The organism is Caulobacter sp. FV1ye6ST (assembly GCF_058681225.1).
The window spans coordinates 3,029,437-3,257,293 of sequence record NZ_CM178733.1; the positions used below are offsets into that span (position 1 = coordinate 3,029,437).

A 227,857-nucleotide genomic window follows, 5' to 3' on the forward strand; every position below is an offset into this window, starting at 1 on the left:
GCAGTCGCAGAGTGGCTTCGCCAAGGTCGATCTCCGCGTAAGCTACGCCCCACGCGGCGCGGGCTGGGAAGTGGCGCTTCTCGGCAAGAACCTGACCGACAAGACGACTGCGTCGTATCGTGCTCCCGCGGCGATGGCGCCCTACTCCGTCTACGCGGTCGCCGACGCGCCTCGCACGATCGGCGTCCAATTCAGCATCAGACACTAGCCGGCCGGCCACCCCGTTCGATTGAACACCCCTATACCTCCCCGGTACCTTTGCCCGGTGCTCCACAAGAGCGCCGGGCGTTTTTCTATGACGAATAGGCCGGCTTAGGCTGCTCACAGGTAACCGCGCGTGGAGAGGCCTCGTCGCGTGCGAAGCGGACCCGCAGACTGATGATCAGGCTGGCCATGTGATCGTCAAAGACCGCCGAGCTGGTGTCACCGGCGTCGACCTCGATGATCGCGCGCATGGAGTCGTTTTGCTCGTGAATGACCCACCCGAGAACGAATGAGGCGATGAGACCCTCCGCATGGAAGGCCTCGCGCTGGGTGAACCCCGCGCGCAGAAGCGGCGCATAGATGCCTGGGACGATTTCCCGGCGCATGCGTTCGGTCGGCGCCGAAGACGACAACATGCGCGCGCCGTCGCGATACCGCAGCAGCGACTGCCTGTAGCAATGGCCAAATTGCTCGAGCCAATAGGCCCAGTCATCCGTCGGCGTCATGGCTTGAAGCCCCTCCGACAACATCGTCGCGGACATCTCACCCAGCAGCACCTGCATGCTCGAAAAGTGCCGGTAGAGCGCTGGCCCCTGGACGCCGAGCACGGCCGCTAGCCGCCGCGTCGAGAGGTTATCAAGGCCCTCGGCGTTCACCAGGTCGAGGGCAGCTCGAACGATCGAGTCGACAGTCAGAGCCATGCGAATTTCCGATCCTTTTCCCCCTTCAGGCTAGGCATTTGACCCATCCATCGCAACTGGCCCTGCGCGAAATGGCCAGCCAAAGGCGCGATTTATCAAGGTCATCACCTGACGAAAACCGCCGGCGGCTTGATGAGGATCAAAAAATCAGTTGCGCAGTTAGCAGTGCTAACATAACCTTTTCTCACCAAGCGAGATCGGTCCACGGTCCATAAAAACGGGTCGCATCTGATGCACCTGCGGGAGGAAACAAGCGGCGAGCAACCCTCGCGACGCATCGCTTTCTTTCGCCTGCCGTCAGGCCGACCCAAGAGGCGAGGATGAGGGCAATGCAGCGAGCCGCCGTCAGTCAAGTTAAGCGCTTCGGAGACTATCCATCTCTCCCCACCTGGACAGGGTCGGACGCCTTTGGGCGCGTCACGTCCATCGAAAATTTTCGTGTTGCCGCCAAGGCCGGCACCGTTGAGGCGTGTCTCTTTGGTCTTGACGACGCATCGGTCGACCGCCGGCTGGTCGGCCCCTTCCCGGCCGTGCGAGCGACCGCGAGATCCCCTATCAAACGGACTTCTCCGGCGGTCATCGGTCCGAGCGATGGCTATCTCATCCTGCAGCTGAGCGGCGCCACCGAGCTGGAACAACGTGGCGCGCGTCTTCGGCTCAATCCTGGCGACATGGTCCTGTTGGATCCGAGCCAGAGATTTGAGATCGCCCACCCATCGCGATCGCTGCAAATCTTCCTGCGCCTGCCATCTGATCTGCTCGATCTGCGGCTCCCCGGCTGGAGCGCTCGATCACTTGGCCTCTTCTCGCGTAGCTGCGCTGAGCTCCTCGGCGCGCTGGTTCGGTCCGCGTTCGAGCAGATGCTACCGACCTCCACCACCCAGGAGGCTGCGGTGCGCGATGCGGTCTTGAGCTTAATGGCGTCCGCCGACGAGGCTTCTCATGACAGCCGCGGCGCTTACGTCCCCAGCGTCGTTCGCGCTATTCAGGACTATATTCTCGCCAACCTGGGCGACACCGATCTCACCCCCCAAACCTTGGCCAAGCGTCACGGTTTGTCCGAACGCCAGCTCCATCGTTTTTTCCAGAACGCTGGCGTCAGCCTTGGTCGGTGGATCCGACAGACGCGGTTGGACCGTTGCGCCGCCGATCTATCGAATTGCGCTCTACGCGAGCGCAGCATCACCGAAATCGCCTTCAGTCGAGGGTTCAATGACGCGGCGCACTTCAGCCGGGTCTTCCGCGCGGAATTTGGCCAGACACCGCGTGACTACCGCGCCGGCGCGCTTGGCCTGGTTGCTGGCGCTTAAGGAAAATAGCATGGCCTCCATTCGCCCCCTTCTTCACTCGGATCAGCCGCTGGTCTTGCCCGGCGTACATGACGCGCTGAGTGCGCGCATCGCCGTCAACGCCGGCTTCAGCGCGGTCAGCATCGGCGGCGCCGCGGTCGCGGCCACTCAGCTAGGTCTGCCGGACATAGGTCTGCAGAGCTTTGGCGAGTATCGCGACGCTGTCGGCAAGATTCTCGCGGCGTCATCCGCGCCCGTCGTCATGGACGGCGAAAACGGATTCGGCGACGTCAAGGCGGTGACACGCACCGTATCGACGTTCGAGAACATGGGCGTGGCGGCTCTGGCGATCGAGGATCTCCACTTTCCGCCGGTGATGGGCCAGCCTCCCGCCGTCATCTCCATGCAGGAAATGGAGGCGAAGTTGCGGGCAGCCCTGGCGGCGCGGCGCGGCGCGGACATGATGATCATCGCCCGGACGGACGCCAGTTATGCGGTATCTCCACAGGAGGCGATCGATCGCGCCCGACGATTCGAGGCGATCGGCGCGGATGCAGCGCTCGTCACGGGCCTGTCCGATATTGACGCAATGCGCGCGCTCCGCGCGGCGGTGAACATCCCTCTGGTGGCCATTGTTGTCGAGGGAGGCCCATGGGTGTCCCCGACCGTCGAGGAGGCCAAGGCTTGCGGGTTTGGCATGATCCTGCATCCCGCCGCTCTTTTGGTCTCAGCCGCGACCGCTTATCGCGACGCGCTGGGTCGCATCCAAAGCGGTGAGACCAGCCTTCCAGAAAACAGCGCAGGCTATGGCTTTCTCGCCGGTGCGCTGGGCGCGGCCGAATGGGCCGGCATTGACGCCGCCGCCAGGGGGCTGTCGTGAACATGTCTTTTCCAACCTGCGTCGGCAGCCTCGCCCGGGACGGCGCGATACGGATTCTCGGGATAGGCGGCGCGAGCAATCCAAGCTCGTCGACCGAGAACGCGCTGCGTGTGGCCTTGGCCGCCGCCCATAGCGCAGGCGCACATGTCGATCTCTTCGACGGGGCAGATCTTCTGGCCTTGCCCCACTATGGATCTGCCGCAGCGGCGACGTCCGAAGAGGGCGCGCGCTTGATCAATCTTCTGCGTCAAGCCGACGGCGTCATCCTTGCCAGTCCGGGGTACCACGGCGCCGTCTCTGGCCTGCTCAAGAACGGGATCGACTTTTTCGAAGACACGGCAAAGGACGCTCGGGTCTATCTCGACGGCGTGCCGGTGGGCCTGATCACGACTGCCTATGGATGGCAGGCGGCGGTGGGAGCCCTCAACATGTTGCGCACCATCACCCACGCCCTGCGGGGTTGGCCCACGCCCCTTGGCGCGGCGGTGCGCACAGCCAGCGGCCTCTTCGTGGATGACGATTGCGTTGACCTCGCCGTGCGTCAGCAGCTGACCACGGTAGGCGAGCAAGTCGTTCAGTTTGCCGCGATGCGCGCCGCCAGAGTCAACTGACGCTTGAAGCAAACGGCCCATGGCTGGCCGCCATCTCAAATTTCGTAACCACCCAAAGTCGCTAGGGCGGCTCACAGTGAGGATATACTTATGACCGCGCGTTTTACGGGAAAGTCAGTCCTGGTCACCGGCGCCGCCGGCGGCATTGGCCAAGCAGCAGTCTTGGCGTTCGCCCGTGAGGGCGCACGAGTCGCGGCTCTGGATTTGGCGGGACCGCGGCTGGACGAACTTGTCGCCGCGGCGGCGGCCGAGGGCCTCGAAATCCTCCCTCTGCCGACCGACATCACCTCTGAAGACCAAGTTAAAGCGTCCGTTGGCGAGGCTGTAGCTCGGCATGGAGGACTGAACGTCGCGTTCAACAACGCGGGTGTCCATATCATCCACACCCCCTTGGTCGAGACCACCGAAGCGCAGTGGGACCGGGTCAACAACATCTGTCTGAAGGGGATGTTTTTCTGTCTCAAGCACGAGATCCCGGCCATGCTCGCTTCCGGCGGGGGGGCGATCATCAACACCTCGTCCGTGGGCGGCCTGATCGCAACGCCGGGTGTCGGCGCCTATATCGCCGCCAAGCACGGTGTGGTGGGCCTGACTAAAACCGCAGCCTTGGAATGCGCCAGCCAGGGCATCCGTGTGAACGCGATCTGCCCGGCCGCGACCGAAACGCCGATGTTGGCCGATTGGCTGGTCAATGAGGACGCTCGCAAAATCGTCGCCGCCAGCCACCCGATCGGTCGTTGGGCTCAGGCTCAGGAAATGGCCAGCACCGTGCTGTTCCTGGCCTCGGACGAATCCTCGTTCATGACCGGTGTGGCGCTGCCGGTTGATGGTGGCGTAACGGCGCAATGAGTTCGTCTTCCAATCGGGTCGTTGCGCTTGGTGCGTTAGCGGCGTTCCTCGATGGTTACGACGTTCAGGCCCTCGGCTTGGCGGCGCCGTCGATCGCCCAGGACTGGGGTCAGGCGCCTGCGGCGCTTGGCCCCGCCCTGTCGTTTACCCTCGTCGGAATGACCATCGGAGCCCTAGGCTTGGCTCCGCTTGCAGACCGACTAGGACGTCGCAATGTCTTGGTCGGGATGCTCGCGCTCGTTGGCGTGTCCACCTTCGTTTCCGCAGGCGCTCAGGGTCTTGCAATCTTGGCGGTGACGCGGTTTTTCGCGGGGCTTGGTCTAGGGGCCATCGTGCCCGTAGCGATTGCATTGGCGAGCGAACATGCGCCGATCGCCCGCCGAACTGCGACGGTTACCGCGCTTGTTGTCGCGACCGCGCTCGGCGCGCTCGCGGCCAGTCTTGTCGCTCCGCGTCTGGAGCTTGCATTCGGTTGGCGTGGGATTTTCGCGGTGGGAGCCATTCTTCCGTTGATCGCCATGGCCTTGATCTGGATGGCGCTGCCAGAGGAAAAGCCAGCCGATCCGTCGACGGCCACCCCGCCCGGCCCGCTAGGCCTTCTGACCCCTGCTTTGCGGCTGCGCACCGTGCTGATCTGGATGATGTCGGCTCTGAACCTTTGTGTGAACTACACGCTGATCAGTTGGCTCCCCACACTGCTTGTCGCCTCCGGATGGGAGCGTGCGGGAGCTCAAAAGGCGGCGGGTCTTCTTGCGCTAGGGGGGATCGTGGGCGGCCTGGTTCTGGGATGGCTCGCCGATCGCGGCCATGCCTTCAGGGCGTTACAGGTCGCCTACGGCCTGGCGACAGCCTCGCTGGCGCTGTTCCTATGGGGCGCTGCGCCCGCCGCGCTATGGGTCATTCTCATTCTAGGCGTCGGGCTTGGCGCCTTCGGCGGACAAATGATGCTCGGAGCTCTCACGGCTCAGTTCTATCCTGCGGCGCTACGGGCCACGGGTGTGGGCTGGAGCAGCGGGGTTGGCCGAGTGGGTTCGGTCTTGGGCCCCATGGCGCTGGCTTGGGCCATGGCGGCCGGGGCCGCGCCGGCAGTCCTGCTGGGCGCGTTGCTGGTCCCGATGGCGGCTTGCGCGCTGATCGTAGGTTGGTTGCCTCGCGCGCTGGATAAGTCTGGGCAAGCTGGACCGGGCGCGCAGGAGGGCCAAGTCGCCTAGGTCTTTCGTGATCTACATCCTGAGCCAGGCCGAGCAAGATGATCGGCCTGGCTCATTGCCAGCTCAGAAGCCGACAGCTCTGCGCACGACGGCCCGCTCGGCCGAAGCGATCGTATTTTCCAACAGCATGGTCACGGTCATAGGTCCCACGCCACCTGGCACCGGGGTGATGAAGGCCGCCTTCTCCCGAACCCCCGCAAAATCGACGTCACCGGTGATGCGACCGTCCGGAAGGCGATTGATGCCGACGTCAATCACCACAGCTCCGGTCTTGACCATTTGCGGCAAGATCAGATTTGGGCGGCCGGCGGCGACCACCAAGATGTCGGCGAGGATGGTGAACTGAGCCAAGTCCCTGGTTTTGGCGTGGCAGATCGCGACGGTGGCGTCGCGCGCCATCAACATCAGCGCCATGGGCTTGCCAACAATATTACTGGCGCCAACAACGACGACGTTCTGCCCTTCGATGGGGATGCCTTCGCTCTCGAGCAACCGCACCACGCCGAAGGGCGTGCAAGGCGAGAAGATCGTCTGGCCGGTCACGAGGCCGCCAACATTATAGAGATGGAAGCCATCGACATCCTTGTCGACGGAGATCGTTTCCAAGACCTGCGCCATGTCGATGTGCGGCGGCAGCGGCAACTGGACCAGGATCCCATTGACGGTCGGATCTGCGTTGAGTTCGACGATGCGACCGAGGAGTTCGGCGTTGGTGATCGTCGCCGGAAGACGGTGGCTGATGGACCGCACGCCGGCCGCTTCACAGGCCCGCACCTTGTTGGCGACATAGACAGCCGAAGCTGGATCCTCTCCCACCAGGATGACCGCCAGGCCGGGCGTCACGTCGTGGTCTGACTCCAGTTTGGCCACCCGCCTCGCACACTCCTCGCGGATCACCGCCGCCAGGCGCTTTCCGTCAATGATCTTAGCCGTCATAGGATTCTCCTAGGCGTACGCGAATACCCGCAACGGCCGGCGCCAGGGCGCCGGGCTTGCGCATATGCAGATCGACGCTCAAAACCCCTTCGTGCCCGAGAAGCAGGGCCGCCAGGCGTAAGGCGAAGGTTTCAATCAGTACGATGTGTCCGGCCTGGGCGACTTGCATCGCGTAGTCGCCGACGATCCTGTAGTCCACGGTCTGCTCTAGGCGATCATTCACCGGCGCCCGAACGGTGATTTCCGCATCCAGAATGAGGGGCTGAGTGAGGCCCTGCTCTTCTGGATTGGCTCCGATTTGAGCTTGAAGGGTCAGTTCGCGGACGAATAGCTTGATCACCACACCCGCTACGCCGGAAAGACGACGGTGGTCGCGCCGTTCATGAGCACCCGCCCCTCGAGGAAAGCGCGTACAGCGCGCGAGAGCACCCGGCGCTCGGTGTCGCGCCCCTTGCGTACCAGGACATCGGGGGTGTCAGCGTGGCTGACGCGCTCGACGTCTTGCTCGATGATCGGCCCCTCGTCCAGATCGGCGGTGACAAAGTGCGCCGTGGCCCCGATCAGCTTGACGCCTCGCGCATGAGCTTGGTGGTAGGGCTTGGCGCCCTTGAAACCGGGCAGGAAGGAATGGTGGATGTTGATGCAGCGGCCAGACAGATAGCCGGCGAATTCATCGGAGAGGATCTGCATGTAGCGAGCCAGAACCACGAGTTCGGCGCCGCTCTCCTCGATCAGGCCGCGAATCGTTGCTTCCTGCTCGGCCTTTTGGCCCTTGACCATCGGCACGTGGTGGAAAGGGACGCCCGCGAAGTCGAGGTGCGCATAGGTCTCGCGCGGGTGGTTGGAGACGATCCCGACAGGCTCCATGGCCAGCTCACCCGTTTTCCAGCGGTACATCAGATCGGCCAGGCAGTGATCGAACTTCGAGGCGAGCAAGATCACGCGCTTGCGCGTGGCGCTGGAGCGCAAGGACCACTCCAAGCCATGCTGCCGAGCGACCGCTTCGAAAGCCGCTTCGAGGGGTTCGATGGTCGCCTCGCCCACCAGGACGAATTCAACTCGCATGAAGAACCTGCCCGTCAGCGTGTCGCCAAACTGCTGAGCCTCCAAGATATTGGCGCCTTGCGCCGTGAGAGAACTCGACACCGCGGCAATGATGCCGGGATGGTCAAGGCAGGACAGCGTCAGGATGAAAGGCGGTTGCACGGAATGGTCTCCTCGTCGCCAGACCGGCGGCGCGGTCTGGACGCGACAAGCTCCGCCGACGAGGCGCAGCCCACGAATGCCCGCGCGTGGACGATCCACGGCGGAATGACGTCTGGGGTGCGGCGGAGACATCGGTCATGAGACGCCCGCCTGCCCTATGAGAAGCGCGTCTTCGCATCGCGCGAAGCGACGCTTCCTTAGCGATGGAGTTGCCACCGCGCCGGGCCAAGAGCTTGCCTTCGAGCGCCAAGTTCTAGTCTGACGCTACAGCTCCGCCAGACCTGAGATCGTGACGAGCTTAGCCGACTAAGGTCTCGCGAACCGCCTGAATGAAGCTGGCGCAGGCTTGCGACGGATCGCGTCGACTAGACGTATAGAGCGACATGTAGCGAACGATTTCAGGTTCGATCAGAGGGCGCATCACCAGATCAAAGGCCTCCGCCAGGCCACGTACGTAAGCCGGCGTGCAGGTGATGCCCAAGCCCGCCGAGACAATGCCTAAGGCGGTCGTGACATTGTCGACGATTTGAACCGGTGTGACGGTTGCGGCGTCCGGATGGTCGAGCAGCCGCGGATAGACGCTGTGCTCATGGTCGCGCCCAGCCGCGTAGAACTCTTCTCCATTCAGATCACTCCAGCGCACGGACTGGAATTGCGCCAGCCTATGGTCGGGCGCGCACCACATCACCCAGGGGCTCGGAAAAAGAGCTTCGCGCTCCACATCTGGACCAACCACCCTATCGGGTCCCAAGGCGATGTCCGCCTCGCCTGTCGCTACACGGTCGGCAAGCCACTCGACGCCGGTGTCGACGATGCGGATATTGGCGCGCGGATGGGATTGCCGGTGATTGGCGATGATGCGGGGGAGCACCACGGCGGCCACCGAGATCGGCGCCGCGACGTTGACGACCTCCACGGAGCGATTGCGAACATCGTTGGCCGCCTGTGCGGCGATACGCAACTGTCTTTGGACCGCGATGGCCGATGGGAGGAATTCGCGACCGTCACGAGTCAGCACGACTTTCCGGGTCGTGCGCTCGAACACGGAAAACCCCAAGGCGCGCTCGAGCTCGGTGATCAGGTTGCTGACCGCGGACGGCGTGAGATTCAGCCGCGCGGCGGCTTGCGTGAAGTTGTTCAGCTGGGCCGCTGCGATGAAGACGTCAATCTGTCGCGGCGTGAACCGAGAGGCGCTCATCGAACAATTATACACAAACCTTGATCAATTGACCATGATCTATCGCTTATTATCGTAAAGATCCCGGTCTAGGCATCGCTCAGGGAGTGACCCATGAGCGATATGATCCAACTCGACGCGGGCTCGATTTCAGCGCTGCATTACATCAATGGCGAGCGCGTAAGCTCGACCGAACACTTGGCGATCTTCTCGCCGATCGACCAGCGCGACTTGGGCCAGATCGCCCGGGGCGGCGCGGCCGAAGCCGACGCCGCCGTCACGGCGGCGAGCGTAGCTTTCCCGAGGTGGGCGGCGCTCGGCGCTGAGGGTCGCCTGCCCTATCTGCAGCGTTTCGCCAATGAGATCGGAAAGCGCGCCGACCTCCTGTGCCAAGCTGAATCCAACGATGCGGGCGTTCTGCTCTCACGGATGCGCCATGGCATCATTCCGCGGTCGATGCTCAACATCACTTGGTTCGCCGAAGCCGCTTTGACCTTACAGGATAAGGTCATCGAGACCGCTCAGGCGACCCACAAGATCCGCCACGATCCGGCCGGCGTTTGCGTGATCATCACGCCGTGGAACGCGCCGCTGATGTTGTCCACCTGGAAGGTTGGGCCCGCGCTGGCGTCGGGCAATACCGTGATTGTGAAGCCGCCTGAATGGGCGCCGCTGACGTGCTCGATCTTGGCGGACGCCGCCGACGCCGCCGGCCTACCCGCTGGGGTGTTCAACGTCGTGCAAGGCACGGGTCTCGAAGCCGGTGCGCCGTTGGTCGCCGATCCTCGCGTGGCCCGTATCTCTTTCACCGGTTCGGTGGCGACCGCCAGGGTCATCGCTCAAGCCGCTGCAGCCAACCTGACCCCGTGCAGTCTGGAACTGGGCGGCAAGTCTCCATTTATCGTCCTTGAGGACGCCGACCTGGATGCGGCTGCGGCGACCGGGGCGTTGATGTACCGGAACGCCACTCAAGTTTGCTTGGCCGGGACGCGTTTCCTGGTCCACCAGGCGGTCCGCGATACCTTCGTGAAGAAAATGGGCGCTGTCGTCGAAAAGCTCGTCGTCGGTGATCCGAGGGACGAAGCCACCGAGGTCGGCCCGATCATTCACCCGCGTCAGGTCGAGCGTATCAAGGGCTATGTCGAACGGGCCAAGGCGGCCGGCGCGACCGTCCTCTGGGGCGGCGAGTCCGCCCCGTTCGGCGCGCTCTACTACAAGCCCACCATGCTGACCGACGTCGCGCAGGACGCCGAGATTGTCCAGGAGGAGGTGTTTGGTCCCGTCCTGACGCTGCAGACCTTCGAGAACGATGCCGGGCTCGTCGCCATGGCCAATGACGTCAACTACGGGTTGGGAGGTGTTTGCTATGGCGAGCTAGGCCACGCCGAGGCGCTCGCCCTGCAAATCCACACCGGCTTTATCTGGATCAACAGCTTTGGGATCCGCGATCTCGCCGCGCCGTTCGGCGGCTGCAAGAACTCTGGCATTGGCCGCGAAGGTGGCGATTGGAGCTTCGAGTTCTTCAGCAACATTAAGGACGTCGTCCTGCCCAAGCAACCTTTCAAAGCCAGCTTCAGCCACCGCTGACCCTGACGAGGAGAACACGACATGGGCAAGATCGTTGGCGCGGCCATTGTCTCACATCACCCCGGATTGATGCAGGATGACGATTTTCGAAAGAACGTCGGCGCCGGGCGAGATTCCGATCTGATCGCCGGCTATGCGCGGCTGCGCGAAAAGATCGACGCCTTGGCGCCGGACGTCCTGGTCATCTTCGACACCCACTGGTTCACCACCGGCTTTCATCTCGTCGACGCCGGCGAGGGCTATAGTGGCAGCTACATTTCCGACGAGATGCCTTGGTATCTCTACGGCCAGACCTACGACTATCGCGGGGCGCCCGACCTAGCGCGTCTTTGCGAGACGGTGGCCACCGAGCGCGGCGTGGCGCTCAAAGCGATCGACGAACCGACGCTCCCGCGTCACTACGCGACCATCAACGTCGTCAAGAAGCTCAAGGCTCGCGAACGGGTCATGACGGTCAGCAATTGCCAAAATTGCGGCAGTCACAACTTCCTGGAAAGCGGCGAGATTATCGGCGAAGCCATTCGCCGGTCCGATAGCCGAGTAGTGCTCCTGGCCAGCGGCGCGCTGAGCCACAAGTTCACCGACATCGACTTCAAGCAGAAAAACCCCCGGATCTTTCATCCCGACAACCTGTCGAGCGAGGAGAACTATCGCAGCGACCTGGAGGCCATTGAGATCTTCAAACAGGGCCGCCACGACCTCATCCTGCAGCGCTTCCCAGACGAGTATCGAAAGATCCCCTGGGAGGGCCTGGGAGGCCACTACCTGCAGATGGTCGGAGCCCTCGGCGGCGCGGCGTGCCGGGCGCCGGGCGAACCCCTTTCCGAATACGAAAACGCCCGGGGCACGGGCAATATCCACATGTGGTTCGACGTGTCGAAATCCACGATCAACGAGGTTGCATAATGAGCGTTCTGGACGGTCCCCGTATCGAGCGTCGCCGTGTCATCGTCGATGGGAGCGCCTATTGGGGCATGATGCTCGAAGCCAATGCGCTCCGGCTCGACGACGGCCGGACCGTCGATCCGACCAACTTGGTTCACCTCCCGCCGCTCGCCATTCAGCCTAGCAAGATCATTGCGGTGCACCTCAGCTACTCGTCGCGCGGCGTGGAAACGCGCAACAACCCCAAGCCGACTGAAACGCCGACCTATTTCACCAAGCCGTCGACGGCCCTCAACGGGCACAATGGTCAATTGGTAAAGCCCCAAGGGGTGCAATATCTGAACTACGAAGGCGAGTTCGCGGCGATTATCGGCAAGGTGACCCGCAACGTTACGCCGGACGAGGCTTGGGACTGCATCGCCGGCTTCGCGCCCGTGCTCGACATGGGCGCCCAAGACTTCCGCGACACCGACCAAGGTTCGATGCTTCGGGTCAAGGGCATGGACGGATATTGCCCGATTGGTCCGGGCGTGGTCACGGGCGTGGATCCGCGAAAGGAAACCCTGCGCACCTACCGCAATGGCCTCCTCGTTCAGGAAGCCAAGATCGGCGACGAGATGGTCTGGGGTCCCGACTACATGATCGCCGACATCGCGCGATATATCACGCTGCTGCCGGGCGACATCATCTGCACCGGAACCCCGGCCCACTCTCGTTCCATCGACCCTGGCGACACGATCGAGGTTGAGATCACCAACCTGGGCCGCCTGAAAAACACCGTGGTGCGTGGCGAAGCGCCGCGCGCGGCGGATATCGGGCATCCGCCCATGGATACGCCAGAGGTGAGACGCGTCGCCCTGGGCTTCGACGAGCGGGTGCGCGAAGACTTCAAGACCAACTACCGCGCCGCTGCTCGAGACTGATCATGGGCGCCCTGGCTCTGGATGATCTCGCCGGTCGGATTACCGGGCGGATTCTCACCACACCCGACGAGGTCGCACCGTTCCTGACCGATTGGCGCGCGATTTGGTCGGGACGCGCGCTCGCCGTCGTTCAGCCCTCGACGACAGAAGACGTCGCCGAAGTCGTACGATGGTGCGCAGCGCGCAAAGTGCCGATCGTCCCGCAGGGGGGAAATACCGGACTGTCTGGCGGCGCGACGCCTGACGCTTCTGGATCGGCGATTGTCTTGTCGCTGGCCCGCCTCAACAAGATCCGCGCGATCGATCCGGTCAACAACACCATGACCGTCGATGCGGGTTGCATTCTGCAGGTCGTGCAAGAAGCGGCGGATGCGGCCGCACGCCTTTTCCCGCTGAGCCTAGCCGCCGAAGGATCTTGCACGATCGGCGGCAACCTGGCGACCAACGCCGGAGGCACCGGCGTCTTGCGCTACGGCAACATGCGCGAGCTCTGTCTGGGCGTTGAGGTGGTGACCGCCAGGGGCGAAATCTGGGACGGGCTGCGAGGTCTGCGCAAGGACAACACCGGATACGATCTGCGAGACCTTTTCATCGGATCAGAAGGCACGCTCGGGATCATCACCGGTGCGGTGCTGAAGCTTTTCCCGCAGCCCGCCGCCCGTGTGGCCGCCATTGTAGGCTTGGAGTCGGTAGAGGCTGCGCTGAAGGTCTTCGGGGCCGCTCGAGCCCGGTTCGACACCGCGGTGACGGCTTTTGAGCTATTCTCGGACGGCTGTCTCGATCTGGTGACGGGCCACTTTGTCGACGCCCGCCGCCCCGTCGAAACTCGGACGCCTTGGTACGCGCTCATCGAATTCACCGATCTTCATTCCGAAGATCAGGCTCGATCAAGCCTCGAGACGCTGCTGGAGCAGCTCTTTGCCGAAGGCACGGTTGTCGACGGCGCGATCGCAAACTCTCTGGCGCAAAGCCGAGCATTTTGGGGGCTTCGCGAGAACATCGCCGAGGCGCAAGGCTCGCTCGGCAAGACGATCAAACACGACATCGCCCTGCCCCTTTCATGCCTCGCCGAGTTCATCGCGGGCGCCGACGCGGAAATCCGCGCGACCTGGCCGCACGTGCGCTTTGTCACTTTTGGTCACCTTGGCGACGGCAATCTGCACTACAATTTTTCACCGGTCGCCGACAGCGACCAGGATGCCTTCTACGCCCTGCAATCGGACCTCAATCGCGTCGTCCATGATCGGGTCGCAGCCCTTGGGGGTTCGATCTCGGCCGAGCACGGCCTTGGTGTTCTGCGCCGCGATGAGGCGGCGAAATACAAATCTCCGGTCGAGCTAGGCCTGTTGCGGGCGATCAAGTCCGCGCTCGATCCGACCGGCCTGATGAACCCCGGAAAGCTTCTGGCATGACAGACCACCACAATCTGATCGGCGGGGCCTGGGTCGCCGGCACGCCGCATCCCAATATCAACCCGTCCGACACCAACGACATCGTCGGCCTTTACGATCGGGCGAGCCGAGACCAAGCCAAGCAGGCTGTTGACGCCGCCCGTTTGGCAGCGCCCCACTGGGGGCGAACGACGGCTCAGGCGCGCGCCGAACTGCTTGATAAGGTCAGCCGCGAGATCTTCGCACGGCGCGACGAGTTGGCCGATCTCCTGGCGCGCGAAGAAGGGAAAACCCGTCGCGAGGCCCTCGGCGAGGTGACGCGGGCGGGCCAGATTTTTGGCTTTTTCGCCGGCGAGGCGGTGCGGCTCAAGGGAGAGAAGCTCCCGTCTATTCGTGATCGCGTTGAGGTCGATGTGACGCGAGAGCCGGTCGGCGTGGTCAGCATCGTAACCCCCTGGAATTTTCCGATCGCGATACCAGCTTGGAAGATAGCGCCGGCGCTGGCGTTTGGAAACGCCGTGGTGTTCAAGCCCGCAGAACTGACCTCGGCCTGCGGCTGGGCGTTGGCGGACATGATCCATCGCGCGGGCGCGCCCGCCGGCGCATTCAATCTGATCATGGGCCTTGGTTCCGAGCTCGGCGATACTCTGAACGGGCCGGGCGTCGATGCGATCAGCTTCACCGGCTCGACGGGCGTGGGCGCCGCCATTCTGGCGGCAGCGGCTCCGAGACGCGCCAGGGTCCAACTGGAAATGGGCGGCAAAAACCCGCTCGTCGTGCTGGACGACGCCGATCTGGATACGGCGGTCCGCTGCGCGCTTGACGGAGCATTCTTCGCCACGGGGCAGAGATGCACCGCATCCTCACGCCTAGTCGTGCAGGAGGGCGTGCACGATCGCTTTGTGGCGGCCTTGCGCGATGCGATGCGCGAGCTCGTCGTGGGCGATGCTCGCGCGGCTTCCACCACGATCGGGCCTGTCGTCGACGCGCGTCAGTTGGCGACGGACATGAGCTACATCGACATCGCCACGTCGGAAGGCGCTCGACTGGTCGAAGGCGGTAGCCGGCCCGGGCGCGAAACCATGGGCCACTACCTGACGCCGGCGCTGTTTACCGAGACGACCTCGGCGATGCGGATCAATCAGGAAGAAGTCTTTGGACCGGTGGCCTCGGTTATCCGGGTCCGTGATTACGATGAGGCCCTACACGTGGCCAACGACGTGGAGTTCGGTCTTGCGGCCGGCATCTGCACCTCGTCCCTCAAGTACGCCTCGGATTTCCGACGAAACGCCGCTGCCGGCATGGTGATGGTCAATCTGCCAACGGCTGGCGTCGACTATCACGTCCCGTTCGGTGGCCGAAAAGCCTCTAGTTATGGCGCTCGCGAGCAAGGCGCCTACGCGGCCGAGTTCTATACCACCATCAAGACTACCTATCTGAACGCCGGTTGAGGTCGCCATGCCGCTAGACAAAGCCATCATCGCCGACCTTGCCGGTCGCCTCGATGTCGCCGAGCGCGAACGTCGCCAGATCGGCCAATTCTCTCTGGCCTATCCCGAAATGACGATCGACGACGCCTACGCGATCCAGCAGCATTGGGCCGACGCCAAGATCGCCGGCGGCCGCGCGATGATCGGCCACAAGATCGGTCTGACCAGCCGTGCGATGCAACGCGCAGGCAACATAACCGAGCCGGACTACGGCACGCTGCTGGACGATATGTTGCTTGCCGATGGCCAAGACGCGCCTTTCGAGCGCTTCATCGAGCCGCGTGTCGAAGTCGAGTTGGCCTTTGTCCTGAAGAAGGATCTGGAGGGCCCGAATGTCACGATTTTCCAAGTTCTGGACGCCATCGACTATGTGGTGCCGGCTCTGGAAATCATTGACGCCCGCATTCAGCGGATCGATCCCGAAACCAAAACCACCCGCAAGGTGCTCGACACGATCTCTGACAACGCCGCCAACGCAGCGATCGTTCTGGGCGGCCGACCCGTGCGCGTTGACACCCTTGATCTGCGTTGGGTCTCAGCCCTGCTCTACAAGAACGGGGTCATCGAGGAGTCGGGAGTCGCGGCGGCGGTGCTCAATCATCCCGCCAACGGCGCTGTTTGGCTCGCCAACAAGCTGGCGCCCTACGGCGTGAAACTTTCGGCCGGAGAGATCATCTTGGGGGGGTCGTTCACTGCCCCGGTTCCCATCGCTGCGGGCGATACGTTCCATGCAGACTATGGTCCGCTTGGCTCGATCGCGATCCGGTTCAAATGAGCTCGCCCTTCGAACTGGCCAATGGCTTCAAGAGCGCCGTGCAGGAGGCCGCAAGCAAGCCGCTGATCGGGCTGTGGCAAGCCCTCGCCTACGCCTACCCCGCCGAAATATGCGCTGGAGCGGGCTTTGATTGGCTCCTGTTCGACGGTGAGCACGCGCCCAACACTGTACCGGGGTTGCTGGCCCAGCTGCAGGCGGTGGCCCCTTACCCGGTCCACCCTGTCGCGCGTTTGCCCGTCGGTGAGACGGCCCTGATCAAGCAGTACCTCGATATCGGCTTCCAGACCCTCCTGGTGCCGTTTGTCGAGACCGCCGAACAGGCCCGGGCCTTGGTGCGTGCTGTGCGCTATCCGCCCGCCGGCGTGCGGGGCATAGGCGTGGGGCTTGCGCGCGCGGCGCGTTGGAACCGCATTGATCGCTATCTGGATCGCGCCGACAATGAGATCTGTCTCCTGGTTCAGATCGAGAGCCGCTTAGGCTTAGAGAACATTGAGGCGATTGCGGCGGTGGATGGGGTCGATGGCCTGTTCGTGGGGCCGGCGGATCTCTCTGCGGCCCTGGGCTTTCGCGGACGGGCGACCCATCCTGAAATGATTGCCACGATCGAGGACGCCATTGTCCGGATCGTCGCCAGTGGCAAGGCGCCGGGCATTCTGGCGCCCGACCTGGCCTACGCGGCTCGGTGTGCCGAACTGGGTTGTCGTTTCATCGCCGTGGGCACCGATGTCGGCTTGCTCTCGCGAAACGCTACCGAACTCGCCAAGGCCGCCGGAGCGCGCCAGGCCGTTGCAGCCGCGACTTCCAGCGGCGGCTATTAGATTGTTGGAGAATCCTATGCGTATCGGGATCGTGGGCGCCGGAGCGATTGGCGGCTGGCTTGGCGTCAGGCTGGCCAGGGCCGGCCACGAGGTGAGCGTCCTTGCCCGCGGGGCCACTCTGGAAGCCCTTGCGGGCCCGTGGACGCTTGAGCTCAATGGCGCGCAGCTTCAGGCCGATGTAGCCGCTTCGGACAACCCCGCCATTCTCGGCGTTCAGGACGTTTTGGTCATCGCCCTGAAGGGACCGGCGTTGGCGGCAGTGGCGCCGTCTCTAAGGCCGATGATCGGTCCAGATACCCTGATCGTTCCCGCCATGAACGGCGTGCCGTGGTGGTTTGTTTTGGGCGGAGCCGGAGAGCTCAGTGAAACGCAACTGACGTCGGTTGATCCCGACGGCGCAATCGCGGCCGCCCTCCCCTACGACCAAGTTATCGGGTGCGTGGTGCATGCCTCGGTTGCGACCGCGGGCGCCGGCCGCATCGTACACAGGGCTGGGAACCGCCTGATCCTCGGCGAACCGGCGGGCGCTACCACCCCGCGCTTGCAGAGTCTGGCCGAAGCCTTTCGTGATGCCGGCTTCGAGGTCGAGGCTAGTCCGCGGATCAAGTTCGACATCTGGTACAAGCTCTGGGGCAACATGACGATGAACCCGATCTCGGCGTTCACCGGCGCGACGGCCGACAAGATCCTGGACGATGAGCTGGTCAACGGTTTCATTCTGCGCGTGATGGCCGAGGCCCAGGACATCGGCGCCCGGATAGGCTGTCCTATCAACGAGCGCGGCGCTGACCGCAACGGCGTCACCCGGCAATTGGGCGCCTTCAAGACATCGATGCTCCAGGACGCGGAAGCTGGTCGCCCGCTTGAGATCGATCAGCTGGTGGGCGCGCCACGCGAGATTGCCGCCAAGTTGGGGGTGCAGACGCCAAACATCGACACGCTGCTTGGCCTAGTCCGTCTCTACGCTCGCAATCGCCAGCTCTATCCGGCCTGAGGCCGCCTCGCCGGGACCACCACTCTGGACGACAGCAATCAGTGTGGTGGGCCTTTCGGAGGGCGCTACGCTCTGGCCCGGCCCAACGCCAAGCTCCTGCGTCGCCCCCCGTTCCGCCACCTCCGGATTTTCCGGAATTAGCGCCCAGTAGGCGTCATAGCCGATCGGATAAAGGCGGATCTGACCAGGCAAGTTGGCGCAGTTGTCGAGTATCCGCTCCCAGAGGACACGGGCGGAGCGCTTTAACATCGACAACATGCGCCAGGTCCTTTTCGGTTTGTTGCCCCGCATCCTGGCTTCGAACCGCGCCTTGACCAGCCCAACTCGCCGGCTTGCCAAGTATTTGGCGGTGAGGGTCAAGGTCTACCGTTCAGCCTCGCTAGAGCGGGATGGCGTCCGTCAAGCCACTATCCCAAACACTTTCACGGTGGCGCCATGGCCCTCTCGATCAGAACATTGCATCGACCACAAAGCGACATCGATCTCATGCCCTCTGCTGTTCAGTCGTCCACCGCCGGCTCGCATGACGCAGACAATCTCAATGCCTCGTCGATCAGGGACGTTAGTGAACGCCTCGGCCTCACGATGCGGGCGATCCGGATTTATGAGGAAATGGGCCTCATCGAATGCCATCGTGGCAACAAGAACCAGCGTATCCTCGACCAGACCGCCAAACGACGCCTTCAGCAGATTGTCGAGTTCAAGGCGATGGGACTCACCATCTCCGAGATCGCCGATTTCCTGCATGCCGGAAATTTTCGGCCCGACCTCAAGAGCCGCCTGCTGCAACGCCGTGACATGCTCCAAGATCAGGTCGGCGCGATCACACGCTTTCTGGATAGCGCCGACGACACCTAGCTGACGGCCTCGAGCCCAGTCCGCTAGGACCACGCAAACCGCAGCTTGTCGTGGCACTCCCGCCACTCGGCGTCCGGCACAGAGTCCGCGACGATGCCCGAGCCGACGCAGAGCCGCACAGAGCCCGCGCCTTCCCGGTGCTCGGCTGTGCGGATCATGACGTTGAAAGTCGCATCGCCGTTCGGATCGATGAAGCCCATCGAGCCCGTATAGGGTCCTCTCGCGCCATTCTCGAGCTCTGCGATGATCTGCATGGCCCGGATCTTAGGGGCGCCGGTGATTGAGCCGCAGGGAAAGATCGTGGTCAAAAGGTCGATGACGCCGAGCCCCAGCGTCAGTCGCCCCTCGACCGTCGACGTCATTTGATGGACGGTGGGATAGGTTTCGATCTCAAAAAGCCTTGGCGTGACGACCGTACCCGGCCGGCAGACTCGCGAAAGATCATTCCGCAGCAAGTCGACGATCATCAGGTTTTCGGCGCGCTCTTTAGGATCTTTGGCCAGAAGCAATCTCGCTTCTCCATCCGCCACGGGGTCTGGTTGCCGACGGGCGGTGCCCTTCATCGGCCGGGCCGTGACTTGGCCATTCCTCAATTGAAAGAACAGTTCGGGCGACCAGGACATCAGCCAGTGGTCTTCTGTCCGAACGATACCTCCCCAGGCCGCCAGTTGCCGCGCGCGCAACCCACAATAGAGATCAAGCGGCGCGCCGGTCATGGACGCTGTCGTCGGGAACGTGAGATTGGCCTGATAGATATGGCCCGCCTGGATATAGTCGAGGACCTGCTTGACCCGGCTCTCGTAGGTCTCAAAATCGATAGCCGGAACGGGCTGGCCTAGAAATGCCTTCGCGCGCTGGCGCAGCGGCGGCGGCTCGACCCAGTCTTCGAACACCCCGAAAGAGAGCAGAGGTGTCGAATTCTGCACCAGGCCAGTCGCCTCGCATTTGAGCGCCAGAGGTTCGAACGCGAGACCGGCCTCATAGCTGAGATAGCCTGCCAGGCGCTGCCCCTTCGCCAGCGCTGTGCGCATTCGGCCTATTGCATCGGGAATCTCGGAAAGGCGGCTGGTCGTGATCCAGTCGATGGGATCGATATAGAGCCGCGACGAACCCACCGCGCTGGCGTCGTCGCAGAGGACAAATCGGCTCTGCTCATCTAGCGCCAGGTCTCGAGCCAAGACATCTCCAATGGCGTGGCCACGCCGCGCTCAGGGGTCTGCGGGAGTTTCCCGTCACGGGATAGGTGCGTGCGCCCGAGACGACAAGTTGCCGCGCGCGACCCCGCAAGAATTTGGCGGGCCTCGACAAGCTTTGCCTATGACGCGCCGCTTACCGGTGTCCGCGCCACCAGAGCGCCTCGAGTGTCGAACGAGAGGCGATCCTCCGCAGCGTCGCTGGGGGTCAACAAAATGGCGGGCGCATACCAAGCACGACAGGCTTGAATCACTAAAACCCGGTCCATGACCCACGACGCCATCCATGCCCTAGACTGGGCCGACCCGTTTGCGCTCGACACTCTGCTGACCGGCGACGAGCGCCTCGTGCGCGAGACGGCCCATGCCTATGCGCAGGAAAAGCTCGCGCCCCGTGTGACCGATGCCTATCTCACCGAGCGGTTCGATCGTGAAATCATGGAAGAGATGGGTGAGCTTGGCCTGTTGGGCGCCACGATCCCGGCGGAGTATGGCGGGGCCGGTATGGGCTACGTCGACTATGGCCTGATCGCGAGAGAGGTGGAGCGGGTAGACTCTGGCTATCGCTCAGCCATGTCCGTGCAGTCTTCGCTCGTCATGCACCCGATCCATGCCTATGGTTCGCAAGCCCAGAAACAAAAATATTTGCCGAAGCTCGCGTTGGGCGAGCTGATTGGCTGCTTTGGTCTGACTGAACCTGACGCCGGATCAGACCCCGGCGGTATGCGAACGCGTGCAAGGAAGATCGACGACGGATATCGCTTGGACGGGTCCAAGATGTGGATCACCAACTCCCCCATCGCCGATATCGCCATCGTCTGGGCCAAGTCCGACGCCCACGACGGCGCCATCCGCGGATTCATAGTCGAGCGTGGCACGAAAGGATTTTCGACGCCGGCCATCAAGGCAAAGCTCTCGCTGCGCGCCTCGATCACTGGAGAGATCGTTCTGGACGGGGTTGAAGTGCCTGACGACGCCCTCCTACCCAATGTCTCGGGCCTGAAGGGGCCGTTTGGATGCCTTAACCGAGCTCGCTACGGCATCGCTTGGGGCGTCTTGGGGGCCGCCGAGGCATGCCTGGCGTCTGCCCGGAGCTACACGTTGGAGCGCCAACAGTTTGGCGCTCCCTTGGCTTCCAAGCAGCTCATCCAGCTCAAGCTCGCTGACATGGTGACCGAGATCGGCCTTGGCCTGCAGGCCGCGCTGCAAGTGGGACGTTTGATCGACCAAGACCTTCTGAAGCCAGACCTGATTTCATTGATCAAACGCAACAATTGCGGAAAGGCGCTCGCGATCGCGCGCCAGGCGCGCGACATGCATGGAGGCAACGGCATCTCGGCGGAATTTCATGTCATGCGTCATGCCGCCAATCTCGAGACCGTCAATACCTACGAGGGCACGCACGACATTCACGGGCTTATTCTGGGCCGCGCGATCACCGGTCTTGCGGCGTTTTAGCGGTGAGCAATCAGCCTCTCGCCGGCGTCCGCGTATTGGAACTGGCGCGGATCCTGGCCGGCCCCTGGGCCGGTCAGCTGATGGCCGATCTCGGCGCGGACGTGATCAAAGTCGAGCGCCCGCATGCCGGCGATGACACCCGGCACTGGGGTCCTCCATTCTTGCAGGGCGAAGACGGCGCATTTCTCGACGCAGCCTATTTCCATGCATGCAACCGCGGCAAGCGGTCCATCGCGATCGACATCACAACCGCAGAAGGTCAGGCCGAAGTTCGCGCTTTGGCCGCGTCTTCGGATGTAGTTTTGGAAAACTACAAGGTGGGCGGGCTGGCCAAGTATGGTCTCGACCACGCCGCCTTGAGCCAAGTCAATCCAAGGATCATCACCTGTTCGATAACCGGTTTCGGGCAAACGGGGCCTTACGCCGAGCGCGCCGGCTATGATTTCATCATCCAAGCCATGGGCGGGGCGATGTCGCTCACCGGTGAGCCCGATGGGGCGCCGCAAAAGGCCGGCGTGGCCTATGCTGATATCTTCACGGGTCTCTATTCGACGGTCGCCGTGCTCGCCGCGCTCCACCAAAGACAGGCGACCGGCAGTGGCACGCACATCGACATGGCTTTGCTCGATTGCCAAGTCGGCGTGCTGGCCAATCAAGCGCTCAATTTCATGGCGACCGGCCGCGCTCCCAAAAGGCTGGGCAATGGCCATCCCAATCTGGTGCCCTACCAGGCTTTCGCCTCCCTCGACGGCGACTTGATTATCGCCGTGGGGAGCGACCACCAGTTCGCGAAACTCTGCGCTATCTTGGGGGTGGAAGGTCTGGCGCACGACGAACGCTACAGTGCGAACGCCGCTCGCGTGGCCAATCGTGAAGAACTCGTCCATCTCCTGTCGGGTATGATCAGGCTCTGGCCCCGTGACCTCCTCTTCGCACGCCTTGAGGAAGCAAGCATTCCGGCCGGCTCCATCAACACGCTAGATGCGGTTTTTGAAGACCCTCAGGTGCGCGCTAGGGGCATGGCGCTTCGTCCAACAGGCCCTCACGGCCCGACGCCAGGCCTAGCATGCCCGATCGTTATGGATGGCGAGCGCCAAGCTTCAGCTCGATCGGCTCCTCGCCTGGATCAGGACGGGGACGCCATTCGCCATCTGCTTCGTCACCAGACCCAAATCTGATCTGGGTGGTTTGCTGTTGGCCCACGCGACCAGGGCGATAGGCCCTCAGCTGCGAGCGTCTGGAGTTGGCGCTCGCCTTTGCCAGCGTTCGCGCGGCCAGCGCCGCCAGGTCCTCGTGCTGGTATGCACAGCTTGCCCGGTTCGGCGACCTTCGAGCCAGTCTCGACTGCGAGCTGCTTGCCATAATCGACGAGATCGCGACGCACGGCCGCAGGGAGGTCGACCGTGACCTTCACGGGGGTTTCGTCCTCGATCGGACCCAGGCTTGGGCTTGTTCATGGGCGCGCCTCCACATCATAGGGATCAGAGACCAGATCGCGCGATAGCAGCACCCGCAGCAGCGCTGCCGGCTCGAATGGTCAGGGTCGGCGTCAAGGCAAAGCTCCGCACGACCGCCTGTTGCCCGACATCGCTGATCGGCTGGCTTGCCCCGCGGCGGATAGCTCGTTCCAATCATCGCTATCGCCGGACCGCGCAGCCTCGACGCCGATAGAAAGCACCGGGCTGAGCGGGGCTGCGGCGAGCACCGCCTTGCCCGGCTGATCGACGCCGGCCTCCAGCCGGCTATGCCCTGGCGTCGGCGCCCCGCAACTGGTCGAGCATGATTGAGCGGCCAGATGCAGGATAATTCGGGTACGCGCCACCAACACGCGGCTCTGGCCAACGTGCGTCACGGTTTCGGCCTGGCCGATCAGCCGGACCCAGCTGGATCAGAAGGTGATGGCCGCCCAGGCTGTCGAAGACATCCTGGCTGACCGAACTCCAGGCCCGCTTCCACGCGCGCGAGGACAGCCAGCTGCTGTCGGGCGCGGCCCGGCGCGGCGGCTTTCGAGGCGATGTGGCGGGCGATACCGCTGCTGCGCCCGCTCGGCCTGCTGGGCCGACGCCCGTGGGGCGCTGAAGACGCGGGAACACCTCTATCGGTCCTGCGCGTGCGCCCTCGCCTTCACAGACTGGAGACGCAGACGTCGGCGCGGTGTTAGTCGCCTACTCCGCCGGCTCCATTGGGGTCGGATCGCCGTCGTGCGAGATCAGCACCGCGAGCCAGCGCAGGTCGTCATACTGGGCCAAGGCGTACATCAAGGCTAAGGTCAGCGGGATGGCGAGGAACGCGCCAGGCACGCCCCACAGCACCGTCCACATCCCCACGGCGATCAGACTGGCGGCCGGGTCGATGTTCTGGCTGTCGGCCTGCATCTTGGGCAACACCAGATTGCCGACGACCGACGAGACGATCTGGATGCCGACGAAGACGACGATCGCTGGTGTCAGGCTCGGAAACTGCAGCAGGGCGAACAGGGTCGGCCCGACGCTGCCCACCAGCACGCCCAGCACCGGCAGGTATGAGAACAGGAAGATCACCAGGCTCCAGAACAGAGCGTTGTCCAGGCCGACGGCGGCCATCGCCACGCCCGCCCCGACCGCGATCATCAAGCCGGTGACCGACTGAACATACATATAGCTTTGGACGCCCGAGAAGCTGCGCTCCAGCACCGAAGCCAGGCCCCGTCCGCCGCGCGCGCCGACGATCTGGTCGACGCGCCTCTCGATCGCCGGCTTGGAGACCAGCAAGAAGAACAGGAAGATCAGGGTCAGACCTAAGCCCGCCGATGCGTCCTGGACACTGGCTAGCAAGCGGTCCGCCAGCGGAGCAAGCTCGACCTTCTGGGCCAGGCCTTCCACGCTCAGCGTCCCGCCACCCGGCAGGCTGATAAGGGCCAGCAACTGGTCTATCCGCGCCAGCATAGCCGGAATCTTGGCGACGATCCGCGACGCGCCCTCAATCACCATTGCCATACTCGCGACAATGATCACGCCCAAGATCACGGCCGTGATAGCGAACACCATCCAGCGCCGCGCCCTAGGCAACAACCGCACGACCCGCTCGCTGAGCGCAATGATCAGGATGGCCAGCACCAGAGCCAGGGCGAAGGGCCACAGCACCGCGCGGAACGCGTAAAGCAAGGCCGAGGCCATGGCGAAGTTCACCAGGAATGATGTGCCGGTCTTGCTCACGGGACCTCCGAGGGTGGATCAGGCGACGATCATCCTTGGCGGGCGATAACATTCCATGGCGGAAATCGCCACCGGCGCGTCGCTTATCGCCAAGCGTAGTTGAAGCTGATGACAGTTGCATTGTTCGTCGGCTTAGTTCGGTGTCACCTCAGGGTCCAGCCAGCTCTCCCACAGTAGCCGTGCCCGGCGCGGGCTGGACGTACGGAGGGCTCAAGCCTTCGGGCGAGCGTCGTCGGGGTCATCGAACAGACGCCCTTTCGGCCTTCGACGCGCGGCCCGCTTTCGGCACTTGCCAAAAACTATGGCAACGCTCGAGGAGCCGCGCGAGACGGTGCGGAAATACGGATGCTCGGAGAGCTATGAGTGGCCGCTGGCGATTTGAGTCGGCTTAACGGTTCTCGCGGGCGACGAGGGACTTTTAATCGTCAGTATCCTCCAGCGTCGCGATTACGAGGGCGCTGGCGGCCGTCTCGTCCACAGACCACGCGAAACGCTGCGGCAAATCGACCGTCGCGGTTGGCTAAGGTAACGCCGTAAGATCTGGTTAACCGTCCCAAGCACTAGCATAGCGCGTCGATGCCGTCGTCAGTGTGGCGAGCTTCGCGCTTTGCGATGTCATCACAAATAGAGCGGATCGAACCTATGTTGAAAGCACTCATGGGCGGCGAAAAGTCCGCGCATCGCCTTCAGGCGCTGGAAGCCCTGCGCGCTAATGTGATGATCGCCGACGCCAAGCTGAACATCACCTACATGAACCCCGCCGTGCGCGAGCTCTTGCAGGCGACCGAGGCCGATATCCGCAAGGAACTGCCCAATTTCAGCGTCGCCAAGCTGATCGGCGCCAACATCGACGTCTTCCACAAGAACCCAACGCACCAGCGCGACATGCTGGCCCGGCTCACTACCCGCCACGACGCCACGATCCGTGTGGGTAGTCTGGCCTTCGATCTGCTGGTCACGCCCTTGCGTGAGAACGGCAAGACCGTGGGCTTCGTGGTCGAGTGGGCTGACGCGAAGGCCCGGTTGCAAAACCTCGACTTCACCGCCCAGATCGCCGCAATCAGCCGCTCACAAGCCATGATCGAGTTCGGCGTGGACGGCACGATCCTCAACGCCAACGACAACTTCCTCAAAGCCATGGGCTATAGCCTGGCCGAGGTCATAGGTCGCAAGCACAGCATGTTTACGGACGCGGCCTACCGCGACAGCCAGGAGTACAAAGACTTCTGGGCGCGGCTGGTGCGCGGCGAATATCAGGCGTCCGAATTTAAGCGCATCGCCAAGGACGGGAGCGTCGTGACCATCCAGGGGTCCTACAACCCGATCCTCGATGGTGCCGGCAAGGTCGTGAAGATCGTCAAGTTCGCGACTGACGTCACCCAGCGTGTCGAGGCCGTGACGGAAATTGGCGCGGCGCTGACGGCGCTGGCGCACGGCGATCTCGAACAACGGATCGACAAGGCCTTCATCCCCGAACTCGACAAGCTGCGCCTGGACTTCAATCGCGCCTTGGAAACCCTGCAAGGGACCATGAAGCTCGTCGGCCGCACCGCCGAAACCATCCGCGCCGGCACCGACGAAATCCGCAGTTCCTCGAACGATCTTTCTCAGCGCACCGAGCAACAGGCCGCCAGCCTGGAAGAGACGGCCGCCGCGCTCGACGAGATCACCGCCACGGTCAAGCGCAGCGCCGACAACGCCAAGCAGGCTTCCGCCGCCGCCTCGGGCGCGCGAGGCGACGCGGCGCGGTCGGGCGAGGTCATGCGAGAAGCCGTCGCCGCCATGGGCGAGATCGAACAGAGCTCAAGCCAGATCACGCAGATCATCGGCGTCATCGACGAAATCGCCTTTCAGACAAACCTCTTGGCCCTGAACGCAGGGGTCGAGGCCGCGCGCGCCGGAGACGCGGGGCGAGGCTTCGCGGTCGTAGCCCAAGAGGTCCGCGCGCTCGCCCAGCGCAGCGCCGACGCCGCCAAAGAGATCAAGACCTTGATCGCCAGCAGCACCAGCCAGGTTGGGCGAGGCGTCAAGCTGGTCGGTGAAACCGGACAGGCTCTAAGCGTCATCGTCGAAAGGGTCGCCCAGATCGACGGCCTGATCTCGGAAATCGCCACCTCGTCTCAAGAGCAGGCCACGGGCCTCAACGAGGTCAATGCCGCCGTCAACCAGATGGATCAGGTCACCCAGCAGAACGCGGCCATGGTCGAGGAAGCCACGGCCGCCGCGCATTCTTTGCGCGAAGAGACCCAGGCCCTGACTGACCTGATCGGCAAGTTCCAGTTTGGGGCCGTGACGGCCGCGTCTTCGCTCCGTTCCCCCGCCCCCGCTCCCGTTCACGCCGCTCAGCAACGGATCCGAGCCTTTGCGGGGGCTCGCCCCGGCGCCGCGAACGCCGCGACCAAAGTCGAAAGCTGGGAGGAGTTTTGACGATGGAACTTGCTCAGCCGGGTCAACTGGAGCTGATCTCTTTCGAAATCGGCGGCCAGGAGTTCTGCATCGACATCAGCGTCGTGCGGGAAATTCGGGGATGGACGCCGGTCACGGCCACGCCGCAGACGCCGGACTATATACGCGGGGTCACCAATCTGCGCGGCGCGGTCATGCCCGTGCTGGACTTGCGTAACCGCCTGGGACTGGGACGAACAGAGCCTTCCTCTCGGCACGTGATCGTTGTCGTCCAGTTCGGCAGCAATATGGTTGGACTGCTGGTCGACGCCGTACAGGAGACGTTCATGGTGGATGCGGCTTTGCTGCAGGCCCCGCCGGCCATGGACACCACGGGGGACCTGTTCGTGGACGCCATCATCCCGCTTGAAGGGCGCATGTTGAGCCGGTTGGTCGTGGGCGCCCTCATGCCTGGGCAAGCCGCGCTTGCGGCGTAAGCAGGCCCAGGGCCCCGAGTGTACAATCGGCGGCTCTGAGGTAGGTCTGGGAAACCCTGGCGCAAAATAGCGTAGGTGCGCAGATACGGACGCTGCGGAGAACTATGGGTGGCCGCTAGCGATCTGACGCGCTCAAACTAGTACGATGACACACGCCCTGAGATGCCGAGAGTAAGCCGGCACGGGCAACTCGGCAGCGGAGGGCTTTTGAGGGGAAGCAGAAGCCCCCGTTAACGCACGGAAGGCGAAAAGCTGGCGCGCCCCCGCCGACCGGCGACTTCGCGGTTGGGGGGATATCTGGATCGATCTTGCCGCGAATCAGGCTGCGGCCCTGGCCATCAGTTCGGTAAGTTGGCCTTCCGCATACGGCTTGCCGATGAAATAGCCCCGATCCGGCATCTGCGCGGCGGTCGGCCGCTCGCGGCCGGACGTCAGAACCACCCGCATCAGCGGCCGGCGCGCTCGGACCTCGGCGGCCAGGGCGAAGCCGTCCATGCCGGGCATGTTGATGTCGGTGAACAGGACGCTGATCTCGGGGTTCTCATCGAGGAAGGACAGCGCCTCGGCGCCGTCGTCGGCCTCGAAAATCAGGTAGCCAGCATCCCGGAGATGGTCGGCGGCGACGCCGCGAATGAGCGGCTCGTCATCGACCACCAGGATCGTCGTCCGCTTCACCAGCTTTGTCATGATAGTCTCAATACCCGTGTCACCCGCAGGTTCCGCCCAACCTGGTTAAGGAGTTGCGGCGCCCGACTGGCTTCTCAGCGTGCGAGGCGCACCTGCGAGAAACGGAGGTTGGTGTTCAGCCCCGTGGCGGTCCATTCGCGCGACCATTGTCCGCGAAGCTGCCGCACGATGGCGTTCTCCAGCAGGACGCTGCCAAAACCGCCCCCCTGTGACCCTTCGGTCGCGATCGTGGCCGTCGGGACATGCTCGCGCCAAGCCAAGGCAACGTCGTCCCCATCCCGGGTCATCTCGATCCTGACCGTGCCGCCCGCGTGACCTAGGGCTCCGTACTTCAGCGCATTGGTCGCCAGCTCATTGATGATCAGGGCCATCGATGTGGTGGCGGCGCGGCCTATGCGAACGTCGTCGCCCGAGATGGTGATCCGCCGGTCGGCGGTATCCAGATCGCCATAGGGCTCCAGCAGCACATGCAGGAGGGCCAGCAGGGTCTGCGGTGCGATCTCCGAGCCGCCCACCACCTCAGGCGGCGTCACATAGGCCATGGCGCGGCCCAAGCCGAACAATCGCGTCCGCAGGGCGTCGGCGAAGGGCCGGGCGGCCGCGTCGGCCCTGGCGGAGAGCGAGATCACGCCGTCAACGACCGCAAACATGTTCTTGATGCGGTGAGCCAGCTCTCGCAACAGCAAGGACTTCTCTTCATTGGCCTTTAGGCGTTCGGAGATGTCCATGGAGACGCCGACTAGGCGCAAAGGCGCGCCATCGACGCCTCGGGTGATGTCGGCGCGCATCTGGATGAAGCCGATGGCCGCGTCGGGGCGAACGATCTGGAACTCGATCGCGAAGTCGCCGTCGACGTCCGGATTCCTGAACGCCTCCCGTACACGCCGGCGGTCGTCGGCATGGACGGCGTCCAGCAGCACCGGCAAGTCGAAGGCCTCGGACGCCAGTCGCCCGAAATTCTCCCGGAGCACCGACGAGGCCGTCAACTCGCCCGAGATCAGGTCCAGGTCCCACAGGCCCATGCGGCCGGCTCCCGTGGCGAAGCGAAGCCTCTGCTCACTGTCGTGCTGAGCCTGCAGCCGCCGCGCCGACTCGGTCGCCAGGTCGGCGTTGTGGCGTTCGAGGTCTTCCAATCTTTGCAGCTCAGCGGTGACGTCGAACTGGCTGGCGATGAAGTAGCTCAGCTCGCCGCCGACGTCGTGGACCGGCGCCATCTGCAGGCGGTTCCAGAAGGCCGAACCGTCCTTGCGATGGTTGCGCACGTCGATGGCGATCGCCCGCCCCAGTTTCACGGCGGCGCGGATGGCCTCGACCGCCGCAGGGTCGGATTGGGGACCCTGAAGGAAGCGGCAATTTCGCCCGATGACCTCTTCACGGTCATAGCAGGTGAGCTCACAGAAGGCGTCGTTGACGAACACCAGCGGATTGTCCGCCAGGCGCGGATTGGTGATGATCATCGGCGTCCCGGTCGCCCGGACGGCGGCGGCGAACGGATCGCTATCGCCGCCGAAGCCGGCGAATGTCCCGCTGCGGCCTGGCGTCAACACGGCCGGATCTGCGAGGGCGGTCGGGCGCGGCGCTTGGGGCATGGTCGGTCCAGCGCACGGCAAACCACGATGAAGAGACGTCGTCTTTGTCGATCGCGTCCTAGCCGTAGCGGCTCGCCGGAGCGCGCGCCAGCGACAATGACAACCAGGTCTCGACGCGCCAGAACCGCGTCCCGCCCTTTAGCTTCACCTTGGCTCGTCAGGCAGCGGAAGGAAGGCGGTGAGTTCCGACGAACAGCCCCTTCAGGACCTTGGCCAATTCCGAAGGATGGAAGGGTTTTTGCAGCATGGCGAAGGACCGATAGCCGTCCCGCAGGCGGTCTCTGTCGTAGCCTGTCGAGAACAGGAAGGGAATGCCTCGGGCGACAAGCGCGTCGGCGACGGGATAGCTCAGTTGCTCGTCGAGCGAAACGTCGAGAATGACCGCGTCGATCGCCTCGGCGGCCACCAGCCGCAGCGCTTGGTCGACGCGTGACGCTGGCCCGACCAAGGTGCAGCCGAGGTCTTCAAGCATATCCTCCAACAGGCAGGAGATCAGTAATTCGTCCTCCACCAGCAGGATGCGGCGGCCGGTCAGTTCGGGGCTCATGGTCCTACCGGGGGCTTCAACGGCATGGCGATCTGGCAGATCAGGCCGGTTTTTTCGTAGGTGACGCGAACCTCGCCACCGAGATCCTGCGCCAGTCCGCGTTCGATCAGGCGCGAGCCGAAGCCTTTGCGGCGTGGAGGGGCGACCAAAGGGCCGCCGCTCTCCTGCCAACGGAGGTGCAGCCTGGTCTCGCTCGACGTGGTTTCGATGCGCCAGCCGATGTCGACTTGGCCTTTGGCGACGGACAAGGCGCCGTGGGTCCAGGCGTTCGCCGCCAGTTCATGGAACACCAGAGCCAAGGACAGGGCGGCCTTGGCGTGCAGCCGAACGTCCTCGCCCCCCAGCGCAATGCGAGGCGGAGCGTCGCCGTCCAGCCCAAACGGCAGCAGGATGCGCTCCAGGACATCGCGCAGCGGCACCGCGTCCCAACTACCCCGCCCAAGCAGGCCGTGGGCCTTGGCCAGCGCCAGGACGCGGCCTTCGAAAGCCTGCACCACGGCGCTGTCTTGAGACCGAAGGGTTTGGGTGGCAATCGCCAGCACCGTGGCTAGTGTGTTCTGGGTGCGATGATTCAATTCGTCCAGGAGGAAGCGGAGGCGTTCGGCTTCTCGCTTGGTTCCGGTGATGTCCACGAACGAGGAGAAGTGCTGTACGACTAGGCCCTCGGCGTCCCAAACCGGGTTGATCGACAGCGAAGCCCAAAACGTGCCGCCGTCACGGCGCTGATCGCAGATCTCCAGCTGTTCGTGGAACTCCCCGGCGAACGCCGCCTCAATCTTGGCCAGCGCATCGAGATTGTTTCCGCGCGCCAGCAGGAAGTCGAACGGCTTGCCGAGCACCTCTTCCCGACCATAGCCGGTCAAGGCAAGAAAGGCGTCGTTGGCAAAGATGATCGGATTGCCGGCTTCGGTGGCGTTGGTGAACACCATCGCCGCTCGAGTCGTTTCCGCAGCGATAACGAATGGGCCGAGGTTTTTTCGGAACCCCTCGACCTCGTCTTCCGCGATCTTCTGACGAGCAACTCTGGTGGCGGAGCGCATGGTGAGGCCCGATCGCTTCGGCCGGGCGAGACGGGCACGTCGCTTTTGCGCTCGAAACGACGACTGCCGGACGGAAGGACTCCATCCTTAAGGCTAACAATGCTCAGCTTCACGCTTTAGTTGCGTGTGTGCTCGCACTTGGTGTTTCCAACCAGCTGGGCCGAGGCGGCGGCTGGCGGATATCCGTCCGCCAAGGGGGCGATCATCGCCGACGCGGCGTCGATATGAAGGTCGTATTCTTGGAATGACGCCAAGGTTAGCATTGGCGCAAAGCCGTAGGTGGGCCCTAGATCGCTGCCCATATTGACTGTCGGTCCTGGTGAACACACGCCCTGAAATGGGGGAGTAGACCGACACTGGCAAACCCGGTTGCGGGCGCTCGACAATCGACAGCGTTACTCGCTCTTAGCGGGCTAGGTCTGCTCGTCGGTCGAAGCGGCTCAGCATCCGCCGATTGCTCGCCTCAAGACGACGGAATGCACGCCTCATCTGACGCGCAAGTGCGGCTCGTCCTTGATTAACTCGGCGGCGAAGTCGACGAACGCCTTGATCGCACCGGTCATGCGTCGGCTCTCCGAGCTGACCGCATGGATCGGAAATAGCCGTGGCGTGTAGTCGACCAGCACGGCGACGAGCGCCCCGGCGGCGACGTCGCCCGCGAACATCCAACTGGGCCCCTGGGCCAGTCCCATGCCGGCGAGCGCCGCGGCGCGAACGCTTTCGGCGTCGTTGGTGCGCAAGCTGGCCGATGGCGCGACGACGATCTCGCCTTTGGCGCCCCGGAACTTCCAGGTCTTCGAGCCTCCCTGGAACATGAAGGGCAGGCAGGCGTGGCGATCCAGATCGGCCGGCGTCCTGGGCGCGCCGCACTTTTCGATGTAAGTCGGCGAACCGACCACTGTGGCTTCGACGCAGCCGATCTGCCGAGCCAGCAGACTCGAATCCGCCAAGTCCCCGATCCGTATCGCCACATCCACGCCGTCTTCAACCAGGCTGACGTAGCGTTCGGACACCTCCAGGTCGATCGTCAGCTCCGGGTAGCGCGCGAGTAAGGACGGCAGCTGAGGAACGATGAGCTTGCTTGAAAACACCTGCGGCGCGGCCACGCGGATCCGCCCCTTGGGCGCGGTCTCGCCCGACCGGATACGCGACTCCGTGGCGTCGAGGTCGGCGAGCATGCCGATGGCGAAGTCGTAATAGTCCTGGCCCTGTTCGGTGACGCTCAGCCCGCGCGAGCTGCGCCTGATCAGCTGCGCTCCAAGGCGGCGCTCCAGCGCGGACACTTCCTTGCTGACCGTGGACTGGGCGACGCCCTCGGCCTTGCCGGCGCGTGAGAAGCTGCCGGTCTCCACCACGCGGACCAACAGCCGCATCCTGTTTAGCTGGTCCATTCAGATCCTCTCTCCAGTCGCCTCATCGCTGGATGCTGACACATACGCGCCCGCGCCTACCCATTCCAAAACGGAATTCAAGCTATTCATCCATGCCCAATAGGAAATCAGTCCGTACAGCTTAGATAGCGAAGCTGGCGCGCCGCGACGGCGCGTCGACACAAAGTTGGAAGCCAGCACATGTCGAAGCTCAATGGAAAGGTCGCGGTCATCCTTGGCGGCACCACGGGGATGGCTCTGGAGACGGGAAGGCTGTTCGTCGAGGAGGGGGCCCACGTGTTCATCACTGGACGGCGCCAAGACGCCATCGACGCCGCCGTCCAAGATATCGGCAGGAACGTCACTGGCGTCCAAGGCGATGTTGCCAACCTTGAGGATCTTGACCGGCTGTTCGAGACGGTCCGCGCCGAGAAGGGCCATATCGACGTGCTGTTCTACAGCGCTGGCGCGGGTCACATGGGCGAGTTCGTCACCAACGTGACGCCCGAGGTGTTCGACCACACGTTCAATGTGAACGTGAAGGGCCCGCTCTTCGCCGTACAGAAGGCGTTGCCGCTGTTTCGTGACGGCGGCTCGATCATCCTCAACAGCTCGATCGCCCACCTGAAGGGCATGCCCGGTGCGAGCGTCTACAGCGCCAGCAAGGCCGCCGTCCGAGCGTTCGCCCGCGGCTGGGCGATGGAACTGAAGGATCGCAACATCCGCGTCAACGTGATCAGCCCGGGCCCGATCGACACGCCGTTCACCCAGCCCGCGCCCCAGGCATGGAAGGACGCAATGACCGCCATGGTGCCGTTGGGACGGTTTGGCCGCCCCCGAGAGATCGCCACCGCGGCGCTCTTCCTGGCGTCGGACGATTCCAGTTTCATCACCGGTGTCGATCTCTGCGTCGACGGCGGGCTGACCCAAGTCTAGGGACGTCGCCGCGCCGGTTCGACCTGTTTGGCGGGGGAGACGGCGCGCCTCGTCGCCGAAGCCGGTGGTCAGGCTGGGCGCACGATCAGCGCCTGGTCGATATAGGGCTCAAGCAGGCGCAGGGCTTCGCGCTCGATCGCGCCGGTCTTCAGCCAATCGGGCGCATCGACGACGGCGCGATGGGTCAGCGCCTCGATGCAGGTCTCCAGGACCAGGGCGACCATGCGCACTCGCGCCGGCGGCAGACCGGGGCTCCGCCGTTGCAGGTCGGTCTCGATCTTCCGTTGCAGCACCGAGCTGATGTCCAGCGACGCGGCCAGCGCTCCGATCCTCGGAACCTGCTCGACCAGCACCTTGTGAAGCGCGGGATCGACCCGGTGAGCATCAAGGCCAGCCCGGATCAGGGCCGCGACAACAGCCCTGGGCGTCTCGTCGCTCGGCATGCCGAGCACCGCATCGACCCGCGCCATCAGTTCCGCGACATGCGCCGACGCCAGCGCGGCGACCAGGGCCTCCTTGTTCGGAAAATACTCGTAGAGCGAGCCGATGCTGACGCCGGCCTTCTCGGCGACGAGATTGGTCGTGGTGCGATCATAGCCGTTGGCCGTCAGAACCTGAGCGGTTGCCTGCAGTATGGCCGCGACGGTCTGTTTGGATCGGGCCTGGATCGGCTGCTTCCGGGGTGTCGCGGCCTTCTCCCGCATCCTGTCAGACCCTCCGGCAAACCCGAGTTGAGAACCCGAGCATATGCTCGGATTATCGGCCCGCCAACCAGGTTCGGCAAGGCGGGATTGAGGAGAGGCTAGTGATCAGGGTCGATACGCAGTTCACATCCGGCAGGCAGCGCTGCGAGGCGTGGCTCTACCTCCCCGCTGAACCGGGGCCGCATCCGTGCATCGTCTTCGCCCACGGCATCGGCGCGATCAGGCAAGTCCGGGTCGGCGCCTATGCCGAGCGGTTCACGCGCGCCGGCTATGCGGTCCTCGCCTTCGACTACCGAAAGTGGGGCGCCAGCCAAGGCGCTCCCCGTTTCCTCTGCGACATCGGCGACCAGCACACCGACATCCACGCGGCGATCGACCATGCGCGCGGCCTCGACGCGATCAATCCCGCCAAGATCGTTCTGTTCGGAACATCCTTTGGCGGCGGTCACGCGGTGGCTGTTGGCTCCGCGCGACCGGACTTGGCGGCGGTGATCGCCCAGTGCGCGGTCGTCGATGGCCTGGCGGCCGCCGTGAACGCGCCGCTGCTCCTGGCGCTACGCTGGATGCTCGCCGGCCTGACCGATCAGGTCCGCGCCCTGGTTGGCGTCGCGCCCTACTACATCAAGCTGGCCGGCGAACCGGGTCAGCTCGCTCTCATGACCGCGCCGGGCGCCGAGACGGGCTACCGGGCGATGATCGACGGTCCCTCACCCTGGCGCAATCTGATCGGCGCGCGGTTCATCCTCCGCATTCCATTTTACCGCCCGACCAGACGCGCCAAGCGCATCCAGCCCCAGCTGCTGATGCTCGTGACCGACAAGGACGAGATCAGCCCACCATCAGTGATGGCCAAGGTCGCAAGGCTCGCCCCGCGCGGCCAGGCCGTCCATTTCAATGCAGGACACTTCGAGATCTACTTCGGCGACTTCTTCGACAAGGCGACCGACGCCATGATCGCGTTCCTGGAGACGACGGCGGCAGCCCCGGCCCCCGCTTCGAACCTCGTCGCCGAGGCCGTCTCGTGACCGCAGCGCAGATGTACCTGCCGCAGGTGCTCAGCCTGGTGGTCTTGTCTTTTCTGACGGCGCTGACGATCCTGATCAGCCGGCTCGGCGACCTTGTCCATAACAAGCGCCCGTTATCTTTCTACGAGGACTTTGATGGCCAGGCCGCGCCCCTTTCGGTGCTGCGGCCGACGCGCCAGTTGGCCAACCAATTTGAATTCCCCGTGCTGTTCTACGTGCTTGTCGCGATAGCGATCGCAGTTCCGGTTCGCGATCCCCTTATCGCGGCGCTGGCTTGGGCCTATGTCGCTTTGCGTTGGGGGCACGCGGCGAGCCAGCTCGTCGGCAATCGCCTCTACGTCAGGACGCCCGTGTTCATGATCGGCAACATCGTCTTGCTGGCGATGTGGGTCGTGTTCGGCGTCGCCGCGCTCAACGCATGAGCCGGCTGGCGGGCGGCGGTTCGCGCCCGAGCGGGTCTTTGGCCAATGCTATGCGGAGCAATCCTTCCGCACATCGGCGCCAATAGGCTTGACCAGGACGAGCATTCTTGCCGCTCGTGCGGACCAGATGGCCTTTGACGCGGCCAGCCAACAGGCCGCGTCGAAGGAGATCTGGTCCGCACGCCATGCGCGTTCCAACACGGGGTTTGCGCACACGATCAAATTCGGCAGATCGATTGCTGTCGGTTGATCCAATCTCTTGCCTCGAAACTGTCCATGCCGCGCGCGCCCGCGCGGCATGGCGGTTTCGCCGTCGCCACCGTTGGGATGGCTGCTAGGTCACCAGTCGGCGGGAATAATGAAATGGGGTTGGATCGGTCGATGTCGGTTTTGAAGCTCGCGTTGGCGGCCGCCGCGACCGGCGTCGCGCTCACGGTCGCCAGCGGCGCGGCTGCGCAGGACACCCAGTACTCCACCTTCCCCTGGTTCAAGCAGAACATGGTCGTCGGGCCGCGCTGCTTCACCTATCCCGAGCCTTGGGAGGGGCCGTTCAACCCCTGCACGGAGGCCGACCACCAGGCCTGGCTGGCCGACGTCACGCGCTGGCGGGCCGAGCGCCGAATGCGGGTCGGTCTCGGTACGCCCCGCTATGAAAAGCCCGAGCTGGCCTGGACCCAGCGCAGCTTCATGCAGGCCCAGGCGATGATGGAGGACCGTTACCTCTATGATCCCGCAAGCGGTCGCTACACCGTCGATCGCTACCTGGACGACCTGATCGCGCGGTTCGGCGGCATCGACGCGGTCCTGTTGTGGCCGGACTATCCCAACCTCGGCGTGGATAGCCGCAATCAGATCGACATGATCCACGCCTTGCCCGGCGGGATCCCGGGCGTGAAGGGGATGATCGCCGACTTCCATCGCCGGGGCATCAAGGTGCTGTTCCCGATGATGATGTGGGACCAGGGCACGCGCGATCCCGGCGGGCCCTGGCCCGAGACCCTGACCCGGCTGATGATCGAGATCGGCGCCGACGGTATGAATGGCGACACCCAGGACGGCGTGCCGCTGGCCTTCTCCCTGGCGGCCGAGCGGCAGGGCAAGGTCCTGGCCTTCCAGCCCGAGGGCGTGGTCCACGACGAGCAACTGGCCTGGAACGTGATGTCGTGGGGGCAGTACGACTTCGGCTTCGTCCCCAAGGTCGACCGCTATCGCTGGCTTGAGCCGCGCCACATGGTCAACATCTCCGACCGCTGGGCACGCTCCAAGACCGACGACCTGCAGTACGCCTTCTTCAACGGCGAGGGCTGGGAGAGCTGGGAGAACATCTGGGGTATCTGGAACGGGATCACCCCGCGTTACGGCGAGGCGACGCGCCGGGTGGCGACGATCGAGCGCGGCGTGGCGCCGTTCCTGACCAGCCCGGACTGGGAACCGTTCTATCCGATGACCCGGTTCGGCGTGTTCGCCAGCCGCTGGCCGAAGGATGGGGCCGAGATCTGGACCATCGTCAACCGTAACGAATACGACGTCAACGGCCGGCAGATGAAGGTGGCCGACGCCCCTGGCCGGCGCTGGTTCGACCTCTATCACGGCGTGGAACTGAAGCCGGAGCGCGAGACCGGCCAGGCCTGGCTGTCGTTCCCGATCGAGGCCAAGGCCTTTGGCGCGGTGCTGGCGGTCGACAGCGAGCCAGACGCGGCCATGCGCGACCTGATGGTCCGGATGAAGGCCATGACCGCCAAGCCGCTGGCCGGCTATTCGGCCGAGTGGAAGCCGCTGCCGCAGACAATGGTCGAGGTCGCCCCGACCCGTCCGGCCGCCATCGCGCCGGCCGGCATGGTCGAGATCCCGGCCGGCGATTTCCGCTTCCAGGTGCGGGGCCTGGCGGTGGAGGGCGGCAATGGGGCGGGCGTCGACGTCGCCTATCCCTGGGAGACGGCACCGCGCCGTTTTCACGATCACCAGATGGCGATGAAGCGGTTCTTCATAGATCGCACGCCGGTGACCAACGCCCAGTTCAAGGTCTTCCTCGACGTCACGCGCTATCGCCCCAAGGACGACTTCAACTTCCTGAAGGACTGGACCGGCGGGACCTATCCCGAAGGCTGGGCCGACAAGCCGGTGACCTGGGTGTCGCTGGAGGATGCGCGGGCCTACGCCGCGTGGGCCGGCAAGCGCCTGCCGCGCGAATGGGAATGGCAGTACGCGGCCCAGGGCGGCGACGGTCGAGCCTATCCGTGGGGCGAAGCCTGGAATCCGGACGCCGTCCCGACGCCGAATAAGGGCCGGGCCCTGGTCCCGCCCGACGCCGTCGATGCCCATCCGGCCGGGGCCAGCCCGTTCGGCGTCCTCGATATGGTCGGCAACGTCTGGCAATGGACCGACGAACACCGAGACGACCATACCCGCGCGGCCATCCTGCGGGGCGGCAGCGGCTACCAGCCCCAGGGCTCGATCTGGTATTTCCCCCAGGCCTATCGCAACGACCAGCACGGCAAGCTGCTGCTGATGGCGCCGGGCAAGGACAGGGCCGGAACAATCGGGTTTCGGTGCGCCAAAGACGCTTCCTAGCAAGGCCGTCTCGTGGCTTGAAGCTCATGATCTTCTCCAGGTGCTGGACGCAGCTTTGAAGCAGGCCCGCGCTTGGGACGCGCGGCCTAAAGGCGCGGCAACATGGCGCCCGCCCGCAAACTGGGGAAAGTTTGACTAGGGTCGGGACCGGAGACGACGCCGCCTGAAACCAGACATTCGCCCAAGCACTGGCCCCGAATCCAGACATTCAGATCACGACGGCGAGCAATTGTCTGTCCTGGTGAACACACGCCCTGAAATGAGGAGGATACACTGTTACCGACAAAGCCGGTCGCCGTCGCCGAAAGCCAACGTGCCGAAGGCCTTTGCGAGCGATCGCCCTGAGCCAGGATTCACCGTTGGCATGGCGGCGTTCGGTCGCCCTCGACATGAACTAAACTTAAGGTGATGCGAAGATCGGCGCATGCGAAAGTCGTCTTGGGCTGGAACGGGAGTACTGACGGCATGAAGGAACCGAGTGCGCTGCTGGCCGAACTTGCCTTCCCAACAAGTATCGATGTCCAGTTGCCGGAAATCCAGCGCACGCGACGCCATTTCCTTAACTATGGACTTCCTGCAGCTTGCGTTGCTCTAGCTCCAGGATCTGTGCTTGCAGCCCCCAAGGCGCCGCTCTGGACTGTCAAGAAGGGCGGCAAGCGCATCTATATTCTAGGCGAAACCTTGCCCCGCCCTGTTGATTGGCGCGTGCCTGAGATCGTGGCCTTGCTGGAGCGTTGCGGCCGTCTGTGGACCGAGACGAACCAGATCTACCGGCGTCCCGGTGGAGAACTCATCAAGCAGTTTGGCATGTCGACGTCGCCCTCGCCTCTGGAGCTCCTGTCGCCGGAGCATTTGGCCCGTTTGAAGACGGCAATGGCTCTGAGCGCGGTATCTATGAGCGATCTAGCTGGCGCGCGGCCGTGGCTGATCGGCGCTACGATCGAGGACGCGGGTTACAAAGCCGCAGGTCTGACCGGGAAATCGGCCAACGCCGTTCTCAGCGCATGGGCGACCGAAATTGGGATTCCAGTCTCAAGCGAGTTCGAGGTGAAGGACGACGTCTTTGCCTGGTTCGCCGGCACGACCCCGAAACAGGAAGCACAGTTCCTTTGCTACGCCGTTGATGGCGCGTTGCTGGGCCGCGAAGGTTCCGAACGGATATCGACAGAGTGGCTCGCGGGCCGACAGGCGGCGGCGGCGGATTTTGTCGATCACGAACGTCGCGATTATCCCGAGCTTTATGCCAAACTCACGGTCGAACGGAACCGCGCCTGGGTTCCGCGCTTCGAGACGATGCTGAACGATCCGAAGCCGACGCTGGTCGTTGTTGGCCTCTATCACCTCGTCGGCCCGGAAAGCATGCTGATCCAGTTGCGGCGCGCCGGATTTGAGGTCATCTGAGAGTCCATCGTGCGCGGGCTCATTGGCTCTCAGATCTACTCCCGGCCCGTCCAGAGCTTGAGGAGTCCGCTACCCAGGCCTGCGGGAAACTCTGGGAATGTCGGTCGACTCCCGCGAAACGGGGCGCAAATACGGATGCTGCGGAGAACTATGAGTGGCCGCTGGCGATTTGAGTCGGCTTAGCGGTTCTCGCGGGCGACGAGGGACTTTTACTCCTCAGTATGCTCCAGCGTCGCGACTACGAAGGCACTGGCGGCCGTCTCGTCCACAGACCACGAAAGGCTGCGACAAATCGACCGTCGCGGTTGGCTAACGAAGCGCCGTGGATCTGGTTAACCGTCCCAAGCATTAGCATAGCGCGTCCATGCCGTCGTCAGTGTGGCGAGCTTCGTCACGCCCTTGATGCGGTTCACCGGGTCGACGGGGTCGAAGTGGTCCACGTGCCCCCCCCCCCCCGGCCCGCGACATGGGCGGTGATGGCGATGGCCAAGTGGGTCTTGCTGGCGCGCGGGCCGCGCAGACCAAGGGCATGACGCGATCGAGCCTGGACTGTGTCTCTACTAGATATACCCACGCACGAGGTCCCAGTCAGCGCCCGACGGCCCGATGCCGGCGCGTTCGCCGCCATCGATCGCCTGAAGCCAATTTAGAACAGTTACGGAAAATCCGGTGGGATCCTCAACATTAGAAAGGTGAGCCGTCGGCAGCATCACCATTTGGGCGCCGGGAATGTCACGCGTTAGCAGTTCGGCGTGTTGCGGCGGCGTGGCGGGGTCATGAGCACCGGCGACGACCAAGGTCGGCGTCGTTATCAGTTTCAGCATCGGGCGCTGATCCATGTCACGGATCGCCGCGCAGCATCCGGCGTATCCTTGCGCCGGGGTCGCCAAGAGCATGTCATGCACAATTCGCGCCGCATCGGGCGCTCGATCTAGAAAGCCGGCGGTGAACCAACGCGCCATCACAGGCGCAGCCAGGGCGGACATGCCGCTCTCCTTCACCCGAGCGATGCGCGCATCCCAGTCCTTCGGCGGCCCCATATAGGCGGAGGTATTGGCCAAGATCAGACGCTTGACGCGTTCAGGTTCGCGCCAGGCAAGCCATTGGCCAACCATACCGCCCTTGGACAACCCGCAGAACCTCACCGACCGCAAATCCAGGCCGTCGAGCAATTCCACAACGTCACGCCCCAGGCGGTCCATGCCATAAGCGCCCGTAGGCGCGTCCGATGCCCCATGCCCCCGACTATCATAGCGCAGAACCCGAAAGCGCTCGGTGAAGGCGGTCATCTGGGGCGTCCACATCGCCATGGTCGTCCCTAGGGAATTGGACAACATCAGTACCGGTCCGTCAGCCGGACCATCGAAGCGATAGGCGATGCGGCAACCGTCGCCCACCGTCATGTGCGAGATCTCGGTCACGACCGCTCCAACGCGAGCGCGGCGCCTTGGCCGACGCCGATGCACAGGGTGGTGAGCGCGCGCCGACCGCCGGTGGCTTCCAGCTGGCGCAGCGCCGTCAGGGCCAGGCGGGCGCCGGACGCGCCGAGCGGATGGCCCAGCGCAATGGCCCCGCCATTGGGGTTCACGTGCGCCCCGTCGTCGGCCAGACCCAGCTGGCGCAGAACGGCCAGCCCCTGGGCGGCGAAGGCTTCGTTCAGTTCGATCACGTCGAAATCGGCGATCGACAGGCCCGTCCGGGCCATCAGGCGCTGGGTGGCGGGGACCGGACCGATGCCCATGACGCGTGGAGCGACGCCGGCCGTGGCGTAGCACAGGATGCGGGCGCGCGGGGTCAGGCCATGACGCTTGACCGCCTCTTCCGAGGCGATCAGCAGGGCGGCCGCGCCGTCATTGACGCCCGAGGCGTTGCCGGCCGTCACCGTGCCGCCTTCGCGGACGACGGGCTTCAGCTTGGCCAGGGTTTCCAGCGTGGTCTCGCGCGGATGCTCGTCGCGGTCGACGATCGTGGGGCCGGCCTTGCCGGGAATCTCAACGGGCGTGATTTCGCCCTCGAAGAAGCCGGCCTTTATCGCGGCGGCGGCGCGCTGCTGGCTGCGCAGGGCGAACGCGTCCTGATCGGCACGGCTGACCTGGAAGTCGGTGGCGACGTTCTCGGCGGTTTCCGGCATGGAGTCGACGCCATAGGCCTTTTGCATCGCCGGATTGACGAAGCGCCAGCCGATGGTGGTGTCCTCGATCTTGGCGGCGCGCGAGAAGGCGCTGTCGGCCTTGCCCATCACGAAGGGCGCGCGGCTCATGCTCTCGACGCCGCCGGCGATCACGAGATCGGCCTGGCCCGAGAGCACGGCGCGCGCGGCGTAGCTGATGGCCTCCAGCCCCGAGGCGCACAGGCGGTTGACGGTGACGCCCGGGACGCTGTCGGGCAGGCTGGCCAGCAGGGCGGCCATGCGGGCGACGTTACGATTGTCTTCGCCGGCCTGGTTGGCGCAACCCAGCACCACTTCATCCACGGCGCTCCAGTCGAGGCCGGGATTGCGGGCCATCAGGCCCTTGATAGGGATGGCGGCCAGGTCGTCGGCGCGGACCTTGGCCAGGCCTCCGCCATAGCGCCCGAACGGGGTGCGGATCCCGTCGCAGATATAGGCGGCGGTCATGCGAAGGCCCCGGCGTTGAAGTCGGCTTCCGTCTTGGCCTTGACCTCGTCGAGACTGACGCCGGGCGCCAGTTCGATCAGCGTCAAACCGCCACCCTTGCGATCCAGGTCGAAGACGCAGAGGTCGGTGATCACCATATCGACGCAGGCCTGGCCGGTCAGGGGCAGGGCGCAGCGCTTGAGGACCTTGCTATCTCCGGCCTTGTTGGCGTGGTCCATGACCACGATGACGCGCTTGACGCCAGCGACCAGGTCCATCGCACCGCCCATGCCCTTCACCATCTTGCCGGGGATCGTCCAGTTGGCGATGTCGCCGTTCTGGGCCACCTCCATGGCCCCCAGCACCGTCAGATCGACATGGCCGCCGCGGATCATCGCGAAGCTCTGGGCGCTGTCGAAGAAGCTGGAGGTCGGCAGTTGGGTGATGGTCTGCTTGCCGGCGTTGATCAGGTCCGGGTCGGCTTCGCCCTCATAGGGGAAGGGACCCATGCCCAGCATGCCGTTCTCGGACTGCAGCGTGACCTGGACGCCCTCGGGAATGTGGTTGGCCACCAGGGTCGGGATGCCGATGCCCAGATTGACATAGAAGCCGTCCTGCAGCTCACGGGCGGCGCGGGCCGCCATCTCGTCGCGGGTCCAGGCCATCAGACGGTCTCCGCAGCCGCTTCACGAGGACGGGTGGTCAGTTTCTCGATGCGCTTTTCGTTGATTGTCGAGAGAATGATGCGATCCACATAGATGCCCTGCGTGTGGATGCTGTTGGCGTCCAATTCGCCGGCCTCGATGATCTCCTCGACCTCGACGATGGTGACTTTGCCGGCCGTGGCCATCACCGGGTTGAAGTTGCGGGCGGTCATCCGGAACATCAGGTTGCCCTCGGGATCGGCCTTCCACGCCTTGACGATGGCGACGTCGGCGCGCAACCAGGTCTCGCGCACATAGGCCTCGCCCTCGAAGTCCTCGACCGGCTTGCCCTCGGCCACCACCGTGCCAACGCCGGTCTTGGTGTAGAAGGCCGGAATGCCGGCCCCGCCGGCCCGGATGCGCTCGGCCAGAGTGCCTTGCGGATTCAACTCCAGTTCCAGCTGGCCCGATAGATACAGCTGCTCGAACAGCTTGTTCTCGCCGACATAGCTGGAGATCATCTTCTTGATCTGACCGCTGTTGAGCAGCTGCCACAGGCCAAAGCCGTCGGCCCCGCAGTTGTTGCTGATCACCGTCAGGCCCTTGACCCCCGTGTCCTTGATCGCCGGGATCAGGCTCTCGGGATTGCCCGACAGGCCAAAGCCGCCAGACATCAGCGTCATGCCGTCGAAGACAACGCCTTTCAGCGCCGCGGCGGCGGAGGGATAGATTTTGCGGCTCATGCGACTGCGGCGACCCGCGGGCGAGCATGCATCTCGGCATCCGAGCTGTCACTTGCGGGAAGCAGCGTGAAATCGAAGACGATCTCCGAATAGGGCGTATTGAGACCTTCCGCTCGGATGGCCTCGGGCTCGTCGCGCTTCATCACGTCGGGGATCAACCCTTCGCGTGTCGCCTGAGCGAAATCCTCATGGAGGAAGGGATCGCCAGCGATGTTGATCTGGGTGGTCAAATGCCGGTGGCCTTGCGCCGACACAAAGAAATGGATGTGTGCGGGGCGATTTCCGTGTCGACCGACGGCGCTCAACAGCCGCTCCGTCGTCCCCTGCGGCGGCACCGCATAGCCCGACGGCATGATACTCTGAAACTTGTAGCGCCCCTCGGCGTCGGTCTCGATGCGCCGACGATTGTTGTAAGGAGTCTGCGAGGGGGCGAAATAGGAATAGGCCCCCAGGGTATTGGCGTGCCACACGTCGACCACTGCCCCAACGAGTGGCGCACCCTGCTGGTCCATGACCTGGCCGTGCATGATCAGCACCTCGCCTTGATCCGTACCGTCATCCAAACGCGCGTGGCCCACGCTGAGCGGCGCGCCCGGCACATAGAGCGGTCCTTCGATGGTGCGCGGCGTTCCCCCCACCAGACCCGCAGCCTTGTCGGCCTCGTCCATCCGGATATCTAGGAAATGGTCGAAGCCGAGCCCCGGCGCGATCAGACCAAACTCGGCTGCGCCGTTCTGCAAGAAGCCCAACAGGCCCCAGAACTCCTCTGGCGAGACGTCGAAGACGTCGATCGTGTCATAGAGGTCCGAGATCACCCGGCGCAGGATCTGTTTGGCGCGCGGATCGCCGCCAGGCTCGGCCAGGCCGCTGACCCGGTCGAGCAGGCGTTGGATCTCAGGCGTTTGAACAAGGTTGAAGGTCATGGCTTCTCTCCCGAATTTTTATGGTTGGCGGCTTTAACGATCGTCGCCGTGCAGGGACGATGGATGACGGCACAGCGGCTTCACGCGCACGATCATGAAGGGATAGAGCGGCAAGCTCGTCAGAATGTCGTGCAGGGCGGCATTGTCCTCGACATCGAAGATGCTGACGTTGCTGTAGTGGCCTACGACCCGCCAGATATGCCGCCAGATCCCTTGGCCTTGCAGGTCTTGGAAACGCGCTTTCTCAGCTTGCTTAAGCGCCTCGAACCGCGCCGCGTCGTGGTCGAGGGGGACGTTCACGTCCATCTCCACATGAAACAGCATCAGACGCTCTCCTTGGCGGGAAGGCTGAACGTCGGCCGGGCCTGACGATCGCGTCGGAGGAAGGCGATCTTCTCCTCGTCCAGCGCGACGCCCAGCCCCGGTCCCGTCGGCACCGCCAGGGCGAAGTCGCCATAGGTCAGGGGCTGGGCGAGAATCTCCTCGGTAAGGAGCAGAGGCCCGAAGAGTTCGGTGCCCCAGGCCAACGATCCAAAGGTGGAGAAGAGGTGCGCCGAAGCGACCGTTCCGATCGCGGCCTCGAGCATGGTGCCACCATAAAGACCGACCCCAGCCGCTTCAGCGATTTGGGCGACGTCATGAGCGGCAAGCAGGCCGCCCGACTGGGCGATCTTGACGGCGAACACGCGAACATCGCCGGCTTGAGCCAGCGCGAAGGCGTCCTTTGGACCCTGCAGCGACTCGTCGGCCATCATGGGAAGGGCATGGCGCGTCGAAAGCCGGCTCATGGCGCCCGCGGCGTGCCGCGCCACTGGTTGCTCGACCAGATCCACGCCCGCGTCGAACAACAGCCCCATGCCTAACTCGGCTTGGACTTCGTCCCAGGCTTGATTGACATCAACTCTGATGCTCGCGCGCTCGCCGAGCGCCTTCTTGATCGCGGCCACATGGGCAACATCCGCGCGGACAGCCCCCTTGCCGATTTTCAGTTTGAAAATGTTGTGACGTCGGGCGGCCAGCATGCGCTCGGCCTCTTCAATGTCGCGCCCAGTGTCGCCGCTGGCCAGGGTCCACGCCACCGGCAAGCTCTCGCGCCGGCGACCGCCGCCGATCAACTGTGAAACCGGCGCGCCCAGGCGTTTTCCCGCCGCATCCAGCAGCGCCGTCTCGACCGCGCATTTGGCGAAGTGGTTACCCACGACGTTACGCCCCACCGCCGCCATGGTCTCGCCGATCCGTGACAGGTCGCAGGCGGCCAGCACAGGAGCGATGTAGGTGTCGATCGCTAGCTTGATGCCCTCAGGGCTTTCGGGTCCATAGGCGAGGCCGCCAATGGTGGTCCCCTCCCCTATGCCTTCGATGTCATCGTCTCCGAGGATTCGAACCAGCACGATCGACTGCCGGTGCATGGTCGCCATGGCCAGGACATGGGCGCGGATCGTCGGAATATCGACGATGATCGTCTCGATCCGCACTGATGAAACAGCCATGCGCTTCCTCCGGTTCTCCTCAAAACCTTCAACCCAAACCGCGCCCATGACAAAGACCGTTGGCGTCTGCCCGCGATACCTTTTAGGTATTTAGAATGGATCTTCGTCAGCTCCGCTATTTCGTGGCCGTCGCCGAGGACAAGAGCTTCACGCGGGCTGCTGAACGCCTGAACATGGCCCAACCTCCGCTAAGCCGGCAGATTCAACAGCTGGAGGCCGAGGCTGGCGCTCAACTGATCGACCGCCTCGCGCGCCCCCTTCGCCTGACAGCGATCGGACAATTGGTCTACGAGCAGGCCGTGCAAATGCTCGCCAAGGCCGACGCCTTAAGCGCCATGATTGGCCGCGCGCGCGGCGCGGAGCCCCGACGGCTGGTGATCGGCTTCGTGGCATCGACCATCTATGCGGGACTTCCGCAGTTCATCAGGCAGTTGCGCAGTATCGGACCGCATCTTGAGCTTAGTTTGCTTGAGATGGTCAGCTTGGAGCAGGTCACCGCCCTCAAGGCGGCTCGTATCGACGTTGGCTTTGGTCGTATCCGGTTCGAGGATGACGCGATCAAGCGCGTGGTGCTGCGCGAGGAACGCCTTATCGCGGCCATTCCCGCCAGCCATCCCCTCGCCTCCGCGCCCGGCCCCGTCGCCCTAGCGGCCTTGGCCGACCTTCCCCTTATTGTTTATCCGCGAGAGCCGCGCCCCAGCTATGCCGATCAGGTATTGGCTACCTTCCGTGATTACGGCTTGTCGCCTCGCCTGACCCACGAGGTTCGGGAATTACAGATCGCCCTCGGCCTCGTCGCGGCCGAGGAGGGGGCCTGCATCGTCCCGGAGTCGGTTCGCCAGTCTGGACTGGAGGGGGTAAAGTATCGCGACCTACTTGAGCCGGCGACGTCGCCCATTTTCATGACCTGCCGTAAGAACGATGAGTCGCCCGAACTGGAACTTGTCGCCGAGGCGATCAAACGGACCCCCTTGCTCGAAGGGTGACCCCGTGCGGCGAACGCGGCTCGCACGCTGTACCATGATGAGCGGGTTGGGCTTATGTCTCCTCAAAAAGCTTCCGATCCAAAATCGCCGGGCCGCTATGAAAATGATATCCGTTCCGTTTTGCTGCTAAGGTTGGAGCGCGAGCACATTTCAGCATGGTTCGACTTCCTCACGCAGGTGGGGCCCGGTGAGCGGACCTGGATGCGTATCGAAATGGCGACCTATCCAATCGATCGTGCGTTCGTCGATGTCGTGCATGCGCGCCGGATCGGAAGGCTCGTGGGTCGCTGCGGGATAGGCGATAAACTGGACCACTTGTCCGGTGGCTTGGAGGGCTTGGTACATCTTGTAGCTATGCGTAATAGGAACGTTTGGATCGCCAGTGTTGTGCAGCAGAAGCAGCGGCGTCCGGACGTGGCAGAACGCGGCGAGCGGCGAGTTGTTTCTCAAGCGCGCCAATCCGCCCGCAGCCCACGGCGTTCCGCCGAACCGGAACAAATTGGCGCCGACAGAATTGCTGAGCGTCGCCTGGTCGAGATAGTCGGACAGCCCGGCGATCGCGACCGCTCCGGACCAGCCCTCGGCGTGCCCGACGAGCCAATCCGTCAGGTGGCCACCGTTCGACAAGCCCGCGAGCGAAACCCGAGCGCGATCAATGGGATTTTCCCGAAGCACCTGCTCCAGCCCAGTCATGATATCTAGGGCCGGTCCAATGTTGATGTCGCTAAAGCCCGCCGCCTGCGTTTTCGCACCCTGATTGTTGCTGCCACGGTAATTGGGCTCAAACACCGCCCAACCCTTCGCCGCTAACAAACGTGCCTGAACCGAATAGGAGAGCCCTGCAGCAGCCTCGGGACCGCCGTGGATGAGCACCACGAGCGGAACCGTCTTGGAGGTATCAGTCGGCAAGGTGAGCAGGCCGTTGACTAGGATCCCGTCTGCGCTCGTCCAGTTGACGACAGTCCGTTTGAAGTCCTGACCTTTCGCAAGGTCGCGGTTCAGTTGGGTAAGCTGCTGCGGAGCACTACCGCGCCGGACCACGTAGACTTCCGGCGGCGTGTTGGAGGCACTGCCGACGAAGTACACCGACTTGTCGTGATCGACGGCGGCGACCGGCTGGCGCTGGGTCGCGAACCACATGGCGCCAGTCGCGCTGAGCGTTCCGCTATCGATGCGGCGAGCCGATCCGTCCAATTGCTGCGCCCAAAGGGAGGCCAGCGCACCGTCGCCTCCGCCCACCAGCAACGCTGAACCGTCGGGATACCAGCCAAGCGGCGAGATGCTCCGGTCCAATGAGGGGTACGACCATGTGACCTTCCCTTTGCCTACGGCCAGGAGGCCAGTGGCACGGATGGGTTGTTCATCTCCCGGTGATGTTGAGAAAGCGACCACCTCCGCTACGGGAGACGCCATGGGCGTGCGTACCTTGGCGCTACCAGGCAGGATCTGCCTCGTTTCCAGGTCGGCCAGCGTGATCGACCACAATTCCGCTTCGTCCCCGTTGTCGCGAGGAGACTGCTGGCGCACGAAGAATATCTTGTCGTCTCCAGAGGACCATGAGAACGGGGGGGCCGTGTTACCCTTGCGTGCGGGCAAGGGAAGCGACCACGCGCCCTGAGTGATCCGCTTTGGCTTGGACGGGACGATCCCTGTATCTACGGTCCATAGATGCGCGGCGACATAGTCCTTTTTTACAAGATACGGCCCCGCGCCGGCTTCGAAGGATAACACGCCTTCAACCGACTTCGGCAATCTCTCCGGATCACTCATGCTGAACGCGATCGACTGGCCGCTATGATTCCAAGCGAAGGATATGATGTTAGTTGGCTCCGACGTTAGCTTGCGGACGGTTCTGTCGGAAATCGTCACGAAGAAGATTTGACGCGCGCCGCCCTCGCTTGCGGAAGTGAACGCCAACCGCGAGCCATCCGGAGCCCAGGCGATCTGGCCAACATCGTCGCGATCGCCGATCAGGGTCTTAGTCTGGCGAGACCGTATATCGACGATGCCGACTTCGTTGCGCCATGCGCTGCCCGAGGAGTTCGGACGCCGTACGAGAATAGCCAGCGTCGAGCCGTCCGGCGAAGGCGCGATTTCTGTGACGTCGACGACTTGTTCAGGCGTCACATGCGAGATCGTCGAGACTTGGCGAGCTTCCGAAGCTCCTACACTCAACGAGACCGAAACAAGCAGAGCTGCGAGCAGCACGCCTAGACTAGAATGCCCCCTTAGACTTCGCAGCTGATGTAACATTGCTTTTTCCTTCGCGAAATTCCAATTCCGGGCTCTTTCCGATCCGTGCCGGATGCCGCTCTTGTGGAGTGCGACATCCAGCACCACGATGATCAGAGCGAGAACTTCACGCCGACCCGGAGGGTTCGGCCGGTGGTGTCGTAGATGAAAGGATTGGTCCCGATCTGGATTTGTACATTGCCGGTCGTCGATGGCACCACGCGCGGTGCCTGATTGAGCAGATTGTCGACTGCGTAGAAGAGTTCCGGGGAGCCAGGCTGATCGGCGAACTTCATGCTGCCGTTCAGGTCGAAGTAGACCGTCCGGGGAACCGAATTGTCGTCAATGTCGGCCGATGTCCAATCGCTGCGGATCTTCCCGGCGCTGATGAAACGAGCGCGCAGGGCAGTTCTCGTCCGACCGGCGGCCAAACTGCCTTCGAACGTCCAGCGCCAGCTTGGCGTGGCGTTTGCATCAGCCATCTGGCCTGCATAGTCCCGCTTAACTCCGCCAACCGTGATGGACCGTTCGGTTACGTGGGACCCGAGCGCGCTCAGGGTGAGCGATCCATCAAGTGAAGGTAGGTTGGTGCGGTAGCGGGCGTCGATATCTACCCCCCTGACATGCTCCGACTGTGCGTTGAGTGAAGGCGTGGTCACCCGCGTGATTAGGCCGGAAGCATCGCGCTGAATGAGATCGCAATAAATATTGGACGAATTGCAGCTGTCGATGATGTCCTGACCAGCAAGAACCGTGATGGCGTCGTCGATCTTGATGTCGAAGAAATCTACCGAGAACTGGAGGTTCCGAAAGAAATTCGGCTGCACCACGATACCGGCAGAATAAGTATCGGATTTCTCCGGCTGCAACGTCAGATTTCCGGTCGTGCTGCGAGTGGTTGCATAGGTCGTGCCGGTAACAGGATCGTTCACTGCGAGCACACTGTCGTTGCCCGCCTGGAAGAGCTCGTTAAGGTTCGGTGACCGAATGTCGCGCGACCGTACGGCGCGCAGCATGATCGAATCGTCGATCGCCCAGGTCAAGCCGGCCTTCCAGGTTACGACGGTGCCGCTGCGATCATAGTTGGTGACGCGCGCGTTTGCGTTAAGGTCCAGGCTTCGAGCGAACGGCACCTCGTGCAGCAAAGGTGCGACGATCTCAGCGAACCCTTCGGCGACACGCACACTGCCGGAGGACGGCTTTCCGTTTCCGACGAAGTACGCTCCCGCAGCGGACAAGTCATCGACCGTGGCAACATAGGATTCCCGACGATACTCTCCGCCACCCGCAAACGAAACGGCGCCCGCAGGGAGTTGGAAGGGCTCTCCCCGGATCTCGGCGGATACGACATCCTGTTTCAGCCTCACCTCTTGGTATGACGTACCGATCACGTAGTCGCGAACAGCTTGCGTCACATTTCCCGTTCCGAAAACGTTGTAGGGAACGCATCCGTTAGTCGGGTCAAGCAGAGTCGAGGCGCAGACGATAGTTCCGTTGCTGGAGACAGCATCGACCGCTCGCAGGTAATTCGCAGTGATGACGTTGTTGGAGATTTCGGTGACAGACTTCGTATACCCGTGCTGGCCGTAAACTTTCCAATTCCAGTTAGAACCGATGCCCCCTTCGAGCCCGGCAGCGAAGCGGGTCAAGGTTCGCTCTGACGACGAGGTATATGGTCCGAACGCCCAGTTGGTGGTTCCCAGGTTGAAACTACTGATCCCAGCGGCGACCGCGCGACCGCGTGTCGCGGCGTCGAGATAGGGATTGCTCGTTTTAATCGTCAGGTTTCCGAAACGATTGAACGACACGCCCTGTGCATCACCCGTCGCATGACCGTAACCGCCTTCACTGAAGATCGTGATGTTGTCGGTCAGGTCGAAGCTTACACGCCCGAACGCAGACTTGTTGTTGTAAGGTGTGATAAGCTGGATGCGACCGCCTTCGTCCTCAGCGCTGCCGCCGTACGATATAAGGCCGGATGTCGTTCCGAAATTAAACGTTGAGGGGAGGCCCTGCGCATCGAACTGAGTTCCACGTAAACTTGTGCTGGTGATCAAGCCGCCATCGGTCGCGGAAGAGAGGCCCCCGCCCGAAGTCAACAGCTGGCGGGGTTGCCCATTGCCCGCCACATAAGCAGGATTGTTCACGACGCGATCGCCGCTGTACCAACTGCGATCGCCGGCGGTACCGGCATCTTTCTGGATTTCTATTTGCCCGCTGCCCAAGATGTGCCCACGGCCGCCGGCAAAGCTGGTCCCGGCCGCAAGCGAGAACTTGCGATTAGCGCCCGTGCCGCTGGTAGTAACGCCATTTTGAATCGAGCCTTTCACGCCTTGGAACTTGGTGTCGAGTACCAAGTTGACGACGCCGGCAATGGCGTCAGAGCCCCAAGCGGCTGAAGCGCCTCCGGTAACGACGTCGATCTGCTTAACTAGATCGGTTGGCAAAAGGTTGATGTCGACGCCGCCAGATGCCGTTGTCGGTGCAACGCGTCGGCTATCGAGCAGAACCAGCGTCCGACCAACTCCCAAGTTTCGCAGGTTCAACAGGTTGGCACCTGCCGGCGATGTGATCAGACCGGCAACGGCCCTAGGCGAAGAGGTGGAGGAGAATGAGGGCAACTGATTGATATAGTCGGCCATCGTCGCCGGGGCCGCCTGCGCGATGGCGTCGGCCGAGACGACCGTAGTGGGCGTAGGCGCTTCGTAGCCACTTCGGCCCGTCCGACTGGCGGTGACGACGATCTCTTGCAGATCGGTCGCCCGCTCACCGTCGTCGGGGCTCCCCACGACCGTAGGGGCCGCTCCAGGCTTCGCGGGAATTTCCTGTGCTCTGGCCGAGTGGCTGAGCAGCGCCGCCATGGCGCCGGATGCATAAAGGGCGAGGTGTGTGCGACGAGCCATAATGTTCCCCATTTCTCTCATGCTGTTCGGTTGCCCCCAAACAGCCCCCGATCCAGGGCATCAGGCTGTGTCGATAAAGTGTATTATTCAAGTGATTTTTTAAGTTGGATCAAATAACCTTCATATTGGCGGCAAAAAGATCCCTACCGCATCAGCCCAGCGATTTAAGCGGCAGATCGGGATCGGCCAACGCCACAAGATCAGGCGTCACACCGGCCTCAACGAGCTTTCGGCCTTGGACATAATCCTTCACGGCGTTGACGCAATCGAGCGCCACGACGTGCCCATTCCTGAGGTAAATCACCGAAAAGGAGCGGCTTTCTGGCTCCCCGCGCGTCACAGCCGTGTCGAATCCGGCGGCGATGCCGACGGTCTGAAGTTTTAGATCGTATTGATTGGACCAGAACCACGGCAGGGCCTTGTAGGGCTTTTCATCGCCACAGATGGCCTTGGCGACACAGGTCGCCATATCGTTTGCGTTCTGTACGGACTCCACGCGCATCACGGCACCTCCGGCGTAATCGCAGGCGAAAGCCGCGCAATCGCCGATGGCATAGATGTTCGGCAGAGAGGTGCGGCAAAATGGATCGACCTTCACCCCCAGAGCATCGGAACCTGAGGCCCCAGCGACGATCAACGGACCGACGGCGGGCGCGATACCGATGCCGACGATTACCGCGTCGCACGCGACCACCTCGCCATCCGCCAGCTTGACGCCATGAGCGCGCTGTCCGTCGCCTTCAACACAATCGACCGAGATGGCCGTCCGCAAATCGACGCCATGAGCGCGATGCTCCCGTTCGTAGAACGTCGAGAGTGTCTCGCCGGCAACGCGCGCCAGGACACGGGTGCCCGCTTCCAGCAGCGTGACGACCATGCCCATTTTCGAGAGCACCGCGGCGGCCTCAAGCCCAATGTAGCCGCCCCCGATAATGACGATGTTCTTAGCTCCCGCGTCGATCTCGGCCATCAGGGTGTCGCAGTCCTCACGGGTGCGGACGGCATGAACGCCAGCCAGTTCGAACCCGGAGCATGAAAGACGACGAGGCTGGCCTCCAGCCGCCCAGATCAGTTTGCCGTAGCCGTAGGCGCGCCCATCCGAGAGTGTCAGTGTCTGCGCTTCGGGGGCCACCTCGATGACCTCGACGCCGAGCTCAAAAACGATGCTCTTCTCGGCCCAGAAGGAAGGGGGGCGAATGTAGAGACGCTCAAAGGTCTTCTCGCGAGCGAAATATTCCTTGGAAAGCGGCGGGCGTTCGTACGGAAACTCCGGCTCGCGCCCGATGACGGTGATGGTTCCAAAAAAGCCGCCTTGGCGCAGAGCGATGGCCGCCTGGGCGCCGCCGTGCCCCGCCCCCACGATAACGACGTCTGCAGTCTCAATCATACGGACACGCCTTGATCAGCCGGATTGGTGTTGACAACGATGGGACGGCTCGCGCTTGAAGGGCCTCTCACGCTTGCTTTCGAGGGTGGATTGGCGTCGCCCCTAGCGAGCCCCGCGCGTGACGATTTTGCAGTCGATCCGGCCAAACCGGCCAAAGCTGGCGCTGCACGCCAACCCAGGCGTGACGGCGTGCATGCCAGTAACCGCGCCAGTCGAAACGAACTGTCCCGGTCGCAATGGCATCCCCATTCGATCAGCTTGCATCAACGCAAACGCGAAGGCCGCCGCAGGACCACCAGGAAGGGCTTCCGCGGTTCGCGAAATTGGCGCGGCATCGCCAATCCGCGCTTCACAGGGCAGCGCCGCTGGATCCTGGAGAAGCTCCAGCGGTACCGACGCCCCAATGATCTGCCCGGCGTTGTTGCCCAGGTCGGCGATAGTGGCGAGCGACCCAAGGGTTGGCAACGAGGTGATCGGGCTCGACGCGACCTCGACGCCGATCGTCAGGCGTTCCGGCGTGATGAGACCGGATCGATCGGTCCGCGCGAAGACGACAAACTCCGCCTCGAAAGCAGCCGATCCGCCCGGGAACATCGCAAACGGCGCGAGACCTTCTCCTGGGCGCTGCAACACCGCGGACCGAAAGATCGGCCCAATGAAGCGCTCAACGCCATAATGTTCGACCAGATCGGGCGACAGTCGCCCCACCTTCCATCCGGCCAGGTCATCAGGCCAAAATTCAATGGCGACCCGTTGGATAGCGTAGGCTTCTTCAAGCGTTTCTGGCAACGTTCCGGGGAAGCTGTCCAAAGCGTGCGCATACCGGCGCGCGTCAACAAGCGCGCGCGCCACGGCATGGACAGCCGGTGCGTTAGAGACGGTCATGCTGAAGCCGCCAGCGGCAGATGGTGATAGGCTCGGCCGAAGTAGACCAGCGCTTCCCCATCATCGCGCGAGAGGACTTCCTCCACGCGGCAAAGGAAGACGCTGTGAGTGCCCACTTCGTAGACAGACTGGACCCGACATCCGAAGTTGCACAGCGCGCCGACCAACGCAGGGGCCCCGCTGTCGAGGACTTTCCAATCGGCCCGCTGGAAACGCTCATCCATGCTCAGGCCACGATTGGAAAACAGACCGGAGAGCTCTTGATGTTCCGCACTCAGAACATTCACGCATAGAACCCCATTGCCGGTGATCAGGGCGTTCATGCGCGAAGAGCGGTTGATGCACACTAACAGTGAGGCCGGCTCATCAGTCACACTGCAGACCGCCGAAGCGGTCATGCCGTGACGTCCGCTCTCACCGTCGGTCGTGATGATGTTCACGGCGGCGCCCAAGCGCGACATGGCCGTGCGAAAAAGCGTGCGGTCGATCATGGTCATTACCTCATCAATAGGCCGCCGTTGAGGTCCCAGGTGGCGCCGTTCGCGAAGCCGGCGTCCGCCCCCGCCAGATGCACGGCCGTCTTCGCCACGAACTGGGGCGACCCCAAGCTGCGCACGGGAATGCCGGCGATGATGCCGTCCAGTTTGTCGGCGGGAACGAGCTGCCGCACCGAAGGCAGATCCAGCGGTCCAGGGGCAATGGCGTTCACCGTCACGCCATAGGCGGCGAGATCGCGCGCGAAAACCTTGGTGAGGGTGATGATCCCACCCTTGGACGCGGCATAGTGCGCGCCGGTCGCGGTTCCGCCGTTTTGCCCCGCGAGCGAAGCAATATTCACGATGCGCCCCGCGCCGACATCGCGAAAATGACGCCCCAGAACCTGACAACCGACGAAGGTGCCACGCAGGTTGATCTTGAGCACAGCGTCAAAGTCGTCCGGCGTGATGTCGAGGACGGGCTGCGCCTTGGTGACGACCGCGTTGTTGACCAGGACGTCAATGCGCCCCCAGGCGGCAAGAAGTCGATCGCGCGCGGACTCGAACTGGTCCTGACTGCGCACGTCCAAGCCGATCGCCAACGCAGTGGCGCCCGTCCCGTCGAGTTCGCCCGCCAGAGCGCCAGCCCCGGCCTGGTCGATGTCCGAAATGCCGACCCTGTACCCGGAGGCATGAAAGGCGCGGGACAAGCAGTCTCCCAGGCCCTGCGCCGCGCCGGTGATGAGGACAACCCGGGCGTCCATGACCGCGCTCATAGCAGGTAGCCAATACCGAACTGATAGTCCTCGGCGTTGATGAGCGTGACGACCTTCTCGTCGATGAGCAGCCCGCCATCGGCGCCGCGCACCAGGCGGTAGCTCACGTCGGCGGGCAGGAACCGCATATGTCCGTATTTGTATTCGGCCAACATCTGCGCGGCGCGCAAAGCGATGACGCCTGGGCCCGACGCGGTCACCACGAACCGGGAAACGGTGCGCACCGTCCGCGCGGGCGGCGCCGACGACATCGAAAAGCCCGAGAGCAGACGCTTTACACGAGCCTCGCGCAGTTCGCCATCGTCATAGACGATATTGAGGACGTCGGCGTAGTCGGATGGCGCGCGCACGGTCGGGATGATGTATTTGCCCGTCGTGCTCCACAGCGGGAGCCATGGCTTGTAGTCGAGCCGATCAAGCAGATCGGCTTCCGCCCAAATGAAGGCGGCCGCTTCTTCAAGCGTCGCAACGGGCCCTTCGAAGCCTTCGGTCGCTGTCACCTTTTCGAGAATGCCGCTCATGCCGTCATCATCCTCTTCCACATTTGGTAGGCCGCCCGCATGCCGGTTTCAGCGCTCACGTCGCCGGCGTTGTGGCCCGGCTCGGCGCACCCCTCGGGCGCTTCGGCGCCACGATTGAGCATGATCCAGAGATCCTCGCCCGCCGCGGCGCCACGCTGGACACGCTCCCAGCCTTCCGCGTCATCGGGCGTGCCAAAGCCCATCGGGCCTTGGAAGTGTTCGTGAAGGCGCAGACGCGCGCGGTTACCGGCTTCCGGTCCGCCATCCATGCCAATGGCGACGTGCATGATTTCAGTCTCCTCAACGGTGACCGGACGCAGTACGCGGAAGAACGCCATCGAGCAGGCGACGTTTGGGAATAGGTTGAGATTGAAGCCCGAACCGCCCACCGCGCGAACCACCCGGCGCATCTCGTCGTCGGAGCGCCCTTCGGCAGCCAGTTCCGCGGCGAGCTTCGCGAAGCGCTCAGGGATCGGCGCGTCGAGGTTTTCCTCAAGGTCGATCAGGTCTGGGATCATGACCATCACCGAGTGACCATTGCCAAGATCCTCGACCCACCCCCCCTGCCCCAAGACGTCGAACACGTTCTCGGTGTCGGCGTCGAGCGAGTCGAGAAAGGTCTTGTGAACGATCGGGAAATGGTAGGCGTCGGTGGTGTTTTCGAGCTGGATCTTCCAATTGCCCGGGAAGCGGAAACGGTGCTCGCCCAGGGTCTTCACGCCATATCCCGCGCCCTGTTTCATAAACAGGTCGATCCACTTCTTCGCCGCCCCCAGGAAGGTTTCAAGGGGCTCAATGTCGTCCTTGAACGTGGCGAAGATCATGCCGTTGTAGGTCTCGACCCGCAGGGACACGAGCGGAAACTCGGCGGTGTCGAAATCGTCGGCATAGCCCGCCGCGTGCGGCACCTTGCGCAGGCGCCCGTCGGGATTGTAGCTCCAGCCGTGGTAAGGGCAGACGAAGACCGAGGCCTTGCCCTTGCCCTTCTCGCACACGCTGGCGGCGCGGTGACGGCAGCGGTTGAGCAGCACATGGAGATCGGACTCGCGATCGCGCGTGACAATGACCGGCTCTCGACCGACCCAGGAGGTCTTGAAGGTGTTCTTGCCCGGGAGGTCGCTTTCGTGCGCCACCCAGACCCAGGTATTCTTGAAGATCCGGTCCATCTCATCCTCGAAGATGGCCTGATCTCGATAGAGAGAGGTGTGTACCCGGTCCGTGCGGACGAGCGCGGCATAGTCATGATCGCTCATAGCTGCTCCTCGGAGTGTTGTGATGGTGCGGAGGCTTGGGGCGTCGAGATCGGAGCCTCGTCGTTCCAGGGACCGACATCGCGGGAAAAGATGTTCTCGGTGACGAAGCGGGCGATGCGCCAGCTTCCCTCCTGGAAGACGAAATCAAGGGCTAGTCGCGCGCTCCGCAGATCCGACCGTCCGTCGCGGTAGGTCGAAACCTGAAGCATCATCCAGCACCCGACCGCATGATGTTCGTCCGTGACCAGGATGTCTTCGGACGAGAGGTAGTGAGCGTTCAGAACGAAATGCGCCGGATCGGCATAGCCCGCCAACATCGCTACGATGGCGTCCCGCCCTCTATGGAGGCCGAAGGCCTGGCGATAGCGCCCCCGGCCCTCCCAAACCGCCTCGCGCGCGAAGAGCGCTCCCAGTTCGTCAAACTGGGTCCGGGGCCCCAGATCATCGCACAGTCGGAAATATCGCGTGGCGGTTCGGCGAACCGCGTCCGCCGCCTCCAGTCGCGCCAAACGGCCGATGATCTCGTCTGACGGGACGGGATTCATTCGGGAATGACCAGTTCCCGGCCGATACGCGCCTCGACCCGCATGTACTTCCATAGGCGGTGCTCCCCAACCTGGATCGTGCGGAACAGGTTACAAGCGGAGACGACGGTGGCGCGGTCGGGCACGTCGGCTAGAATATAGAAGGTCCAGGGCCAGCCGTTGGGCGACGTCCCGACCATGGTCTCGTCGTCGTCCAGCGTGCCGAGCACCGTCACGCCGGGCAGATCGCGAATACCCTTGAGCATGACGCCCGTGGCCGCCCAGACCTCGCCAATTCCGGAGGCGGGCAGGTCGAAGAAATTCTGCAGGACCGCGCCACAGAAGAGGACGCGAAGGGGTTTTGCAGTGATGTCGCTCATGACGTTGTTTCCTCGTTCGATCAGGGAAAACCGGGCGCCGCGTCGAGACCCAGCAGGATCTTGCCGGCATTCTCCCAGGTGCCATCGGCCAAGAACGCGTGCTGGGGCACCACCATGGCGTCCTGCAGGTAGCGGGCGATCGGATGGCCTGCGGCGATGCCGGTCGTGCCGCTCAAGCGATGAACCGTCGCGGCCACGCCGGCGGCGACGTGCGCGGCGTTGGTCGCGGCAAGGCGCAGAAGCGAGCGTGTCTCGACATCCAACTCATCGCCCCGTTCAAGCGCCGCGAAGGCGGTGTCCGTCGTCTCGTAGAAAAACGCCCGGGCCGACCGCAGCGCCGCCTCGGCCTTGGCGACATCGGCCTGCACATAAGCCCGGTTCGCGAGCGCCGGCGCGCCGGTGATCGACGCCCGACCACCGGCCAGTTCGATCAGGCAATCCAACGCGGCGCGGGCGATGCCGAGCCCGACGACCGCAAGCACCTGCGCGGCCAGGGGCATGGACGGATAACGGTACAAAGGGGTGTTCAGACTCGACGGACCGCCGCGAACGAAGGTCCATGCCGCCGGCACGACGACCTTGTCGACCACCATGTCATGGCTGCCCGTGCCCTGCAGGCCCGTGACGTTCCAGTTATCGACGATCTGGACCTGCGAGGCCGGCATCACGGCGATCAACGGCAGTCCTCCGGTCGGTCCGCCGCCGTCAACTCGAATGCCGACACCGATCAGGTCGGCGCCGCGACACCCAGACCCCCAACTCCATCGCCCGGAAACCTCAAGCCCACCGGCCACCGGTGCCGCCACCTGCGGCGGGAAAATGCCGCCGGCGAAAACAACGTCCGGTCCATCGGCATACATGGTTTCAAGTGTATGGAGCGGCAACGCACTCAAATAGACCGCCGAAAAGCCAAAGCTCGCGACCCAGCCTGTCGAGCCATCGGCCTGACTGATCCTTTCAATCAGCCGCAGGAAGTCGGAAGGCGACATCTCGTCGCCGCCGAAGCGTTTGGCCACCATCGCGCGAAACACCCCGGCCTGCTTCATCAGCTCGACGACGTCGGCGCTGATGAAGGTCTGCGCAGCGAACTCGGCGCGCCTGGCGCGCGCGACCGACAGCAAGCGCTCCATCGCGTCAGCCCGATCGACCGGCCAGGAGATCTCGGCAACCTTCATTGGTTCTGTTCCTCTGCAATTTCGGAAATCGCGCGCTCGACCCATCGGCCAAACGCACAAACCGTTTCATCCTCGCCCCGTCTGCCGATCACCTGGATCCCGATCGGCAGCCCTTCGGGCGTGATCACGGGAATGGTCAGCGCCGGGTGGCCAGACAGGTTGAAGGGCCGCACCAGCGCCGTCATGCGCAGCGCGCGGGCGGCGTCCGCCGCCTCATCCGCACGCAGGGCGAAGCACGGCATGGTCGGCATGATCAGAACGTCGTGGCCCTCAAGGAGCGCATCGACCTCTTGGGAGAAGAGAACGCGCACACGCTCGGCCTCTTCGAGCCGCGCGGCGTCAACGGACGCCGCCGCCCTGAGCCGAGCCTCGACATCGGCGCCAAGGCGGCCGCTTTCCAGCAAGTGACCGAAGGCCGCATAGGTTTCGGCGGCGATCACCGCAATGTTCGCGGCGTAGGCCGCTTCCAGCCCGTCCAACGAGGCTTCCGCAGCAGGCGGGCCCAGGTGCCCAACCGCCGCGTCGAACGCGCGCTGGACCTCAATGTCCACGCCTTGCGCCCGCACGCGGACATAACGAAATGTGCCATCGGCTCTGGGCGAATAATCGGCGGCCAGGATCACCATGGCTTTCTCGATCATCGACATCGATCGGGCGAAAGGGCCGATACAGTCGAGGGAGGAAACACGGGGCCATGCCCCGTCTCGGCTCACGCGATTGAAAGTCGGCTTCAGACCGAAGACCCCGCAACAGGCCGCAGGCGTGCGGATCGACCCACCCGTGTCGGCGCCGATGGCGAAGTCGACCAAACCTTCGGCCACCGCCACCGCCGAGCCGCTTGAGGATCCGCCAGGCACCCTGCCCGGGGTCAGCGGATTGACGGGTGAACCGGCCCAGGCATTGATCCCCGTCACGCCATAGGCAAGTTCGTGCATATTGGCCTTGCCGACGATGCGGCAATTGGCGCCAAGTAAAGCCGCCACGACTTGGGCGTGGCGCTCCGCGGGTGGGGCGTCGCTGAGAGCGGCGCTGCCGGCGATTGTCGGCATGCCGGCGATGTCGAGACAGTCCTTGACCGCGACAGCCAAGGTGCCGTGGCCAAGATCGGTCCTCGTGAAGATTGCGCCATGCGTCGACATAGGAAGACTCGTATCCTGTTCAATTGAAAAGTCAAGTATATGGGATTTGATTTCGCCGCCTGATTGGGACCGGGGGTGCCTGACCAGCCCGGCCATGAAAACGTGCCCGCTCAGATCCCCCTCCAAGCCGGCCTCGATCTCATATGGCCGCGACATGTCGGCTAGGCCGCTGATCCATGCGGAACGTCGAATAGAAAGCGCAAAACACCTCGTCCCCACGGGGGATGACCCTCATTAGGGTTGATGCCAGGCCACCGGCTTGACCTTGCGCATCGCGCGCACCTGACTCTCAAAGAGCAGAGCGGCGAACCGGTCGCTATCATTCAGGCGGGCGGCCGAGATCCGACACCGCTCCTGGACCTCGTCGCTGATCTTCCGGTCCGGCCCAGGGATCGCGCCGGTTTGGCATTGGACCTCGGCGGCGCGCTGGGCGATGTAATGCAGCATAAAAGTCGAGGCGACATCGCGCTCACACACGGCGATCCCGTGGTTGCGCAGGACCAGGACATGCTTGTCCCCAAGACTGGAAACCATGCGATCACGCTCGTCGGCAAACAAAGTAATGCCTTCGAACTCGTGGTAACCCACGCGGCCGATTAACTGTGCGCCATAGAAGTTGTTGTGGTCGAAGCCGCCCTCCTTCATCGCCACCGCGCAGATGGGGATGGTGTGGGTGTGGGCGACGCAGTGAACATCGTGACGGTGTGTATGGATCGCCCCATGCAGCGCAAAGCCCGCAGGGTTGGCGGGATAGTCCGATTGACCAACCAGTTCGCCATTAACATCCACCACCAACAGGTTCTCGGGCGTAATCTCAGAATAGTTCAGGCCAAAAGGATTGACCAAGTACCGGCCACCCTCTGGCAGCCGCAACGAAATGTGGTTGAAGATCAGCTCGTGCCAGCCGAAATATTCGACCAGGTGATAGAAGTTGGCCAGGTCGTGTCGAAGCTTTCGCTCTTCATCGGAAAAGGACATCACGTCAGTCAAGCTCCCGTCTTATCGCCAACTTGTGCGCGTACATGCCGAGGCATCAATCCAAGCGCCGCGGTGACGATCAGCATCGCCGCGCAAAGGAAAAGGAAGAAAGCGGCGGGCCCGGCGCCAACCAGAACCGCGCCGACATACGAACTGGCAATCGCCCCGAGACGACCGATCGCCAGCGCCGCCCCCACCCCGGTGCCGCGCATCTGGACCGGATAGGCGTTGGCGGCAATCGCGAAGAGCATCGGTTGCAGGCCGGCAATGAAGAGACCCGCCAGGAAGACGGTGGTCAACAACAGGCTCACACCCGCATGGGCGCTGAAGGCGGCCAGTGTTGCAAGACAAGCGGCGACGCCTGCGGCTCCAAAGCCCACGGTCAACCCGCGCGAACCGAACCGATCGATAGCGAGGGCGCCGAACAGCGCGCCGGTCATTCCGCCAAAATTGAAGGCGGCCAGCAAGCTCCCGCCCACCGCCACGCCAAACCCCTGGCCCGCGGTGAGCGTGGGCAGCCAATTGAAGACGGTATAGGCCGTCGTCAGGACGCCGAGAAACTGCACCCAAAGCAAGAGGCTGGGGAGGCGCTCTGCGCCCGTCAGCAATGCGCGATATCCAATCTTCCGCTCCCCGCCCTCGCCCCGGGCCTCAGCGCCGTCGAGATCCTCACCGCCATCGGTGAGCACCACGCCCATCTTCGTTGCGATACGCTCCAATTCGACGCGTCGACGAGGGCGTCCGGCGAGGAAATGCGGCGACTCCGGCAGCAGGAGCAAGATCACGACCGCCAGCATCAGCGGCAGCATGCCGCCGACCAAGAAGAGCGCATGCCAGCCATGGAGCGGTAGGAGCCATGCCGAAAGGAGCCCCGCCAAAACACCTCCGGCCGGCGTGCAAATCATGCCCAAGGTGACCATGAAACTGCGTCGCCGCAGCGGCGTGAATTCGGAAAGTAGAGCCACCGCGCTGGGCAGCGCGCCGCCCAGCCCCACTGAGGCGATCAGTCGGCTGACCAGAAAAAGCGTCATGCCTTTTGCAGCGACCGTGAGCAGCGTTCCAGCGCCAAACAGAACCATACTCGCGATAAGCGTGGCCTTGCGCCCAAATCGGTCACTGAGCCAACCATTGATCGCCGTGCCGATGGACATGGCGACGAGCCCAAAGCCAATGACCGGCACGAAGGCCTCGCGGGGCAAGCTCCACTCGCGCATGAGCGTGGGGATCGTGACGCCCAGCAATTGGATGTCCAGGCCGTCCAGAACGACCGCAAGGATCGCCAACGCCGCGGCGCGCTTTTGAAAGCCCGTCCAGCGCCCCTCGTCCAGAGCCTTGCGAAGCGCGGTGACGCCCCCGGTCATCGGACACCCATACCTGCGCGCCGCGACGCGCTCTCAAGCTGTCGAGGCGACGACGGCGATCGGCTTGAACGACTAGTCCTCATGTCTCACCAACTCCCCAGCCTAGGTTCGCACTTCCGGACCACCTAGCCACCGTGATCCACGGCCTCATCGTTTTCTAAGATGCAACAACGGTCAAATACTTTCAATTGAATATTCAATCTATGGGCAGAGATCGCCGTCGCCCAGCAGAGCGCGGCCGCGCTCGTACTCCTGGCGCAGGATCGTCAGCGCTCGAGCCGCGCCGATCTCCCCCGCCGCCGCCACCCCGTAGAGAGTCGCACGGCCGCCCATGACCCCATCCCCCCCGAGCAGGGTGGCCTTGAGGATATCCGCGCCCCGTCGTACGCCCCCCTCAACCAGAACCATCGCCCCAGCTCCCAAGGCGTCACGAACAGTTGGCAGAAGAGCAACGCCGGGCACGGCGCCGTCCAGCTGACGCCCGCCGTGATTGCCCAGCACCACGCCATCCGCGCCGATCGCCGCGGCGCGCACAGCGTCCCCGACGTGCCCCACGCCCTTGATCAACAGGCTTCCGGGCCAGAGCGCTCGGACCCTCTCGAGCTGCGCCCATGTGACCTGCGGCGCCATGTTGCTGCGAACCCACCGACTTGCCGCGAGCAAGTCACCACCGCCGTCGCCCAGCCATTCGGCGAGGTTTGGAAAGCCAGGAAGCCCATGTCGGTAGACCCGCGCCAGCCAGCGCGGGTGCAGCAAGACGTCAACCTTGGCGGCGAAATTGGGCTTCGCCTCGGAATCGTATAGCCGCGCGTTCCACTCCCGGTTGCCAAAGGTGTTGGCGTCTATGGTGACGACAAGTGTCCGCACGCCCGCGGCGAGCGCGCGTTCAAGCAAGGCTTCCACGAAGCCCATCTCGCTGAAAATGTACAATTGGAACCAGTGATCAAGACCAGGAACTTGGGCGATCGCCTCGATTGGGAGGTTTGACACCGTGCTTTGCGTGAACGGAACGCCCGCGACGGCCGCGGCGCGCGCCAAGGCCAGGTCCCCGTGACGCCAGTACAAGCCGTTGAGACCGGTCGGCGCAATCACATAGGGAAAAGGCAAATGAGCGAGCGCGCCCGCTCTTCCCGCAATTTCCCCGCTAACCGCGAGTCGTGGTTGAAACCGCAGATGTTCGAACGCGGCCCGGTTGGCGTTTAACGAGATTTCATCTTCTGCGCCGCCTTCAAGGTACTCCGCCGCGATTGAGGGCAGCTGACGCAACGCCATGGCGCGTAGTTCCGTTATGGAAAGCGCCTGCGATGGCTTTCCGCTGTTGCGGTAACGCCGAGACGGTAGAAGGTCAGGCCCCATCACGCTCTTGCCCCCTGAAACGAGGCAAGCGAGCCCAAATCTCGCTTCAAGCGGGAAACAGTCAAATTCGGACCTCCGATGGAAATCGGGCTACGAAGCCGGGCCAGCGACACTTCAGAAAATCGCCGTCGCGCCATGGAGGCCATGACCACAGGGCAGTTCAAAGCCATCACGCGATCTGATATCGTGTCACTCAAAGAAATTGACTTTTCAAGTGATTTTAACTTAGGCCGGCAGGGGCCGTCCACGCCCTAGGCGCCAACCGGCGCGGAACGTACAGGAACATGGAATGAAGCAAGCCGAGAAGGTCAGGCCCAAGGACGTGAAAGCAAGGAACAACGGCGTGGCGTTGAATCCCGAGTCGGACGGCAGCGAGTTCGAAGCGCGCGACTGGCCGTTTTTCTGGCTGACGCACGCCACCGGGCTCTATCTCAGCCGTCTGGAGAAGGGCCTCAAGAAAGTCGGGCTCGATATCGGACGCTGGCGTGTTCTGATGTGCATCCAGCCTGGTCATGCGCGGGGCGTCAGCGAGATCGCTGAGTTGGCGATTGTTAAGCTGCCCACGATGATGAAACTCATCCAACGCATGGAAAGCGAAGGTTTGGTTCTGTGTGAGGCGCGCGTGAGCGATGGCCGCGTCACCGAGGTGTCGCTAACCGAGTCGGGACTGGAAGCCCGACAACGCGCCTGGAAGACGGCCAGCAAGATTTTCTCCCAGGTTTTCGCTGAGCGTGACGGCCTAGACTTCGATGCGCTAAACAAGCTGCTGCGCCGTGTGGTGGCTCGTCTGGACGATCATTGACACGCGCGCTTGACCTGTTGACGGCCGGCTCTCGCCGCCACCGCGTCTTGCCTACCGATCGCCGGAGCGTCCTTCGAAACGCCTGAGCCTTTCACGGTATCGCGCGGGGCGGACCGCGCCCGCCGCAGGTCGGCGAGCTGCGCATTTGGCCAGCGTGACTGATGACCCCAAGATGGACCAGAGCCACTCCAAGGTTACATCAAGAGCCGCGAATCTGCCTCGCATTGTCTTTGCGCAAGGCAGTTTCGCGGCCAGGCCGCCGGCGGCTGGACGGCTATTTAGTCTCCAGCAATTCGACGCTCACCTTGTCGATTTCACCCGCAAAGGCGCCAAGGCCCTTGTAGCGGCGCGTCACGGGCGTTCCGGTGTCCTTGCCGATATCGAAGGTTTCGCCCTGCCCGGCCGGTCGCACGATCGTGCGTTCGACCCGACCGCAATCGGGAGCCGCGCCGTCGATCGCGACGCACATCCGTCCGCCGCTGAACGCTTCGGCGCTATCACGCTCGAACGTAAGGGTCACCTTCGCCGGCGAAGGGCCAACCGCCTGTCGGGAGGTGACCGAGAACTGATCTTCAGGAGCCGTGGACCGCGCCTGAAGGGCGACGACATGACCGTTCTCAAGGAACAGGCTCCAGCCGCCAAACCAACTGCCACGCGCGAGGATGACGCCGGTGTCGTCGTCGCCTTTGGGACGGATGTCCGCCGTGACCTTGAAGGAAGCTCTAGCGAAGGACGGAGCGACGTTCTCGGCGACGCTTAGATCCTTGCCCCAGTAGACATAGGTCCGACGCCGATCAGCGAAGGCCTCCCGCGCCGCCTGCTGGCGCGATCTGTCCGTACGATCGTCCAGAGGATAGACATGGTTTTGTTCGGCTTGGGTGTTCCACAGCGCCTTCAGTTCCTGCAGCTTATCCGGATATTTCGCCGCCAGGTCGCGTGACTGACTAAAGTCGCTGCGCAGATCATAGAGCTCCCACTCGTAGTCCTTATCCGGATCACCGCCGATATCCGCGAACTGCCAGGGCATGCGGCGTGGCGTCGTACTGGCCAGCCAGCCGTCCTTATACATCGCGCGCGACGCAAACATTTCGAAGTACTGCTGGGTGTGGCGCTCGGGCGCCTTGGCGTCGTCCAGCGCATAAAGAAGACTGGTTCCGTCAAGAGGCTGCTGATCGACACCGTCAACGCGGATGGGAGCCGGTACGCCGGTGGCCTCCAAGATCGTTGGCGCAATGTCGGTGATATAAGAAAATTGCCGGCGCACTTCGTTCGTCTGGCGACCATGACCCCGCCAACTGACGACCAGGCCGTTGGTCATGCCGCCTAGGTGGGACGCGACCTGCTTATACCATTGGAACGGCGCATCCACCGCCCAGGCCCACGGCGCCGGATAGGACGACTGCGTGATCTCGCCGCCCATGACCTTGACGGCGCCGTCGATGTCGTCGGGAATGCCATGAACGCCGTTTCCATAGTGGCCAACTTCATTTTGAGTGCCGTCCAGCCCGGCCTCGGCGCTGGCGCCGTTGTCGCCCTCGATGAAGATGACGAGCGTATTGTCCATCTCACCCATACGCTCGATCTCGTCGAGCAGCTTGCCGGTTTGCGCGTCCTGATAGGCGAGCATCGCGGCGAATACTTCCATGTGCCTTGCGAAAAGACGCTGCTCCTCGGGCTTGATCGAGGACCATGCGGGCAGAACGTCCGGACGGGGCGTAAGGCGCGTGCCCGGCGGAAGAATGCCCAGCTTCATCTGCCGAGCGTAGGTCTGCTCCCGCAGCTTGTCCCAACCTTGATCGAACTGACCCTTGAAGCGCGCGACCCACTCGTCCGGGACCTGATGCGGCGCGTGGGCGCTGCCCGGAGCCAGATAGAGGAAAAAGGGCCGGTCGGGGGCGTTGGCGCGTTGCTGGTGCAGCCAGTGGACCGCGTCGCGCGACAACGTCGCGTCGAGCGTCTCGCCATCGGGAAGTGGATCGTCAACGGGCGTCGTATTGCGATAGAGGCGCGGATGCCACTGATCGGTGGATCCAATCATGAAACCATAGGAATAGTCGAACCCCAGCCCGTTGGGCCACTGGGTAAAAGGGCCGGCGGGGTTATTCTCCCAGGTCGGAATATTGTGGTGTTTGCCGAAATGCGCCGTGCTGAAGCCATTGTCGCGCAGCACGCGCGCGATGGTCGCGGCATTGCGCGGAAACACCGAAGAGTATCCAGGATAGCCCGAGGCAACATCCGTGATCGCGCCCGCCCCGACATTGTGCGGATTTCGGCCAGTCAGAAGCGCCGCGCGCGTCGGCGAACACATCGCCGAGGTGTGAAAATTGGCGAAACGCACACCTTCCTGCGCCAGATGGTCGAGGGCCGGAGTCGGCACTGGGCCGCCGAACGTCGAGCTGGCGCCATAGCCAACATCGTCGGTCATGATCAGCAGAACGTTGGGCGCTCCCTTGGGCGCTTGCACCTTGCGTGGCCAGTCCGGCGTCGAGGCCTTCGCGGTATGGGCGATCACGCCGGAGAAGGGCTTCTGCGCAACGGGCAGGACAGTCCTGTCGACGGCGAGCCCCGCCACCGGGCTCACTTGAGCCAAAGCCGCCGCCCCCGCGGCAAGCGACGAGCAGACGGTCGCACACAGCACAACTTTCAAACGGCGGGCGGCAAAAGGCATGGCGATCTCTCCGTCAACGCACAAGGCGGATCATCGATATTTAGAGCCCATATCACTTGAACATTCAATTATTCATTGCAGATGCGGCTGCATATGTTAGCTCTTGCCGTCGCGGTTCCTGGCTAGCGAGTTTGTCACGGCCAGTCCGAAGCGCGCACAATTCGATTGGGAGTCATCGAATGTCGAAGATCGTGGGCAAGGTGGTCCTTTTCCTCTCCTCCGCGTTGGCGATCGCCATTCCGACCGCCACTCTTGCCAAGCCGGCAGGCGCCAAGGCGACGGAAAGTTCGCGCACCGCGCCGAACGCCCGCCCCAACGTCATCGTCATTCTTGCCGATGACCTGGGCAATGGCGACGTAACGTCCTACGGAAATCCCTGGATCGAGACCAAGAACATCGACAGCATCGGCGCGCAGGGCGTCAAGTTCACCAGCGGCTATGTGTCCGCGCCGCTTTGCAGCCCCTCTCGCGCCGGCCTGATCACCGGGCGCTATCAGCAGCGCTTCGGCTTCGAGCAACAGGTTTCCTCGGGCGCCTTTCCCGAACTGCGCGAGGTGCGCGACGACAACGGCCGACTGGCTCCGCTGCAGGGCGAGGCGGAGTTTCTTCGCCGCGGCGTCCCCGCCAATGAGCGCAATCTCGGCGAAACGTTCAAGGCTGCCGGATATGCCACGGGTGTAATCGGCAAGTGGCATCTGGGCCATGCCCCCGAGTTTCAACCGCAGAGCCGCGGCTTCGACTATTCCAACGTCTTCTACGGCAATACCAGCATACAATACGGCGACCTCTCCAACCCAGACTTCATCAGCCTCAAGGTGGACTTCCACGATGAGGCGCCGTTGACGGCTTGGTCCCGCGCCGGCCTCAACGGCATTCGCGAGAACGGCAAGGTCATCGAGGTCAATCAGTACCTGCTCGAATATTTCCGGGACCGCGCGGTCGATTTCATCGAGCAAAACAAGAACAAGCCGTTCATGCTCTACCTGCCAATGAACGCCCCGGTTCCTCCGCTGCAGGTGCCGATCGGCTATTTCGAGAGCTTGCGCTCCACCATCCCCAACATCAACGTGCGGGCCTACAACGCCTTGTTGCTCGCGCAGGATCAGGCCGTCGGCGCCGTGCTCGATAAGCTCAAGGCCACGGGTCTCGACAAAAACACCATTGTTGTCTTCCTGAGCGACAACGGTGAGGCGTTGAGCCGGCCGGGCAGCAATGCGCCCTATTCGGCCGGCAAGTACTCCACCCATGAAGGCGGCATCCGCGTGCCCTTCATGATTAAATGGCCCGGCCGCATCCCGGCGGGCGAGGTCTACGACAAGCCGGTCATTAGCCTGGACATCCTGCCGACCGTCGCGGCCGCCGCCAATGTTTCGACATCGGCTTCGCAGCCCCTCGATGGCGTCAACCTGATGCCCTTCCTCGAAACCAAAGACCCGGGAACACCGCACGAGGCGCTGTTTTGGAAACTGGGTCAGGAATCGGCGGTGCGCATGGGCAAATGGAAATTGTGGCTCAACACCAAGAAGGGCGAGAGCGCGTTGTATGATCTGGACCAGGACGTTGCCGAAAAGGGCGATCTGAGCGCGCAATACCCGCAGATCAAGGCCGACCTTCAGGCCAAGTATGACGCCTGGAACGCCACGCTGCCCCCGCGCCGCTGGACCAATATTTCGCCCGTCTTCGGAAAATAGGAACGCCGCGCCAAAAGCCGTTGTCCGTATCGCGCAGGTTGGCTGGGCGATACGGGCGGAATTGCCCCCTCTCACCAGCATCAGGGCCGAGGTTGCCCGGTCCGCGTCCGTGGTCACTGATCAAGGCTAGGATGTTTCCAATGGTCGCTGACTCCGAAGCTCTATCGACTGACCTTGACTTGGAACTATTCCTTCCCCAGCGCGTCGCCATGCTATCGCGCTTGACCCAAGGCGTTCTGGGCGGCGCCTTGGCCGAATGTGGCCTGACAATCGCCCATTGGCGCATCTTTCATTGCCTCACGCGCCTGGGTCCGAGCGATCTTAACACCATCGCCGACTATGCCGTTCTCCCTCAATCCTCTCTCAGCCGATCTGTCGCGAGGTTGCGCAAACTCGGCTTGGTGACGAGCGAGCGGGCGGCGTGGAACCGTCGCCACCTGCAGATTGCAATCACCCCATCCGGACGTGAGCGACTTGGCCATGCCGTCACGACCGTCCAGCAGCGTTGGCGCCAGACATCTCCGCTCTCCCCCGGCGAGGAACGAGCCTTTATTGCCAGGATCAACGGCGTTATCGAGGCCCTCCTCGCTCACCGCCGGGAGGCAGAAAATTGAGCAGAAAATTGACCGCCTTGAAGTCTGCGTCCCGCGCCGGCCGCGAGCGACTAGAGGACATGCGCCGCATAGACGGCGGAAGCTTCTCCATGGGGTCGAACGACTTCTACCCCGAGGAAGCGCCGGTGCGCCGCGTGCGGGTAAGCGCGTTCTGGATTGACGAGACGCCGGTGACCAACCAGCAGTTCGCGCGCTTTGTCGATCAGACCGGCTACCGCACCGTCGCCGAAACCCCTCCCGATCCACGCGACTATCCCGGGATGGATCCAGCGCTAGTCCAAGCCGGTTCGCTGGTGTTTCGCGCGCCCTCAGGTCCCGTTGATCTTGGAAATCCAGCGGCCTGGTGGGATTTTTGCATCGGTGCGGATTGGCGACATCCGCTAGGACCGGATAGCACGCTGGACGCGCTGGCGGATCATCCCGTGGTGCATGTCTCGCATATTGACGCGGCCGCCTATGCGCGATGGGCGGGCAAGAACCTGCCCACGGAAGCCGAGTGGGAACTGGCGGCGAAGGGCGGCCACGACGATGGTCGCCCTTACGCCTGGGGAGACGCCCTGGCGCCGGAGGGCGCCATGCTAGCCAACTACTGGCAGGGCCGCTTTCCCTACGACAATAGCAAGCTGGATGGCTGGGAGCGAACATCGCCGGTCAGAACCTATCCGCCCAACGGCCATGGTCTGTTCGACCTGATCGGGAACGTCTGGGAATGGACGGAGGACTGGTGGTCGCTTCCAAACCCACGCGCCGTGCCGGTTAAGAAGAAGCCGGGCAGTTGCTGCGCCCTCCCCGATCCGCGCGGCGGAACGCTCAGAGGCAGTCTCGATCCAGCGACGCCCGACATTCCAATTGGTCGCAAGGTGATCAAGGGCGGTTCGCATTTGTGCGCTGAAAACTACTGCCAACGCTATCGTCCGGCGGCCCGGCATCCTCAGACGATCGAGACATCGACCAGCCACATTGGCTTTCGGTGCGTCGTGCGGGAAACAGCGCCACGAGCGGCCCGCCCCTCACGCGGGCAAGGGCGACCGAGACAATTTCGCTAGGGCCCCCCTTTTGCTAGGGCGCGCCCCTGGCCCGTGCGATGGCGCTATCGGCGACCGCCACATAGGCGCCCAGAAAGCGAATGAGGCGATCTTCGCCAATGATCCACGGGCTTGTCCCCTTGCCGCCGTCAGCCTTGACGCGCGCGCCCTTCTCAAGCGACCCATCTCCCAAGGGGTGCGAGGAGATCAGGCCGACAGCGCGCCGCTCCTGACCAAGTTCTGCAAATCTCAGCAACGAGCTCCGATACGCATAGAGCCCGGCCGATCGCGCATCCGCCTCCAGCGTACGCGGCAACGCATTGCCGCCCCACAGCGAGAACACAACTGGCTGACTGCGGTCGCGAACGCTCAAGAACGCCGAGACCGTGCCCGGCGTGTGCCCCGGCGTATTGAAGAGTTCGACCTTCACCTCGCCAAGAGCGACAAGATCGCCATCCTCGATGAAGCGCCAGGGCGTGGCGAGCGCGCCCTGCCCTTCCTTGGGCGGTGCCGTGTTCCAGAGCGCCCAGTCGGCTTGGCTCATCAGGAGTTTTGGATGATAGCGGTCCAAAATCGACGCCGCGCCGCCAGCGTGGTCAAAATGGCCGTGCGTGATGATCAAATATCGGATCTGGCTCGGATCGAGGCCGATTTGGGCCAAGCCGGGCAGCAAGAAGGCATCGACGTCTTCACGCGAGGACAGCGCGTCAATGAGGATAACGCCCTCCTTGGTCGCCAACACCCAGCATCCCACAAAGTCATTGCCGATATAGGTCAGTTCGTCGCTGGCGCGGAACACGCGCAGTGTACGCGCGCCCATAGACTGCATAGTGGCCGGTGATCGGCCCTGAGCTTGGCTGGCTGAAAGCATGGCCTCGATGGTCGCTCGCTCGGTCCCTTCAGTAGCCAGCGTGCGCGCGAGCGCCGCCGCCCGTCCGGCGGCTTCTTCCTGCGATGTCTGCGCCGCAAGCGAGGTCGGAATCCAACCCGCCGCAAGGAGGAAGCCAGCAGATATCGTTGTGCGCATTCGGGCCGCCGGTCGCAAAGTCGCCCCCTAGATTGCAGATCGCCGAGTGTGACGCAGCGCTGAGCCTGTGATGATATGCTATTTATTTCAAGTGAAATTGATACTATATGAGCTGCCGTTTCGATTCTTGAGCCGGCTCTTCGGCCCTTCCGTCCTAGCCACTGGAAGCCCGATGCCCAGGGCCCACCCATGGATAAGGTATGAACATGTCACGATTGAAGATCCGGCTTCGCGACGGTTCCCTGCATGAGGCTCCCGCGATCGAGGGCCTGTCGATCATGGAAATCGTCCGCAATGCTGGCTTCGACGAACTGGCTGCACTCTGCGGAGGGAGCTGCTCTTGCGCTACCTGCCATGTCTATGTCGAGCCGCAATTCCTTGATCTGTTGCCGCCGCAAAGTCAGGACGAAGACGACCTCTTGGACGGTTCAGACCATCGAGAACCTAATTCCCGTCTCTCGTGTCAACTTCGCTACTCGAATGCCTTGGCCGACATCGAGATCCAGATCGCACCAGAGGACTGATACCCTCGACCGGCGCGAGCGGCGGAATGGGAAACCGCCCAACCGCTGCGGCGGGAGCTTGCATCCTCAACGCACGGGCGAACCGCGGCGGGCCTTCCAGATATCTGCAACCGACGTCGAAACCCGTTCTGCCCCGCTAGGATGGGTGTGAGCCCCCCGACAACGCGATTCATCACTTGCCGGGCAACCGGCGCCAGTTGGGTCTACGCGTTGGTCGCCCAAAGCCACGCACGCTAGTCGATCCGCCAATCTAGCAGAATAGGAAGTTGGCGTTCATGGACGAGGATTTCCGCAAAGCCGCGCTGGACTATCACCGTCTGCCGCGCCCCGGAAAGCTGGCCATCGAGGCCACCAAGCGCATGGCCACCCAGCGCGACCTCGGCCTGGCCTACTCGCCGGGCGTCGCGGCGCCTTGCGAAGCCATCGCCGCCGATCCCGACAAGGCTCGCGACTACACTGCGCGCGGCAATCTGGTGGCCGTGATCTCCAACGGCACCGCTGTCCTGGGCCTGGGCAATATCGGCCCACTGGCCAGCAAGCCGGTGATGGAAGGCAAGGCCGTCCTCTTCAAGAAGTTCGCCGGCATCGATGTGTTCGACATCGAGGTGGACGCCGAAGACCCCGACCGCTTCATCGAGGTGGTCGCCGCGCTGGAACCCACCTTCGGCGGCATCAATCTCGAGGACATCAAGGCTCCCGAGTGCTTCATCATCGAGCGCAAGCTGCGCGAGCGGATGAACATCCCGGTCTTTCACGACGACCAGCACGGCACCGCCATCGTCTGCGCCGCAGCCGTCCGCAACGCCCTGCTCGTCCAGGGCAAAACGCTTCAAGACGTGAAGCTGGTGACCTCGGGCGCTGGCGCGGCCGCCCTTGCCTGCGTCGATCTGCTGGTCTCGATGGGCCTGCCGGTCGAGAACGTGACGCTGACCGACATCAAGGGCGTCGTCTATGCCGGCCGCGATGACGACATGCTCGACAACATGGCCCGCTACGCCCGCCAGACCGACGCGCGCACCCTGTCGGAAGTGTTGGCGGGAGCAGACATCTTCCTGGGCCTGTCAGCGCCCCGCGTGTTCAAGGCCGAGTGGCTGCCGCTGCTGGCGCCCAATCCGCTGATCCTGGCCATGGCCAATCCCGAGCCCGAGATCCTGCCAGAGCTGGTGGCCGCCGCACGTCCCGACGCGATCATGGCTACGGGGCGCAGCGACTACGCCAATCAGGTCAATAACGTCCTGTGCTTCCCCTTCATCTTCAGGGGCGCATTGGATGTCGGTGCGTCTGAGATCAACGAGGCGATGAAGGTCGCCGCCGTCGAGGCGATCGCCGAACTGGCCCGCGCCGAGGCGTCCGAAGTCGTGGCCTCGGCCTATGGCGGCGTCGCGCCGAGCTTCGGCTCGCAATACATCATTCCAAAGCCGTTCGATCCGCGCCTGATCCTGCAGATCGCCCCGGCCCTGGCCAAGGCGGCCATGGACAGCGGCGTCGCCACCCGGCCGATCGCCGATTTCGAAGCCTATCAGGCCGAGCTTGAGCTGTTCGTCTACCGCTCGGGCCAGCTGATGCGCCCGGTGTTCGAGCGGGCCCGCAAGGCCACCAAGGCCCAGACCATCCGCGTGGCCTATGCCGAGGGTGAAGACGAGCGCGTGCTGCGCGCCGTCCAGACCGTGCTCGACGAAGGCCTGGCCAGGCCGGTCTTGATCGGTCGGCGCGACGTGATCGTCGCCAAGGCCACCGAGACGGGCCTGCGCTTCGACTTTGACGGAAAGGTCGAGATCATCGACCCGGCCGCCGACACCGAACTGTTCGCGCCCCTGATCGAGCGTTATCAGGACCTGGTCAGCCGCCGGGGTGTTCCGCCGGCCGCCGCCGCGCGCCGGGTGACCAACCGCCGCACCGTCTCGGCCGCGATGTTGCTGCAGGCCGGTCATGTCGACGCCGCCCTGGTGGGCGGGGCCGGCGACTGGTGGCAACATGCGACCTATATGCTCCCGATCATTCCCAAGCGTGAGAGTGTCGGCCGGATCTACGCCCTGTCGGCCCTGATCCTCGACAACGGCACGCTGTTCTTTTGCGACACCCACGTCAATGTCGACCCGACCGCTGAACAGGTGGCCGAGATGACGCTGCTGGCCGCCGAATCCGTGCGCCGCTTCGGCCTGACGCCCAAGGCGGCCCTGCTGTCGCACTCCAGCTTCGGGGCCAGCAATTCGCCGACCGCCCGGAAGATGCGCGACGCCTTGGCCATCGTGCGCGAAAAGGCGCCGGAACTGGAAGTCGACGGCGAGATGCACGCCGACGCCGCCCTCTCCCAAGCCCTGCGCGACCGACTGGTCCACGACAGCGCCCTGAAGGGTTCGGCCAATCTGCTGGTGATGCCGACGCTGGACGCCGCCAACATCGCCCTGACCCTGCTCAGCGCAGCCACCGAAGGCCTGCTGGTCGGCCCGATCCTGCTGGGCATGAGCCAGCCGCTGCATGTGTTGACGCCCAGCGTCACGGCGCGCGGCATCGTCAATCTGACGGCCCTGGCGGTGAACCAGGCGGCCATGGAACGAACGGCTAAAATGGATTGCTCAGGCGTCTAGCCTGGAACCTCGATGGATTGGATAGAGCTTGCACTGGTCAGACCTTCTATTTCGAGATGTTGGATCCTCATCCAACAAGGCTCTTACTCCAGCCGACACGGTCCCTGAGTGTTCCACGCTCGGCGCCAAGGTGTTGGGCGCAGTGTCATGAACCAGCAGCCGCGCATAGCGATCGCGGGCGTGGGCGCCGTCGGCACGCTCATTGCCTATCGTCTGGTCGCCGGCGGCTGTCCGGTCACGCTCGTGGCGCGTGGCCAGCGCGCCAAGCAGTTGCGGGACGGACTAAGGGTCGATGACGGGCCGCCGCTTGCAGCCCACGTGGTAGAGGCGCGCGATCTTCAACCGCATGACGTCGTCATCATCGCCACTAAGGCAGGAAGCCTCGCGGCCATGCTGGAAGAGATTTCGCATGCCCTAAGTCCGGAAACGCTCGTCATCCCGCTCGTCAACGGCCTCCCATTCTGGTTCGATCCCGCCGCGCGCGCCGTCATACCAGGACGGGTCGTGGGGGCGGTCACCTATGTGATGGCGCGGCTAGACGAGACCGGCCGTGGCGCGAGTGTTGGGATGGAACAACTTGTTCTGGGAGCGCTCGATGCGGCGAGCGCAAGGGACGTTGAAGCGATTGCCAATACCCTCTCGTCGGCGGGCGTTTCGACCCGTACCAGCGGTGACATCCGCGCCGAAGTTTGGTCCAAGGTTGCGCTCAACCTGGCGACAAACCCGCTTTCAGTCGTGACGGGCGCGACACTGCAAACCCAATTTCGCGACGCACATCTGACGCCTCTGGTGACCGGAGTCTTGGCTGAAACAATCGCCCTGGCGCGTTCGACGGGCATCGAGCCCTCCATGACGATCGACCAGATGCTCGATATCGGCCGCAGGGCCGGTCCAGCTCAGACCTCAATGCTGCAGGATCACTTGGCGGGGCGGCCTCTGGAACTCGACACCATCGCAAACGCCTGCCTGACGCTGGCCCGACAAATGGCCGTGGCGATGCCGCTTACGGGCGCCATCGTCAGCCTCGTCAAGTTCAGCCACGCGACGTCACGGCATGTAAATACTGCCTATAGAGATATTCGAACAGAAATGTAGGACGCAGCCTAGCGTTCTCAAGATAAAGTCGAAATTTTAAAGGACGCTATCTTGCGCGAATGGACAATACCCACCCGCCTCAAACAACGACTGCATCGCTGCTGCGGCGTTGGTCAGTTTGGGAAAGCGATCAATTCGCTTGATGAGATTGGGACGCAGAGAGCTCATAACAGGAGCGTCGTCTCTGGGCAGGGTTCGACGCGCGATGGTTGGCGATCATCTACGAAATGCCCCCCCACGAGGCTTTCAAACTCTTTTCGCGACCTTAGCCTCGGCCACGCCAAATTCGATTAAAACTGCGGCCCAAGCTGCCTCCGATGGCCCGCATGACGATGACCGGCTACCCGAACACCGTGCGGCCTAGGCGCCCTTCCCTCGCCGACCGCGAACAAAGACCCGGTCAGTGGCCATAAACCGCTCCAGCATCTTGGGCGCCAACCGAGCCGACTCGGCGGGCTTTCCGCCGGTTTGGGCCGCATGCATCTGGGCGTAGGCCAGCAGATCGCGGTGAACGCTGGCTGGAAGGTCCAACGTCACCTTCACCGGCGTGTCGTCCTCCAGCGCTCCGAGTTTCAGCTTGCCGCTCATGGCATCTTCCTTTCATCGACATAGGGTTCGAGTACGAGGTCGCGGGTCAGGAGGACCCGCAGCGGCGCGCCGGGGCGGATGGTCAGGGTCGGAGCCTGGTCTAGGCTCTTGCCGACCATCTGCTGGCCGACCGAACTGGCGGTGTCTGAGCCGGCACGGCGCACGGCGCGGCCCAGATCGGACGCCTCCCCCGAGAATCCGGCGTCCGCGCCGATCGCCAGCAGGGTGCTGAGGCCGGCGTCGGCCAGGACACGGCCACCGTGGCGCTCGACGCCGTCCCGCAGGCCGGCCATGCCCTGCTCGTCGGCGCCGGGCAGCTTGTCGAGCACGATGGACTTGCCCAACGGCAGGGTCAGACGGGTCCAGACCACCCGCAGCCGATTGGTGGCGTGGTCTTATCCAGGCAGATGGCCCGGGTCGTCCAGCGATAGGCTTGAGGAATCGGCCGTTAATGAAAGCCCGTCAGAACCTCGCCCGCCTGCGGCGCTTGGTCGAGCAGACTTCCAGCGGTCGTGACAGCGCACGGTCGCCGGTCGGGCTCTGCACGGTTTGAGGGCTCCGCGCCCACCCGCCGCCCGACCAGAACCTCAGTGCGAGCGGACATCTCTATTCGGCGCGAGCCGGGACATTTCTGTGCGGGCTAGACATAGCGTGACCTGGCGTCAGGACGCCGCCATCACCTGGGCCAGATCCACGAGCACGCGGCGTTGGTCGGTGGTCAGGTCCCGATAGGCCTTTACCAACTCGGTCGACCCGATGAGCACCAAGAAGTCCCCGAACTCAGAGAGCACGGACGGGTCCGCCCCAACTTCCTCCAAATCGCTGAAGAAGCTCGCCACCGGCACCCCCAGCGCCTGGACGATCGCGAACAGTTTGGAAGCGCTGACGCGGTTGCTGCCGAGCTCGTACTTCTGCACCTGCTGGAAGGTCACGCCGATCGCCGGTGCCAAGTCGTGCTGGGAGACGCCGATCGTACGCCGTCGGGGCTCGGATCATCTTCCCCACATGAACGTCGATGGGGTCGGGGCCCTCGGCAGGCGGTTTGGATATAGACGAGTTCCATCAGCCAAGTCTGAGCCGCACCTCTATCACGCTGCGAGGCCCCCTTCCCCATCGCGGACCTCTTGGACCGCCTCTTTCGGCGCTTACGGGAAACTCCGGGAACGTCCGGGAACCTCTGGAAACCGGTGCGCCGACCCTATTCGAACTTCCCTTAATCGGATCGCACTCTAGCGAACGCTTTCGTCGAACAGCGCAGGAACGGCGAGCAGATGACCGTGTACAAATCTTGTACACGGAATAATGCATGTTATTGATTTTCTTGAAACTTCTTACCAGTCCATCATGGGCGCGATAGAAAATCTATATGATTTAAAAGTCATATTTTTATCGAATATTCAACAAGTTAGATCGTTGATAAAATCGCACGCAATACGCAATTTTTCTCTGCGCCATGACGCCTCACTGTTCACTTGGCGTACATGAAAATGGCCACCTTTTTGAATCTGCCTTTCGGATCCTGGCGAGCCATCATCCGTCGGAAGGGTCGGTATATAAGCGAGACGTTCAAATTTCGCGATGACGCGAAGCAAGAGGTCCTGGCGACGCGACTGGCCGCCGACGCCGTTTGTCAGCGGGTGTTCGGCAGCCCATTCCCCGAGGCCAAGGGTGAAGTCAACATGGCCAGCGTCGGCAAGGCCCTGGCGGCTTTCCAGCGCGCCTTGCTGTCGCTCGACGCGCCGCACGACTGGGGCGCACGCGGCGAGGCCGTCGCCGTCAGGCTGAACGATGCGCGGTTGGCCGATCTGGTCGCGTTTCTCGACACCCTGACAGACCAGCGCCTTGTCTCCGACAAGCGTCTCGCCGCCCCATGGCGCCCCCGACCGTGACGGGGCGCGCAAGTCGTCGCGACGCTCTGGATCATAGAGATATCGCCGAAGAGATTGGACATCGGTTACGGCGGGGCGCACGGTGCCCTATCGTTGGCAGGGCTCTCTGGACACGCCACGGCTGAGAGCGAGGGCCTTGCGCCCTGAACTCCCGTCTTCGCCGACGCGGGAGCTAATCATGTCGTCCTACATGGTCTTTCCATTCAAGGCCTCCGGCGTAGCGCCCGTCTTTTTCGCGATCGAACGCGAGGGCGACGCCGCGGCCTCCTTGGAGGCGCTGCGATTGCTGCGAGAACATCCGAGCGCCGATCGAGTCTCCGTCTGGCGTGATGAGCAATTCGTCTTTAGCGGCCTTTCGACAGACTGCTCGACATGGCTCGCCGCCGCGCCCGATCGCCTGGCAAATTGCACGGCGCTCAATAACCCCGAAGAAGCCTGCCCCCTCGATTGCGCGCGGCTAGACATAGGGACGGCCTAAATCCCCGACGGATCGGAAACGCGCCAGACCATGAAGGGCTCTGCGTCCTCTCGCCGAATGCTGCGCGCGCTCATCTTCGACGTCGATGGCGTTTTGCTGGACTCGCCCCATGAGCTGGCCTGGCGCGCAGCATTGATCGATCAGGGCGCCAAGGCGCGTTTCACGACGGCGTTCTATCAGGCCAATGTCGCGGGAAGGTCTCGCCTCGACGGCGCGGGCGCAACCCTGCAAGCGCTCGGCGCAGCGCATTCAAAAGACGACGTGATCGCGTATGCGCAAGCCAAGCAAAGCGAACTTGAAGCGCTGATCCGCGAGGGCGGGGTCCAAGCCTTTCCGGATGCCCTTCGCTTCGTAGAAGCGAGCTTGGCGCTTCGCCTTCCGCTCGCTGTCGCTTCGGCCTCGAAGAACGCCGACGCCATGTTGTCGGCGGTTGTTGGAACCCGTGGCGGGAGCCTCGCCTCGGCGTTCACCGTCAAGGTCTGCGGCCGTGACCTTAGACACGGTAAGCCAGACCCCGAGATCTTCCGCATAGCGGCCAACGAATTGAACGTCGCATACGACCAATGTCTGGTGATCGAAGACGCCACGGCCGGGATTATCGCCGCCCGTGCGGCCGGCATGGCGGCGCTGGGCGTGGCGCGACGAAATGACAGCGAGGCGCTGCGCGCGGCGGGCGCCGATCTGGTGGTCACAAGTCTTGATGACATTGACCTTGCCGCCCTCCGGCAAGGCCGACTTCGGTCGCGCCTTCCCGTATCGGATCTGCCCCTATGAACGACCTTTTCGAACCGACCGCCGATCCCGCGTGGCGCCTGACCGAAGCCGGCTACGCCCCCCTTCGCCAAAGTAGCCGCGAGACGCGCCTGGCGATCTCAAACGGCTTCCTCGGCGTGCGCGGCGTGCCCGCATTGACGCGCGGCGAGGACCGCACCGCGCCGGGCCGCACCTCTGTCGCGGGGCTGTTCGACACAGCATCCCAGCCGCGATCCGTATCGGCCCGCGCCCCGGGTCCTGATTGGCTGCGCATCCGACTGGCGACATCGTCCGGTCCGATCGCCCATGATCCCGGTGAGGTTTCGGATCATCACATGACCCTGGATATGAAGCGGGGCCTTGTTCTGACCGAGTGCCAGCACGCGCGGGGCGAAAACCTTCGCCTGCGTATCCGATCGCTGCGCCTGTTGTCATTGAGCCAGCGCCAGATCGGGCTGCAGACCCTGGGGCTGCTTATCGACGGGGGCGTGGCGGACATGGTGCTTGAGGCCACGTTTGAAGGCCTCGATCTGGGACTGATCTCAACAGCAAGGCAACAAGACTTGGGCGTCTGGCGCACGCGGCGCTCCAACAAAGGCCTGGCGGTCGCCGCCCGCGCGTCGCTGACCATCGACGGGTTCGAGATTGAAGGGCAAGCGCTGGATCCCTTTCACTGGCGCTGGACTTGGAAGACCCATCCGGGGCAACGCATCGACTTCACCCGCATCGTCGCCTTCGCCCGCGCCGACGCTGCTGGCAGCGCTCTTGCTCAAGGCGCGCAATCGGATCTAGCGGCGGCCTGGCGGGACGGCCCGACGCGACTGGTAACCGCCCATGCGGGGGCGTGGGCGCAGCGCTGGGCGGCGAGTGACGTGCGGGTGGAAGGCGATCCAGACGCTCAAAAGGCCCTGAGGTTCGCGCTCTATCACCTCAATGGCGCGGTCAATCCGGACGACGAACACGTATCGATCGGCGCTCGCGCCCTCACCGGCGACGACTATCTGGGTCACACGTTCTGGGACACCGAGATCTTCCTGCTGCCCTTCTACACCTTCACATGGCCGAGTGCGGCCCGCGCGCTGCTGATGTACCGCTTTCACACCCTGGATGCGGCGCGCGCCAAGGCGGCCGCCATGGGCTGGCGCGGCGCGCTCTATGCCTGGGAATCGGCGGACACGGGCGAGGAAGCCACCCCCGAGCAACTGGTCGGTCCCGATCGGCGCGTAGTCGATATCCTGACGGGAAAGCAGGAACAGCACATCAGCGCCGACATCGCTTATGCGGTCTGGCAATACTGGCAAGCGACGGGCGACGCGGTGTTCCTATGCAACGCTGGGGCGGAAATCCTTTTGGAGACGGGGCGGTTCTGGGCCAGCCGAGCAACACCCGGCGCCGACGGCCTCCATCACATCCGTGAAGTCATCGGGCCCGACGAGTATCACGAAGGTGTCGACGACAACGCCTTCACCAATCACATGGCGCGCTGGAACATCCGCCGCGCGCTTGAGGTCTCGGCGCTGCTGGCGGCGGGATGGCCGGCGGTCTGGGCTCGGCTCTCGGCCCGCTTGGGTCTGGCCGCGGCCGAGTTGGCGGCCTGGGCTCGGGTGGCGGACGCGATGGCCACCGGCATGGCCGGGACAACCGGCCTGATCGCCCAGTTCGATGGCTTCCTGGATCTCGAGGATATCGACCTTGCCGCCTATGCGGGGCGATCCGTGCCGATGGACATCGTGCTGGGCCGGGCGCGCACCGCCGCTTCCCAGGTCATAAAGCAGGCCGATGTCGTGGCGCTGCTGGCCCTGCTGCCGGAAACCTTCTCGCGAAAGGCCGTCCAGACCAACTTCTCCTATTACGAGTCCCGGTGCGGTCACGGCAGCTCGCTCAGCCGCGCCCTGCACGGGGTGGTGGCGGCGCGGCTGGGGCAGGCCGACAAGGCCCTAGCCTACCTGCGCCAGTCTTCCGCCATCGACCTGGCCGACACGCACGTGGCCATCGCCGGCGGCATTCACATCGCCGCGCAAGGCGGCGTATGGATGATCGCGGTCCTGGGCCTGGCGGGCCTGAGCCTGCGCGACGACGGCCTGTCGTTCGAACCCCGCCTCCCCACAGCGTGGCTCAGCCTGACCTTTCCCGTGCAATGGCGCGGCCGACGGGTCAGGATCGCGATCGACACGACCCTGCGTCGCCTTGAGGCGACGCTCGAGACCGGGGCGCCCATGACTGTTTGGCTCGAAGGAGCCCGCTACGAGCTTGGTGAAGCTAGACCCTTGCTGGTCGATCTCGCCGCCGACACCTTCGATCCGCGCCAAGCGGCTTGAGGCTTCAGCCGCCTAGCGTCGTCGAGCTGATGACGCGATAGTCACTCAGGAGGCCCGTGATCACCGTCGCCGACCTGGACCCGACCTCACCGCCCAATTCGCCCGACAGCCCTGGGACGGGCGAGCGTCTTTCGGTCATGCTGGTCCGCCTCTCTCTAGCGGGGCGCGAACGCCTGTCGATCGCCGACCTGATGGACGGTCTGGGCGAGCGATCCTTTGGCAGCGTGCTTCTGATCCTGGCCCTGCCCGCGACCCTATTGCCGCCGCTGGCCTCGGCGGTGCTCGGCGCGCCGCTTCTCTTGATCTCGACCCAGTTGCTGGTACGGCGCGCGCGCCCTTGGCTGCCCCGCGGCCTTAGCCGCCTCAGCCTTGGACAGGCGCGCGCCACGATCGTCCTGGTTCGGGCCGCTAGAACAGTTGAGCGGCTGGAGACCGCCTCGCGCCCACGGCTGGACGCCTTGCTCCACCCCTGGCACGCACGGCTGGTCGCCGTTGGTTGCATGGGCCTGTCGATCGTCCTCATGCTGCCGACGCCCATCGCCCACACGGCCGCTGGCCTGGGGATCGGCGCGTTCGCGGCGGGGCTCATTCAACGCGACGGCCTGGCTCTGCTGGCGGGCTGGTTGCTGACGATCGCCTGCGGTCTGATCCTAGCCCTCATGGTGGGCGGCGCGGTGATAGGCTGGCGACACCTGGGTTAGGCGCGGCCGGCCATCCCTTGGCGCTAAACAACCGCGCCAAACAGCCGACCAATGCCCGCCGTGAGCGCCATCGCCGCGACGCCCCAGAACGTCACCCGCACGACCGAGCGCCAAACGCCAGCGCCGCCAGCCCCAGCGCCAACGGCTCCGAGCACGGCCAGGCACGACAACGCGGCCAGCGCGACGCCGAGGTTCAGCCAGGCAGCGGGAACCAGGAAAACGATCGCCAGCGGCAAGGCCGCCCCCACCGTGAAGGTCGCCGCCGAGGTCAGGGCCGCCTGGACCGGGCGGGCCGTCGTGTGGGGGGAAATCCCCAGCTCGTCGCGGGCATGGGCGCCGATCGCGTCCTTGGCCATCAACTGCTCGGCGACCTGCCGCGCCACCTCCGGCGTGACGCCGCGGGCCACATAGAGCCCTGCCAGTTCGTCCAGCTCGGCGGCCGGGTCGGCGGCAAGCTCCGCTCGCTCACGGGCCAAGTCTGCCTTCTCGGTATCGGATTGGGACGAGACCGAAACATATTCGCCAGCGGCCATCGACATCGCGCCCGCCACCAGGCCGGCGGCCCCGGCCAACAGGATGGCGCCCTTGTCGGGATTGGCGGCGGCCACGCCGACGATCAGGCTGGCGGTCGACACGATGCCATCATTGGCGCCCAGGACCGCTGCGCGCAGCCAGCCGATCCGGGCCACCAGATGTCTTTCACTATGCAGGCGGCTCATGGGGAAGGTCCTTCAAAGGGCTACGATCGCGAGGCCATCGGGCCAGGGTCGCGCCTGGGTCAGCGGCGGTGAAAATACAGGTGAATATCGCGCCGCCACCGTCGGCGTTTCGGGCGGTCACGACGCCGCCGTGGGCCTCGACAAGACTGCGGACGATGCCAAGGCCCAACCCCGCCCCGCCATCGGCGGCGCGGGACTTGCGCCAGAAGCGGTCGAAGATCCTGTCAATATCCTCACTCGCAAGGCCGGGGCCATGATCGCGGACGGACAGGCGCGCCCCGGGACCGACGGTGACCTCGATCGGCCCCTCGGGATCGGCGTGACGGATCGCGTTCTCGATCAGGTTCCGCAGGGCTCTGGCCAAGGCGTCCGGATGGCCACGCAGCCGAGCTTTGCCCAGATCATTCAGGCGGACGTCGTGGCCGGCCGCGAACGCGTGGGGCGCGATCTGTCCAACGACCCGCGCCGCAAGGGCGGCCAGGTCGATGTCCTGCGCATCGGTCAGTTCCAGGGCGTCAGCCTGGGCCAGGTCCAGCATCTGGTTGACCAGGCGGGTCATCGACTCGACCTCCTGGGCCAGGCGAGCCTTGCCAGGACTATCGGGCAGGCCTTCGATCCGCAGCCGCAGAACCGAAAGGGGCGTGCGCAGTTCGTGGGCCGCATCGGCGGTAAAGCCCTTGAGCAGCCCCATGGCCTGTTGCAATCGATCCAGCGCCCGATTGACCGCGCCGACCAGGGCGGCGACCTCCCGCGAGGCGTCCGGCTCGGACAGCCTGGCGTCCATGCGGCCGGGATCCAGGGCGTCGACCTGACGAGCCGCCAGCGACAGCGGCTTGAGCAGGCGGCCGACGACCTGGACGTTGAACAGCAGCAGGAGCAGGGTCAGCGGAATGAGCGGCAGGGCGACATGCTCGACCAGTTCCTGGCCGATCACCGGCCAGTAGAGGCGATTTCCACGGGCCTGCGCGGTGATCGCGATCCAGCGGGGCCCTGCCTTGCCATCAAACCGCTGAACCCCAAAAATTCGTGTGCCTTGAGAGGTGGTCTCGCGCTGGGTCCAGTCCAGCATGCCCGCCGTCGGCGCCGTGGAAGCGCCAGCCAGATCCCCCGCCTTGCCCACCAAGCGTTGCCTGGCGTCAAATACCTCGACCCGCCAGACGCTCACCCCTGCGGGCTTAGCCAACTGGGCCAAGGCGGCAGAAGCCTCCTGCGAATGGGGCCCGCCGGCCATCAGGCGATCGGCGCGTCGCGCCTGCTGAGCGATGAAGTCCTCCGCCAGCGCCTGCTGGTCATTGGCGTACATCGGCACGACGATCGCCACATCGAGCAGGGCGAAGACCAGGGCCAACAGGGTCAGCCGCAGGGCGATCTGCGTGAACAGACTTTGTCGGCGCGGCGCGACGGGTGTGGCCTCAGCCATGCGCGGAAGCCGCGTGCGATGAGGTCAACAGGACATAGCCGACACCATGGGCTGTTCGCAAAATGACGTCGGCCCCTGCGCTGGCGAGGCGCTTGCGCAGGCGCGAGACGGCTACCTCGAGGGCGTTGGGCGTCACTTCCGCATCCATGGCGTAGAGCTGATCTTCCAGGCTGGCCTTGGGAACGACCTGACCCGCACGCCGCAACAGGCGTTCAAGCAAAGCCAGCTCCCGAGGGGTGATGGCGACGCTGACGCCCGCGACCTGAAGGCTCCGGCCGGCGGTGTCCAAGGCGACATTGCCCGCGCTCAGGACGACGCCCAGGCAGGCGCCGGGCCGTCGCAGGAGGGCTCGGCAACGCGCCGCCAGCTCGGCGATGTCGAACGGCTTGACCAGATAGTCGTCGGCGCCGACGTCGAGCCCGGCGATCTTCTCGCCCAGGCCGCCGCGCGCGGTCAGGATCAGGATCGGTACGACATCACGATCACGGCGCAGGCGCCTGACGAGATCCAGGCCATCGCCGTCCGGCAGGCCCAGATCCAGCAGGATCAGGTCATAAGCCGCCAGTCCTCGCGCCTCCCGCCCCTCTTCCAGCGTCTCGCGCCAGTCGATGACGAAGCCCTCTCGCTCGAGCCCTTCGACGATCAACTCGCCCAGGCGCGCATTGTCCTCAATCAGCAGCAGGCGCATGGCGGACGTCGCTTCCCTTCGGCGCGCGCTTGAAACCGGTGATCATCGACAGGACCAGGTTCTCGCGGTGGCGCCAGCTTTCGACAAGCGCCGCCACAACGTGGACGATCGCCATGACCAGGATCACATTGGCCGCGCCTTCGTGCAGGGTTTCAAGCCACCGCTCGCCCCAGAAGGCGTCTAGCCCCATCATCCAACCCGTGACGCCGCACGTCATGACAAGGCCTATCAAGGCGAGCATCATCAACGCCCCCGCCGGATTGTGCCCGACATAGCGTGGCTCCCGGCCTCGCGACAGGGCGACCAGATAGGCCAGCAGGCGGCGCGGGCCGGGCGCGAAGTCGGCGAAGCGGGCATGTCGCGTACCGATGAAGCCCCAGACCAGGCGGATCACGACAGCGGCCAGCACGACATAGCCGACATAACGGTGGACCGTCTTGACCTCCCGCAGGACGGTCAGGTTGGCGATGCAGCCCAAGGCCAGTGTCCAATGGAAGAGGCGCACGAGCGGATCCCACACCTTGACGCGCGCCGGGGGCGGCGGCGCCAAGGCGCTGGAGACCGGAACGGCGTCGCCCGAGGTTTGAGGCGACATTGGCGTCTAGTCCTCGTTGTCCTGAACGATCGCGCCGGAGACAGGGTTGAAATAGACCTCGGCCTTCTTGCCGGCCTTGTTCGTCCCATAGATCTCGTAGCAGCTGCCGCTGACCTGGAAAGTCTTGATCTTGGTGTAGCCCAGGGCCGCGATCTTGGCCTTCATCTGGGCCTCGGTCAGCCACTTGGCCTTGGGCTCGGTCGTGCATTTGGGGCCAGCGACGGCGGCGCCGGCGATGGACAGGGTGGCGGCGGCGATGGTCGCCGAGATCAAGAATTTGCGCATGGACTTTCTCCGCTGAGATCCGGAGCGGGCGCTCCTTGATCGCCAGGCTGACCGCGGCGGCTGACGAAAACCTGACGGACGCCAGTTTTCGCGATCGCCAGGCCTGTCAGGTTTTCGTCAGGCTGCGGGCGGAGGTTGACGAAGCGCGAACCGCGCGACCTCGGAGACTTCACATGACCCTGACCAAGCTTCTGGCCGCCGCCGCGCTGGCCGCCATCGTCTCGACCGGTACGGCCTTCGCCGCCGACACCTTGTCTACCCAGACCCGCGAGAACCTACAGGCCGCCATGCACGGCGAGGCCTTCGCCAACCTCAAGTACCGTCGCTACGCCGAGGTCGCCCGCGAAGGCGGCAATGAAGCCCTGGCCAAGCTGTTCGAGGACTCGGCCAATGTCGAGGCGAACGAGCATTTCGCGCGTGAGGCCGACGCCCTGAAGCTGGACGGAACCAACGCCGCCAACCTGCTCGACGCCATGGCCGGCGAGAAGTACGAGAACAAGATCATGTACATCGGCTTCGCCGACCAGGCGCAAAAGGCTGGCGACCTGAAGACCGCCGCCCTCTTTCGCCAGATCGCCGCCGACGAGGGCGACCACTATGCCCGCTACAAGGCCGCTCACGACCAGCTGGCCGGCAAGTAACGCCAAACGCCTCGGCCAGATTCCGGCCGAGGCGGCCGCTTGGCGCGGAACGTCCCGCGCCCCGGCGAATTGACGTTATCTAGGCGGCCATTCCAGACGACGATCTCATGCGAGATCGCCAAGCGGTCGGACCCGAAAGGGGTCTGATCACTGGCAGACCGTTGGCGGCGCTCGGACACAGGATCCGGCCGCCGACGCATCGCCTTCCCGACAGTCTCAAGGATTACGCGCCGCCTGTGGTCCTTGGCGCGATCGCAACGCGACCTCAACACCGAGAAAGGGCTGGCCATGCCGGTCATGACGCGCCTTCGGGCCTACCACGCCGTGCTCGCCGTCCTGGTGCTGGCGGCCTATTTCAGCACCGAATGGGGGGCTGTTCACGCCTGGCTTGGCTATGGCGTCGCGGTTGTGATCCTGTTGCGTGTGATCATGGCGCTGACGGGCGCGCCCCAGTTGGGCCTCATGCGGTTCTACCCGCAAATCCATGGCCTCAAGCTCGACAACGCCTTCACCCATCCGGCCATCAGTCGGGTCCTGCTGCTCGGCATTGCTGTCTGCCTGATCGGGGTGACCGGGACGGGCATCGCGATGGATCGGGGGCGAACCCTCAAGTCCGCCTCAAGTCCCGCATCCGGACCGGTCGCGGCGCAGGTTGAAACGCGCGGCGAGCACGAGGGTGGCGAAGAGGATGAGGGGCGCGAGGAAAGTCCGCTCGGCGACATCCACGAACTGTTCGGCAACGGCCTGATGCTTCTGGTCGCCGGTCACGTCACCTACCTGCTGCTCTTCAAGCGTCCCCTGGCCCGCTTCATGATCCTGGGCGCGCCCAAGTCACCTCCGAAATGACCCTCAAGAGCGCGATTGGATCGATACTTGGAACGAACCCAGCCAGACCTGATAGTTATGGGCGCCTTTGGTCATTCGCGGGCGCGCGAGTTCCTGCTCGGCGGCGCGACCCAGCACAGTCTCAGTCGCGTTCCCTGTCCCACCCTTCTCTCGCATTGACCTTCACAGCCGGCGAGCGCCGGCGGAACGGACAAGCCTCATGGCCCGCGCCGGCCTCAGCGGACTGACGACGGCAGAGGCCGCGCAACGGCTCTCGCGGTTCGGCCCCAACGCCCTGCCCCAGGCCTCCAGCCGCGGCTTGGCGAGGATCATTCTCGACACCCTGCGCGAGCCGATGTTCCTGCTGCTCATTGGGGCCGCGAGCCTCTATCTGGTGCTGGGCGACCTTGGCGAAGGCCTGTTCCTGATGGCCGGGGCCATGGCCACCATCGGGCTGGTCGTGCTGCAGGAGGCGCGCAGCGAGCGAGCGCTGTCGGCCCTGCGTGATCTCTCTCAACCCCATGCCCGTGCTATCCGCGATGGGATCGAAGTTCGCCTCGCCGCGCGCGATCTGGTTCCTGGCGACATCGTTCTGGTCGGCGAAGGCGAACGCCTCCCCGCCGACGGCGCCTTGGTCGCGGGCGATGTCCTGAGCGTCGATGAATCCGCCCTGACCGGCGAATCCGCCCCGGTGTCCAAGCGCCCGCTGATCGAGGGCGAAGCGGCCGACGCCGACACCCGGCCTGGCGCCGAGACCAGTCCCTATCTGTTCTCGGGGACGTTGATCGTCCGGGGCCAGGGCGTGGCGCGGATCGGCAAGACAGGGCCCGATACGGCGCTGGGTCGCATCGGTGTCTCTCTGGCCGCGATCGTTCAGGAGCCCACCCCGCTGCAGAAGACCGCGGGGCGCCTGGTCGCTCTGCTGGGCGGACTGGCGATCGCCTTCTGCGCCGTTGTCGCTATCGCCTACGGGCTGCTGCGTCAGGACTGGGTTGGCGGCGTCCTGGCCGGGATCACGGTCGCCATCGCCCTGATCCCCGAAGAATTTCCCATGGTGCTGGCGGTCTTCCTGGCGCTCGGCGCCGGCCGTCTCGCCAAGCAGAAGGTTCTGGTCCGGCGCAGCGCGGTGATCGAGGCGCTGGGCGGCGCGTCTTTCCTGTGCGTCGACAAGACCGGCACCCTGACCGAGAACCGGATGCGGGTGGCTCGTCTCTGGACGCAGGACGAAGATGTCGCCGTCGCGCCGGACGTCGCCTTGGCTGGCGGGGCGCTCGGCTTGTTGGACGTGGCCGGACTGGCTTGCGCCGTCCATCCCGTCGATCCGATGGACAAGGCGGTGCGGGCTGTGCTCGAGGTCTCGACGCCCGCCACCTCCGGCGTCTTGGCTGAGCCGGACCGCACCTGGCCCCTTCGCCCCGAAATGATGGCCATGATCCAGGTCTGGCGCGAGCCCGCGGATCAGTGGCGCGCCGCCGCCAAGGGTGCGCCAGAGGCGATCTTCCGGCTATGCCGCCTGCCCGATGATCAAGTCGCTCGCCTCACGGACGTCGTCGAGCGGTTCGCCGTCCAGGGCCTGCGGGTGCTGGGCGCGGCGTCCTGCCAGACCAAAGCGAGCTTTCCTGAGACTCCAGAAGACGCTCCGTTCCAATTCGCGGGGCTTATCGGCTTCCTTGATCCCGTCCGCGCCGATGTCCCGGCGGCGCTGAAGGAGGCGCGGGAGGCGGGCATCTCCGTGGTCATGATCACCGGCGATCACCCGGCGACCGCCCTGGCCATCGCCAAGGCGGCGGGCCTGGACACCTCCGGCGGGGTGTTGCTGGGCGGCGAGATCGCCGCCTTGGACGACACGGCCCTGGCCGAGCGCCTTCGCGAGACCAGGATCTTCGCCCGCATCATCCCAGAGCAGAAGCTGCGCATCGTCCAGGCCTTGAAGTCCGACGGCCAGGTCGTCGCCATGACCGGCGACGGGGTCAATGACGCGCCTGCGCTGGAAGCGGCTCATATCGGCATCGCCATGGGACAGAAGGGCACGGACGTCGCCCGCGAGGCCGCTGACCTGGTGATCCTCGACGACAGCTTCGCCTCGATCGTCGGCGGCGTGCGGCTTGGACGGCGGATCTTCGTCAACCTGCGCAAGGCGCTGGTCTATATCACCGCCATCCATGTGCCGATCGCCGGGGTCGCGCTGATCCCGATCGTCATGGGCCTGCCGCCCCTGCTCTACCCGATGCACGTGGTGTTTCTGGAACTGGTGATCGATCCTGTCTGCGCGATGGTGTTCGAGGCTGAGCCCGGCGGCGCGAACGCGATGAAGCGGCCGCCGAGACGCCATGACGAGCCGCTGTTCGGACCTCTCCAGCTTGGCCTGGCCCTGCTGCAGGGGACTGGCGTGCTGGCCGGCGTGCTGGGGATCTATCTCCGGGCGCTCGCCCATCACCCGGAAAACCAAGCGCGAGGCGCGGCCTTCCTCACCCTGGTCGCCGGCAACCTGATCCTCGCCCTGGCCGATGCGTCCTCTTCAGGAGGCCGACTGTTCGCGCCGCATCGCCGCATCTACTGGATCATCGCCGCGGCGGCATCCGGCTTCCTGGCCCTGATCTTCGCCGTGCCGACCCTGGACACGATCTTCAAGGTCGCACCGCCCTCGCTGGGCCTCCTGGTCAGTGCTCTGCTGATCGCCATCGCCAGCGGCGGTTGGTTTGGACTGGCCCGACGCCTGGGCCATCGCCCCTCCCAAGGATCAACAGCGACCGCTATCGACCTGAAATAGGAACAGCACCATGCCCCTCTCATCCGCCGAGCCTCCTCAGACCACTGACGAGGCTGGCCTCCGGGCCCGCATCCTCGCCGTCCTGGACGGCAGCCACCTGATGGCCCTCGCGACGAACCGCCCCGACGGCTGGCCACAGGTCACCCTGGTCAATTACTTCCGGCGCGAACATGCGCTCTATTTCGTGGTCGCCACCGACAGCCAGAAGTTCGCCAACATCGCCGCGGACCCGCGGGTGTCGATCGCGATCGGCGGCGGCCCGGCTGGCCCCTACAGCCTGTCGATGGCCGCCCATGTCACCGAGGTTCGCGATTTCGAACTCGTCGAACGGCTCAACAAGACGATCCAGGCCCTGCCGACCGCGTCCGGGTTCACCCCGCACCCTGGGGCCAGCAGCATCGTCTTGCTTGAGGCCCAGCCTCGGATCATCACCCTGGTGGACTATGCGAACCCACCCGGCCATCGCGAGAGTCTCAGCATCGTCGAGCATTGGAATGTCCAAAGAACCGAGCCGACAGACCCTTGATCAGCCTCTGAAATCACCTTTTGGGTCGCCCGCGAACGCGCCTTGGGAACAGGGCTGATCGCCTTGCTTTCCCAGGCCACTTGCGCCATTCGAGGGCGGCAACAAGGACCCGACAAGATCGGGTGGCTACCCCGGGCGCCGATCCCTCGGGAAACCCAAGCGGACTTGAAGCGCTTCGCGCTGACCGCTCGACCTGAAGACTGAAGTTCACATGACGCTACTTGCTTCGGCGCGCCAGCAATGGTTCGCCAATCCTCGCCGCGATCTGTTGGCGGGGACCGTCGTGGCTCTGGCGCTGATCCCGGAAGCTATCGCCTTTTCGATCATTGCCGGCGTCGATCCGGCGGTTGGCCTCTACGCCTCCGTCGTCATCGCTGTGACCATTTCCCTGGTCGGTGGACGCCCAGCCATGATCTCGGCCGCGACCGGCGCCATGGCGCTGCTGATGGTCACCCTGGTTCGTGACCATGGCCTGGAATACCTGTTCGCCGCTTCTCTCCTATGCGGCGTTTTCCAGATCATCATCGGCCTGCTGAAGCTGGGTCGCTATATCAAGTTCGTCTCCAGAAGCGTGATGACCGGCTTCGTCAACTCTCTGGCCATCCTGATCTTCCTGGCCCAGATGCCACAGCTGATCGGCGCCAACTGGCAGACCTTCGCCATGGTCGGCGCGGGCCTGGCGATCATCTACGGCCTGCCGCGCCTCACCAAGGCCGTACCCTCGGCGCTGGTGGCGATTATCGTGCTCAGCGCCTTCGCCATCATCACCGGCCTAGATGTTCGCACCGTGGGCGACATGGGTCACATGCCCAAGACCTTGCCGGCCGTCCATCTGCCGATGGTTCCGCTGACCTGGGAGACCCTGCGGATCATCGCGCCGATCTCCGCGACCCTGGCCTTCGTCGGCCTGCTGGAATCGCTGCTGACCGCCAACCTTATCGACGACATCACCGATAGCCCTTCGGACAAGGATCGCGAGACACGCGGCCAGGGCATCGCCAACATCGCCTCGGCCCTGTTCGGCGGCATGGCCGGTTGCGCCATGATCGGCCAATCGATGATCAACGTCACCTCAGGTGCGCGCGGCCGCCTCTCAACCCTTTGGGCCGGTCTTTTCCTTCTGTTCCTGATGCTGGTCCTGCAGGACTGGGTGGCTCGCATTCCAATGGCCGCTCTGGTGGCGGTGATGATCATGGTTTCGATTGGCACTTTCGATTGGAGCTCGGTGTCGCGGCTGCGCTCGACGCCCATTCAGTCGTCGATCGTGATGGTCGCCACCACAGCCGCCGTGGTCGCGACGCACGATCTGTCCAAGGGCGTCGTGCTGGGCGTCATCCTCTCGGCCATCTTCTTCATGCGCAAGGTCGGCAAGACCATCATCGTCATGGAGTTGGAGACGCCGGAGGAAGGCCACTTGCGCTACCGTGTCAGCGGCCAGTTGTTCTTCGCCTCGGCGGACTTGTTCGCCGCCAGCTTCGAGCATCACGGCCATCCCCGGCGCGTCGAAATCGACATGACCGAGGCCCACCTCTGGGACCTCACTGGAGCGGCGGCCGTCGACAAGGTGGTGTTCCGCTATCGCCGCCAGGGCGCGGAGGTGAGCCTGACGGGGATGAACGCGGCGACCACGACCCTGATCCAGCGCGTCGGCCAGCACGACAAAACCTACCTGCCGCAAAGCGGCGGGCATTAGTCTGGGTCTCAACTCAAGCGCTCACGCGGCGCCCGCGGTAGGGATCGCGCAATGGCTCGGACCGTTGGCAGCCGCGTCCCGCTGGTCACCGTTCCTGTCGCGCCGCGAATTTCGCGGCGAGCCGCCCGAAGGTGAGTCCTTGGGCCAGCACCGAAAAGATCACGACCGCGAAGGTCGTCGACAGGATCAGGGTGCGAGCCTGGCCCAGAGGCAGGGTAAGCGCCAGCGCCAGCGACAAGGCCCCATGAAGACCGCCCCAACCGAGCAGCAAACTGGCGCCGCGTTGCTGTTCATGGCGCCGGAAGAAGGCGCCCCAGGGCGCGACGACGATCAGCCGCGCCAGGACCACAAGCAGTATGGCCACGATCCACAGGCCCATCATCCTGGTATCGAACGGCACCACGACCAATTCCAGACCCAGCAGCAGGAAGAGCAAGGCGTTGAGGATCTCATCCACCAGGGTCCAAAAGCCGTGCACGTGCCTCTGGGTCATGTCGCTCATCGCCGTGCGCATGCCCAGATTGCCGACCATCAGCCCCGCGACGACGACAGCGATCGGACCGCTGACGTGGAGCGTGTCGGCCAGGGCGTAGACGCCGACCGCCAGCGCGATGGAGAGCCCGACCTCGACAGCGTAGTCGTCGATGGCCCTCATGCCGGCGATGACCAGGAGCGAAGCGGCCAAGCCAAGGGTCAGGCCTCCAATGGCCTCGATGGCGACCTGGCCGATCGCCTGCAGGGGGTGGAGGTCCCCGCCCCCGCTGGCGATCGCGACCGCAGCGGTGAACACGACGATGCCGATCCCGTCATTGAACAAGGCCTCGCCCTGGAGCACCGCTTCGAGGGTCTTCGACAGGCTGCCCTGTCGCACCGCCGCCAGTACGGCGATCGGGTCGGTCGGACTGATCAGCGCGCCGAACACGAACGCCCAAGGCAACGTTAGCGGCAGGTCGAGCCACCTCGCCGTCGCCCACAGGCCGCCGCCGACGATCAGGGTCGAGGCCAGGACGCCGATGGTCGCCAGACTGGCGATGGCCAGCAGCCGCTTGCGAAGCTCCGCGAGGCTGACCTGCATGGCCCCAGCAAACAGCAGAAAGGCCAGCATGTAGCCGAGCACGGTCTTGGGAAAATCGACGCCCGCGATCGCGCCGACGAGCTGACCCGCCGCATTGGGTCCCGGAAGCCACGCGCGCGCCGCCAGCAACAGGCCCGCGCCGGCAAGCCCGGCCAGGACCATCGCCGTGGCGGTCGGCAAACGGAAGAACCGGACGTTCAACCAGCCCACCAGCCCCACCAGGGCCAGGAAGATCGCGGCAAGATCGAAGGCTGTCATGGATGCCTCGTAAATTCTACGGCTTGGAAAGGAGCGCCCGACGCGACACCATGCGCCTATCGGGGGTCCATCCGCGCGTCTTCCTCCACGACCTCGGCTGGGACGCGGACACCTTCGGGGACATCGGACTTGGCGGCGCGCAGGATCAGCATTCCCAGCAAGGCCGAAGCCAAGGAGCCGGCGAGCACGCCAATCTTCGTCTCGTCGACCAGATAGGCTTGCCGAAAGGCCAGGTTGCCGATGAACAGGCTCATTGTGAAGCCGATGCCGCAAAGCACCGCCACGCCATAGAGCTGGCCGGTCGAGGCGTATTTGGGCATGTCGGCCCAGCCCAGCCGCACGATCGCCCAGGCGGTGACGAAGACCCCCAATTGCTTGCCGAAAAACAGGCCCAGGGCGACGCCCAGCGGAACCGGGTCCAGAAGGTTGCCTAGGCTGACGCCGGTGAACGACAGGCCCGCATTGGCGAAACCAAACAGCGGCACGATCACGAACGCCACCGGCTTGTGCAGCGCGTGTTCCAGCCGATGAAGCGGCGAGGTCACGTCGTCGGGACAGGCGGGGCTCCTGCGCAGCGGGATGACCATGGCCAGCGCCACTCCGGCCAGGGTCGCGTGGACACCGGACTCCAGGACGAAGAACCATAGAAGAATGCCGCCCAGCAGGTAGGGCCAAAGGGCCTTCACGCCGAGTCGGTTCAGAAGGACCATGCCCAGGAGGATGGCCCCCGAGACCGCCAGGGCGCCCAGGTGAAGCTGCGCGGTATAGAAGATGGCGATGATCACGATGGCCGCCAGGTCGTCCATGATGGCGATAGCGGTCAGGAAGATCTTGAGCGAGGTGGGGACGCGATCGCCCAGCAAGGCCAGAACGCCGAGCGCGAAGGCGATGTCGGTCGCCGACGGAATGGCCCATCCGGCGCGCGTTTCGGGATTGGCGGCGTTGAAGACCAGATAGATCAGGGCCGGCGCGGCGACCCCGCCCAAGGCGGCCAAACCCGGCAGGATGATGCGCGAGGGCCGCGACAGCTGGCCGTCCAGGACCTCGCGCTTGATCTCCAGCCCGACCAGCAGGAAGAAGACAGCCATCAGGCCGTCATTGATCCAATGCAGCACGCTCTCGTCGAGCGAGACCGGCCCCAGGGAAAAGCCCAGGTGATGGCCCAGCAGCGCGAAATAGGCGCCCGCCAAGGGCGTGTTGGCGACGACCAGCGCCAACGCGGCGGCCGCCATCAGCACATACCCGCCAGACGCCTCGTGCTGGAGAAAGGCGCGCAGCGCCGACATCGGGCGAACCCGGTCCTGTTGAGAAGGGGTCATGGCGTCAGGCCCTCGAAATCAGAGACGAGGGCGCCGAGAGACCACCGGGCGAGCGGCCGCCAAAGGCCAGGACGGGCTTCAAGATAGGTCGTGCAAACGTCATGTGTTCTGCCACGGCGGCCTCCAGAATGGATCGAGCTGTCGTGGCGTCAGGTTATCGACGGACGCCGGACCGTATTCGCCCGAAGGCGCGGCCTGGCCACAACCGCAGCCTGATGTCTGGCCGGAAACTTGTCGCAAGCTCCGCCGAGGTCAAGCAAAACCGGCTTCGGGTCGTTCGTTTTTTCACTTGGCCTGCCGGATCCGCGCGGCGACGGCGGACACGGCCTGAGCGCTCCAGCGCCATCTCGCGTCACCCACGAAAAACAAATACATCGTGAAGCGATCTTTTTTCGGCGCCGCTGGGCCGTCTCACGCATTGTCTGTGGTGCGCGGCCGCTCACCGCTGCTCGCGCGCCTTGCCGCGCACAGATTCCAGCCGAGACCTCCAATGATGAACGCCCCCAAGACCCTGGTCCAAGGCCCCGCCTGGTTCGCACGAACCGTGGGCGTCATCCTGGTGTTGATCGGCGCGATCCTGTCAGCGGGCGGCCTTTGGCTCGTGCTCGTCCGGGGATCGCCCTACTACCTGCTGGCGGGATTGGGCTTGGTCGGCTCAGGCGCGCTAATGGTTCGCCGTCGCGTCCGGGGCGCCTGGCTCTACGCAGGGGTTTTCGCCGCGACCTTGGTCTGGGCGCTTTGGGAATCGGGACTCAATGGCTGGGCGCTGACCCCAAGGCTGGTCGGCCCCTTCATGCTGCTGCTGCTGGTCATGGCCAGCGTCCCCAACCTGACACGGGACCGCGCGCCCCGTCGCGCGAGCCTGGGGCTGGCGGTCGGGGCCAGCACGCTGATGGCCGTGCTGGTGATCGCCGTACTCGTGGCCGGCCGCGCCCCGCCCCCCGGCGCGACGACGCTCGGTCCTGGCCCGCTGGCGGCGGGGGCGGCCGGCGCCGACTGGCCCGCCTATGGCGGAACCTACGGCGCCCAGCGCTATTCGACCCTGGCGCAGATCACACCGACCAATGTCGGCCGACTGCAGCGAGCCTGGTTGATCCACACGGGCGACCTGCCGACCACTGCCCAGGCGCGATCGCAATACGGCGCGGAGACCACGCCGCTGAAGGTCGGCGACAGCCTCTATCTCTGCACGCCCAAGAACATTCTGATGTCCCTAGACGCGGCCACTGGCAAGACGCGCTGGCGCTTCGACCCCAAGGTCGCCGACATCCACATCCCCTATACCGCCGCCTGCCGCGGGGTTGCCTACTACGCCGTGCCCGGCGCCAAGTCGGGCGAGGTGTGCGCCACCCGGATCATCGAGGGGACCCTGGACGCGCGTCTGATCGCCGTGGACGCGGCCACGGGCCGTCCCTGCCCCGGCTTCGGTTTCGGCGGTCAGGTCGATACGACCCAGGGGATCGGCCGGCACGTCCCGGGCATGTTCTCCATCACCTCGGCCCCAACCATCGTGCGTGGCGTCGTGGTCACGGGCCACCAGGTGCTCGACGGCCAAAAGCGCGACGCGCCCTCCGGCGTGATCCAGGGCTACGACGTGGTCAGCGGCAAGCTGGTTTGGGCCTGGGACATGGCGCGGCCCGAGCGGACCGGCGCGCCGCCGCCTGGCGAGACCTACACGCGCGGCACCCCCAACATGTGGACGACGGCGACGGCGGACGAGGCCTTGGGCCTGGTCTATCTGCCGCTCGGCAATTCAGCGGTCGACTATTGGAGCGGCCTGCGCACCTCGCGCGAAAAGGCCCATTCCACCTCGCTGGTGGCGCTGGACGCGGCGACGGGACGCGAGGTCTGGTCGTTCCAGGCGGTGCATAACGACGTCTGGGACTATGACCTCGGATCGCAGGCTACCCTGGTGGATTTCCCGACAACGCGGGGTCCGGTGCCCGCCTTGATCCTGCCCAGCAAGCAAGGCGACCTCTATGTTCTGAACCGCCGGACCGGATCGCCCCTGACCGGGGTGGTCGAGCGGCGCGTCCCCACCGGCGGCGTCGAGCCTCATGAACGCGCGGCCACTCAGCCGTTCTCGCTCTACCACACCCTGCGCAAGCCCGACCTGACCGAAAGGTCGATGTGGGGCATGTCGCCGATCGACCAGATGATCTGCCGGATCCAGTTTCGACTGGCCACCTACAAGGGCTTCTACACTCCTCCAGAGACCAAGGGCCGCTATGTCGAATATCCCGGCTACAACGGCGGCTCGGACTGGGGCGGCGTGGCCGTGGATCCCGTGCGCGGCGTCATCGTCGCCAACTACAACGACATGCCCAACTACAATCGCCTGGTTCCGCGCGCCGAAGCCGACAAGAAGGGCTGGGCGCCGCGCGGCCAGGAACGCGGCGGCAGCCTGAAGAAGGGCGCCGAGGGCGCGGGAGATCCGCAGGCGGGCGCGCCCTACGCCATCGACGTCAACGCCGGCTGGCGCCTGCCGGTCACGGGCCTTTTGTGCAAGCAACCGCCCTACGGCGGCCTGCGGGCCATCGACCTGCTCAGCGGCAAGACGCTCTGGGATCGCCCCTTGGGCACGGCGCGCACCAACGGTCCGTTCGGCATCCCCTCGCACCTGCCTCTGACCATTGGCACGCCCAACAATGGCGGGGCGGTCGTCACGGCCGGCGGGGTGATCTTCATCGCCGCGACCACCGACAATCTGATCCGGGCGGTCGACCTGAAGACCGGCCGCACGCTTTGGCAGGACGTCCTCCCGGCTGGCGGCCAAGCCACGCCGATGACCTATGAGGTCGGCGGCAAGCAATATCTGGTGATCATGGCCGGCGGGCATCACTTCATGGAGACGCCGATCGGCGACGCCCTGATCGCCTACGCCCTGCCCGACCCAGCGTCGTCGAGCGCGAAAGGCTCCAACCCATGATCCGCGAAGCCGGCCTAGCCGTCTTGCTTATCCTGGCGCTCCTGCCGCTCCTGGCGCTCCTGGCGGGCGGAGCCCAAGCCCGGACCGAGCCTTCCGATCAACAGGTCGGCGAGTCTCTGGCTGGCGCGGCGCCTCTGGTCCGCGGGGCGTCGCGGCCCGATGGCGCCAAGGCCTGTCGCGTGGCCCGACGCCACGGCCATCCCGCCCCGCCTCGCTGACCTGCGAACGCCTGGCCGCGCGGATCGCCATGAGCACGAGGTGCGCGAGGCGCTTACCGCCGGCGCGGTGCGGCGCGGCTTTCTCAAGGGCCTGGCGACGGCCCGGGGCTGCGGCGAGCAGCAACATGGGGTCTTCGTCGACGCGCCGGACGCCGTCGCCGCGCGGCCGGTCGAGGCTTTGGTCACCGCCCAGATCGATGGCCCGGCGCTGAGCTTGACGGGCCAGCCCCAGGCGGCCGGCGGGCGCCTGGATCTGCCTGCGTAACGATGGCCGCGGGCCCTCAATCGGCTCGTGGGTCGTCGAGCCCCCCACCAAGGCGCTTTGAGACAACAAAACATCGTGCAACGATACTTTATCGGCTCGAATTCAGATCTCGTTAACCGGACCGGCGGCGACATGGGCCACACACTCCTATCCAGTTTAGGGACCGCTGGCCGGCGGACTGCCCATGCTTTTGTCGTCGCGTCCGCGCCTTGCGCCGATCATGCTCCTCGCCGTCCTCGTCGCGACGCTCTTCCGCGCGCCCGCCCAGGCGGAGGCCGGCAGTCCGGTCGAGCAACGCTTCGCGGCGATCGTCATCGACGCGTGGACCGGCGAGACCCTTTACGCCCGCCACGCCGATGCGCGACGCTATCCGGCCTCCCTGACCAAGGTGATGACGCTCTATCTGGCGTTCGACGCCTTGGACGCCGGGCGCGTCAAATCGGCCGATCAGGTGGTCATCTCGCGACGCGCCGCGTCTCGCCCCCCTTCCCGGCTTGGCCTGCGGGCCGGTGAGCGCATAAGCGTGCGTGAGGCCATGGACGTGCTGGTCGTCAAGTCGGCCAATGATATCGCCACGGCCCTGGCCGAGCATCTGGCCGGGAACGAGGCCGCCTTCGCGCGCGCCATGACCGCCAAGGCCAGGAGCCTTGGCTTGGCGCACACGCAGTTTCGCAACGCCTCGGGCCTGCCCCAAGCGGGCCATTTCAGCACCGCGCGGGATCTGGCGCTGCTGGGCCGGGCTTTTCTGCGCGACCATCCCGACGACTACGCCATTTTCAACCAGGAACAGACTGTGTTCCGCGGACGGCTGATCCAGGGTCACAATCGCCTGCTGGCCCGCCCTGGCATCGACGGCTTCAAGACCGGGTTCATCAACGCCTCCGGCTACAATCTGCTGACCTCGGGCGCGCGCGACGGTCGGCGGGTGATCGCCGTGGTGCTAGGTGGTCGCTCGGCGCGGTCCCGCGACGCGTTCATGGCCAAACTGGTCCAGGCCAGCTTTTCCAGCCTCGCGATCCGCTCGGCCGGCTTCGAGTTGACGGTCGCGGACCTGTTGGCCGAACCCGCCGCGCCCCTTTCGTACGCCTCGGCCGCTTCGGACGATGTCGCCTCGCCGCCCGTCATTCAGGCGGCCCTGACCCAGGCCGAACCGACGACGGCGCAGGGCGACGCCTCGCCCGCGGCCTCGCCGCCGCCCCGCCTTTGGGTGCAGGTTGGCGCGTTCCGCTCCAAGGCGCGCGGCCAGGCGCGCCTGGCCGATGTCGTCAAGCGCCATCCCCGCCGGTTTGGGACCCGGTCGCGGGACGTGGCCAGGATCGGTCGTCTCTTCGCGGCGCGCTTCGCGGCCCGCACCGCCGAAGGCGCCGACGCGGCCTGCGCTCTGCTGGCCGCCGAGGGCGAGGATTGCCTGGTGCTGACGGAATGAGCCCGCCTGATGCATCGTCCTTGAGGTTCGCGCGCTTGAACCGCGAACCTTGGCGCGCTGGAGGCGCCCGGGTGCGGCGCTGGCGAGGATGACATGACCCAAATCGTCACCGATGCGACCGACAGCCATGCCGCGCCGTCGGCCGAGCGCTTCTGGCCTCTGGCCTTGGGCGCGATCGGGGTGGTCTTCGGCGATATCGGAACAAGCCCCCTTTACGCGATGCGCGAAGCCTTGGCCCATTCGCGGTCAGGCGGGACCGCGCCCCTGGCGGTGCTGGGCGTCGTGTCCTTGGTGACCTGGGCCCTCATCTTGGTGGTGACGCTCAAATATGTCGTTTTCCTGATGCGCGCCGACAACAAGGGCGAAGGCGGGACGCTGGCCCTGATGGCCCTGGCCCAGCGCGCCCTGGCCAAGACCCCGGGACGGCGGCGCTCGTTCGCGGTCTTGGTCCTGGGCATCCTGGGCGCGGCCTTTTTCTATGCCGACGGCATCATCACGCCCGCCGTCTCGGTGCTCGGCGCGATGGAAGGCTTGCGGGAGGTCCCCAAGTTTGGACGTACCTTGTCATTCCTGATCATGCCCTTGACGATTGGCGTCCTGGTCAGCCTGTTCATGGTCCAGTCGCGCGGTACGGCCAGCGTCGCGCGGCTGTTTGGACCGATCACCGCGCTCTGGTTCCTGACCTTGGCGGTGCTCGGCCTGCTTCACATCCGCGACGATCCCGGGATTTTGTGGGGCCTTTCACCCCACTACGGGGCGCTCTTCCTGATCGATAACGGCCTGCTGGGTTTCGCCATCCTGGGCAGCGTCTTCCTGGCGGTGACCGGGGCCGAGGCGCTCTATGCGGATATGGGCCATTTTGGCAAGACGCCGATCCGGATCGCCTGGCTGGCCTTCGTCCTGCCCTGCCTGCTGCTGAACTATCTGGGCCAGGGCGCTCTGGTGCTGAGCCATCCGGAAGCCCGCGGCAACCCGTTCTTCCAGATGATCCCGCAGGCGGCCTATTGGCCGGTCTGGCTGCTGTCGATCGCCGCGACGGTGATCGCCAGCCAAGCGGTCATCACCGGCGCCTTTTCCATGACCCAGCAGGCGGTGCAACTGGGTCTGCTGCCACGCATCGTCATCCGGCGCACCAGCGAGACGCAGGCGGGGCAGATCTTCGTCCCCGGCGTCAACACCGTGCTGCTGGTCGGCGTCCTGGCGCTGCTGGTGATGTTCAAGACCTCGTCGAACCTGGCGGCCGCGTATGGGATCGCCGTGACCGGGGCGATGCTGGTCGACAGCCTGTTGTTCTTCGTCATCATTCGTCGGCTGTGGAATCGTCCGCTGTGGAACGCCGTCGCCGCGCTGGTGGTGTTCGGCGGACTGGACGTGGTGTTCGTCGGCGCCAACCTGCTGAAGATCCCGCAAGGCGCCTGGCTGCCCTTGCTGCTGGCCGGCGGCTTGGTGACGGCCATGCTGACCTGGGCGCGGGGCGCGCGCCGCCTGGCGCTGCGAGCCCAGCAGGACACCCTGCCCCTGGCCGACCTTGTCCGGACGCTGGCCGCCAAACCGCCGCATCGCACGTCCGGCACGGCGATCTTCCTGACTTCCGAGCCCCAACAAGCGCCCTTGGCCCTGTTGCACAACCTGAAGCACAACAAGGTGCTGCACGCCCAGAACGTCATCCTGACGGTGCGCACCGCCGCCACGCCCCGCGTGGACGAGGCCACGCGCCTGCGCCTGGAGCCTGTCGATGACGCCTTCAAGATCCTCACCGTCACCTATGGCTTCATGGAGAGCCCCAACCTGCCGCAAGCTCTCAACCAGAGCCGCCGGTTGGGCTTGAAGTTCGACATCATGGAGACGAGCTTCTTCCTGGGCCGACGCACAATCATCCCTTCACCCAAGGGCATGCCGATCTGGCAGGACAAGCTCTTCGCGTTCATGATGGGCGTGGCCGCCAATCCCACCAGCTTCTTTCGCATCCCGCCGGGCCGCGTCGTGGAAATGGGAACGCAGACCACCGTCTAGAGCCTTTTCCGATCCAATCGGAAAATGCTCTAGGTCACGTCGCCTTGAGCCAGACCCCGGCTTGGATGGCGCTGGCCATGGGCGCGGCCATGGCGACTGTCATGCTGCAGTTCATGCGGAACATGTATTCGAACAAGCGGCTGAACGCCGCGATCCTGGGCGGCGGCGGCCTGATCTTCGCCGCGAGCCTGTTGATGGCGCGCAGCCAGGTCAGCGTCGGCGACGTGGCCTATATGGAGTCGATGACCGCCCACCACTTCATCGCCATCATGGCCAGCCGCCGCGCCCACATCCGCGATCCACGCGTGGGCCAACTGGCCGATGGGATCCTCACCGCATAGTTGCGCGAGATCGGACAGATGAAGGCGTTGGTCAACGACCTGAAGACCCATCCGACATCAAGGCGCGCGCCGGATCCGCCCCCGCCTCCAGCCCGGTGAGCCCCCGCTCGTACGGGGCGAGCTCGGCATCGCCCAGCGGGTGCGGCGGCAACGTTCCAGCGACGCGCCGCAAGCTCGCCACGACGAAGGCCAACACCGCGGCGGCCGCGACCACGGCGCTGAAGACGCCGGCGATGTGGCCCGCCATCAGCCAGGCGTCATGGGTCATGACACTGACACCGATCCCTCCGATCATGATCAAGGCGCTGGCGCACAGGAGCCTTCGCGCCAGGTGAAAAAGGCTCATGCCGCGTCGTCTCCCGGAGGAAGCGCCGGGGCGCCCCCGGGCGTGGCCTGGGCCGCGCGACGGCGCGGCCGCGTCCAGGCTCGGGCCAGGGCGTGGTAGAGCGGGGTCGGGGCCACGGCTTCGGAGCAGCGCCGGGCGATCAGGGTACAGAGCAGGAGCGGCCCGACGAGCCCCGGGTCGCGGGTCATCTCCATCAGGATCACCGCGCTGGTCAGCGGCGCCTGGACGACGCCGGCCAGATAGCCGGCCATGCCCAGGGTGACGGCCTCGCGGCCGCCCGCCCAGGGCGCCAAGTGGGCGAACAACGCCCCGATCCCCGCCCCCGTGGCCAGAGAGGGCGCGAAGATGCCGCCCGGCGCGCCGCTGGCCGCGGCGGAAAGGGTCGCCAGCCACTTGCCGGCCGCCAACCCCCAGCCCGAGGCAAAGTGGCCAAACAGCAGTGACTTGGCCTCGGCATAGCCGGCGCCGTAGGTCACGCCGCCGCTCAAGACCGCCGCGGCGGCCGCCGCCACGCCACAGAGGGCGGCGAACCGCACGGGCCTGGCGTCCTTCCATCGGCGCACGGGATTGTCGCCGACGAGAACGGCGGCCATCAGCCGCGAGAAGAGCCCGCCAGCGAGGCCCGACACCACGCCGATCAGCGCGGCGCTAAACCAGGCCTTCCAGCCGGCCGCTCCCGACATGTCGCCAAAATAGGCGTAGTTGCCGCCGAGCGCATAGGCCGCGACCCCCGCCGACACCACCGCCAGGATGACCACGGTGTTGGCGCGTTTGTCGAAGCCGCGGGCCAGTTCTTCCACGGCGAAGACGATGCCGGCGATGGGGGTGTTGAACGCCGCCGAAACCCCGGCCGCGCCCCCGGCGATCAGCAGGGTGCGCCGCCCAGGCCCGCCGCGCAACCAGCCGGTCAGAAACACCATGACCGCGGCGACCACCTGCACGGTGGGGCCCTCGCGCCCGATCGAGCCGCCGCAGACCAGCAGCAAGGCGGCCAGCACGATCTTGACCAGGGCGGTGCGCATGGACACCCGATCGTCGTGGATCTTTTCGCCATCGAGCCCCCGCCCCCGGCCGATCTCGCCCGCGGCGATCACCTGTGGAATGCCGCTGCCGGCGGCGGCGGGGGCCAAGCGGCGCATCAGCCAGACGCACAACGGCAAACCCACGACCAACAATGCCGGACCCAGCCAGGGTGATGCGGCGACAAGCCGAGCGTGAACGGCCATGGCCGCATCGCAAACCTTGGCGAACCCGACAGCGGCGCCGCCCGCCACCACGGCGGCGGCCACCACCGCCCCGGTGCGCATCGAGCGCCGGGCGCGCACGCCCACGAGCTTGCGCTGACGATCGAGCCTTTCGAGCGGCGAGGATTTTGACACGGACGTTTCGCTGCCTGGCGCAAGAAAAGAGCGTCGGCGACATTGCATCGCCTTACGATGTTTATGCCCTAGGGGCGCCCGGCGTCGGGGTCAAGCCGGCAGGTTCACGGGGCGGCGCCGGAGCGGCGAGTTCTTGATGAGGATGGCCGCGCCGCCCCCCCCTGGCCCTATGACCCGCTCAAATCCATGCCCAAGGTCGGGCCGATTCCGTCGGGATGATCCCCGAACGGATTGGCCGGCGCGCGGCGACGGGCCAGGTCATCCAGTCGCGCCCTCAGGCTGGCGTCGAGCCCGGCCGTGGCGTCGGCTCGCGCCCCACCGTCCTGCCCCGCGGCCGGTGCGCCGGCCAACACGCGAAAGAGCGCCTGATCAAATCGCCTGCCGTCATCGGTGTCCGCGTCGGGGGGCGAGTCCAGGAAACCCACGACGATTTCGAGCGCGTCTTCCCAGTCGAGATGGGTCATGAGCCGTCCACTCCAATCCTGTTTTGCAGCGCTCTTAGCCCGTCAGGCGCAGCGACATCGCCGCCAGGCATCCCACGGCGGCCAAGGCCACGATAATCACCTCGATCGGTACGCCGCCGTTGCGCTTCATGAGCGTTTCCTCCCGACTGGCGACGCTGACGGTCGCCTTTTTCGATTTAGGATCGATCACTACATCGTATCACGAGGCTTTTCGACTGTCCCCGTGCTCATGATCGCCATCGGCCTTTCCCCAGTCGAGCGCGTTGACGTAGGCGTCGCGCCAGGCCGCCACGTCGTCGCGCGACACCCCGTCCATCAGCCGCCGCCAGCGGGCGATCCGCTCGGCGCGGGGCATGGCCAGGGCCTGGCCGAGCGCCTCGGAGGTCTCCTCGCGGCTGAACGGATTGATGATCAGGGCGTCCTGCATCTGCTCGGCCGCCCCGGCATAGCGTGACAGCACCAGCACCCCCGGATCGTCGGGATCCTGGGCGGCGACATATTCCTTGGCCACCAGGTTCATGCCGTCGCGCAAGGGGGTGACCAGCCCGACGTGGGCCGCGCGATAGATCCCCGCCAGCTCGTCGCGCCGATGGGCGCGGTTGACGTAGCGGATCGGCACCCAATCGACCGTGGCGTAGGCGCCGTTGATGCGTCCCGACACCCCGTCCAGACGAGCGCGGATTTCCTGATAGGCCTCCACCGCGTCACGGCTGGGGGTGGCGATCTGCAGCAGAAACACCCGCTCGGCCCAATCGGGATGGTCTGCCAGAAGCTGCTCATAGGCCAGGAAGCGCTCTTCGAGACCTTTGGAATAGTCGAGCCGGTCGACGCCCAGGATCATCTTGCGCCCGGTCTGGCTCACCCTCACCCGCTCGAACGCCGCTTGCGCCGTGTCCCCGCGCGCTAGTTCGGCGAACGCGTCGCCCTCGATGCCGATCGGAAAGGCCCCGATCCGCGTCGAGCGGCCTTCGGCCGCGATCACGCCGTCCGCGATCGTCAGGTCCAGATCGCGTTCGACGTAGTCGCTGAACGCCTCCAGAGCGTCCCGCGTCTGGAACCCCACCAGATCGTAGGCCAGCAGGGATTCCACCAGCTCCCGGTGTTGAGGCAAGGTCGTCAGCAGCCGCCGGCTCGGCCAGGGGATGTGCAGGAAAAAGCCGATCCGATTGGCCACGCCCAGACGACGCAGCTCCTGGGCCAGGGGGATCAGGTGATAGTCGTGGATCCACACCCGGTCGCCCGGTCCGATCAGGGGCGCCAGGGTCTCGGCGAACCGGCGATTGACCCGCTGATAACCTTCGCCGAACGAACGCTCATAGGCGGCCAAATCGGTCCGCGAATGAAAGATCGGCCAGAGCGTGCGGTTGGCGTAGCCGTCGTAGTATTCCTCCCGGTCCTGCTCCTCCAGATCGACCAGCGCCACGGTGACCCCACCGACCTTCTGCATGGAGATCTGACCGGTGAAGGTCTCGGTCGTTTCACCGCTCCACCCGAACCAGACGCCGGAATATTCGCGCAGCGCCGCCGCCAGGGCCATGGCAAGACCGCCCGCGGTGCCCACGCCCTCGTCGCTGGGCGGGTTGACCCGGTTGGAGACCACGATGAGCCGGCTCATGCGACGCCTCCGGGAATAGCCGCCTCCAGCCAGTCCAGCACGGCGGGCACGTCCGGCAGGCGATGGCGCGCCAGGGTCTGGCGGCTGGAGGGACCGACCAGCACGCCGTAGCCGCCCGCGGCCTCGGCGGCCATGAATCCGTCCTCGTCGGTGAGGTCGTCGCCCACGAAGATCGGCCGCGCGCCCTGGAACGGCCATTCGGCCAGGAAGGCTTGCACCGCCTGGCCCTTGTCGGCGCCGGCCGTTCGCAGTTCGGCGACCATGTCGCCTTCCTGCAGGATCAGACCGGTGGCGGCCTCCAGGCGCCGCGCGGCCTCACGCACCGCCTCGCAGGCGCTGGGACAAGCGCGATAGTGCAACGCCACGCTCAAGCCTTTTTCCTCGACCTGCAGAAGCGGCTGGGCCTGGACCAAGGCCCTGAATACGGCGGCGGCATCAGCGAGATTGGCGTCGGGCAGCGCGGCGATCTCCTCGCCCAGGACGGTGCGTCTTTGCAGGCCGTGAACGCCGGCGACAGCCGCCACGGCGTCCTCGGTGATCGCCGAGACCTCGGCGACAGTGCGCCCGCTGACGATGGCGAGGCGTCGCTGCAGGCGCTCGGCCAGACGGCGAAGGATAAAGGTCCGCCGCGGGTCAGGTCCGACGTCCTGCGGCCTTTCGACGATCGGCGCCAGCACGCCGTCAAGATCGAGAAACAAGGCGCAGCCGGCGGTATTCAACGGCGGCGGCGGCGGCAAGGGGTCGGGAAAGGTGATGATTTGGGCCGTCATGGCGAGCTCCATGGCAGGCGCCGGAATGGTCAGATTCGGACGCAAGAACGCCGGCGCGCCGGGGGATGCCGGCGGCGGCTCTAGGGGCGGCGCGCGATCAGCGCGCCGAGCGATCGAAAGGCCCTAAGGCTTGGGCGACTGGCCGGCGGGCCGCGACGAGGCGCGGCGGCGGGCGAGCGTAAGGCGCGGTGCGCCCGGTGAGATCGATGATGGCATGGCAGGCCCCTTGTGAATGCGAGCGCCGTGCGCGGCGCCTTGGTTCTCCAACGATGAAGGATCGGCCGGACCAGCCGGCGATCCTGTCGCACGATGCGACGACAGCATGACGCGCCCCGGCGTGGACGCCTGGGGCCATCCGCAGCTTAGCAGCCCAGGTGGTAGATGGGGGATGGGTCACGGGATAGTGACGCTGGCTTTACCGCCCTGGCCGGGCAGCACACGCAGATGCGGTCCGCGAGGCGGTCGCAGTTCCAGATCGTCCAGGCCAAGCCGGGCGCCAGCCCAGGCGCCCGCGGCCGCCATCAGGACGGCCCCGAACAAGGCGATCATCAGGCGTTTGCCCCGAAACGCCGATGCGAACCAGACCATGAAGGCCCGCATCGGCGCCCCCGTGACCGAGTCGCTCTGGAGTGTGCGATCAGTCATGGCTCATAAATATCGTGTCACGATGTGATGTCAAATCGAGGGTCCCCTCCCCTCTCCCGCGACTCGTCAGGCATGCTAAAAAGCCCGGCGCGACGCGAGTGTTTCGCGCGCCAGGACCTTGCCCGTGACCGCGCCCGACCAGCCCGCCTTACCTCCTGTCGAAAGCAATCCCGAGGGCGAGCCTGACCAGCCTCTCACCGCCGATGACTATCAGGCCTTGGGTGAGTTTCGCCGAGCCATCCGCCAGTTTCTGGCGTTCAGCGAAGAAGGCGCGCGGGCTTATGGCCTGACCAGCCAACAGCATCAGGCCTTGCTCGCCATCAAGGCCCATCGTGGCCCCGATCCCATCTCGATCGGCGATCTAGCCCAGTGCCTGTTGATCAAGAACCATAGCGCCGTCGAACTGGTCGCGCGCCTGATCGAACGAGACCTCGTCTCGCGACGCGATGACGAAGCCGATCGCCGCCGGGTGGTTCTGGCGCTGCGACCGCGCGGCGCGGACATCCTGGAGACCATCTCCAGGCGCAATCTCGGCCAACTTCGGCAAGGCGCCGACATCCTGGCCGAAATCATCGAGGCGGCTCACCGCGCCGCGCCGGCCGCGCCGTAGTTCACGACAAGCGACTCTAACGCGGCCAATCGGCCAGGACCGCTCCGTCCGCGTCCTCGAAGGCGACGCGATCAAGATCGACCGCGAACAGGCACACGGGCCGATGCTCGGATGACTCGCTCCAGCAATGGCCCGCCGCGCCGTCGGCGAAGCCTGAGATCCGCCCCTCCAAGACCAACTCGAACACCCGGCCCAGGGTCGCGCCTTCGGGCGGCAGTTTCAGGACATGCTCATAGGGGCGCTGGCCTCGACGCTCGGTCCGCGCGGCGTCTTGACCATGCAGGACCGCAAGGCCAAGGCTTGGCTGCTCCACCGGCGTGGGGGTGGCCGGCGGCGCGACCACCCGCCGCTTGGGGCACCGGTCGCCCGTCTGCCAAGGTCGCGGAATCCAGAACCCCTCGACGGCCTCCGTACCCGCCGGGGTCGGCGCGGCGCGGACCAGCGGCAGGTCCGTCCAGATCGACGGCCGCGCGACCAGGCGCAGGGACGACGCCTTGGCGTCGACCTGATAGTAGGCCTGGGCGGGGCCCGGATCGGCGACCGGACCGCCGCAACCGAACGCCAAGCGTACAGAAAATCGCCGCCCGACAAGGTCGGCTCCGCCGACGGGCGCGCCCGAAGCATAGGCGTCGGCGGCCTTGGCCGCCGCCAGAATCAGGTCGGCGCGCGAGACGACCGCGGCGGGCGCGACCTTGGCCGGCGGCGCGGCGACCACCGGGGGCGGCGGCTCCGGGGCGGGCGGCGCGGGCGCGGGCGCGGGACGCGTCAGCACCAGGACCAGCACGATGATCGCCGCGGCCCCGATGGCGAGCGGCGCGATCAGGGCGAACTTGCGGTCCGGGGACCTCTGTCTATTGTCGCTCATGGCTTGAGCCTAGCAGAAGACAGGGTCCAGATTGCAATCGCCTTCGCCACGGTTCGCGCCTGACGCCCTCGACGCCGGGTTCGCGCGCCGGTCATGACGCCAGGTCAGATCATCGCGCTCGCCGTGCTGGCGGCGGTCGTGGCTGGCCTCATTCACGGCAAGCTGCGCTCTGACGTCGTGGCCCTGGCCGGAGCGGCGGTGCTCCTGGGCACGCGGACCGTGCGTCCGGTCGAGGTGCAGGCCGCTTTCGCCAGCCCCGCCATCCTGGCCTTGGCCTCACTGTTTGTGATCGCCTACGCCATGGAGCTGTCGGGCCTGCTGGGCTTAATGATTCGCGGGGCGACGCGGCTCTGCGCGCGCCTGGGCGCGACGGGCCTTTGGCTGGTGATCGTGCTCTGCGGTCTGGCTTCAGCGTTCTTGAACAACACGCCGATCGTCGTGCTGGGCGCGCCGGTGGTGCGCGACGTGGCCAAGTCGATGAACCTGTCGCCCAAGCGGTTCCTGATCCCGCTGTCCTACGCCACGATACTGGGCGGGGCCTGCACGCTGATCGGCACCTCGACCAATCTCCTGGTCAACGACATGGCCCGCAACGCCGGCCAGCCGACCTTCAGCCTGTTCGAGGCCACCCCTGTCGCCTTGATTATCGCCGCCGTCGGCGGTCTCTACATGGTGGTGTTTGGTCCTCGACTGCTGTCGGCAGCGCCCTCGCCCAACGCGGAGGACGCCCCTGCCCCGCCCGCGGCGATCAATCCCCCCGCTGGCGAAGATCCCGCCCTGTATCCAGTCGACGCGCCCTTCGATCCCCTGCGGGCCGGCGCGGCCCTGGGCGTCTTCGTCCTGGTCGTCACGGTCGCGGCGCTGGGGTTGCTGCCGATCGCGGCGGCGGCGTTCGCGGGGGCGGTTCTTCTGGTGGTCACCGGCATGATCAGCGTCGACAACGCCTACAAGGGCCTGCGGCCCGAGATCCTGCTGCTGATCGCCGGCATGGTCGTGGTGGGCCTGTCGATGGAGGTCACCGGGCTGGCGGCCCTGGCCACCGACGCGCTCGTCGGCTGGCTGCGGCAACTGGGGCCGCTGTATGCCCTGGCCCTGATCTATGGCGCGACCCTGCTGTTGACCGAGATCCTTTCCAACGCGGCGGTGGCGGTGCTGTTGACCCCGATCGCGGTGGCCTTGGCCGAGAGCCTGGGCGTCAGCCCCCGACCCTTCCTGGTGGCGGTGATGATGGCCGCCAGCGCCGCCTTCGCCACGCCGTTCGGCTACCAGACCAATGTCCTGGTCTACCAGATGGGCGGCTATCGCTATCTGGATTTCGTGCGTATCGGCGCGCCGCTCAACCTGATCACCTGGGCGGTGGGCCTAGCCGTGATCCCGATGTTCTTTCCGTTCTAGTCGCCAAGGTTCCCCTTCAAAGCCTCACAATATTGTCAGGCCATCGTGTTTCCACGCCCGATTAGATCGCTCTACGATCTATCTCGACCACAACCGGCTGGAGGGAACATGGACGATCCTATCAACGAAACCATTCTGCTGATCTGCGACGACGAGGATCGCGCCACACGTCTGATGGCCGCCCTCGACGAGGCGCAGGTAAGCGTCATCGGCCCCTTCACCACGGCGGGCCTGGCCTTGGCGGTAACGGCCCACACCGGTCCCACCGTGGCGCTTCTGGCCAGCCAGACTACCGGCCAGCGTAGCGCCGAGCAGTTGGCCCAGACCCTGAACGACAATTGGGGGGTCCGCTCGATGCTGCTGGACGAAACCGCCCATGCGGCTGTCGAGACGGTGGGCTGGCGCGCGCCGGACGAGCAGGTGGCGCGCGTGCGCCATGCCCTGTCCAGGGCGTTCGCGCCGGCCTGAGCCGGCTTTCCCTCAGACGCGCATCAAGGAGATCCGCACCCGATGACGGCCAGCGAACGCATCCTGGCGGCCTTGACCGGCCTGCTGTCCCATTTCGCCAAGCTCAGCGCCTTGGCCTGGGCGCTCAATCTGGGCCTGACCCTGGTCGTCGTCGGGCTGGCGATCGGGGCCGGACGCCTGGCCAGGCGCATCGCCAGGCTCGGCGCCCACCGCCTGCCCGGCCCCGCCGACGCGGAGATGACCGTCCGCGCCAACCGCCTGGCGCGGCTGGCCGGCTGGATCGTCCAGGCCCTCGCCGGGGTCGCCGCCGTTCTGGTCATCGCCGACATCTGGGGCTTCAACCTGCTGGCCTGGACCACCACGCCGCTCGGGGCGCGGCTCTTGGCGGGCGTGATGCGCCTGGGGCTTTTGTTGATCGCGACCGTGGCGGTGTTCGAGGTGGTCAGCCTGGCGATCAGCCGGGGGATGGAGGGGTTCGCGGATCATACCGTCGAGCCGCGTCGGCGCGCCCAGCTGGCCACGCTCGCGCCCCTGCTGCGCGGTGTCGCTCAAACCGCGATCGTCATCGTGGCGATCCTGATGGCCTTGAGCGAACTGGGCGTGAAGATCGGACCGCTTCTGGCCGGGGCCGGCGTCGTCGGCGTGGCCTTGGGCTTTGGCGCCCAGACGCTGGTCAAGGACTTCCTGACCGGCATCTTCCTGATCGTGGAGGACATCGTCTCGGTTGGCGACATCATTCGCATCGGCGACAGCGGGGGCCTGGTCGAGCAGATGACCCTGCGGACCATCCGGCTACGGGACTTCGACGGCACCGTGCACGTCTTTCCCTACAGCGAAGCCCAGGTCCTGCATAACCTGACCAAGAGCTTCTCCTACTACGTCTTCGATCTGCAGGTGTCCTATGGCTCCGATCTGGATGCGGCGCTGAAGATCATGGAACGGGTGGGCGCGCGCCTGAAGGCGGATCCGGCCTTCAGCGACAAGGTGCTCGAGCCCATCGAGGTGGTTGGGGTCGACAGCCTGGCCGACAGCGGCGTGGTGCTCAAGGCGCGGATCAAGACCCAGCCCCTGCAACAATGGACTGTCGGGCGCGAATATAATCGCCGCATCAAGCTGGCCTTCGACGAAGCCGGCGTGGAGATCCCCTTCCCCCATCTGAAGGTGGTGATGCCCGAGCGCCAGGTCTCGGAGCTGGCGGGTCTGCACGGCGCGGCCAACTGACCCGCGCCGGCCGCGTCAAGCCGGACGCCCCAGGCTTGAGGCGCACCCTCTTGGTGGTCCAAGCGTTGCCTTCCTGAGGGCGGCGTCATGAAAGGCTCGCTCCAAGGAGGCCGGCGCCTATGAAATCCACCTTGCTCAAGCTGGCCGACGACCTGCAGGGCAGCTACTGGTTCTTACCCTCGGTCATGGTCCTGGCCGCCATCGGCCTGGCGGGCGGCATGATCTTCGCCGACACGCACGCCGGATCGGGCTGGATGGACGGCTTGCCCTGGCTCTACGCCGCGCGCCCAAACGGAGCGCGACAGGTGCTCTCCGTGATCAGCAGCTCGATGATCACCGTGGCCGGGACGGTTTTCTCGGTGACCATCGCCGCGGTCGTCTATGCCTCGGGCCAGTACGGCCCCCGCCTGCTCAGCAATTTCATGAGCGATCGCGGCAATCAGGTCACCCTGGGCACCTTCATCGCCACCTTCGTCTATTGCCTGCTGATCCTGCGGACGATTCGCTCGGCCGACGAGGCCGGCGCCCAGGGCGGCTTCGTGCCCAACCTCGCCCTCCTGGTCGGGGTGGTCCTGGCCCTGTGTTCGATCGCGGTTCTGATCTTCTTCATTCATCACGTGCCGCGCCAACTGCACATCAACCGGGTTGTCGAGGATGTCGGCGACCGGCTGCTGTCGGGCATCGCGCGCCGCTATCCCGGCCTCATTGGCGCCCCCGCTCCGGATCAAGCCGCCGACGACGAGCCGCCCCCCATCCCCGCCGCGTTCCGGCTGGACGCCAGCGCGGCCGACGCCGCCAACCGGGCCCTGATCGCCGCCCCGAGCACCGGCTACCTGCAGGTGGTGGAGGACGAGGCCCTGATGGCTTTCGCCCGCGAGCACGATCTGGTGCTGCGCCTGCAGCACCAGCCGGGGGATTTCATCCACGAAGGCCGCACGATCGTGGAGGCCTGGCCGCCAGAGCGGTATGATGCGTCCAGCGCCGCGTCGGTGACCCAGGCCTTCGCGATCGGCTCCAGGCGCACGGCGCTGCAGGATCTGCGCTTCCTGATCGACGAGTTGGTCGAGATCGCCGGCCGCGCCCTGTCCCCGGGCGTCAATGACCCGTTCACGGCCTTGACCTGCCTGGACTGGCTGGGGGCGGCGTGCTCGGACCTAGCGCAGCGCCGGTTGCCCTCGCCCTTGAGGCTGGACGACGACGGAACCCTGCGGGTGATCGCCCATCCCGTGACCTTCGAAACCTTCATGGAGCGGGGGTTCGGGGCGCTGGCCCAGTACTGCGCCGGGGACATGGTCGCCGCGCTCGGTTTTATCAGGGCGCTCGGCGCGGTGTCGCTGGGATGCGATGATCCTGTTCGGCTCAAGCTCATCGGCGCCTATGGCGCCAAGATTGTCGATCTGGCGCGCCCCAGGCTGGCGGGGTTCAATCTCGAGCAGGTGCGTCTGCGAGCCGAGGAGCTGCGAGCGGCCCTGGCGGAGCCGGACTACAAGCGACGCCTGCGCGATAGCGCTGCCTGGCTTGGGTAACCTTCGCTCCCGCGGCGCCAAGGCGACGAGGGGCTCGACCGGCCATGCGGCCTCTCCCGAGCCGAGGCGGCCCGCCTGCGGGGATCTTGGAAATTGCGGCGTGCAATTCGGCCGCCGAGAAGTCGAGCGGATATGTGAGCGCGCGCACCGGTGCACACGCCCTACGTGAACACCTATCCGTTGCTGATAATCTGGAAGTTATAGAATGCCGGTCGGGCGCTGACCTGACGGTTTACACCTTCGCCCGTGCAAGCCTCAGGGCGTTGACAACCACGATCAGCGAAGAGGCCGCCATGGCGCCACCGGCGATCATGGGCGAGAGCAGCAGGCCGAAAGGCGGATAGAGCACGCCCGCGGCGATCGGGACACCGATGCCGTTGAACAAGAACGAGAAGAACAGGTTCTGACGGATATTGCGCATGGTCGCACGACTTAGCCGCCGGGCTCGAGAGATGGCGGCGATATCGCCGCCGATCAGGGTCATGCAGGCGCTCTCGATGGCGACATCCGACCCCGACCCCATGGCCAAGCCGACATCGGCGCGCGCCAAGGCCGGAGCGTCGTTGACGCCGTCGCCGGCCATGGCGACACGGCGGCCCTGCTTTTGAAGCTCGGCGATCACGGTCGCCTTGTCCTGCGGCTTCAGCTCGGCGCGGATGTCGTCTATGCCGCCTACCGCTTCGGCGACGGCCTTGGCGGTGACCGGGTTGTCACCCGTCAGCATGACGATCCGCAAACCCTCGGCGCGAAGGGCCGAAAGGGTCTCTCGGACATTAGGCCGAACGGGGTCTGCGACCGCCAGCAGTCCCGCGAAAACGCCGTCGATAGCCACATAGATCACCCCGGCCCCGCGGCTGCGGTAACCACTGGCGGCGGGTTCCAGAGACGATGTGTCGGCGCCGACCCGCCGCATCTGACGTTCATCGCCGATGACGATGACCTTGCCCTCCACGACGCCGCTCACACCCGCGCCGGCCTGGGACGCAAAATCAGTCGCCTTCGGGATGGCGCCCTTGGCGCGCGCCGCGACAACAACGGCCTGGGCCAGGGGATGCTCGGAGCCGGCCTCGACGGCGGCGGCCAGGGCGAGAAGGCGACCCGCTTCCACACCGTCGGCGACCTCGATCCCGATCAGCGAAGGCCGGCCTTCGGTGAGTGTGCCTGTCTTGTCGACCACCAGGGTGTCGACGCGATCGAAGGCTTGCAGCGCCTCGGCGTTCTTCACCAGAACCCCGGCGGCCGCGCCGCGCCCGATGCCGACCATGATCGACATCGGCGTCGCCAGGCCCAGCGCGCACGGACAGGCGATGATCAGCACCGCGATGGCGTTGAGCAGCGCATGGCTCAGCCGGGGCTCGGGGCCCAGAAATAGCCAGACGGCGAAGGTCAAGACAGCCACGGCGACCACCGTCGGTACGAACCAACCTGCGACCTGGTCGGCCACGGCCTGGATTGGCGCACGACTGCGTTGAGCTTGGGCGACCATCCGCACGATGCGCGAGAGCATGGTGTCTCGTCCGACGGCTTCGGCCGCCATCACCAGCCCCCCGGCGCCATTGGTCGAGCCGCCGGTGACCTTGTCGCCTTTGTGTTTCTCGACTGGGACAGACTCGCCAGTGAACATCGCTTCATCCACGGAAGAGCTTCCCTCGAGCACGACCCCGTCGACGGGAATGGCCTCCCCAGGCCTTATCTTGAGGCGGTCTCCGACCACCACGCTCTCAAGCGGAACGCTGTCCTCGCGGCCGTCAGCCCCAATACGGCTGGCGTGCTTGGGCGTCAGGTCCATCAGCATGTGGATAGCGCGGCTTGTCGAAGCACGGGCCCGCAGCTCCAGCAGTTGGCCCAGCAGCACAAGCGTGACCACCACGCCGGCCGCCTCATAATAGACCGGCGCCGCCCCGCCCATGCGCAGGCTCATGGGGAAGAGGCCCGGGGCGACCGTCGCGACGACACTGTAGACATAGGCCGCGCTCACGCCGATCGACACGAGCGTGAACATGTTGAGCTGGCCGGTGCGCAGTGACACCCAGCCGCGCTGAAAGAACGGCAATCCCGCCCAGGCGACGATCGGGGTCGCCAACGCAAGCTGGATCCAAGGCGAGCTCGATCCGCGAGGCAGGCTCAACATGTCGACACCCATCGAGAGCGCCAACAGTGGGGCGGCCAACGCGAGAGAGACCCAGAACCGACGGGAGAAATCAGCGAGCTCCGGGTTGGGCTCCGTCTCCGCCCAGGACTCAAGCGGCTCAAGCGCCATGCCGCAAATCGGGCACGCCCCAGGCTCAGCGAGGCGAATTTCGGCATGCATGGGGCAAGTCCAGGTTACGCGCGGCGATGCGTTAGCTTGCTTGCCCGCCCGCGCCGGAGACTTCGTCCGCCGGGCGCCGTGGGCGTGGTTATGGCTCATGGAGCGTTCCCCTCCGCGACGCGACCGCCAGTGACTACGTCGAAGCCAATTGCTGGCCCCAGAACGTGCGGTAAGACGCCAAAACAATCGCGAGTTTACTGACCTCTAGCGCGATCGTCACCCGCTTCAGGCCGAGGCCGGCGCTTGACCCCGCGACCGGATCGGTGGCTGCGCGCATAGAGCACACGCTTCCGTCTTAAAAAGGCAATCAGGGCGCTGGCGCGCCCGAGTCCGTCGCACGGGTCGCTATCTCGGCGAACCTTCACCCCGCGCAAGGACTCTGAGGCTTCCCCCGTCTCGCAAGTCGCGCGCGCAAGGCAACGATCGGCGCGTCAGGACGCTATCCCTCGCGCGACGCGGCGCCCCAGGTTCCTGGGGCGGCCCGGACGCCAGCCGCCGGAGAATCGACCATGGAAAAGACCGAAGCCAAGAGTTCCGAGATCCTGGGGATGGACCTGACGGGTCTGAAAGGCGTGAAGCTGGGAACCGTGCGGGAGTTCTTCGTCGAACCGTCCATGGGCCAGATCACGTTCCTGATCGTCGAACGCTCCAGCTTCATGGGCGGATCCGGCAAATACCATCCCGTGCCTTGGTCGGTTGTTCGCCACGACCCGATCGCCAAGGCGTTCCAGGCCGAACTCTCGAAGGATCAGTTCAAGGCCTCTCCCAGCTACGATCGCGCGCAGCTGGCCGCCGACGGCTACGGCTGGGACGACCAGTCCGCCAAATATTTCGACACGGCGCTGAATCCCGACCCCGCGATCGCCACGGCGCCGAGCTAGGTGTCTTTTCCGACCAACTCCGACTTTGACCACTGGGACAAGTTCCACAACCAGTAGCCAGCCGCCGGACTGTCGCCGGACTGTCATACCCGCTCGCTAAGGAGGCCTCGGCTTTGAGCCGCGCGCCCTCCCGCTTGGCATGTCCCCGACCTTACTCCCTTGCACGATCGGGCTCGCCCTGCTGGCCGCGTCGAGTGGGGCGCGGGCCGCGCAGAGCGGGCTTGGCGACAGCCTGAACAGGCTGGCCGCCGAAAGGAACGTTCAGATCCTCTTTCCGCCCGACATCGTCATCGACCGCGCTGGGCGAAAGCCGCCGCGTTTCGTCTCGACGCGCCGGGCCATCGAGCTCCTCCTGGCGGACGCGCCGGCCCACGTGCGCGAGGTCCGTCGGGGCGTATTCGTGGTCGAGCGCTCGGCGGCCGTAGACGCCGTTCGCCGGAAGCTCTCGGAGCCTCAAATCCAGACCGAGGTCGAGCCTGTCACCGTGGTCGCGGCCTATGCCGCCAGCCTAGACCGGTCGCTGGCCCTCAAGCGGACAGCCGTTTACGGACTGGACGCCGTCAGCGCCGAGGACATCGCCCGCCTGCCCGTCGGCAACGCCGCCGAGGCGCTGCAGCTGGCCCCCGGCGTCAGCCTGGAGCGCCATCGCGGCGTGGGCCTCTATGTCAGCGTCCGAGGCCTGGGGCCGCAGTTCCAGAACGTGCTGCTGAACGGTCGACCCATCGCGCTCAACGATCTTGTCGAGAACGGCGGCTTCCGCGGGCGTCAGTTCCGCTTCGAGGTCTTGCCCGCCGACGTCATCGACCAGATCGAGGTCGTCAAGACCACCACCGCCGACATGGACGAAGGCGCGCTGGGCGGCGACATCGACGTGCGCACGTTCAAGCCCCTGGATCGCGGCAAGCGCTCGGTGATGTCGGTGCGCGCCTCCGAGGGGCGCGTCGGCAAGGTCGATCCGTCGGTGTCGGGGGTCTGGAGCTGGGTCGACGCCAGCGGCCGCCTGGGCGTGCTGGCCAGCGGCGTCGTCGATCGACGGCGGATCCGCAACGACCGGCTCTATCAGACCGGCTGGAACCTTGACCGCTTCACGTCGGTGCTGGGTCCCGGGCTCTATACCCCGACCCGTACGCGCCCGACCGTCGAACTGGAGGACCGACGCATGGCGTCTGGCGACTTCACCCTGCAGTGGCGGCCGACGAACAGCGTCAGCCTCGACGTGGACCTGCTGGCCACGCGGCTGGACGCCCACTACGACGAGTACGGCCTGGACATCTATCCGGACGATCCATCGGTCTCCAGCCCCCGCTTCCTGGCCGGCAGCCAGACGATCAAGGGCGACACGGTCCAGGCCGGGACCATAGACAACGTCCGCTGGATGGCCTCGCACGAGATCAGCCTGAACCGCCACGACCTGGTCGCCCTGGGCGGTCATCTGCGCTGGACGCCCGGCGCCTGGACGGCCGTCGGCGACTGGGGCTACTCGCGGGCGCGCAGCTACCACCCCGACGGGCGCGGCACGGTCCGCGCGCGCGTCGCCTTCTTCGCGCCCCTGACCTACGACTTCAGCCACGGCCTGGCCGGCGGCCCGGACCTGCGCACCTCGGTCGACTACGCCAACCCGGCCAACTTCGTCGGCCAGTCGTTCGACTACACCTTCAAGGACTCTCGCGACGTCGACGAAACCGTCAAGCTGGACCTCGCCCGGCCCATCGGCGCGTTCGACCTGAGACTTGGCGCCGAGCACCACCGGCGGGCCCGTGACTATCGCCGACGCGACTGGACCCTGGACACCCTGCTGGGCCAGCCGCTGACCAGCCTGGGCCCCACAGCCTACGGTCCGACGCCGTTCTCGAGCTTCCTGGCGGATGTCGGGTCCGACCTGCCGCGCGGCTGGGTCGCGCCGAACGCCCAGGCCTTCTATGACCGACTTTACACGCCGGACGTCGCCGCCCGTCCGCCCTCCACCGCCGACCTGCGCAACTCCTTCGTGGTCGAGGAGAAAATCCGCTCGGCCTACGCCCGGCTCGACTTTCAGGCCGCCGCGTTCGGCTGGCCGATCGACGGCAATTTGGGCGTACGCTACGCCGCCACGCGCCAGGTCTCGCGAGGCGTGCTGTCCAGCGGCTCCGATCCCCTGCCCGCCGAATGGCGCAAGGCCTATGGCGACTGGCTGCCCAGCGCCAATCTGAAGATCGAACTGTCGCCGCGCCTCAATCTGCGCCTGGCCGCCTCGCGGGTGGTCAGCCGGCCCAACGTCATCGACAACGCCCCGCGCATCACCGTCGCCCGCGACACCCCGACGGCCAACGGCGGCAATCCCGAGCTTGACCCGTTCCTGGCCACCCAGCTGGACGCCTCGGTCGAGTGGTATTTCCCGGCGGGCGGGGCCCTGTCTCTCGCGGCCTTCGACCGGCGGCTGGACGACTACATCACCGCCCAGAACACGTTCATCGAGGTCCCCGGACGCGGCCAGGTGCTGCTGTCGACCAATGTCAACGGCGGGCAGGCGCGGATCCAGGGTCTGGAACTGACGTTCAGCCGGGTGTTTCGCGACCTGCCCGCGCCTTGGGACGGCCTGGGCGTCCAGGGCGCGGCGACGCTGGTGCGCAGCCAGGCCAACTACTTCGCGGGCGACCGCGTGATCAGCAACGCGCTGCTGGGCCTGTCGCGCGCCACCTGGAGCGCCCTGGTGTTCTACGAGAAGGGTCGGGGCTCGGTGCGGCTCGGCTACAACTGGCGTGGATCGTACCTGACCTCGATCGGCAGCTCGATCACCGCGCCGGCCACCACGGAGGCGTTCGGATCTCTGGACGGGGCGGCCTCGTGGCGGCTGAACCACCGCGCCACCCTCTCCCTGGAGGGCGTCAACCTGACCGACGCCCGCCGCTACGTCTATGGCGAGACCCGCGACCAGCCGATGGAGATCCATCACTGGGGCCGGTACCTGTCCGCGAGGATGAGATGGGCGTTCTGACCTTCCGTGGCGCGGGCACGCGCGCCGATCCGCCCGACGGGCCCAGCGAGTCGGCCCCGGCCAATCCGCCGCTGGAGGCGCCGCGCTTCGAGGCGCTGGTGTCGCGCTATCGTCGTCCGTTGCTGCGCTTCTTCCAGCGCCGGTCGGTCGGGGTCGAGGACGCCGAGGACCTGACGCAGGAGGTCTTCATGCGGCTGTCGCAGCGGTTCTCGCGCCTGCACTGGGGCAACCCGGACGGGCTGGTGTTCACGGTCGCCGCCAACGCCCTGGTCGACCACGAGCGCCATCAGCGCTCGCGCCAGCGCGGACGCCACGTCGAGGTCGACCCCGCCCTCCCCACCGACGAGCCCACCGCCGAGGCGGCCCTGGCCGGACGCCAGCGGCTCGCCAAGCTGGTCGCGGCCCTGGACGATCTTCACCCGAACGCGCGCGCGGTCTTCGTGCTGTGCCGCTTCGAGAACCTGACCCAAGCCGAGGCGGCGGCGCGCCTGAACCTGTCGCTCAGCGCCGTCGAGAAACACATGATGAACGCCCTGACGCGCCTGCGCGACGCCATCGAGACCGCGCATGACGCCTGACGATTCCCTGAATCTCCGCCGCCTGATGGCGGCCAGCCTGACCCGCCCGCTGACCGCCGCCGAACAGGCCGCGCTGGACGCCTGGTCGGCCTCCTCCGCCGAGGCGCGCGAAGAGATCGCCCGCACGCGCGAGGTGTGGCTGGCCATGGGCCTGGCCGCCGACGATCCGACCGTGCGCGCCCTGCGCCGCGAGGTTCGCCGCGAAGCCCGGCTGGATCGTCCGGCCGCGCCGGACCGTCGCCCGCTGATCGCCGGCCTGACCGTGCTCGCCGCCGCCCTGGTCGTCGGCGTGGTCCTGAAGGTCCAGCCGCGGGTCGAGACCTACGCCGCGCCCGCGCACGCCTCGGCCCGACTGAGCCTGGCCGACGGCAGCCACGTGGTGCTCAGTCCGGGCGGGCGGCTGACGACGCGCTTCAAGGCGCGCGCCCGAGACGTTTCGCTGGACGCCGGCGACGCCTTCTTCGAGGTCGCGCACGACAGGACGCGGCCGTTCGAAGTGGCGACGGCGGGCCGGACGCTCACGGTGCTGGGCACCCGCTTCAACGTGGCCGGCGGCGGGCGCCTGACCGTGTCGCTGGTCGAGGGCTCGCTGCGCGTCAGCCAGGCCGGCGCGGCCAGCGTGCTGCTGCGCCCGGGCCAGCGCTATGTCGGGGCGTCCGGGACAGGCGGCGAGGCCCAGGCGGGCGACGTGAAGGGCGACGCGGCGTGGACCGACGGCCGTGTCGTGCTGGCCGATGTCAGCCTGTCCGAAGCGGCCGAGCGGCTGTCGCGCGCGTCCGGCCGCCGCGTGGCGCTGACCGATCCTACCCTGGCCCATCTGCGCCTGTCGGGCTCGCTGGACATCGGCCGGATGGATGATGTCGGCGCGGCCCTGGAGGCCCTGCTGCCGGTGCGTGCGCGGCTCACGCCGACTGGAGACCTGACGCTGTCTCCAGCCGCTCATTCATCTCGACACGGATAAAATCCAGACTTTTCAACAGGATCGTCGCAAATATTTCACCGATGCCGGACTGAGGTTCGGCGTCGCCCCCTCCGTTCTTCTGCCCTGACCCGCGCCTCCCCGCGGGCCCAGCAAAGACCGGGGGATACCATGTCCAACTCGAAGTTCCTGTCCGCGCCCTGCGCGGGCGCTGTCGCCGTCCTCGCCTTCGCCGCCCTCGGCGCGGGCCAGGCCCAGGCCGCCGACACCGCCGCGGCCGCGCCAGCCGCGGCCGAACCGGCCGACGCCGTCGACGCCGTCGTCATCACCTCGTATGGCAAGAGCCTGCAGGCCGCCGCCGCCTTGAAGCGCTCGGCCGCCTACGGCCTGGATGCGGTCAACGCCGAGGACATCGGCAAATTCCCGACCCGCAACGCCGCCGAGGCGCTGCAGCTGGTCACCGGCGTCACCATCGACCGCCAGCGCGGCGCGGGTCTCTATGTCAGCGTCCGGGGCCTGGGTCCGCAGTTCCAGTACACCGAGCTGAACGGCCGCTCGATCGCCGTCAACGACCTGATCGAGAACGGCGGCGCCAAGGGCCGTCAGTTCCGCTTCGAGGTGCTGCCCGCCGAACTGATCTCGCAGATCGAGGTCGTGAAGACCCCGACCGCCGACATGGACGAGGGCGCCCTGGGCGGCAATATCAACATCAAGACCTTCAAGCCCCTCGACCTGGGCAAGAAGGCCGCCTTCTCCGCGCGCGAGACCTATAACGACGTCCGCAAGAAGGCCGACCCGTCGGTGTCGGGCCTCTACAGCTGGACCAATGAGGACAAGACCCTGGGCCTGCTGGCCTCGGGCCTCTATGACGAGCGTCACGTGCGCAACGACCGCCTCTACATGGTCGGCTGGAACCTCGATAAGTTCAAATCGGTGCTGGGCTCGGGCCTCTACACCCCCACCCGCACCCGTCCGACCGTCGAGACCGAGCACCGCAAGCTCTATTCCGGCGCCCTCTCGGGTCAGTGGAAGCCCAACAGCGACTTCCAGACCGACGTCGACCTGCTCGTCACCCGACTGGACGTCGGCTACGACGAGTTCGGCCTCGACATCTATCCGGACGACAGCACCTTCGCGACGCCGCAGTTCGTGGCCGGCAGCCAGAAGGTCGTCGGCGACACCGTCGTGGCCGGCACGATCAACAACGTGCGCTGGATGGCCTCGCGCGAGACCAGCATGAACCGCCACGATCTGACGGTCTTTGGCATCAAGCAGGCCTGGACGCCGGGCGCCTGGGCGTTCAACGCCGAGTACGGCTATTCGCGCGCCCGCAGCTACCATCCGGACGGCAAGGCCACCACGCGTGACCGCATCGCGTTCTTCGCGCCGCTGAGCTTCGACTTCTCGCGTGGCTCCACGGCGATCCCGCAGCTGACCACCAATGTCGACTACACCAACCCGGCCAACTACGTGGGCCAGGCGTTCGACTATACCTGGAAGGACTCGCGCGACAGCGACGAGACCTTCCGCCTGGACGGCTCGCGCGTCTTCTCGGGCTGGTTCACCAAGATCGCCTTCGGCGCCGAACAGCACAACATGAACCGCACCTTCCTGCGTCGCGACTGGGTGCTGAACGATATCCTGAATGTGCCGCTGACCACCCTGGGCGCCAGCTTCTACGAGACCATGCCCTATACGGGCTTCCTCAAGGACTTCGCCGGCAACACGCCGCGCACCTGGGTCACCCCGACCAGCGACGCCTATTACAACAAGCTGTACACCTCTGCCGTGGCGGCTCAGCCGTGGTCGGCGGCCGACCTGCGCAACTCGTTCATCGTCGACCAGAAGATCCACAGCGCCTATGTGCGCGGCGACTTCAAGTTCGACCTGGGCGGCGTGCCGGTCAGCGGCAATCTGGGCGTCCGCTACGCCGAGACCAAGCAACTGGCCAGCGGCACGCTGACCAGCGGCTCGACGCCGGTGCCGGTGGGTTATCTGAAGGAATACAAGAACTGGCTGCCCAGCCTGAACGTCAAGCTCGACCTGCGTGACGACCTGGTCGGCCGCCTGTCGGCCTCGCGCGTCGTCAACCGTCCCAACGTCACCGACAGCGCCCCGCGCATCACCGTCAGCCGCGACTCGCCGACGGCCTCGGGCGGCAACCCGGACCTGGATCCGTTCCTGGCCGACCAGTACGACGCCTCGCTGGAATGGTACCCGGCCCCGACCACGGCCGTGACCGCCGCGGTGTTCATCAAGACGATGGACAACTACATCACCGCCCAGAACACCACGATCCAGGTGCCGGGCCGCGGCGACGTGCTGCTGTCGGCCAGCGTCAACGGCGGCGACGCCGAGGTGCGCGGCTTCGAAGCCGCCTACAACCAGTCGCTTTCGTTCCTGCCCGGCCCGTTCGACGGCTTCGGCGTCCAGGCCTCGGTGACCCTGGTGGACAGCAAGGCGAACTATTTCGCCGGCAACCGCCAGATCAAGGACGACCTCGTGGGCCTGTCCAAGCAGAGCTACAACCTGGTCGGCTACTATGAGAAGGGCCCGATCAGCGCCCGCCTCGGCTGGTTCTGGCGCTCGCGGTATCTGCAGTCGATCGGCAGCACCACCACCGCCCAGTCCTATATCGCCCCCTATGGCTCGCTGGACGGCTCGCTCTCCTACCAGATCACCCCGCAATACGCGGTGACCCTGGAAGGTTCGAACCTGACCGACGAGGTCCGCTTCACCTACGGCAAGACCAAGGACCAGCCGATGGAGATCTATCACTGGGGCCGCACGGTCTCGCTGACGCTCCGCGGTAAGTTCTGACCCCTCCCCTGAACGCCCTCTGCTCTTAGAGGTCGTCACCTCGCGCGGACTGGTCGCACACCGGCCGGTCCGCGCCTTTTCCTTCCCATGAGGTCGTCATGCGCCCGCTGTTCCTCGCCGCCGCCCTGGCGGTCGTCGCCTTCGCAACCCAGGCGGCCGAAGCGCCGCGGATCAACAGCCTGCACTGGCTGGGCTCGCACAACAGCTACCGTCCTGAACTCGATCCCGCCGCCCTGGCGCACCAGCGCCAGGTGATGGGCGAGCGCTCGCGCGGCGTCGAATACGGCCATCCGCCGATCGCCGCTCAGCTGGACCTGGGCGTCCGGCAACTGGAGTTCGATCCCTATGCCGACACCGCCGGCGGCCTCTACGCCGCCCCCTACGCCAAGGACCCGGCCAAGCTCGCGATCATGACGGCGCCCGGCGCCAAGGTGCTGCACGCCCCGGTCGTCGACGCCCGCACCCTGTGCCTGCGCCTCTCGGACTGCTTCGCCGAGGTGGCGACCTGGTCCAAGGCCCACCCCGATCACCAGCCGATCGTGATCTTCGTCAACACCAAGGAAGAGCCGTTTAACAACCCGGCCATTCCGAACCCGCCGCTCTGGACCGAGGCCGACTTCGCCGGCCTGGACGCCGACGCGATCAAGGCGTTCGGCCGCGACCGGATCATCGCGCCGGACGACGTCCGAGGCGCGCGCGCCACTCTGCGCGACGGCGTGACGAGCGGCGGTTGGCCGACGGTGGACGGCGCGCGCGGCAAGGTCCTGCTGGTGCTGGACGCCAACCCCCGCATCGAGGAGGCCTACCGCGCCGGCCATCCGTCCCTGAAGGACCGGATGCTGTTCGGCCTCTATGCCGACGACCAGGCCGAGGCGGCGGTGTTCAACATCCAGGACCCGCGCCCGGCCCAGGCGATGATCAAGGCGCTGGTCGCTCAGGGCTTCCTGGTCCGCACCCGCGGCGACGCCGACACGACCGAGGCCCGCAATCATGATCTCGGCCGGCTCGAGGCTTCGGTCAATTCGGGCGCCCAGATCATCAGCACCGACTACTATCCCGGCGCGCCGGACCCGCTGGGCCTGGGCTTCGTGATCCGCCCGGCTTGGTTCGACGCCAGGCATTGACGGCGGTCGCGGCCCTCGCGTTGAAGAAGACGTCGGCGGCGAGCGTTCGCCGCCGACGTGATCCGGGGCCTCAGGTCGCCGTCGAGGGCGTGTTGAGGAAGCTCTTGCGACGGCCGTAGAGCAGGTAGACGACGATGCCGACCAGGTTCCACACCAGGAACCGGCCCAGCGTCGCCGGCGGGAGGCTGATCATGAAGTAGAGGCAGCCGACCACCGCCAGCGGACCGACGACCCAGACGGCCGGGCAGCGGAACAGGCGCGGCAGGTCGGGCTTGGTCACCCGCAGCACCATCACGCAGACGGCCACGCAGATGAAGGCCAGCAGGGTGCCGGCGTTCGACAGCTCGGCGATCTCGTCCAGCCGGAACAGGCCCGCGACCACCGCCACGAAGGCGCCGACCATCAGGGTCAGCGCCACCGGCGTGCCGCGGCGGGGATGCAGCTTGCTGAGGCCGTGCGGCAGCAGGCCGTCGCGCGACATCACGAAGAACACCCGCGTCTGGCCGAACATCATCACCAGGATGACGCTGGGCAGGGCGATGACCGCCGCCGCCGCGATGGCGACCGCCGCCCAGGGGTGGTTCAGGCTGCGCAGGATGAAGGCCAGCGGCTCGCCGCTGCGGGCGAACTCGCTGTAGGCCCACGCCCCCACCGCGCAGGTGGCGACCAGCATGTAGATCAGGGTGCTGACGATCATCGAACCGACGATGCCGATGGTCAGGTCGCGCTTGGGGTTCTTGACCTCCTCGGCCGAGGTCGAGACGGCGTCGAAACCGAAGAAGGCGAAGAACACGATCGCCGCCGCCGCCATGACGCCGCGCGTATGGCCGTTCACGGTCTCGGACGCGAAGCCGTACGGCATGAACGGCGTGAAGTTCTCGGGCTTCAGCGCGGTGATGGTCAGGAACACGAACACCCCCAGGGCCAGGATCTTGATGGCCACCAGAGCGATATTGACCACCGCGCTCTCCTTGGCGCCGCGGATCAGCAGGGCGGTGACCGCCAGCACGATCAGCACCGCCGGAAGATTGACGATGCCGCCGCCATGCGGTCCGGCCAGCAGGGCCGCCGGCAGGACGATGCCCGCGCTCTTGAGCAGCCCGACCATGTAGCCCGACCAGCCCACGGCCACGGCGCTGCAGGTCACCGAATATTCCAGGATGAGGCTCCAGCCGACGATCCAGGCCAGCCCTTCGCCCAGAACGGCGTAGGCATAGGTGTAGGCGCTGCCGGCCGCCGGGATCATGGTGGCCATCTCGGCATAGGTCAGGGCAGCGAACACGCAGAGCACGCCGCAGGCCGCGAAGGCCAGGATCACGGCGGGACCGGCGCGCTCGGCGCCGATGCCGGTCAGGGTGTAGATGCCCGTGCCGATGATCGCGCCGATGCCCAGGGCGATCAGGTGCGGCCAACTGAGCGTCGGCTTGAGGCGGCGGCTTTCCTCGACCCGGAGCACCGCGTCCAGCGCCTTGCGGCGCGTCCAGAAGGTCATCAGTCCAGTCCCCTGTTGTTGGCGCGCCCGGCCCCCTCGCCGGTCCGCGCTTTACGAAAACGGCCTGTCGATCGAGGCCGAAGGCTTGGTGAACCAGGCCGCGCCGTCGGGCGTGACATGGAAATGGTCTTCGAGCCGGACGCCGAACTGGTCGGGCAGCACGATCATCGGCTCGTTGGAAAAGCACATGCCGACCGCCAGCGGGGTCGTGTCGCCGCGCACCAGGTACGGGCCTTCGTGGATCGACAGGCCGATGCCGTGACCGGTGCGATGCGGCAGGCCCGGCAGGGCGTAGTCGGGCCCGAGGCCGTGGCGTTGCAGCACCTCGCGCGCCACCTGGTCGATGACTTCGCAAGGCACGCCCGGCTTGACCGCCGCGAAGGCGGCCGCCTGGGCCTCGTGTTCGATATCCCAGATCCGGCGATGCTCGGCGCTGGGCGCGCCGAAGACATAGGTGCGGGTGATGTCGGAGTGGTAGCCGTCGATCTGGCAGCCCGTGTCGATCAAGACGAGGTCGCCCTCAGCCAGGCTCTGCTCGCCCGGCACGCCGTGCGGATAGGCGCTGGCGACGCCGAACTGCACCGCGCAGAAGGTCGAGCCGTTGTCGGCCCCGCAGGCGCGATGCGCCGCGTCGATGAAGCGCCTCACCTCACCGGTGGTGATCCCTGGCCGCAGGATCGCGGCGGCGCGACGATGAACCTCCAGGGTCAGGCTCTTGGCGTATTGCAGCAAAGCCAGCTCGGCCGGCGACTTGATCCCGCGGCAGCCGTCGACGACCGGCGCGGCGTTGAGCACGGTGAGATCGGGCGCGGCCTTGCGGACATCGTCGAAGGCCTGGAACGACAGGGCCGGGTCGAAGGCCAGAGTGGTGACGCCCAGCGCCTTCAGCGTCTCGGCGACCAGCGCGCCGGGCGGCTCGTCCTCCTGCCAGAGGCGGATCTCGGCCTCGAGACCCAGGCTGGCCCGCAGCGAACCCAGCTCGAAGGCCGGGCAGATCATGATCGGCTCGCCCGCGACGGGCAGCAGCATGGCGACCAGCCGCTCGGTCGCGCCCCAGGCCACGCCGGCGAAGTAGCGCAGGCTGGCGCCGGCTCCGATCAGCAGCGCCTGGGCGCCGAGGGCGCGCGTCAGGTCTCGCGCCCTGGCCAGGCGGGCTCGGCGCTCGGCGGCGTCGACCGGCGCGGGCCGGCCGGGCGGCGGCGAAAGGCCCGCCAGTTCCTGTTCCGCGGAGGATCCGCCAATGTCGGGCGTCATGCCGCGTTCTCCTTGGCGCGCCGCGGGGCGCCGGGCGCGAAACGGTCCAGGTCGAAGGGCGCCAGGTCAACCGCCGCCCCGCCGCCGCCCGCGAGCGCGGTGACGATCTCGCCGGTCGTCGCCGCCAGGGTCAGGCCCAGATGCTGGTGGCCGAAAGCGTAGATCAGGTTGGACGCGCGGCGGCTGACGCCGATGGCCGGCAGATAGTCGGGCAAGGTCGGGCGCCCGCCCATCCACTGGCTGCGCGGCGCCGCCATCGGCAGGCCCAGCTCGTCGACATGCCGATGCAGCCGCGCCCACTTGCGCGGATCGGCGGGCGAATCCTGGCGGGCGAACTCGACGAAGCTGGCCGCCCGCAGCCGGTCGCCGAACCGGGTGACGATCATCGACCGATCCTCGAACACCACCGGCGGCAGGTCGCCCCACGCGCCCCCATCTCTTTCAAGAATGTCGCCTTCGATATGATAGCCGCGCTCGGCGACGATGGGCGCGACGTGGCCCAGCCCTCGCATCAGCGCGCCGCTGCCGACGCCGGCGGCCAGGACCAACTGATCGGGCCGCGGCGCCTCACCGTCGTCCAGCGCGACGACCGCGCGGCCGCCCTCGAGCCTGAGCGCCGTGACCCGCGCCGACCGTATCGTCCCGCCCAGCGCCGTGAAGGCGTCGCGCAGAGTCCGCAAGGCCAGGCCCGGATCGCTGATCTGGCCGCTGTTCTCGAAACGCAGGCCGCCCGCCGGGGCGATGGCCAGGCGGCTGGCGACCTCCAGCAGCTCGACGCCTTGCAGGTCGCGCGTGCGCGCCTGGCCGATGTCGGTCGCGCCCCAGGTGGCCCTGCCCTTCTCGGCGCTGGCCAAGCTTTCCCAAACGACGATGTGGCCGCGCTCGCGCAGCAGGTCCGGCCGTCCGGCCGCCTCGGCGAGCCTTCGCCAGGCCGGAACGGCGTCTTCCAGCAGCGCGCCCAGCGCCGCCTTCCCATGGTCGAAAGCGTCCGGCGCGCAGGCCTGGACATAGCGTGCCGCCCAGCCGCTCCATGAGAGAATGTCCGCGAATCTGAAATCCAACGCCCCGCCGCGCGGGAACCACCGCGCCGGGGCCGATTTCAGCGCCTTCATGGAGGCGATCGGCTCGACCTGTTCGATGGCGATATGACCGGCATTGCCCCACGACGCCGACGGACCGGCGCTCTCGTCGATGAGCAGCACTTGCGCGCCCGCCCGTCGCAGATCCAGCGCGCAGGCCAGCCCGACGACGCCTGCGCCGACAACGACGATACTCATTGAACCGCCACCAGGCCTTTACCTCCAGATCTCATATCGTATATGGTAGACGAACATCACAGAGGTGCAAGCAGTATGAATTCGATCTCCTGGCGCGGCGTCTATCCAGCGGCGACCACTCAATTCAATGCGGATTCGTCCATCGACTTCGAGGCGAGTCAGGGCGTCCTCGACGCGCTGATCAAGGACGGCGTCCACGGGCTCATCGTGCTCGGCACCTGCGGCGAAAACAACTCGCTTGACGCCGATGAGAAGCGCGCCGCGCTGAAATCCGCCGTGGAAGTGGTCGCGGGGCGCGTTCCGGTGGTGGTCGGTGTCTCGGAAATGACCACCGACCGCGCCGCCAAGTTCGCCAAGGACGCCGAAGCCATCGGCGCCGACGCCCTGATGGTGCTGCCGGCCATGGTCTATGTGCCGACCGAACTGGAGCTGGAGAATCACTTCCGCACCGTCGCGGCGGCGACCAGCCTGCCGATCATGCTCTACAACAACCCGCCGGCCTATCGCGTGTCGATCACCACCAGCGTGCTGCAGCGCCTGGCCGACGTGCCCAACATCGTGGCGGTCAAGGAAAGCGCGCCCGACACCCGCCGCTTCACCGACCTGCTCAACGTGTTCGGCGATCGCTACATCCTGATGGCCGGCCTGGATGACGTCGCGCTGGAAGGCCTGCTGCTGGGCGCCCACGGCTGGGTCTCGGGCCTGACCAGCGCCTTCCCACAGGAATCGGTGGCCCTGGTGGCCGCCATCGACCGCGGTGACCTGGCCGAAGCCCTGAAGATCTACCGCTGGTTCATGCCGCTGCTGCACCTCGACGCCGAACATGATCTCGTCCAGTCTATCAAACTGGCCGAGCAGATCATGGGCCGGGGCTCCGAGCGCGTCCGCGCGCCGCGCCTGCCACTGGCTGGCGCCCGTCGCGCCGAGGTGACGGCCATGGTCGAGAAGGCCGCGGCGACCCGTCCCGTCGGTTAGGCCCCCGATCACCCAGGACTATCGATCAGCCATGCGTCACATCTTCTTCTGTATTGACGGCCACACCGCCGGCAATCCCGTACGGCTGATCGTCGGCGGCGCGCCTCTGCTGCGGGGCGCGTCCATGAGCGAGCGTCGCCAGGACTTCCTGGAGCGCTTCGACTGGATCCGCACGGGCCTGATGTTCGAGCCGCGCGGCCACGACATGATGTCCGGCGGCTTCCTCTATCCGCCGACCCGCGACGACACCGAGGCCGGCATCCTGTTCGTCGAGACCAGCGGCTGCCTGCCGATGTGCGGCCACGGCACGATCGGCATGGTCACCTTCGCCCTGGAGAACGGGCTGATCACCCCCCGCGTCCCGGGCCGCCTGAAGCTGGAAGTGCCCGCCGGGGTCATCGACATCGAATACAGGACGGAAGGCGACAAGGTCACGGCGGTGAAGATCGTCAACGTGCCGGGCTATCTGGCGGTGACCGACGTCGAGATCGACGTGCCGGGCCTTGGCCCGCTGAAGCTGGACGTCGCCTATGGCGGCAACTTCTACGCCATCGTCGAGCCGCAGGGGGCCTACAAGGGCCTGGAGGCCTTCAGCGCCCAGGACATCCTGCACTACAGCCCCATCGTCCGCGAACGCGTCCGCGAGAAGACCACGCCGGTCCACCCGCTGGACCCGACCATTCGCGGGGTCAGCCACGTGCTGTGGGCCGATCGTCCCAGCAGCGAAGGCGCGGATGGGCGCAACGCGGTGTTCTATGGCGACAAGGCCATCGACCGCAGCCCCTGCGGCACCGGCACCTCGGCCCGCCTGGCCCATCTTCACGCCAAGCACAGGCTCAAGGTCGGCGAGACCTTCGTGCACGAAAGCTTCATTCGCAGCCGCTTCATCGGCAAGGTCGAGGCGGAAACCACGATCGGGAACCAGCCCGCGATCATTCCGTCCGTCGAGGGCTCGGCGATCTCGACGGGCTTCAATACGATCTGGATCGATCAGGCCGACCAGTTCTGGCGAGGTTTTCAAGTCGTTTAGGGCGCGGACGACGATTTCTTATTTGCACTGGCCGGTTACAGGGACCTATGACCGTTAAGGGCGCGCGTCGCGTCGCCAAGCCTTTGTGCTTCTTCAGAGATACGCCCACCCGATGACCATCGTCGTCCGCACCCTCTCCGACCAGACCTACGAGCTGGTCCGCAAGCGCATCCTGATGGGCCAGATGGGTCCGGGGACGCCGGTGCGACAGGACACGATCGCCGAGGAGCTGGGGGTCAGCAAGATCCCGCTGCGCGAGGCCCTGAGCCGGCTGGAGCAGGACGGGTTGCTCAGCTCCTATCCGAACCGCGGCTATGTGGTGCGGCCGCTCTCGGCGGACGAGGCCAACGAGGTGTTCGAGCTGCGCCTTAAGCTGGAGCCCAGCGCCACGGCCGCCGGATCCAAGAAGGCCACGCCCGAGGACCAGCAGAAGGTCAAGACCGCCCTGGCCGCGCTCGAAACGGCGCAGCAGACCGGCGCGCCGGGCGATCACGTGTCGATGAACCGCGCCTTCCACATGGCGATGATCCGTCCCTCCGGCGGCCTGGTCACCTACCAGCTGCTGGAGCGTCTCCAGGTTCTGGCCGAGCGCTATGTGCGCGTCCACCTGGAGCCCTATGGCCGCGAGGCCCGCGCCGCCGAGGAGCATCGCGAGCTGCTGGACGTCTGGCTGCGGGGCGACGCGGCCAAGGTCGAGTCCCTGACCGCCGCCCACATTCGCGGCACGATGAAGGACCTGCAACAGCAGCTGTCGGCCTAGAGCATTTTTCGATCCAGTTGGATCGATGAAATGCTCTAGCCTATTGTTTTGACGCATTTTCTGCCGACGAACCGGTACCCACTTCGTCGGAAAATGCTCTAGCGCTACCGCCGCCGCGCCGTGATGATGGTGTCGATCTCGTCGGTGCGGGGGTTGATGAACTCCAGCTGGACGCGGCCGTCGGCCAGGGTCTTGACCGTGGCCGGGACCGAGCTGTTGGTCAGCACCCAGCCCGCGGGCAGCGCCACGGTGTTCAGCGGCCGGCCAAACGACCGCCGCCAGACCAGTTCGTCGCCGACCAGCTTGTAGCGTTCGGCGTCGGTATAGGTCTCGCTGAAGCGCAGACGGGCGCTCTGGCCTGGCTTCACCGGATCGAAGTGGAAGACGATGGCCTCGGTCTCGGGCGTGACGCCCTTCTGGTCGGGGGCGGCCTTCAGGATGTCGGCGCCCTTCAGCATCTCCCATTTCAGGGCCGCGCCGGTGTCGAGGTCGCGCGCCGACGGCTTGGAGGCGGCGCTACCGGCCCGGACGATGTTGACGTAGACCCCCACGCCCGGCCGGGTCTCGGTGTAGTCGTGATAGAGATCGAAGCTGTGGGTTTCCGGCGGCTGCAGGAAGTACATGATCTCGCGGTTCTGATAGGCGCGCTCGTCCAGCGCCATGGCCAGGGACGAAACGGCCGGCTTCAGGTTCGGCGAGGGCCGCGCCTTGATGACCAGCGGCGCCTGGGCCGGGGTGTTGTTCCAGAAGGCGATCTTGATGCGGCCGTCGGCCTCCTGCAGCACCTGGGCCGGATAGTTGCAGGACACCAGCTCGTAGCCAGCCGGCAGGACCACCGCGTTGCGCTTCACGCCCAGCGGCCGGTCGAAGACGATCAGCTCGCCCTCCTGATAGTAGCTCTTGGCGTCCTCGTAGGTCTTGTCGATCAGCACCCGGCCCTCGCCGCCGTCGGCCGGCACCGGATGGGCCAGCTCGACGCGGATATAGCTGCCGTCGGGGCTCGCGCCGCGCACGCCGCCGGCCTTGGCGACGTCGCCCGGCACGACCTCGAACTTCAGCGGCTTGCCGGTGGCGCGGTCGTTGACGCGCTCGTCCGTGGCGACGCTGCCCTGCCGGATGGGGTTGTAGTAGGCGCTCGCCCCGGCGGTGCTGGCGGTGATCTCGTAGACGATCCGGAACTTGTGGCTGCCCGGGCCGAGCAGCTCGTAGCGGGAGTAGCCGTCGGACTCGGTCTGCGGCCGCGGCGGGGTGGGCGCCTGGGCATGGAGCGGAGCCACCATCAGGAGCGCTAACGCCGTCCCGGCCAGCGCCTTGCGAAATACCGACATGCTTCCCTCCCCTTTGGGCTTCACCTCGCCAAGCCTCACCGTATACATAATACGATAAGCTCGACTAGCGCCTTGGGGACTGTACATGCGGACTGGCGGATTGATCCTATTGACGTTGGCCCTGCAGGCGACGCCGGCCCTGGCCCAGGTGTCGGCCGAGGATCTCGCGCGCTCGCTGCATCTGCGCGAGACGCAGATGTACCTGACGCGCGACGTCGCCGATCCTGCCGCCTGGTCGGGCGACGGCAAGCTCTTCTACCGCAAGACCGTCGAGGGCGGCTTCGCCTTCGTCACCTACGACGTCAAGACCGGCGCCAAGACGCCCAGCTTCGACCAGGCCCGCATCGCCGCCGCCCTGGGCAAGGCCGCCAACACGACCTTCGACCCGCCGCGGCTGCCGTTCGAGAGCTTCACCTTCGCCGACAACGGCGCGGCGATCCGCTTTTCGTTCAATGAGACCAGCTGGCGCTGCGCGCTGACCGACTTCGCCTGCGCCGAGGCTCCTCGCCCGGGCCGACCCAGCGGCTTCGGGGTGGTGCGCGACCTCTCCGTCCCCGCCGACAACCATCCGCGCCGCTCGCCCGACGGCCGGTGGGAGGCGCATGTCGAGAACTTCAACATCGCCGTCCGCCCGGTCGGCGGCGCCTGGCAGCGGATCAGCACCGACGGCTCGGACGCCAATTTCTACGACCCGGAATCGATCGTCTGGTCGCCGGACTCCGCCAAGCTGGCCGCCTACCGCGTGCATCCCGGCTTCCGCCGCATCGTCACCCGCGTCGAGGCCCGCCCCGCCGACCAGGTGCAGCCCAAGCTGCAAACCCAGCTCTATCCCAAGCCCGGCGACGCGGTGGACATCGAGCAGCCCGTCGTCTTCCTGCCGGCTGAGGGTAAACAACTGCCGACGCCGGACAACCTGTTCGCCAATCCTTACGACCTCTCCAAGCTGGAGTGGCGCAAGGACAGCGCCACGGTGTCCTTCGTCTACGAGCAGCGCGGCCACCAACTGGCCCGCGTGATCGAGATCGACGCCAAGACCGGCCAGCCGCGCGCCGTGGTCACCGAGACCGCCAAGACCTTCATCAACGAGGGCCGCCGCTTCCGGCAGGACATCGACAACGGCCGAGAGGTCCTGTGGATGTCCGAGCGCGACGGCTGGAACCATCTCTACCTGTTCGACGGCAAGACCGGCGCGGTGAAGACCCAGATCACCAAGGGCCCGTGGGTGGTGCGCCAGGTGCTGAAGGTCGACGAGGCGAGGCGCCAGATCTACTTCGCCGCCAGCGGCATGATCGCCGGCCAGGATCCCTACTTTCAGCACGTCTACCGCATCGGCTTCGACGGCAAGGGGCTGACGGCCCTGACCACCGCCAACGCCTATCACGACGTGGCCCTGTCGCCAGACGCCAGCCTCTATGTCGACACCTATTCGCGCGTCGACCTGCCGCCGGTCTCGGAGCTGCGGCGCACTAGCGACCTAGGCCTGGTCGCCACTCTGGAAAGGCCCGACATCAGCCAACTGGTCGCCGCCGGCTTCAAGCCGCCCGAGCCGTTCGTCGCCAAGGGCCGCGACGGCAAGACCGACATCCATGGCCTGATCGTCCGCCCACGGAATTTCGATCCCGCCAAGCATTATCCGGTGATCGAGAACATCTATGCCGGCCCGCATTCCAGTTTCGTGCCCAAGACCTGGTGGCCGTTCGGCTATCACGCGGGCGGCGACAAGGTGGTGGGCATGCAGTCGCTGGCCGACCTTGGCTTCATCGTCGTGCAGATCGACGGCATGGGCACGCTGAACCGCTCGAAGGCCTTCCACGACGTGGCCTGGAAAAACCTGGCCGACTCCGGCTTCCCCGACCGCATCCTCTGGCACAAGGCCGTGGCGGCCAAGTATCCCTGGTATGACGTAAGCCGGGTCGGCATCTACGGCGGCTCTGCCGGCGGCCAGTCGACGGCCCTGGCCCTGCTTTACCATCCGGAGTTCTACAAGGTCGGGGTGGCCTTCGCCGGCTGCTACGACAACCGCATGGACAAGATCAGCTGGAACGAGCAGTGGCTGGGCTGGCCCGTCGACCAGAGCTATTCGGACGCCTCGGCGATCGACAACGCCTGGCGCCTGCAAGGCAAGCTGCTGATGATCGTCGGCGAGCAGGACAAGAACGTCGACCCCGCCTCGACCCTGCAGTTCGCCGACGCCCTGATCAAGGCGGACAAGGAATTCGACCTGCTGGTGGTCCCGGGCGAAGGCCACTCCGTCGGCAGATCCACCGGCCCGATCGACTATGGCCAGCGCAAGGAGTTCGAGTTCTTCCTGCGCCACCTGGCCGGCCAGGAGCCGCCGAACTGGAACGCCCGCGCGATGGCCACCCCGGCGGCGGCGCGCTGAAACGAAAAACGCTCCCGATCCGCGTGATCGGGAGCATCTTCAGTCAGCCGAGTGGCCCGTTTAGTTGCCCTGCGTCGCGCTGTCGTAGAAGCCGTCCAGGTCCTTCTTGAACTGCGTGGTGACCGCCGGGTTGATGTAAACCATGTGCCCGGACTCGTAGTACTTGTAGGTCAGGTTCTTCCGCAGGGTCGGGTCGATCTGCATGTGCTTGAGATCGTACTCCGCCCCGAAGAACGGCGTGGCCATGTCGTAATAGCCGTTCAGCGACAGCACCTTCAACTTCGGGTTCTGGCGCATGGCCATAGACAGGTCGAGCGCGGTGTCGGCCAGGGCCATCTGGCCGCCGCCTCCACGAGCCCCCGGCGCCTTGTGCTTCTGGTCCCACTTCCCGCCGCCGATCTGGGCGTAGTAGTTCGGGCGGTAGCTGAGCTTGGTCTTGTAGCCCAGCGTGCCGAACAGGTACTTGTTCAGCGCGCCGATATAGGCCCCGCTGATCGCGGTGTCGGTGGCGTCGAACTCGGGGCTGTCGCCGCCGGCGTCGACGTCGATGCCCTTGAAGCGCGAGTCCAGGCGGCCGACCGTGCGGGCCTGGTCACGCAGCAGCTCCTTGCGGAACCGCGAGAGCTCGACGCGCAGGTCGACGCTGAGCAGGAACTTCTCCGACAGGCCGGTATAGGCGCTCATCTGCTTGGCGATGGCGGCGCGTTCGGCGTCGCCGAGGTCCGAGCCCTTGGCCATGGCGGTGGCGTAGGGTCCACGGGCCCACTCGCGCACCTCGGTCAGGAACGGCTCCAGCGTCGCCGGGCGGTTCTGCAGGCGGTTGTGATACCAGGCCGTGGCCGCGTAGCTGGGCAGGTAGGTGACGAAGATCTGGTCGAAGCCGGGCTGGCGGACGCCATAGTTCAGGATCGACGACAGCAGGACGACGCCGTTGACCTGCACCCCGCGCTCCTGCAGGGCGTGAACAAGGCCGGCCGAACGCAGGGTGCCGTAGCTTTCGCCGAACAGGAACTTGGGACTGTCCCAGCGGTCGTTGATGGTCAGGTAGCGCATGACGCCGCGCGCGAAGGCGTCGATGTCCTGGTCGACGCCGTAGAACTCCGGTCCCTTCGACTTGCCGATCGGCCGCGACAGGCCGGTGCCGATGGCGTCGATGAAGACGATGTCGGTCTTGTCCAGCATCGTCTCGTGGTTCTCGGTGATCCTGTAGGGCGCGGGCGCGGCGACGTCGACCAGCGGTGTCTCCACGTGAACCGGGCCGATCGAGCCCATGTGCAGCCACATGCTCGAGGAGCCCGGGCCGCCATTGTAGGTGAAGGTCACCGGACGCGGCGCCGAGCCCTTGGGCCGGTCGGCGACGTAGGCGACGTAGAACATCGAGGCCACCGCCTCGCCGTCGTCGTTGCGGATGACGAGGGTTCCGGGGGTCACGGTGTAACCGATGACCTTGCCGGCGACGGTGACCGAGCCGCGCTTGGGCTGGGCGTCTTCCTCGGCGGTGGCCTGGGCCAGGTCGACGGCTTCGCCCTTGACCTTGTCGGGGGCCTTGGCCGGGGCCTCGGCGGCCGGCGGCTTCTCTTGAGCCAGGACGGGCTGAGCCGCGAGGGCGGCCAGGCCCAGGGCGGCTATGAGGGGATACGCACGCATGGAAATCTCCGGATGGAAGTCTTGTTTTCTGGGTCCGCGGGAAGGTCTTAGGGGGCCGGCGTCGTCGGGCTCGCGCCGCCGTCGGCGATGTACTTGTCGATCCGCGCCTCCAGCACCGGCAGCGGCACCGAGCCGAGCGCGAGGATGACGTCGTGGAACTTGCGCTGGTCGAACTTGGGGCCGAGCTTGGCCTCGGCCTCGGCGCGCTTCTTGCGGATGCTCAGCTCGCCCAGCTTGTAGGCCAGGGCCTGGCCCGGCCAGCTGATGTAGCGGTCGACCTCGGTCTCGATGTCGTGCTGGGCCAGGGCGGTATGGCTGGCCAGGTAGTCGATGGCCTGCTGGCGGGTCCAGCCGTCGTGGTGGATGCCCGTGTCGATGACCAGCCGCGCGGCGCGCCACATCTCGAACGACAGCCGGCCGAAGTCCTCATAGGGCGTCCGGTAGATGCCCATCTTGGTCCCCAGCCACTCCATGTAGAGGGCCCAGCCCTCGCCATAGCCCGAGAAGTAGGTCTGCTTGCGGAAAGCCGGCCGGCCGGTCTGCTCCAGGGCCACGGCGGCCTGGAAGCTGTGGCCCGGATTGCACTCGTGCAGGGTCAGGGCCGGGATCTGGTACAGCGGCCGCGACGGCAGGTCGTAGGTGTTCATCTGGCAGGACTCGAGCCCGCCCCGGCCGGACGTGTAGTAGGGCGCGATGGCGGCCGGCACCGGCACGATGGTGAAGCGGTAGCGCGGCAGAAGGCCGATGGTGTCCTTCAGCTTGCCGTCCACGCGCTTGGCCACATAGGCCGACACGCCCAGCAGTTCGTCGGGGGTCTTGGCGTAGAATTGCGGGTCGGTGCGCAGGAACTTCAGGAAGGCGGGCATGTCGCCCTTGAAGCCGCTCTGGTCCTTGACCTTCTCCATCTCGGCCGAGATCCGCGCCACCTCCGACAGGCCGATCTGGTGGATCTGTTCGGCGGTGAGGTCGGTGGTCGTGAACTCCTTGATCTGCGCCTGGTAGTAGGCCTTGCCGTCCGGCAGGGCCTCGGCGGCGATCGTCTTGCGCGCCTTGGGCAGGTACTCGTTGCGATAATAGGCCAGCAGCTTCTGGTAGGCCGGCGCAACCGACTGGGCGATCACCTGCCTCGCCTCGGCCCGCAAGGCTTCCTGCTGATCGGCCGGGATGGACGACGGCATGGTGGCGAACGCCTCGTAGAAGCCGTTCTTGGCCGGATCGACGTCGGTGAAGGCGGCGATGGTGGCGTCGCGGCCGTTCAGGGCCTCGCGCGGGACGGTAAAGCCGCGCGCCACGCCGGCCTTCATGTTAGCGATCTGCTCGTCGAAATAGCGCGGGATGTCGCGCATGCGGCCGATGTAGCGGCGATAGGCTTCGGCGCTGGAATAGCCGCTACGGGCGGATAGGCCCGACCAGAACTGGCTGTCGGCGTTGAACGGCGCTTCCCAGGTCCGGTACTTGCCCTGGGCGACGAAGGCTTCGAGGCTGGTGCGGAACACCGCCGCGTTGATCCGCTCCTCGGGCGACAGCTGGTCGACGGGGATCTTGTTCAGCTCGGACAGGGTCTTGGTCCAGTAGGCCAGGCGGGCCTCCTGGGTGGCCGCGTCGACATGCTGCAGGGTTCCGGCGCCGCCGCTGAACGGCGCATCGCTGGCCAGACGCCCGAACTCCTTCTGCCGCCAGGCCCACTCGGTGTCATAGAGCGCTTTCAGGCGACTGTCGGCTTCGGTGGCGTTGGCGGCGGCCGGCGCGGCGGTCTGGGCCAGTGAGACCGCCGGCGCGCCCGCCATCAGGGCCAGGGCGGAAACGAGCATCAGGGAGCGAACGAACAAGGGAAGTCTCCATCCAGGACGGGCGGGAAGTGGTCAGGGCTTAGGGTCAGGAAACGATCGCGGGGTTGGGGTTCTTGCCGCCGCCGGCGATCCAGTCGTCGATGGCCTTTTCCAGGGTCGGCAGCGGTACGGAGCCCAGGCCCAGGATCGTGTCATGGAACCAGCGCTGGTCGAAGTTGGCGCCAAGCTTGGCCTCCGCCTCGGCCCGCTTGCGGCGGATCAGCATCTCGCCCAGCTTGTAGGCCAGGGCCTGGCCCGGATCGTTGATGTAGCGATCGACCTCGATCGTCACCTCGTGGTCGGACAGGGCGGTGTGGCTGGAGAGGTAGTCCAGCGCCTGCTGGCGCGACCAGCCCATGTGATGCAGGCCGGTGTCGACCACCAGGCGGGCGGCGCGCCACATCTCGTAGGTCTCGCGGCCGAACTCGTCATAGGGCGTCTCGTAGACGCCCATCTTGGTCCCGAGCCACTCCATGTAGAGCGCCCAGCCCTCGCCATAGCCCGAGAAGTAGGTCCGCTTGCGGATCGCCGGACGGTTGGGCCCTTCCAGCGCCAGCGCCGCCTGGAAGCTGTGGCCCGGCACGCACTCGTGCAGGGTCAGCGGCGGGATGGTGTAGAGCGGCCGGGCCGGCAGGTTGTAGGTGTTCATCAGACAGCTCTCGAGGCCGCCATTGCCGCCCGTCCCGAACGGCGCGATCGCCGCCGGGGTCGGCACGATGGTGAAACGATAGCGCGGCAGCAAGCCGATGGTGAACTTCAGCTGGCCATTGACCTTGTTGGCCACATAGGCCGACTTGGCGATCAGCTCGTAGGGCGTCTTGGCGTAGAATTGCGGGTCGGTCTTCAGGTACTTCAGGAAGCCCTGGAAGTCGCCGGTCCAGCCGGCCTGCTTCATCGTCGCCCGCATGTCGGCGTCGATGCGCGCCACCTCCTTCAGGCCGATCTGGTGGATCTGGTCGGCGGTCAGGTCGGTGGTCGTGTATTCGCGGATCTTGGCCTGGTAGAAGGCCTTGCCGTCGGGCAGGTTCTCGGCGGCGGTATCGGTCCGAGCGTGCGGGATATAGTCGTCGCGCACATAGGCCAGCAGCTTGCCAAAGGCCGGCGCGGCGCTGCCGGTGACGGCCGCCCGGCCCTCTTCCATCAGCTTGTCGCGCTCGCCGGCGGGAATGGACGACGGCATGTTGGCGAACGGGCCGAAGAACGGATTGGCCGCCGGGTCGCCCGAGGCCAGCGGCGCGATCGTGGTGTGACGGCCCTCGATCGAGGCCCTGGCCTTGGTGAAGCCGCGCGCCTGGCCCGCCTTCATGTTGGCGATCTGCTCGTCGACATAGCGCGGCATGTCGCGCAGCCGGCCCAGATAGGCGCGGTATTCGGCGACGGTCCCGAAGCCCGTGCGCGGGGCCATCCAGGTCCAGAAGCCGAACGGGTCCTCGTATTCCTCGAACTTGATCTGGCTGACGAAGGCTTCCAGCGCGGTGCGGAACACCGCGGCGTTGACCTTCTCCTCGGGCGACAGCTGCTCGATGGGGATCTTGTCCAGCCGCGCGAGGGCGTTGGTCCAGTAGACCAGCCGCCGCTGCTGGCTGGCGGCGTCGACGCGCGGCAGGCGGTCGCCGGCCCCGCCGCCCTCGTCGTCGGCGTCGCGGCCGAACTCCTGGGCGCGCCAGGTCCACTCGGCGTCATAGAGCGCCTTCAGGCGCGCGTCGGCGCTCGTGGCGGTAGCCGCCGGCTTCGCGGCTTGCGCGTGCGCCAGCATCGGCTGGGCCGCTAGCGCCAGCGCGATCACCACTCCGGAAACTCGTTTCATAACGCCCCTCCTCCCCATGCCCTGGTCAGGTTGTTCTCGAAGACCCCGACGGCGCATAGACCCGCACGCCGAAGACCGGACCACAGCGGGTGGTGTTGTCGGCGGGCTGGAATCGTACGCTCACGCTTCCTTTGCCCCGGGTCAATTCTTGCGGGATCGGATAGTCCACATCGAAGAAATCGCCCGGATGCTGACCGGTCAGCGCCTGGGTGACGATCCGCACGCCGTCGATCAGGATGTCGAAGCGCTTGTTCCGCTCCTCCCCCCAGTAGGTCGCTTGCAGGATGAGCGGCCCCGGCTTCACCGCGGCCTTGTACTCGAAGAAGCCGAAGGTGCGCGCGTCGCGCCCATGCCGGCCGCGATAGGTGACGGCGTAGCTGTTCTTGGCGGTCAGGCCGTGATCACGCTCGGCCTGCATCTCGCCTAGGTGCATGACGTCGACCGAGCGCCGCGCCAGGTCCTGCAAGCGCGCCTGTTCGACGGCATAGGCGACCTGCTGTTTCGTCCAGCCGGCCTCGTCGAAGGTCGCGAAATAGACGGCGGTGCGGCGGTCGCGCTGCTGGTAGAATGGCGCGAACGACAGGTCGGCCGGCTTGCCGATCCCCTGGGTGCGGTACTTACCAAGGGCGGGTTCGACGGGAACGAAGCCCGTCAGCGGATCTCGGGCGACCAAGGCCGGGGCCGGCCCTTCATAGGACTGGCTGGAGGCTCCCAGATCGGCGGCCAGGACCACCGGTCCTTTCAGCACGGCCAGCACAGAGGAGTCGTCAACCGTCGCTTCGGTCCGCAGCGTCATGGGTAGGTCCAGCGTGACCCGATCGCCCTTGCGCCAGGTGCGGCGCAGGATCGTGTAGTCGCCGGCGGGTCCCGCGGACATCGCCTCGCCGTTGACGCTGACCCGCGCGCCCTGACACCAGCCGGGGATGCGCAGGGCCAGGCCGAAATCGCCTTTCCCATCCATCGGGCTGTCCAGGTCCTCGACCACGATCTCGACCCGCTCGCCGAAAGGATAGGCCGTCTCCATCCGGAACCTCGCCCCCTTCTCGGCCCAGCGGGCGGTCGAGGGGATGTAGAGATTGACCAGCAGGGTGTCGCCGCCGCGCCACCAGATGGAGTCGCCGTGCTTGGCGTGGCTCTCCATGCCCGAGCCGACGCAGCACCAGAAGTCGTCGAACGGCCGCGAGAACCTGCGCGCCGAGCCCGACATCAGCGGGACCATGTAGGCGAACATGCCGGTCGACGGGTCCTGGTGGGCCAGGATGTGGTTGATGTGGGCGCGCTCGTAATAGTCGAACATCGTCGCCCGGGGCTGCCAGCCGTAGAGATGCCGGGTCAGCTTCAGCATGTTGTAGGTGTTGCAGCTCTCGCAGGTCTGCTCGGTGATGTGGCGCGAGATGGTGCGGGGGGCGGTGAAGTACTCGCGATCCGCATTGCCGCCGATCACGTAGCTGTAGTCGCGGGTCACCGTCTCCCAGAAGAAGTGCGCCGCCACGGCCTGGTCGGCCTTGCCGGTCAGCTCGTGCAGCCGCGCCAGGCCGATGACCTTGGGGATCTGGGTGTTGGCGTGGATCCACGGCAGGGAGTCGCGGCGCTGGCTGAGCGGGTCCAGAACCTTGGCGTGGCGCAGGCGCTCGGCCAGGGCCAGCCAGCGCGGATCGCGGGTGCGGGCGTAGAGTTCGGCGAAGCTCTCGTTGATGCCGCCGTGCTCGCAGTCGAGCACCGTCTGCACTTGGGCGTCGGAAAGCTTGGCGAAGACGGCGTCGATATAGCCGCCCAGGGCCACCGCGACCTTCAGGGCCTGCTGATTGTCGCAATAGGCTTGCGCGTCCAACAGGCCGGCGAACAGCTTGTGCCAGTTATAGAACGGCACCCAGCAGCCGTTGAGATCAAAGCCCATCGAGCGGATGTCGCCGGCGATCAGCTCGGGGAAGATCGCCTTGCCGTCCTCGACGATGTCGCCGCGCTTGCGGGTGAAGCCGGCCACATAGCCATCGCCGTGCGCGGCCTGAACCACCGCCAGCTCGCCGACGATATAGTCGACCCGCCGCTTGCACTCGGCGTCGCCGGTCTGGGCGTACATCATCGACAGGGCCGTCAGATAGTGGCCCAGGGTATGGCCGGCGATCGTGTCGCTCTCCCACCCGCCATAGACCGCGCCCTTGGGCGGCAGGCCGGCGCTGGTGCGGAAGTTGTGCAGCAGCCGGTCGGGCTCAAGGGCGTGGAGGTAGCGGCGATTGGCCTCCACCGCCTCCAGCCAGGGCGAGTCCAGCAGCCGGACGTCCGACAGCGGCAAGGGGCTGGCTGGGCCCAGCGGCGCCAGCGGCGCGGCGCTCAGCAGCGACGGCGCCGAGGCGGCCACCCCGGCCAGGGCCAGCAACAGGCGTCGATCGATCAACTCCACGACCTTTCCCCTACTTGGTTTCGGGCAGGGCCGGGTTGAAGCCGGGCGGATTGACCCCGCCGTCGGCGATGAACTGGTCCAGCCGCGCCTCCAGGGTCGACAGCGGCACCGAGCCCAGCGCCAGGATCGCGTCGTGGAAGTTTCGCTGGTCGAACTTGGGACCCAGCTTGGCCTCGGCCTCGGCGCGCTTCCGGCGGATCACCATCTCACCCAGCTTGTAGGCAACCGCCTGGCCGGGCCAGGCGATATAGCGGTCGATCTCGGTCTCGATCTCGTGCTCGGACAGCGCGGTATGGTCGCGCAGGTATTGCTGGGCCTGCTCGCGGGTCCAGCCGTAGTGGTGGATGCCGGTGTCGATCACCAGGCGGCTGGCGCGCCAAATCTCGTAGGACAGCCGGCCGAAGTTCTCATAAGGCGTCTCATAGATGCCCATCTTCGTGCCCAACCACTCCATGTAGAGCGCCCAGCCCTCGCCGTAGCCCGAGAACGAGGTCTGACGGCGGAAGTCGGGACGGTTCTTGGCCTCGGCCGCCACCGCCGCCTGGAAGGCATGGCCCGGATTGCACTCGTGCAGGGTCAGGGCCGTCAGCGTGTAGAGGGGCCGCGACGGCAGGTCGTAGGTGTTCATCAGGCAGCTGTCGAGACCGCCGCGGCCGCCGGTGTAGATCGGCGCCAGGGCCGGCGGCACCGGCAGGATCGCGAAGCGCCGGCGGGGCAGGAAGCCGATGGTGTCGGCCAGCTTGCCGTCGACGCGCTTGGCCACATAGGCCGAGAATGACAGCAGCTCCTTGGGCGTCTTCGGATAGAACCGCGGGTCGGTGCGCAGGAACTTCAGGAACTCCGGCATCGTGCCCGTGAAGCCGGTCTCGGCCTTCACGGCCTCCATCTCGGCGCTGATCCGGGCGACTTCCTCCAGGCCGATCTTATGGATCTGCTCGGGCGTCAGGGTCAGGGTCGTGAAGCCCTCGATCTGCGACTGGTAGAAGGCCTTGCCGTCCGGCTCGGCCTCCGCGGCCAGGGTGGTGCGGGCCTGCTTCATGTACTCGTCGCGGATGAAGGCCAGCAGTTTCGTGTAGGCTGGGATCACCGCCTGGGTGAGCACCTGCTGGGCCTCGCCCTTCAAGGCCGCCTGCTCCTCGGCCGGGATCGAGGCCGGCATGGTCGCGAACGGGGCCAGGAACGGATTGTCGGCGCCGGTCGAGAGGTTCGGCTCCATGGTCTTGTCGCGGCCGGTCACCACCACGCGTGGCACGCTGTAGCCGCGCTTGAGGCCGGACCGCATGTTGGCGGTCTGCTCGTCGAAATAGCGCGGGATATCGCGCATTCGGGCGATGTAGTTGCGATAGTCCTTGGCCGTCTTCAGCGCCCCGCGCGGGGCCAGGCCCGACCAGAAGAAGGTGTCGGCGTTGAACGGCGCCTCATAGGTCTTGAAGCGGGCGTTGTCGGCCAGGGCCTTCACCGAGGCGCGGAAGATCTCGGCGTTGATCTTCTCCTCGGGCGACAGTTGGGCGACAGGGATCTTGTCCAGCTCGGCCAGGACGGCGGTCCAGTAGACCAGACGCGCGGCCTGGCTCTTGGCGTCGACGCGCGGCAAGTGATCGGCGCCGTCGCCCCAGCGGCCGTTGTCGTCGCGGACCCGGCCCAGCTCGCCCTGCCGCCAGGCCCACTCTCGCTCGTACAGCGCCTTCAGCCGCGCGTCGGCGGCGCCGGCCTGGGCCATCGCCTGACCGGCGCCCGCCATGACGCTCGCGGCCAGCAAGGCCGCCGCGATCGTCCGTCCCATCGAAACCTTGCTCATGCCCCTACTCCCACGTCACGCGAACCATCGAAAATCAGTGAGTCAGATCGATCGCCTCGATCGGCATCGGTCCGGCGGGCAGTCCCCGCGCCGTCTTTTCCTTGAGCACCGACTGGCGGATCTCCTCGCGCAGCTTGCGCGCGTCATAGAGGATGCCGTCCTTGATGGTCCAAGCCACGCCGCCGACGCGCTCGACCTTGCCGGTATCGTCGTTGAGGCGCAGCGAGCCGGTGCCGAACAGCAGCTTCAGATTGGCCAGCGGATTGCCCTGGACGATGACGAGGTCGGCCTTGCGGCCCACGCGGATCGTGCCGACCTGGTCCTCGTGGCCCAGCAGCCGCGCGCCTTCCTGGGTCGCCGAATGGATGACCTCCAGGGAGGAGAAGCCGGCCTCGCGCAGCAGCTCCATCTCCTGGACGTAGCCGAAGCCATACAGGTTGTAGATGTAGCCGCTGTCGCTGCCGACCGTGACGCGCCCGCCGCGGTTCTTGTACTCGTTCACGAACCGCATCCAGAGGCGGTAGTTGTCCTTCCAGGCGACCTCGTCCTCGGTGGTCCAGTCGAACCAGTACGAGCCGTGATTGACCCGGCTGGGCCGGTAGTAGTCCCACAGCGCCGGCATCGTGTAGTCGTCGTGCCAGCTCGCGCGGCTCATCCGCATCAGGTCACGGCTGGCCAGATAGGCGGTGAAGGTCGGGTCCAGCGTGAACTTGCGGTCCAGCAAGGTCTGCATGACCTCCTCCCACTTGGCCGAGCCGGGGGCGGCGGTCTGGGCCCACAGCCGGCCGGACTCGCCGAAGCGGTCCTGCTCGTCATTGTTGACGAAGTCCGTGGGCCAGCTCTGCAGACGCTTGTCGGTGAACATCGCCTCGGGCAGGCCGTACCAGTGCTCCATCGACTCCAGGCCGTGGGCCGAGGTGGTCAGCACGTTGGCGAAGGCCACGCTGGGCTGGGCGTGGTGCATGGTGGTGTGGAGGCCGATCTTGTGGGCCTCCTCGATGGCGGCGAACAGCACGTCCTCGGAACCGCCGATGAACTTTATGCCGTCGGCGCCGCGCGCCTTGGCTTCCTGCACGGCCAGGCGCGCCTGGACCGGATCATTGACCGGCGTGGTCCGGATCTTGTGGAAGAACGGATAGATGTCGATGCGCGGCGCGACGATCTCGTTACGGGCGCTGCGGGCCTTGATGTCGGCCAGCCACTCGATCGGCCGGCTGCTGCCGACCTCGCGCACCGAGGTGACGCCGTTGGCGATCCAGAGCTTGAGGATGTAGTCGGACGGCACATGCTGGGCGTCGTTCAGGTCGTGCAGGTGGACGTGGGCGTCCACGAAGCCCGGCATCACGTAGTAGCCGGTCAGGTCCAGCTCGTAGTCGCCCTTGGCGGCGCGGGCCGAAGGATCGATCGCCTTGGGCGCGCCGATGGTGCGGATCTCGGCGATGCGGTCATTGACCAGGACGATGTCGACCGGGCCCTGGGCGGGGGCGCCGGTGCCGTCGATCATGGTGACGTTGCGCAACACCACGCGGTTGAACGGGCCGACCCCTTCCGTCCGCTTCGGGATCGGATCGGCGACCTTGCCCGCCTTGACGGTCGGCGCGTCGTCCAACGGCGCCGCCAAGGAGGCGTTCAGCGGCGCGCTCGCCATCATCACCGCCGCGACCGAGGTCAGCAGCATTCGAGCCAGTCTCTTCATCGTTTCCCCTCCCCAGGGTCGACGGCCGCGAGCGCATCGCCCGCGGCCGTCGACTATTGGCCTAGAAGCGCAGCCGCGCGCCCATGAAGTAGCGCCGGCCCAGCGTGTCGAAGAGCGACACGTCGGTGTTGGCGTCGCCGACCAGGGTGGTGCCCAGGATAGGCGGCTGCTTGTCGAGCAGGTTGTTGACCCCGCCGAACAGGCTGACCTGCTTGGTCACGTTCACCGCGAAGGAGCCGTCGACGTACCAAGTCGGATCGACCTTCTTCACGACGTTGGTCGCGGTCGGGTACAGTTCCAGGTCGCCGATCATCCGGGCCGCCAGGCGCAGGGTGACGTCGCCGCTGGTGTAGTTGGCGCTGAGGTTCAGCTTGAAGTCCGGGGTGATGAAACCGCCGGTGCCGCTGGAGCAGCCCGCGCCATAGAAGCCGGCGCAGTCCTGCGGCTTCTGGTTCGCCAGCACCTGGGTCGAACGTTCGAGCAGCCAGCTGGCCACCGCGGTCAGCGATAGGTTGGCTGGACCGCCCAGCTCCAGCACCGACGGCAGCGGCAGCTTGTAGTCCACCTGGGCGTCGACGCCGCGCACCTTCAGCTGGCCGATATTGCTGTTGCTGGTGCGGACGAAGTCGATCTGGCCGCTGGGGAGGCGCTTGACCGCCTGACAGGTGACGCTGTTGAGATTGAGGTTGGTGAAGCAGTCGTTCAGCGTCTGTTGGGCGTTGATCGTCGTGATCGCGTTCTTCACCTCGACGTTGAAGTAGTCGACCGTGATGTTCAGGCGCGGGATGATCGGCGGCGAGATGACGGCGCCGATCGTGAAGGTGCTGGACTTCTCTTCCGTCAGGTTCGGGTTGCCGCCGCTTTCCTGGGTGAGGCCCAGCGTGGCCTGGGTGAAGGTCTCGATGTCGGCGGCCGGCACGCCCTGGGCGATGCAGAGCTGCTTCTGGGCGGCCGTGGGCTTCTGAGCCGTGGCGCAGGGGTCGGTCCCGCCGGTGAAGCCTTGCGCCCGGGCCGCGTAGAGTTCGGCGATGTTGGGCGCGCGGATCGCGCGGTTATAGGCGCCGCGGAACCGGACCCAGTCGATCGGCGCATACTCGCCGCCGGCCTTCCAGGCGAAGACGCCGCCGATCGACGAATAGTCCGAGTACCTGGCCGCGCCCTCGACGGCCAGGGTCTTGACGAACGGCAGGTCGGCCAGGAGCGGCACGCGCAGCTCGCCGAAGACTTCCTTGACGTCGAACGAACCCTTCAGGGCGTTCGAGGACGCCGCGCCATATTCGCCGTTCAGGTCGAAGGCGCTGGGGCTGGAGGCGTACTGGTCCTTGCGGTACTCGGCGCCGACCGCCATGGCGACGGGGCCGGCCGGCAGGGTGAACAGCGAGCCGCTCAGCGAACCGCCGCCGACCTGCCGCTCGAAAATGTCGTGAGCGTCGCGGTCGGGGGTCAGGAACTTGCCGGCCGCCTGACTGATGGAGGCCAGGCCGAAGATCGACACCGGAACGCAGCCTTGCGCGCCGCTGCGGCAGACCACCTGACCGGCCGAGTTGACGATGGCGTCCAGGCCCTGGCTCAGGCGCGTCTGGTTGATCGTGCCTTCGTTGTGGGTGTCGGTGCGGTTGCGCATGTACTGGTAGAAGGCGTCCCAGCGCCAGTTGTGGTCCAGGACGTCGAAGTCGCCGCGCAGGCCGGTGGTGATCTCGTAGGACTGCCGCTCGTAGAAGGAGTTGCGCGTGCCGAGTTCATCGGCGCGCCGCCCGCCCCCGACCACCGAGGCGGTGCCCGTGCGGTTCGGATCGAAGATCGCGGCGTTGCTGACGAAGAACTGCCGCAGCGCCGGCGTTAGCGCGGCGTTGGTGGCGTAGTTGGGCACCAACAGCGTCGAGGACGCCGCGCCGGGCGTCACCGGCGTGAACGAGTCCGGCGCCAGGATCGAGTTGTTGCGCGAGTTGACGAAGAACGCCTCGGCATAGGCCGTGACGTGGTCGGTCAGGTTGTAGTGGCTGATGGTCGAGACGTTGTAGCGCTCCAGCGGGCGCTGCAGCAGGTTGAACGGCGCGTAGTTGTAGGTGTCTTCCGGCTGGCAGTAGGGCAGCACCACGCCGTTCGCGCCGAAGCGGATACCCGTGACCGAGGTGCACGTGCCGCTTGGGGTCAGGTTGACGCCGACCAGCTGGGCGCGCTGGCTGGCGCTGAGCGGAACGCGCGTGCCGGGGATGCTGCCCGAACCCGAATAGACCAGGGCGCCGTTCACCTCGCCCAGCGGGACCTTGGAGAAGTCGCGGTCGTTCTGGGTGATCGGGTCCTGCTTGGTGTAGGACAGGGACATGGCGACATTGCCGCGCCCGCCATCCAGATTGGCGCCCATGGTCAGGTCCAGCTTCTTGGACTTGGCGTCTCCGCGGTCGGTGACTCCGTACTGGCCCGACGCCTCGAAGCCCTCGAAATTGTCCTTCAGGATAAAGTTGACCGCGCCGGCGATGGCGTCGGAGCCATAGACCGCCGAGGCGCCGCCGGTGATGATCTCGGTCCGCTTGATCAGCGTGTCCGGGATGCTGGCCAGGTCGACGTCGGCCGCCGAGTTGGCCGGGATGAACCGCCGGCCATTGACCAGCACCAGGGTCCGGGTCGAGCCCAGGCCGCGAAGATTGGCGGTCAGCACGCCGGAGCCGCCGCCGTTGTTGACGGTGGAGGTGTTGCCCGAGGCCAGTTGCGGAAACTGGTTCAGGGTCTTTTCGAGCGTGACGTTGCCCGACTGCTTGATCTCCATCTCGCCGACCACGGTGGTCGGGCTGGGCGCCGTCAGGTCGGTTCGCACCAGGCGAGACCCGGTGACGATGATCTCCTCGACCGTCGCGGGCGCGTCGCTCCGCGCGGTCTGGGGCGCGGCGGGGGGCGCGGTCTGGGCCAGCGCTGGCGCGCCGATCGCCAGGAAGCCGCCGATCATGCTGGAACATAGAACGATAGAGCGAAGATTTTTCCGAGACACGCCCGTATTCTGATCACCACTTCTCATGCTCATCCCCCAATTCTGATCGATGTCGTAGGTATTTTCCGGACCGTTAGTTCTCACTACGTGATGCAACGACGCTCTCATGTTCCGCCATTCGGACATGCGGGCGCGCTCGATACTCGTCACTCGAAGACAAGCACCGCCTAAGACGGGTTCAGGGCGGGAAATGACCCGGCCGATTACCGTATACAGAATACGGTATATTGGATCAGAAAATGGTCAAGCCCGTGTTTCCGATTTGTGAAGGGTCGGGAGTCTCGGGTCGGACTTGCCGCTCTATTGGTCAGACCGCGCTCATGAACCGGCCTTGGCCCGCCTCCTCTTCTGGCAAAGGAGACCGACGAAATCTGACCTGGGGGGATGGTTCGGAGGCCATGCGGGCCAGCGCGCCGAGGCCGGTCGCCACGCGCTCAGCCAAAACGCGTTGGGCAGACATCTCTTGGACGCCGGCTGGACGGTTGGCATTCCACGCCTCCCCAGACCCTGGTATTTATAATAACGTATACCTTATGAAGCGCACCGCAAACAGGGAGTTCGTATGGCGGGATCGATCGAAGGCGCCAGTCGGCGCGGCTTGGCGGCCCTGGCGCTGGCCATGACGGCGGCGCCGGCCTTGGCCGCCGCGCCCGGGAAATGCGCGCGCGCTCCGGACGAAGCGGCCGAGACCGCCGCCATCCTCAAGGTCATCGCCGACATGCAGGCGGCGTGGAACCGCGGCGACTTCGCGGGCTACATGGCCGGCTTTCTCAATCCGGGCGTGGTCTTCGTGTCGAAAGGCCGTTTCCAGAACGGTTGGCAGGGGACGCTGGACCACTACATCCGCGACTACGGCGCCTCGGCCGACACGCGTGGCGAGGTGCGTTTCCACGACATCAAGGTCGAGATCCTCGGCCCCGACGCCGCCCAGTTGATCAGCCGCTATGAGCTGAACCGACCCAGGCAGGCCCAGCGGGGGATCAACACCCGGCTGATGCGCAAGGTGGCCGGGCGATGGGTGATCGCCCTGAACCACGTCTCGGCCGAGGAAGTCCCCTCGCCGGCCTGATCCTTACGGCGTCTCGGAGCGGGCCAGCAGCTCGACCAGATCCTGCTTCCAGAACTTGGCCCAGGTGTGGGTGCCGTGACCGCGTGTCTCCGGCGTGGCCTGGATCAGGATGAACTTGCCGTTCTTCAGCCGCCTGGCCGCCGGCTCGGCGATGCCGAGGCTGGGCGGATTGATGAAGTCGTCGCTGGAATTCACCCAGGTCACGGGCGCGGTGATCTTCTCCAGGTCCGCCGACGGGTCATAGTCGCCGGACGCGGCCAGCTGGTAGAGCATGTCGTTGGCGTCACGCGTGGGCAGGTCCTTGGCGAAGCGGTCCTCGAAGAAGGCGTCGGCCGCGTCGCGAGTGGGCGCCTGCCGTTGCCAGGCCGGCGGGGCCGAGCCGGCCACGATCATCAGGTTGACCGCGCCGCGCAGACCCAGCACCGGCTGCTGGTCGTAGTCGCCGCCGCGCCAGGCCGGGTCGGCCTTGATCGACTCCATGGCCGCCTTGCGCCAGACGCGGTTCAGGCCGGCGATCTGCACCGGCAGACAGGCCATCGGCATGATCGCCCGCGCGAATTGCGGGTGCAGCTCGCCCCACATGAAGCCGTGCATGCAGCCCATCGAGGTGCCCATCAGCAGGCGCAGGCGGTCCACCTTCAGCCCGTCCACCAGCAGCCGGCGCTGGGCCTCGACCATGTCGGCATAGCCATAGCGCGGGAACTTGGCGCGCAAGCCGTTGCTGGGCTTGGACGAGCCGCCATGGCCGATGCCGTCAGGCAGGATGATGTAGTAGCGGGTGATGTCCAGGGGCTGGCCCGGGCCGTAGAGCTCGTCGGCGAATTGCGGCTGCAGGAACTGCGCGCCCGTGCCGCCCGTGCCATGCAGCACCATCACCGCATTGGTCACATGGCCTTGCGCGTCGCGCTTGGGCTGACCCAGCGTGCGGTAGTGCAGCTTCAGGGTGGGCAGGGTCGCGCCGGATTTGAAGGCGAAGTTCGAGACGACATAGTCGCCCTGTACGACCTGCTGCTCATAGGGCGTCGCCGCCCCGGCCGGGCCGCCCATCGCCAGGATGGGAGTCGTCAGGCAGAGCGCGCTGATCGCGGCGGCCAGGATCCTCATGCGTTTCTCCCCTTGCGCGGTTTGCGCCGCATTGATCGTATACGTTATGAATTTTGACAAGGTCCAGATCGAAGACAGATAAGGCCAAGCTTCCCCGCGGCGGGAGGGAACCTTTACCGTCTTGCGCCGTTAGAGGCTCGCGTTCAGGGGCGCGCGGTCGGGGATATCCAGTGAGTTTCAAGCGTATCAGGCAGCTTCGCGTCGGCAGGCGCGCACGCCCGCACGGCGACGGCCGCCGGCGCGGCGGCGCCGAACCGCCCCTGCCCGTCCCCCGCGCTTGATGAATCCCTTGCGATCGCCCATCCCAGCATCCCTGGCCCCCTTGGGCGGGCTCAGCCGAACCTTTCCGACGTCGAGAACCTCATGTCCCTGATCGAACCGCGCAAAATGTCGGCGCCCAGCACGAGAACGGAGCTGTGGTCCGCGCTCGGCATGGGTCTGGCCCTGGCCTTCTTCCTGATCAGCGGCACGATCGCCTATCGCAACATCCAGATGCTGCAGACCAACAGCCAGAAGATCTGGCACACCCATGAGGTGCTGATCGCGCTGGACGACCTGCTCTCCACCACCCAGGACGCCGAGACCGGGCAGCGCGGCTACCTGCTGACGGGCAATGACCGCTATCTCGAGCCCTATCAGCGCGCGGTGACCGACGTCGCCACGCGCACCGAGGCGCTGGGCTCGCTGACCACGGATAATCCTGTCCAGCGGGGCAACCAGACGCAGCTCAAGCGTCACCTCGACGCCAAGCTGGCCGAACTGGCGGAAACCGTGTCCCTGCGACGCACCGGGGGACCCGCGGCCGCCCTCGCCGTCGTGACCACCGACCGCGGCAAGGCCGAGATGGACGCCATCCGCCAGCAGATCAACGTGATGCGCGCCGAGGAGAACCGCCTCCGCGACATCCGCCTGATCGAGATGGACGTCGCCCATCGCACCGCCACGGTCAGCAGCGTTCTGTCGGCCGTGCTGGGCGCGGTGCTGACCTTCGCCGTCTTCGCCCTGATCCGCCGCAGCAGCCAGGCCCGCGCCCGCCAGCAGTGGCTGCAGGCGGGCCAGGTCGGCCTGTCGGAAGTGATGGTGGGCGACAAGACGGTCGAGGAGCTGAGCGACGCCATCCTGCGCTTCCTTTCACAGTACCTCGGCTTTCAGGCCGGCGCGCTGTTCAAGGGCGAGAACGGTCACTTCTACCGCGCCGCCGCCCTGGGCATTCCGGCCGACGCCGACACGCCGTTGCGCTTCAATCTCAAGGAAGGCCTGCTGGGCAAGGTGGCCTCCGAGGGCGCGCCGACCGTCGTCCGCGACGTGCCCGACGGCTACCTGACCATCGGTTCGGCCCTCGGCCACGACAAGCCCAAGCATCTGGTCCTAGTGCCGACCCATGCCGACGACATCGTCAACGCGGTCATCGAGCTGGGCTTCCTGCACGCGGTCGACGACCGGGTTCTGGAACTGCTGGACCAGGCCTCGACCTCGATCGGCGTCTCGCTGCGCTCGGCTCGCTACCGCACGCAGTTGCAGAGCGTCCTGGAGGAAACCCAGCGCCAGGCCGAGGAGCTTCAGGTCCAGAGCGAGGAGCTGCGCGTCTCCAACGAGGAGCTGGAGGAACAGGGCCGCGCCCTGAAGGAATCGCAGACCCGCCTCGAACAACAGCAGGCCGAGCTGGAACAGACCAACAGCCAGCTGGAGGAACAGGCCCAGACCCTCGAAAGCCAGCGAGACGAGCTGGAGCGCACCGGCGCGGCCGTACAGCTGAAAGCCCGCGAACTGGCCCAGGCCAGCCAGTACAAGTCCGATTTCCTGGCCAACATGTCCCACGAGCTGCGCACGCCGCTCAACTCGCTGCTGATCCTGTCGAAGCTGCTGGGCGACAACCCGACCGGCAACCTCTCGGCCGAGCAGATCAAGTTCGCCCAGACGATCGAATCCTCGGGCAACGACCTGCTGACCCTGATCAACGACATCCTCGACCTGTCGAAGATCGAGGCAGGCCATATCGAGGTGCGTCCCGAAAGCCTTCCGCTGCAGCGGTTGACCGGCGACCTGCGGTCGCTGTTCCAGCCCGTCGCCGACGAGCGCAAGCTGGGCTTCCAGATCAAGATCGCCGACGACGTCCCGACCCAGCTGGAAACCGATCGTCAGCGCCTGGAGCAGGTCCTCAAGAACCTGCTGTCGAACGCCTTCAAGTTCACCCAGGCTGGCGACGTGACGCTGAACGTCACCACGGTCGGCGACGACCAGATCGCCTTCGCGGTCACCGACACCGGCATCGGCATCGCGCCCGAGCAGAGGGACAGCATCTTCGAGGCCTTCCGCCAGGCCGACGGCACGATCAGCCGCAAGTACGGCGGCACGGGCCTGGGCCTGTCGATCAGCCGCGAGCTGTCGCGCCTGCTGGGCGGCAAGATCGCGCTGGACAGCACGCCGGGCGTCGGCAGCACCTTCACCGTCACCATTCCCCACACCTATGATCCGGCCCGGGTGGCGCCCCGTCCCGAGCCGTCCGCGGCCCCCGCGCCGGCGCCGGTCAGCGCGCCGGTCCGCGCCCGCCCCGCCGCGCCGATCACCCGCACGATCGAGGACGACCGCGACCGCCTGGCCAACGGCCGCCGCGTGCTGCTGGTCATCGAGGACGACGACAAGTTCGCCGGCATCGTCCGCGACCTGTCGCGCGAACTGGGCTTCCAGTGCCTGGTGGCCGGGACCGCCGAGGACGCCCTGAAGCTGGCCCGCCAGTTCAAGCCCAGCGCCGTGGTCCTGGACGTCGGCCTGCCCGACGAATCCGGCCTGATGGTGCTGGACCGCCTCAAGCGCGACGACGCCACGCGGCACATCCCGATCCACGTCATCTCGGGCGCCGACCACAGCCAGACCGCCCTGTCGCTGGGCGCGATCGGCTACATGGTCAAGCCCGTCAAGCGCGACGACCTGGCCCAGGTGCTGACCAACCTGCAGTCCAAGCTGGCCAGCACGGTGCGCCGCGTGCTGATCGTCGAGGACGACGACGTGCAGCGCGACGCGGTCGGCAAGCTGCTGTCCTCCGGCGACGTCGAGACCGTCGGCGTCGGCACCGCCGCCGAGTGTCTGGAAGCCCTCCAGACCCAGACCTTCGACTGCATGGTGCTGGACCTGTCGCTGCCGGACGCCTCGGGCTTCAGCCTGCTGGAGACGCTGAGCCAGGACGGCGATCACGCCTTCCCGCCGGTCATCGTCTATACCGGCCACGACCTGTCGGCCGACGACGAGCAGCGCCTGCGCCGCTACTCCAGCTCGATCATCATCAAGGGCGCCAAGTCGCCCGAGCGCCTGCTGGACGAGGTTTCGCTGTTCCTGCACCAGGTGGTGTCGGAGCTGCCGCCCGAACAGCAGAAGATGATCCAGAAGGCCCGCAACCGCGACGCCGTGCTGGAAGGCCGCCGGGTGCTGATCGTCGAGGACGACATCCGCAACGTCTATTCGCTGACCAATGTGCTGGAGCCGCGCGGGGCCGTCGTCGCGATCGCCCGCAACGGCCAGGAAGCCATCGAGGCCCTGGCCCGCTCCGCCGAGGGCGACCCGGCCAACGCCATCGACCTGGTGCTGATGGACGTGATGATGCCGGTGATGGACGGCCTGACGGCGACGCGCCAGATCCGCGAGGACGCGCGCTGGGCCAAGCTGCCGATCCTGATGCTGACCGCCAAGGCCATGCCCGACGACCAGGCGCGCTGCATCGCCGCCGGCGCCAGCGACTACATGGCCAAGCCGATCGACGTGGACAAGCTGCTGTCGCTCGTCCGGGTCTGGATGCCGAGGTAGCCGGTGGTGTCCGACGCGATCGAAGACCTCGAGATCCAGCTGCTGCTGGAGGCGCTGTTCCAGCGCTACCACTACGACTTCCGCCACTACGCGCGGGCGTCGATCAAGCGTCGCCTGATCCAGGCGCTCCAGCAGCTGGGCTATCCCACCATCTCGGCGATGCAGGACCGCGTCCTGCATGACGCCTCCGCCCTGCCCCGCCTGCTGGACTTCCTGACGGTCCAGGTCAGCGAGATGTTCCGCGACCCGACCTACTTCAAGGCCCTGCGCGAGAAGGTGCTGCCGCACCTGCGGACCTATCCGTCGCTGAAGGTCTGGATCGCGGGCAGCAGTACGGGCGAGGAGGTCTATTCGCTGGCCATCCTCTTCAAGGAGGAAGGCCTCTACGACCGGACGATCTTCTACGCGACCGACATCAATCCCGAGGCCTTGGCCGCGGCGGAAGCCGGGGTCTACGCGATCGACCGCATCCGCAGGTTCACCGAGAACCACCAGAAGTCCGGCGGCAAGTCCTCGCTGTCGGACTACTACACCGCCGCCTACGGCCGGGCCGCGTTCGACAAGGCCCTGCGCGACCGGGTGGTGTTCTCGGATCACAGCCTGGTCACCGACGCGGTGTTCGCCGAGATGCACCTGATCTCGTGCCGCAACGTGATGATCTATTTCGATCGCCCGCTGCAGGACCGCGCCATCGGCCTGTTCCACGACTCCCTGGCCCGCAAGGGCTTCCTGGGTCTGGGGTCGAAGGAGAGCCTGCGCTTCTCCAGCCACGCGGGCGCCTTCACCGAGTTCGTGCCGGGCGAGAAGATCTACCAGAGGCGCGAACCATGACCGGGACGCCGATCCAGGCCGTCGCGATAGGAGCCTCGGCGGGCGCGGTGCAGGCTTTGCTGGCCATACTACCGGCCCTGCCCGCCAGTTTCGCCTTGCCCGTGCTGGTGGTCGTGCATGTGCCGCCCGACCGCTCGAACGTGCTGGTGCCGCTATTCCAGTCCAAGTGCCGGATCACGGTCAAGGAAGCCGAGGACAAGGAGCCGGTCGAGAATGGCGTGATCTATTTCGCGCCCTCGGACTATCATATGCTGGTCGAGACCGACGGCGGCCTGGCGTTGTCGACCGACGAGCCCGTGAACTATTCCCGTCCGTCGATCGACGTGCTGTTCGAGAGCGCGGCCGACTACTATGGCGACGCCCTGGTCGGCGTCATCCTGACCGGCGCCAATCACGACGGGGCCGCCGGCCTCAAGGCCGTGGTCGACGTCGGCGGCGTGGCGATCGTCGAGAACCCGGACGGGGCCTACGCCTCGGCCATGCCGAACGCGGCGCTGGAGACCACGCCTTCGGCGACGATCATGAGCCACGAGCAAATCCTATCGTACCTGTCGAGTCTGGGGACCGCACGATGACGGCGGACAAACCGATCAACTTCCTGCTGGTCGATGACCTGGAAGAGAACCTGCTGGCGCTGGAGGCTCTGCTGCAGCGTGAAGGCCTGACCTGCTTGAAGGCGCGCTCGGGCGAGCAGGCTCTGGAGCTGCTGCTGGTGCACGACGTGGCCCTGGCCCTGCTCGACGTGCAGATGCCGGACATGAATGGTTTCGAGCTGGCCGAGTTCATGCGCGGCGCGGCCCGCACCAGCCATGTGCCGATCATCTTCGTCACCGCCGGCGTGGCCGACGCCACGCGCCGCTTCCGCGGCTATGAGGCCGGCGCCGTCGACTTCATCCAGAAGCCGATCGAGGCCGATATCCTGCGCAGCAAGGCGGCGGTGTTCTTCGACCTCTATCGCCAACGCCAGCAGATCGAGGCCCAGCGCGACGAGCTGGAACTGGCCGCCCAGGCCCTGCGGCGCGCCGATCGCCACAAGGACAGCTTCCTGGCCGTCCTGGCCCACGAGCTGCGCAACCCCGTCGCGGCGCTCAGCGGCGGGCTGCACCTGCTGGGCAAGGACATGGCGCCCGAGCGCGCCGCCGACATCCGCACGCGCATGGACCGGATGCTGACCCACCTGTCGCACCTGGTCGACGACCTGCTGGACGTCTCGCGCGTCAGCCAGGGCAAGATTTCGCTCCGCAAGGCGCGGATTGAGCTGAGCGAAGTGTTGCGGTCGGCCATCGAGGCCAGCCAGCACAATCTCGACGCCGGCAAGCACCAGTTCATCGCCCGAATGCCCGACGAGCCGATCTGGCTGGACGCCGACCACACCCGCCTGGCCCAGGTGGTGTCCAACCTGCTCAACAACGCCGCCAAATACACCGCCGACGGCGGGACCGTGACCCTGAGCGCGGTGGCCGACGGGCCCATGGCCGAGATCCGGGTCAGCGACACCGGCGTCGGCATCCCGCCCGAGATGCAGTCGCGGATCTTCGAGATCTTCGCCCAGGTCGAGGACCACCTGACCAAGGCCCAGGGCGGCCTCGGCATCGGCCTGGCCCTGGCGAAGCAGCTGGTGGCCCTGCACGGCGGCACGCTGGGCGTCGAAAGCGCCGGTCAGGATCAGGGCAGCACGTTCACGGTGCGCGTGCCGGTCGCGCTCGAGGCTTGAACGCGGGCGTCAGGAGACTTCGCGGATCGAGAATCTCTGCTCGATCAGGGTCGCCCGGCCGAAGATGGTCATGAAGGCGATGTCGGCCGCGTCGCGGCCCGTGGCGACCCGCACCAACCCGTCGATCGGCGCCTTGCCCGTGGCGTCGACCAGCCGCCAGCGGCCGCCCAGATAGACCTCGGCGATCGCGTGCAGGTCCGGCGGCTCCAGCTTCCAGGCATAGGCGCTGACGGCCCTGGCCGGGATGTCGGCGGCGCGGCACATGCCGATGATCAGATGGGTGAAGTCGCGGCAGACGCCGGCCCGGTCGACCAGGGTGTCGATCGCCGTGGTGCCCGAATTGCTGACCCCGCCCAGATATTCGATGTGCTCGCCGATCCAGTCCAGCATCGCCTGGACCTTGGCCCCGCCCTTGAGCTCGCCGAACTCGCGCTCGACGAACAGCTCCAGGCGATCGGACGGGCTGTAGCGGCTGGCGCGCAGGAACGGCAGCACCTCGCTGGGCAGGTCACGGATGGCCATGGTCGGGGCGTCGACCAGGTCGTGGTCGCGGCGCATGATCTCGACCTGGGCGCGGTAGAGCGCGTTGACCGTTCCCGAGGCCGTGAACACCGTGCGCCGCTCGAAGGTCACCGGGTCATCGACCCGCACGGCCTCGACATTGGGCCAGAAGGTCAGGGCCTCCAGCCCCACCACCTGGTCGGGTCCATGAGCGGCCTCGACCAGCAGCAGCACCTCGCACGGGGTCGCGAAGTCGTAGGTGAGCGAGGCTTCGACTTCGAAACGCATAGTCATCCTGGAGGCAGGCGCGAGGGTCGCGCCGCGTATCAATCCGCAAAACGACTTTGGGTTCAGCCCTTAACGAGCAAACGGGAACGGCGATAGCGACTTGCTGGTCTCCTCGACCAGCAGGGTGCGATTGATCGGCGCCGCCGCGCGCTGCGGACAGGCCGGGCGCTCGCAGATCCGGCACGAGGGGCCGATCTCGACGGCGATCGGCGCGGCCATGTCCAGACCCCGCGCGTGGACCAGCTTGGACGCGTATTTCAGCTCGCAGCCCAGGCCGACGACCAGTTCGTCCTCCAAGCCCGCCTGCAGGCCCGAGGTTCGCCGCACCGTGCGCGACAGGGTGAAATAGCGCGCGGCGTCCGGCGTCTCGATCACCTGGGTGACGATGCGGCCCGGGGTCTTGAAGCTGTCGTGGACGTTCCAGCGCGGGCAGGCCCCGCCGAAGCGCGAGAACGGGAACGGCCCGGCGGCGAAGCGCTTGGAGATGTTCCCCGCCGCGTCCAGCCGCATCATGAAGAACGGCACCCCACGCGAGCCCGAGCGACCAAGCGTCGTCAGCCGCTGGGCGGCCTGCTCATAGCTGATGCCAAAGCGCGGCCGCACCCGCTCGATGTCGTAGCCGCTGGACTCCATGGCCGCCAGGAACGGCTCGTACGGCATCATGATCGCGGCGGCCAAGTAGCTGTCCAGGAACACCTTCAACAGCTGCCGCGTGGCGCGGTCGGGGGCCTTGAAGCGGTCGGTCAGGTCCGACAACACCTCGCCGCCCTCCATCAGCCCCAGCTGGTAGCACATGCCGAAGGTGCGGCTGGCGTGGGCCAGGGTCTCCGACAGCATCAGGCGCTTGCGGTGATGGTCGTAGCGGCGCAGCGAGCCGGTCATCACCTCGACCGGCATGATCCGGGTCTGGATGCCGAACTTGCTCTGCAGGCGCTCGCGGACCGCTGGGGCCAGGTCCTGGGGATCGGCCTTCAGCTGGGCGACGATCTTCTCGGCCAGGGTCTCCAGCTCGGCGAAGTGGTTACGCTGGGCGCCAACCAGGTCGCGGACCCAGTCGGTCGGCGACGACTGCTCGGACGCCGGCCCCGTCCCATCCGGCCGCTCGAAGGCGCCCAGGTCGATCATCCGGCCACGATCCAGATAGGCGCGATAGAGCCGCGTCATCGCCTCGGCCAGGCCCGGCGACAGCTCGGCCACCTCGGCCGCCTCATGGCGCGCGACGCCCAGGTCGGCGAACATCTTGTCGGCCAGCACCTCTTCCAGCCCCGCCCCGCCGCCAGGATCGTCGGCCGACAGGCTGCGCAGGTCCAGGTCGTAGGCGTCGGCCAGGCGCAGCAGGATCTGCGCGGTGACCGGCCGCTGGTTGCGCTCCAGCAGGTTCAGGTAGCTGGCCGAGACGCCCAGCTCCTCGGCCATCCGCGCCTGGGTCACGCCCAGATCGCGCCGCAGCCGCTTCAGCCGCCCACCCAAAAAAAGCTTCTTGTCATTCGTCGCCATTCAGTCAATTTGTCATGACTTTACAGAAATTACAAAGTCGTTCTTTGACAAATTGCCTTCAATAGGTTCGACCGATCCCGCGGCGCGGCGTTAGCTCACCAGGACGAGTTTTCCTTGGCCCGCAAGGCTTACCGGCCCGGGCCCCGTAGTGGGATCGAACGACCATGACGCAGCGCAAGACCTATGCCGAACACCGCGACGCCCTGCTGGCGCGCTATCCCGACGGCGTCCTGCCGGGCGGCGTCGGCATCGACGACATCATCCAGCTGAAGCTGCAAAACACCTTCCCCACGCATCTGGACATCGCCCGCGCCATGGCTCCGGTCATGCGCGCCGACATGGCCGAGTATGATCGTGACAGCAGCAAGTTCACCCAGTCGCTGGGCTGCTGGTCGGGTTTCCACGCCCAGCAGATGATCAAGTCGGTCAAGCGCCTGCGCGGCACGACCAAGGGCGCCTATGTCTATCTGTCGGGCTGGATGGTCGCGGGCCTGCGCAATCGCTTCGGCCACCTGCCCGACCAGTCGATGCACGAGAAGACCTCGGTCGTCGACCTGATCCAGGAGATCTATGTCTCGCTGCGCCAGGCCGATGAAGTCGCCATCAACGACCTCTTCAAGACCCTCAGCGCCGCCCGCAAGGCCGGCGACCAGGTCGCCGAACAGGCCGCGATCAAGGCCATCGACAACTTCGAGACGCACGTCGTGCCGATCATCGCCGACATCGACGCCGGCTTCGGCAACGAGCACGCGACCTATCTGCTGGCCAAGGAGATGATCAAGGCCGGCGCCTGCTGCCTGCAGATCGAGAACCAGGTCAGCGACGCCAAGCAGTGCGGCCACCAGGACGGCAAGGTCACCGTGCCGCGCGAGGACTTCATCGAGAAGCTGCGCGCCTGCCGCCTGGCCTTCGAGGAACTGGGCGTCGACGAGGGCGTCATCGTCGCCCGCACCGACAGCCTGGGCGCGGGCCTGACCCAGAAGATCCCGGTCAGCCAGGAGCCTGGCGATCTGGCCAGCGACTACATCAAGTGGCTGAAGACCGAGCCCGTCACCCCGGAAAACCCGCTGAAGGACGGCGAGCTGGCGATCATGAAGGACGGCGCCTTCGTCAAGCCGGTCCGCATGCCCAACGGCCTGTTCGCCTTCCAGGACGGCACCGGCCGCCAGCGCGTCATCGAGGATTGCATCGCCAACCTGACGCAAGGCGGCGCCGACCTGCTGTGGATCGAAACCGACACCCCCAATGTCGACGAGATCGCCTCGATGGTGGCCGAGGTGCGCAAGGTCGTGCCGAACGCCAAGCTGACCTACAACAACTCGCCGTCGTTCAACTGGACGCTCAATCTGCGCAAGCAGGTCCGCGACCAGTGGATCGCCGAAGGCAAGATCCACAAGGACAGCTATCCGGACGGCAACGTCCTGATGTCGGCCGACTATGATGGCACCGACCTGGGCCGCGAGGCCGACGAGCGCCTGGCCCGCTTCCAGGTCGACATCGCCGCCCGCGCCGGGGTGTTCCACAACCTGATCACCCTGCCGACCTTCCACCTGACCGCCAAGAGCGTCGACGAGCTGTCGCGCGGCTACTTCGGCGAGGAGCGGATGCAGGCCTATGTCAACACGGTGCAGCGCGAGGAAATCCGCCGCGGCGTCTCGGCCGTGAAGCACCAGCACGAGGTCGGCTCGGATCTCGGCGACACCTTCAAGGAGATGGTCGCCGGCGAGCGCGCCCTGAAGGCCGGCGGCCACGCCAACACCATGAACCAGTTCGCGGCCGAATAGCCGCGAAACCCTTCCCTACCGATCGAGGAGCCAAAGCCATGACCACGACGCAGTTCGCCCCCGCCGCCATGCCGAACTCGGACGCCAAGGACCGCGCCGTCGACCGCGTGGCCGAGGCTTCCCACCGCCTTAACGAGGCGGTGCGCCGCGCCATCGAGGCCGGCTACTCGGTCGAACTGGTTCGCGCCTCGCGCCACCACGACGGCTCGGGTAACTGGGGCGACCAGATCGTCCCCAGCGTCCGTGACAAGGGCGCCGAAAAGAGCGCCTAAAGAACGATAACTGACCAGAGTCCCCAAGACGGCTCCCCGGGGTTCCGGGGAGCCGATCCCACCACCACGGAAAGCTTCCCATGCCGCTCGACATCGCCGCCAACATCCAGGTCACCGGTCCCGTTGAAGGGCGCGCCGCGGAAGTACTCACCCCCGAGGCCCTGGCCTTCGTGGCCGACCTGCACCGCCGCTTCGACGCCCGCCGTCGCGAATTGCTAGCCGCCCGCCAAGCGCGGCAGGCCCGCTTCGACGCCGGCGAACTGCCCGACTTCCTCGCCGAAACCGCCGACGTCCGCGCCGCCGGCTGGAGCGTCGCCCCCGTCCCCGCCGACCTGCTGGACCGCCGCGTCGAGATCACCGGTCCGGTCGACCGCAAGATGATCATCAACGCCCTGAACTGCGGGGCCAAGGTGTTCATGGCCGACTTCGAGGACGCCACGGCCCCGACCTGGGCCAATGTCGTCGAGGGCCAGATCAATCTGAAGGACCGATGGTCAGGCGACCTGACCCATGTCGACGCCAAGTCCGGCAAGGCCTACGCCATGGGCCCGACCCCCGCGGTGCTGAAGATCCGCCCGCGCGGCTGGCACCTGATGGAGCGCCACCTGGAGGTCGACGGCCAGGCCGTGGCCGGGGCGTTGTTCGACTTCGGTCTCTATGCCTTCCACAACGCCAAGGCCGCCATCGCCCAAGGTTCGGGTCCCTATTTCTACCTGCCCAAGCTGGAGAGCCATCAGGAAGCCCGCCTGTGGAACGACGTCTTCGTCCGCGCCCAGGAGGCGCTGGGCCTGCCCGTCGGGACGATCAAGGCCACGGTGCTGATCGAGACCATCCCCGCCGCCTTCGAGATGGACGAGATTCTGTTCGAACTGAAGGACCACATCGTCGGCCTGAACTGCGGCCGCTGGGACTACATCTTCTCGTTCATCAAGCGCCTGGGCCGCCGGCCCGAGTTCCTGACCCCGGACCGCTCGGCCATGGTCATGGGCAAGGCCTTCCTGGGCGCCTATTCGCTGAAGCTGATCCAGACCTGCCATCGCCGTGGCGCCTTCGCCATGGGCGGCATGGCGGCTCAGATCCCGGTCAAGGGCGACGACGCCGCCAACCAGGCCGCCTTCGCCAAGGTCAAGGCCGACAAGGAACGCGAGGCCGGGGCCGGCCACGACGGCACCTGGGTCGCCCACCCCGACCTCGTCCCGGTGGCCATGGAGGTCTTCGACCGCCTGATGCCCGCCGCCAACCAGCGCGACAAGACCCTGGCGGACGTCTCGATCACCGCCGCCCAGATGCTGGAGCTGCACGAGGGCGTGCGCACCGAGGCCGGCGTGCGCGAGAACATCCGCGTCGGCGTCCGCTACACCCAAGCCTGGCTGGAAGGCCGGGGCGCCGTGCCGCTCTTCAACCTGATGGAGGACGCCGCGACGGCCGAGATCTGCCGCACGCAGCTGTGGCAGTGGATCCGCCTGGGCGCGGCGCTCGATGACGGCCGGGTGCTGACCTCGGAGCTGTTCGTCAGCCTGTTCACTCAGGAAATGGCCGACCTGCGCCGCGACTTCGGCTCGCCGCGCCTGGAAGCCGCCGCCGAACTCTTCACCCGCATGGTGCTGTCCGACAGCCTGGAAGAGTTCCTGACCCTGCCGGCCTACGAGCTGATCTAGCCCAACGCATGACCGCAAAGAAAAAGCCCGGCGAAAGCCGGGCTTGAGGCGTTAGGGAGGAAACGCCCAGGAAGGGCAGAGGCATCAGCCTCACGGGAGCTCATCTATGCCTGGCCGAACGCCGTTCAAGAGCCGTGCGGAAGAAACTTCGGTTTCAACGCGCTTGGCTTGCCGGGGCCGTGTGGTAATGAGCGCGCTCGACGAGTGAGGGCCTGGCCCGAAGCGAGCGCCACGCCCATGTCCGACCCCGCCGATCCCAAAGACATCCCGCCGGCGCCGAAGCCGCGCAAGCCTCGGAAGCCGCGCGCCAAGGCCGCTATGACCTCCGCGGCCGTGCTGCCCGAGAGTTCGTCCAAACCCGTCGCGCCCAAGCCGCCTCGCCCGCGCAAGCCGCGCGCCCCGAAGCCGCCAGTGGAGGCCGTCGCCGAAGCCGTCGTCGAGACGCCGGAAATCGTCGAAGAGGCCGCCGCGGCTGAGCCAGCGCCCGAGCCGGTCCTCAAGGCTGAGCCCGACGTCCTGCCCGAGGAGGCCCCCGCCCCCGAAGCCGAGATCGAGCTGCCCGAGGCCGTCGAGGCGATCCCCGAAGCCGCCCTTTCCCCGGCCGAGCCGGTCGCGGCCGTCAAGCCGCCGATCTGGCAGCGCCCCACCTGGCTGATCGGCGCGGCCGCCGCCGTGGTGCTGGCGGTCGTGCTGGTCGCTTCGCTGTTCTGGTCGCTGCCGCTGAGCCGCGCCCTGGAGCCGCTGAACAATTCCGCCATCGTTCTGGTCGCCGAGGACGGCTCGCCGATCGCCCGGCGCGGCTCCTACAAGGAAGCCCCGATCGATGTCGCCAAGCTGCCTCCTTACGTGCCCGGCGCCTTCATCGCCATCGAGGACCGGCGCTTCTACAGCCACATGGGCGTCGACCCGAAGGCCATCGCCCGCGCCCTGGGCAAGAACGCCCAGGCCGGCGGCGTGTCGGAAGGCGGCTCGACCATCACCCAGCAGTTGGCCAAGAACGCCTTCCTGAGCAGCGACCGCAACCTGCGTCGCAAGGCGCAGGAGGCGATGATCGCGGTCTATCTGGAGGCCCGGCTCTCCAAGGAACAGATCCTGTCGCGCTACCTGTCGTCGGTCTATTTCGGCGACGGCGCCTTTGGCCTGCGCGCCGCGGCCCGCCACTATTTCGGCAAGCAGCCCGAGCAGCTGTCGATCGGCGAGGCCGCGATGCTGGCCGGTCTGGTCAAGGCCCCGTCCCGCCTGGCCCCGACCAACAATATCGAAGGCGCCCGCGAGCGGATGCGCGTGGTGTTGGGCGCCATGGTCGAGACGAAGACCATCACCCAGGCCCAGGCCGATGCGGTGGGCCAGGTCTCGGCCGTCGAGAATCCCGACAAGCTGCCGACCGGCTCCTACTTCGCCGACTGGGCCCTGCCCCAGGCCCGCGCCTCGATCGGCGCCCGCTATGGCGAGACGATCGTCAAGACGACCCTGGATCCCGAGCTTCAGGAGAAGGCCGAGAAGATCCTCAACGACTACATCGCCCGCGACGGCAAGGTCCTGAACATCACCCAGGGCGCCCTGGTGGCCATGCGCAAGGACGGCCGTGTCGTGGCCATGGTCGGCGGTCGCGACTATGGCGCCAGCCAGTTCAACCGCGCTGACGGCGCGCGCCAGCCGGGCTCGTCGTTCAAGCTGTTCGTCTATTTGGCCGCCCTCCAGTCGGGCATGACCACCACCAGCCCGATCCTCGACACCCCGGTTCAGGTCAGCGGCTACACGCCCAAGAACCACGAGGGCAAATATCGCGACCGCGAGATCCCGCTGATCAGCGCCTTCGCCGCCTCGTCGAACGTCGCGGCGGTGCGCCTGGCTCACGACCTTGGCCCGGCAAGGGTGATCAAGGTCGCCCGCCAGCTGGGCGTCACCGAGAAAATCCCCGACGACCTGACCATGGCGCTCGGCACCGGCTCGATGAGCCTGACGCGCCTGACGGCCGCCTACGCCTCGATCGCGGCCGGCGAATATCCGATCACGCCGCACGCCCTGGAGACCTTCAAGGCCCCCAAGACCACCGCCTATGACCCCAAGGTGCTGACCGGGATGCGTGACCTGCTGCGCTCGGCCACCCATCGCGGCACGGGCCTGGAAGCGGCCATCGACGGCGCCTTCGGCAAGACCGGCACCACCCAGGACTATCACGACGCGCTGTTCGTCGGTTACGTCGACGACCTGGTCGTGGGCGTCTGGGTCGGCAATGACGACAACAGCTCGATGAACGGCGTGGTCGGCGGCGGCGAGCCCGCCAAGATCTGGAAGGCCTTCATGCTCTCGGCCCTGGGCCGTAGCGCCGGGCCGGTGATCGCCGAGGATCCGCTGGACGACCTGGGCCTGCCGCTGGAAGGCGAGATCGGCGCCGACGGCCTGCCGGTCGCCCCGCTGACCGTGCCCACCGATCCGGCGCAACCGCCGCCCCCCGCCCCCGCCGCGCCGGCCGCCCCCATCGCCCCGCCGCCGCCCGAGCCGCGCCCCTAGCCCGCGAGGAGACCGACATGTCCGACGACCGCGATCGTGAAGACCTGTCGGCCCTCGCCGAGGCCAAGGCCGGCCCCTTCCACGCCCGCGCCGAGGCCCGCGCAACCCGCGCCGGTCTGGTCACCTTCGGGGTGGTGATGAGCGGCGTCCTGCTGTCGGCGGCGCTGCTGGCCTGGACGCTGCGCCGGCCGGTTCGCTAGGACCTGAGATAGGCGCGGCTCAACCGCACCAGCTCGTCCTCGAACTCGCGACTTTCCAGGAAGTCGACGCCCTCCAGCACCGCCGCGCGCATCGCGCCGTGGATCGCCCGCGACAGCACGAAGGCCTGGACGCGGGTCAGCGGACGCCCCTGGGCGTCGACCAGGCCTTCCTCCGCCGCCGCGAACTGCGCCGACAGTTCGGCGTGGTCGGCCTGGGCCAGCAGCGCCGAAGCCGCGATCCGCCGCGCCTGGTTGCGCCCGGCGAAGGCCTGGACGAAGGCGCGGATCATGGCCCGGTCCCGCGCCACGCCCTGACGATCCTCCAGCGCCGCCATCACCCGGCTCCGGTGCGCCTCGGTCTCGCGAAGGGCCAGGGCCAGCAAGATCGCCTGCTTGTCGGGGAAATAGCGGTAGAGCGTGCCGATGCTGACCCCGGCCCGTTCGGCCACGGCGTTGGTGTTGAAGCCAGCCTCGCCCGCGGCTTCCAGAACCTGAGCCGCCGCCTCCAGTACGACGTCGACCGACGCCTGGGCGCGGCCCTGGCGAGGGATTTTCCGCATGTTTTCAACGGCGCTCATCGCGGCTCCCCGTTCCTTGGAAAGTCGAGTAACAGAGGCCACGCCTGTCCCCTAGCCTTCCGTTGGATCACATGGAGGCAGCGACATGACCTGGGCGACCGAACGCCTCGACGCGCTGAAGGCTGGTACGGCGACGCCGCCGCCGATCGTCGAGACCCTGAGACTGGGCCTCCTCGACGACTGGGGCGAAGGCTGGGTGAAGAAGTCCTGGCGGCCGTCGCCGGAGCTGGCCACCGCCGATGGCTCGCTGTTCGGCGGCTATCTGGCGGCCCTCGCCGACCAGGTCCTGGCCTTCGCGGCCATGACCGTCGTACCGCACGATCGGTTGTATCGGACGGTGAACCTTCAGATGAACTTCCTGAAGGTCGCTCGCGATGGCCCCCTGTCGATCGAGGCGAAGGTCGTGGCGCGGACCCGGCGGTTGATCACCGTCCGCGCCGAGTTCCGCCGCGAGGACGGAGCCCTGATCGCCGACGCCACGGCGCAGCAGATCGTCATGGCGTTCGAGCACTGGCCGGTGGAACGCGATGCGGTGGATAGGCTGGGCTAGTCCCCCACCAGCTTCCCGGCCGGGGGCACGCGGACGATGAAGTGGCCCTTCACGCCTTCGGGCCATTGGCGGTACGGGACCACGCCCTCGTCGCTGGCGGCGTAGGCCACGGCGTAGTCGACGATGGCTCGCGCGGCCTCGGGCGTCGGTTCGAACCGGCCCAGGACGTAGCCGATCTTGCCCGGGGCCCGCAGATGGATCGAGCAGTGCTGCGCGCAGTTGAACAGGCAGGCCATCTCCTGGATCGCCACGCCCGTTCCCGTCGCCGCCTCGCGCAGGGCGGCCGCCAGCAGCGCACCGCCGCGCACGCCTTCGGCCGTCTCGCGGTCCTCTTCCGAGACGCGGCAGGTGTTGCAGACCACGACGGCGGTCCCGTCGTCGGCGTCACGCAGGATACTCATGCCCCGCGCCTAGAGCCTCGGGCTCATTTCGGCAAGCTCAACCTATGGACCAGCCCCAGGTTGTCGTTGTCGCCGGCTTGTCGAAGGTCGAGCCGATGGCCATCGCCTCCGGCTTCTCCGGCAGGCTGGTCCGGGTCGAGGGCGCGACCGACAGGTTGGCGGCGGCGCACGCGCCCCGCCTCGACCGCGGCGAAATTGTACAATCGCGAGCCGCCGCCCGCCGTTTAAGGCAGACTGATGATGCGGCGTTCGCACCCCCCTCTCGCCCCGCCTCCGTCCGCGCGCTACAGCTAAGGCGATGAGGGCGGCGGCATGAGTCATCCCGGTATAGACAGCCTGCGACCGCACGAGCGGCCGATGTTCCCCGGCTCGCCGGCGACGCCCGACTTCGCCCTGCCCGTCCGCGTCGCCTATGGCTGCGTCGGGTTGCTGCTGGCCTTCACCAGCGCCATGGGCACGGCCCTGATCACGGTGAACCTGCCCAGCATCCAGGGCACGCTGGGCCTGGACCCGGCCCAGGCCTCGTGGCTGCCCACCGCCTATGTGATGACCTCGGTCTCGATGAACCTGATCCTGGTCAAGTTTCGCCAGCAGTACGGTCTTCGGCTGTTCGTCCAGCTGGCGCTGGGGACCTATCTGGCCGCCGTCGTGGCCCACCTGTTCGTCAACGACTTCGCCTCGGCCTTGGTCGTGCGCGCCGCCAGCGGCGTCGCCGCCGCGCCCCTGACCACCCTGGCGATCTTCTACCTGCTGCAGGCCTTCCCGGCGGCGCGGCGACTGTCGGCCTTCGTGCTGGCCTTCGGCGTGCCGCTGGTCGCCACGCCCCTGGCCCGCTGCGTCTCGCCCGACCTGCTGGAGCTGGGCCAGTGGCGCACGCTCTACCTGATGGAGCTGGCCCTCGTGCTGGTCACGCTGTCGGCCGTCCTGGCCCTGCGCCTGCCGCCGTCCGAGCGGTTGAAGGTGTTCGAATGGGCGGACTTCGTCACCTATCCGCTGATCGCCATCGGCCTGGCCCTGGTCTGCGCCGTGCTGGGCCAGGGACGGCTGGAGTGGTGGTTCGCGACCCCGTGGCTGGGCGTGGCCCTGGCCGTCGCCGCCGTGCTGATCATCGCGGCCCTGGCGCTGGAATGGCATCGGACCAATCCGCTGCTGGACCTGCGCTGGGCGATTACGCCCGACTTCATCGGCTTCATCCTGATCGCCTTCCTGGCGCGGGTGCTGCTGGCCGAGCAGAGCGTCGGCGCCGCCGGGCTCCTCGCCACCGTCGGCATGGGCCAGGAGCAGACCCGGGACCTCTATGTCGTGATCGCCCTGGCCACCCTGGCCGGCGCGGTGGTTGGCGCCCTGACGATCAGTCCCCAGACCGTGTTCTTCCAGATCATGATCGCGGTGGTCCTGATCGGCGCGGCCGCCTTCATCGACAGCCATTCCAACGACCTGACCCGCCCGGCTCAGCTCTATGTCAGCCAGGCCATGCTGGGCTTCGCCAACGCCATGGTCCTGGCCCCCACCCTGCTGATCGGCTTCGTCCAGGTGCTGCAGCGCGGCTGGCGCTCGTTCCCGACCCTGATCGTCTCGTTCGCCGTGACCCAGAACCTGGGCGCGCTGTTCGCCACCGCCATGGCCCAGACATTCCAGTACGACCGGATGCGCTTCCACTACGCCCATCTGGTCGGCCAGCTGGACGCCACGATCCCGTTTGTCGCCGATCGCCTGCGCGCGGGCCCGGCGGCCGTCGTCGGCCAGGCGGCCCGCGAAGCCAACATCCTGGCCTACAACGACCTTTTCCTCGTCCTGCTCGTCCTCGCCATGCTGACCCTGGTCGGCACCGCGATCTTCACGCTCCGCGCCATCGCCAAGATGAAAGCCGCGCAAAGGGCCGCCTCATGACCGACGCCACCGCCGCTCCCTCGCCCCCAAGCGCGCCTTCCCCCGAAGCCGCCGAGGCCTTGCGCCATCCGACGCATGTCAGCCCGGGGACCCTGGCCATCGCCGTCACCGCCGCCGTCGCGGCCGTGCTGGTGGTCCTGTTCGTCTGGCGCCTGCCGCCGTTCGCCACGACCTTGCAGGTGACCGAGAACGCCTATGTGCGCGGCCAGGTCACGGTGATGGCCCCGCAGGTCAACGGCTATGTGGTCGAGGTGGCGGTGCAGGACTTCGACCGCGTCAAGCAGGGTCAGGTCCTGGCCCGCATCGACGACCGCATCTACAGGGCCCGCGTCGAGCAGGCCAAGGCGGCCCTGGCCGCGCGCGAGGCGGACCTGGCCAATGCCGACCAGGCCCAGCGGGCCCGCGCCGCCGCGCTCCTGGGCCGCGAGGCCGAGCAGGCCTCGGCGCAGGCCCAGGCCGCCCGGGCCCGCGCCGACCTGGCGCGCATCCAGGACTTGGCCTCCGACGGCTCGGTGTCGCTGCGCGAGCGCGACCAGGCCGTGGCCACCCTGCGCCAGACCGAGGCCGCCGTGCGCCAGACCGCCGCCGGCGGCGAGATCGCCCGCCAGGACATCCGCTCGGTCGCCGTCTCGCGCGATGGCCTGAAGGCCGCCGTCGAGGCCGCCCGCGCCGCCCTGCGCCTGGCCCAGATCGATCTCGACAACACCATCATCCGCGCCCCGCGCGACGGCCAGCTGGGCGAAGTCTCCGTGCGCCTGGGCCAATACGTCTCGGCCGGCACGCAGCTGCTGGCCCTGGTCCCCGCCCGCCTGTGGGTGACGGCCAACTACAAGGAAGCCCAGACCGCCCGGATGACCGTCGGCCAGCCGGTGACCTTCACGGTCGACGCCCTGGGCAAGGCGAAGCTGCGCGGCGTGGTCGAGGATCTCGCCCCCGCCACCGGCTCGGAGTTCGCGGTGATCAAGCCCGAGAACGCCACTGGCAACTTCGTCAAGGTCGCCCAGCGCATCCCGGTCAAGATCACCATCAGCCCGGGCCAGCCTCTGGCCGCGCGCCTGCGGCCGGGCATGTCGGTAGTGGCCAAGGTCGACACCAAGGGCGGCCGCTGATGCGCGGCTTGCTGCCTCTGTTGCTGGCCGGCGCGGCGCTGTCGGCCTGCGCGACCACCGCCACGCCGGAGCGCCCCGCCTCCCCCGTCCCGCCGCCGACCGCATGGCGCACGACGCCAAGCGCTCAGGGCGCGCTCGCCGCCGACTGGTGGACCCTGCTGGGCGATGCGCGGCTGAACGCCCTGGTCGACAAGGCCCTTGCCCGCAACGCCGACATCGCCCTGGCCACGGCTCGGGTCGACGAGTCCCGCGCCCTGGCCCGCGCGGCCCACTCGGCCCTCGTTCCCACGGTCGACGCGGTGGCCGGTCTGCAAGGCTCGCGGCAGCTGGACGCCTTTGGCCGTTCCTACGAGTCGACCGCCGAGCAGTTTGGCCTGAGGGTGGCCTACGAGGTCGACCTCTGGGGCCGGGTCCGCAACCTCGACGCCGCCGGCCGCGCCAGCCTGCAGGCGAGCGCCGCGGCCCGCGACAGCGTTCGCCTGGCCGTGGCCGCCACCGTGGCGCGGTCCTATGTGTCCTTGCTCTCGCTGGACGCCCAGCTGGCCGTGGCCAGACAGACCATCGCCGCCCGCGAGGCCGGGCTGCACGTGATCACGCGCCGCGAGGGGGCCGGCTACTCCACCAAGCTGGAACGCGACCAGGCCCAGGCCGAGCTGGCGGGAGTCCGCCGCCAAGTCCCGGCCCTGGAGCTGGCCATCGCCCGCCTGGAGGCCTCGATCAGCGCCCTGACCGGCGATCCGCCCGGCCCCGTCGCGCGCGGCGGCGACCTCGCTGGCCTGTTGAAGACCCCGATCCCGGTGGAGGCCCCGGCCAGCCTGCTGGCCCGTCGGCCCGACATCGCCCAAGCCCAGGACAGCCTGATCGCCGCCGACGCCAGCCTGGCCGCCTCGCGCGCCCAGTTGCTGCCGCAGCTGCGGCTATCGGTCTCCACCGACCGGGTCTTTACCGACGCCCTGCCCGATCCGGTCGCTCTGTGGAATGTCGGGGCGGGCCTGGCTCAGCCGATCTTCAACGGCGGCCGGCTAAAGGCCCAGGTCCAGGCCTCGGAAGCCCGCAAGGCCCAGGCGGCGGCCAGCTATCGCGGCGTGGTGCTGAACGCCTTCGCCGAAACCGAGACCGCCCTGCGCGCCGTCGACGCCCTGCAGCGTCAGGAGACCGAGATCAGCGCCCAACGCGCCGCCATCGCCGAGGCCGCCCGCCGCGCCAAGGACCGCTATCGCGCCGGCTACGCCTCGTACCTGGAGCAGATCGACGCCGAACGCGGCCTGCTGGCCGCCGACCAGGCGGTGATCCAGGCCCGCGAGGCCCGCGCCCTCGCCGCCATCGACCTGGCCCGCGCCTTGGGCGGCGGCTGGACGCCGACGCCGTAAGGCTCGCAGGCTTGAGCATAAGGAACATTTCGATTATTCTCGAAATATGGAAATGAAAAACGCGATCGAACGGCTGTCGGCGCTGGCGCACCCCGCCCGCCTCGCCGCTTTCCGGCTGATGATCAAGGCCGGTCCGGAGGGGCTGCCGGCCGGCGAGATCGCCCGTCTGACCGGCGCGCCACCCAGCACACTGTCCAGCCAGTTGGCCATCCTGGAGCGTTCGGGGCTGACCCGCTCGCGACGCGACGGCCGCTCGATCCTGCACGCCGCCGACTACGCGGCGATGGGCGACCTTATCGCCTATCTCGCCGAGGACTGCTGCGAAGGCGCGCCGGAGGCCTGCCTGCCGACCTCGGCCTTCATCTGCAAGGCGCCGGCATGACCCTTGCCCGACGCATCGCCGCCGAAACCTTGGGGACCGCCCTGCTGCTGGCGGTCGTGGTCGGCTCCGGCGTGATGGGCCAGACCTTGGCGCCTCACGAGGACGCCATCGCCCTGCTGGGCAACACGCTAGCCACCGGCGCGGCCCTGGCGGTGCTGATCACGATCTTCGGACCCGTCAGCGGCGCGCACTTCAATCCGGTCGTGACCCTGACCATGACGGCGCGCGGCGAGGTCCAGCCCGGACACGCGGCGCTGTACATCCTCGCCCAGGTCGTCGGCGCCCTGATCGGCGTCTGGATCGCCCATGCGATGTTCGGCCAGACGATCATCCAGATCTCGACCCACGCCCGCGACGGCGGGGCGCAGGGACTGTCGGAAGCCGTCGCCACCTTCGGCCTGATGGCGACGATCCTGGGGACCTCGCGGTTCCGGCCGGAGGCGACAGCCGTCTGCGTCGGGCTTTACATCACCGCCGCCTACTGGTTCACCGCCTCGACGTCGTTCGCCAATCCAGCGGTGACCCTGGCGCGCGGCCTGACCGACACCTTCTCGGGCATCGCGCCCGCCTCGATCCCGGGCTTCGTCCTGGGTCAGATGGTCGGCGCGGCCACGGCTGTCGTCGTCTTCGACTGGATGTTCAAGCAGGAGCCCGCATGACCGCCCCCGATTTCCCGATCACGATTTACCACAACCCCAAATGCGGCACCTCGCGCAACGTCGTGGCCATGGTGGAGGCAGCCGGCTACGCGCCGAACGTCGTGGAGTACCTGAAGACCGGCTGGACCCGAGAATTGCTGTTGGACCTCTCGACCCGGTCGGGCCTCTCCGTCCGCGCGCTGATGCGCGAGAAGGGCGCGCCCGCCGAGGAACTGGGCTTGCTGGCCGAGGGGGTCTCGGACGATACGATCCTGGCGGCCATGGTCGAACACCCGATCCTGGTCAATCGCCCGATCGTCTCGACCCCCAAGGGCGTGGTCCTGGCCCGTCCGTCGGAGGCGGTCTATGACGTGCTGGAGCACGCGCCGGCCAGCTTCACCAAGGAGGATGGCGAGGTCGTCCAGCGCTGATCCGGGGCGATATCGTCCGACCACGGATACTGCGTCGCAAAACTGTCGCGGAACCGTGACAAAAGACCGTGCATTGCTCCGGCAGGGTCCCAACGTCCTCCGGACCACACAGGATTTGACGACATGAACAAGCTTCTTGGCGCGGTCGCGACGATCGCTCTGCTCGCGGTCGCCGATCAGGCGCACGCCGCTCGCGACTACGTCTGGGCCGCCGGCTCCTCGACGGTCTTCCCGTTCTCCACCCGCGTCGCCGAAAACTTCTCGAAGAAGACCGGCAAGAAGTCGCCCAAGGTCGAGAGCCTGGGCACCGGCGGCGGCATCAAGATGTTCTGCGGCGGCGCCGGCGAGCAGTTCCCCGACATCGCCAACGCCTCGCGTCCGATGAAGAAGTCCGAGTTCCTGGCCTGCCAGAAGGCCGGCGTGAAGGACATCGTCGAGATCAAGATCGGCTTCGACGGCATCGTCGTGGCCGCCGACAAGAAGTCGCCGGACTACAACTTCAAGCTCGAGCAGCTCTATATGGGCCTGGCCGACCAGAGCGCGAAGGGTACGGCGACCGTCAAGAACCCCTACAAGACCTGGAAGGACGTCAACGGCGCCCTGCCGGCCAACCGCATCCTGGTGTACGGCCCGCCGCCGACCTCGGGCACCCGTGACGCCTTCATCGAGCTGGCCATGGAAGGCGGCGCCTCGAAGATCCCGTTCCTGGCCGCGCTGAAGTCCAGCGACGAGAAGAAGTTCAAGGCCACCGTCTCGCCGATGCGCACCGACGGCGGCTGGGTCGACGCGGGCGAGAACGACAACGCCATCGTCGGCACCATCGAGAAGACCCCGAACGCCCTGGGCGTTTTCGGCTACTCGTTCCTGGAAGAAAACGCCTCGCGCATCAAGGGCGCGGCGATCAACGGCGTGAAGCCGACGCCGGCCTCGATCGCCAGCGGCCAGTATCCGCTGTCGCGCTCGCTCTACATCTACGTGAAGAAGTCGCAGGTCGGCGTGACGCCGGGCCTGAAGGACTTCGTCGCCGAGTTCGTGTCGGACGCCGCCACGGGTCGCGGCGGCTACCTGCAAGGCCGCGGTCTGATCCCTCTGCCGCCGGCGGTGCACGCCCAGATGAAGGCCAAGGCGGGCGCCCTGCCGGCCATGGCCGCGCCGAAGGAATAGGGTTCGCCTCGAACCTGGACTTGGAAAGGCGGTCCCTCCGGGGGCCGCCTTTTTCTATTCCGGCTTCTCCCAGGACGCCCGGTCCGGGAGAAACTCGTCGAAGCCGACCCGCACGCACGGATCGTCGTCCAGGCAGCTGGCGGCGATGGCCAGGATCCGGCCGCTGTCGGGATCGCCCAGCGACGTTCCGCAACGCCTGCAGAAGCTCCGCGTGAAACGGAACGGCGGCTTGGGGCGGTAGCGGGTCAAAAGTTCCTGCCCCGTCAGCCAGTGGAACGCCTCGGCCCGGACATAGGCGTAGACGCCCGACCCGGCCTTGCGGCACCGCGAGCAGTGGCAGGTTCCCATCAGCAACGGCGGTTCGAACAGCTCGAAGCGGACCCCGCCGCACAGGCAGCTCCCCTTGATGGTCGCGCTCTTGATCGCCAATGGGCGTCTCCTTGATCGCTCAATCCTTTGAGTGATCAAGGGAAACTGCGCCTGCCCTGCCGCCAGCTATGTGTCAGCAGGGTAATGGGGTCGGTGAGCCGGATTGTCGCAAGTCAGCACCCCAGGCCTCCCGATCCAGCTCGCTAGAGCATTTTCCGACGAAGTGGGTACCGGTTCGTCGTCAGAAAATGCGTCAAAACAAGAGGCTAGAGCATTTCACCGATCCAATTGGATCGAAAAATGCTCTAGTCTTCTCGCAAGCTGGCCAGGGTCGGCGAGAACACCGCGCGGAAGCCCGCCGGATCGTAGCTAAGGTCCACGGCGCCGTCGCCGGTCAGCCCGCGCCGCAGGAGCTTCGATCCAAAGCCTGTTCGCTTCGGGGCGGTCACTTCGGGCCCGCCCCGCTCGACCCACGTCAAGGCCAGTCGGCTGTCGGCGACCTCCCAATTCACGGACACCCCGCCGCCCGCGACGGACAGCGCCCCATACTTGAAGGCGTTCGTCGCCAGTTCATGGACAATCAGAGACACCGACTGCGCCACCCGGGCCGACAAGATCACGGACGGTCCCGTGAGCGCGACCCGCTCGCTGGTCAGATGACTCAGCGCCAGCGAGATCACCTCGCCCAGGTCTCCGCCGGTCCCGGAGCTCTTCTGCAAGGCCTGCTGCGCGCGGGCCAGGGCCAGCAAGCGTTGCTCGAAGCGATCCACCGCCTCTCGATCGGCCACATCCTTGAGACTTTGGCGCGCGACGGACTGGACCAGGGCCAGCGTATTCTTGACCCGGTGGCCGCTTTCCTCGACCAGCAGCTGCCGGTGCCGTTCAGCCTTTACCCGCCCTGTCGTCTCGATCGCGATATCCAGCATGCCCACGATCGTCTCGCCATCCCGAAGCGGGCTGTACGAGAAGGTCCAGTAGGTCTCCTCCGGCGCGCCCCAGCGTTCCACGACGAGCGGCAGATCCTCGAGATAGACCCGCTCGCCGTCCAACGCCCGTGCGACGAGCGGACGGATATCGTCCCAGACCTCTCGCCAGACGACATCGATAGGCTGACCCAGCGCGCCAGGGTGCTTGGCGCCGAGAAACGGAATATAGGCCGCGTTATAGAGCAGCGTCTGCTCGGGGCCCCAGGTCGCGCAGGCGGCGAAACCCGTTCCCATCAGGATCTGATAGGTAGTCAGCAATGCCGGAGACCACGAGTCCATGGGACCCAGAGGCGTGCCGGCCCAGTCGAACTCATCAATGGATTTAGGCATGGAAGACGATCGCATCGCGCCAGACGGTCGGCATTGATCTCGTCCTGGCCTTAAAACACTCTATGGACCAATCCTTGTGGTCAAGCCTAGGGATTCTAGGAGGAATGTCCGCGGCTGACCGCCTGAACGACGGCGTGAAAACGCAAGGATACGGTGTTGGCGCAAGGCTGCTGGGGCCAAGGTCCGATCTCGGGGCCGGGAGCGAAGGCCGCTTTCGACCCTTCTCGGACATTCCGTACGGCCGCTTGGATTAAGGGGCGGTCTGGAGCAAGCGACGGGTCAGCTAGGATAGAACCGCGTCCTGTAGGCTCTGCGCCGACCAGCAATATGCATGATCAACCAGAGAGCTTTTTCAGCGTTCCAATCGAGCTTACCGGAAGCGTCAAGATGGAGCGCGACCTGCCCAAAGGCTGGAATTTGCAGTCCTTCAGAATCTAGCGCGGATGCTTCAAGCTCCTTTCTACGGCGTCGGAACAGATTACGTTCGACGCTATAGACTACCCAATGGGTGACGTGAATATCGCGAGGGTTCAGGTTGAAGATCGCGACCGAGCTAAACTCGCTGTCGCTGCCCGTCAGGTTGTAGCTCGTATCGAACCGCAATCTGTCCTGCTGCCCCACCTGCCAGATCACCGTGCCCACCGGGATTAGGGCAAGTGCGAAGTTGGAAAAGACCTGCCATTTCGCCCAATCGACTTGGGCCTGAGCCGCGACGGCCTGTTGCTGCGCCGCGATCAGCGTCTGGCGCGCGATCTCAAGTTCTTCAGGTGTCATGGCCCCTCCCGATCGGGACGGTGCCTGATTCTACTCCGTCGCCGCCACGTTTGAAGTAGGGGGCAGGCACATACGCCAATCTCGACAATCGGAGCCTGACAACGCATTATTTTGGATCTGCTTGCGGAGGGGCAATGAACGAGATCGTAAAAAAGGATGAGCCGACGCAACTGTCCACGGCCCGTCAAGCTGGTCGGCTGACCGGTCGGTTGTTTCGGGCCTTGCAGCAGAATCTGCCCAAGGACTGCAGCTTCTGCATGTCAAAAATCCACGCTGACGCCACCGTGTGCCGCCACTGTCAGCGCGAGCAGCCCGCTCCCTAGAAATTGTGGCGACTATGGTCTGGGGGTGACTTCTTCCCACCCTAGTCAGAAACCCACAACGTCCGCTCGCAACGCAGGCGAACGCCTCCGCGCCGCTACCGCGTGCGCGAGGTCATGCCCGCCGCCGCCGCGTCGTCCGCCACCTGCGGGTCCAGCGTCGGCGCGGGACTGGGCTGACGGTCGGCGGGCATGGCGCTGACCGGAGCGTCGGCGACCGGCGCCGGGGTCTCGACCTTGTGCGGCGCGGGCTGGGACGAGGCCGACTTGGCGGCCATGGCGGCCGAGGCGGCGTCATCGGCGGCGCTGCGGGTCTCGGACGGGCCATCTTCGTAGCCGCCGTCGCCGGCGGTCAGGAACAGGATCGCGCCGAACGTCGCCAGGACGCCGATGATGAAGCCGAGGAACACCCAACCGAAAGGATTGCCGCGACGCTCGCTCATATGACGGAATTCCCTGACGCCGAAGTAAGCCGGCTACCATGCTCTAAACGCTTCAACTAGAGCTTGGTTACCCGTTTCGGCCTATACGGGAAAGGTCAAGTTCCCGACCACTGGCGAACCGGACCGACATCGACATGGACGAAGTTGCTGGTCGGGTAGTAGCCGACGCCGCCGCGCCCGAGGTCCAGGGCCGCCGCCCGGAGGTAACGCAGGTCGACGTCCTCCAGGAACACGTCCATGGCCTTGCCGTCCATGTGCAGGCTGCGCTTGGCCACCTCGCCGCTGCGCTCGGACAGTAGCTTGTTGGTGGCCGGCGAGCGATAGCCCGAGATGATCTGGAACGGCGACTTGCTCTGGGTCTTGGCTCGGATCTGGTCGAGGATGTCGTAGAGGCCCGTGTCCATCGGATGGGTCTCGTCGTTGCGATAGTCGCGCAGCACCTTGTTCAGGGCCTGGACGGCGTCGGGCACGTATTCGCCCTTGTCCCAGTAGACCGCTTCCAGCTTCTCGTCGGTGTGGATGTTGCGCAGGTGAACCCAGCGCGGCTCGACCATCGAATTCGAGGCAAAGGTCTCAACCGTCGTCGGTCGCAAGCCTACCGGCGGAACCGAAGCGGCCGGCGGGATTTTACCTTCCAGGATCTGGCCGATGATGTCGTCATCGGCCCGGGCGTCCGCGACCGGCAGCAGGCCGGCGCCAAGCACGCCGAGCCCCATACGAAGCAGCTTACGTCGATCCATGCGTACGCCCTATCCCGACACAAAAGCGCTATAGCCGAAAATGGTCGCCGGTTTCGGCGGCCATGGCGCTTTCAACTATAAAGTCGAGCCTGCTCAGGCAGGCTCGATGGTCGGGAGGACATCCCATAAAGTTCAAGAAATCAAGCTGAGCCGGGACGAAGTGCGGCGATACGCTGCACCAGCTCGCGATCCCAGCCATAAGGATCCTCGCGGAAATTGACCTGCCCGTCGGGGGTCACATAGGCCGTCCAGTACAGCAGGAACACCGCGATCTGCTGCGGCAGCTTGGCCCGCACGGTGTCGCCCGAGGCCAGGGTCTCGTCGATCTTTTCCGGCGTCCAGGTCGCATCGCCAGCCAGCAGGGCCTTGGCCAGCTCGACCGGCTTCTGCAGGCGCACGCAGCCGTGGCTGGCCAGGCGGCTGAAGCTGTCGAAGCGCGCCCGGCTGGGCGTGTCGTGCAGATAGACGCCATAGGGGTTGTTGAAGTCGAACTTCAGCTTGCCCAGGGCGGCCTTGGGGCCGGCCTTCTGCTGCAGGCGCGAGCCGCCGTCGCCCGTCGGGATGACGATGAAGTCGTTGCGGCTGAGATAGCCAGGGCTCTTGCGCTCCTTGGGCCACAGCTCCTTGGAGGCGATCGAGGACGGCACGTTCCAGGGCGGGTTCAGGACGATCGAGTGGATCATCGACGTCAGCATCGGCGTCTCGTCGCCGGGACGGCCGGTGACCGCGCGCATGGTCAGGGTCGGCGTGTCGTGGCTGAACACCGACAGGATGGCGGCGGCGACATTCACCTGGATGCGGTCGGCCGGCAGCACCTGCGGCAGCCAGCGCCAGCGCTCCATGTTGGCGGTGATCTGGTCGATGCGGCGTTCGACCGGCGTGTTCAGCGCGTCCAGCGTGGCCTTGTTGACGATCCCGGTGGGATTGAGGCCGAAACGCTTCTGGGCGCGCTGCACGGCCTGGGTCAGGGCGATGTCGAAGATCGGCGCGGCGTCGACGGCGATGGTCGGATCCTCGGCGGCCAGGCGGGCCTCCAGCGCCACGACGCGCGGACCGGTCGAGCCTTCCTTCAGCTCCGGACCGGCGGCCAGCGGCGCCCATCCGCCCCTGGCGGCGATGTCACGATAGGTGACCAGCCCCTTCTGCAGGGTCTGGTAGCCGGTATAGGGCGGCGGCAACGTGCCAAGCCACGCGGCCAGCCGGTCCTGCTGCACGGCGGCGTAGAACTCGGGCGCGGGGTCATAGGCGGCCGGGCGCAGGCCCCACTCGTTCATGAAGCCGCTGACCGGCAAGCGGCCCGAGCGCACGGCGCGGGCATAGGCCAGGGCGAGGTTGATCAGCTGGGTCTGGCCGACGATGCGGGTCATGGCGTCGCGCGACTGCAGCTGAGCGATCGCCTGATCCGGCGCGAAGGCTCCCGGCTCGAAGCCGTGCAGATAAGCGTCGCCGAGGACCTGACGCAGCAGGTCGATCTGCTCGGACCGCAGTTGTATGCTGGAATAGTCCGGCGGGATCACCGACGACCGGGGGGCCTGGATCTGCGGGACGGACTGGGGCGTCATCTGGGGCGCCATCTGCGGAGCACGGCCGCCCGCCAAGGGCGGACGCTGCGACTGGGCCATCGACGGCTGAGCTTGCGCGACCTCCAGGGACAGCAGGCTGATCGCCGCCGCCAGGACGCCGCAAGGTCTCGAAACTCGCATCACCGTCGAACTGCCCGCCCGTATATACCCGCGGCCAAACCGCGTTAAGGTTTCCAGATGGCCGGCGTCGGCCCTCCGCGTCAACGAAGGTAGCGTGAAAGGCGAGCCCTTCCCGCCTCTCTCGAAGACGTTTTCCAATAACAGGAACCCGCGAGCCACACCGTCGGTTTCATTCAAAACGGGGACCGCCGGAAAACAACCCGGCCAAAGGCGATGGACAAAGCTTTGCATCAGAAGACTCTCGACCTGTATCCGATCGGCAATTGCGCCGTCAGCGCGTTGATCGACACCCACGGCCGCTTCGTGTGGGGCTGCGCCCCACGCGTGGATTCCGATCCCGTGTTCAGCGCCCTGCTCGACAATGCCGACATCGAGGGGGCCGAGGCCAAGGGCGTCTGGGATGTGCAGGTCGATCGCCGCGCCGAGACGCGGCAGGGCTATCTGCGCAACACGCCGATCCTGCGCACCGAGATCGCCGACGAGGACGGGGCCCGGTTCGAGATTCTCGACTTCGCCCCCCGCTACCAGCAGTTCGGCCGCACCTTCCGCCCGACCGCCTTCATCCGCCTGATCCGGCCGATCGTCGGCGTGGCGCGGATCACCCTGCGCCTGAGGCCCACCGCCGGCTGGGGCGCCAAGATCGCCGAGCACACCTCGGCCTCCAACCACATCCGCTATCTCTGCTCGGACATGACCCTGCGTCTGACCACCGACGCGCCGGTCTCGCACATCCTGGAGGAGCGCACGTTCCGGCTCGAGCGGCCGATCGCGATGTATCTGGGCGCCGATGAGAGCTTCGACGCCAATATCGGCGCGACCTGCGAGCGGATGCTGCGCGAGACCGACAGCTACTGGAAGCAGTGGGTGCGCGGCCTGGCCGTGCCGCTGGATTGGCAGACGGCGGTGATCCGCGCCGCCATCACCCTGAAGCTCTGCATGCACGAAGAGACCGGCGCGATCGTCGCGGCCCTGACCACCTCGATCCCCGAGCACGCCGACAGCGGCCGCAACTGGGACTATCGCTACTGCTGGCTGCGCGACGCCTACTACGTGGTCCAGGCGCTGAACCGGCTGGGCGCGGTCGACGTCCTGGAGAACTATCTCGGCTACCTGCGCAACATCGTCGACCGGGCCGGCGGCGGCCACATCCAGCCGCTGTTCGGGGTGGGGTTCGAGGAGGTGCTGACCGAGCGCTTCGCCCCCGACCTGCCTGGCTATCGCGGCATGGGGCCGGTCCGGGTGGGCAACCAGGCCTTCGAGCACATCCAGAACGACGTCTACGGCCAGATCGTGCTGTCGACCGTCCAGGCCTTCTTCGACGAGCGCCTGCTGCGCCCGGCCACGGTCGAGGACTTCGAGGCGCTGGAACCGGTGGGCGAGCGGGCCTTCCAGCTCCACGACCAGCCCGACGCCAGCCTGTGGGAGTTCCGGGGCCGGGCCAATGTCCACACCTATTCCTCGGCCATGTGCTGGGCCGCCTGCGACCGCCTGGGCAACGCCGCCGAGAAGCTGGGCCTGAAGGAGAAGGCCGCCCTGTGGAACGGCCGCGCCGCCCAGGTGCGCCAGGTCATCGAGGACCGCGCCTGGAACGACGAGTTGGGCCGCTTCGCCGCCACCTTCGAGGGCGACGAACTGGACGCTTCCCTGCTGCAGCTCGTGGACCTGCGTTTCCACACGGCCGACGACCCGCGCAATGTCGCCACCCTGAAGGCCGTGGAGGATGGGCTGCGGCGCGGGGCTTACTTGCTACGCTACGCCACCCCCGACGACTTCGGCTCGCCCCAGACGGCGTTCAACATCTGCACCTTCTGGCTGATCGAGGCGCTTCACCTGTCGGGTCGTTCGGATGAGGCCCGCGCATTGTTCGAGGACATGCTCTCGCGCCGCACCGGCGCGGGCCTGCTCTCCGAGGACATCGGCTTCGCGGACGGGGAGCTTTGGGGCAACTATCCCCAGACCTATTCCCTGGTCGGATTGATCAATTGCGCGGTGCTGCTGAGCCGACCGTGGACGTCGGTCCGCTAGACCTGACGAGCCGTGTTGCGGCTTTGACATCCGGCCGTCACAACGCGCGGGCAACTGCGAACATGGGACGTTCGAAAATCGGAGACGCTCTTTGTCGAGCCGCAAACTGGCCTTGGCCGGCGCCCTGAGCTGTGTGGCCGCGAGCGCACAGGCGCAGGCGACAAGGCCCGCTGTCCCCGCCCCCGCCGAGCAATCCGCCAAGCCGTCAGTCAAGCCCGTGACGCCCGAAGACCTCGACACCGAGGTCGAGGCCGTCACCATCACGGCCAGCGGCAAGCCCTACGGCGCGGTGATGGGCGATATCCCGCCGGAAGAAACCTTCAGCGCCGCCGACGTGCGTTCGTTTGGGGTCTCGTCGATCACCGACCTGCTGACCGAGCTGACGCCCCAGACCACCAGCGGCTTGGGCGGCGATCCGGTCGTGCTGCTGAACGGCCGCCGCATCTCCGGCATGGGCGAGATCCGCGACATCCCGACCGAGGCCATCCAGCGGGTCGAGATCCTGCCCGAGGAGGTCGCGCTCAAATACGGCTACTCCGCCGACCAGAAAGTCGTGAACGTCGTCCTGCGCCAGCGCTTCCGCGCCGCCACGGTCGAGGGCCAGGTCGGCGGCTCGACGGCGGGCGGCCAGATGAGCGAGATGGCCAACTACAGCCGCCTCCAGCTGAACCGCCAGGGCCGCACCAATATCGCGGTCAAGATCCAGAACAGCGACCGACTGCTGGAAAGCGACCGCGACCTGATCAGCCGCGACAACAGCGGCCTCTATGACCTCGTGGGCAATATCGGCCCCGCCCTGCCCGGCGCGACGCAGATCGACCCGGCGTTCAGCGCCCTGGTCGGAGCGCCCGTGACCGTGGCCGGCGTTCCGGGCTCGGCGGCCAGCGGTCGCCCCGCCCTGTCGGCCTTCGCGCCGAACGTGGCCAACACCAGCGACCTTTCGGACAGCCGCACCCTGCTGCCCGAAAACCAGCAGCTGAGCATCAACAGCGTCACCAACCGCTACATCCTCGACAATGTCTCGGCGACCTTGAACCTGGGCCTGACCGCCTCGCGCAACAACGCGCTGCTGGGTCCGGCGCGGGCGCGGCTGCTGATCCCCGGCGGCGACCCGTTCTCGCCGTTCAGCCAGGCCGTGGCGCTGTATCGCTATCTGGGCGAGCTGGCGCCGCTGGAGCAGACCAGCCGGAATCTCGCGGGCCACGCCGGCTTCACCCTGAACCGCGACACCGAGACCCTGCGCCTGTCGCTGACCGGCAATTACGACCACGCGATCAGCAGGACGCAGACCGACCGCGGCGTCGACCTGACCGGCGTCCAGACCCGCCTGACGGCGCTGGACCCGACCCTGAACCCGTTCGCGCCGCTGTCGGGCCTGTCCCTGACGCAAGACCGCGCCCGCTCCACCACCGATACGGCGGACCTGCAGTTCGTGGCCAACGGCGCGCTGGCCAAGTTCAAGGCCGGGGATCTGTCGACCACCTTCAAGCTCGGCGTCAGCGGCACGAAGCTGGACGCCAAGTCGTTCCGAAATGGCGTGGAGGCCGACAGCGACCAGTCGCGCGGCGACGTCAGCACCCAGGTCAGCTTCGACCTGCCGTTGGCCAGCCGCCGCAAGGGCGTGCGGGCCGGGATCGGCGACCTCTCCGCCAACCTGAACCTTGCCGCCCGCCAGGTGTCGGACTTCGGGACCCTGACCACGATCGGCGGCGGTCTGAACTGGTCGCCGGTCAAGCCGGTCAGCTTCATCGTCTCGATGACCCGCCAGGAGAACGCCCCCAGCATCGCCCAGCTAGGCAATCCGCTGGTCACCACGCCCAACGCCCAGGTCTTCGACTATGTGCGCGGGGTCAGCGTCGACGTCACCCGGATCAGCGGCGGCAATCCCAACCTGAAGGCCGAGGAGCGCAACGTCCTGAAGCTGGGCGCCAGCTTCAAGCCCGAGAAGATCCAGGGCTTGTCTCTGACCGCCAACTACACTCGCATCCGCATCGACAACCCGGTGGCCGGCTTCCCGGCCGCCACGGCGGCGGTCGAGGCCGCTTTCCCCGATCGCTTCACGCGCGACGCCGACGGCAATCTGACCCGCATCGACAGCCGCCCGGTCAACTTCGCCAAGCGCGAGAGCGAGCAGATCCGCTGGGGCCTGAACTTCTCGCGCCAGATCGGCAAGACCCCGCCCCCGCCGCCCGGCGGCTGGCGCGGACGGCAAGGCGGCCAGGGCGTGGGCGGCCAACGCCAGGACGGGACGAGCATCCCGGGCGCGGAGCTCCTGCGTCGCTCGCCTGGCGCCGCGACGGGCGAACCCACCCGCGCGCCGCAGCCTGACGACCCGGCGCAGAACCAAACGCAGCAGAACCCGCCCGCCCAGACCGGCGAGGAGCCGCCGCGCCCGACCTTCGGCGACCGTGGCGGCGGCGGCGATGGTCCCCGCTTCGGCGGCGGCGGCGGCGGACGCGGCGTCGGTTTCGGCGGCCGAGGCGGCGGCGGTGGCAATCCACGCGCCACGCGGCTGCAGCTGGCGCTCTTCCACACCGTCCACCTGCGCGAGCGGGTGACGATCGCCGATGGCGTTCCAGCCCTGGACCTGCTGGACGGCGACGTTCTGGGCTCGGGCGGCGGTCAGCCGCGCAACGAGGTCGAGGCCCAGGCGGGGATCACCCGCTACGGCCTGGGCGCGCGCGTCTCGGCCAACTGGCAGAGCGCGACCCACGTGCGCGCGGGCCTCGGCGGCGCGTCGACCGATCTGGATTTCTCGGACCTGGCGACGATCAACCTGCGCCTGTTCGCCGATCTGGGCGTGCGGCGGGAGCTGGTCCAGGCCCATCCGATCCTGCGGGGCACGCGCCTGACCTTGTCGGTCAACAACCTGTTCGACCAACAGCAGACCGTCCGCGACGCTACCGGCGCGGTCCCCCTGACCTACCAGCCGGACTACCTGAACCCGCGCGGCCGAGTGGTGTCATTCAACGTCCGTAAGCTGCTGTTCTAGCCGCGCCCACCGCCAGGCCTCCGCGAAAAACCCGTGAGCTTCACCGTCTCGCGGGATCGAACCAGGCTGTTCGGCGTTCTTGGCGGATGTTGCTTATTGATGAGGGGGTTCTCGCCATGACCGCGGCTCACACGGTCTCGCGCCCGGAATCTGTCGATCTCGCGCCCCCGCCCCTCGCGTTGCCGCGCCGATCGGCGCTGTTTCTCGACCTCGACGGCACGCTGGCGCCGATCATGCCGCGTCCCGACGACGTGGGTCCCGATCCGCGCCGCGCGCGGATTCTGGCGCGTCTGCGCGACGCGTTGGAGGACCGTGTGGCCGTGGTCAGCGGCCGGGCCTTGACCAATCTCGATTACATCCTGGACGGGGCCATTCCGGCGATCGGAGCCGTACACGGCCTGGTGCGCCGCAGCGCCGACGGCCAGGTGGTCGAGCGCGAGCCCCACGCCGGTCTGGCGGACGCCCGCCGCATCCTGGTCGAGCTGGCCCACTGCGAGCGCGGCTTGCTGTTCGAGGACAAGGGCCTGTCCGTCGCCCTTCACTATCGCAACGCCCCGACCTGCGCCGAGGCGGTGATCGAGGCTGGCGAGCGCCTGTCGCAATCCACCGGCCTTGTCCTCCAGCTGGGCGACATGGTCGTCGAGCTGCGCACGCCCGGGGCCGACAAGGGCGCGGCCGTGACCGCTTTCCTGCGCGAGGCCCCCTTCCTGGGGTCGACGCCGATCTTCGTCGGCGACGACCTGACCGACGAGGATGGCTTCGCCGCCGTCAACCGCCTGGGCGGGTTCGGCGTCCTGGTCGGCGCGCCCCGCCCGACCGAAGCTCGCTATCACCTCAAGGACACCAAGGCCGTGTTCTCCTGGCTGGAGGGCCTCGCCGCGGCCCAAGGTGTTGTCGAGGTCACCGCATGAGCCGGCTGATCGTCGTTTCCAACCGCGTCAATCCGCCGAACCCGGCGGAGGGCGGCGAAGGCAGCGTCGGGGGCCTGGCCATGGCCCTGGCCGCAGCGCTGCGCGAATATTCCGGCATCTGGTTCGGCTGGAGCGGCAAGACCATTCCGGAGTTCACCGGCCAGCTGAACATGCAGCGGATCGAGGGCGTCACGGTCGCCACCGTCGACCTCGAGGAAACCGACTACCAGGAATATTACAACGGCTACGCCAACAAGACGCTGTGGCCGCTGTTCCACTACCGCGTCGACCTGACCGCCTATGACCGCTCGTTCGGCGAAGGCTATGACCGGGTAAACAAGCGCTTCGCCGAGACCCTGCTGCCGCTGATCGAGCCGGACGACATCGTCTGGGTCCACGATTATCACCTGATCCCGGTCGCCCGCGAACTGCGGCGGATGGGCGTGACCAACCGGATCGGGTTCTTCCTGCACATCCCGTGGCCGGCCCATCAGCTGGTCACCACCTTGCCGCGCCACAGGGCGCTGGTGGAGGCGCTGTTCCACTACGACCTGATCGGCTTTCAGACCGAAGAGTCGCTACAGGCCTTCGAGGGCTACGTCTTCTCGGAAGTGAACGGCCACAAGAACGAGCGCGGCGAACTGGTCGCGTTCGGACAGCGCACCCGCGCCGCGGCCTTCCCGATCGGCGTCGACGCGGCCGACTTCGCCCAGATCGTCCAGGGCGAGAATGCCCGCAAGGTCTACGATCGGATGATGGCCCACAGCGTTTTCCGCAAGATGATCGTCGGCGTCGATCGTCTGGACTATTCCAAGGGCCTGGAAGAGCGGCTGATCGGCTTCGAGCGCTTCCTGGCCGACCATCCGGACATGGTGCGCGACGTCATGCTGCTGCAGATTGCCCCGATCTCGCGCGACGAGGTCGAGGCCTACCAGGATCTGCGCGCACGACTGGACGGCCTGATCGGCCGCATCAACGGCGCCTATGCGGAGATGGACTCCACACCAATCCGCTATGTGAACCGCTCCTACCGCCGCGACGAGCTGGCCGGGATCTATCGCGCCAGCCGCGCTGCCCTGGTCACGCCGCTGCGCGACGGCATGAACCTGGTGGCCAAGGAATATGTCGCGGCCCAGAACCCCGACGATCCCGGCGTGCTGATCCTGTCGCGCTTCGCCGGCGCGGCGCGGCAGATGAAGGACGCCCTGATCATCAACCCCAACAGCCCCGAAGAGATCTCCGACGCGCTGGAGCGGGCCCTGTCGATGGAGCTGCCCGAACGCCGCCGGCGCTGGGAAGCGCTGTTCGACAATGTCAGCCGCGAGGACGTCACCGCCTGGCGCGACGACTTCGTCACCGCCTTGCGCGCGCGGCCGGGCCCGGATGGCGACGAGCCGGACGAACCGGCGAAGGTGCGAACGCTGGATGTCGCGACCAAGGCGCTGAAGGCCGGGCAGGAAGCAAAGGCTATGCGGGCTTAAGCGTTACCTCGAAAGCACCCCAACTTGTCGTCCCGGAAGCCTCGCGGAGGCTGTCCGGGCCCCAGGGGCCGGCGCATCGCGGTTGCCCCTGGGTCCCGGATCTCCGCTTCGCCGCGGCCGGGATGACAGGATTTTGGAGGTCGATTGGAGACGAGAGCTTCAGCCCTTCTCCGCCATCCCGTCGATCAGCGTCTTCAGCTTCTCCACCTCGTCGGCCCGCAGCGGGCGGTGCTGGGCGAAGTGGCTGATCAGCGGGGCCAGCTGGCCCTCGAACAGGCGGTCCAGCAGGCCCTGGCTCTCGGAATGGACATAGGCGCTGCGGTCGATCAGCGGACGATAGCCGTGCTTGCCATCGGCGCGCTCTGACTTGATCGCCTTCTTCTTCAGCAGGCGGTTGATCAGCGTCTTGACCGTGGCCTCGCCCCACTGCTGGGACGCGCCAACTTCGGCCACCAGGTCATCGGCCGACATCGGCTGGCGGCGCCAGAGGGCTTCCATGACATGCGCTTCGGCGGCGGTGATGTGCATGACACTTACATCCGTAATTCACCCGGGACGCTATACCCGCTATTACGCCTGTCAAGCCGCGTCTGGCGCCCGGCCTAGGCTGCGGCCCGCCAGCGGGGTCCCGGACTCCATGGGCTCGGGCGCCGCCGCGCGCGTCGCGTCGGCGTTCGCGCCTCATTGTCAATGACACCGGTTTCCACTAGAGACTCCCCAAACCTGTGACCATGGCCCGCCAAGCGGGACCTGTGCCGAATATTCGAGGGAGGATTAGCGGCGTGACCGTTTCTGAGGCCGATAGCGAGGTTTTCGCCCCCGCGGCCATTGCTCCCCAATTCGTCAAGGCCCGCCAAGAGGGCGTCAGCGTCCCCGGCTATCCGGGCGGGGTGATTCCCTCGACCATGGCGGAAGGCTACGCCGTCCAGGATCTGGCCATCGCCGCCTGGCCGGACGAGTTGGTCGGCTGGAAGGTGGGCCTTGTGCCGCCGCAGCATCGCGAGCGCCTGGGCGTCGACCGCCTGGCCGGCTGCATCTTCAAGTCCAAGGTCCAGGACGCCTCGACCGACGGCCAGCCCAATAAATTCCGCGCCATCGACGGCGGCTTCTGCGCCGTCGAGGCCGAGTTCATCGTCCGCCTGGGCAAGGACGCGCCGGCGGACAAGACCGAGTGGACCGCCGAAGAGGCCGCCGAGTATGTCGGCGAACTGCTGGTCGGCGTCGAGATCGCCGGCAGCCCGCTGAAGACCATCAACGCCCTGGGCCCGACGGTCGTGGCCTCCGACTTCGGCAACAACGATGGTCAGATCATTGGTCAGGCCATTTCCAACTGGCGCGACATCGCCTGGGAGGATATGCCGGTCGAGACCGTCATCAACGGCAAGTCGCTGGGCACGGCCTCGGCCGCGACCATCCCGGGCTCTCCGCTCGCCGCCCTGGCTTTCCTGCTGGGAACCGTCGCGGCGCGCGGCAAGCCGCTGAAGAAGGGCATGATCGTCACCACCGGCGCCACCACCGGCATTCACGACGTGGTCGCCGGCGATGTCGCCCATGTAAGCTTCGGCCCGTACGGAACCGTGGACTGCATCGCCGTCCCGGCCAAATAAGAAGACCATAAGGGGAAGGACGCGTGTCCATGGACTTTTCGAAAGCGCCCGAACCATCCGAGAAGATCGGGCGGTACCGTTGGGTGATCGTCAGCCTGCTGTTCGCGGCTATGGTCATCAACTACGTCGATCGCCAGACGATCGGCCTTCTTAAAGCCGATCTGTCGAAGGAATTCGGCTGGGACGAGACCCACTACGCCGACCTCGTGTTCTATTTCCAGATGGCGTACGCGATCGCGTACCTGGCCTGGGGCAAGATCATGGACAAGATCGGGGCCCGCTGGGGCTTCGGCGTCGCGTTCGCGATCTGGCAGATCGCCCACATCGCCCACGCGGCGGCGGCCGGCTTCGGCGGCTTCGTGGCCGCCCGCATGGGTCTGGGCATCGGTGAGGCCGGCGGCTTCCCCGGCGGCATCAAGGCCGTGGCCGAGTGGTTCCCCAAGAAGGAACGCGCCTTCGCCACCGGCCTGTTCAACGCCGGCACCAATATCGGCGCCATCGTCACGCCCCTGGTCGTTCCCGGCATCGTGCTGGCGTTCGGCTGGCAGATGGCCTTCATCGTCACCGGCGTCGCCGGCCTGGTCTGGCTGCCGATCTGGCTGCTGGTCTATCGCCGCCCGCGCGAGCAGAAGCGCCTGGGCGCGGCCGAGCTGGCCTATATCGAGCAGGATCCGGCCGACCCCGTCGAAAAGATCGGCTGGGCCAAGCTGCTGACCAAGAGGGAAACCTGGGCCTTCGCCCTGGGCAAGTTCCTGATCGACCCGATCTGGTGGATGTTCCTGTTCTGGCTGCCGGACTTCCTGGGCAAGCGCTACGGCCTGGACCTGAAGTCGTTCGGCCCGCCGCTGATCGCCATCTATCTGCTGAGCGACGTCGGTTCGGTCGCCGGCGGCTGGATGTCGTCGACCCTGATGAAGAACGGCGCCACCATCAACAAGGCCCGCAAGCTGACCATGCTGGTCTGCGCCCTGCTGGCCGTGCCAGTGATGTTCGCCGCCAAGGCCGACAGCGTCTGGCTGGCCGTGCTGATCATCGGCGTCGCCACCGCCGCCCACCAGGGCTTCTCGGCCAACCTCTACACCCTGCCGTCGGACGTGTTCCCGCGCGCCGCGGTCGGTTCGGTCGTCGGCATCGGCGGCATGTTGGGCGCCTTCGGGGGCATGGCCTTCTCGAAATATATCGGCAAGGTCCTGGACCAGATCGGCAGCTACACCCCGATCTTCATCGTCGCCGGCAGCGCCTATCTGATCGCCCTGCTGGTCATCCACCTGCTGACACCCAAGATGGAGCCGGTGAAGATCTGACCGATCGACACCGCACTGAAACGACGAAGGCCGGGGAGCAATCCCCGGCCTTTTTCGTTAGAAGGCGGGCATGGCCACGTCCCCCAATCTTCAAGTCGCTCTGGTCGGCTACGGCTATGTCGGCAAGACCTTCCACGCCCCGCTGATCGCCGCGACGCCGGGCCTTTCGTTGCACACGGTGGTGTCCAGCGATCCGGCCAAGGTCGCCGCCGACTTTCAGGACGTCCGCGTCCTCGCCGAACTCGAAGCGGCCCTGGCCGATCCAGCCATCGACCTGGTGGTCATCGCCACGCCCAACGCCCTGCACGCGCCCCAGGCGATCGCCGCGCTGGCCGCCGGCAAGGCGGTGGTCGTCGACAAGCCCTTCGCCGTCACGACCTCCGAGGCCCGGACCATGGCCGATGCGGCCAAGGCGGCCGGCAAGCCGCTGGCCGTGTTCCACAACCGCCGCTGGGACAGCGACTTTCTCACCCTCCAGCGCCTCATGGCCGATGAGGTCCTGGGCGAGATCGTCCAGTTCGAGAGCCATTTCGACCGCTTCCGCCCCCAGGTGCGCGACCGCTGGCGCGAGCGGGCCGGCCCGGGCGCCGGCGCCTGGATGGACCTTGGCCCCCACCTGCTGGACCAGGCCCTCGCCCTGTTCGGCCAGCCCCTGGCCATCGCCGCCGACATCGGCGTCCAGCGCCAGGGCGCGGGCGCGGGCGCGGACGACTATTTCCACGTCACCCTGCGCTATCCGGTCCTGCGTGTGATCCTGCACGGCAGCCTGCTGACCGCCGCCGCCGACCCGCGCCTGGCGGTCCATGGCACGAAGGCCAGCTTCGTCAAGCACGGCCTCGACCCGCAGGAGGGCCAGCTGAAGGCCGGCATGACTCCAGGCGCGGCCGGCTATGGCGTCGACACCCGCCCCGGCGTGCTGACCACCGTGGAGAACGACGCCCAGCTCCACGCACCCGTCTCGCCCGAACCGTCGGACTACCGCGCCTTCTACGCCGGGGTCCGCGACGCCATTCTCCACGGCGCCCCGTCCCCCGTGCCAGTGGAGCAGGCGCTGCGGACAATGGCGCTGCTGGAGCTGGCCCAGCGCGCCTCGCACGAACGGCGAGAGCTGCCCGCCCAAACCGGGTAGCCCCCGCCCAGAAAACCCGCTTAACCTCGCAGCCATGCGCGCTTCCCTGCTCACCGCCTCCGCCGCCCTCGCCGCCGCTCTGGTCGCCTGTGGTCCCGCTCCCGCCCAGACGCAGGCCGGAGCGCCTGTCGAGAGCCGGGCGGCCAATGCGCCCGACCAGAAGCCGGCCTTCGTGGGCCAGACCCGCGCGCCGGGCCTGAACTCGAACACGGTCGGCCAGTACACGACCCTGGCCAGCGGCCTGTCCCATCCCTGGGGCATGGCCTTCCTGCCCAGCGGCGACATCCTGCTGACCGAGCGGGCCGGCCGCCTGCGAATCTTCGGCAAGGACGGCAAGCTGTCGCCGGCCGTCGAGGGCCTGCCGGCGGTGTTCGCGCGGGGCCAGGGCGGCCTGCTGGGCGTGGCGCTGGATCCCGCCTACGCCAGGAACGGCCTGGTCTACTGGGCCTATGCCGAAGCGGACGGCGGCGTGAACGGCACGGCCGTGGCGCGCGGGAAGCTCGTGACCGGCGCCGCCCCCAGGCTCGAGAACGTCCGGGTCCTCTGGCGCCAGGCGCCGAAGATGGACAGCGCGCTGCACTTCGGCGGCCGCCTGGTGTTCGCCAGGGACGGCAAGCTGTTCATAACCACCGGCGAGCGCTCGATCCTGGAGGGCCGCGTCCAGGCCCAGCACCTGGACGCCACGCTCGGCAAGGTCATCCGCATCAACGCCGACGGCTCGATCCCCAAGGACAACCCGTTCGTGAAGACCCCCGGCGCCAGGCCCGAGATCTGGTCGCTGGGCCACCGCAACCTCCAGGCCGCCGCCCTCGATCCCAGCGGTAGGCTGTGGACGGTCGAGCACGGCGCGCGCGGCGGCGACGAGCTGAACCACCCCGAGGCCGGCAAGAACTACGGCTGGGCGACCATCACCTATGGCGAGGAATATTCCGGCAAGCCGATCGGCGACAGCCTCACCGCGCAGGCCGGCATGGAGCAGCCGGTCTACTACTGGGACCCGGTGATCGCCCCCTCCGGCATGGCTTTCTACGAATCCGGCCTGTTCCCGGGCCTGAAAGGCAGCGTGCTGATTGGCTCGCTGAGGGAAAAGCACGTCGACCGCCTGGTCCTCAAGGACGGCAAGGTCGTCGGCGAGGAACGCCTGTTCACCGACATCGGCGCCCGCGTCCGCGACGTCGCCGTCGGCCCGGACGGCGCGATCTACGTCCTGACCGACGAGGAAGACGGCAAGCTGATCAAGGTGACACCGAAGGGGTGAAGCGCGGGACCGCGTCACTCAGAAATTGCGGCTGACCGACAGCGTCCCCACCAGAGGCGTTCGGATATCCCAGACCTCCCGCCCGCCAGCCTCGCCGGCCCGGCTAGCGGGCCATAGCACGCGACGATAGGTGTTCCGCGTGCCGGTCAGGCCGTCGACCCGCAGCGTGGTCCTGACGCCGTGGAAGCGCCGGGTCTCGACGAACAGGCCCACGTCCTGGCCGTGGTCCAGCACTCGCGCTTCGTCGGCGTACCAGAACCCCTTGCGATAGCTCCCCGCATAGTCGACGCCCCAGGAGAAGGCCGCCAGGTCCTGGCGAAACCCGGCGTCGAAGCGCGTCGGCTGGAAGCCGTTCAGCCGCCGAGGCGCGCCGGTGATCGGATCGGCCAGCCGCGAGTCCTGGCGCGTGACGACCAGCCTGAGCATCCCCCCCGGCAGGAGGGGATCGGTCGGCGCCTCCAGGCTCGCCGACGCGCTCCAGACCCGCGCCTTGCGCACATTGACCACGCCAAAGGCGCCGGACGGCAGGACACCGGCCTCCAGCACCTCGCCACGCCAGTCGCGCGACAGCTTCAGGCTGAACGCCCCGCGCCGGCCGAAACGTCGGTCGTAGTCCAGCGCCATCGTCGTCCTGTGATCCGGCCGCAAGTCGGCGTTGCCGTCGGAAGCCTTGCCTTCCGCGAGGTTGGCCGAGGCCGCGAAGTCGCCGAACGACAGTTGGCCGACCGAACGGCGTACGGAGAGACGCAGATCGCTGCGTTCGTCGGGGCGATAGGCCGCCGTCAGGCTGGGCTTGAAGACGCCGAAGCGCCGGCCGTCTGTCTCGCCCTCGCCACTCGCCCGGATGCGCGAGGCCTCATAAGCGGTCCCCGCCGTCAGGGTCCAGCGCGGCGCGGGCCGCCAGTTCAGCGTGGCGAACGCCTGCCCCCGGATCTCGGACACCACCACCGCCGAGGCCGAGCGCGTGGGCGCCGCGCCAAACGTGGCGGCCTCCGACCGGCTGTCCAGATCGTTCCAGGCGATCTCGACGCCGATCTCCGGTCGCAGCGGCGCCGGATCGCCGCGCGACACGACGGCGCGGGCGATGGTCTCGCGCGACACGGCCCGGCTCTCGAAGCGGTCCGTGGTCGTCGCCGTCGTCGTCCCGCCAGCCTCGACCTCGCTCCGGGACCGCGCGTCGACATCGGTGACGCTGGCCAGTCCGAGGACCTTCAAGGCATAGGCGCCGGCGATCGGACGGGACCAGTCACCGCCGACCTCGCCGCGCCAGCGCCCGGTGCGCTTTGGGAACCGCTGGGTCTGGGTCTCGCCAGCGAAGGCGAAGCCCTCCGACAGCCAAGCCCGCGTCAGGCTGCCCGAAGCCTTCAGCTCACCCCCCGCCAAGGCTCCGCCCAGGGTCAGGCGCTGGGTCAACTCCGGGAAGTCGGCGTCGTAGGACAGGCGCTCCCGCCCCTTCGCGCCGCCAGCCAGATCGAACGCCGCGCGCAATCCGTGCGACCGCTCGCCCGGCGCGTCGAACGTCGTCGTGGACGCTACTTCGAAACGTCCCAGACCCCGGGTCGCGGTGATCGAGGCCTTGCCCGACGTGCGATCCCCGCTCCGGGAGAGCGCCGCGCTCGCCGCGAGGCCCGCGCGCCGATTCACGCGCACGATATTGGCCACAACCGCCTGGCCTGAAGCCTCGCTGGCCGAAGCCCCGCTCCGGACGATCTCGATCCGGTCGACCTGCCCGGCGGGAATGGCCGCCAGCGCCGCCGCCAGCCCGCCGCTCTTGCTGGCCGGACGGCCGCCGTCGACCAGCACGTTCCCTCCCGCCTCGGTGAAGCCGCGCACGCCCGCGTCGCCGAGATCCAGCCGGAACCCCGGCAGACGCTCGACCATGTCGAGCGCGGTCTGCGGCGCATAGGGCGCGAAGAAGGCGGGCGGATAGACCTCCTGTCCCGCGGCGGCCGGGGCGGCCAGGACCAGAGGCGTGGCCAGCAGGCCGTGAAGGATCGGAATGGGCATGGCTGCGTCCCTTGGTGTTTTGCAGCGTTGCGAGATAGACAGCCTGACGGATCGCGCCACGCCGATGGGCCGCGTGGCGGCGCCGTGGTGACGGCTGATTGGGGCGTTGGGACGAATGGCGGAGGCAGCGTGACGAGCGACGGCGACAGACTGCGACGCTGGGCTCCGACCGCGATCACGGTCGCCCTGTTGTCGGTCGCCGTGGGCGGCAACCTGGCCTCGACCCTGGCTGGCCAGACGCGCGCGGGCCATGCGGTCGACCTGTTCGCGCCGCTACTGGATGAGTTCAGCAGCGCGATGATCTGGCTCCTGCTCGTCCCGGCGATCGTCCGAGCGTTCAAGGCGCTGGTTCCGCCGCGCTTCCCGTGGGCGCTGGCCCTGCCGCTGCACGCGGCCGGCGCGGCCGTGGCGTCGTTGATCCACTACGGCCTGACCCGGATGTTGCGTACACTCGTCCAAGCCGGCCTCGGCCAGGGCTTCACGCTTCCGCTATCGTGGGACGGCTATCTGGCCGACCTCTACAAGGATGTCCTGACCTATCTGCTGCTCGGCCTGGTCTATTGGGGCGCCGAGGCCTTGCTGGCCGCCCGGAACAGGACGTCCACGACCTCCCCCGTCACGGTGCTCGAGGTGCGCGACGGCGCCCAGACCACCTATGTTCCCGTCGCCGACATCCTGTGGGTCGAGGCGGCCGGCAACTATGTCGAACTGCACCTCGCCCGCGGGCGCGCCATCCTGATGCGCACCACCCTGGCCAGCCTGCAGCAGCGCCTGGAGAGCGCCGGCTTCCTGCGCATCCACCGTTCGCGCCTGGTCAACACCGTCGTGGTCAACAGTGTCGAGAACCAGCCGGCGGGCGATGCGACGTTGTCGCTGAACGACGGAGCGACCATCTCGGCCAGCCGCCGCTATCGGCCGGCGCTGGCCCAGGCCCTGGCCCGGCGCGCGGCGGGTCCGGCCGCCTGACCCCGGGGACCTGAACGTCCCGCGTCGGCCTCGACGTCGAAAGCCCCTCCCCCGCCGCGAACTCTGCTATCAATTCCTCATGCAGCGTAGGCGAAGCATCCTCATCGTGGGCGGCGGGACCGCGGGGTGGCTTACGGCCGCCTATCTGGCCAAGGCCTTGCGGGTGGCCGACCAGGGCGACCTGACCATCACCCTGCTGGAGTCGCCCGACATCGGCATCGTCGGGGTCGGCGAGGCCACCTTCCCCACCATCCGCAACACCCTGCGCTTCTTGGGGATCGACGAGGCGCGGTTCATTCGCGAGACCTCGGCGACCTTCAAGCAGGGCATCCGCTTCGTCGACTGGGCGGAGGCGCCGACGGACGGCCGCCACGAGAGCTTCTTCCACCCGTTCGAGGCGCCGTTCTCGACGGAGGGAACCAGCCTGGCCCCCTACTGGCTTCTGCAGAGCGAGGCGACGCGCGCCCCGTTCGCCGAGGCGGTGACCATCCAGGCCCGCGTCGCCGACGCCGCCCGCGCGCCCAAGCGGCCGCACGAGAGCGACTTTTCGGGACCGCTGAACTACGCCTACCACTTCGACGCCGCCAAGCTGGCCCAGGTGCTGGCCGAGCGCGCCCGTGAGCTGGGGGTTCGCCACCTGCGCGGCGCCGTCTCCGACACGATCCTGGACGAGACCGGCGCCATCGCCCGGATCACCTCGCCCGAGCACGGCGACCTGACCGCCGACCTCTATGTCGACTGCTCGGGCTTCCGCGCCGAGCTGATCGGCAAGGCGCTGGGCTCGCCGTTCAAGTCGGTCCGGCCGATCCTGTTCGCCGACCGGGCGCTGGCCTGCCATACGCCCTATGACCGCCCCGACGGGCCGATCCAGAGCTACACCATCGCCACCGCCCATGAGGCCGGCTGGATCTGGGATATCGGCCTGGCCGGCGCGCGCGGCGTCGGCTGCGTCTATTCCAGCGACCACATGGCCGACGACCGCGCCGAGGCGGTGCTGCGGGAACATGTCGGCGGGGCCGAGATCGAGGCGCGCAGGATCAGCTTCGACGCCGGCTATCGCGAGAAGCAGTGGATCGGCAACTGCGTCGCGGTCGGCCTGTCGGCCGGCTTCCTGGAGCCGCTGGAATCCACCGGCGTGGTGCTGATCGAGGCGGCCGTGGCGATGATCGCCGAGCTGTTCCCGCACAACGGCCCGGTCAGCGCCCCGGCCCGCCGCTTCAACGCGCTGATGACCGCGCGCTACGACAACATCATCGTCTTTCTGAAGCTGCACTACGCGCTCAGCCGCCGGACCGAGCCGTTCTGGCGCGCGAACCGGGATCCCGCCTCGATCCCCGAGCGGCTGGCCGAGCTGCTGGAGCAGTGGCGCTATCGGCCGCCGGCACGGTTCGACTTCATCCTGGATCTGGAGACCTTCGCCTTCTTCAACTACCAGTACATTCTCTACGGCATGGGCTTCAAAACCGATCTGGGCGACGGCGGGGGCGAGTTCCCGGACGTCGCCGCCGCCGCCAAGCTGTTCGCCAAGATCCGCGGCTTCGCCGACCGCGCCACCCAGGACCTGCCCAGCCACCGCGACTTGATCGCCCAGATCAACCGCTTCGGCTTCGCGCCAGAACAGGTCTAGCCAACTCTCCGCCCGGCCGCCCCTTGCGCGTCGCGAGGCCTCGCGCTAACACTGAACTATATGGTTCATTATTCTCCCCCCTCCCGCCTCGACGCATCGTTCGCCGCCCTCTCGGATCCCACCCGGCGCGGCGTGCTGGAGCGGCTCGGCCGTTCGGACGCTTCGATCACGGAGCTGGCCGACAGGTTCCACATGACCCTGACGGGCATGAAGAAGCACGTCGGCGTCCTGGAAGACGCCGGTTTCGTGACGACGGAGAAGGTCGGGCGGGTGCGGACCTGCCGGCTGGGCCAGCGCCAGCTGGAGGAAGAGGCCGCCTGGATCGAGACCTACCGCCAGCTGTGGGCCAGGCGTTTCGACGCGCTGGACCACGTGGTCGAGGCACTGATGCGCAAGGAGAAGATGGATGAGTAACCCTACGACAATCGAACGAAAATCCGACCGCGAGTTCGTCGTCACGCGCCTGTTCAACGGTCCGCCCCGCATCGTGTTCGAGGCCTGGACCAAGCCCGAGCTGATGCGGCTGTGGTGGGCGCCCAAGTCGTTGGGCGTGCCGCTTTGGTCCTGCGAAATGGATGTCCGCGTCGGCGGCGGCTACCGCATGGCGTTCGGCCGCGACGCGGAGAACACCATGGCCTTCTTCGGCCGCTACCTCGAAGTCGAGCCGCCCTCGCGCCTTGTCTGGACCAATGACGAAAGCGAGGACGCCGCCGTGACCACGGTGACCTTCGAGGACCGCGACGGCCAGACGCTGCTGACCGTGCACGAGCTCTACCCCAGCAAGGCGGCGCTCGAGGCCCAGGCCGGCGGGGAGCAAGGCCTGCCCGAGCAGTTCGAGCAGCTGGACGCCCTGCTGGCCACCCTGGCGGCGTAGCCGGTGACACCTCCCTCCCCCACAAGGGGGAGGGAGATGACAAGGCGCCTAGGCCCGCGCGGCGTCCGGCGCCGCGCCCAGCTCGCCGGACTCGCGGGCCTTGCGGCCGTAGACCGCCTCGAACAGCGGGGTGGCCATCACGGTGGTGACGATCGCCATCAGCACCAGCATGGCGAACAGGGTCGGGCCAATGATGCCCTTCTGCAGGCCGATATTGATGATGATCAGCTCCATCAGGCCGCGCGAGTTCATCAGGGCGCCGATGCCCATGGCGGTGTTGTGCTTCTCGCCCGCCAGGCGCGCGGCGACATAGCAGGCCACGCCCTTGGCCAGGATCGAGGCCAGCAGAACGCCCACCGCGATCAGCAGCAGGGTTGGCGAACTGACCATGTCCAGGCGCGTGTTCAGGCCCGAATAGGTGAAGAACATCGGCAGCAGCAGCACGACGGCGACCGGCTCGACCTTCTTCTTCAGCTCCTCGACGAACAGGCCGCGCGGCATGACCGCGCCCAGCATGAAGCCGCCGAAGATGGCGTGGATGCCGACCGCGTCCATCAGGAAGGCCGACAGGCAGAACAGCATCAGGGTGATGGCCATGACCGTCGGGGTCATCTCGCCGGCCTTGTCGACCATGCGGCCCAGCGGGGCCAGCAGCTTGCGGCCGAAGACGGTCAGGAACAGGGCGTAGGTCACCCCGCCGCCGATCGCCAGCACCGCCACGCCCGGCCCGCCGCCGAAGGTCGCCAGCACGATGGCCAGCACGCACCACGAGCAGGCGTCGTCGAACGCCCCGGCCGTCAGGGACAGCGTGCCCAGCGCGGTGTTCTGAAGGCCGCGCTCATTGATGATCCGGGCCAGCATCGGGAAGGCGGTCAGGGCGATGCAGGCGCCCATGAACAGGGTGGCGTTGGCGACGCCGATGGTGGGCGCGAACAGGCCCGGGACCTTCAGCAGCAACGGGGTGATGGCCACGGCCACCAGGAACGGCGTGACGATCCCGGCCAGCGAGACGCTGAACGCGCTCCTGGCCTTGGCCCGGAAATGCTCGACCTTGAACGTCGTGCCGACCAGGAACATGTACAGCCCCACGCCCAGCTGCGCACCGACATAGAGGACGGTCTTGGTTTCCTTGGGGAACAGGGCCAGCTGGAAGTCGGGGAACAGCAGGCCCAGCAGAGACGGACCCAGGACCACGCCGGCGATCATCTCGCCCACCACCTGCGGCTGGGCCAGCAGCTTCCGCCCCAGCCAGCCGACCACCCGGCAGGCCAGCAGGATGACCGTCAGTTGCAGGAAGAAGTGCACCGAAAAGTCGCCCGGCGCATAGCCGTGGGCGGCTGCCTTGGTGGCCGGACCATGCGGCGACAGCACGTCGGCCAAGGTGGCGAGCGTGCTCGCGAGAATGTCTGACACCTAGTCGCCCCCGAAATGGATCGCCCTGGCTTTACGCCTTGAGCCCATGCAAGGCGAACATCGCGTCGGAGCGCAATCCGGAACCCACGTTTTTGACACGGCCATCAGTCGATTGTTTTCGTTGTCCATTTTCTGTTGCCGGAACGCTACTATGTAGTAACGTACCTACAGACAGCCTTGTCATTTTCCGGCGGTGAGCAAGCCATGAAGGTCCTGACCAGCCGAGAATTCAACCAGGATGTCAGCCAGGCCAAGCGCGCGGCGCGACTCGAGCCGGTGTTCGTCACCGACCGCGGCCGGCCCACCCATGTGCTGATGAGCGTCGAGGCCTATCGCCGGCTCACCGGCCAGACCGAGACCATTGTCGACCTGCTGGCCATGCCCGGCGTCGCGCCGATCGACCCGCCGCGCTCGACCGAGACCTGGAACCGCTGGGACGGAGGCGACGGCGGCTGATGCACCTGCTGGACACCGACCTCGTCTTCGAGCTGCGCAACGCCAAGGCCGGCGCGACTGATCCTGGCCTCGCCGCCTGGGCCGGCGCGGCGGCGCGCGCCAGCCTGTTCATCTCGGCCCTGACCCTGCTGGAACTGGAGACGGTGACGGCCCGCGCCGAACGCAAGGACAAGGTCCAGGCGCCTCGACTGCGCGAATGGCTGGACAGCCGCGTCCTTCCCGCCTTCGACGGCCGCGTCCTGGCGATCGACGCCGCCGTGGTGCGTCGCCGCGCGCAGGTCCCGCTGGCCGACGGTCGCGACGCCCTGCTGGCCGCCACCGCCCTGGAGCATGGCCTGACCCTGGCCACGCGCGACACGGCGACCTACGCCAAGGTTCCGCGCCTGAGGGTATTCAATCCCTGGGGCTACAAGCCCGAAGAGCAGGAGGAGGACTGGGGCGAGGCCGCCAAGGTCGGCGCCCAGTGGCTGCGCAACATCTTCGTCCGGGGCTGAGGCCCTACTGAACGCCTGTCACGTCGGTCGCGGCGGCGACCCGCACGGTCGTCGTGAACGGCGCGAGCGGAGCGTCGACGCGCGGCGTCGGGGCCTGCGCTTCGGCCGCGATCAGCACCGGAACGGGCTCGGCGGCGACCAGCACCGGCGGCGGCGCGGGCTTGGCGGCGACGAACACCAGGCGGTTCCCCTTGCAGGTCCCGGCGTTGTAGAGCCCCTTCAGATAGCCGCGCCGAACGAAGCCGGCCTTGATGGCGTCGCGGACCATCTGGTCATGGCGCTCGGCCCCGGTCAGGCGGCGGACCCAGCCGCGCATCGGGATGACGTCGGTGATCGTGCTGGCCACCACGCCCAGGACCGGCCGCGTCATGCCGCCCTGCTCGTCCTTCTTGTCCTCGTCGCGGTCGTCATAGTCGTCGCCGAGAACCTCGTCGAACCGCGCGATCTCGGCCTTCAGCGGCGCGCAGCCGGGCGACGGCGGGGCGTAGGGGTCGGTCTGGGCCTTCTTCAGCAGGTCGGGGATCTCCGAGCGCACCAGGTTGATGTCGCGCAGCGGCGCGGCGACGGCCGAGCCGAGGCTGTCGGTATTGGCCTCGGCGGACGTTTGCGGCGCCTTCTGCCGCTTGCCCGCCAGCGCAGCATCGGCGGTCCCGACGCCCAGGCACAGCGCCAACAAGGCCACGCCGCATCGACGCGCGGCGCCGACGGTTCGGGTGGATCTGAGGACTGGCGACGTCATGTCCGTGAACTCGCACGATTAAACCACGCCACATCAACCCGGGAATCGGCCGGGCCGTTCCGCCAGGCGCGCGAACGTGATCGGGGGAGTCATGAGCGTCGCGGCGCGTGGCGCCACACCGGCGGTCGGCAACCGGACGTAGTCAGGGTCAGCTTTGGGTGGTTAGGAGGACTCCGGCCCGGCGATATTCGCTACGGTGAGCTTGCGATCAGGTCGTGTGATGGTGGCACCAAGCCCGTCGCGACGGCAAACCTCGGCCACTTCCGAAATGGCCCCCTCGTCATCGCTAAAGGTCAAGGTGCCAAGTCTGAGCTTCCGGCCACCGATGTGCCATTCGACCTTGTACTTCGGCATGGCTCGTACTCTGCACCTCGCGCCTGAAGCTTATAGAGCCGGCGGTGCTAAATCCCGCAAGGGGTGGGGAGCAGACATCATCGGCGCTCGATAAATCCCGGTAGGTGCGCGCACGAGGGCCCTTGGGTGAAGTCATGTGTAGTGTCGGTCAGCCAGGCGCTATGCCAGTGATTGGGTACCAGATGGTGGCCAAACGGCGAACCTAAGTTGGCCTCTTCCATGTCCGTCAGGCGGGCCATGTCCGTCGCAGACTTGGACGATTGCACGACGACTAGCGCCTCGAAGCGGTCATGAAGCGCACCGGCCTCGAACCACTCAAGTCGCCGATAGCAGACACCCGTGGCATCGTCCGGCGCGGTCGACTGAAAGGCTTTACGGCTACAGGCGGACAGAGCGAGTAAGCCGAAGCCGATCAGGAGCATCGCGGCTCGATATCCTCGGTTCTTTTCCATGACCGCACGCTAGCGCTTGGGCCGAGGTCCGCAACGGGTCGATTGTGTTGAAAAAGTCGAAGTGGCGAATTCTCAACTGGATTTTCAGCACGAACATTGCCGATCGTGGCCGCCTGCCGGACATTTGAAGTTGCGGGAGCGAGCTCCGCGCATAGACATGCCCCACCCGCCGAGCCCAGCAGACTTTTTCAACACAATCGGTCGGGAGCGGAAATTGGATCCGTCGCTAAAAGCGGACATCCGGCTTATCGGGCGCACCGGCGGTTCTGAGCGCGTTGGCGACGGCAAAACCTCAATCGTCATCCCGCGCTTTATGCGCGGGACCCATTTGTTCGCGGCAAAAGAAGAGCGGAAAATGGCGCTCACGCGGAAGCTGAACCATGGATCCCGCGCATGAAGCGCGGGATGACGGGGATTTTGATTGAAGCGGAGCGTCACGCTCCCGAGCGAAGCACGAGCGTTCGCCCCTCCCCATCCCCGGCTCCGAAACCTGCCGTATCCTCTATCCACCTCGAAGCACTGGGGAGGGCGCGCGGCCAGCGACCTTCGCGGCTTTGGGGGGCGGTCGAGCGGGCGCGCTCGTCGGCGCGGGGGAAGCTCCGCAACTGCACCATCCCCGAGGTAGTCGACCCTGGAACACAGAAACGACGGTGGATGCAGGCCGAGGAGAGCGACAGGCGGATGGAAACATCCGTAGCCGGGACTGGATCACGCGATCCGGCCCGCCCGTCGGAGGCTTCAAGGGCGAACAGGCGCGAACAGCGTCGGCGCGCCACGCTTCCGGATAACGATCGCGCGGGGCGTTCGAGCTTCGTCGAAACGGTATTTCTCTATCTGCTCCGGACGAAGTCCGGGCGCCCCGCCTCCCTCCCCGCCCCTCCGGCGCGCCGCGCCGGAGCGCCTTGGCATGTCCCTGGAGGATCAGATGACCCGCAGAAAGAAGAACCCCGGCCCGCCACGCCCTATCGCCGCAGACTGCGAATGGCCGCCCGCCCGCATAGCGGCCTTGAGGCGTAAGGTTTTCAAGAAGATGCGGAAATTCCGGAATTCCAGAGAGTTTCAACATCTTCAGGCGCGGGAAGCGGCGCGGGCGAAAAGCGCTTCCTTGGCGAAGGACTATCCGCCCCAAGAAAAAGCCCCCGGCCTTGCGGCCGAGGGCTTCTCATCGTTCTTTCGAGAAAGAGGCGCTTAGCGGATGACCCGCGCGCCCTTGCCTTTCATCACGGCCTCGACTTCCGCCTGGCGCACCATCGAGGTGTCGCCCGGGGTGGTCATGGCCAGGGCGCCGTGGGCCGCGCCGTACTCGACGGCGGCCTGGGGACCCTTGCCTTCCATGAAGCCGAACGCCAGGCCCGAGGCGAAGCCGTCGCCGCCGCCGACGCGGTCATAGATCTCGAGGTTCTCGCGCATCATCGAGGCGTAGAACTCGCCGCCGGCGTAAAGGATCGCCGACCAGTCGTTGACCGAAGCGGTCTTGGCGTTGCGCAGGGTGGTGGCGGCGACCTTGAAGTTCGGGAACTGCTTCACAGCGGTCTCGATCATCTTCTTGAAGTTGGCCGGGTCGATCGAGCTGATGTGCTCGTCCAGGCCTTCGACTTCAAAGCCCAGGCAGGCGGTGAAGTCTTCTTCGTTGCCGATCATCACGTCCACGTACTGGGCGATGTGACGGTTGACCTTCTGAGCGCCTTCCTTGCCGCCCTGCGACTTCCACAAGCTCGCGCGGTAGTTCAGGTCGTAGGAGATGACGGTGCCGTACTTGCGGGCGACTTCCACGGCTTCGATCACGGCTTCGGCCGTGTTCGAGGCCAGGGCCGCGAAGATGCCGCCGGTGTGGAACCAGCGCACGCCTTCTTCGCCGAACAGCTTTTCCCAGTTCACTTCACCGGGGCGGATCTGCGAGGCGGCCGAGTGACCACGGTCACTACAGCCCAAAGCGGGGCGTACGCCGAAGCCCTTCTCGGTGAAGTTCAGGCCGACGCGGGTGTTGCGGCCCAGGCCGTCGAAGTCGCGCCAGATGACGTGCGACGTGTCGACGCCGCCCTGCATCATCAGGTCCTCGACCAGCCAGCCCAGGTCGTTGACCGGCAGGGCCGTGACGGCGGTCGAGCGCTTGCCCCAGCACTTCTTGAAGGCGCGGGCGACGTTGTATTCGCCGCCGCCTTCCCAGACCTGGAACTGGCGGGCGTTGCGGACCCGGCCGAAGCCCGGGTCGAAGCGCAGCATCACTTCACCGAAGGACGCGCAGTCCCACTTGGTTTCCGAAGCCGGGCGGATGTTGAGGATATTGTCGGTCATTTAGGCCTTCCCACGAACCTTCTTGATCAGGTCAACAGTCTCGCGGACCTTCTTGGTGATGCCCGCGTAGTCCTTGGCGTCCAGCAGCTCTTGCGTGATCAGCTTGGAGCCCATGCCGGCGGCGACGATGCCCGCGCCGAACCACTTCTTGACCGAGGCTTCGTCCGGATCGACGCCGCCCGTCGGCATGATGCGGGTCCAGGGCATCGGGCCCAGCACCGCCTTGACGAAATCGGGGCCGCCGACCGACGAGCCCGGGAACACCTTGACGATCTCGCAGCCCAGTTCTTCGGCGTACGAGATTTCCGACGCCGAGCCGCAGCCCGGCGAATACGGAATCTTGCGGCGGTTGCAGACCTTGGCGACGTCGGCGTTGAGGATCGGGCCGACGACGAACTTGGCGCCGTTGGCGATGTAGATGCCGGCGGTCGGGGCGTCGACGATCGAGCCCACGCCCATGATCACGCGCGGGTCGGCCTCGTGGAAGTAACGGGTCACTTCGTAGAAGACGTGGCTGGCGAAGTCGCCGCGGTTGGTGAACTCGATGCAGGGCGCGCCGCCGTCGGCGCAGGCCTGGATCACGGCCTTACAGACCTCGATGTCCGGGTGATAGAAAACCGGGATGACACCCTGGTCCATCAGGGCGGTCAGCACCGCCATACGGTCTTTTACCATCATAGACTCCTTCCCGAAGGATCGATCTTGCGCGGAGGGCCTGTTGGGCCGCCGCGCGTGGAAGATTTCGCCGGAATTGGCTCAGGGCGATCCCTTAGACCGCGTTGCCGACGAGCGCCACACCGGGCTTGCCGCAACGTCAAACTAAGGGGTCGAGGGGGCGTATCGAGTGCGCGAGAATGGGGGCTAGTGGCTGACCCGGTTCCCGCAAAATCTCTGGTCCCGCTTCCATCCCTGAACGTTTTTCCTTCGGCTCTCTCCCCCACCCCGGACGCAAAAGTGAGGGCGCCGGTATGACCCGACGCCCCGGAAGTTTGCGCAGGAGCGAGCTCAAAGAGCCGCGAACGAGACGGACCGACCACGACGCCGAACCGAAACGTTGTGACACCGGTGTCACGGAAAACCGGAAAAGTGGCCAGGCCACTTCGCCACCGGTGTCATGAGGAGATAACCAGAAACCGTCAGGGAGCGCAAGCGCCGTCGAGCCTGGAAATCGTGAGGGCTAACCGATTGAAAAAACGCGGCTTCGCGGCTTGGAAGAGCGGCGCTCCCCCAAGCCCTTGCCGGGCAAGGATCAGCCCGTGTTCCGCAAGCCCGCCGCGATGCCGGCCACGGTCAGCTGGATGGCCAGGCGCAGCTCCTCGTCGGCCTCCCCCGCCCTGCGGCGCGACAGCAGTTCCAGCTGCAGGTGGTTCAGTGGGTCCACCGAGCGGCTGGCCAGGGTCACCGACTCGGCGAGGTCCGGCTGGTTGTCGAGCAGGCTCGAACCGCCCCGGATCTCCAGGGCGATGCGCGAGGCCGCGTCGTGTTCGCGCTGGATGGCCGCGAAGATGCGCTCGGCGTTGGCCTTGTCCGGCGACAGCGCCATGTACCGCGCCGCGATACCCATGTGGCTCTGGGCGAGAGCCAGCTCCATGTTCGATAGCAGCGAGGCGAAGAAGTCGAAATTGCCAGCGAGGTCGCGCAGTTGCTCGACCGACAGGTTGGCCCGCTCGACGCCCGAGGCGAAGCCGTACCAGCCCGGCAGCATGAAGCGGGCCTGGGACCAGCTGAACACCCACGGGATGGCCCGCAGGTCCTCGATCTTGCGGCTGGCGGTGCGGCTGGCCGGGCGGCTGCCGATGTTCAGACCGACGATCTCGCTGATCGGCGTGACCGACCAGAAGAAGTCCTCGAACGCCGGATCGTCGTACACCAGGGCGCGGAAGCCATGGAACGAGGCCTCGGCCAGGGCGGTCATGGCCGCCTCGACCTTGGGATCGGGCTTTTGGACCGGGCGCTCGCTGGACATCAGCACGGCGGCGGCCAGGCCATCGAGGTTGCGGCGGGCGGTGGGCTGGTCGCCGAAGCGGCGGGCGATCATCTCGCCCTGCTCGGTCATGCGGATACGGCCCTGGACCGTGCCCGCCGGCTGGGCCAGCACGGCCTCGGCGGCGGGACCACCGCCCCGTCCGACGCTGCCGCCGCGGCCGTGGAACAGCTGCAAACCGACGCCCATGCGATCGGCCTCGAACGCCAGGGCCGAGGCGCCGCGCGCCACGCCCCGGCGGCTGGCGACGTACCCGCCGTCCTTGTTGCTGTCGGAGTAGCCAAGCATGATTTCCTGCACCGGCCGGTCGCCCAGGATGGTCCGCGACAGCGGCAGTTCCAGCCACTGGCGCAACACGGCCGGGCCGTTCTCCAGGTCGCCGATGGTCTCGAACAGCGGCGCGACCTTGACCGAGGCGCGCGGCGCGGCCCCGCCCCACACCATGCCGACCTGCTTGAGCAGGACCAGCGGCTCAAGGATGTCCGACAGGGTCGCGGCCTTCGAGATGATGTACGCGCCGATGCAGCCATGGCCGTAGTCGCGAACCGCCTGGGCGGCGGCGCTCATCGTGGCCAGCTCCTTGGTCGTCTCCTCGCTGTAGGCGGTGAACGGCGAGACCAGGGGGCGCTGGTGCGACAGCTCCTCGATCAGGACCTTGCAGCGGGCCTCCTCGTCGAGCTTGAGGTAGGAAACGCCCGTGCCGGCCCGCTGGAACAGCTCGTCGACGGTCCGCTCGTGGACGTCGGCGTTCTGGCGCAAATCGAGGCTCATCAGGTGGAAGCCGCAGGCCTTGGCCACCTCGACCAGGGTGCGCAGGGCCGAGCCGACCAGGCGCTCGCCGCCGTTGCGTTCCAGGCTGTCGATGATGACCGTCAGGTCGGCGACGAAGGCGTCAGGATGCCCGTAGGGCTCGACCTCGGTCGCCCCGGTGGCGTAGGCGACCGGCGCGCCGGTCAGCTTCTGCGACACAGCGGTCAGGCGATCGAACACCAGCTCCAGCGCCAGACGATAGGGCTCGTCCAGCCGGTGGATCGACGGATCGCGGGTCTGGGCGGCCAGAGCCAGCAACTCGTTCGAGACCGGCGTATAGGCGGTCGAAACGGCCAGGTTGGACCACAGCTTGCGCACCTCGCCGGCGTACCAGTCGAGGATCACGCGGGACTGGCTGGCGAAGGCCAGCTTCAGGGTTTCGCCATTGACGCCGGGGTGGCCGTCGCGGTCGCCGCCCAGCCAAGAACCCATCTTCAGCAGCGGCGCCAGATGGCCGTGCGAGCCGATCTTGGCCGTCCAGTCGCCATACAGGTCGATGATCGCCGGCAGGATCGAGGTGCGGACGATCGACAGGGCGTTGCGGATCTCGTCCTTCACGGTGATCCGCTCGGGACGGTACAGGCGGGTCCGCCACATCAGGGCGATCTCACGGAACAGGCCCTCGCGGATCTCGGCGTCCAGGTCCGGCGGCAGGTGGTGGCGGCGCAGGGCCATCAGGCGCGAGATCTCGGTCTCGCGGTCGACCATGCTGCGACGACGGACCTCCGTCGGGTGGGCGGTGAGAACCGGCACCACGTTCATGGCGGCGAAGACCTTGGCCAGTTCGGCGTCGGTCTTGCCATGGGCCTTCAGGACCTTGACGGCGTCGATCAGGGTGCGCGGACGCTCGTCACCAGGCTGGGCGTCGGCCTCGGCGTGGCGACGGCGGCCGGCGACATCCTCGCCGATATTGGCGAGCAGCGAGTGGCTGGCGAAGGCGCGGGCCAGGAACACGGCCTGGTCGTTGGTGAGGTCGGCGAACAAGTGGTCGAGGACCGGCGCATCCCCGGTCTCCTCGTCCTCGCGAGAGGCGGCCTTGCGCGCCTTGGCGACCAGGGCCGCGGCCTCTTCGCCTTCGAGATAGGTGATCGCCTCGATCAGGAGATCGTTCAGCAGATTGGCGTTCTGGCGGACGTGACGGCTGGTGGGACGGTCGACGTCGATCGACAGGGCCGGATTGCGCATGCGCGAACTCCAGGAACGACCGGGGCCGTTCGGGACAGGAATGGATCACGAGAAAGCGTCGGCGACGCGGGATCGATCCCAAGCGCTGACGCTGCGGCGCCCTCTAGCGCGCTTCACCGGGCGGGAAAACCCGCCCGGCACGATGGTTGCGCTACCATCGCACTTTTGCGTGGATTTGTTTCGCTAGCGCGCCAGCCAACCGCCATCCACGGGCAAAGTAATGCCCTGGACGTAGTCAGCGGCCGACGAGGCCAGGAACACCGCGGCGCCGCCGATGTCTTCCGGGCGGCCCCAGCGACCGGCGGGGATGCGGGCCAGGATCGAGGCGTTGCGGTCAGCGTCGGCGCGCAGGGCCTCGGTGTTGTTGGTGTCGAAATAGCCCGGGGCGATGGCGTTGACGTTGATGCCCTTGGCCGCCCACTCGTTGGCCAGGATCTTGGTCAGGCCGGCCAGGCCGGACTTCGAGGCGGTGTAGGACGGGACGCGGATGCCGCCCTGGAAGGACAGCAGGCTGGCGATGTTGATGATCTTGGCCCCGCCACCCTGCTTCAGCGCCTGCTTGGCGAAGGCCTGGGTCAGGAAGAAGACGACCTTCAGATTGGTGTCCATCACCGCGTCCCAGTCGGCTTCCGAGAACTCGATCGAGTCGGCGCGACGGATGATGCCGGCGTTGTTGACCAGGATGTCGACCTTGCCGAACGCGGCCACGGTCTCGTCGACCACGCGCTGGACGGGCTCGGTCGAGCCGAAGTCGGCCTTGATCGACAGGAACTTGCGGCCCAGGGCCTCGACGGCCTTCTGGGTGTCGGTAGGCTCGCTGCGGCCCGCGGCGGCGATGTCGGCGCCGGCGGCGGCGAGCGCGATGGCGATCCCCTGCCCGATGCCGGTGTTGGCGCCGGTGACGAGCGCGACCTTGCCTTCGAGGCTGAACGGATTGGCCATGGTGCTGATTTCCTGATCCTAAATCTTGTCATCCCGGAAGCCTCGAAGAGGCTGTCCGGGACCCAGCGGCCGGCGCACTGCCAATGGCCCCTGGGTCCCGGGTCTACGCTGCGCTCCGCCCGGGATGACAAGCTAGGAGCGGATGACCTCGCGGCCCTACTTCAGCTGGCAGATGTCCAGCACGTTCATGTCGGTATAGTCGAGGTTCTCGCCGCCCATCGCCCAGATGAAGGTGTAGTTGGCGGTGCCCGAGCCCATGTGGATCGACCACGGCGGGCTCATGACGGCTTCCTCGTTGGCGATCACGATGTGACGCATCTCGTCCGGCTCGCCCATGTAGTGGAACACGCGGTCGTTCTCGCCCAGGCCGAAGTAGAAATAGGCTTCCGAGCGGCGGTCGTGCAGGTGGGGCGGCATGGTGTTCCAGACGCTGCCCGGCTTCAGGACGGTCATGCCCAGCAGCAGCTGAGCCGACTTGCAGGTGGTCGGCACGATGTACTGGTAGATCGTGCGCTCGTTGCTGGTTTCCAGCGCGCCACGCTCCAGGGCGACGGCGTCGGCGAAGGCCAGCTTCTTGGTTTCGAACGCGGCGTGGGCCGGCAGGCTGACCAGATAGAAGCGCGCGGCTTCGCCGTTCACGCCTTCGAAGGAGACGTCCTTGGCGCCCATGGTGACGTACAGGCCGTCACGCGGAACGATTTCGTAGACGACGCCGTCGACGGTGATCTTGCCGGTGGTCTCACCGACATTGATCACGCCCAGCTCGCGGCGCTCCAGGAACGGGTGGCCGGCGGCCGAGGCCGGCTCGGTCTGGTCGGGCAGCTTGATGGCCGTGGTGGCCACGACGCCGCCGACGACGAAGCGTTCGGCGTGGTTGTAGGTCAGGACAATCTGGCCGTCCTGGAACAGGCCCTGCATCAGGTAACGATCGCGCAGGTCGTCATTGCTGACCGCGAACATCATGTCCGGATGGGTGGCGTGGTAGGTCTTGGCGAACATCGGGAAGTCTCCGGAAGGGTGTTCTTATTCGGCGGCGGCGCGCAGCGTGGTCGGGCGAGCCCAGTCCGGACGCTGATCGAGCTTGTAGGCCTTCTTAGGCAGGTTGTACGTCAGATCGACGATCAGCTCCTCGGCCTCGACCAGGTCCATCCGGTGCTCGGCGACCATGCGGGCCAGGAACGCGCTGTCGACGCGACGCGCCACGTCGTGGCGGGCCGGGATCGACAGGAAAGCGCGGGTGTCGTCGTTGAAGCCGACGGTGTTGTAGAAGCCGGCGGTTTCCGTGACCTGCTCGCGGAAGCGCATCATGCCTTCCGGGCTGTCGTGGAACCACCAGGACGGACCCAGCTTCAGCACCGGATAGTGGCCGGCCAGCGGGGCCAGCTCGCGGCTGTAGACGGTCTCGTCCAGCGTGAACAGGATCACCGACAGGCGCGGATCGTTGCCCAGGCGGCCCAAGAGCGGCTTCAGCGCCGAGACATACTCGGTGCGCATCGGGATGTCGGCGCCCTTGTCGCGACCGTGCGACGCCAGCAGGCCCGCATTATGGTTGCGGTGCGAGCCTGGGTGGATCTGCATGACCAGCCCGTCATCCAGGCTCATCTTGGCCATCTCGGTCAGCATCTGGGCGCGGAACAGCTCGGCCATCTCGGGCGTGACGTCGCCCTTCACCAGGCTTTGGAACAGCGCCTCGGCCTCGACGTCCGACAGGTCGGCGGTGGCCGCCGTCGGGTGGCCGTGGTCCGACGAGGTGGCGCCGGCGTCAATGAAGGCCGCCCGGCGCAGGCGGTGCGCTTCGAGGTAGCTCTTCCAGCTGTAGACGTCCTGGCCCGACACCTCGGCGAAGCGTTCGAAGGCGCGCGGGCCGCGCTCGTCCTCGAAGTCGATGACGGCATCGGGACGGTATGCGGTGATGACGTGGCCGCCCCACCCGCTCTCGCGGATGGCCTGGTGGTGCTTCAGGCTCTCGTGCGGACCCTCGGTGGTGGCCAGGGTCTCGATGTTGAAGCGGTCGAACAGGGCGCGCGGACGGAAGGCGTCCGTGGCCAGGGCCGCATTGATACGGTCGAAATAGTCGTCGGCGTTCGAGGCCTCGAGGAACTCGGTAAAACCGAACACCTTGGAGAACACGTGATTCAGCCAGATCCACGACGGCGTGCCGCGAAAGAGGTGGAAGTTGCTCGCGAACAGCTTCCACGCCGCGCGCGGATCCGTCGCCGGAACACCCGCCTTCGAACGCACCTTCAGGGCGTCCAGGCTGATGCCCTGGCTGTAGAGCATACGGTACAGATAGTGGTCCGGCGCCAGCAGCAGGTCGGTGGCGTCCTGGAAGGGCTCATTCGTGGCGAACCACGACGGATCCGTGTGCCCGTGCGGGCTGATGATCGGCAGGTCCTTGACCAGCGCATAGAGACCACGCGCGTAAGAGCGCGTCGTGGCGTCCGCCGGAAACAGGCGATCCTCGTGGAAATTCAGCGGCCTGGGCATTCTTCGCTTCCTCTTCCCAACGTCTGGACGGCCTCGCGGCGGGCTGTCGTGACGCGCTTGGTAACCGGTGTCACGACGCGTTGCAAGAAAGGAGGCAGGCGTCGCGGCGGGTTGTCCTCAGGTCTTCTGCGGCGCGGCCGAGGACTCCCGCAGGACAAGATACGGGATCGTGCTGGCGGGATCACGCGCTTCGCGACTTTCCCGTCCGATAAGCTTTTCGGCGGCCATCCGGCCCACCTCCCGCGTCGGGATGTGGATCGTGGTCAGCGGCGGCCAGACGGCCTGGGCGATCTGGAAGTCGTCGAAACCAACCACCGTCAGGTCCTCGGGGACCCGCAACCCCGCGCGACGGGCCGCTTGCAGCGCGCCGGCGGCCATTTCATCGTTGCCGCAGAAGATGGCGGTGGGGCGCGGCTGCATGGCCAGCAGGGCCTCGCCGCACGCCAGACCGGACTCGAAGGTATAGGCGCCCTGGACAACATAGTCGGGCTTCAACGCGACCCCGGCCTTCTGGAGCGCGTCCTCCAACCCGCCCCTGCGTTCGTGCGAGGACCGGAAGTTGGGCAGGCCGCTGATGAAGCCGATCAGCGTGTGACCGAGGTCGACCAGGTGCTGGCCCATCACCTCCCCGCCCATGCGGTCGTGACCGACGATCATGTGCTCGGGCTTGTCCAGCTCGACCGAGGCGATGCGGATGTACGCGCAGCCGATCTCATTCAGCAACTTGGCGACGCGCTCATCCTCGGACACCGACGGCGGCAGCACGACGCCAAACAGCTTCTGGCGCTCCACGAAGGCGCGGATGTCGGTCAGGAAGGTCGGGCTGGCGCGATTGCAGGGGTGGACGACCAGCTCGAAGCCCGAACCGCGCATGCCGTCCAGCAGACCCAACTGCATGTTGACGACGTACTGCGGGTTGGGGTTGTCGTAGATCATGCCGATCAGGAACGAGCGACGGAACGCCAGGCCTCGCGCCTGCGGATCGGGCGCGTAGCCCCACTCGGCGATGACCGCTTCAATGCGCTCGCGGGTCTCGTCCCGAACGAAAGGAGACTGGTTGATGACGCGTGAAACGGTCTTCTTGGACACCCCGGCAAGCCTGGCGATGTCGTTGATCGTGGCCCGCTTGCGGCCGCCCTCTACACTCCCCTCCCCCTCACCCTGCGAGGCTTCCGGGATCGAGGAAGGCGTCTTCGAAGAGTTCACGGCGTTTCCAAGCAGCTTTAAGCGTTGTCTTTTGTCATACTCTAGCCGCGCTGGTGTCGCCAACATAGGACGAAACGTCCGCTTGTGGGGTGACTGACACCGGTTACCATGTCACTACGCGCACAAATTGGCGATACGGAACTCGGCGGCGACGACAACCATGACTGAAACGACCCTGGCGCCTCGCGAATCGATCCACCCCGTCGATCCACGCGACCACGTGGCCACCGCCCTGCGCGATCTCGTGTCTGGCGAGGTCCTGGACTTGCACGGCCAAACGATCACCGTCCGCGCCGACATCCCCAAGGGCCACAAGATCGCTATTCGCGCTGCCAGCGCTGGCAGCGACGTTTTGAAGTACGGCTGGCCGATTGGCCGGGCCACGATCGACATCGCCGTCGGCGACCACGTCCATGTCCACAATGTCGAGACCCGCCTGGAAGGCGTCGAGGGCTACAGCTTCACGCCGACCACGCCGGAGCCTCACGTCGAGCCCACCGCCCGCACCTTTGACGGCTATCGCCGCAAGAAAGGACGGGCCGGCACGCGCAACGAAATCTGGGTGCTCTGCACCGTCGGCTGCGTGGCCAACACCGCCCGACGCATCGCCGAGAAGGCCAATGCCCGCTTCGCCGGCCGCGTCGATGGCGTCTACGCCTTCCCCCACCCGTTCGGCTGCTCGCAGCTGGGCGATGACCTGACCCACACCCGCAGCCTGATCGCCGGCCTGGCCGCCCACCCCAACGCCGGCGGCGTGCTGATCCTGGGCCTGGGCTGCGAGAACAACCAGCTGAAGGCCCTGCTGGAAAGCGCGCCGGACATCGACCGCGACCGCCTGCGCAGCTTCACCACCCAGATGGTCGAGGACGAGTTCGAGGACGGCCTCGCCGCCATCGAAGCCCTTGTCGCCATCGCCGAGCAGGACAAGCGCGAGCCGATCCCGGTCTCCGAACTGGTCGTGGGTCTCAAATGTGGCGGCTCGGACGGCTTTTCGGGCGTCACCGCCAACCCGCTGGTCGGCCGCATCGCCGACAAGGTCGCCGACGCCGGCGGCACACCGGTGCTGACCGAGATTCCCGAGGTCTTCGGGGCCGAGAACGTGCTGCTGCAGCGCGCCGCGAGCCGCGAGATCTTCGACCAGGCCGTCGGCGTGATCGACGACTTCAAGCGCTACTTCATCGACAACAACCAGCCGATCTACGAGAACCCCTCGCCGGGCAACATCGCCGGCGGCATCACCACGCTCGAGGAAAAGTCCCTGGGCGCGGTGCAGAAGGGCGGCCGGGCCCAGTTGGTCGAGGTGCTGCGCTACGGCGAGCGCGTCGGCCCGCATGGCCTGACCTTCCTGGAAGCGCCCGGCAACGACGCTGTGTCCTCGACAGCCCTGACCGCCGCCGGCGCCACGGTGATCCTGTTCACCACCGGCCGCGGCACACCGCTGGGCTTCCCGGCCCCGACCCTGAAGATCGCCTCGAACTCGGGCTTGGCCCAGCGCAAGCCCGGCTGGATAGACTTCGACGCCGGCCAGGTGCTGGAAGGCGTCTCGATGGACGACGCGGCCGACCGCCTGATGGACCTCGTGATCGACACCGCCTCGGGCAAGGCCACCAAGGCCGAGCTGAACGGCGAACGCGAGATCGCCATCTGGAAGTCCGGCGTGACTCTCTAAAAATGGTCAGGCCAATTGCCAGACTTGTCAGACTACCGCATTTAAGCGACCGACCCTTCCGTTCCGAAACTCCAGGCGTGCTCCCTTGACGGCTTCTCCCAAGACCTCCCCTGCCCTTCGTCTGAGCGCGACCAGCTATCCGGGCGCGATCCCGGGCACGGCGCTGCCGACCTATGACCGCGACAAGGTGCAGGTCGGGATCGTCCACTTCGGCCCCGGCGCCTTCCACCGCGCTCACCAGGCCTTCTATTTCGACCAGCTTCTGGCGACCGATCCGCGCTGGGGGATCTGCGCCGTCTCGCTGAAGAGCCCTGGCGTCCGCGACGCCCTGCAGCCGCAGGATGGGCTTTACACCCTGGCCCAACTGGACGCCGAGACCACCTTCCGCATCGTCGGCTCGATCGTCGAGGTGCTGGTCGCGCCGGAAGATCCGCCCTCGGTCTTCGCCCGCCTGGCCGCCCCGACCACCCGCATGGTCACCCTGACCGTGACCGAGAAGGGCTACACCCTGTCGGCCGAGGGCGGGCTGGATGAGAAGCACCCGGACATCGTCCACGACCTGGCCCATCCGCGCGAACCCAAGAGCGCCGTCGGCTACATTGTCGAGGGCCTGCGCCGCCGCTTCGCCACCGGCCTGCCGCCCTACGCCGTCGTGGCCTGCGACAACCTGGCCGACAACGGCTGGCGCCTGAAGGCGGCCGTGGTCGCCTTCGCCGCCAAGATCGACGCCGATCTGGCCACCTGGATCGAGGCCGAGGGCAGCTTCCCGCGGACCATGGTCGACAGCATCACCCCGGCCACCGACGACGCCCTGCGGGCGCGGGTCCAGACCGCCACGGGCCTGGAAGACGCCTGGCCGATCCAGCGCGAGGCCTTCACCCAGTGGGTGGTCGAGGATGTCCTGCCTACGGATGCGCCGGACCTGGCCAGCGTCGGCGTCATCCTGACCGACGACGTGCGCGGCTTCGAGCGCGCCAAGCTGCGCCTGCTGAACGGTGTCCACTCGACCCTGGCCTATGCCGGCATCCTGCGCGGCCACGAAACGGTGTTCGAGGCGGTCAGCGATCCGGTGCTGGCGGCCCTGGCCCGCGACCTGATGGCCAAGGACATCATCCCGACCCTGACGGCGCCGCGCGGCCTGGAACTGGCCGACTACGCCGAGGCCATCCTGGCCCGCTTCCGCAACCCCGAGATCCGCCACTACCTGGCGCAAATCGCCTGGGACGGCACCCAGAAGCTGCCTTTCCGTATTCTCGGCACGCTGACGGAAACCCTGGAGGCCGGCCGTTCGATCGAGCGCCTGGCGATCCCGCTGGCGGCGTGGATGCGCTTCATCGCCCTGCGCGCCAAGACCGGCGAGGCGATCACCGATCCGCTGCACGACAAGCTGACCGAGATCGGCGTGGGCGTCACTGGCGATGCGCGCACCGACGTGGCGGCCTTCCTGGCCTTGGACGCCGTGTTCCCGGCGGCCCTGACCTCGAACCCGACCTTCGTGGCGGCGATCGAGAAGGCCTACGCCGACCTCGCCTGAACTATCGGGTCACGCCCTTGGCGGTCAGCACCGGCACGACGGTGCTGACCATGATCTGCAGGTCGAACAGGAACGAGCGCCGGGCCAGGTACTCGGCGTCCAGGGCCACCTTGTCCGGAATGGCCAGCTCGTCGCGGCCGTTGATCTGAGCCCAGCCGGTGACGCCGGGCCGCAGGACATCGACGCCGGCGGCCTGGCGAGCGGCGATCAGGTCGTCCTGATTGAACAGCGCCGGACGCGGCCCGACCAGGCTCATCTGCCCCACCAGCACGCTCCACAGCTGCGGCAACTCGTCGATGCTGAGCTTGCGCATCAGCGGCCCCAGCGGCGTCAACCAGCGGTCCGGGTTCTCCAGCAGATGCGTGGCGACCTCGGGCGTGTCGATCCGCATGGTCCGGAACTTGGGCATGGCGAAAAGCACGGAGCTTCGGCCCACGCGCCGCGACCAGTAGAGCCCTGGCCCAGGCGAGGTCAGGCGCACCAGCAGCCACAACACGGCGAGCGGCAGGGCCAGGACGATCAGGCCTAGCGCCGCCGCCGTGAAATCAAAGGCGCGCTTCACCTTAAGGCTCAGCCGAGATCGCCGCTGGCCGCGTCAAGCAGCAGGTAGGCCCGGCCCGCGTCCGACGACAGCAGCGCCGCCAGCAGGAAGCCTTCGCGATCCTGGCCGGCCGCCTCGTCGATCATGCCGGCGTAGCGCTTCAGGAAGCGCTCGGTATTGGCCTTCAGCGTCGAGTCGGAGAACAGGCGACGGACCAGGCGACGGATGGCGGCGGGCGCCAGTCGCTTGACCACCTCGCGGGCCCCGCCGTCGTCACGCGTCTGCAGGGCCGCGGCGATCTCGTCGATCCGGCCTCGCGGCAGCAGGGCGTGCGGGTCGATGCCCATGGCCGTGATCTCGGCGGACAGCTTCTCGCCCAGGGCGGCGTCGCCCGGAGAGCTGTTCTCGATACCGGCCAGCAGATTGCGCCAGCTCCAACCGCCCTCGCCGTCCGGTTCGGCCCCCGATTGCGGCGGCGTTTGCTTGCGAGCCGAGGCCTGCTCGAACACCGAGCGGAACTCCTGGTCGGTCGCCGTCGGCGTCAGACGCAGGCGACGACGGTCGGTCGGCGGCTCGTCCTCGTCGTCGAACACGGCCATCGGCAGCGGCTCGGGCTGGGCAGGCGGAGGCGGAGGCGGCGCGACGCGCGCACGGCTGACCGGGGCCTGGGTCGGGGCGGCGCGGGCGGCGATGGTCGAGGCGCTGGACGCGGTCACAGCGCCAGCCGCCTCGCTCAGCATCTCGTAGTTGCGGCGGACGCGCTCCTGGAACGCCTGGTCGATCGCGGCCGTCTCCTCGGCGGTGCGGCGGACGGCGTTCATCAGTTGCTCAACGCCCTGCTCGATGGACACGCGGACCTCGGCGGCCTTCTGCAGAGCCTCGGCTGGCAGGTCGGCAGTGCGCTTGCTAATCTCGGCCAGCATCGTCTCCAGCTCGTCCAGCGTGCCGCGAGCCGCCTGCACCGAATCCGCCAGCTTCTGCGAGGTGCGCGCCCCGGCCTGCTCGACCATCTGGGCCGAGTGCTCGATGATGTCGCGCGCCTCCTCCATGCGGGATTCGAACACCGCATCGGCCTTCTGGCCGGCGGCGAAGGCGATCTCGTTCAGCTGGTCGACACGGCTGCGGGCGGCCTCGACGCGGGCCTCCACGCCCTCGGCCGCCTTCAACGCCGACTCGGCCATGGCTTCCATCGCCGCCTTCAGCTCATCCTCCAGCAGGGTGCGCTGGTTCTCGGCGACGTCGCCGATGGTCTCGAGCGTCTTCTTGGCGTTGTCGGCCAGGATCTCGCGCTGACTGGCGGCGCCCTCGGCCAATTCGCGGAACTGGTCGGCGGCCGCGCTGATCAGGCCGCGCAGGATCTCCGCGCCCATGGCGGCGGCGTCCGACAGTTCGGTGGCGCCGACACGGGTATAGGCGACGAACTCGGTGAGTTGGGCGGTGCGGGTCTCGGCCTCGGAGGCGAAGTCCTCCTGGTCCGAGCGCAGGGCCTGGCTGATCTCGACGAGCGCGGCGCGCTGGGCGGCCAGACTCTTCTCCACTGACGAGACCTGGTCGCCAACGCCGTGGCCGGCGGTTTCCAGCCGAGCGATCTGGCGCGACAGGTCCTCGGCCCCGACGCGGGCGGCGTCGGAGGCTTCGGCGGCGGCGGCGGCTAGGTCGGCGGCGCGGGCCGCCAGGGCGGCTTCGGCCTCGCGCAGCTGGGTCTCGGCCAGATCGGAGGCCTCGGCCACCATGCGGGCCTGGCTGCCGATCGCGTCGACCACCGCCGTGGAGCGGGCGTCCAGGGACTGCGACAGGGTCTCCATGGCCGTACGCTCGTGGCCCAGACCCTGAGCCAGTTGCTTGGCCATCTTGGCGGAGTCGGCGGCGGCCTCGGCCAGACGCCCGGTCTCCTCGGCAAGGGCCTGGCGCAGCGAGACGATGTGTTCGCGCGCCCGCTGGGCGGCGTTGGCGGCGTCATCGACCCCTTGGCGCAGGGCGTCGACCGCGCTGGACGCGCCGACGGCGGCCAGGGCGGCCGGTGTGACGATGCGATCGGTCAGTGTGCGGGTCCGACGCAGTTCGTCGGCGATCCCCGTCGCCTGGCGCAGCAGATAGGCGCCCAGCAGGGTCAGCAGGGCCGGACCGATCGCCAGGCCGGCGAACACCGTCAGGGCGAAACCCTCGATCTTGAAGGCTGGCACGCCGCGGGCGTAGCCGAGCGCGAAGGCGATCGGGGCGAGGGCCCAAAGGAACGCGATGGCTGTGGCCAGGGTCCAGAACAATACGCCCGACATGCGGCGCGGAACGTCTTCGCCGCGCAACGGCACGGTCGCTTCGGGTCCGCGCAGATCAAGCGTCGGCTCGCGGTTCTCGGCCTTGGCCGGCGCCGCGCGTTCGGGCTCGACGACCGGGGCCGGCGGCTGGGCGGTGGCGGCCAGCGAGGTCGCCAGTTTCAGCTCGGGCTCGGAGAAGCTCTCGACCGGCTCGGGATCAGGCTCGCGGCGACGGCGCGAGCGCACGGTCATCGGCGGCGGAACAGCCAGATCGTCGTTCAGCGTCTCTTGCAGAGTCAGGGGCTCGGCGCTGGGAATGGCCGCCTCGGAGTCGGAAAAAGACGTCGCCCCGGACAGCTCCGGAGGGAGCTCAGGCGTGGTCTTGGCTTCCTCGGGAGGGACACCCGTCGGCGTGGCGGAAAAATCGAGCGGTTGGCGCTTCTTAGGCTTCATACACAGCCAGGGTCCCAGGACGTCGGCAAAGGGGGCGTCGGCGAGGGGCGCAGGAGACAACTTTCGCGCGCTGGACCCCTCCTTCGCGCACCACATGAACCTAACGGCGAAAAGCCTTGGCGAAAAGCGACTTTGCTTGAGTTTGCAAGGGTCTTGACGCCTTAAGCGCCGGTTCAGGCGTCACGCGTGGTCGCATCAGCCATCTTGTCGGGCGCGTTAACCGCGACCGGCGCGCCCCGCGGCGAGCGGGCGACCGACTTGGCCGGGGCGCTCTTGGCGTGCGGGCAGACACGGTTCTCCACGCTCACGCCGAGTTGGCAAAGCGCGAACGACGACAGCCAGACGACCGCCACAGCCAGCATTTCCGTCAGAAAGCCCATAGCCCGCCCCTGGACCGATAGCGGCGTTATGCGAGCGTTTTCGAAAGAGGACGAGTGAACTTTTGGTCATGAAAGCCGAAGCTTACCGACCGTGGCGCCACGTCCGCTGACAGCGCCCCCAGAATTCCGACGGTTGTCCGCCGCCGTGACCGGGCCTAGGTCCCAGCCTGTACCGGCGGCCCTTCGACGGGATTCGGCCGGACATTTTTCCTTTGCGGACCTTCGCCTTGGCCCTTACCCAATTCGCACTCGCCGCGCACCCGCCGGAACCGATGACGCCAGCTCTCACGAAGAACGCGATCTCGCCGGCCAGGCTCACCCACCTCCAGCGGCTGGAGGCCGAGAGCATCCACATCCTGCGCGAGGTGGCGGCCGAGTGCGAACGCCCGGTCATGCTGTATTCCATCGGCAAGGATAGCGCGGTGATGCTGCACCTGGCCGCCAAGGCCTTCTACCCCGGCAAGCCGCCCTTCCCGCTGCTGCACGTCGACACGACCTGGAAGTTCAGGGACATGTACACCCTGCGCGACAAGGTGGCGTCCGAGCTAGGCTTCGACCTGATCGTCCACAAGAACCCCGACGCCGAGGCGCGCGGCGTCAATCCGTTCGACCACGGCAGCGCCCTGCACACCGATCTCTGGAAGACCGAGGGCCTGAAACAGGCCCTGTCCAAGTATGGCTTCGACGCGGCCTTCGGCGGCGCCCGCCGCGATGAAGAGAAGAGCCGGGCCAAGGAGCGGGTCTTCTCGTTCCGCACCGCCGAGCACCGCTGGGATCCGAAGAACCAGCGCCCCGAACTGTGGAACCTCTACAATACCCGCAAACACCCGGGCGAAAGCCTGCGCGTCTTTCCGATCTCCAATTGGACGGAGCTGGACGTCTGGCAGTACATCCACCTGGAGAATATTCCGATCGTGCCGCTGTACTTCGCGGCCGAACGGCCGGTGGTCGAGCGCGACGGCGCGCTGATCATGGTCGACGACGACCGCTTCCGCCTGCATCCGGGCGAAGTCCCGCGGATGAAGAGCGTCCGCTTCCGCACCTTGGGTTGCTACCCGCTGACCGGCGCCGTTGAGAGCACCGCGTCCACCCTGCCCCAGGTCATCCAGGAAATGCTGCTGACCACCACGTCGGAACGGCAAGGCCGGGTCATCGACCACGACCAGTCCGCCTCGATGGAGAAGAAGAAGCAGGAGGGCTACTTCTGATGGCGCACCAGTCCGCCCTGATCGCCGAGGACATCGACGCCTATCTGCATCAGCATCAGCACAAGTCACTGCTGCGTTTCATCACCTGCGGCAGCGTCGACGACGGCAAGTCCACCCTGATCGGCCGCCTGCTATACGACAGCAAGATGATCTTCGAGGACCAGTTGGCGGCCCTCGAAGCCGACAGCAAGAAGGTCGGCACCCAGGGGGGCGCGATCGACTTCGCCCTGCTGGTCGACGGCCTGGCCGCCGAGCGCGAGCAAGGCATCACCATCGACGTCGCTTACCGCTTCTTCTCGACCGAGAAGCGCAAGTTCATCGTCGCCGACACGCCCGGCCACGAGCAATACACCCGCAACATGGTTACCGGCGCCTCAACCGCCGACGCGGCCGTGATCCTGATCGACGCGCGCAAGGGCGTGCTGACCCAGACGCGTCGCCACAGCTACCTCGTCTCCCTGCTGGGCATCCGCCACGTGGTGCTGGCGGTGAACAAGATGGACCTGGTCGGCTGGGATCCGGCGGTGTTTGACCGGATCGTCGCCGACTACCGCGCCTTCGCCGAACAGATCGGCCTGACCGTGTTCACGCCGATCCCGATCTCCGGCCTGGGCGGCGACAACATCGCCTCAAGCAGCGAGCATACGCCCTGGTTCAAGGGTCCGATCCTGATGGACTGGCTGGAAGGCGTGGAGGTCGAGGACGACCTGCGGTCCAAGCCCTTCCGCATGCCGGTGCAGTGGGTCAATCGCCCGAACCTCGACTTCCGGGGCTTCTCGGGCCTGATCGCGTCCGGGACCATCAAGCCGGGCGACCGCATCCGCGCCCTGCCCTCGGGTCGTGAGAGCCGTGTGGCCCGTATCGTCACCCTGCCCGGCGATCTTGACCAAGCCGTCGCCGGACAGTCGGTGACCCTGACCCTGAAAGACGAGATCGACATCTCGCGCGGTGACGTCATCACCACGGCCGAGGCCCCCGCCCCGGTCGCCAACCAGTTCGAGGCCACCCTCGTCTGGATGGACGACGAGCCGCTGCCTCCTGGCCGCACCTATCTGCTGAAGATCGGCGCCCGCACGGTCGGCGCCAGCGTCACCGACATCAAGCACCGGGTGAACGTCAACACCCTGGAACACACAGCCGCCAAGCGCCTGGAGCTGAACGAGATCGGGCTCGTGAACCTGTCACTCGACCAGGCCATCCCGTTCGAGGCCTATGCCGACAACCGCCAGATGGGCGGCTTCATCCTGGTCGATCGCCTGAGCAACCGCTCCGTCGGCGCGGGGATGATCAACTTCGCCCTGCGCCGAGCCGACAACATCCACTGGCAGCACACCGACGTCAGCAAGGCCTCGCGGTCGGCGCTGAAAAGCCAGCGCGGCCAGGTCGTCTGGCTGACGGGCCTGTCGGGCGCGGGCAAGTCCACCATCGCCAACCTCGTCGAGAGGCGCCTGCACGCCCTGGGCCGCCACACCTATCTGCTGGACGGCGACAATGTCCGCCACGGCCTGAACAAGGACCTCGGCTTCACCGAGGAGGACCGGGTCGAGAACATCCGCCGGGTGGCCGAGGTCGCCAAGCTGATGGTCGACGCCGGCCTGATCGTGCTGACCGCCTTCATCTCGCCGTTCCGGGCCGAACGTCAGCTGGCGCGCGACATCCTGGAGCCTGGGGAGTTCATCGAGGTCTTCGTCGACACGCCCCTGGCCGTGGCCGAGGCCCGCGACGTGAAGGGCCTCTACAAAAAGGCCCGCTCGGGCCAGCTGAAGAACTTCACCGGCGTCGACAGCCCGTATGAAGCGCCGGAGACCCCGGAGCTACGCATCGACACCACCGCGATCGATCCCGTCGAAGCGGCCGAACGGATCGTCGCCTGGCTGGAAGGCCAGGAAATCGACTACACGATCTGATGTCTTGATCGGCGCGAGAGCTTGATCGCGCCGATCAGCCCCAAGGCGGCCATGACAGCCGTGGCCAGGTACCCCTTCGCGCCCAGAGCGTCGAACAGAGGCCCCGACGCCAAGGTCGCGATGCCCAGGGTAAAACCCGACGACAGCGCCGAGTTGATCGCCTGGGCCGGCGACGCCGCCGCCGGCGGGGCCAGCTTCTCGATCAGGCGCAGCGAGGCCAGGAACGAGGCCGCGAAGGTCATGGCGTGCAACATCTGCAGCGGGAACAGCGCCCACAGAGGCGGCTCGAACGCATAGAGCGTCCAGCGCAGAACGGCCGCGCTAGCGCCTAGGATCAGGAACCGCTCTGGCCCCCAGCGGCGGCGCAGCGGCTCCAGGAACCACATGAAGCCGACCTCGGCCGCGACGCCCACGCCCCACAGCACGCCGATCATCGGCTCGGAGATCCCCTGCTTCCGCCAGAGAATGGCGGAGAAGCCGTAGTAGAAGGCGTGCGCGCCCTGGATCAGGCCGGCCGTGACCACCGCCAGCAGGAAGGTGCGGTTGCGCATCAGCTCGGAGAGACCCTTCCAGCGTTCGGACCGGTGGGGCTTGGCGCCCTCGGCGTGGACGCGTTCGGGCGGGACCAGGAGCGCGGCGGCCAGGGCCGCGATGAAACACGCCGCGACGATCCAGAGGGCGATGATCTTGGGCGCGGCGAAGGTCAGGATCGCGCCCATCGCCAAGTTGGCGGCGATGAAGGCGCTGGAACCCGTGCCGCGCGGGATCCCGTAGTTGAAGCTCTCGGTCCGCGCCCGGCGCAGGGTGATGATGTCGATCAGCGGCGAGACGGTCGACAGCAGGGTCTGGCCGATGAACCAGGCCAGGATGAACCACCACAGGTTCGGGGCGGCCAGCAGCCCCCCATAGCCCAGCCCCGCCCCGACCAGCAGCAGCACCATGGGCGTGCGCCGCAGCGTGAAGCCGTCAGCCCAGACCGCCAGCGAGGCCCCGGTGAACGGCTTGAGCAGCAGCGGCACGGCCAAGACTAGGCCGATCTCGCCGCCGCTCAGGCCGCGCGAGCGCAGATAGGTGCCGATATAGGGCAGGCTGACGCCTGAACTCAGATAGATCGCGGCGTAGAACAGGCAGAGGCGAACGAGTGTCGGAGGACCCTTGTCCTCCGACCTGTCCGCCCCCGTCCGCACCTTACTCGGCGCCGCCGAAGCGAGCCGTCCATTCGGCGATCTGCTCGTCCTCGATCTTCTTGAACAGCACGTCCGGCACGGTCACCGGCTCGCCGACCAGCAGCTTGTCGAGCTCGACCCTGGCGTCGTTCGACGGCCATTCCGCCGGGAAGTCCAGGTCGAAGGCCTGGCCGATCGTCTCGGCCGCGAACGGGATGAACGGCGCGGAGAGCTTGGCGTACAACGCCACCAGGTTCAGGGCCGTGCGGACGATGACGGCGGCGCGGTCGCGATCGGTCTTGATCGCGGTCCACGGCGCGGCCTCCTGCAGGTACTCGTTGCCGACCACCCACAGCGCCCGCAGCGCCTGGGCGCTCTTGCGGATCTCGATGGCGTCCATCTGTTCGGACAGGTCCGCCAGACGCGCAGAGACGTCGGCGAACAGCTTTTCTTCCAGCGGCCCCGGCTCGCCGCCCGCCGGCACAACGCCTTCGAACTTGCTCTCGTTGAACTTCAGGATGCGGTTGACGAAGTTGCCTAGCACGTCGGCCAGATCGCGGTTCACGGCGCTGGCGAACTGCTCCCAGGTGAAGGCGGTGTCGCTGCTCTCGGGCGAATTGGCCGTCAGGTACCAGCGCCACAGATCCGGCGGCAGGATCTCCAGCGCCGCGTCCATGAACACGCCGCGCTTGTTCGAGGTCGAGAACTTGCCGCCGTACCAGTTCAGCCAGTTGAAGGCCTTGAGCATGTCGACGCTCTTCCACGGCTCTTCCGAGCCGAGGATGGTGGCCGGGAAGCTGACCGTGTGGAACGCCACGTTGTCCTTGCCCATGAACTGGACGTAGCTGACGTCTTTGGCGCCCGCGTCGGTGCGCCACCAGCGCTTCCAGTCGCGGTCGGGAGAGCCCTCGGCCCACTCCTGGGTCGCGGCGATATATTCGATCGGCGCGTCGAACCAGACGTAGAAGACCTTGTCCTCGAAGCCCGGGCGCGGAACGCCGTCCTTGGCCACCGGAATGCCCCAGGCGAGATCGCGGGTGATGCCGCGGTCGATCAGCCCCTCGTCCAGGTGCTTGTAGGCGATCGAGCGGGCCAGCGGCGGCCAGTCGGCGTGGCTATCGACCCAGGCGCGGATCTTGTCGGCCATCTTGGTCTGCAGCAGATAGAGGTGGCGGGTGTCGCGCACCTCGATGTTCCGCGAGCCCGAGATCACCGAGTACGGCTCGATCAGGTCGGTGGGGTCCAGCAGGTTGCCGCAGTTGTCGCACTGGTCGCCGCGCGCTTTCTCGAAGCCGCAGTGAGGGCATGTGCCTTCGACATAGCGATCCGGCAGGAAGCGCTTGTCGTCGACCGAATAGACCATCTGGTCGACGCGTTCCTCGATCAGGCCGTGGTCTTCCAGCGCCTGGCAGAAGTGCTGGGTCAGGCGATGGTTCTGCGGCGAGGACGAGCGGCCGAAATGGTC

The 227,857-nt window shown here is 66.5% G+C and carries 199 protein-coding genes, 2 pseudogenes and 1 other annotated feature (2 of these 202 running past the window's edge); of the genes and pseudogenes, 102 read left to right on the top strand and 99 right to left on the bottom strand.

What is annotated here, in order from left to right; all coding sequences use genetic code 11:
• A protein-coding gene (locus ACW175_RS14640; RefSeq protein ID WP_492100779.1) for a TonB-dependent receptor crosses the window boundary here: on the top strand, window positions 1-208 show its final stretch. It extends 2,090 nt beyond the left edge of the window; 208 of the gene's 2,298 nt are visible here — the last part of the coding sequence; its start codon lies beyond the left edge, outside the window; it ends in the stop codon at window positions 206-208.
• Between the two features lie 85 nt (window positions 209-293).
• Here the strand turns inward: ACW175_RS14640 and ACW175_RS14645 are convergent, their stop codons facing one another.
• Window positions 294-905 carry a TetR/AcrR family transcriptional regulator C-terminal domain-containing protein gene (locus ACW175_RS14645; protein WP_492100780.1) on the bottom strand — a complete coding sequence of 204 codons (612 nt, stop codon included), beginning with the start codon at window positions 903-905 and terminating at the stop codon, window positions 294-296.
• 329 nt (window positions 906-1,234) lie between these two features.
• On the opposite strand from ACW175_RS14645, the gene ACW175_RS14650 reads away from it, so the two are divergent.
• From ACW175_RS14650 to ACW175_RS14670, 5 genes are all read left to right on the top strand, one after another.
• Window positions 1,235-2,215: a helix-turn-helix domain-containing protein gene (locus ACW175_RS14650; protein ID WP_492100781.1), complete on the top strand. Its 981-nt coding sequence runs from the start codon at window positions 1,235-1,237 to the stop codon at window positions 2,213-2,215.
• Between the two features lie 10 nt (window positions 2,216-2,225).
• Complete coding sequence (locus ACW175_RS14655; protein WP_492100782.1) at window positions 2,226-3,074, top strand: isocitrate lyase/PEP mutase family protein; 849 nt, start codon at window positions 2,226-2,228, stop codon at window positions 3,072-3,074.
• 2 nt (window positions 3,075-3,076) lie between these two features.
• Window positions 3,077-3,685, top strand: a complete 609-nt coding sequence (locus ACW175_RS14660; protein ID WP_492104971.1) for an NADPH-dependent FMN reductase — start codon at window positions 3,077-3,079, stop codon at window positions 3,683-3,685.
• Between the two features lie 90 nt (window positions 3,686-3,775).
• Window positions 3,776-4,534 carry an SDR family NAD(P)-dependent oxidoreductase gene (locus ACW175_RS14665; RefSeq protein WP_492100783.1) on the top strand — a complete coding sequence of 253 codons (759 nt, stop codon included), beginning with the start codon at window positions 3,776-3,778 and terminating at the stop codon, window positions 4,532-4,534.
• Window positions 4,531-5,745: an MFS transporter gene (locus ACW175_RS14670; RefSeq protein WP_492100784.1), complete on the top strand. Its 1,215-nt coding sequence runs from the start codon at window positions 4,531-4,533 to the stop codon at window positions 5,743-5,745. Before ACW175_RS14665 ends, ACW175_RS14670 begins: the two co-directional genes overlap by 4 nt.
• Window positions 5,746-5,808: 63 nt before the next feature.
• On the opposite strand, the gene folD is transcribed toward ACW175_RS14670, so the two are convergent.
• The 4 genes from folD to ACW175_RS14690 form a co-directional block, all read right to left on the bottom strand.
• Entirely contained in the window at window positions 5,809-6,681 is an 873-nt protein-coding gene (gene folD, locus ACW175_RS14675) for a bifunctional methylenetetrahydrofolate dehydrogenase/methenyltetrahydrofolate cyclohydrolase FolD (protein ID WP_492100785.1), read from the bottom strand.
• The gene (locus ACW175_RS14680; protein ID WP_492100786.1) at window positions 6,671-7,021 is read right to left on the bottom strand and encodes a dihydroneopterin aldolase; all 351 of its coding nucleotides are present in this window, start codon (window positions 7,019-7,021) and stop codon (window positions 6,671-6,673) included. Before ACW175_RS14680 ends, folD begins: the two co-directional genes overlap by 11 nt.
• 8 nt (window positions 7,022-7,029) lie before the next feature.
• A complete protein-coding gene (gene purU / locus ACW175_RS14685) occupies window positions 7,030-8,019 on the bottom strand; it encodes a formyltetrahydrofolate deformylase (RefSeq protein ID WP_492100787.1) in 990 nt (329 codons plus the stop codon).
• Between the two features lie 166 nt (window positions 8,020-8,185).
• Window positions 8,186-9,085 carry a LysR family transcriptional regulator gene (locus ACW175_RS14690; RefSeq protein ID WP_492100788.1) on the bottom strand — a complete coding sequence of 300 codons (900 nt, stop codon included), beginning with the start codon at window positions 9,083-9,085 and terminating at the stop codon, window positions 8,186-8,188.
• A gap of 93 nt (window positions 9,086-9,178) precedes the next feature.
• Here ACW175_RS14690 and ACW175_RS14695 point away from each other — a divergent pair, with 93 nt between their 5' ends.
• From ACW175_RS14695 to ACW175_RS14730, 8 genes are read left to right on the top strand one after another with little or no spacing between them, the layout of a single operon-like run.
• Complete coding sequence (locus ACW175_RS14695) at window positions 9,179-10,651, top strand: aldehyde dehydrogenase family protein (RefSeq protein ID WP_492100789.1); 1,473 nt, start codon at window positions 9,179-9,181, stop codon at window positions 10,649-10,651.
• 21 nt (window positions 10,652-10,672) lie between these two features.
• The gene (locus tag ACW175_RS14700; RefSeq protein WP_492100790.1) at window positions 10,673-11,557 is read left to right on the top strand and encodes a DODA-type extradiol aromatic ring-opening family dioxygenase; all 885 of its coding nucleotides are present in this window, start codon (window positions 10,673-10,675) and stop codon (window positions 11,555-11,557) included.
• Window positions 11,557-12,459 (top strand): fumarylacetoacetate hydrolase family protein, encoded by a 903-nt coding sequence (locus ACW175_RS14705; RefSeq protein ID WP_492100791.1) that lies wholly within the window; start codon window positions 11,557-11,559, stop codon window positions 12,457-12,459. The genes ACW175_RS14700 and ACW175_RS14705 overlap by 1 nt, the downstream gene beginning before the upstream one ends.
• A 2-nt stretch (window positions 12,460-12,461) precedes the next feature.
• Window positions 12,462-13,871: an FAD-binding oxidoreductase gene (locus tag ACW175_RS14710; RefSeq protein WP_492100792.1), complete on the top strand. Its 1,410-nt coding sequence runs from the start codon at window positions 12,462-12,464 to the stop codon at window positions 13,869-13,871.
• A complete protein-coding gene (locus ACW175_RS14715) occupies window positions 13,868-15,301 on the top strand; it encodes an aldehyde dehydrogenase family protein (protein ID WP_492100793.1) in 1,434 nt (477 codons plus the stop codon). Before ACW175_RS14710 ends, ACW175_RS14715 begins: the two co-directional genes overlap by 4 nt.
• Before the next feature lie 7 nt (window positions 15,302-15,308).
• Complete coding sequence (gene hpaH / locus ACW175_RS14720; protein WP_492100794.1) at window positions 15,309-16,115, top strand: 2-oxo-hept-4-ene-1,7-dioate hydratase; 807 nt, start codon at window positions 15,309-15,311, stop codon at window positions 16,113-16,115.
• Window positions 16,112-16,933 carry an aldolase/citrate lyase family protein gene (locus ACW175_RS14725; protein ID WP_492100795.1) on the top strand — a complete coding sequence of 274 codons (822 nt, stop codon included), beginning with the start codon at window positions 16,112-16,114 and terminating at the stop codon, window positions 16,931-16,933. The genes hpaH and ACW175_RS14725 overlap by 4 nt, the downstream gene beginning before the upstream one ends.
• A 16-nt stretch (window positions 16,934-16,949) precedes the next feature.
• On the top strand, window positions 16,950-17,927 hold the full coding sequence (locus ACW175_RS14730; RefSeq protein WP_492100796.1) for a 2-dehydropantoate 2-reductase: 978 nt from the start codon (window positions 16,950-16,952) through the stop codon (window positions 17,925-17,927).
• Here ACW175_RS14730 and ACW175_RS14735 read toward each other — a convergent pair.
• The gene (locus tag ACW175_RS14735; RefSeq protein WP_492100797.1) at window positions 17,883-18,287 is read right to left on the bottom strand and encodes a hypothetical protein; all 405 of its coding nucleotides are present in this window, start codon (window positions 18,285-18,287) and stop codon (window positions 17,883-17,885) included. The two genes, ACW175_RS14730 and ACW175_RS14735, sit on opposite strands and share 45 nt — an antisense overlap.
• 75 nt (window positions 18,288-18,362) lie before the next feature.
• Between ACW175_RS14735 and ACW175_RS14740 the strand changes: the two genes are divergently transcribed.
• Window positions 18,363-18,785, top strand: coding sequence for a MerR family transcriptional regulator (locus ACW175_RS14740; protein ID WP_492100798.1), 423 nt, complete (start codon window positions 18,363-18,365; stop codon window positions 18,783-18,785).
• Window positions 18,786-18,808: 23 nt separating this feature from the next.
• Here ACW175_RS14740 and pabB read toward each other — a convergent pair whose 3' ends face one another.
• Window positions 18,809-19,963, bottom strand: a complete 1,155-nt coding sequence (gene pabB / locus ACW175_RS14745) for an aminodeoxychorismate synthase component I (protein WP_492100799.1) — start codon at window positions 19,961-19,963, stop codon at window positions 18,809-18,811.
• A 282-nt stretch (window positions 19,964-20,245) separates the two neighbouring features.
• Here pabB and ACW175_RS14750 point away from each other — a divergent pair, with 282 nt between their 5' ends.
• Together ACW175_RS14750 and ACW175_RS14755 are read left to right on the top strand one after the other, a co-directional pair.
• Window positions 20,246-21,436, top strand: coding sequence for an acyl-CoA dehydrogenase (locus ACW175_RS14750; RefSeq protein WP_492100800.1), 1,191 nt, complete (start codon window positions 20,246-20,248; stop codon window positions 21,434-21,436).
• 2 nt (window positions 21,437-21,438) lie between these two features.
• Window positions 21,439-22,614 (top strand): CaiB/BaiF CoA transferase family protein, encoded by a 1,176-nt coding sequence (locus ACW175_RS14755; protein WP_492100801.1) that lies wholly within the window; start codon window positions 21,439-21,441, stop codon window positions 22,612-22,614.
• Here ACW175_RS14755 and ACW175_RS14760 read toward each other — a convergent pair.
• The gene (locus tag ACW175_RS14760) at window positions 22,596-22,877 is read right to left on the bottom strand and encodes a DUF2274 domain-containing protein (RefSeq protein ID WP_492104972.1); all 282 of its coding nucleotides are present in this window, start codon (window positions 22,875-22,877) and stop codon (window positions 22,596-22,598) included. The genes ACW175_RS14755 and ACW175_RS14760 overlap by 19 nt on opposite strands.
• A 724-nt stretch (window positions 22,878-23,601) precedes the next feature.
• On the bottom strand, window positions 23,602-24,630 hold the full coding sequence (locus ACW175_RS14765; protein WP_492100802.1) for an AI-2E family transporter: 1,029 nt from the start codon (window positions 24,628-24,630) through the stop codon (window positions 23,602-23,604).
• Window positions 24,631-25,272: 642 nt separating this feature from the next.
• Here ACW175_RS14765 and ACW175_RS14770 point away from each other — a divergent pair.
• Both ACW175_RS14770 and ACW175_RS14775 read left to right on the top strand, forming a co-directional pair.
• Window positions 25,273-27,057 carry a methyl-accepting chemotaxis protein gene (locus ACW175_RS14770; protein ID WP_492100803.1) on the top strand — a complete coding sequence of 595 codons (1,785 nt, stop codon included), beginning with the start codon at window positions 25,273-25,275 and terminating at the stop codon, window positions 27,055-27,057.
• A gap of 2 nt (window positions 27,058-27,059) precedes the next feature.
• Window positions 27,060-27,512 (top strand): chemotaxis protein CheW, encoded by a 453-nt coding sequence (locus tag ACW175_RS14775; protein WP_492100804.1) that lies wholly within the window; start codon window positions 27,060-27,062, stop codon window positions 27,510-27,512.
• Window positions 27,513-27,830: 318 nt separating this feature from the next.
• Here the strand turns inward: ACW175_RS14775 and ACW175_RS14780 are convergent, their stop codons facing one another.
• The 5 genes from ACW175_RS14780 to ACW175_RS14800 all read right to left on the bottom strand — a co-directional run bounded on the left by ACW175_RS14780 (window position 27,831) and on the right by ACW175_RS14800 (window position 32,766).
• Window positions 27,831-28,199 (bottom strand): response regulator, encoded by a 369-nt coding sequence (locus ACW175_RS14780; RefSeq protein WP_492100805.1) that lies wholly within the window; start codon window positions 28,197-28,199, stop codon window positions 27,831-27,833.
• A 74-nt stretch (window positions 28,200-28,273) separates the two neighbouring features.
• Entirely contained in the window at window positions 28,274-29,788 is a 1,515-nt protein-coding gene (locus ACW175_RS14785; RefSeq protein ID WP_492100806.1) for a PAS domain-containing protein, read from the bottom strand.
• Between the two features lie 157 nt (window positions 29,789-29,945).
• The gene (locus tag ACW175_RS14790; protein WP_492100807.1) at window positions 29,946-30,335 is read right to left on the bottom strand and encodes a response regulator; all 390 of its coding nucleotides are present in this window, start codon (window positions 30,333-30,335) and stop codon (window positions 29,946-29,948) included.
• The gene (locus ACW175_RS14795; protein ID WP_492100808.1) at window positions 30,332-31,375 is read right to left on the bottom strand and encodes an HWE histidine kinase domain-containing protein; all 1,044 of its coding nucleotides are present in this window, start codon (window positions 31,373-31,375) and stop codon (window positions 30,332-30,334) included. The genes ACW175_RS14790 and ACW175_RS14795 overlap by 4 nt, the downstream gene beginning before the upstream one ends.
• A 485-nt stretch (window positions 31,376-31,860) precedes the next feature.
• Entirely contained in the window at window positions 31,861-32,766 is a 906-nt protein-coding gene (locus ACW175_RS14800) for a LysR family transcriptional regulator (protein WP_492100809.1), read from the bottom strand.
• A gap of 180 nt (window positions 32,767-32,946) precedes the next feature.
• On the opposite strand from ACW175_RS14800, the gene ACW175_RS14805 reads away from it, so the two are divergent.
• Window positions 32,947-33,681 (top strand): SDR family NAD(P)-dependent oxidoreductase, encoded by a 735-nt coding sequence (locus ACW175_RS14805; RefSeq protein ID WP_492100810.1) that lies wholly within the window; start codon window positions 32,947-32,949, stop codon window positions 33,679-33,681.
• Between the two features lie 68 nt (window positions 33,682-33,749).
• On the opposite strand, the gene ACW175_RS14810 is transcribed toward ACW175_RS14805, so the two are convergent.
• Complete coding sequence (locus tag ACW175_RS14810; protein WP_492100811.1) at window positions 33,750-34,385, bottom strand: TetR/AcrR family transcriptional regulator; 636 nt, start codon at window positions 34,383-34,385, stop codon at window positions 33,750-33,752.
• Window positions 34,386-34,486: 101 nt separating this feature from the next.
• On the opposite strand from ACW175_RS14810, the gene ACW175_RS14815 reads away from it, so the two are divergent.
• The 4 genes from ACW175_RS14815 to ACW175_RS14830 all read left to right on the top strand — a co-directional run bounded on the left by ACW175_RS14815 (window position 34,487) and on the right by ACW175_RS14830 (window position 39,804).
• Entirely contained in the window at window positions 34,487-35,410 is a 924-nt protein-coding gene (locus ACW175_RS14815) for an alpha/beta hydrolase (RefSeq protein ID WP_492100812.1), read from the top strand.
• A complete protein-coding gene (locus tag ACW175_RS14820; RefSeq protein WP_492100813.1) occupies window positions 35,407-35,832 on the top strand; it encodes an MAPEG family protein in 426 nt (141 codons plus the stop codon). Before ACW175_RS14815 ends, ACW175_RS14820 begins: the two co-directional genes overlap by 4 nt.
• 381 nt (window positions 35,833-36,213) lie before the next feature.
• Entirely contained in the window at window positions 36,214-38,403 is a 2,190-nt protein-coding gene (locus ACW175_RS14825; protein WP_492100814.1) for a formylglycine-generating enzyme family protein, read from the top strand.
• Between the two features lie 465 nt (window positions 38,404-38,868).
• Window positions 38,869-39,804, top strand: coding sequence for a TraB/GumN family protein (locus tag ACW175_RS14830; protein WP_492100815.1), 936 nt, complete (start codon window positions 38,869-38,871; stop codon window positions 39,802-39,804).
• 560 nt (window positions 39,805-40,364) lie between these two features.
• On the opposite strand, the gene pcaD is transcribed toward ACW175_RS14830, so the two are convergent.
• The 7 genes from pcaD to ACW175_RS14865 are packed head-to-tail and all read right to left on the bottom strand — an operon-like array spanning window position 40,365 to window position 46,248.
• Window positions 40,365-41,225 carry a 3-oxoadipate enol-lactonase gene (pcaD, locus tag ACW175_RS14835; RefSeq protein ID WP_492100816.1) on the bottom strand — a complete coding sequence of 287 codons (861 nt, stop codon included), beginning with the start codon at window positions 41,223-41,225 and terminating at the stop codon, window positions 40,365-40,367.
• Window positions 41,222-42,421 carry a 3-oxoadipyl-CoA thiolase gene (gene pcaF, locus ACW175_RS14840; RefSeq protein WP_492100817.1) on the bottom strand — a complete coding sequence of 400 codons (1,200 nt, stop codon included), beginning with the start codon at window positions 42,419-42,421 and terminating at the stop codon, window positions 41,222-41,224. Before pcaF ends, pcaD begins: the two co-directional genes overlap by 4 nt.
• A complete protein-coding gene (locus tag ACW175_RS14845) occupies window positions 42,418-43,065 on the bottom strand; it encodes a CoA transferase subunit B (RefSeq protein ID WP_492100818.1) in 648 nt (215 codons plus the stop codon). The genes pcaF and ACW175_RS14845 overlap by 4 nt, the downstream gene beginning before the upstream one ends.
• The gene (locus ACW175_RS14850; RefSeq protein ID WP_492100819.1) at window positions 43,065-43,787 is read right to left on the bottom strand and encodes a CoA transferase subunit A; all 723 of its coding nucleotides are present in this window, start codon (window positions 43,785-43,787) and stop codon (window positions 43,065-43,067) included. Before ACW175_RS14850 ends, ACW175_RS14845 begins: the two co-directional genes overlap by 1 nt.
• Window positions 43,784-44,710 (bottom strand): catechol 1,2-dioxygenase, encoded by a 927-nt coding sequence (catA, locus tag ACW175_RS14855; RefSeq protein ID WP_492100820.1) that lies wholly within the window; start codon window positions 44,708-44,710, stop codon window positions 43,784-43,786. Before catA ends, ACW175_RS14850 begins: the two co-directional genes overlap by 4 nt.
• 33 nt (window positions 44,711-44,743) lie before the next feature.
• The gene (catC, locus tag ACW175_RS14860; RefSeq protein ID WP_492100821.1) at window positions 44,744-45,034 is read right to left on the bottom strand and encodes a muconolactone Delta-isomerase; all 291 of its coding nucleotides are present in this window, start codon (window positions 45,032-45,034) and stop codon (window positions 44,744-44,746) included.
• Complete coding sequence (locus ACW175_RS14865) at window positions 45,034-46,248, bottom strand: muconate/chloromuconate family cycloisomerase (protein ID WP_492100822.1); 1,215 nt, start codon at window positions 46,246-46,248, stop codon at window positions 45,034-45,036. Before ACW175_RS14865 ends, catC begins: the two co-directional genes overlap by 1 nt.
• 47 nt (window positions 46,249-46,295) lie before the next feature.
• Between ACW175_RS14865 and ACW175_RS14870 the strand changes: the two genes are divergently transcribed.
• Window positions 46,296-47,186: a LysR family transcriptional regulator gene (locus ACW175_RS14870; RefSeq protein WP_492100823.1), complete on the top strand. Its 891-nt coding sequence runs from the start codon at window positions 46,296-46,298 to the stop codon at window positions 47,184-47,186.
• A gap of 150 nt (window positions 47,187-47,336) precedes the next feature.
• Here ACW175_RS14870 and ACW175_RS14875 read toward each other — a convergent pair whose 3' ends face one another.
• The 15 genes from ACW175_RS14875 to ACW175_RS14945 form a co-directional block, all read right to left on the bottom strand.
• The gene (locus ACW175_RS14875; protein ID WP_492100824.1) at window positions 47,337-49,394 is read right to left on the bottom strand and encodes a S9 family peptidase; all 2,058 of its coding nucleotides are present in this window, start codon (window positions 49,392-49,394) and stop codon (window positions 47,337-47,339) included.
• A gap of 137 nt (window positions 49,395-49,531) precedes the next feature.
• Window positions 49,532-52,321 (bottom strand): TonB-dependent receptor plug domain-containing protein, encoded by a 2,790-nt coding sequence (locus tag ACW175_RS14880; protein WP_492100825.1) that lies wholly within the window; start codon window positions 52,319-52,321, stop codon window positions 49,532-49,534.
• A 151-nt stretch (window positions 52,322-52,472) separates the two neighbouring features.
• A complete protein-coding gene (locus ACW175_RS14885) occupies window positions 52,473-53,708 on the bottom strand; it encodes an NAD(P)/FAD-dependent oxidoreductase (protein ID WP_492100826.1) in 1,236 nt (411 codons plus the stop codon).
• A 102-nt stretch (window positions 53,709-53,810) separates the two neighbouring features.
• Complete coding sequence (locus ACW175_RS14890) at window positions 53,811-54,593, bottom strand: 2-keto-4-pentenoate hydratase (RefSeq protein ID WP_492100827.1); 783 nt, start codon at window positions 54,591-54,593, stop codon at window positions 53,811-53,813.
• The gene (locus tag ACW175_RS14895) at window positions 54,590-55,090 is read right to left on the bottom strand and encodes a flavin reductase (protein WP_492100828.1); all 501 of its coding nucleotides are present in this window, start codon (window positions 55,088-55,090) and stop codon (window positions 54,590-54,592) included. The genes ACW175_RS14890 and ACW175_RS14895 overlap by 4 nt, the downstream gene beginning before the upstream one ends.
• Window positions 55,090-55,833 carry an SDR family NAD(P)-dependent oxidoreductase gene (locus ACW175_RS14900; protein WP_492100829.1) on the bottom strand — a complete coding sequence of 248 codons (744 nt, stop codon included), beginning with the start codon at window positions 55,831-55,833 and terminating at the stop codon, window positions 55,090-55,092. Before ACW175_RS14900 ends, ACW175_RS14895 begins: the two co-directional genes overlap by 1 nt.
• A gap of 8 nt (window positions 55,834-55,841) precedes the next feature.
• The gene (locus ACW175_RS14905) at window positions 55,842-56,366 is read right to left on the bottom strand and encodes an aromatic-ring-hydroxylating dioxygenase subunit beta (RefSeq protein ID WP_492100830.1); all 525 of its coding nucleotides are present in this window, start codon (window positions 56,364-56,366) and stop codon (window positions 55,842-55,844) included.
• Window positions 56,363-57,619 (bottom strand): aromatic ring-hydroxylating oxygenase subunit alpha, encoded by a 1,257-nt coding sequence (locus ACW175_RS14910; RefSeq protein ID WP_492100831.1) that lies wholly within the window; start codon window positions 57,617-57,619, stop codon window positions 56,363-56,365. The genes ACW175_RS14905 and ACW175_RS14910 overlap by 4 nt, the downstream gene beginning before the upstream one ends.
• On the bottom strand, window positions 57,616-58,164 hold the full coding sequence (locus ACW175_RS14915; protein ID WP_492100832.1) for a nuclear transport factor 2 family protein: 549 nt from the start codon (window positions 58,162-58,164) through the stop codon (window positions 57,616-57,618). The genes ACW175_RS14910 and ACW175_RS14915 overlap by 4 nt, the downstream gene beginning before the upstream one ends.
• Window positions 58,161-58,523, bottom strand: coding sequence for a hypothetical protein (locus ACW175_RS14920; RefSeq protein WP_492100833.1), 363 nt, complete (start codon window positions 58,521-58,523; stop codon window positions 58,161-58,163). The genes ACW175_RS14915 and ACW175_RS14920 overlap by 4 nt, the downstream gene beginning before the upstream one ends.
• Window positions 58,524-58,543: 20 nt before the next feature.
• Window positions 58,544-59,698 carry an acyl-CoA dehydrogenase family protein gene (locus ACW175_RS14925; protein WP_492100834.1) on the bottom strand — a complete coding sequence of 385 codons (1,155 nt, stop codon included), beginning with the start codon at window positions 59,696-59,698 and terminating at the stop codon, window positions 58,544-58,546.
• On the bottom strand, window positions 59,695-60,837 hold the full coding sequence (locus tag ACW175_RS14930) for an amidase (protein ID WP_492100835.1): 1,143 nt from the start codon (window positions 60,835-60,837) through the stop codon (window positions 59,695-59,697). Before ACW175_RS14930 ends, ACW175_RS14925 begins: the two co-directional genes overlap by 4 nt.
• Window positions 60,838-61,071: 234 nt before the next feature.
• Window positions 61,072-61,818 carry a class II aldolase/adducin family protein gene (locus tag ACW175_RS14935; protein ID WP_492104973.1) on the bottom strand — a complete coding sequence of 249 codons (747 nt, stop codon included), beginning with the start codon at window positions 61,816-61,818 and terminating at the stop codon, window positions 61,072-61,074.
• A 5-nt stretch (window positions 61,819-61,823) separates the two neighbouring features.
• Window positions 61,824-63,176 carry an MFS transporter gene (locus tag ACW175_RS14940; RefSeq protein WP_492100836.1) on the bottom strand — a complete coding sequence of 451 codons (1,353 nt, stop codon included), beginning with the start codon at window positions 63,174-63,176 and terminating at the stop codon, window positions 61,824-61,826.
• A gap of 201 nt (window positions 63,177-63,377) precedes the next feature.
• Window positions 63,378-64,448: an alpha-hydroxy acid oxidase gene (locus tag ACW175_RS14945; RefSeq protein ID WP_492100837.1), complete on the bottom strand. Its 1,071-nt coding sequence runs from the start codon at window positions 64,446-64,448 to the stop codon at window positions 63,378-63,380.
• Window positions 64,449-64,821: 373 nt separating this feature from the next.
• Here ACW175_RS14945 and ACW175_RS14950 point away from each other — a divergent pair, with 373 nt between their 5' ends.
• Complete coding sequence (locus ACW175_RS14950; RefSeq protein WP_492100838.1) at window positions 64,822-65,334, top strand: MarR family winged helix-turn-helix transcriptional regulator; 513 nt, start codon at window positions 64,822-64,824, stop codon at window positions 65,332-65,334.
• A 274-nt stretch (window positions 65,335-65,608) separates the two neighbouring features.
• Here ACW175_RS14950 and ACW175_RS14955 read toward each other — a convergent pair whose 3' ends face one another.
• Entirely contained in the window at window positions 65,609-68,002 is a 2,394-nt protein-coding gene (locus ACW175_RS14955; RefSeq protein WP_492100839.1) for an arylsulfatase, read from the bottom strand.
• 179 nt (window positions 68,003-68,181) lie between these two features.
• Here ACW175_RS14955 and ACW175_RS14960 point away from each other — a divergent pair, with 179 nt between their 5' ends.
• The 3 genes from ACW175_RS14960 to ACW175_RS14970 all read left to right on the top strand — a co-directional run bounded on the left by ACW175_RS14960 (window position 68,182) and on the right by ACW175_RS14970 (window position 71,353).
• Entirely contained in the window at window positions 68,182-69,693 is a 1,512-nt protein-coding gene (locus tag ACW175_RS14960) for a sulfatase-like hydrolase/transferase (RefSeq protein ID WP_492100840.1), read from the top strand.
• Between the two features lie 140 nt (window positions 69,694-69,833).
• Window positions 69,834-70,307 (top strand): MarR family winged helix-turn-helix transcriptional regulator, encoded by a 474-nt coding sequence (locus ACW175_RS14965; RefSeq protein ID WP_492100841.1) that lies wholly within the window; start codon window positions 69,834-69,836, stop codon window positions 70,305-70,307.
• Between the two features lie 17 nt (window positions 70,308-70,324).
• Window positions 70,325-71,353 (top strand): formylglycine-generating enzyme family protein, encoded by a 1,029-nt coding sequence (locus tag ACW175_RS14970; protein WP_492104974.1) that lies wholly within the window; start codon window positions 70,325-70,327, stop codon window positions 71,351-71,353.
• Between the two features lie 13 nt (window positions 71,354-71,366).
• Here ACW175_RS14970 and ACW175_RS14975 read toward each other — a convergent pair whose 3' ends face one another.
• Window positions 71,367-72,359: an MBL fold metallo-hydrolase gene (locus ACW175_RS14975; protein ID WP_492100842.1), complete on the bottom strand. Its 993-nt coding sequence runs from the start codon at window positions 72,357-72,359 to the stop codon at window positions 71,367-71,369.
• Between the two features lie 200 nt (window positions 72,360-72,559).
• Between ACW175_RS14975 and ACW175_RS14980 the strand changes: the two genes are divergently transcribed.
• The 3 genes from ACW175_RS14980 (at window position 72,560) to ACW175_RS14990 (ending at window position 76,566) form a co-directional block, all read left to right on the top strand.
• Window positions 72,560-72,883, top strand: a complete 324-nt coding sequence (locus ACW175_RS14980) for a 2Fe-2S iron-sulfur cluster-binding protein (RefSeq protein WP_492100843.1) — start codon at window positions 72,560-72,562, stop codon at window positions 72,881-72,883.
• A gap of 275 nt (window positions 72,884-73,158) precedes the next feature.
• The gene (locus ACW175_RS14985) at window positions 73,159-75,471 is read left to right on the top strand and encodes an NADP-dependent malic enzyme (protein WP_492100844.1); all 2,313 of its coding nucleotides are present in this window, start codon (window positions 73,159-73,161) and stop codon (window positions 75,469-75,471) included.
• A gap of 147 nt (window positions 75,472-75,618) precedes the next feature.
• Entirely contained in the window at window positions 75,619-76,566 is a 948-nt protein-coding gene (locus tag ACW175_RS14990; RefSeq protein ID WP_492100845.1) for a ketopantoate reductase family protein, read from the top strand.
• A gap of 360 nt (window positions 76,567-76,926) precedes the next feature.
• On the opposite strand, the gene ACW175_RS14995 is transcribed toward ACW175_RS14990, so the two are convergent.
• From ACW175_RS14995 to ACW175_RS15005, 3 genes are all read right to left on the bottom strand, one after another.
• Window positions 76,927-77,154, bottom strand: a complete 228-nt coding sequence (locus ACW175_RS14995; protein WP_492100846.1) for a DUF2274 domain-containing protein — start codon at window positions 77,152-77,154, stop codon at window positions 76,927-76,929.
• On the bottom strand, window positions 77,151-77,531 hold the full coding sequence (locus ACW175_RS15000; protein WP_492104975.1) for a TraB/TrbI/VirB10 family type IV secretion system protein: 381 nt from the start codon (window positions 77,529-77,531) through the stop codon (window positions 77,151-77,153). The genes ACW175_RS14995 and ACW175_RS15000 overlap by 4 nt, the downstream gene beginning before the upstream one ends.
• 285 nt (window positions 77,532-77,816) lie before the next feature.
• A complete protein-coding gene (locus ACW175_RS15005; RefSeq protein ID WP_492100847.1) occupies window positions 77,817-78,086 on the bottom strand; it encodes a helix-turn-helix domain-containing protein in 270 nt (89 codons plus the stop codon).
• 549 nt (window positions 78,087-78,635) lie between these two features.
• Here ACW175_RS15005 and ACW175_RS15010 point away from each other — a divergent pair.
• The 5 genes from ACW175_RS15010 (at window position 78,636) to ACW175_RS15030 (ending at window position 83,293) form a co-directional block, all read left to right on the top strand.
• On the top strand, window positions 78,636-79,043 hold the full coding sequence (locus tag ACW175_RS15010; RefSeq protein ID WP_492100848.1) for a hypothetical protein: 408 nt from the start codon (window positions 78,636-78,638) through the stop codon (window positions 79,041-79,043).
• A 178-nt stretch (window positions 79,044-79,221) separates the two neighbouring features.
• Complete coding sequence (locus ACW175_RS15015) at window positions 79,222-79,521, top strand: hypothetical protein (RefSeq protein WP_492100849.1); 300 nt, start codon at window positions 79,222-79,224, stop codon at window positions 79,519-79,521.
• Window positions 79,522-79,578: 57 nt separating this feature from the next.
• A complete protein-coding gene (locus ACW175_RS15020; RefSeq protein WP_492100850.1) occupies window positions 79,579-80,295 on the top strand; it encodes an HAD family hydrolase in 717 nt (238 codons plus the stop codon).
• Window positions 80,292-82,592: a glycosyl hydrolase family 65 domain-containing protein gene (locus tag ACW175_RS15025; RefSeq protein WP_492100851.1), complete on the top strand. Its 2,301-nt coding sequence runs from the start codon at window positions 80,292-80,294 to the stop codon at window positions 82,590-82,592. The genes ACW175_RS15020 and ACW175_RS15025 overlap by 4 nt, the downstream gene beginning before the upstream one ends.
• A gap of 56 nt (window positions 82,593-82,648) precedes the next feature.
• A complete protein-coding gene (locus tag ACW175_RS15030; protein ID WP_492100852.1) occupies window positions 82,649-83,293 on the top strand; it encodes an exopolysaccharide biosynthesis protein in 645 nt (214 codons plus the stop codon).
• A 23-nt stretch (window positions 83,294-83,316) separates the two neighbouring features.
• Here ACW175_RS15030 and ACW175_RS15035 read toward each other — a convergent pair whose 3' ends face one another.
• From ACW175_RS15035 to ACW175_RS15055, 5 genes are read right to left on the bottom strand one after another with little or no spacing between them, the layout of a single operon-like run.
• Window positions 83,317-84,012 carry a VIT1/CCC1 transporter family protein gene (locus tag ACW175_RS15035; protein WP_492100853.1) on the bottom strand — a complete coding sequence of 232 codons (696 nt, stop codon included), beginning with the start codon at window positions 84,010-84,012 and terminating at the stop codon, window positions 83,317-83,319.
• The gene (locus ACW175_RS15040; protein WP_492100854.1) at window positions 83,996-85,432 is read right to left on the bottom strand and encodes a sensor histidine kinase; all 1,437 of its coding nucleotides are present in this window, start codon (window positions 85,430-85,432) and stop codon (window positions 83,996-83,998) included. The genes ACW175_RS15035 and ACW175_RS15040 overlap by 17 nt, the downstream gene beginning before the upstream one ends.
• Window positions 85,425-86,120, bottom strand: coding sequence for a response regulator (locus tag ACW175_RS15045; protein ID WP_492100855.1), 696 nt, complete (start codon window positions 86,118-86,120; stop codon window positions 85,425-85,427). The genes ACW175_RS15040 and ACW175_RS15045 overlap by 8 nt, the downstream gene beginning before the upstream one ends.
• Window positions 86,101-86,715 (bottom strand): cytochrome b/b6 domain-containing protein, encoded by a 615-nt coding sequence (locus ACW175_RS15050; RefSeq protein ID WP_492100856.1) that lies wholly within the window; start codon window positions 86,713-86,715, stop codon window positions 86,101-86,103. Before ACW175_RS15050 ends, ACW175_RS15045 begins: the two co-directional genes overlap by 20 nt.
• Before the next feature lie 6 nt (window positions 86,716-86,721).
• On the bottom strand, window positions 86,722-87,000 hold the full coding sequence (locus tag ACW175_RS15055; RefSeq protein ID WP_395443928.1) for a PepSY domain-containing protein: 279 nt from the start codon (window positions 86,998-87,000) through the stop codon (window positions 86,722-86,724).
• Between the two features lie 173 nt (window positions 87,001-87,173).
• Between ACW175_RS15055 and ACW175_RS15060 the strand changes: the two genes are divergently transcribed.
• The 6 genes from ACW175_RS15060 to ACW175_RS15085 all read left to right on the top strand — a co-directional run bounded on the left by ACW175_RS15060 (window position 87,174) and on the right by ACW175_RS15085 (window position 93,455).
• Window positions 87,174-87,641, top strand: coding sequence for a ferritin family protein (locus tag ACW175_RS15060; protein WP_492100857.1), 468 nt, complete (start codon window positions 87,174-87,176; stop codon window positions 87,639-87,641).
• Window positions 87,642-87,929: 288 nt separating this feature from the next.
• Window positions 87,930-88,487: a cytochrome b/b6 domain-containing protein gene (locus ACW175_RS15065; RefSeq protein WP_492100858.1), complete on the top strand. Its 558-nt coding sequence runs from the start codon at window positions 87,930-87,932 to the stop codon at window positions 88,485-88,487.
• A gap of 27 nt (window positions 88,488-88,514) precedes the next feature.
• Window positions 88,515-88,646, top strand: a complete 132-nt coding sequence (locus ACW175_RS15070; protein WP_492100859.1) for a universal stress protein — start codon at window positions 88,515-88,517, stop codon at window positions 88,644-88,646.
• Between the two features lie 40 nt (window positions 88,647-88,686).
• Window positions 88,687-91,236 (top strand): cation-translocating P-type ATPase, encoded by a 2,550-nt coding sequence (locus tag ACW175_RS15075; protein ID WP_492100860.1) that lies wholly within the window; start codon window positions 88,687-88,689, stop codon window positions 91,234-91,236.
• 10 nt (window positions 91,237-91,246) lie between these two features.
• Window positions 91,247-91,762 carry a pyridoxamine 5'-phosphate oxidase family protein gene (locus tag ACW175_RS15080; RefSeq protein ID WP_492100861.1) on the top strand — a complete coding sequence of 172 codons (516 nt, stop codon included), beginning with the start codon at window positions 91,247-91,249 and terminating at the stop codon, window positions 91,760-91,762.
• Window positions 91,763-91,864: 102 nt separating this feature from the next.
• Window positions 91,865-91,918: a sequence feature (sul1 is cis-regulatory element that is thought to sense ions involved in sulfur or methionine metabolism; They are found in Alphaproteobacteria), on the top strand.
• Window positions 91,919-91,973: 55 nt separating this feature from the next.
• Window positions 91,974-93,455: a SulP family inorganic anion transporter gene (locus ACW175_RS15085; protein ID WP_492100862.1), complete on the top strand. Its 1,482-nt coding sequence runs from the start codon at window positions 91,974-91,976 to the stop codon at window positions 93,453-93,455.
• Between the two features lie 85 nt (window positions 93,456-93,540).
• Here the strand turns inward: ACW175_RS15085 and ACW175_RS15090 are convergent, their stop codons facing one another.
• Window positions 93,541-94,788, bottom strand: coding sequence for a cation:proton antiporter (locus tag ACW175_RS15090; RefSeq protein ID WP_492100863.1), 1,248 nt, complete (start codon window positions 94,786-94,788; stop codon window positions 93,541-93,543).
• Between the two features lie 56 nt (window positions 94,789-94,844).
• Window positions 94,845-96,107, bottom strand: coding sequence for a Na+/H+ antiporter NhaA (gene nhaA / locus ACW175_RS15095; RefSeq protein ID WP_492100864.1), 1,263 nt, complete (start codon window positions 96,105-96,107; stop codon window positions 94,845-94,847).
• Between the two features lie 490 nt (window positions 96,108-96,597).
• Between nhaA and ACW175_RS15100 the strand changes: the two genes are divergently transcribed.
• The 6 genes from ACW175_RS15100 (at window position 96,598) to ACW175_RS15125 (ending at window position 103,299) form a co-directional block, all read left to right on the top strand.
• Window positions 96,598-99,036, top strand: a complete 2,439-nt coding sequence (locus ACW175_RS15100; RefSeq protein ID WP_492100865.1) for a membrane-bound PQQ-dependent dehydrogenase, glucose/quinate/shikimate family — start codon at window positions 96,598-96,600, stop codon at window positions 99,034-99,036.
• A complete protein-coding gene (locus ACW175_RS15105; protein WP_492100866.1) occupies window positions 99,033-99,254 on the top strand; it encodes a hypothetical protein in 222 nt (73 codons plus the stop codon). Before ACW175_RS15100 ends, ACW175_RS15105 begins: the two co-directional genes overlap by 4 nt.
• A 40-nt stretch (window positions 99,255-99,294) precedes the next feature.
• The gene (locus tag ACW175_RS15110) at window positions 99,295-99,519 is read left to right on the top strand and encodes a hypothetical protein (protein WP_492100867.1); all 225 of its coding nucleotides are present in this window, start codon (window positions 99,295-99,297) and stop codon (window positions 99,517-99,519) included.
• A 220-nt stretch (window positions 99,520-99,739) separates the two neighbouring features.
• Window positions 99,740-100,945 carry a D-alanyl-D-alanine carboxypeptidase family protein gene (locus tag ACW175_RS15115; RefSeq protein WP_492100868.1) on the top strand — a complete coding sequence of 402 codons (1,206 nt, stop codon included), beginning with the start codon at window positions 99,740-99,742 and terminating at the stop codon, window positions 100,943-100,945.
• A 93-nt stretch (window positions 100,946-101,038) separates the two neighbouring features.
• On the top strand, window positions 101,039-102,958 hold the full coding sequence (locus tag ACW175_RS15120) for a potassium transporter Kup (RefSeq protein WP_492100869.1): 1,920 nt from the start codon (window positions 101,039-101,041) through the stop codon (window positions 102,956-102,958).
• 44 nt (window positions 102,959-103,002) lie between these two features.
• Window positions 103,003-103,299 carry a hypothetical protein gene (locus tag ACW175_RS15125; RefSeq protein ID WP_492100870.1) on the top strand — a complete coding sequence of 99 codons (297 nt, stop codon included), beginning with the start codon at window positions 103,003-103,005 and terminating at the stop codon, window positions 103,297-103,299.
• Window positions 103,300-103,330: 31 nt separating this feature from the next.
• On the opposite strand, the gene ACW175_RS15130 is transcribed toward ACW175_RS15125, so the two are convergent.
• The 6 genes from ACW175_RS15130 to ACW175_RS15155 form a co-directional block, all read right to left on the bottom strand.
• Entirely contained in the window at window positions 103,331-103,645 is a 315-nt protein-coding gene (locus tag ACW175_RS15130) for a hypothetical protein (protein ID WP_492100871.1), read from the bottom strand.
• Complete coding sequence (locus ACW175_RS15135; RefSeq protein ID WP_492100872.1) at window positions 103,642-105,024, bottom strand: chloride channel protein; 1,383 nt, start codon at window positions 105,022-105,024, stop codon at window positions 103,642-103,644. The genes ACW175_RS15130 and ACW175_RS15135 overlap by 4 nt, the downstream gene beginning before the upstream one ends.
• A gap of 167 nt (window positions 105,025-105,191) precedes the next feature.
• Window positions 105,192-105,488, bottom strand: a complete 297-nt coding sequence (locus ACW175_RS15140; RefSeq protein ID WP_492100873.1) for a hypothetical protein — start codon at window positions 105,486-105,488, stop codon at window positions 105,192-105,194.
• A 199-nt stretch (window positions 105,489-105,687) separates the two neighbouring features.
• Window positions 105,688-107,103 (bottom strand): alpha,alpha-trehalose-phosphate synthase (UDP-forming), encoded by a 1,416-nt coding sequence (gene otsA / locus ACW175_RS15145; protein ID WP_492100874.1) that lies wholly within the window; start codon window positions 107,101-107,103, stop codon window positions 105,688-105,690.
• Window positions 107,100-107,873: a trehalose-phosphatase gene (gene otsB / locus ACW175_RS15150; protein WP_492100875.1), complete on the bottom strand. Its 774-nt coding sequence runs from the start codon at window positions 107,871-107,873 to the stop codon at window positions 107,100-107,102. Before otsB (ACW175_RS15150) ends, otsA begins: the two co-directional genes overlap by 4 nt.
• 393 nt (window positions 107,874-108,266) lie before the next feature.
• Window positions 108,267-108,518 (bottom strand): hypothetical protein, encoded by a 252-nt coding sequence (locus ACW175_RS15155; RefSeq protein ID WP_492100876.1) that lies wholly within the window; start codon window positions 108,516-108,518, stop codon window positions 108,267-108,269.
• A gap of 124 nt (window positions 108,519-108,642) precedes the next feature.
• Here ACW175_RS15155 and ACW175_RS15160 point away from each other — a divergent pair, with 124 nt between their 5' ends.
• Window positions 108,643-109,128 (top strand): MarR family transcriptional regulator, encoded by a 486-nt coding sequence (locus tag ACW175_RS15160; RefSeq protein ID WP_492100877.1) that lies wholly within the window; start codon window positions 108,643-108,645, stop codon window positions 109,126-109,128.
• A 16-nt stretch (window positions 109,129-109,144) separates the two neighbouring features.
• Here ACW175_RS15160 and ACW175_RS15165 read toward each other — a convergent pair whose 3' ends face one another.
• Entirely contained in the window at window positions 109,145-109,993 is an 849-nt protein-coding gene (locus ACW175_RS15165) for a hypothetical protein (protein WP_492100878.1), read from the bottom strand.
• A gap of 93 nt (window positions 109,994-110,086) precedes the next feature.
• Between ACW175_RS15165 and ACW175_RS15170 the strand changes: the two genes are divergently transcribed.
• The 4 genes from ACW175_RS15170 (at window position 110,087) to ACW175_RS15185 (ending at window position 114,603) form a co-directional block, all read left to right on the top strand.
• Complete coding sequence (locus ACW175_RS15170) at window positions 110,087-111,388, top strand: SLC13 family permease (RefSeq protein ID WP_492100879.1); 1,302 nt, start codon at window positions 110,087-110,089, stop codon at window positions 111,386-111,388.
• 108 nt (window positions 111,389-111,496) lie between these two features.
• Complete coding sequence (locus tag ACW175_RS15175) at window positions 111,497-111,856, top strand: hypothetical protein (RefSeq protein WP_492100880.1); 360 nt, start codon at window positions 111,497-111,499, stop codon at window positions 111,854-111,856.
• A 42-nt stretch (window positions 111,857-111,898) separates the two neighbouring features.
• On the top strand, window positions 111,899-113,077 hold the full coding sequence (locus ACW175_RS15180) for a mechanosensitive ion channel family protein (RefSeq protein WP_492100881.1): 1,179 nt from the start codon (window positions 111,899-111,901) through the stop codon (window positions 113,075-113,077).
• A 119-nt stretch (window positions 113,078-113,196) separates the two neighbouring features.
• Window positions 113,197-114,603 carry a DUF2254 domain-containing protein gene (locus ACW175_RS15185; protein ID WP_492100882.1) on the top strand — a complete coding sequence of 469 codons (1,407 nt, stop codon included), beginning with the start codon at window positions 113,197-113,199 and terminating at the stop codon, window positions 114,601-114,603.
• A gap of 232 nt (window positions 114,604-114,835) precedes the next feature.
• On the opposite strand, the gene ACW175_RS15190 is transcribed toward ACW175_RS15185, so the two are convergent.
• On the bottom strand, window positions 114,836-117,013 hold the full coding sequence (locus ACW175_RS15190; RefSeq protein WP_492100883.1) for a copper-transporting P-type ATPase: 2,178 nt from the start codon (window positions 117,011-117,013) through the stop codon (window positions 114,836-114,838).
• Window positions 117,014-117,423: 410 nt separating this feature from the next.
• Here ACW175_RS15190 and ACW175_RS15195 point away from each other — a divergent pair, with 410 nt between their 5' ends.
• From ACW175_RS15195 to ACW175_RS15220, 6 genes are all read left to right on the top strand, one after another.
• A complete protein-coding gene (locus ACW175_RS15195) occupies window positions 117,424-117,795 on the top strand; it encodes a PRC-barrel domain-containing protein (RefSeq protein ID WP_492100884.1) in 372 nt (123 codons plus the stop codon).
• 139 nt (window positions 117,796-117,934) lie between these two features.
• Window positions 117,935-120,769: a TonB-dependent receptor gene (locus ACW175_RS15200; RefSeq protein WP_492100885.1), complete on the top strand. Its 2,835-nt coding sequence runs from the start codon at window positions 117,935-117,937 to the stop codon at window positions 120,767-120,769.
• On the top strand, window positions 120,757-121,347 hold the full coding sequence (locus ACW175_RS15205; RefSeq protein WP_492100886.1) for an RNA polymerase sigma factor: 591 nt from the start codon (window positions 120,757-120,759) through the stop codon (window positions 121,345-121,347). The genes ACW175_RS15200 and ACW175_RS15205 overlap by 13 nt, the downstream gene beginning before the upstream one ends.
• A complete protein-coding gene (locus ACW175_RS15210; protein WP_492100887.1) occupies window positions 121,337-122,308 on the top strand; it encodes a FecR family protein in 972 nt (323 codons plus the stop codon). The genes ACW175_RS15205 and ACW175_RS15210 overlap by 11 nt, the downstream gene beginning before the upstream one ends.
• A gap of 129 nt (window positions 122,309-122,437) precedes the next feature.
• Complete coding sequence (locus ACW175_RS15215; protein WP_492100888.1) at window positions 122,438-125,086, top strand: TonB-dependent receptor; 2,649 nt, start codon at window positions 122,438-122,440, stop codon at window positions 125,084-125,086.
• Between the two features lie 98 nt (window positions 125,087-125,184).
• Window positions 125,185-126,210 carry a phosphatidylinositol-specific phospholipase C domain-containing protein gene (locus ACW175_RS15220; RefSeq protein WP_492100889.1) on the top strand — a complete coding sequence of 342 codons (1,026 nt, stop codon included), beginning with the start codon at window positions 125,185-125,187 and terminating at the stop codon, window positions 126,208-126,210.
• Window positions 126,211-126,280: 70 nt separating this feature from the next.
• Here the strand turns inward: ACW175_RS15220 and ACW175_RS15225 are convergent, their stop codons facing one another.
• From ACW175_RS15225 to ACW175_RS15235, 3 genes are read right to left on the bottom strand one after another with little or no spacing between them, the layout of a single operon-like run.
• Window positions 126,281-127,702 (bottom strand): amino acid permease, encoded by a 1,422-nt coding sequence (locus tag ACW175_RS15225; RefSeq protein ID WP_492100890.1) that lies wholly within the window; start codon window positions 127,700-127,702, stop codon window positions 126,281-126,283.
• Between the two features lie 51 nt (window positions 127,703-127,753).
• Window positions 127,754-128,956: a M24 family metallopeptidase gene (locus ACW175_RS15230; RefSeq protein WP_492100891.1), complete on the bottom strand. Its 1,203-nt coding sequence runs from the start codon at window positions 128,954-128,956 to the stop codon at window positions 127,754-127,756.
• Entirely contained in the window at window positions 128,953-130,233 is a 1,281-nt protein-coding gene (locus tag ACW175_RS15235; protein WP_492100892.1) for an NAD(P)/FAD-dependent oxidoreductase, read from the bottom strand. The genes ACW175_RS15230 and ACW175_RS15235 overlap by 4 nt, the downstream gene beginning before the upstream one ends.
• Before the next feature lie 75 nt (window positions 130,234-130,308).
• Here ACW175_RS15235 and ACW175_RS15240 point away from each other — a divergent pair, with 75 nt between their 5' ends.
• The 3 genes from ACW175_RS15240 (at window position 130,309) to ACW175_RS15250 (ending at window position 132,998) form a co-directional block, all read left to right on the top strand.
• Window positions 130,309-131,208: a dihydrodipicolinate synthase family protein gene (locus ACW175_RS15240; RefSeq protein WP_492100893.1), complete on the top strand. Its 900-nt coding sequence runs from the start codon at window positions 130,309-130,311 to the stop codon at window positions 131,206-131,208.
• A 31-nt stretch (window positions 131,209-131,239) separates the two neighbouring features.
• Window positions 131,240-132,238, top strand: a complete 999-nt coding sequence (locus ACW175_RS15245) for a 4-hydroxyproline epimerase (RefSeq protein WP_492100894.1) — start codon at window positions 131,240-131,242, stop codon at window positions 132,236-132,238.
• A 112-nt stretch (window positions 132,239-132,350) separates the two neighbouring features.
• Entirely contained in the window at window positions 132,351-132,998 is a 648-nt protein-coding gene (locus tag ACW175_RS15250; RefSeq protein WP_099579341.1) for a GntR family transcriptional regulator, read from the top strand.
• A gap of 104 nt (window positions 132,999-133,102) precedes the next feature.
• Here ACW175_RS15250 and ACW175_RS15255 read toward each other — a convergent pair whose 3' ends face one another.
• On the bottom strand, window positions 133,103-134,326 hold the full coding sequence (locus ACW175_RS15255; protein WP_492100895.1) for a hypothetical protein: 1,224 nt from the start codon (window positions 134,324-134,326) through the stop codon (window positions 133,103-133,105).
• A gap of 100 nt (window positions 134,327-134,426) precedes the next feature.
• Between ACW175_RS15255 and ACW175_RS15260 the strand changes: the two genes are divergently transcribed.
• Complete coding sequence (locus ACW175_RS15260; protein WP_492100896.1) at window positions 134,427-136,709, top strand: S9 family peptidase; 2,283 nt, start codon at window positions 134,427-134,429, stop codon at window positions 136,707-136,709.
• Between the two features lie 60 nt (window positions 136,710-136,769).
• Here ACW175_RS15260 and ACW175_RS15265 read toward each other — a convergent pair whose 3' ends face one another.
• From ACW175_RS15265 to ACW175_RS15295, 7 genes are all read right to left on the bottom strand, one after another.
• Window positions 136,770-138,356, bottom strand: coding sequence for a S10 family peptidase (locus ACW175_RS15265; protein ID WP_492100897.1), 1,587 nt, complete (start codon window positions 138,354-138,356; stop codon window positions 136,770-136,772).
• Between the two features lie 47 nt (window positions 138,357-138,403).
• Window positions 138,404-140,185 carry a DUF885 domain-containing protein gene (locus ACW175_RS15270; RefSeq protein WP_492100898.1) on the bottom strand — a complete coding sequence of 594 codons (1,782 nt, stop codon included), beginning with the start codon at window positions 140,183-140,185 and terminating at the stop codon, window positions 138,404-138,406.
• 46 nt (window positions 140,186-140,231) lie between these two features.
• Window positions 140,232-141,992, bottom strand: a complete 1,761-nt coding sequence (locus ACW175_RS15275) for a DUF885 domain-containing protein (RefSeq protein WP_492100899.1) — start codon at window positions 141,990-141,992, stop codon at window positions 140,232-140,234.
• Between the two features lie 25 nt (window positions 141,993-142,017).
• A complete protein-coding gene (locus tag ACW175_RS15280) occupies window positions 142,018-144,393 on the bottom strand; it encodes a beta-L-arabinofuranosidase domain-containing protein (protein WP_492100900.1) in 2,376 nt (791 codons plus the stop codon).
• Window positions 144,394-144,403: 10 nt separating this feature from the next.
• Window positions 144,404-146,191, bottom strand: coding sequence for a DUF885 domain-containing protein (locus ACW175_RS15285; protein ID WP_492100901.1), 1,788 nt, complete (start codon window positions 146,189-146,191; stop codon window positions 144,404-144,406).
• 34 nt (window positions 146,192-146,225) lie between these two features.
• Entirely contained in the window at window positions 146,226-147,887 is a 1,662-nt protein-coding gene (locus tag ACW175_RS15290; protein WP_492100902.1) for an amidohydrolase family protein, read from the bottom strand.
• A 61-nt stretch (window positions 147,888-147,948) separates the two neighbouring features.
• Complete coding sequence (locus tag ACW175_RS15295; protein WP_492100903.1) at window positions 147,949-150,831, bottom strand: TonB-dependent receptor domain-containing protein; 2,883 nt, start codon at window positions 150,829-150,831, stop codon at window positions 147,949-147,951.
• 604 nt (window positions 150,832-151,435) lie between these two features.
• Between ACW175_RS15295 and ACW175_RS15300 the strand changes: the two genes are divergently transcribed.
• The gene (locus ACW175_RS15300; RefSeq protein ID WP_492100904.1) at window positions 151,436-151,942 is read left to right on the top strand and encodes a YybH family protein; all 507 of its coding nucleotides are present in this window, start codon (window positions 151,436-151,438) and stop codon (window positions 151,940-151,942) included.
• A 3-nt stretch (window positions 151,943-151,945) separates the two neighbouring features.
• Here the strand turns inward: ACW175_RS15300 and ACW175_RS15305 are convergent, their stop codons facing one another.
• Window positions 151,946-153,046, bottom strand: a complete 1,101-nt coding sequence (locus ACW175_RS15305) for an alpha/beta fold hydrolase (RefSeq protein ID WP_492100905.1) — start codon at window positions 153,044-153,046, stop codon at window positions 151,946-151,948.
• 363 nt (window positions 153,047-153,409) lie between these two features.
• On the opposite strand from ACW175_RS15305, the gene ACW175_RS15310 reads away from it, so the two are divergent.
• The 4 genes from ACW175_RS15310 to ACW175_RS15325 are packed head-to-tail and all read left to right on the top strand — an operon-like array spanning window position 153,410 to window position 159,389.
• Window positions 153,410-156,844: a response regulator gene (locus tag ACW175_RS15310; RefSeq protein ID WP_492100906.1), complete on the top strand. Its 3,435-nt coding sequence runs from the start codon at window positions 153,410-153,412 to the stop codon at window positions 156,842-156,844.
• Between the two features lie 6 nt (window positions 156,845-156,850).
• A complete protein-coding gene (locus tag ACW175_RS15315; protein WP_492100907.1) occupies window positions 156,851-157,675 on the top strand; it encodes a CheR family methyltransferase in 825 nt (274 codons plus the stop codon).
• Window positions 157,672-158,250 (top strand): chemotaxis protein CheB, encoded by a 579-nt coding sequence (locus tag ACW175_RS15320; protein ID WP_492100908.1) that lies wholly within the window; start codon window positions 157,672-157,674, stop codon window positions 158,248-158,250. The genes ACW175_RS15315 and ACW175_RS15320 overlap by 4 nt, the downstream gene beginning before the upstream one ends.
• Entirely contained in the window at window positions 158,247-159,389 is a 1,143-nt protein-coding gene (locus ACW175_RS15325) for a hybrid sensor histidine kinase/response regulator (protein WP_492100909.1), read from the top strand. Before ACW175_RS15320 ends, ACW175_RS15325 begins: the two co-directional genes overlap by 4 nt.
• Window positions 159,390-159,398: 9 nt before the next feature.
• On the opposite strand, the gene ACW175_RS15330 is transcribed toward ACW175_RS15325, so the two are convergent.
• Together ACW175_RS15330 and ACW175_RS15335 are read right to left on the bottom strand one after the other, a co-directional pair.
• On the bottom strand, window positions 159,399-160,178 hold the full coding sequence (locus ACW175_RS15330; protein WP_492100910.1) for a transglutaminase-like domain-containing protein: 780 nt from the start codon (window positions 160,176-160,178) through the stop codon (window positions 159,399-159,401).
• A gap of 69 nt (window positions 160,179-160,247) precedes the next feature.
• Window positions 160,248-161,675: a helix-turn-helix domain-containing protein gene (locus tag ACW175_RS15335; protein ID WP_492100911.1), complete on the bottom strand. Its 1,428-nt coding sequence runs from the start codon at window positions 161,673-161,675 to the stop codon at window positions 160,248-160,250.
• Between the two features lie 164 nt (window positions 161,676-161,839).
• Between ACW175_RS15335 and ACW175_RS15340 the strand changes: the two genes are divergently transcribed.
• From ACW175_RS15340 to ACW175_RS15360, 5 genes are all read left to right on the top strand, one after another.
• The gene (locus ACW175_RS15340; RefSeq protein ID WP_492100912.1) at window positions 161,840-163,459 is read left to right on the top strand and encodes an isocitrate lyase; all 1,620 of its coding nucleotides are present in this window, start codon (window positions 161,840-161,842) and stop codon (window positions 163,457-163,459) included.
• 38 nt (window positions 163,460-163,497) lie between these two features.
• The gene (locus ACW175_RS15345) at window positions 163,498-163,731 is read left to right on the top strand and encodes a hypothetical protein (protein WP_492100913.1); all 234 of its coding nucleotides are present in this window, start codon (window positions 163,498-163,500) and stop codon (window positions 163,729-163,731) included.
• Between the two features lie 80 nt (window positions 163,732-163,811).
• Window positions 163,812-165,389 carry a malate synthase A gene (aceB, locus tag ACW175_RS15350; RefSeq protein WP_492100914.1) on the top strand — a complete coding sequence of 526 codons (1,578 nt, stop codon included), beginning with the start codon at window positions 163,812-163,814 and terminating at the stop codon, window positions 165,387-165,389.
• A 237-nt stretch (window positions 165,390-165,626) separates the two neighbouring features.
• Window positions 165,627-167,903 (top strand): transglycosylase domain-containing protein, encoded by a 2,277-nt coding sequence (locus tag ACW175_RS15355; RefSeq protein ID WP_492100915.1) that lies wholly within the window; start codon window positions 165,627-165,629, stop codon window positions 167,901-167,903.
• Window positions 167,904-167,920: 17 nt separating this feature from the next.
• The gene (locus ACW175_RS15360; protein WP_492100916.1) at window positions 167,921-168,103 is read left to right on the top strand and encodes a hypothetical protein; all 183 of its coding nucleotides are present in this window, start codon (window positions 167,921-167,923) and stop codon (window positions 168,101-168,103) included.
• Here ACW175_RS15360 and ACW175_RS15365 read toward each other — a convergent pair.
• Window positions 168,100-168,681, bottom strand: coding sequence for a TetR/AcrR family transcriptional regulator (locus tag ACW175_RS15365; RefSeq protein ID WP_492100917.1), 582 nt, complete (start codon window positions 168,679-168,681; stop codon window positions 168,100-168,102). The two genes, ACW175_RS15360 and ACW175_RS15365, sit on opposite strands and share 4 nt — an antisense overlap.
• An 85-nt stretch (window positions 168,682-168,766) precedes the next feature.
• On the opposite strand from ACW175_RS15365, the gene ACW175_RS15370 reads away from it, so the two are divergent.
• Entirely contained in the window at window positions 168,767-169,231 is a 465-nt protein-coding gene (locus tag ACW175_RS15370; protein WP_492100918.1) for a PaaI family thioesterase, read from the top strand.
• On the opposite strand, the gene ACW175_RS15375 is transcribed toward ACW175_RS15370, so the two are convergent.
• Window positions 169,228-169,632, bottom strand: coding sequence for a DUF1636 domain-containing protein (locus ACW175_RS15375; RefSeq protein ID WP_492100919.1), 405 nt, complete (start codon window positions 169,630-169,632; stop codon window positions 169,228-169,230). The two genes, ACW175_RS15370 and ACW175_RS15375, sit on opposite strands and share 4 nt — an antisense overlap.
• Before the next feature lie 312 nt (window positions 169,633-169,944).
• On the opposite strand from ACW175_RS15375, the gene ACW175_RS15380 reads away from it, so the two are divergent.
• The 7 genes from ACW175_RS15380 to ACW175_RS15410 all read left to right on the top strand — a co-directional run bounded on the left by ACW175_RS15380 (window position 169,945) and on the right by ACW175_RS15410 (window position 176,616).
• On the top strand, window positions 169,945-171,522 hold the full coding sequence (locus tag ACW175_RS15380; protein ID WP_492100920.1) for an MFS transporter: 1,578 nt from the start codon (window positions 169,945-169,947) through the stop codon (window positions 171,520-171,522).
• Window positions 171,519-172,631, top strand: a complete 1,113-nt coding sequence (locus tag ACW175_RS15385) for an HlyD family secretion protein (protein ID WP_492100921.1) — start codon at window positions 171,519-171,521, stop codon at window positions 172,629-172,631. Before ACW175_RS15380 ends, ACW175_RS15385 begins: the two co-directional genes overlap by 4 nt.
• The gene (locus tag ACW175_RS15390; RefSeq protein ID WP_492100922.1) at window positions 172,631-174,001 is read left to right on the top strand and encodes an efflux transporter outer membrane subunit; all 1,371 of its coding nucleotides are present in this window, start codon (window positions 172,631-172,633) and stop codon (window positions 173,999-174,001) included. Before ACW175_RS15385 ends, ACW175_RS15390 begins: the two co-directional genes overlap by 1 nt.
• A 52-nt stretch (window positions 174,002-174,053) precedes the next feature.
• Complete coding sequence (locus ACW175_RS15395; protein WP_492100923.1) at window positions 174,054-174,383, top strand: ArsR/SmtB family transcription factor; 330 nt, start codon at window positions 174,054-174,056, stop codon at window positions 174,381-174,383.
• Window positions 174,380-175,042, top strand: coding sequence for an MIP/aquaporin family protein (locus ACW175_RS15400; RefSeq protein WP_492100924.1), 663 nt, complete (start codon window positions 174,380-174,382; stop codon window positions 175,040-175,042). The genes ACW175_RS15395 and ACW175_RS15400 overlap by 4 nt, the downstream gene beginning before the upstream one ends.
• Entirely contained in the window at window positions 175,039-175,452 is a 414-nt protein-coding gene (gene arsC, locus ACW175_RS15405) for an arsenate reductase (glutaredoxin) (RefSeq protein ID WP_492100925.1), read from the top strand. The genes ACW175_RS15400 and arsC overlap by 4 nt, the downstream gene beginning before the upstream one ends.
• Before the next feature lie 123 nt (window positions 175,453-175,575).
• A complete protein-coding gene (locus ACW175_RS15410) occupies window positions 175,576-176,616 on the top strand; it encodes a substrate-binding domain-containing protein (protein WP_492100926.1) in 1,041 nt (346 codons plus the stop codon).
• A 54-nt stretch (window positions 176,617-176,670) separates the two neighbouring features.
• Here ACW175_RS15410 and ACW175_RS15415 read toward each other — a convergent pair whose 3' ends face one another.
• The 3 genes from ACW175_RS15415 to ACW175_RS15425 form a co-directional block, all read right to left on the bottom strand.
• The gene (locus tag ACW175_RS15415) at window positions 176,671-177,045 is read right to left on the bottom strand and encodes a GFA family protein (protein WP_492100927.1); all 375 of its coding nucleotides are present in this window, start codon (window positions 177,043-177,045) and stop codon (window positions 176,671-176,673) included.
• Window positions 177,046-177,290: 245 nt separating this feature from the next.
• Window positions 177,291-178,301 carry a sensor histidine kinase gene (locus ACW175_RS15420; RefSeq protein WP_492100928.1) on the bottom strand — a complete coding sequence of 337 codons (1,011 nt, stop codon included), beginning with the start codon at window positions 178,299-178,301 and terminating at the stop codon, window positions 177,291-177,293.
• A 279-nt stretch (window positions 178,302-178,580) separates the two neighbouring features.
• Entirely contained in the window at window positions 178,581-179,075 is a 495-nt protein-coding gene (locus ACW175_RS15425) for a hypothetical protein (protein WP_492100929.1), read from the bottom strand.
• Between the two features lie 134 nt (window positions 179,076-179,209).
• Here ACW175_RS15425 and ACW175_RS15430 point away from each other — a divergent pair, with 134 nt between their 5' ends.
• Window positions 179,210-179,398 carry a hypothetical protein gene (locus tag ACW175_RS15430; protein ID WP_492100930.1) on the top strand — a complete coding sequence of 63 codons (189 nt, stop codon included), beginning with the start codon at window positions 179,210-179,212 and terminating at the stop codon, window positions 179,396-179,398.
• A gap of 95 nt (window positions 179,399-179,493) precedes the next feature.
• On the opposite strand, the gene ACW175_RS15435 is transcribed toward ACW175_RS15430, so the two are convergent.
• From ACW175_RS15435 to ACW175_RS15445, 3 genes are all read right to left on the bottom strand, one after another.
• A complete protein-coding gene (locus ACW175_RS15435) occupies window positions 179,494-179,838 on the bottom strand; it encodes a hypothetical protein (RefSeq protein ID WP_492100931.1) in 345 nt (114 codons plus the stop codon).
• 95 nt (window positions 179,839-179,933) lie between these two features.
• Window positions 179,934-180,578: a peptidoglycan L,D-endopeptidase MepK gene (gene mepK, locus ACW175_RS15440; protein ID WP_492100932.1), complete on the bottom strand. Its 645-nt coding sequence runs from the start codon at window positions 180,576-180,578 to the stop codon at window positions 179,934-179,936.
• Between the two features lie 140 nt (window positions 180,579-180,718).
• Entirely contained in the window at window positions 180,719-182,284 is a 1,566-nt protein-coding gene (locus ACW175_RS15445; RefSeq protein WP_492100933.1) for a L,D-transpeptidase family protein, read from the bottom strand.
• A gap of 210 nt (window positions 182,285-182,494) precedes the next feature.
• Between ACW175_RS15445 and ACW175_RS15450 the strand changes: the two genes are divergently transcribed.
• The 4 genes from ACW175_RS15450 (at window position 182,495) to ACW175_RS15465 (ending at window position 189,690) form a co-directional block, all read left to right on the top strand.
• Window positions 182,495-184,306: a glycoside hydrolase family 15 protein gene (locus tag ACW175_RS15450; RefSeq protein ID WP_492100934.1), complete on the top strand. Its 1,812-nt coding sequence runs from the start codon at window positions 182,495-182,497 to the stop codon at window positions 184,304-184,306.
• 91 nt (window positions 184,307-184,397) lie between these two features.
• Entirely contained in the window at window positions 184,398-187,298 is a 2,901-nt protein-coding gene (locus tag ACW175_RS15455; protein WP_492100935.1) for a TonB-dependent receptor, read from the top strand.
• Window positions 187,299-187,414: 116 nt separating this feature from the next.
• Window positions 187,415-188,209, top strand: a complete 795-nt coding sequence (gene otsB / locus ACW175_RS15460) for a trehalose-phosphatase (RefSeq protein ID WP_492100936.1) — start codon at window positions 187,415-187,417, stop codon at window positions 188,207-188,209.
• Window positions 188,206-189,690, top strand: coding sequence for an alpha,alpha-trehalose-phosphate synthase (UDP-forming) (locus ACW175_RS15465; RefSeq protein WP_492100937.1), 1,485 nt, complete (start codon window positions 188,206-188,208; stop codon window positions 189,688-189,690). Before otsB (ACW175_RS15460) ends, ACW175_RS15465 begins: the two co-directional genes overlap by 4 nt.
• Window positions 189,691-189,849: 159 nt before the next feature.
• On the opposite strand, the gene ACW175_RS15470 is transcribed toward ACW175_RS15465, so the two are convergent.
• On the bottom strand, window positions 189,850-190,218 hold the full coding sequence (locus tag ACW175_RS15470) for a BlaI/MecI/CopY family transcriptional regulator (protein ID WP_492100938.1): 369 nt from the start codon (window positions 190,216-190,218) through the stop codon (window positions 189,850-189,852).
• 254 nt (window positions 190,219-190,472) lie between these two features.
• Here ACW175_RS15470 and ACW175_RS15475 point away from each other — a divergent pair, with 254 nt between their 5' ends.
• The 4 genes from ACW175_RS15475 (at window position 190,473) to ACW175_RS15490 (ending at window position 194,988) form a co-directional block, all read left to right on the top strand.
• Window positions 190,473-191,297 (top strand): 2-keto-4-pentenoate hydratase, encoded by an 825-nt coding sequence (locus ACW175_RS15475; protein WP_492100939.1) that lies wholly within the window; start codon window positions 190,473-190,475, stop codon window positions 191,295-191,297.
• A gap of 29 nt (window positions 191,298-191,326) precedes the next feature.
• On the top strand, window positions 191,327-192,601 hold the full coding sequence (locus ACW175_RS15480) for an MFS transporter (RefSeq protein WP_492100940.1): 1,275 nt from the start codon (window positions 191,327-191,329) through the stop codon (window positions 192,599-192,601).
• Between the two features lie 70 nt (window positions 192,602-192,671).
• A complete protein-coding gene (locus ACW175_RS15485; protein WP_492100941.1) occupies window positions 192,672-193,730 on the top strand; it encodes an oxidoreductase in 1,059 nt (352 codons plus the stop codon).
• A 34-nt stretch (window positions 193,731-193,764) separates the two neighbouring features.
• Window positions 193,765-194,988, top strand: coding sequence for a PQQ-dependent sugar dehydrogenase (locus ACW175_RS15490; protein ID WP_492100942.1), 1,224 nt, complete (start codon window positions 193,765-193,767; stop codon window positions 194,986-194,988).
• An 18-nt stretch (window positions 194,989-195,006) separates the two neighbouring features.
• Here ACW175_RS15490 and ACW175_RS15495 read toward each other — a convergent pair whose 3' ends face one another.
• The gene (locus ACW175_RS15495) at window positions 195,007-196,995 is read right to left on the bottom strand and encodes a TonB-dependent receptor plug domain-containing protein (protein WP_492100943.1); all 1,989 of its coding nucleotides are present in this window, start codon (window positions 196,993-196,995) and stop codon (window positions 195,007-195,009) included.
• 129 nt (window positions 196,996-197,124) lie between these two features.
• On the opposite strand from ACW175_RS15495, the gene ACW175_RS15500 reads away from it, so the two are divergent.
• From ACW175_RS15500 to ACW175_RS15515, 4 genes are all read left to right on the top strand, one after another.
• Window positions 197,125-197,961, top strand: coding sequence for a LytR/AlgR family response regulator transcription factor (locus ACW175_RS15500; RefSeq protein ID WP_492100944.1), 837 nt, complete (start codon window positions 197,125-197,127; stop codon window positions 197,959-197,961).
• A gap of 79 nt (window positions 197,962-198,040) precedes the next feature.
• Window positions 198,041-199,588: a tryptophan halogenase family protein gene (locus tag ACW175_RS15505; RefSeq protein ID WP_492100945.1), complete on the top strand. Its 1,548-nt coding sequence runs from the start codon at window positions 198,041-198,043 to the stop codon at window positions 199,586-199,588.
• 60 nt (window positions 199,589-199,648) lie between these two features.
• Complete coding sequence (locus ACW175_RS15510; RefSeq protein WP_492100946.1) at window positions 199,649-200,002, top strand: ArsR/SmtB family transcription factor; 354 nt, start codon at window positions 199,649-199,651, stop codon at window positions 200,000-200,002.
• On the top strand, window positions 199,995-200,462 hold the full coding sequence (locus ACW175_RS15515; protein WP_492100947.1) for an SRPBCC domain-containing protein: 468 nt from the start codon (window positions 199,995-199,997) through the stop codon (window positions 200,460-200,462). Before ACW175_RS15510 ends, ACW175_RS15515 begins: the two co-directional genes overlap by 8 nt.
• Window positions 200,463-200,510: 48 nt before the next feature.
• On the opposite strand, the gene ACW175_RS15520 is transcribed toward ACW175_RS15515, so the two are convergent.
• On the bottom strand, window positions 200,511-201,875 hold the full coding sequence (locus tag ACW175_RS15520) for a cation:proton antiporter (RefSeq protein ID WP_492100948.1): 1,365 nt from the start codon (window positions 201,873-201,875) through the stop codon (window positions 200,511-200,513).
• A 204-nt stretch (window positions 201,876-202,079) separates the two neighbouring features.
• Between ACW175_RS15520 and ACW175_RS15525 the strand changes: the two genes are divergently transcribed.
• Window positions 202,080-202,331, top strand: coding sequence for a type II toxin-antitoxin system Phd/YefM family antitoxin (locus tag ACW175_RS15525; protein WP_492100949.1), 252 nt, complete (start codon window positions 202,080-202,082; stop codon window positions 202,329-202,331).
• Window positions 202,331-202,825, top strand: coding sequence for a PIN domain-containing protein (locus ACW175_RS15530; RefSeq protein ID WP_492100950.1), 495 nt, complete (start codon window positions 202,331-202,333; stop codon window positions 202,823-202,825). Before ACW175_RS15525 ends, ACW175_RS15530 begins: the two co-directional genes overlap by 1 nt.
• Before the next feature lie 4 nt (window positions 202,826-202,829).
• Here ACW175_RS15530 and ACW175_RS15535 read toward each other — a convergent pair whose 3' ends face one another.
• The 3 genes from ACW175_RS15535 to ACW175_RS15545 form a co-directional block, all read right to left on the bottom strand.
• Window positions 202,830-203,564 carry a hypothetical protein gene (locus tag ACW175_RS15535; protein ID WP_492100951.1) on the bottom strand — a complete coding sequence of 245 codons (735 nt, stop codon included), beginning with the start codon at window positions 203,562-203,564 and terminating at the stop codon, window positions 202,830-202,832.
• 162 nt (window positions 203,565-203,726) lie between these two features.
• Window positions 203,727-203,918, bottom strand: coding sequence for a hypothetical protein (locus tag ACW175_RS15540; protein WP_492100952.1), 192 nt, complete (start codon window positions 203,916-203,918; stop codon window positions 203,727-203,729).
• A gap of 77 nt (window positions 203,919-203,995) precedes the next feature.
• Window positions 203,996-204,340 (bottom strand): hypothetical protein, encoded by a 345-nt coding sequence (locus ACW175_RS15545; RefSeq protein ID WP_492100953.1) that lies wholly within the window; start codon window positions 204,338-204,340, stop codon window positions 203,996-203,998.
• A 244-nt stretch (window positions 204,341-204,584) separates the two neighbouring features.
• Between ACW175_RS15545 and ACW175_RS15550 the strand changes: the two genes are divergently transcribed.
• On the top strand, window positions 204,585-204,767 hold the full coding sequence (locus ACW175_RS15550) for a hypothetical protein (protein WP_492100954.1): 183 nt from the start codon (window positions 204,585-204,587) through the stop codon (window positions 204,765-204,767).
• Between the two features lie 791 nt (window positions 204,768-205,558).
• Here the strand turns inward: ACW175_RS15550 and ACW175_RS15555 are convergent.
• The 9 genes and pseudogenes from ACW175_RS15555 to ACW175_RS15595 all read right to left on the bottom strand — a co-directional run bounded on the left by ACW175_RS15555 (window position 205,559) and on the right by ACW175_RS15595 (window position 215,279).
• Complete coding sequence (locus ACW175_RS15555) at window positions 205,559-206,665, bottom strand: sugar kinase (RefSeq protein WP_099579441.1); 1,107 nt, start codon at window positions 206,663-206,665, stop codon at window positions 205,559-205,561.
• Window positions 206,666-207,340, bottom strand: coding sequence for a bifunctional 4-hydroxy-2-oxoglutarate aldolase/2-dehydro-3-deoxy-phosphogluconate aldolase (locus ACW175_RS15560; RefSeq protein WP_492104976.1), 675 nt, complete (start codon window positions 207,338-207,340; stop codon window positions 206,666-206,668).
• Window positions 207,340-207,492 (bottom strand): annotated as a pseudogene (locus tag ACW175_RS15565) (hypothetical protein); the annotation flags it as partial. The pseudogene ACW175_RS15565 and the gene ACW175_RS15560, both read right to left, overlap by 1 nt.
• A gap of 140 nt (window positions 207,493-207,632) precedes the next feature.
• Window positions 207,633-207,728 (bottom strand): annotated as a pseudogene (locus ACW175_RS15570) (hypothetical protein); the annotation flags it as partial.
• Between the two features lie 186 nt (window positions 207,729-207,914).
• Window positions 207,915-210,644, bottom strand: a complete 2,730-nt coding sequence (gene ppc, locus ACW175_RS15575) for a phosphoenolpyruvate carboxylase (RefSeq protein WP_492100955.1) — start codon at window positions 210,642-210,644, stop codon at window positions 207,915-207,917.
• A gap of 183 nt (window positions 210,645-210,827) precedes the next feature.
• On the bottom strand, window positions 210,828-211,586 hold the full coding sequence (gene kduD, locus ACW175_RS15580) for a 2-dehydro-3-deoxy-D-gluconate 5-dehydrogenase KduD (protein ID WP_492100956.1): 759 nt from the start codon (window positions 211,584-211,586) through the stop codon (window positions 210,828-210,830).
• Between the two features lie 156 nt (window positions 211,587-211,742).
• Complete coding sequence (gene kduI / locus ACW175_RS15585) at window positions 211,743-212,585, bottom strand: 5-dehydro-4-deoxy-D-glucuronate isomerase (RefSeq protein WP_492100957.1); 843 nt, start codon at window positions 212,583-212,585, stop codon at window positions 211,743-211,745.
• A gap of 24 nt (window positions 212,586-212,609) precedes the next feature.
• Entirely contained in the window at window positions 212,610-214,073 is a 1,464-nt protein-coding gene (gene uxaC, locus ACW175_RS15590; protein WP_492100958.1) for a glucuronate isomerase, read from the bottom strand.
• Window positions 214,074-214,190: 117 nt separating this feature from the next.
• The gene (locus tag ACW175_RS15595) at window positions 214,191-215,279 is read right to left on the bottom strand and encodes a LacI family DNA-binding transcriptional regulator (RefSeq protein ID WP_492100959.1); all 1,089 of its coding nucleotides are present in this window, start codon (window positions 215,277-215,279) and stop codon (window positions 214,191-214,193) included.
• Between the two features lie 160 nt (window positions 215,280-215,439).
• On the opposite strand from ACW175_RS15595, the gene ACW175_RS15600 reads away from it, so the two are divergent.
• Together ACW175_RS15600 and ACW175_RS15605 are read left to right on the top strand one after the other, a co-directional pair.
• Window positions 215,440-216,948, top strand: coding sequence for a UxaA family hydrolase (locus ACW175_RS15600; protein WP_492100960.1), 1,509 nt, complete (start codon window positions 215,440-215,442; stop codon window positions 216,946-216,948).
• Window positions 216,949-217,033: 85 nt separating this feature from the next.
• Window positions 217,034-218,482 (top strand): mannitol dehydrogenase family protein, encoded by a 1,449-nt coding sequence (locus ACW175_RS15605; protein WP_492100961.1) that lies wholly within the window; start codon window positions 217,034-217,036, stop codon window positions 218,480-218,482.
• A 1-nt stretch (window position 218,483) separates the two neighbouring features.
• Here the strand turns inward: ACW175_RS15605 and ACW175_RS15610 are convergent, their stop codons facing one another.
• The 3 genes from ACW175_RS15610 to ACW175_RS15620 all read right to left on the bottom strand — a co-directional run bounded on the left by ACW175_RS15610 (window position 218,484) and on the right by ACW175_RS15620 (window position 222,111).
• Window positions 218,484-219,044 (bottom strand): sugar transferase, encoded by a 561-nt coding sequence (locus ACW175_RS15610; protein WP_492100962.1) that lies wholly within the window; start codon window positions 219,042-219,044, stop codon window positions 218,484-218,486.
• Between the two features lie 8 nt (window positions 219,045-219,052).
• Window positions 219,053-221,731, bottom strand: coding sequence for a polar localization protein TipN (locus tag ACW175_RS15615; protein ID WP_492100963.1), 2,679 nt, complete (start codon window positions 221,729-221,731; stop codon window positions 219,053-219,055).
• A 173-nt stretch (window positions 221,732-221,904) separates the two neighbouring features.
• The gene (locus ACW175_RS15620; protein WP_492100964.1) at window positions 221,905-222,111 is read right to left on the bottom strand and encodes a hypothetical protein; all 207 of its coding nucleotides are present in this window, start codon (window positions 222,109-222,111) and stop codon (window positions 221,905-221,907) included.
• A gap of 227 nt (window positions 222,112-222,338) precedes the next feature.
• Between ACW175_RS15620 and cysD the strand changes: the two genes are divergently transcribed.
• Window positions 222,339-223,319, top strand: a complete 981-nt coding sequence (gene cysD, locus ACW175_RS15625; RefSeq protein ID WP_492100965.1) for a sulfate adenylyltransferase subunit CysD — start codon at window positions 222,339-222,341, stop codon at window positions 223,317-223,319.
• Window positions 223,319-225,226, top strand: a complete 1,908-nt coding sequence (gene cysN, locus ACW175_RS15630) for a sulfate adenylyltransferase subunit CysN (protein WP_492100966.1) — start codon at window positions 223,319-223,321, stop codon at window positions 225,224-225,226. The genes cysD and cysN overlap by 1 nt, the downstream gene beginning before the upstream one ends.
• On the opposite strand, the gene ACW175_RS15635 is transcribed toward cysN, so the two are convergent.
• Together ACW175_RS15635 and metG are read right to left on the bottom strand one after the other, a co-directional pair.
• Window positions 225,214-226,413 carry an MFS transporter gene (locus ACW175_RS15635; RefSeq protein WP_492100967.1) on the bottom strand — a complete coding sequence of 400 codons (1,200 nt, stop codon included), beginning with the start codon at window positions 226,411-226,413 and terminating at the stop codon, window positions 225,214-225,216. The two genes, cysN and ACW175_RS15635, sit on opposite strands and share 13 nt — an antisense overlap.
• Before the next feature lies 1 nt (window position 226,414).
• Window positions 226,415-227,857 carry the 3' portion of a methionine--tRNA ligase gene (gene metG, locus ACW175_RS15640; protein ID WP_492100968.1) on the bottom strand. Its footprint extends 267 nt past the window's final position, so only the last 1,443 of its 1,710 coding nucleotides appear in the window; its start codon lies beyond the right edge, outside the window — the gene reads right to left on this strand; the stop codon is at window positions 226,415-226,417.

What these genes read in the sequence shown, in the direction of transcription:
- ACW175_RS14645 (WP_492100780.1), bottom strand. Translation starts at nt 905, where the DNA reads ATGGCTCTGACTGTCGACTCGATCGTTCGAGCTGCCCTCGACCTGGTG.
- ACW175_RS14650 (WP_492100781.1), top strand. Translation starts at nt 1,235, where the DNA reads ATGCAGCGAGCCGCCGTCAGTCAAGTTAAGCGCTTCGGAGACTATCCA.
- ACW175_RS14655 (WP_492100782.1), top strand. Translation starts at nt 2,226, where the DNA reads ATGGCCTCCATTCGCCCCCTTCTTCACTCGGATCAGCCGCTGGTCTTG.
- ACW175_RS14660 (WP_492104971.1), top strand. Translation starts at nt 3,077, where the DNA reads ATGTCTTTTCCAACCTGCGTCGGCAGCCTCGCCCGGGACGGCGCGATA.
- ACW175_RS14665 (WP_492100783.1), top strand. Translation starts at nt 3,776, where the DNA reads ATGACCGCGCGTTTTACGGGAAAGTCAGTCCTGGTCACCGGCGCCGCC.
- ACW175_RS14670 (WP_492100784.1), top strand. Translation starts at nt 4,531, where the DNA reads ATGAGTTCGTCTTCCAATCGGGTCGTTGCGCTTGGTGCGTTAGCGGCG.
- folD (WP_492100785.1), bottom strand. Translation starts at nt 6,681, where the DNA reads ATGACGGCTAAGATCATTGACGGAAAGCGCCTGGCGGCGGTGATCCGC.
- purU (WP_492100787.1), bottom strand. Translation starts at nt 8,019, where the DNA reads ATGTCTCCGCCGCACCCCAGACGTCATTCCGCCGTGGATCGTCCACGC.
- ACW175_RS14690 (WP_492100788.1), bottom strand. Translation starts at nt 9,085, where the DNA reads ATGAGCGCCTCTCGGTTCACGCCGCGACAGATTGACGTCTTCATCGCA.
- ACW175_RS14695 (WP_492100789.1), top strand. Translation starts at nt 9,179, where the DNA reads ATGAGCGATATGATCCAACTCGACGCGGGCTCGATTTCAGCGCTGCAT.
- ACW175_RS14700 (WP_492100790.1), top strand. Translation starts at nt 10,673, where the DNA reads ATGGGCAAGATCGTTGGCGCGGCCATTGTCTCACATCACCCCGGATTG.
- ACW175_RS14705 (WP_492100791.1), top strand. Translation starts at nt 11,557, where the DNA reads ATGAGCGTTCTGGACGGTCCCCGTATCGAGCGTCGCCGTGTCATCGTC.
- ACW175_RS14710 (WP_492100792.1), top strand. Translation starts at nt 12,462, where the DNA reads ATGGGCGCCCTGGCTCTGGATGATCTCGCCGGTCGGATTACCGGGCGG.
- ACW175_RS14715 (WP_492100793.1), top strand. Translation starts at nt 13,868, where the DNA reads ATGACAGACCACCACAATCTGATCGGCGGGGCCTGGGTCGCCGGCACG.
- hpaH (WP_492100794.1), top strand. Translation starts at nt 15,309, where the DNA reads ATGCCGCTAGACAAAGCCATCATCGCCGACCTTGCCGGTCGCCTCGAT.
- ACW175_RS14725 (WP_492100795.1), top strand. Translation starts at nt 16,112, where the DNA reads ATGAGCTCGCCCTTCGAACTGGCCAATGGCTTCAAGAGCGCCGTGCAG.
- ACW175_RS14730 (WP_492100796.1), top strand. Translation starts at nt 16,950, where the DNA reads ATGCGTATCGGGATCGTGGGCGCCGGAGCGATTGGCGGCTGGCTTGGC.
- ACW175_RS14740 (WP_492100798.1), top strand. Translation starts at nt 18,363, where the DNA reads ATGGCCCTCTCGATCAGAACATTGCATCGACCACAAAGCGACATCGAT.
- ACW175_RS14750 (WP_492100800.1), top strand. Translation starts at nt 20,246, where the DNA reads ATGACCCACGACGCCATCCATGCCCTAGACTGGGCCGACCCGTTTGCG.
- ACW175_RS14770 (WP_492100803.1), top strand. Translation starts at nt 25,273, where the DNA reads ATGTTGAAAGCACTCATGGGCGGCGAAAAGTCCGCGCATCGCCTTCAG.
- ACW175_RS14775 (WP_492100804.1), top strand. Translation starts at nt 27,060, where the DNA reads ATGGAACTTGCTCAGCCGGGTCAACTGGAGCTGATCTCTTTCGAAATC.
- ACW175_RS14780 (WP_492100805.1), bottom strand. Translation starts at nt 28,199, where the DNA reads ATGACAAAGCTGGTGAAGCGGACGACGATCCTGGTGGTCGATGACGAG.
- ACW175_RS14785 (WP_492100806.1), bottom strand. Translation starts at nt 29,788, where the DNA reads ATGCCCCAAGCGCCGCGCCCGACCGCCCTCGCAGATCCGGCCGTGTTG.
- ACW175_RS14790 (WP_492100807.1), bottom strand. Translation starts at nt 30,335, where the DNA reads ATGAGCCCCGAACTGACCGGCCGCCGCATCCTGCTGGTGGAGGACGAA.
- ACW175_RS14795 (WP_492100808.1), bottom strand. Translation starts at nt 31,375, where the DNA reads ATGCGCTCCGCCACCAGAGTTGCTCGTCAGAAGATCGCGGAAGACGAG.
- ACW175_RS14800 (WP_492100809.1), bottom strand. Translation starts at nt 32,766, where the DNA reads ATGGACCAGCTAAACAGGATGCGGCTGTTGGTCCGCGTGGTGGAGACC.
- ACW175_RS14805 (WP_492100810.1), top strand. Translation starts at nt 32,947, where the DNA reads ATGTCGAAGCTCAATGGAAAGGTCGCGGTCATCCTTGGCGGCACCACG.
- ACW175_RS14810 (WP_492100811.1), bottom strand. Translation starts at nt 34,385, where the DNA reads ATGCGGGAGAAGGCCGCGACACCCCGGAAGCAGCCGATCCAGGCCCGA.
- ACW175_RS14825 (WP_492100814.1), top strand. Translation starts at nt 36,214, where the DNA reads ATGTCGGTTTTGAAGCTCGCGTTGGCGGCCGCCGCGACCGGCGTCGCG.
- ACW175_RS14830 (WP_492100815.1), top strand. Translation starts at nt 38,869, where the DNA reads ATGAAGGAACCGAGTGCGCTGCTGGCCGAACTTGCCTTCCCAACAAGT.
- pcaF (WP_492100817.1), bottom strand. Translation starts at nt 42,421, where the DNA reads ATGACCGCCGCCTATATCTGCGACGGGATCCGCACCCCGTTCGGGCGC.
- ACW175_RS14845 (WP_492100818.1), bottom strand. Translation starts at nt 43,065, where the DNA reads ATGGCCTGGACCCGCGACGAGATGGCGGCCCGCGCCGCCCGTGAGCTG.
- ACW175_RS14850 (WP_492100819.1), bottom strand. Translation starts at nt 43,787, where the DNA reads ATGAGCCGCAAAATCTATCCCTCCGCCGCCGCGGCGCTGAAAGGCGTT.
- catA (WP_492100820.1), bottom strand. Translation starts at nt 44,710, where the DNA reads ATGACCTTCAACCTTGTTCAAACGCCTGAGATCCAACGCCTGCTCGAC.
- catC (WP_492100821.1), bottom strand. Translation starts at nt 45,034, where the DNA reads ATGCTGTTTCATGTGGAGATGGACGTGAACGTCCCCCTCGACCACGAC.
- ACW175_RS14865 (WP_492100822.1), bottom strand. Translation starts at nt 46,248, where the DNA reads ATGGGCGCGGTTTGGGTTGAAGGTTTTGAGGAGAACCGGAGGAAGCGC.
- ACW175_RS14870 (WP_492100823.1), top strand. Translation starts at nt 46,296, where the DNA reads ATGGATCTTCGTCAGCTCCGCTATTTCGTGGCCGTCGCCGAGGACAAG.
- ACW175_RS14880 (WP_492100825.1), bottom strand. Translation starts at nt 52,321, where the DNA reads ATGGCTCGTCGCACACACCTCGCCCTTTATGCATCCGGCGCCATGGCG.
- ACW175_RS14885 (WP_492100826.1), bottom strand. Translation starts at nt 53,708, where the DNA reads ATGATTGAGACTGCAGACGTCGTTATCGTGGGGGCGGGGCACGGCGGC.
- ACW175_RS14890 (WP_492100827.1), bottom strand. Translation starts at nt 54,593, where the DNA reads ATGACCGTCTCTAACGCACCGGCTGTCCATGCCGTGGCGCGCGCGCTT.
- ACW175_RS14895 (WP_492100828.1), bottom strand. Translation starts at nt 55,090, where the DNA reads ATGACCATGATCGACCGCACGCTTTTTCGCACGGCCATGTCGCGCTTG.
- ACW175_RS14900 (WP_492100829.1), bottom strand. Translation starts at nt 55,833, where the DNA reads ATGGACGCCCGGGTTGTCCTCATCACCGGCGCGGCGCAGGGCCTGGGA.
- ACW175_RS14905 (WP_492100830.1), bottom strand. Translation starts at nt 56,366, where the DNA reads ATGAGCGGCATTCTCGAAAAGGTGACAGCGACCGAAGGCTTCGAAGGG.
- ACW175_RS14910 (WP_492100831.1), bottom strand. Translation starts at nt 57,619, where the DNA reads ATGAGCGATCATGACTATGCCGCGCTCGTCCGCACGGACCGGGTACAC.
- ACW175_RS14915 (WP_492100832.1), bottom strand. Translation starts at nt 58,164, where the DNA reads ATGAATCCCGTCCCGTCAGACGAGATCATCGGCCGTTTGGCGCGACTG.
- ACW175_RS14920 (WP_492100833.1), bottom strand. Translation starts at nt 58,523, where the DNA reads ATGAGCGACATCACTGCAAAACCCCTTCGCGTCCTCTTCTGTGGCGCG.
- ACW175_RS14925 (WP_492100834.1), bottom strand. Translation starts at nt 59,698, where the DNA reads ATGAAGGTTGCCGAGATCTCCTGGCCGGTCGATCGGGCTGACGCGATG.
- ACW175_RS14930 (WP_492100835.1), bottom strand. Translation starts at nt 60,837, where the DNA reads ATGTCGACGCATGGCGCAATCTTCACGAGGACCGATCTTGGCCACGGC.
- ACW175_RS14940 (WP_492100836.1), bottom strand. Translation starts at nt 63,176, where the DNA reads ATGACCGGGGGCGTCACCGCGCTTCGCAAGGCTCTGGACGAGGGGCGC.
- ACW175_RS14945 (WP_492100837.1), bottom strand. Translation starts at nt 64,448, where the DNA reads ATGGCGTTGCGTCAGCTGCCCTCAATCGCGGCGGAGTACCTTGAAGGC.
- ACW175_RS14950 (WP_492100838.1), top strand. Translation starts at nt 64,822, where the DNA reads ATGAAGCAAGCCGAGAAGGTCAGGCCCAAGGACGTGAAAGCAAGGAAC.
- ACW175_RS14955 (WP_492100839.1), bottom strand. Translation starts at nt 68,002, where the DNA reads ATGCCTTTTGCCGCCCGCCGTTTGAAAGTTGTGCTGTGTGCGACCGTC.
- ACW175_RS14960 (WP_492100840.1), top strand. Translation starts at nt 68,182, where the DNA reads ATGTCGAAGATCGTGGGCAAGGTGGTCCTTTTCCTCTCCTCCGCGTTG.
- ACW175_RS14965 (WP_492100841.1), top strand. Translation starts at nt 69,834, where the DNA reads ATGGTCGCTGACTCCGAAGCTCTATCGACTGACCTTGACTTGGAACTA.
- ACW175_RS14975 (WP_492100842.1), bottom strand. Translation starts at nt 72,359, where the DNA reads ATGCGCACAACGATATCTGCTGGCTTCCTCCTTGCGGCGGGTTGGATT.
- ACW175_RS14980 (WP_492100843.1), top strand. Translation starts at nt 72,560, where the DNA reads ATGAACATGTCACGATTGAAGATCCGGCTTCGCGACGGTTCCCTGCAT.
- ACW175_RS14985 (WP_492100844.1), top strand. Translation starts at nt 73,159, where the DNA reads ATGGACGAGGATTTCCGCAAAGCCGCGCTGGACTATCACCGTCTGCCG.
- ACW175_RS14990 (WP_492100845.1), top strand. Translation starts at nt 75,619, where the DNA reads ATGAACCAGCAGCCGCGCATAGCGATCGCGGGCGTGGGCGCCGTCGGC.
- ACW175_RS14995 (WP_492100846.1), bottom strand. Translation starts at nt 77,154, where the DNA reads ATGAGCGGCAAGCTGAAACTCGGAGCGCTGGAGGACGACACGCCGGTG.
- ACW175_RS15010 (WP_492100848.1), top strand. Translation starts at nt 78,636, where the DNA reads ATGAAAATGGCCACCTTTTTGAATCTGCCTTTCGGATCCTGGCGAGCC.
- ACW175_RS15015 (WP_492100849.1), top strand. Translation starts at nt 79,222, where the DNA reads ATGTCGTCCTACATGGTCTTTCCATTCAAGGCCTCCGGCGTAGCGCCC.
- ACW175_RS15020 (WP_492100850.1), top strand. Translation starts at nt 79,579, where the DNA reads ATGCTGCGCGCGCTCATCTTCGACGTCGATGGCGTTTTGCTGGACTCG.
- ACW175_RS15025 (WP_492100851.1), top strand. Translation starts at nt 80,292, where the DNA reads ATGAACGACCTTTTCGAACCGACCGCCGATCCCGCGTGGCGCCTGACC.
- ACW175_RS15035 (WP_492100853.1), bottom strand. Translation starts at nt 84,012, where the DNA reads ATGAGCCGCCTGCATAGTGAAAGACATCTGGTGGCCCGGATCGGCTGG.
- ACW175_RS15040 (WP_492100854.1), bottom strand. Translation starts at nt 85,432, where the DNA reads ATGGCTGAGGCCACACCCGTCGCGCCGCGCCGACAAAGTCTGTTCACG.
- ACW175_RS15045 (WP_492100855.1), bottom strand. Translation starts at nt 86,120, where the DNA reads ATGCGCCTGCTGCTGATTGAGGACAATGCGCGCCTGGGCGAGTTGATC.
- ACW175_RS15050 (WP_492100856.1), bottom strand. Translation starts at nt 86,715, where the DNA reads ATGTCGCCTCAAACCTCGGGCGACGCCGTTCCGGTCTCCAGCGCCTTG.
- ACW175_RS15055 (WP_395443928.1), bottom strand. Translation starts at nt 87,000, where the DNA reads ATGCGCAAATTCTTGATCTCGGCGACCATCGCCGCCGCCACCCTGTCC.
- ACW175_RS15060 (WP_492100857.1), top strand. Translation starts at nt 87,174, where the DNA reads ATGACCCTGACCAAGCTTCTGGCCGCCGCCGCGCTGGCCGCCATCGTC.
- ACW175_RS15065 (WP_492100858.1), top strand. Translation starts at nt 87,930, where the DNA reads ATGCCGGTCATGACGCGCCTTCGGGCCTACCACGCCGTGCTCGCCGTC.
- ACW175_RS15075 (WP_492100860.1), top strand. Translation starts at nt 88,687, where the DNA reads ATGGCCCGCGCCGGCCTCAGCGGACTGACGACGGCAGAGGCCGCGCAA.
- ACW175_RS15080 (WP_492100861.1), top strand. Translation starts at nt 91,247, where the DNA reads ATGCCCCTCTCATCCGCCGAGCCTCCTCAGACCACTGACGAGGCTGGC.
- ACW175_RS15085 (WP_492100862.1), top strand. Translation starts at nt 91,974, where the DNA reads ATGACGCTACTTGCTTCGGCGCGCCAGCAATGGTTCGCCAATCCTCGC.
- ACW175_RS15090 (WP_492100863.1), bottom strand. Translation starts at nt 94,788, where the DNA reads ATGACAGCCTTCGATCTTGCCGCGATCTTCCTGGCCCTGGTGGGGCTG.
- nhaA (WP_492100864.1), bottom strand. Translation starts at nt 96,107, where the DNA reads ATGACCCCTTCTCAACAGGACCGGGTTCGCCCGATGTCGGCGCTGCGC.
- ACW175_RS15100 (WP_492100865.1), top strand. Translation starts at nt 96,598, where the DNA reads ATGATGAACGCCCCCAAGACCCTGGTCCAAGGCCCCGCCTGGTTCGCA.
- ACW175_RS15105 (WP_492100866.1), top strand. Translation starts at nt 99,033, where the DNA reads ATGATCCGCGAAGCCGGCCTAGCCGTCTTGCTTATCCTGGCGCTCCTG.
- ACW175_RS15115 (WP_492100868.1), top strand. Translation starts at nt 99,740, where the DNA reads ATGCTCCTCGCCGTCCTCGTCGCGACGCTCTTCCGCGCGCCCGCCCAG.
- ACW175_RS15120 (WP_492100869.1), top strand. Translation starts at nt 101,039, where the DNA reads ATGACCCAAATCGTCACCGATGCGACCGACAGCCATGCCGCGCCGTCG.
- ACW175_RS15130 (WP_492100871.1), bottom strand. Translation starts at nt 103,645, where the DNA reads ATGAGCCTTTTTCACCTGGCGCGAAGGCTCCTGTGCGCCAGCGCCTTG.
- ACW175_RS15140 (WP_492100873.1), bottom strand. Translation starts at nt 105,488, where the DNA reads ATGACCCATCTCGACTGGGAAGACGCGCTCGAAATCGTCGTGGGTTTC.
- otsA (WP_492100874.1), bottom strand. Translation starts at nt 107,103, where the DNA reads ATGAGCCGGCTCATCGTGGTCTCCAACCGGGTCAACCCGCCCAGCGAC.
- otsB (WP_492100875.1), bottom strand. Translation starts at nt 107,873, where the DNA reads ATGACGGCCCAAATCATCACCTTTCCCGACCCCTTGCCGCCGCCGCCG.
- ACW175_RS15155 (WP_492100876.1), bottom strand. Translation starts at nt 108,518, where the DNA reads ATGACTGATCGCACACTCCAGAGCGACTCGGTCACGGGGGCGCCGATG.
- ACW175_RS15165 (WP_492100878.1), bottom strand. Translation starts at nt 109,993, where the DNA reads ATGAGCGACAATAGACAGAGGTCCCCGGACCGCAAGTTCGCCCTGATC.
- ACW175_RS15170 (WP_492100879.1), top strand. Translation starts at nt 110,087, where the DNA reads ATGACGCCAGGTCAGATCATCGCGCTCGCCGTGCTGGCGGCGGTCGTG.
- ACW175_RS15175 (WP_492100880.1), top strand. Translation starts at nt 111,497, where the DNA reads ATGGACGATCCTATCAACGAAACCATTCTGCTGATCTGCGACGACGAG.
- ACW175_RS15180 (WP_492100881.1), top strand. Translation starts at nt 111,899, where the DNA reads ATGACGGCCAGCGAACGCATCCTGGCGGCCTTGACCGGCCTGCTGTCC.
- ACW175_RS15185 (WP_492100882.1), top strand. Translation starts at nt 113,197, where the DNA reads ATGAAATCCACCTTGCTCAAGCTGGCCGACGACCTGCAGGGCAGCTAC.
- ACW175_RS15190 (WP_492100883.1), bottom strand. Translation starts at nt 117,013, where the DNA reads ATGAGCCATAACCACGCCCACGGCGCCCGGCGGACGAAGTCTCCGGCG.
- ACW175_RS15195 (WP_492100884.1), top strand. Translation starts at nt 117,424, where the DNA reads ATGGAAAAGACCGAAGCCAAGAGTTCCGAGATCCTGGGGATGGACCTG.
- ACW175_RS15200 (WP_492100885.1), top strand. Translation starts at nt 117,935, where the DNA reads ATGTCCCCGACCTTACTCCCTTGCACGATCGGGCTCGCCCTGCTGGCC.
- ACW175_RS15205 (WP_492100886.1), top strand. Translation starts at nt 120,757, where the DNA reads ATGGGCGTTCTGACCTTCCGTGGCGCGGGCACGCGCGCCGATCCGCCC.
- ACW175_RS15210 (WP_492100887.1), top strand. Translation starts at nt 121,337, where the DNA reads ATGACGCCTGACGATTCCCTGAATCTCCGCCGCCTGATGGCGGCCAGC.
- ACW175_RS15215 (WP_492100888.1), top strand. Translation starts at nt 122,438, where the DNA reads ATGTCCAACTCGAAGTTCCTGTCCGCGCCCTGCGCGGGCGCTGTCGCC.
- ACW175_RS15220 (WP_492100889.1), top strand. Translation starts at nt 125,185, where the DNA reads ATGCGCCCGCTGTTCCTCGCCGCCGCCCTGGCGGTCGTCGCCTTCGCA.
- ACW175_RS15225 (WP_492100890.1), bottom strand. Translation starts at nt 127,702, where the DNA reads ATGACCTTCTGGACGCGCCGCAAGGCGCTGGACGCGGTGCTCCGGGTC.
- ACW175_RS15230 (WP_492100891.1), bottom strand. Translation starts at nt 128,956, where the DNA reads ATGACGCCCGACATTGGCGGATCCTCCGCGGAACAGGAACTGGCGGGC.
- ACW175_RS15235 (WP_492100892.1), bottom strand. Translation starts at nt 130,233, where the DNA reads ATGAGTATCGTCGTTGTCGGCGCAGGCGTCGTCGGGCTGGCCTGCGCG.
- ACW175_RS15240 (WP_492100893.1), top strand. Translation starts at nt 130,309, where the DNA reads ATGAATTCGATCTCCTGGCGCGGCGTCTATCCAGCGGCGACCACTCAA.
- ACW175_RS15245 (WP_492100894.1), top strand. Translation starts at nt 131,240, where the DNA reads ATGCGTCACATCTTCTTCTGTATTGACGGCCACACCGCCGGCAATCCC.
- ACW175_RS15250 (WP_099579341.1), top strand. Translation starts at nt 132,351, where the DNA reads ATGACCATCGTCGTCCGCACCCTCTCCGACCAGACCTACGAGCTGGTC.
- ACW175_RS15255 (WP_492100895.1), bottom strand. Translation starts at nt 134,326, where the DNA reads ATGTCGGTATTTCGCAAGGCGCTGGCCGGGACGGCGTTAGCGCTCCTG.
- ACW175_RS15265 (WP_492100897.1), bottom strand. Translation starts at nt 138,356, where the DNA reads ATGCGTGCGTATCCCCTCATAGCCGCCCTGGGCCTGGCCGCCCTCGCG.
- ACW175_RS15275 (WP_492100899.1), bottom strand. Translation starts at nt 141,992, where the DNA reads ATGAAACGAGTTTCCGGAGTGGTGATCGCGCTGGCGCTAGCGGCCCAG.
- ACW175_RS15285 (WP_492100901.1), bottom strand. Translation starts at nt 146,191, where the DNA reads ATGAGCAAGGTTTCGATGGGACGGACGATCGCGGCGGCCTTGCTGGCC.
- ACW175_RS15290 (WP_492100902.1), bottom strand. Translation starts at nt 147,887, where the DNA reads ATGAAGAGACTGGCTCGAATGCTGCTGACCTCGGTCGCGGCGGTGATG.
- ACW175_RS15295 (WP_492100903.1), bottom strand. Translation starts at nt 150,831, where the DNA reads ATGATCGGCGGCTTCCTGGCGATCGGCGCGCCAGCGCTGGCCCAGACC.
- ACW175_RS15300 (WP_492100904.1), top strand. Translation starts at nt 151,436, where the DNA reads ATGGCGGGATCGATCGAAGGCGCCAGTCGGCGCGGCTTGGCGGCCCTG.
- ACW175_RS15305 (WP_492100905.1), bottom strand. Translation starts at nt 153,046, where the DNA reads ATGAGGATCCTGGCCGCCGCGATCAGCGCGCTCTGCCTGACGACTCCC.
- ACW175_RS15310 (WP_492100906.1), top strand. Translation starts at nt 153,410, where the DNA reads ATGTCCCTGATCGAACCGCGCAAAATGTCGGCGCCCAGCACGAGAACG.
- ACW175_RS15320 (WP_492100908.1), top strand. Translation starts at nt 157,672, where the DNA reads ATGACCGGGACGCCGATCCAGGCCGTCGCGATAGGAGCCTCGGCGGGC.
- ACW175_RS15325 (WP_492100909.1), top strand. Translation starts at nt 158,247, where the DNA reads ATGACGGCGGACAAACCGATCAACTTCCTGCTGGTCGATGACCTGGAA.
- ACW175_RS15330 (WP_492100910.1), bottom strand. Translation starts at nt 160,178, where the DNA reads ATGCGTTTCGAAGTCGAAGCCTCGCTCACCTACGACTTCGCGACCCCG.
- ACW175_RS15335 (WP_492100911.1), bottom strand. Translation starts at nt 161,675, where the DNA reads ATGGCGACGAATGACAAGAAGCTTTTTTTGGGTGGGCGGCTGAAGCGG.
- ACW175_RS15340 (WP_492100912.1), top strand. Translation starts at nt 161,840, where the DNA reads ATGACGCAGCGCAAGACCTATGCCGAACACCGCGACGCCCTGCTGGCG.
- ACW175_RS15345 (WP_492100913.1), top strand. Translation starts at nt 163,498, where the DNA reads ATGACCACGACGCAGTTCGCCCCCGCCGCCATGCCGAACTCGGACGCC.
- aceB (WP_492100914.1), top strand. Translation starts at nt 163,812, where the DNA reads ATGCCGCTCGACATCGCCGCCAACATCCAGGTCACCGGTCCCGTTGAA.
- ACW175_RS15355 (WP_492100915.1), top strand. Translation starts at nt 165,627, where the DNA reads ATGTCCGACCCCGCCGATCCCAAAGACATCCCGCCGGCGCCGAAGCCG.
- ACW175_RS15360 (WP_492100916.1), top strand. Translation starts at nt 167,921, where the DNA reads ATGTCCGACGACCGCGATCGTGAAGACCTGTCGGCCCTCGCCGAGGCC.
- ACW175_RS15365 (WP_492100917.1), bottom strand. Translation starts at nt 168,681, where the DNA reads ATGAGCGCCGTTGAAAACATGCGGAAAATCCCTCGCCAGGGCCGCGCC.
- ACW175_RS15370 (WP_492100918.1), top strand. Translation starts at nt 168,767, where the DNA reads ATGACCTGGGCGACCGAACGCCTCGACGCGCTGAAGGCTGGTACGGCG.
- ACW175_RS15375 (WP_492100919.1), bottom strand. Translation starts at nt 169,632, where the DNA reads ATGAGTATCCTGCGTGACGCCGACGACGGGACCGCCGTCGTGGTCTGC.
- ACW175_RS15380 (WP_492100920.1), top strand. Translation starts at nt 169,945, where the DNA reads ATGAGTCATCCCGGTATAGACAGCCTGCGACCGCACGAGCGGCCGATG.
- ACW175_RS15385 (WP_492100921.1), top strand. Translation starts at nt 171,519, where the DNA reads ATGACCGACGCCACCGCCGCTCCCTCGCCCCCAAGCGCGCCTTCCCCC.
- ACW175_RS15390 (WP_492100922.1), top strand. Translation starts at nt 172,631, where the DNA reads ATGCGCGGCTTGCTGCCTCTGTTGCTGGCCGGCGCGGCGCTGTCGGCC.
- ACW175_RS15395 (WP_492100923.1), top strand. Translation starts at nt 174,054, where the DNA reads ATGAAAAACGCGATCGAACGGCTGTCGGCGCTGGCGCACCCCGCCCGC.
- ACW175_RS15400 (WP_492100924.1), top strand. Translation starts at nt 174,380, where the DNA reads ATGACCCTTGCCCGACGCATCGCCGCCGAAACCTTGGGGACCGCCCTG.
- arsC (WP_492100925.1), top strand. Translation starts at nt 175,039, where the DNA reads ATGACCGCCCCCGATTTCCCGATCACGATTTACCACAACCCCAAATGC.
- ACW175_RS15410 (WP_492100926.1), top strand. Translation starts at nt 175,576, where the DNA reads ATGAACAAGCTTCTTGGCGCGGTCGCGACGATCGCTCTGCTCGCGGTC.
- ACW175_RS15420 (WP_492100928.1), bottom strand. Translation starts at nt 178,301, where the DNA reads ATGCCTAAATCCATTGATGAGTTCGACTGGGCCGGCACGCCTCTGGGT.
- ACW175_RS15425 (WP_492100929.1), bottom strand. Translation starts at nt 179,075, where the DNA reads ATGACACCTGAAGAACTTGAGATCGCGCGCCAGACGCTGATCGCGGCG.
- ACW175_RS15430 (WP_492100930.1), top strand. Translation starts at nt 179,210, where the DNA reads ATGAACGAGATCGTAAAAAAGGATGAGCCGACGCAACTGTCCACGGCC.
- ACW175_RS15435 (WP_492100931.1), bottom strand. Translation starts at nt 179,838, where the DNA reads ATGAGCGAGCGTCGCGGCAATCCTTTCGGTTGGGTGTTCCTCGGCTTC.
- mepK (WP_492100932.1), bottom strand. Translation starts at nt 180,578, where the DNA reads ATGGATCGACGTAAGCTGCTTCGTATGGGGCTCGGCGTGCTTGGCGCC.
- ACW175_RS15450 (WP_492100934.1), top strand. Translation starts at nt 182,495, where the DNA reads ATGGACAAAGCTTTGCATCAGAAGACTCTCGACCTGTATCCGATCGGC.
- otsB (WP_492100936.1), top strand. Translation starts at nt 187,415, where the DNA reads ATGACCGCGGCTCACACGGTCTCGCGCCCGGAATCTGTCGATCTCGCG.
- ACW175_RS15465 (WP_492100937.1), top strand. Translation starts at nt 188,206, where the DNA reads ATGAGCCGGCTGATCGTCGTTTCCAACCGCGTCAATCCGCCGAACCCG.
- ACW175_RS15470 (WP_492100938.1), bottom strand. Translation starts at nt 190,218, where the DNA reads ATGCACATCACCGCCGCCGAAGCGCATGTCATGGAAGCCCTCTGGCGC.
- ACW175_RS15480 (WP_492100940.1), top strand. Translation starts at nt 191,327, where the DNA reads ATGGACTTTTCGAAAGCGCCCGAACCATCCGAGAAGATCGGGCGGTAC.
- ACW175_RS15485 (WP_492100941.1), top strand. Translation starts at nt 192,672, where the DNA reads ATGGCCACGTCCCCCAATCTTCAAGTCGCTCTGGTCGGCTACGGCTAT.
- ACW175_RS15490 (WP_492100942.1), top strand. Translation starts at nt 193,765, where the DNA reads ATGCGCGCTTCCCTGCTCACCGCCTCCGCCGCCCTCGCCGCCGCTCTG.
- ACW175_RS15495 (WP_492100943.1), bottom strand. Translation starts at nt 196,995, where the DNA reads ATGCCCATTCCGATCCTTCACGGCCTGCTGGCCACGCCTCTGGTCCTG.
- ACW175_RS15505 (WP_492100945.1), top strand. Translation starts at nt 198,041, where the DNA reads ATGCAGCGTAGGCGAAGCATCCTCATCGTGGGCGGCGGGACCGCGGGG.
- ACW175_RS15510 (WP_492100946.1), top strand. Translation starts at nt 199,649, where the DNA reads ATGGTTCATTATTCTCCCCCCTCCCGCCTCGACGCATCGTTCGCCGCC.
- ACW175_RS15515 (WP_492100947.1), top strand. Translation starts at nt 199,995, where the DNA reads ATGAGTAACCCTACGACAATCGAACGAAAATCCGACCGCGAGTTCGTC.
- ACW175_RS15525 (WP_492100949.1), top strand. Translation starts at nt 202,080, where the DNA reads ATGAAGGTCCTGACCAGCCGAGAATTCAACCAGGATGTCAGCCAGGCC.
- ACW175_RS15530 (WP_492100950.1), top strand. Translation starts at nt 202,331, where the DNA reads ATGCACCTGCTGGACACCGACCTCGTCTTCGAGCTGCGCAACGCCAAG.
- ACW175_RS15535 (WP_492100951.1), bottom strand. Translation starts at nt 203,564, where the DNA reads ATGACGTCGCCAGTCCTCAGATCCACCCGAACCGTCGGCGCCGCGCGT.
- ACW175_RS15540 (WP_492100952.1), bottom strand. Translation starts at nt 203,918, where the DNA reads ATGCCGAAGTACAAGGTCGAATGGCACATCGGTGGCCGGAAGCTCAGA.
- ACW175_RS15545 (WP_492100953.1), bottom strand. Translation starts at nt 204,340, where the DNA reads ATGCTCCTGATCGGCTTCGGCTTACTCGCTCTGTCCGCCTGTAGCCGT.
- ACW175_RS15555 (WP_099579441.1), bottom strand. Translation starts at nt 206,665, where the DNA reads ATGACCGACAATATCCTCAACATCCGCCCGGCTTCGGAAACCAAGTGG.
- ACW175_RS15560 (WP_492104976.1), bottom strand. Translation starts at nt 207,340, where the DNA reads ATGGTAAAAGACCGTATGGCGGTGCTGACCGCCCTGATGGACCAGGGT.
- ppc (WP_492100955.1), bottom strand. Translation starts at nt 210,644, where the DNA reads ATGCGCAATCCGGCCCTGTCGATCGACGTCGACCGTCCCACCAGCCGT.
- kduD (WP_492100956.1), bottom strand. Translation starts at nt 211,586, where the DNA reads ATGGCCAATCCGTTCAGCCTCGAAGGCAAGGTCGCGCTCGTCACCGGC.
- kduI (WP_492100957.1), bottom strand. Translation starts at nt 212,585, where the DNA reads ATGTTCGCCAAGACCTACCACGCCACCCATCCGGACATGATGTTCGCG.
- uxaC (WP_492100958.1), bottom strand. Translation starts at nt 214,073, where the DNA reads ATGCCCAGGCCGCTGAATTTCCACGAGGATCGCCTGTTTCCGGCGGAC.
- ACW175_RS15600 (WP_492100960.1), top strand. Translation starts at nt 215,440, where the DNA reads ATGACTGAAACGACCCTGGCGCCTCGCGAATCGATCCACCCCGTCGAT.
- ACW175_RS15615 (WP_492100963.1), bottom strand. Translation starts at nt 221,731, where the DNA reads ATGAAGCCTAAGAAGCGCCAACCGCTCGATTTTTCCGCCACGCCGACG.
- ACW175_RS15620 (WP_492100964.1), bottom strand. Translation starts at nt 222,111, where the DNA reads ATGGGCTTTCTGACGGAAATGCTGGCTGTGGCGGTCGTCTGGCTGTCG.
- cysN (WP_492100966.1), top strand. Translation starts at nt 223,319, where the DNA reads ATGGCGCACCAGTCCGCCCTGATCGCCGAGGACATCGACGCCTATCTG.